Here is a 224,696-nt window from a genome sequence, read left to right as displayed (position 1 = left end):
CTCGCGACGCGGCACCTGCAGATCCCGGTGCACTTCATGAAGGTCCACGAGGGGGGCACGCTGCACAAGGCGTACGAGAACGACGGCGTCGTGTTCCCGTCGGACCCGCTGGGGGCGATCGAGGGGCAGCCGGTGTGCCGGCAGTGGACGGCGCGGGTGGTGTTCACGCTCGAGGACCGGTTCAGCCCGTACTACCAGTACACGGACACGTCGTCGGGCACCTTCTGGTGCACGTCGCGCGTGCAGGGGTCCTCCCAGGGCGCGTTCTCCGTGAGCGTCGGGACGCCCTTCGCGCACGTCCGCTGGTTCCGGGGACGCGAGACGACGGAGCGCTCGGCGTCGCGCTGCCCGGACGCGTCGTGCTGCCGGGAGGCGCCCCGCGCGCTCGCGAGCCGCTGGGAGGACCAGGCGTTCCCGAGCGCGCGGCCGCACGCGTCGCTGCTGGCCGCGCTGCCGGTGGGCGTGTTCCCCGGCGTGGACCAGACCGAGGTCTACGAGTTCCTCGAGCGGCACGCGCCTCGGACGTCCTAGGCCCGCCCGAGGCGCTGCTCGACGTCCGCCAGCGCGGCCCGCACCGCGGCCGGCACGCGCTCGCCCACCTCGTCGAACCAGGCGGCGGTGCGCGCCACCTCCTCGCGCCACGCATCCGTCGGCACGTCCAGCAGCGCCGCGAGCTCGTCGTCGCCGACGTCCGTGCCGGTGACGTCGAGCGCCCCCGGTGCGGGCACCAGGCCGACGGGGGTCTCGACCGCGGCCGACGACCCGTCGAGCCGCCCCAGCGCCCACGCCAGCACGCGGACGTTGTCCCCGAAACCCGGCCACAGGTAGCGCCCGTCGGCGTCGGTGCGGAACCAGTTGACGCAGAACACCGCGGGCGCGCCGGCCCCCAGCCGCTCGCCGACGCGCAGCCAGTGCGCCCAGTGGTCGGCCACGTGGTACCCGCAGAACGGCAGCATGGCGAACGGGTCGCGCCGCAGCTCACCGACCGTGCCCTCGGCGGCCGCGGTCTGCTCGGAGGACACCGTGGCGCCCAGCAGCACGCCGTGCGCCCAGTCGCGCGCCTGCACCACCAGGGGCACGGTCGACGGGCGTCGGCCACCGAACAGGATCGCGTCGACGGGCACGCCCTGCGGGTCGTCCCAGTCCGGGGCGATCGTCGGGCAGCGGTCCGCGCGCACCGTGAACCGGGAGTTCGGGTGGGCGGCGGGGCGGCCCGCGTCGGGCGTCCAGTCCTGGCCCCGCCAGTCGACCAGGTGGGCCGGCGGCTCGGGCGTCAGCCCCTCCCACCACACGTCGCCGTCGTCGGTCAGCGCGACGTTCGTGAAGATCGTGTCGCTCGCGACCATCGCGACCGCGGCCGGGTTGGTGCGCGGGCCCGTGCCCGGGGCGACGCCGAAGAACCCGGCCTCGGGGTTGATGGCCCGCAGCCGCCCGTCGGGCCCTGGCCGCATCCACGCGATGTCGTCGCCGATCGTCTGCGCGGTCCAGCCCGGCAGCGTCGGGCTGAGCATCGCCAGGTTCGTCTTGCCGCACGCCGACGGGAAGGCCGCGGCGACGTGGAACGCCCGCCCCTGCGGCGACGTGAGCCGCAGCAGCAGCATGTGCTCGGCGAGCCAGCCCGCGTCGCGTCCCATCACCGACGCGATCCGCAGGGCGAAGCACTTCTTGCCCAGCAGCGCGTTGCCGCCGTACCCGGACCCGTACGACCAGATCTCGCGGGACTCGGGGAAGTGCACGACGTACTTGGTCGGGTTGCACGGCCAGGGCACGTCGTCGTCGCCCGGTGCGAGGGGGGCGCCGACGCTGTGGACGGCGGGGACGAACGCGCCGTCGTCGCCGAGGTGCTCGAGCACGGCCGTCCCCACGCGCGTCATCAGGTGCATGCTCACGACGACGTACGGGGAGTCGGTCAGCTCGACGCCGTACTCGGCGAGCGGTGAGCCGACCGCACCCATCGCGAACGGCACGACGTACATCGTCCGGCCGCGCATCGAGCCGGCGAAGACGCCGCGCAGCTCGGCCCGCATCGCGGCGGGGTCGCACCAGTTGTTCGTCGGGCCGGCGTCCGCCTCGCGCTGCGAGCAGATGAAGGTACGGCTCTCGACGCGCGCCACGTCGTCCGGCGCCGAGCGCGCCAGGAAGCTGCGGGGGCGCCGCTGCGGGTCCAGCCGCACGAACGTGCCCTGGGCGACGAGCAGCTCGCACAGCCGCGCGTACTCCTCGGGCGAACCGTCGCACCAGACGACCTCGTCGGGCTGCGTCAGCTCCGCCGTCGCCGCGACCCAGGCGCGCAGGTCCGCGTGGGTCGTCGGAGCGCCGGTCGCCGTGGCCGGGGTGTCGAGCGTCGTCATCGTCCGTCCCTCCCGTGCGGCACGGCGTCACCGCCGTGGCGCGTGGTCCGTGCACCTGCGGCACCGCACCGGAGCCGCATCTCCACCGTGGACCTGCACGAGCGCCGCGGCGAGTCGCGCGCGGGGAGAAGTTCGGAGGATCTTCCTGGCGACGGAAGAGGTCGCGGCGGGTCGCGCCCAGGCCGCGCGGAGCCGGTCCTGACGGCGGTCGTGCGGACCTGCTCGAGACGGAAGTGCTCCCGCACGCACGCCTCAGCCGCGCACACGAACGAAGGAGAGCACCACGAGGACTCCAGGGGTGACCCAGGACGTCGTGCCGGCCCTCGACGCCGTCGCGCGGCTGGTCCACGCCGACTGACCTGTCGCCGGGCTCGGGTCGAGGTCTGAGGTCAGCGGGTGACGATGGTCTGGATCTCGGCGACGGGGACCTCCGCCGTGGTGGTCGTGGCCGGGACGTCGAGGGGCTGGGGGTCGGTGCCCAGCGAGGAGGTCCAGGTCGCGGCCCACCGGGCGGTGGCGGTCAGGGTCGTGGTCGGCAGGGTCTGCCCGGCCTTGACCGGGCGCCCGGCGGTGGAGCGGGTGAACTGGATCGCGCACGACGAGCTGGTCATGCCCGGGGTGTACGGCGTGCCGTTGTCCGCACAGGTCGTCGGGTCGGCGCCCTCGGCGGCCAGGTCCAGCCCGCCCAGGGTCGCGTCGATCTGCGCCCAGGTGCCGGTGGTGGGGATCTCGGCGCGGACCTGCACCGCGGTGGTGCTGCCCTCCACCCACACGAAGGTGGGCAGGTTGACCACCGTGGCACCCGAACCGGTGACGCTGGGGTTCCAGCGGATCTGCCCGGTGGGCAGGACCACCGCGTCGCGGGCGGCCTGCACCAGCACACGAGGGTCGACGTCGGGTTCGGGTTGCGGGGCGGGGGTGCCGGTCTCGACGAACCGCGGCGGGTGGGCACGCAGGTACTCGACGACCAGGGTGGGTGGGGCGTCGGTGCGGCACCGGGTGGTGTACCAGCTGCCGTCCTTGTCGGCGTACTGCTCGAAGTCCGGGTACACGCTGCGGATGTAGGCGTACCCGCCGGACCCGCCGTTGGCCTCGAAGAACGTGCCGCCCTCACCCCAGTTCGCGGCGTACTCCGCACCGCTCGGCCCGGCGGTCATCCAGCACATCGCGGGGACCCGCATGTGCACCGTGCGCTGGAACGGGACCGTCCCACCGACCTGCGACGTCGACGTCACCGTCGCCTCCAGGCCGTCAGGCCCGGCGACCGCACCCACCGACTGCGTGGGGGCGCTGTCGGGGCGCTGTTCGGTGTCGAAGCCGGGGACCGGTGCCGCGGCCGTCAGCGCGCCCAGCCCTGCGAGTGCCACGGCGGTCAGGGCGAGACCTCAGCACGTGCCGTCACCGACCAGGCGGTTGACGTACCAGATCCCGCCGTCGACGCGGATCAGCTCGAGCTTGTTCCGTTGCGCGACGTCCTTACCGACGTCCTCGGCCGTGAACGTGCCCGTGTCATTGGTGAACGTCGCCTCACCCAGGTCGTCGCACTTGACGCCCGTCGCGGTGTCGCCGGCGACGACGATGTCGCTGATCCGGGTGCGGAACGTACCGGCGATCGTCGCGTTGCTCGAGGAGTTGTTGGCGGGGATCCTCGCCATGGTGTCCTGGATCTCGGACGAGGTGAAGGTGGCGAAGATGTCGCTGACCTCGTTGGTGCGCAACGTCTGCCAGTACGCCTTCTGGTACGTCGCGATCCAGTTGTAGACGTCAGCCTCGTCCCCGGTCAGGTCCGGCACGTCCTCGAAGACGATCCCCAGCTCGGGGTCGTCATGGACCTGGATGCCGTCGGTCGGTGTCGGGGACGGTGTCGGCTCGGGCGTCGGCGAGGAGGTCGCCGTGGGCGACGCGGTCAGACCGGCGGGTTCCGCCGCCTCGGTGGTGCACCCGGCCAGCAGCAGGGCGCCGACGGTCAGGACGGGCAGAAGGGTGCGCGCGGTCACGGGTGCTCCTCGGCGGGGGACGACTGCGGGCACGGTATCGGACGAAAAGGGACACGACGCGAGCGCGGACCCTGGTGGGCGACCCGGCTCCTGCCCCACCGTGCCGTGCTCATCGCGTCACACGGCGACCCCCGGTCACCCCTGCAGGCGACGACGGAGCTCGTCGTAGGTCGCCCGCAGGCGTGCGTCGTACCCACCGTCCTCGTCGAGGTCCTCGTCGTCCTCGAGGTAGGGGTCACGGTCCTCGGCGGCGGCCAGCTGCGCCAGCGCCGCCCGCTCCTCCGCCTCGGGGTCGAAGTGGAGCGCCTCGATGAGGATGTCCGTGAGGTCCAGGGTCTGCGTGCCGTCCTGCGCGACCCGCACCGGGCAGACGGCACCGCGGACGTGATGGTCGAACTCGTCGAGCAGCGGGGTCTGGCCGGCCCGGACCGTCAGCGTGACGGTCGGCGGCGGTTCCGTGAGCACCGCGAGCTCGGCGGCCGAGAGCGCGCGGATCTCCTCGAGCTCGGCGACGTCGACCGCGCTGCGCGGGAACAGCTGACCGACGGTGAGGTCGGGGCGTGTGATCGCCAGGGTCGTGAGGCGGGACGCGGCCCGGGCCAGGCGGTCCGCGTGCTGGGCGAGCGCGCCGATCGTGAACTCGTCGGGCACGGTGCCGACGTGCAGCGTCCACGCGGAGATGGCCTCGTCGATCGTCGCGATGATGTCCCGGGCCCTGTACTCGTCCACGTCGTCCTCCGTCGGGTCGTCCACGTCCGGTCAGCAGCGGCACCCGACGGGCAGCTCAGGACCGTGGTCATCCGTACGGCGCAGCCGCGTGCACGGCGACGGCCGAGCCTTCCGCGCCCGCACCTCGCCCGTTCGGGGCGCGGCGAGGGCGATCGTGTCGCCCGGGCGGCGTCGGTCGTCGATCCGCGACCAGAACGTGGGCGTGATGCCGAGCGACCCGAGCCACTGCCGCTCACCGGTGGCGACGACCTCCTCGCCGGCCGCCGCCAGGAGGCCGAGGATGTCGTCGTCGTCGGCCGCGTGCAGGGCGGCGCGCACGGCGGGGACCGGCCAGGACGAGGATCAGCGATCCGCGGCGGCCGGGTCGAGCGCCTGGAACATGGCGTGGTCCTGCCAGCGGCCCGCGATCCTCAGGTACTGCGGTGCGGTGCCGTAGCGGACGAAGCCGTTGCGGGCGAGCACCCGCTGCGACGCCACGTTGTGCAGGAGCGTCTCGGCCTGCACGCGGTGCAGGCCGAGGTCACGGAACGCGACGTCGAGGAGCTCCCGGTCGACGCGCAGCAGGTCCACGAGCGCCGGTGCGTCGTCGAGGTCGATCGGACGGGTGACGGCGGTCGGGGGCACGGCGCCATCATGGCGGACGTGCCCTGCGGCGCGCCGCGGAGCACCCGGCCGCCCCGTTCCCTCCCGGCGCCGACGCGGGTACCGTCGACAGGACCCGCTGCGCCGACCCGGGGGGAGCGCTCGTGACCGACCTGGACCTCGACCTCGAGGAGGACCTCGAGCGTCCCGTCGTGACGCGCCGCCCCGCCGGGCCGCCGCCCCCGCTGTTCCAGCCCCTGTCCACCACCGTGCGCTACCCGCCGGGGCCGGTGCCGGACGTCGAGGACGACGTGCCGCAGCCCGCCGTGACGCCGCGTCGCTGGGGCGCGCTCGTCCGGCAGCTGTTCGCACCGCGGACGTCCGTCGCCGCAGGCCCGGTGACGGACGCGGGCCCGGTGGCGCGCTCGCGGCCGGCCGTCCTGCGCGGGCACGTCCTGCCGGGGCATCCATGGCCGCGCTCGCGGGTGGTCGCCGGGCTGCTCGGCGTCCTGCTCGGCGCGACGGGCCTGCACGCGGTCTACCTGGGCCACCGGCGCCGCGGTCTGCTCATGCTGGCGACCGCGGTCGTCGGCGGGGTCCTCACGCTCGGTCTGGCCACCCTCGTGATGGGCCTGTGGGGGTTCACCGAGGGGCTGCTGGTGCTGTGCGCGCGGCGCGGCCGGTTCGCGCACGACGCCTGGGGTCGGCCGCTGAGCGGCTGAGGCAGCGAGGCGGCACCGGACCGGACCCGTCGGTCCCGTGCTCGACCCTGCCGCCGCCGCGTCAGCCCGGCGTCGCGGCGAGCGTCTCGAGGTGCCGACGGAGCACGGCGCGGCACCGCTCGCCCGTGACACCGCCCGGCCGGACGGCCGCGTGCACCGCGAGACCGTCGATCACCGCGTGCAGCCGGTCCGCCTCCAGGTCCACGTCCACCCGTCCGGCGGCGATCGCCTCGACCCAGTGCCGGCACCCGGCGCGGACCAGGTCGTGGTTCTCCTCGGCGCACGCGCGCAGCGACGGGTCGACCAGCGCGCGGGCGGTGAACGCCGTCCAGACCTCGTTCTCGGCGCGGCGCTCGTCGTCGAGGGGGAGCAGCTCGAGCAGGTGCCGCTCGGCCGCGTCGAGCGGGTCACCCGTCGCGTCCTGCGCTGCCAGGCGGGCGGTGACCCGCTCGACGACCTGCGCCATGGCGAACACGAGCAGCTCGCCCTGCGTGGCGAACATGTGGCGCAGCGACCCGGCCGACAGCCCGGCCTCGGCAGCGACGTTGCGCACCGAAGCGTTCTCCAGCCCGTCGCGGCGGATCACCCGCCAGGTCGCGTCCGCGATGTCGCGGCGTCGGGCGTCGGCGTCCAGGAGTCGGGGCACCTCGTCGTTATAGCACAGCCGTGCTAATGTCTGGCGGAACTAGCACGGTCGTACTAGATCGGGGGCCCGTGATGGCCACGACGACCACCCCACGCACCGCGCTCGGCCCGTGGGCCACCGTCCGGTGGCTCACCCGGCACCGCAGCGTGCAGGTCACCGCAGCGCTCTGGCTGGCGGGCAACGTCGTCGTGCTGCTGCTGGCCGGACGGACCCTCCCGTTCGACTGGCCCGGGCTGCCCGGCTCGGCCGTCGACCAGCTCGTCGGCGCCGACGTCGCCCTCCTGGGCGTGCTGGCGCTCATGGCGCTGACGTGCCTGCTGACCCGCCGGCGCGCGCGGCCCGACGTCGCCGCCCGCGCGCCGGACCTCGCGACAGCGCGTCGCGAGACCGTCCTGCTCCTGGCCTGGGCGGCGCTCGGCCTGCTCGGCGGGTTCGTGCTGGGCCGGCTCCTGGGGTGGCACCCGATCGGCCTGCACCTCGCCGGGTCCGTCGTCGGGACGCACGACCACGTCGCCCCGGCCGAGGCCGTCACCTGGGCCGGCTACAACCTCGTCGTCTACGCGCTCGTGCCGCTCGCCGTCTTCCGCCGCCGGTACTCGGCCGCGCAGCTGAACCTGGTCTCCACCGACCGCCGCGGCGACGTGCGCCTCATCCTCGTCGTCCTCGTCGCGGAGTCCGCGATCCAGATGGCGACCCTCGCCACGGTGGTCGGCCGGCTGTCGACGCACCAGTACGTCGTCGGCGTCCCGGTGACGTTCCTGCTCTACCTCGCCGGGACCGGCCTGCCGATCATGGTGCTGGTCCACGCGCTGCTCGTGCCGCGGCTGCTCCGGCTCACCGGATCGGCGCCCGCCACGGTGGTCCTCGGCGGCGTCCTCTACACGGCGCTGCACGCCTGGGACGCGTGGACGGTCCTCACGACGCCCACCGACGCGGTGCTGTCGGTCGTCTTCCTGTTCTTCGTCTACCTCGCCCCCGGGATGATGAAGACCCTGCTCACCGTCCGGACGGGGAACGCGTGGGTGCACCTGTGGGCGTACCACGCGCTCGCGCCGCACACCCTGGTGGACGCCCCGCACGTGGTCGAGATCTTCAGGATCCGTTGACCGGGTGCCCGCCCGCGTCCCTGATCGGCGGGATCTCGGACTCGTCCCTGATCCGGGCGTGGGTGAGGTCGAAGCCCCGCAGGAACGCCAGTGCGCGCTCGCTCACGCACAGGTACACCCTGCGCACGAGCGTGAAGTCGTCGGTGGGCGTGCCGACGGGCACCAGACGGTGCCACGTCGGCATGTCCAGCCCGTCGGGATGCAGCTGGTCGAACACGTCGGAGGTGCTGACGCGCACCGGTGCGAGCTCCCACCCGGTCAGTGCGGACGTCGACAGCGCCTGCGCGAGCCTGTCGCTCACGAGCCAGTACCCCGACGTCTGGACGATGTCGTCACCTCCCCAGTCGTCGAACTCGTAGGCGAGCTCACCGAGCAGCTGGGGGTCGCGGGTGATGTCGTAGTCGACTCCGGGACCGAGGTCGCCCTCGACAGCGGGGTGAAGCCAGTACATCGTCAGCGCTCCCTCGGTCGGAACAGGTGGCCGAGCATGTCATCGATCCGGGTCGCCTCGTCGAGGAGCTCCTGGCGCGTGGGCATCACGCCCGCCTCGCTCACCCCTCACACAACGGACGAAACGGACGTCGGCACCGTAGTGGTACCCGACCCGCCCCCGCGCACGCCGTCCACAGCCACCCGTCCCGTGGCACAGGCACGAGGTCCGACGCCCACGGTCCCGGCTGGATGTGGGGGTGGGTCGTCCCCGGGATCGTCATCACGGTGCTCGTCGATGCGTGGCTGGTGCTGCACCTGAGGGGGCAGGTCCGGCCGCGGCGCCGAGACCGATCGACGACGGCCCGGCGCCCACGGATATCAGGGACGGGATCCACCCGCGGGCCGGGCATCATGGGCCCATGAGTGCCACCCTCCAGGCCAAGGGCGTGGCCGCGGCGTTCGGTGACCGCGAGCTGTTCTCCGGCCTCGACCTGGTCGTCGCGCCCGGTGACGTCGTCGGGCTCGTCGGCCCCAACGGCGCCGGCAAGACGACCCTCCTGCGGATCCTCGCCGGTCAGCGCGCCCCCGAGGCGGGCTCGATCGCGCTCTCGCCGCCGACCGCACAGGTCGGGTACCTCGTGCAGGAGGTCGAGCGGCACCCCGACGAGTCCGTGCGCACGTTCCTCGAGCGGCGCACGGGCGTCGCCGAGGCGCAGCGGGCGATGGACGCGGCCTCCGACGCGCTCGCCGCCGACGCCCCCGACGCGGCCGACGAGTTCACGCAGGCACTGGAGCGCTGGATGGCGCTCGGCGGCGCCGACCTCGACGCCCGGCTGGGCGTGGTCGCCGACGACCTCGGGCTCGCGGTCGACCTGGACCTGCCGATGACGGCGCTGTCCGGCGGGCAGGCCGCGCGCGTCGGCCTGGCGGCGCTGCTGCTGTCCCGCTTCGACCTGTACCTGCTCGACGAGCCGACCAACGACCTGGACGCCGACGGGCTGGACCGGCTCGAGGAGTTCGTCGAGCGGGCGCAGGCGCCGATCGTCGTGGTCAGCCACGACCGGGAGTTCCTGGCCCGCACCGTCACGACGGTGGTCGAGATCGACCGCAGCCTGCAGCGGGTGGCCACCTACGGCGGCTCGTACGACGCGTACCTGGAGGAGCGCTCGACGGCCCGGCGCCAGGCGCGCGAGGCGTACGAGGACTACGCGAGCCGCCGCGACGCGCTCGCGGGCCGCGCGCGGATGCAGCGCGCGTGGATGGAGAAGGGCGTGCGCAACGCGCGGCGCAAGGCCTCCGACAACGACAAGCACGTCAAGCACCACCGCGGGGAGACGTCCGAGAAGCAGGCGGCCAAGGCGCGCCAGACCGACCGGATGATCGAGCGGCTGGAGACGGTCGAGGAGCCGCGCAAGGAGTGGCAGCTGCGCATGAGCATCGCCACCGCGCCGCGCTCCGGGGCGGTCGTCGCGACCGCCCGGGCGGCGGTGGTCCGGCGCGGCGACTTCGTCCTCGGGCCCGTCGACCTGCAGCTCGACTGGCAGGACCGCGTCGCGGTCACCGGCCCGAACGGCTCCGGCAAGTCGACGCTGCTGGCGCTGCTGCTGGGGCGCATCGCCCCCGACGAGGGCAGCGCGGCGCTCGGCCCCGGCGTGCTCGTCGGCGAGGTCGACCAGGCGCGCGCCGCGTTCGAGGGCGACGAGCCGGTGGGGGACGCGTTCGCCCGGCAGGTGCCCGACTGGACCACCGCCGACGTCCGCACCCTGCTGGCCAAGTTCGGCCTCGCCGGGCACCAGGTCGGGCGCCCGGCGGCGTCACTCTCCCCCGGGGAGCGCACCCGCGCGGCGCTGGCGGCGCTGCAGGCTCGCGGCGTCAACCTGCTGGTCCTCGACGAGCCGACGAACCACCTGGACCTGCCGGCCATCGAACAGCTCGAGCAGGCGATGGAGTCGTTCGACGGGACGATCCTGCTGGTCACGCACGACCGCCGGATGCTCGACACCGTGCGCCTCACCCGGCGCTGGCACGTCGAGGACGGGCAGGTCGCCGAGGTGCAGCCGGACTGACACCACGGGCCCGGCGGGACGCGTCAGCGCAGGTCGACCCACCGCTCGCCGACGCGCTCCGGCTCCACGCGACCCGAGGTGAGGGCCGCGACCGTCGTCACGAGCGCCCGGGGGTCGGTGACCCCGACCAGCAGGCGCACGTCCTGCGCGTACGTCGTGTCCAGCACCTCGACGCCCCGGGCGCGCAGCTCGCCCTCGACGCGCCCCGCCTCGGTGTGGTCGAGGCTCAGGCTCCACTCCTCGAGCAGCCGACGCTCGAGCGTGCCGACCTCGGCCAGCCCGGCCGACACCGCGTCGGAGTACGCGCGCACCAGCCCGCCCGCGCCCAGCAGGATCCCGCCGAACCACCGCGTGACGACGACGGCGACGTCGCTGACGCCGTGCCCACGGAGCACCTCGAGCATCGGGGCCCCTGCGGTCCCTGCCGGCTCGCCGTCGTCCGAGGACCGCTGCAGCATCGCGTCCGGGCCGATGACGAACGCCGAGCAGTGGTGGCGCGCGTCCCAGTGGGCCTTGCGCATCTGGTCGACCAGCGCGCGGGCGTCGCTCTCCTGCTCGACCCGGCGCAGCGTGCACAGGAACCGGGAGCGCTTGATCTCGAGGGTCGCCTCGCCGTCGCGGGCGATCGTCAGGTAGGAGGGCATGGCACCACCCACGATGCCACGCCGACGAGCACCCGCCGCGGGACGGAGCACGGGTCGTCCGCACGACCGAGGCGGGTGCTGACCGCCGCTGGCTAGCGTGGCGGCATGGACGACAGGACTCCCGTGACCACCGACCGGAACCGGGCCCGCGACGCCCTCGTGGCAGGGCTGACCACGGCGGCCTACTACGCGGTGCCGGACGTCGTGAGCTCCCGCGCGGCGCGCTTCTGGCTGAAGACCGCGCTGCTGGGCCTGGGCATGACCACGATGGAGGGCATGCCCACCACGCGGGCGGACTGGGAGGCGAAGCGCACGTCCTGGCGAGAGGCTCTCGCCGGCGTCTCGTCGCGGGACGGTGCGGGCGACGCCCACCCGCGCTCGGACGCCGATCCCGACGCCGCGGTGAGCGACCCGTCCGACGCCGGGACGACCGCCACCGACGTGCTGCCCGGCGACGGGGACGACGTGACGGGCCGGCCGAGCGCCTCCCAGCGCGCCGCTGCGCTGGGCGTCGTGGCGGTGCTCGTGGCGGCCGGGACGGTCGGCCCCGTCGCGTTCGAGCGCTGGGTGTACCGGCGCGGTGAGGCGCGTGCGGCGGCCGGTGTGCGGTTCCCCCACACGCGCACCGGGGTCGTCATGGGTGTGCTGGCAGCGGCGGGCGCGTTCATCCCCGAGCCGTCCGAGCGGCGCTGAGGCCGCTCGCCACGCCCGCGGCCGCACCGGACGGGACCCAGGGCCCAGGTACCCACCGCGACGACGTCGAAGACTCTCCGCACGAGGCCACGCCACGTGGCCCGCGTCGAGAGGGAAGTGCGTCATGAGCAGCGTTCTGGTCGTCGGAGGCTCCGGTCTCCTCGGCTTCCACACGGTCCTCGAGCTGGTCGCCCGCGGGCACCGCGTCACGAGCCTGTCGCTGCCGCCGGTGGCGACCGACATCACGTTCCCGGACGGCGTGCAGGCGCTGTGGGGCGACGTCGCGGCGATGACGGACGACGAGCTGACCTCGCTGCTCACCGACGTCGACGCCGTGGTGTACGCCGCCGGTGCGGACGAGCGCACGATCCCGCCCGCCCCCGCCGCGCACTTCTTCCACGAGGCCAACGTCCGCCCCACGCAGCGCCTGGCGCGCGTCGCCCGCGGCGCCGGTGTCACGCGGTTCGTGCTGTTCGGCTCCTACACCGCCGAGTTCGCCGAGCGGTTCGACGACCTGGGGTACCGCACCCACAACGGCTACCCCCGCACCCGTCTGGCGCAGGAGGAGGTCGCGTACCTCGAGGGCGACGGGGCCATGGACGTGATGGTCCTGCGTCTGCCGTACATCTTCGGGCTCGTGGGGCAGCGCCGGCCCCTGTGGCAGTTCGTCCTCGACCGGGTGCAGGCCGCCGGTCCGGTGGCGGTCCTCGGCGGCTCGACGTCGGCGGTCACCGTCCGGCAGGTCGCGCAGGCGGCCGTCGGTGCGATGGAGTCCGGCACGCACGGTGCGCGCTACGCGATCAACGGGTACGACCTGACGTACGCCGAGCTGTACCGCCTGGCGTGCGAGGCGGTCGGCCGCGACCCGCAGGACGTCGTCGTGGTGCCGCTGGACGCGATGCTGCCGTTCGGCGCCCAGGCCGACGCGGCCGCCGCGGCCGCGGGCACCGAGCACGGGATCCACGTGGTCGACTCGATGCGCTTCCAGGACCGCGCCGCGGTGAGCGACATCGAGCCGACGGCCTCCGCGCTCGGCATCGAGCCGGACGACGTCGTCGAGGCGGTCCGCGAGACCTTCCGCTGGTGCGTCGAGCACCCGGTGGCGACCCCGGTCGGCTGACCGGGCCAGACACGGCGAGGCCGGCCCGCACCCCTCTGCGGCCGGCCTCGTCGTCCTGCCGGTGGGTGCGCCGCCCCGGGCACGCGCCGCCCTGCGCCGGACGAGCGGTCCGGTTGCTCCCGTCGTGCACCTTCCCTCCGGGGGTGTCCGGTGCCTAGCCTGGCCGACGGGTCGCGACGACGCGACGGCCACCTCAGTCACCGGGGAGCGCGCATGCCCGAGAGCCCGCAGGTCCACGCCACCTCCCGCCCCACCCCGCCCCCGGGCGGACCCGACCTGCGTCGGCGCACGTTCCTGGCCGTCACGGGCGCGGCCGTCGCCGTCGTCGCCGGGGCGGGTGCGGCCGGCGCGCACGACGGACGCGGATGGGGACCGCGGCCCCCGGCGCACCCGGGACGCCCCCGGCACCACGGTGGCCCGGCGGGCGCCGAGCGCGCGGCGGTCGCGTTCGTCCGCGCGGCCACGGACGCGTACCCGGCGGTCAACACCGGGCCCCGGCTCGCGCAGAGCTACACCGACGAGCTGGGCCTGTTCTCCACGGCGTTCGTCTACGACAACGCGTTGGCGGTCTGCGCGCTGCTCGCCGACGGGCGTCGCGGCAGCGTCGAGACCGCGCGGGTGATCGGCGACGGGCTGCTGTTCGCGCAGGAGCACGACCCCGACCACGCGGACGGCCGCCTGCGCCAGGGCTACAACGTCGGCCCGTACACCTTCTACGACGGCTCGCCGCAGCCCGACGGGTTCGTGCGCGCCGACGGTGCCGCGAACGTCGGCTGGCAGTTCGGGTTCCTCGGCACGGCGGTGGGCGACATGGCGTGGCCCGGTATCGCGCTGCTGCACCTGTACCGGGCGACCCGTGACCCCCGCTACCGCGACGGGGCGGTGCGGATCGGGGAGTGGATCACCTCGACCACCTGGTCGACCGCACCCCTGGGCGGGTTCTCCTTCGGCGTCGACGGGGCGAACCAGCCCGTGCCCAACGGGTCCACCGAGCACAACGTCGACTGCGTCGCCTTCTTCACCATGCTGCGCAAGGCCACCGGCGACCGGCGCTGGGGCGGCGCCGTCGAGCACGCGCGCCGGTTCGTCGAGCGCATGTGGGAGCCCGCGTCCGGCTGGTTCTGGACGGGGACGAACGACGGCGTCGAGATCAACCGCGACCCCGTCCCCCTGGACCCCGCCACGTGGAGCCGGCTGGCGATCGGGGACCGGCGGTACGACCCGGCGCTGGACTGGGCGGCCGCCGCGCTCGCGGTCACGGACGACGCCGCGGCCGTGACCTCCCAGCTGCCCGACGGCGAGCAGGTCTCCGGCGTCACGTTCAGCACCGCGTCGCTCACCTCGACCGCGCAGTACAACGGCGTGACCGTGCACCCGCAGGGCGTGTGGGTCGAGGGCACCGCGCAGCTCGCGACGTCGCTGCTGGACCGGGACCGGCGCGGCGACCGGCAGCGCGCCGAGGCCCTGCTCGCCCAGGTGCGGCACGCCCAGGACGTGCTCGGCGGCGGGCAGCACCTGGGCGGCGTCGAGGTCGACGGCGGGGTCGTCGCCGCGTCCAGCCTGCTCGACAGCGGGTTCGGGTTCGGCTACTTCCAGGTGCAGCACGTCGGCGCGACGTCCTGGTTCCTGCTGGCCTCGACGCGGTCCAACCCGATGCGCTGGGACGGGCTGCGCTGACAGGGCGGGCCGAGGCGGACGTCAGCCGGTCGGGCGCACGTCACCGTCCACGTACTGCCACCCCTCGTCCCCGCGGACGAACCGGCTGACCTCCCGCATCGACCCGCGCCCGGCCGGGCTGCGCCAGAACGCCTCGAACTCCACCGTCCCGGCCGTGTCGAACGCGCCACCGCCGGACGTGGCGATGACGTCCAGGCGGTACCAGCGCACGTCGTCGTCCAGCACGAGGTCCGCCGGCCGGGTCGAGGGGTGCCAGGAACGCCGCAGGTAGGCCGCGTCGCCGACCGCGAACGCGCTGAACCGGGACCGCATGAGCTGCTCGGCCGTGCCCGCGGCACGCTCACCGGCGTGCAGCGGGGCGCAGCACTCGGCGAGGGGCAGGCCGCTGCCGCAGGGGCACCGGGTCACCGGGGGCGCCCGGTCGTGGGACGCACCCGGTCGGGGCAGGTGGTCATGGGACCAGTATCCCGGGCTGCGGCCCGCACGGTGGACGAGGGTGGGAACCCTGGGCGCCGCCCGTCGTTGACCCGGGCGCACCCACCGATCGAGGAGCGCACCCCATGAGCACCGAGTCCGCCCGCATCGCCGCCGCCGTCGTGGCGGGCGTGGGCACCGCCGGCTACTACGCGACACCCGACCTGCTGCGGTCGCGGCGGGCGCGCGGCTGGACCAAGGCGGCGTGCGTCCTGGCGGTCACCGCCGCGGGCGTGCCGGAGGCGTACCGCGGGTGGCAGGCGACCCGCGCCGGCGCACCGGGCTCCGAGGCGCTCGGGGCACGGCCCGACGCCGGCCCGGCCGCGGGTGGTGCGGGCGCGGACGGCACCGACCCCGCGCGCGGGACGCCGGCCGAGGTCTGGCGGAGCGTGCCGCCGGGCTGGCGTGCGGCCCTCACCGGGGGCGCACTCGCGGGCGCTGCCGCGTCGGTGGCGCTGACCGTCGGCGTCGAGCGCGCCCTGTTCCGCCGCGGTGAGGCCCGCCGCGTGTCGGGGGTGCGGCTGCCGCACACCCGCACCGGGCTGGTCCTCGGCGCCCTGGCGGCCGCGCTCGCGCTGTACCCCGACCCGGCGGACACGCCGCGATGAGTCACCCCGCGTCACCGCGCGCCCTCGTGCTGGCGGGTCGTGGCCGGTACGGCGACCCGTGGCACGACCACGCGGCGACGTCCCACCGCGTCGCCCTGGAGCTCACCGCCGCCGGTCTCGACGTCGACGTGCGCAGCACCTTCCCCGACGCGCTCACCGACCTGACGCCCGCCGACCTGCTGGTCGTCAACGCGGGCCGCGGCACCGCGGACGACGACGACGCCACCTGGCTGCCGCTGCACGAGCGCGTCCGGGACCACGCCGCCGCCGGCGGCCCCGTCCTCGCGCTGCACCAGGCGGCCAACACGTTCGGGGACAGCCCGTGGTGGGAGCGCGTGGTGGGGGGCCGGTGGGTCGAGGGGACCTCGTGGCACCCGCCGCAGGCGGTGGCCACGTTCGACGTGCGTCCCGGGCACCCGCTGACCGACGGACTCGGCCCGCTCGTCGTCGACGACGAGCGGTACACCGACCTCGTCGTCGCGCCCGACGCGCACGTGCTGGTCACGCACGACGAGGGCGGCGCGACGCACCCCGTGGTGTGGGTCGCCCCGGGCGGGCGGGCGGTGTACGACGCGCTCGGTCACGGCGTGGAGTCGTACGCCGCCGGCGCGCGCGCCGCGCTGCTGCGGCGCGAGGCGCGCTGGCTCGTCGGGCTGCCCGTGGCGTAGTCGCGCGTCAGCGCAGCACGGACACCGCGTCCCCCGTCCACACCAGCAGCAGACCCTCCACCGCGGCCACCGCGGCCGCATCGGGGACCTCGGTGCGCCAGGCCGGTGCGCCGTCGGCGGGGTCGACGGCGACGACCACGGCGCGGGAGCCCAGCCGGTCGATCCCGGTGACGACGAGCCGCACCCCGTCCGTGGCGACGCCGGTGATCCGGAGGTCCTCGCCGAGCAGCTCGGTCGCCGACGCGTCCCAGAGCACCACACCGGTGCGCGCGTCCAGGGTGTTCACCTCGTTGCCGTCGTGCACGTGCACCCGGCCGGTGAGCACGACCCCCGCCCGCGTGCCCACCGCCACGGGGGCGTGCCACCGGGACTCGCCGCTCGTGGCGTCCCACGCGCGCAGCCCGCCGCCGGTGGTCAGGGTCAGCGCGGGCACGCTCGCGTCGTCGAAGGCCACGGGGACGGGGTTGCCGTCGAGGTCCACGTCCAGGTCGCGGCCGACCAGGCGGGTGCGGCCCTCCACCTCCACGACGAGCGCGCGACCGTCGGGGGTCACGCCCTGCACGGTCGACAGCATCCCGGCCGAGCCCAGCGTCGAGCCGTCGTCGGCGTCCAGGAGCTGGGAACCGGCCCCCAGGACCGCGACGGCGTCGTCCCCCACGGGCACCACCCGCACCTCGGCACCCCACCGCAGCCACCCCCCGCCGCTGCCGGTGTCGGCGTGCACGCGCCACCGCTCCTCGCCCGTGGTGGCGTCGAGCGACCACACGGCGATCCCGTCGGGCTGCGGTGCCGCGAGGACGACGCTGCCGCCGACGACGGCCAGCGCCGCCGCCACGGTGTCGCCCGACCCCGCCGGGTAGCGGTCCGTGACCCTGCCCGTGGCCGTGTCGACCACGGCGAGCCCGGCCGTCGTGGCGGGCCCGCTCGTGGCCGTCGAGGACCCGGCGGCGTCACCGTCGCGGGTGCGCACCGCCGTCGCGTCGTGCATGAGGCACACGACGCGGTCCGGCAGCGCGGGACCGTCGGTGCAGTCGAGCCCGTAGCGCGCCGCAGCCGCCGGCAGCGGCGGGTCGGCGGCGTCGAGCAGCGGGGTGGTCCACCCCGGCGACCCCGTCACGACGTCACGCTGCGTCAGCTGCATCGACCCGTCGGTGGCCACCCGCTCCTCCAGGAGCTGCCCCCCGGTCACCGTCACGTCGTACGTGTCGGCGTCCAGCTGCCAGGCGGGCCGAGGCGCGGCGGCGAGGGGCAGCAGCACGCCCGGCACCCGGGCCAGGGCGGCGTCCCGGGTGCGCTCGCGGGCGTCGGCGACGACCTGCGCGACCGCCAGCACGAGCACGACGAGGAGCAGGAGCGCGATCCACCACCGGCGGCCACGGGGCTCGAGGACGGGTCGCGGCTCGGGGGCGTCCGGCTCGTCGTCGAGCTCGACCACCACCGGGCGGGTCACCTCGTCCACGCTACCGACCCGGCGACCCGGCGGCTCTCCCGGCGAGCTCCGGCGGTTCCCGGCGCGGGACAGCGGGCGGTGACGGCGGGCGGTGACGGTCCGCGGCGCGGGCCGGGCGTGCCCGCGCCGGACGTGCGTCACCCCCCGGCCAGGGGGGAGGGGCCGGGGGGTGACGGGGGGCGGACGCCGCAGCGTCCACGGGTGGGGCCGGCGCGGCGTCCGACGGCGGGTCGGACGGTCCGGCCGGGTGGCCGCCGGGCGCCGGTGGTGGCCGGCGCCCGGCGGTCAGCCGTGCGTGATCAGCCGTCCGTGCGCTGCCGGCGGCGCGCCAGCACGAGCGCGGTACCACCGGCGATGGCCGCCACGGCGGCGAGCAGGCCGACCGAGACCTGCGCACCGGTCGCGGCGAGCGTGCCACGGTCGTCCGTCGCGGACAGGACCTCGGCCCGCTCGGTCGCGGTGGGCGCCGGTGCGGGTGCGCTCGGCGTCGGGGTGGGCGTCTCGACCGGGGCGGGCAGCACCTCGGCACGCTCCGTCGGCGTCGGCGTCGGCGTCGGCGTCGGGCTGGGCTCGGGCGCCACGACGACGTCCTCGTCCGGCGTCGGCTCCGGGCTGGGCGTGGGCGTCACGGGCTCGGGCGCCGGTGCCGGCGGCTGCGTCGGCTCGGGCGTGGGCTCCGGGGTCGGTGCCGGGAGCACCTCGCCGGCGTCGCACAGCGTGCCGAGGTCGACGAGCTTCTTCACGTCGTAGTGGCCGTAGTAGGCGAGGAACCCGGGCGCGAAGCCGCCGTTCGGGGGCACGATCACGGTCGGCACGACCGTGGCCAGGTCGACGCGCGTCCCGGCGATGCCGTTGCCCACCAGGTCCACCTGCAGGCCGTACGCCCCGGGCTCGGCGCAGACCGCCGCGGCGTCCTCGGTGCCGAGCTCGAGCGGGATGATCTCCGCCTTCTTCGGCAGCTTGGTGGACGCGCCGTGGCGCAGGGAGCCGTCCGCCGACGGCCACGCCCACACGGGGTGCAGCGCGACGCGCTGCTGCGGTCCGCTGTTGTGGAAGCCGGCGGGCTTGCGGGTGTCCAGCTTCTTGTACAGGAAGTAGCCGGTCGCCTTCTCGCACGTGTACGAGTCCCACGGGATGGGCTCCCCGACGCGCTTGCCGCCGCACAGGTCGGCGGGCGCGGGGGCCGGGGTGCCGGGCTTGCCGGTGCCGGGCTTGCTCGAACCGGGCTTGCTCGAACCGGGCTTGCCCTTGTCGGGGCCGGACGAGTAGCCGGGCTTGGTGGAGCCGTGGTGGCCGCCGCCGGCGGTGGCGGCGGTGGCGGGCAGCACGAGCAGCGCTGCGGCGGACAGGAGGACGATGGGGAGACGGCGGTTCACGGGGGCACTCCTCGGCCGCGGACGCGTGGACGGGTGCCGGACGGCAGCGGCCGCGCCATCGGGCGTAACGGACAATAGAGGCAAACGCCGGGTCCGTGGTGAACTTTTGTCCAACTCGTGCGCGAATCATCCGTTCGGTCGCATACGGCACGGTCTGACCAGGGGGTCTGTCCGAGCCGTCGGACGGGATGCGCTCTCCCCGCGGCGCCGCCGACCCCGCCTCCCGGCGTCCGCGCCGTCCCTGCGGTCGGTCGGGCGGTGCCGGGCGGGACGCCGCCGGGCGGGGGTCGTCAGGAGGTGGCGGCGAGCGACGCGACCGCGCGCGCCAGCAGGTCGACCGACGCGTCGGCACGCTCGTCGTCGTGGTCGGCGACCCAGGCCTGGACGATGCCGTCGGAGGCGGACAGCAGCAGGGCCGCGACGTGCGCGACGGGCGCCGCCCACGTGACGCCGCCGTGCCCCGACCACGCGGTGAGCTGCCGCTCGATCTCCGCCAGGTACTGCTGCCGCTCCCAGGTCACCACGCTGGGTCCGCCGTCGTCGCGGGCGGCGCGGATCAGCTCGAACACCATGGCCTGGTGCTCGGGGTCGGCCCGGACGATGTCGAGCTGGGTCCGGACGGCGCGACGCAGCGCAGTCTCCAGGTCGTCCGTGGCCACCGCGGCGCCCCAGGCCGCCGCGGCGCCGGTGAGCTCGCGGTCGACGAGGGCGCGCACGAGGGCCGCCTTGGATCCGAACGCGTAGTGGAAGATCCCGTGCGGCAGGCCGGCCCGGGTCGTCACGGCGCGGGTGGTGAGGCCGGCCAGGCCCTGCTCGCGCAGCAGGGCCACCGCGGCGTCGAGCAGCTGCGCCCGGCGCTCGTCGACGGGACGGTGGGACCCGCTCCCGGTCGTGCTCACCGCACCATCCTAGGCAGACTTGGCCAGTCGACTTGGACACCTGGCCAACTCGGCCTAGCGTGAGACCCCGCACCCGCGCCCTGCACCCGCCCCGCACCCGCGGCGCCGTCCGCTGGAGGACCCGTGATCATCGTCGCCCCCGCCGCACCGAGCGACGTCGTCGCTGCGGCGGCGGTCCTGGCCGAGGCGTTCGCGGACGACCCCGTGACGGCCCCGCTGGTGGGCGACCGCGACCCGGCCGGCCGGCGCGCCCGCCTGGAGCACCTCTTCGTCGGCCTGCTGCGACCGGCCGTCGCCGACGGCACGGCCGACGTCGCCCGGCACGCGGGCGACCCGGACGTGGTGGGCGTCGCCATCTGGGACGCGCCGGGCGCGACCACGAGCGTCGTGCAGCTCGCCGCGCAGCTGCCGTCCTTCGCCCGCGCCTGCGGGATCCGTGGCCTGCTGCGGGCCGCGGTCACCAAGCACACGATCGACCGGCACCGCCCGCGGGCGCCGCACTGGTACCTGCAGGAGATCGGCGTCGCCCACCGGGCGCGCGCCACGGGCGTCGGCACGGCGCTGCTGCGCAGCCGGCTGGCCGTGGTCGACGCGCAGGACGCCCCCGCCCACCTCGAGTCGTCGACCGAGCAGAACCGGCGTCTGTACCGGCGCCACGGGTTCGTCGACGTCGGCCCGGTGCGCGGCCTCGCGTCCGCGCCGATGGTGATGTCGCGTCCGCCCGCGTCCCGGCGCACGGCGGTCGTGGCTGCCTCCCGGCCCGCCACCGTCTGACGCCCCGCCCCGCTGCGCCGTCGGGAAAAACCCCTTGGCGTCGCGTGGGGGGCGACGTAGCGTCGTCGGTACACGGAAGGGAGGTGGTCCGAGACATGAAGTCTTTCCGGACGCGTGAGGTGGCTGCCCGCTAGCCGCCCGAGTCATCGGACGGACTGCTCGATCCGCTCATGCTCCGCCGGCACAGCCGGCAGGGCGGCAGGCGAGTACCGGCAGTCACCGCAGCCCGTGGGAGCCGCGACCTCGTCCCTCGCGGCAGGGCCCCGTCAGGGGTCCGGCCCACGGGCTGTTCCCTGCCCGCGACCCGGTCCGCACCACCCGCCTGCAGGGGCCCGCCGCCGCGCCCGCGGCGGATGAGAGGGTGGAGGCGTGGCACTCAAGTCCCCCGCAGAGATCGAGCAGATGCGCCCCGCCGGGCGGTTCGTGGCCGACGTCCTGACGTCGTTGCGCGAGTTCACCCGCGTCGGCATGACGACGAACGACCTCGACGCGCACGCCCGCGAGCTGATCGCGAAGGCCGGTGCGCACTCCGTCTACCTGGGCTACCACCCGAGCTTCGGGGCGATGCCGTACCCGGGCGTCCTGTGCACGTCGGTCAACGCCGACGCGCTGCACGGCCTGCCGTCGGAGCGGGTGCTGCAGGACGGCGACGTGCTGAGCATCGACTTCGCCTGCCAGGTCGAGGGCTGGGTGGCCGACTCGGCGCTGACGTTCCAGCTGGGCACGCAGACCCCCGAGGCGCAGCGGCTCATCGCGGCGACCGAGCAGGCGCTGGCCGCCGGCATCGCCGCCGCGCAGCCGAACGCGCGCATGGGTGACGTCTCGGCGGCGATCGGACGCATCGCGCGCCAGGGTGGGTACGGGCTCAACACCGACTTCGGCGGCCACGGCGTGGGCCGGACCATGCACGAGGACCCGCACGTGCCGAACGACGGGCGCCCCGGCAGCGGCAGCCGGCTCAAGCCGGGCCTCGTCATCGCGATCGAGCCCTGGTTCATGGCGGGCGGGAGCGACTACGTGGTCGACGACGACGGGTGGACCATCCGCAGCGCCGACGGGTCCCTCGCCGCGCACGCGGAGCACACGGTCGCGATCACCAAGCGCGGCCCGGTGGTCCTGACGGCCCGCGACTGACCCCGTCCGGGAGAGACGCGGGCGTCCGGCGAGCCGGAACGCCTGCGCGAACGGGTCGCCGCCCGCCAGGATGTGCGGGTGGACGCACACCAGGACACGTCGGGCATCCCGGCCGCACGGCCCGTCGACCCGCAGGCCTACCGCGGGTCCGACCCGCCTGACGCCGGCGACGCACCCTGGTACCGCGACCCGGACCTGTGGGCGCGTGCCGTCATGAGCGGTGTGCTGGTCCTGGCGTGGGTGCTGACCGACCTCGGCCCGGCCGCGCTCGCCGCGGCGATGACGGTCGCGGGCGTCAGCACCGTGCGCGCGCGGACCCGCCGCGACGGCACGCGCTGGTGGACCGTCCTCGAGGTGGTCCTGCTCGTGGCCCTCACCGTCGCCACCCTGCTGGCCACCCGGGCCGTCCGGCCCCTGCCCGGTGCCGAGCTGGCTGCCCAGCTGGTCGTCGGAGCGGCCGTGGGCGTGGCGGTCGCCGCCGGGGTCGCCGCCCTCAGCCGTCGCCGCGCAGCGCCGACGGCCCCGCCGACGGCCCCGCCGACGGCGGTGTGACGCCCACCGGCTCGACGAGCACGAGCGGGTCCGCGTCCAGGTCGAGCACGCGCGACCGCGCCGGCGGCGTCAGGGCGGTCTCGAACCGCACGGTCGCCTCCCGGCCGCGCACGTGCACCACCCAGCCGCGCCCGAGGGTCGCGTGCTCCACGTCCAGGCCGGGCCGGGCGTTCGACTCCTCCAGCAGACGGCCCACCGCGGAGCCGCCGAGCGGGCGGCCGACGACGGCCTTCTCCGCGCCCACCAGGCGCGCGTCGTCCGCGACGAGCCCGGCCACGACGTCGTCCACGTCGGGCGCGGTGGACCCGTCGGGCGCGGTGGACCCGTCGGGGAGCGTCGGTCCGGCGTCGTGCTCCTGCACACCGTCGTCGTCCCGTACGGCGTCGTCCCCGCGCGGTCCGGCGTCACCCTCGCCTCGCGGTCCGGTGGGCTCCTCGTCCGGCGTGTCGTTGCCGGTCACGTCGGCACCGTCCGTGGGCCGGTCGGCGTCGGCCACGGCCAGCCGCCCGCCCACGTGGTCGTGCTCCCCGACCACGGCCCGCCGCGGGGCGTCGAACAGGTGCGCGTCCAGGTCGAGGGCCAGCTGGGCGTGCGACGACAGCGCGTGGAACGCGACCCCGAGCAGCCGCACCGGCTCCACCACGCCCGCCGCGAGCACCGCGCGCCGGGCGGCGTCGCGCAGCTCGGACTCCGAGGCGGTCGGGTGCGGGAACGTCACGGAGCGCGTGACGGTCGAGAAGTCGGCGTAGCGGACCTTGGCGACGACGGTCCGGGCCGCGCCGCCGTGCCGCTCCAGGCGCTGCAGCGCCTCGTCGACGACGTCGTCGACGGCCGAGAGCACCAGGTCCTTGCCGCGCAGGTCGACGGCGAAGGTGCGCTCGGCGCCGGCGGACTTGCGCTCGGAGGTGGTGACCACGGGCCGGTCGTCCAGCCCGCGGGACATCAGGTACAGCCCGGTGCCGTGCGCCTCGCCGAGCGTCATCGTCAGCGTGTCGAGCGGCTGGCGGCGCAGGTCGGCGACGGTCCGCACGCCCAGGCGCTCCAGCGCGCCCTGCGTCGCCGGGCCGACCCCCGGGACGGTCCGCACGTCCAGCGGCAGCAGCACGTGGTCCTCGTCCTCGGGGCGCACCACGACGACGCCGCCGGGCTTGCGCAGGTCGGACGCGATCTTGGCGACCAGCTTGGAGCGGCCGACGCCTACGGACACGGTGAGCCCGGTGAGCTCGGTGACGCGCGCCTGGACGCGTGCGGCGACGTCCTCCGGATCCCCGACGTCGCCGGGCGCGAGGGCGAGGTCGGCGAACGCCTCGTCGATCGACAGGGGCTCGACCGCGGGCGTCAGGTCCCGCAGCACCCCCATGATGACCTGCGAGTACGCCGCGTACGCCGCGAACCGGGGCGTCAGCACCGCGGCCCCGGGGCTGAGGCGCCGGGCCCGGGACATGGGCATCGCGGAGCGGGCGCCGTGCCGGCGCGCCTCGTACGACGCGGTCGAGACGACCCCCCGCCCGCCGATCCCGCCCACCAGCACCGGCTTGCCGCGCAGCGACGGCTTGTCGCGCTGCTCGACGGCCGCGAAGAACGCGTCGGCGTCGAGGTGCAGCACCGTCGCGGCGTCGCGCATGCGCACGGCGGCGACGAGGCGCTGCGCACGGTCGGCTGCGGGATCCACCCCACCATCTTCCGACGCCGCACCGGCCGTGCCGCCCGGTGCGGCCGGTGCCGTGCCTCACCGGGGCGGGTGCGGCGGGGTCCGCGGCATGTGAGGTCGGTGAGGATCCGCGCCGCGTTGTAACGATCCAGCGGGCCGTCGCGCGGATGCTGCGAGGATGGCCGGGTGACCAGCCCGTACCGCGTGATGACCGTGTGCACCGGCAACATCTGCCGCTCCCCGATGGCGGAGATCGTGCTCCGCGAGCGGTTCGCGGCCGCCGGCCTGGCCGACGCGGTGCAGGTCGACTCCACCGGCATCAGCGACGAGGAGCACGGCAACCCGGTCGACTGGCGGGCGCGCGCCGTGCTGCGCCGGCACGGCTACCCGACCGGGGACGGCCACCGGGCGCGGCAGACCCGCCCGACCGACCTCGCCGCGCGGGACCTCGTCCTGCCCATGACCGCGGCGCACGCCCGCGCCCTGCGCCGCCTGGCCGACGGCGACCCGGCCCTGACCGGGCGGGTCCGCATGTTCCGCACCTTCGACCCGGCCGCGCCCGCGGAGCCCGGTCAGCCGGAGCACGTCCTCGACGTCGACGACCCCTGGTACGGCCCCGAGGAGGGGTTCGAGACGACGCTCGCGGAGATCGAGGCGGCCGCCGACGGGATCGTCGACTTCGTCCGCGAGGCTCTCGCGGAGCGACGGGACGGCGCCCCCGGCGACGCGGCGGATCACCCCCGCGCCTGACGTGACGTCCGGCCGCGGTGTGGCACGGTGCTCGCTGTGCCTCCCGTGACCCCGCCTCCCGCGATCCGCCACGTCCTGTTCCCCGGCCGCCACCACCTGGTCACCGCGTTCCAGGTCGCGTACCTGGGCGACCTGCTCGCCGGCAAGGTCGTCGACACCGCGGGCGAGCCCGTGACCTGCACGTCCGACGCGCGCGTGGTGTGGGCGCTGACCTCCGCCACGCACAGCGGCACCCGGCGCAACCCCGTCCCGGCGCACCGCCGCGAGGCGATGGTCGAGGCGGTGACCACGCGCGCAGGGCTGCCCTCGCTCGTCGTCCCCGTGGCCGACGTGCCCCCGAGCCCGCGGTTCGCGCACACGGTCCTCGCGACGTGCGAGCTGGTGCTGGGCGAGGCGCTGACGCCCGCCGAGACGGTCGTGGCGTGCTCCACGCCGGAGGTCGCGGAGCTGTACGCGGCCGAGGGGTTCCGCATCGCGGCCGTCGAGGCCGGCGACCCGCGCGACCCGGTGCGCCCGTGGGACGTGCTCGAGCGGATGGTCGCGGGCGACGACGCGTGGCGCGCGCTCGCGCACCCCGAGGCGGTCGCGTTCTACGAGCGGTACCGCCTGGACGAGCACGTCCGGCTGGTGCACACCGACCCGACCGTGCAGGACGACGGTGACCTCACCGAGACCCGCGACTACACCACCTACACGGCCGCGTTCGACGACGCGTCGGACCGCAAGTGGGCCCAGGTCGCCCCGCACGTGCGCCCGGGCCGGGTCGTCGACCTGGGCTGCGCGGCGGGCGGGCTGCTGGAGCGGGCGGCGAAGGACCCGCGCCTGGCGGAGTCCGACCTGTACGGCGTCGACGTGTCCCGGCACCTGGTCGCCGAGGCCGAGCACCGCCGCGCGCAGGGCGTGTTCGCCAACCCCAACGTGTTCTTCGCCCAGCGCAACCTGCTGCTGGGGCCGGTGTTCCCCGACCGGTCGGTGGACACCACGACGACGATCGCGCTGACCCACGAGATCTCCAGCTACGGCCGCGGCCGCGACGACCTGGAGCTGCTGGCCGCGCGCCTCTTCGCGCACACCCGGCCCGGCGGCGTGTGGATCAACTCCGACGTGCTCGGCCCGGCGGACCCCGAGCGCGTCGTCGACCTGGTGCTCGACGGTGACGCCGACGTCCCCGCGCGGGACCTGTCCGGGCTGCCGCGGCCCGAGGCCGCCGCGCACGTCGCGGCGCTGTCGCCCGCGGCGCGGCTGGTGCAGTTCGCACAGGACTTCCCGGCACTGTCCGGCGCGACCGTCGAGGTCGAGTGGGTCGAGGTCGGGCAGGTCCGCAGCGTCGCGCGCACGACCCTGCGCACCGCGATGGAGTACCTGTACACGCGTGACTACACCGACTCGTGGCTCTCGGAGTGCCACGAGCGGTTCTGCGACATGACCGGCGACGACTGGCGCACGTTGCTCGAGGGCGTCGGGTTCGAGCTCGAGCCCGGCAGCGGGCCGTGGCGCAACGACTGGTTCGTCGAGAACCGGCTACAGGTGGGTGCGGCGCTGCGCGACCCCGCGACGGGCGCGCCGGTGGACTGGCCCGACACGCACGTGCTGACGGTGGCGCGCCGGCCGCTGGTGCCGGTGGCCGCGGCCGGGTAGCGGGGCTGCCGGCCCGGTCGGGCGCCGGGCGGCCGGCGTGGACGTGTCGGCTGCACAACCTGCGCAGGTCACGCGTGCGGCGGCGCCGGTGCCCACCAGTAGGGTCCGGGCCGTGGCAGGGGACCGCAGTGGCGTCGTCCGGCGCGGCGTCGCCGCGTCGGGACGTGCGCTCGGACGGCGGCTGCACGACCTCGCCCTCACCGAGACCTTCCGGTCCTCCCTCGGGGGTGCCGTCGGCATCGCCCTCGGGGTGGCCGGCCGCGCGGTCGAGGCCGGCGCGTCCTGGACCCTGGTCGACGGTCTGCTCGTCGGCATGGCGGCCTACCAGGTGCTCTACGTCGTCCTGACGCTCGTGCTGTACCTGCCGGCGGGTCCGGAGGTCGTCGCGCGCGCTGCCGCGACGATGCCGCGACGCGGGCCGCTGCACCGGTGGCTGCTGCTCACCGAGCCGGGTGCCGGGGCCGCGCTCGCGGTCGGGCTCGGCGCCATGGTGACGGCGGTCGTCGTGCTGCCGCAGAGCGGCGGGCTGCCCAGCGGCCTGCCCCAGCCGGTGCTCGTGGCGGTCGGGATCGTCCTGGTGGTCAGCGCGTGGGCGACGATGGTCGTCACGTACGCGATCGACTACCTGCGCCGCGACCTGCTCGACGGCGGCCTGCGCTTCGCCGGGGACGAGCCGCGCGTCTTCGCGGACTACCTGTACGTCGCGGTGGCCGTGGCCACGACGTTCGGCACGACGGACGTCACGGTCACCCGCAGCGCGCTGCGCCGGACCGTCACCGGGCACGCGCTGGCGGCGTTCGTCTTCAACGCCGTCGTCGTGGCGATCAGCGTCGCCTCGATCGTCTCGCTGGCGACCTGACCTCCCGCGCGGCCGTGCGCGGCGGGGCGGGACGGCCCCGACGCGCCGCGGGACCGTGGACACTGACCCCATGAAGGTCGCCGCCCGCGCCCACGTCCCCCCGTTCGCCGTCATGGAGATCCTGGCCGCCGCCAACGCGCGCCGCGCCGCCGGGGAGCACGTGCTCAACCTCTGCGCCGGTGAGCCGTCGACGGGTGCCTCGGACGTCGTGCGGCAGCGGGCGATCGAGCTGCTGACGTCCGGGGACCTGGGGTACACCGAGTCCCTCGGCGCACCGGGCCTGCGGGCGGCCATCGCCGCGCACTACCGCGACACGTACGGCGTCGACGTGGACCCGGCACGCGTCGCGGTCACCACCGGGTCGTCCGGCGGGTTCCTGCTCGCGTTCCTCGGGGCGTTCGACGTCGGCGACCGTGTCGCGCTCGCCCGTCCCGGCTACCCGGCCTACGCCAACATCCTCACGGCCCTGGGCTGCGAGGTCGTCGACCTGCCGTGCGGCCCCGAGCAGCGCTACCAGCCGACCGTGGCGCAGCTCGAGGCGCTGGACCGGCCCGTCGAGGGGCTGGTCGTCGCGTCGCCCGCCAACCCGACGGGCACCATGATCGAGCCGGCCGAGCTCACCGCGCTCGCGGACTGGTGCGGTGAGCACGGCGTGCGCCTGGTCAGCGACGAGATCTACCACGGCATCACGTACCCCGACGCGTCCGGCGCCACCCCCGCCACGGCCACCGCCGCGCAGTTCCTCGGCACGGGGGCCGTCGTCGTCAACTCGTTCTCCAAGTACTGGGCCATGACCGGCTGGCGGCTGGGCTGGCTGGTCCTGCCCGACGACCTGGTCGCACCCGTCGACGCGCTCGCGGGCAACGTCGCCCTGTGCCCGCCGGCGCTCGCGCAGCACGCGGGCGTCGCGGCCTTCAGCCCCGACGGCATGGCCGCCGCGCGCGCCAACGTCGAGCGGTACGCGGCCTCGCGGCGGCTGCTGCTCGACCGCCTGCCGGACCTGGGCTGGGACCCCGTCGCCCCCGCGGACGGCGCGTTCTACCTGTACGGCGACGTGTCGCGCACGGGCCTGGACGCGGTGACGTACTGCGCGCGCCTGCTCGACGAGGCGGGCGTCGCGATCACCCCGGGCAGCGACTTCGACCCCGTCGGTGGCCGGAGCTGGGTGCGGCTGTCGTTCGCGTCGTCGCCGCAGGTGGTGGCGGAGGCGGCCGACCGGGTCGTGGCCTGGCAGCGCGGGCTCTGACGCCGCGGAGCCGACACCGCTGAGCCGACACCGCGGAGCCGACGCCGCGGAGCCGACGCCCCGGAGCCGACACCGCTGAGCCGACACCCCGGAGCCGACGCACGGGCTCGCCGCCGCTGATCACACCGGGCGGTGGTCGGTCGAGTGCGCACCGGCCGCCGGAGCAGCCCGCGCAACCTCCCGACCGCTTGTCGGACAACTGACCGGTTGTCGTTGTCGGCCCTGGCGCGTTCTTCCTAGTGTCGGCCAGGTCGCGCGACGAGGCGCGGCTGACCCTCGACGAAGAGGTGGCAACTTGTCGGACATGCTGCGCACGGCGTCGGACGCCGACGTGCGGCTCGTGGAGCAGATCGTGGAGCTCGGCCTGCGGGTGGGCGACGTCCTGCCGGCCGAGTCGGAGATCGCCACGGCCATGCACGCCGGGCGGCCGCAGGTGCGTGAGGCGCTGCGGGTGCTCGAGGCGTTCGGTGCGGTCCGGTCGCGGCAGGGTGCGCGTCGCGTGTGGCTCGGGTTCGAGCCCGACCGCTTCGGGCTGCACCTCGCCGCGGTCCTCGGGGTCAGCGACCGGTCCGTCGAGGAGCTCTTCGAGATCCGCCACGCCTTCGAGGTCAGCCACCTCGCCCAGGTCGCCGCGCGCATGACGCTGGCCCAGCAGGACGAGCTGCGCACGATCGTGGCGGCGATGACCACGGCGGCGCGTCGCGGGCACCGCGTCCACGAGGAGGACGAGGCGTTCCACCGCGCGCTGTTCTCGTCCGTGCAGAACCGCGTGTTCGAGGGCGTCTCGGCGGCGTTCTGGCGGCTGCACGGGCGGCTCGACGCCGCCGCCGCCCCGGAGGACCTGCCGTCGGTCGCCGCCATGCACGCCCGCATCCTCGAGGCCGTCGTGGCCCGGGACGTCCGCCTCGCGCAGCACGAGCTCGACGCCCACTTCTGGGGGGTGCGCCGTCGCCTGCACGAGCGCGCGGCGCCTCCGGGCCGGCCCGGACCGGGCTAGCCCTCGCAGTACCCCCGACCCCTCGCCGGGCGCCCGGAGCGCCGCGGCGAGCCGCAGCACACCCGCAGCACGACCACACCAGCCCCTGCACGGCTCAAGGAGGAGCAATGAACGCACGGAGGACCGCCCGCGCCGTCGCGCTGTCGACGGCGGCGGTGACGCTCATGGCGGCCTGCGGCGGTGCCGCCGCGGACACCGGCGACGCCCCGACCACCGTCGAGTACTGGCTCTGGCAGGACGACGCCACCGACAGCACGTGGGGCGACCTGGCCGCGGACTTCAACGCCTCGCACGACGACGTGCAGGTCAACATCACCACGATCCCCCTGGAGCAGTACCAGGACCGGCTGCTGACGGCCGCGTCGTCGGGGACCGGCGCGTGCGCCGCCCGCAGCAAGGACTGGTGGCTGGGGCAGTTCGCGCCGCAGGGGATGATCGCCGACATCACGGAGCACGTCGACGCCTGGGACGGCAAGGACGACGTCATCGAGTCGCTGTGGGACACCGGGCGCCTGCCGGGTGACGACGCGGTCTACATGCTGCCGCACCAGTACGTGACGCTGTGGCTCTACTACAACAAGGACCGGTTCGCGCAGGCCGGAGTCGAGCCGCCGACCACCCAGCAGGAGTTCCTCGATGCGGCGGCCGCGCTGACCGACCCGGCGGCGGGCCAGTACGGGTTCGACGTGCGCGGCGGCGCCGGCGGGCAGGACCAGTGGCTCGCGTGGATGTTCGCCGGTGGCGCGGACGTCGTCGACGCCGACGGGGAGGTGGCCCTCACCAGCCCCGAGGCCGTCGCCGCGAACGAGCGGTACCTGTCGGTCGTCACCGAGCTGGACGCGGCGCCCCCGGGGTCGATCACGGCGGCGTTCGCGCCCGTGCAGACCAACTTCGCGGCCGGCACGACGGCGATGATGATCCACCACCCCGGCTCGCTCAACGCGATGCGCGAGACCCTCGGCGACGCGCTGGGCGTGCTGCCGATCCCGTCCGTGGACGGCACCGAGCCCGCCACCCTCACGTCCATGAGCGGCAACGTCGTCCTCGAGTCGTGCCAGGACAAGGACGCCGCCTTCGAGTGGATCTCCTGGCTGGCCACCGAGGAGCCGATGCGGGCGATCTCGACGTCGATCCAGGGGCAGCTGCCCGTGCTGGAGTCCGTGGCGGGTGCCGAGCCGTTCGCCACCGACCCGGACCTGCAGCTCGCCGTCGAGGCCGCACGCACCGCCAAGAGCTGGCCCGCCCTGCCGGGTGTCGCCCAGCTCGCCGCGAAGGAGTTCCAGACGCAGGTGCAGCTGGCGCTGCAGGGCGACCAGACGGGTGAGGAGATGCTCACCCGCCTGTCCCAGCTCCTCGAGCAGGACTGAGCACCATGACGATGACACCCACCCGCGCGGCCGGTGCCGGTGCCCCCGGCACCCGCCGCGCGGCGGTGGCCCCCGCCGCCCCCCGGCCCCGGCCCCGGCGCCGGGGCCTGGAGGCCTACGTGTACCTCGCACCGGCGATCGTGCTCGTCGGGTCGTTCGCCGGGTACCCGCTGGTGCGCTCGGTGTGGTTCGCCTTCAACGAGGTCAACCCGTTCTCGGGTGTCCAGGGCTTCGTCGGTGTCCAGCACTTCGTGGACATCGTCACCCACCCGGACTTCGCACAGATCGGCCGCAACACTCTCGTCTGGACGTTCGGCGCGGTCGCGCTGCAGCTCCTGCTCGGCCTCGTCGGCGCGCACCTGCTCAACGCCCGGTTCGCGCTGCGCGGGGTGTACCGCGGGCTCGCGATGATCCCTTGGGCGACGCCCAGCGTCCTCGTCGCGCTCATGTGGATCTGGATCCTCGACCCGAACCACGGCGTCCTCAACGGGGCGCTGCGCGCGCTGGGGGTGACCGACCGGCCCATCGCGTTCCTCAGCGAGTCGTCGACGGCGCTCCCCACCCTCGTCGCGGTGGACGTGTGGCAGGGCGTCCCGCTGTTCGCGGTGATGATCCTGGCCGCGCTGCAGGGCGTCGCACCCGAGCTGCGGGAGGCCGCGGCCATGGACGGCTGCGGTCCGGTGGGCGTCTTCCGGCACGTCGTGCTGCCGGCCATCCTCCCGACGATCCTCATCACGACGCTGCTGCGGCTGATCTGGACCGCCAACTACGTGGACCTCGTCCTCATCATGACCGGCGGCGGGCCCGGCCTGTCGTCGACGACGCTCTCGCTGCAGTCGTACGTCACCGCCTACAAGGCCATGGACTTCGGTGGTGGCGCCGCGTACGCGGTGCTGCAGGCGGCGGTGCTGTCGGTCCTCGTCGTGCTCTACATCCGGCTCACCGCGAAGGGGGCCCGCCGATGAGCGCCCGGACGCCCAACCTGTCCCGTCCCACCGCCCTGACCCTGCCGCACGTGGCCCGCCGCACCGGCCTGTACGTGCTGCTGGGCGTGTGGCTCGCGGCGATCCTCGGGCCCTACGTCGTCATGCTGCTGACGTCGCTGACGCCCTCGTCGCAGCTGGCCGCCGCGGGCGCGTCCCTCTGGCCGGGGGAGGTCAGCACCGACGCGTACCGCGAGCTGCTGGGCTCCACGCCGTTCCTCACGTACCTCCGCAACAGCCTGCTGGTCGCGGCCGTCGCGGTGCCGCTGGCGCTGGTGTGCGCGAGCGGTGCGGCCATCGCGCTGTCGCGCTTCGAGTTCGTCGGGCGGCAGTTCTTCATGACCGCCGTGCTGGTCGCCCAGCTGCTGCCCGCGGTGCTGCTGGTCATCTCGCTGCAGGGTCAGCTGCGTGTGCTGAACCTGCTCGACAACGTCCTGGGCCTGGCGCTGGTGCACGCCGCGTTCGCCACCCCGTTCGCCACGTGGCTGCTCAAGGGGTTCCTCGACTCGATCCCCCGCGAGCTCGAGGAGTCGGGCCGCATCGACGGCGCCAGCTCCTGGCAGGTCGTCCGCATGATCCTGCTCCCGCTGCTCGCGCCCGGCATGGTCGCGGCCGGCACGTACATCTTCATCCTGTCGTGGAACGAGTTCCTGTACGCGCTGACCTTCATGCAGTCGACGTCGACGCGCACGCTGCCCATCGGCCTGCACCTGTTCATCGGCGAGTACCAGATCCGGTGGGACCTGCTGACGGCCGGCGGCGTCCTGGCCGTCCTGCCCGTCATCGCCGGCTTCCTCATCGTCCAGAAGCGGCTGGTCGCCGGGCTCGCCGCCGGCGCCGTCAAGGGGTGATCGCCACCGTCGCGCACCCACCAGCACCGCCCGCACGCACCACCCGGAAGGACCCGTCGTGAAGATCGAGCACATCGAGTACCAGCTGTCCCGCCTGCCGCTGCCCAAGGGCACGTGGGGCGACCAGATCCACGTCGTCACGCACATCGAGATCATCACCGCCCACCTGACCACGGACACGGGTGTGGTCGGCGTGGGGCTCTCGCACACGTCGGGCGTCGGCGGGCGGGCGATGATGGCGATGCTGGAGGAGCTGACGCCGACGCTCATCGGCAAGGAGGTCGCGGCGGTCCCGCTGTGGCACCGCTCGTGGCAGTACCTGCGGGACAACGGCCCGGGCGGCACGACGACGCTCGCGCTCGCCGCGGTCGACATCGCGGTGTGGGACGCACTGGCCAAGGAGCGCGGCGTGCCGCTGGCGGACCTGCTGGGCCGCGTGCGCGACCGGGTGCCGCTGTACGGCAGCGGCATCAACCTCAACCTGTCGGCGGAGGAGGTCGTCGAGCAGGTCAAGGGCTGGAAGGCCGACGGGTTCTTCGCCGCGAAGGTGAAGGTCGGCAAGCCGGACCTCGAGGAGGACGTCGAGCGGCTGACGAAGATCCGCGAGGCGGTCGGGATGTTCCCGCTCATGGTCGACGCGAACCAGGGCTGGACGCTGGGGCAGGCCGTGCAGGCGATGTCCCGGTTCGAGCACCTCGACCTCTACTGGGTGGAGGAGCCGCTGCGGGTCGACGACGTCGAGTCGCACGCGCGGCTGCGGGCGCGCTCGCGGACGCCGATCGGCCTCGGCGAGAACGTGTACACGCTGCAGCAGTTCAACCAGTACCTCGCCAACGACGCGTGCGACTTCGTCCAGGCGGACCTGGGACGCGTGGGCGGGCTGACGCCGTACCTCGACATCGCCGCGCTGGCGCGGGCCTACAGCGCGCCCATGGCCCCGCACTTCGTCCTCGAGCTGTCCGGCCACGTGCTGTGCTCGGTGCCCAACGCGCTGTGCGGGGAGATGACCGACGGCGGGACGCTGTCCGAGCTCGGGGCGATCGTGCCGCAGCCGCTGCAGCGTGGCCACTACGTGCCGCGCGAGGTGCCCGGGCACGGCCTGGAGCTCAACACGGAGTACCTCGCCGCGCACCGTGTGGAGGTGTGAGCCGTGGCTGACGCGCTGTTCGGGCTCGAGGGCAAGGTCGTCGTGGTCACCGGGGCGCTGGGGCAGCTGGGCGCCGCGCTGACGCGGGAGCTGCTGGACCGCGGCGCGCGCGTCGCGGCGCTGTCCCGCACGGCACCCGAGGCCGCCGCCGAGGCCCTCGGCGACCTGGCCGACCACCCGCACCTGAGGTACGCGTCGGTCGACATCACCGACGCCGGCAGCATCGAGCGCGGGCTCGACGACGTCCTGGCGCCCTGGGGCGTGCCCGACGGCCTGGTGAACAACGCCGGGATCGACACCCAGCCGAGCGCGCCGCCGGAGGTCTCCGGCCCGTTCGAGCAGTTCCCGGTCGAGGTGTTCCGTGAGGTCGTCGACACGAACCTCACCGGCACCTTCCTCATGACGCAGGCCGTCGGCCGGCGCATGCGCGCCGCCGGCAGGCCCGGGTCGATCGTCAACGTCGGGTCGATCTACGGCATGGTCTCGCCGGTCCAGGACATCTACGCCTACAAGGAGCAGGAGACGGGCGTCCCGTTCGTCAAGCCCGTCGCCTACGCGGCGTCCAAGTCCGGGGTCTACAACCTCACGCGGTACTGCGCGACGTACTGGGGCCGCCAGGGCATCCGGGTCAACACCCTGACGCCCTCCGGCATCGGCCGCGACACGCAGGACGCGACGTTCCGCGCCAACTACACCGCGCGCATCCCCATCGGCCGGATGGCGTCCACGGACGACTTCCTCGCGCCCGTGGTCTACCTGCTGGGCGACGGCTCGCGGTACATGACGGGCGCGAACCTCGTCGTCGACGGCGGGTGGACGGCGTGGTGAGCGACCTCGAGCGGATCTTCTCCGCGCTGGTCACCCCCACGCGCGCCGACGACTCGCTCGACCTGGGCGTGCTGCGCGAGATCGTGGAGGAGCAGCTCGCGCGCGGGGTGGAGGGCTTCTACTGCTGCGGGTCGTCGGGGGAGGCGCTGCTGCTGTCGCTCGCCGAGCGGCGGGACGTCGTCGACACCGTCGTCGACCAGGTCGCCGGGCGCGTGCCCGTCGTCGCGCACGTCGGCACCGTCAGCACGGCGCAGACGGTCGAGCTGGCCCGGGCGGCGCGGGACGCGGGCGTCGCGGCGGTCTCGATGATCCCGCCGTACTACTACGCGTTCACGCCGGAGGAGATCGAGCGGTACTACCTCGACGTGCTGGACGCCGTGGACGTGCCGGTGCTGCTGTACAACATCCCGCAGTTCACGCGCGTGGCGTTCTCCAAGGCGAACGCCTCCCGCCTGCTCGCCCACCCGCGGGTGGTGGGGATGAAGCACACGGCGCACGACCTGTTCGCCCTGGAGCGCATGGTGGCGGCGTTCCCGGGGACGGTGTTCGTCAACGGGTTCGACGAGCAGTACCTGCCGGCCCTCACGGCCGGTGCGCGCGCGACGATCGGCACGACCGTCAACATCCAGCCCGAGCTGTTCGCCCGGGTGCGGGACCGGTTCGCCGCCGGTGACCTCGACGGTGCCCGGCGTACCCAGGCGCAGATCAACGAGGTCGTCGAGACGCTCGTCGCGCACGGCGTCTTCCAGTCCGCCAAGTACCTGGCGTGCGCCCGCGGGCCCGTCACCGGCAACTGCCGCCGGCCGTTCCGTCCGCTGGGCGACGACGACCGTGCGGCGCTCGACGCCCTCGCCGGGCGCATCCGCCGCTTCGTGGACGAGGACCGGCCGTGACCGGCCCGGCGCGTCCGACCCCGACCGCCCCCACCCGTGCAGGAGGAGACCGTTGACCACGTACACCCACCCCGTCCTGGCCCCCGAGCCGCAGGCCCCCGCGCGCACCGCCTACCTCGTGGCCTCCGGCGACCTGCGCGAGTCCGCGAACGTCGCCGGCTGGCCCACGCAGGTCGAGCTCGAGCGGGTCGTCACCGACGCGTTCGCCCGCAACGGCTGGGACCTGGTGCGCGCGCACCCGGTCGACCCCGTGACCGGGCACGGGTTCATCTCCAGCCAGCGCATGGGCCTCGACGTCTTCCGTGACGTCCCGCCCGACGCCCCGCTGGTCGTCGCCGAGGCGGTGTGGCAGTACAGCCACCACGTGCTCGCTGGCCTGCGCACGCACCGCGGCCCGGTCCTCACGGTCGCGAACTTCGCGGGCGACTGGCCGGGCCTGGTCGGGCTGCTCGGGCTGAACGCCGGCATGACCAAGATGGGCCGGGACTACTCGACGGTGTGGACGGTCGACGGCTCGGACGCGTGGTTCCAGGACGCGATCGCGTCGTGGCTGACCACGTGGCGCATCGAGCACGACGCCTCCCACGTGCGCGCCCTCGACCTGGGTGCCTCGCCCGAGCGGGAGCTCGGTGAGGCCCTCGCGGCCCAGCTGCTGCGCGAGAAGGCGATCATCGGCGTCTTCGACGAGGGCTGCATGGGCATGTACAACGCGATCATCGACGACGAGCTGCTCAACCCGACGGGCATCTACAAGGAGCGGCTGTCGCAGTCCGCGCTGTGGGCGCAGATGCAGCGGGTGCCGGACGAGGTCGCGGACGGGGTCCACCGGTGGCTGCTCGACGCGGGCATGACGTTCCGCCTCGGCACCGACGACGCCACGGAGCTGACCCGTGAGCAGCTGCAGTGGCAGTACAAGATGTACGTCGCGGCGCTGTGGATGGCCGACGACTTCGGGCTCGACGCGGTCGGGATCCAGTACCAGCAGGGGCTCAAGGACGTGTGCCCCGCGTCCGACCTGGCGGAGGGTCTGCTCAACAACGCCGAGCGTCCGCCCGTGCGCTCGCGCGACGGGTCCCGCGTGCTGTGGGACGGCGTCCCGCTCCCGCACTTCAACGAGGCCGACGAGGGCGTCGCCGTGGACGCGGTCGTGACGAACCGCGTGTGGTCCGCCATGGGCCTGGACCCGGCCACCACGCTGCACGACGTGCGGTGGGGCGACGAGCACGACGGGCGCTTCGTCTGGGTGTGGGAGATCTCCGGCTCGGTGCCGGCCTCGCACCTCGAGGGCGGGTACGCGGGCGCCGAGGGCTGGCGGCAGGACCCGGTCTTCTTCCCCGCGGGCGGGTCCACGCTCAACGGCGTGTGCCGGCCGGGGGAGGTCGTGTGGTCGCGCGTGTACATCGCCGACGGCGCGCTGCACGTCGACATGGGCCGGGCGAGCGCCGTCACGCTGCCCGAGGCGGAGACCCGGCGCCGCAAGGAGGCGACGAACCCGGAGTGGCCGATCATGCACGCCGTCCTGCACGGCGTGAGCCGGGACCAGTTCATGGCCCGGCACAAGGCCAACCACCTCAACGTCGCGTACGCACCGGACGCCGCGACCGCGGACGCCGCGTTCGCCGCCAAGGCAGCCATGTTCGCCGCGATGGGCCTGCAGGTCCACGTGTGCGGCGACGTGGCCGTCTGACCGGTCGACCCCCGCCCTCGGCGGGGCCACGGACCGTCGCAGCCTGACGCGTCATCCCCCGACGCCGCGTCAGGCTGCGACGCCGGGCCGTCCCGCCCGGTCCTTCAGAGCTGCCCGGTCCTTCAGAGCTGCCCGGTCCTTCAGGGCTGCCCGGTCCTTCAGGGCTGCCCGGCACCTCAGGCCGGCCCCGTCGCTGCCCGCAGCCGCGCCGGGCGACGCAACGCGCACGACACCTGCCCCCCGTAGCCTCACCTGCATGGACGTGGCGGTGCTCGGGGCGACGGGGGACGTGGGGCGGCAGATCTGCACGCAGCTCGTCGAGCGGCAGGTGCTGCCGACGACGTCACGGCTGCAGCTGGTCGGCCGGCCCGGGGGTGCGTCGGGACGGGCCGTGCACGGCCTGCGCGCGGACCTCGTCGACGCGTACGACGAGCACGCACCGGTCCTCGACGTCGCGCTCGACCCGACCGAGGTGGTCGCCGACGTCGTCGTCGTCGCTGCGGGACGGACGGCGCCGGTGGGCGGTGGCGGCGCCCCGCCGAGCCGGGCGGAGCTCGCCGCGGCGAACGCCGAGGTCTTCCGCGCCTACGCCGACGCGCTGGCCGACCACGGGTCGGGCAGCGAGGTCGTCGTGGTGGTGTCCAACCCGGTCGAGCTGGGCGTCGCGATCCTCGCCGAGCGGCTGGGCCGGCACCGGGTGGTCGGCATGGGCGCGTGGCTCGACACGCTGCGGTTCCGCCGGGAGATCGCCGTGCAGCTGGGGGTGCGGCGGCACCGGGTCGGCGGGTTCGTCGGCGGGCAGCACGGTGACGACGCGGTCCCGCTGTGGTCCACCGTGCGGATCAGCGGCCTCGACGTCGCCGAGCGGCAGCGGGCCGTCGCCCGGCTGCGCCAGGGGCGCACCCTCGCGACGTTCCCCGCCGAGGTCGCCCGCGCCAAGGCCGACCTGCTCGCCGTCGCCGCGACCGACGTGGCGGCGGCGTTCGCGCTCATCGACTCCTGGCCGCCGGACCTGCGCGCACTGGCGCGACCGTGGATGACGCACCAGTCCGGTGCGAAGACGGCCACGGGGACGGCGTCGGCGACCATCGACCTGCTGGAGACGATCCTCGACGGGCGCGACATCGTCGTGGCCGGGCAGGTGGCGCTCGCGGGGGAGGTGAGCGTCGGCGGGTCACCCGTGCACGGGGTGCTCGGCGTGCCCGTGGTGCTCGGCCCGGAGGGGTGGTCCCGCGTGCTGCTCGACCCGCTGCCGCCCGACGAGGACGCCCGCCTGGCCGAGGCCGGTGCCGCCGTCGCCGCGGGGTGCGCGCCGTGGACGGGCGCCCTTCCCGGTGCCACCCCTGCCACGGCCGAGGAGTGGCAGCGATGACCGACACCGCCGCCCCCGCCGGCCTCGCGGGCGACGACGACACCCGGTGGGTGGGCTGGGTCCGCACCGAGCACCGCACGGGCGCGATCTCCGCGCTCGCGGGCGTCTTCTCCACCCGTGGCGTCAACGTCGACTCCCTGGCCACCGGCGACGTCCACGACGACGCGGGCCTGGTGGTCGTGACCTTCCGCGCCGGCGAGCGTCGCGCGCGTCTGCTGGCCCGCACCGTCGAGCGGCTCCCGCAGGTCCGCGGTGTGCGGGTCCGTCGCGTCGCCGACCCGGGCGTGCGCGCGGCGGCCGTCGTGCACCTGCCGGCCGGCACGGCCTTCCGGCCGCCCGCGGGGGCGGGGGTGCGGTGGTCGGGCGGCAGCGGCGCGGGGGAGCCGCTGCTGGTCGAGGGCCCGCTCGTCGACGTCGAGACGACCGTGGCCGCCGCGCGTGCCGCCGGGGCGACGGGTGACGCGACCGTGATCCAGCCGCCGCACGGCTGACCCGCCGCCGGCGGTGGTGGTGCGCAGGCCGCGGCGTCAGGCCGTGGCGGCGCCGGTCCGGTCAGGCCGACGGCGGCGTCTGCACCACGCTGATCAGCGCGGGGTCGATGACGTTGCCCACGCACTGCACGACCCGCTCGACGTCCGCGACGCGGGCGTCGGACGCCATGACGATCCCGCCGCCGGCGGCCGGTGCGTCCGCGCTGACGTAGGCGTCGACCACCGCCGCGTCGTCGGCGCACGCCGCGACGGTGCGCAGGTCACCGGCCACGAGCACCGTCCACGGACCCTGCGCGGGGATCTCCACGGACGCGCCGCCGCCGCCCCCGCCGAACGCGGCGAGCGCCCCGAGCAGGCTGCTGCCGACCAGGGCGGCCACCACGACCACGGCGGTCGTGCGGGTGCGCTTGGCGCGGTCGCGCACGGTTCCTCCAGCAGGTCGGGACGCCAGCAGGGTAGCCCGGCGACCTGGGGGACCCGAAGCCGGCGACTGCCCGCAGGTCGTCGCACCACGGCTGCGGAGGTGCGCCGCGCGCCGCGCTCCTAGAGTCGTCGGCGTGACCAGCGGGGACGTGCGGATCGGCATCTCGGGGTGGCGGTACGCCCCCTGGCGGGGGGTGTTCTACCCGCCCGGGCTGCAGCAGCGGCGCGAGCTGGAGCACGCGTCACGGCAGCTGGGGTCGATCGAGATCAACGGGTCGTTCTACTCGTTGCAGCGCCCCGACAGCTACCGCGCGTGGCGTGCCGAGACGCCCGACGGGTGCGTGTTCTCGATCAAGGGCCCGCGGTTCGTCACGCACATGAAGAAGCTCGCGGGCGTCGAGGTGCCGCTGGCCAACTTCTGGGCGTCGGGGGTGCTGGCGCTCGAGGACCGCACCGGTCCCGTGCTGTGGCAGCTGCCGCCCAACCTCGGCTTCGACGCCGACCGGCTCGCCCGGTTCTTCGACCTGCTGCCGCGGTCCACCGCCGCGGCCGCGCGCCTGGCCGAGCAGCACGACGACAAGGTCCCCGACGGGCGCGCGCTGACGACCGTCGAGCAGGACCGCCCGCTGCGGCACGTCCTGGAGGTCCGGCACGACACGTTCGTCACCCCCGCGTTCCCCGAGCTGCTGCGCGCGCACGACGTCGGCCTCGTGGTGGCCGACACCGCCGGGCGCTGGCCGCACCTGGAGGACCTGACCAGCGACGTCGTCTACGTGCGGCTGCACGGGGAGAGCGAGCTGTACGTCTCGGGCTACGACGACGCGTCGCTGGACCGCTGGGCCGCGAAGATCCGCGCCTGGTCCACGGGCGCGACCCCGCCCGACGGGCCGCGGGTGTCACCGCCGGCCGCGGACCGTCCCCGGGACGTGTACGTCTACTTCGACAACGACGTGAAGGTCCGCGCCCCGTTCGACGCCATGGCCCTGGCCCGGCGCCTCGGGGTGGGGCCGGCGGCACAGGGGGGCACCGGCGCCGACGCTGGACTCGCGTAGGTTCGTCCTCGTCCCGACCTGAAGGAGCGCACACCATGCAGTGCCCCGTGGACCAGGCCCAGCTCGTCATGACCGAGCGCCAGGGCGTCGAGATCGACTACTGCCCCGTGTGCCGCGGCATCTGGCTGGACCGGGGTGAGCTCGACAAGATCATCGACCGTGCCGGGCCCGCGGTGCCGGGCGTCGACCCCCGGGCCGTCCCGGGCGCTGCCGCGCCGGACCCCCGCCTCGGTGACACGCGCGACTACGGCTCGTACGACCGTCCGCCCGAGCGCGGGTACGACCGCGACGACCGCGGCGGCTACGCGCGCGGGTACGACGACCGCGGTGGCTACGGCCACGACCGGGGCAAGCGCAAGAAGCGCGAGTCCTGGCTCGAGGACCTCTTCGACTTCTGACGGCCCCGGGCGTCCGGACCGCCCTCCCACCCGGGGTGGGAGAGCGGTCCGGTCACGTCGTCAGGCGGGTCGCTTCTGCGGGGACGTCTCCGCCGTCTTGCCCGGGTCGCGCTCCACGACGTCGCCGAGGACCTCGTCGATGCGGGCCATCAGCTCGGCCGGGATCGTCACGCCGGCGGCCTTGACGTTCTCGGTGACCTGCTCGGGACGCGACGCGCCGATGAGCGCGGCGGCGACGTTGTCGTTCTGCAGCACCCACGCGACGGCGAGCTGCGCCATCGACAGGCCCAGCTCGTCGGCGACCGGCTGCAGGCCCTGCACGCGGGTGAGGACGTCGTCGTTCATGAACCGCTTGATCATGTTCGCGCCGCCCTTCTCGTCCGTGGCGCGCGACCCGGCGGGCGGCTGCTGACCCGGCTTGTACTTGCCGGTGAGGACGCCCTGGGCGACGGGCGACCAGACGATCTGGGAGATCCCCAGCTCGCGCGACGTCGGGACGACCTCGTCCTCGATGACGCGCCACAGCATCGAGTACTGCGGCTGGCTGGAGATGAGCTGCACGCCCAGGTCCTTCGCCAGCGCGTGGCCGGCGCGGATCTGGTCGGCGGTCCACTCCGAGACGCCGATGTACAGCGCCTTGCCCTGGCGCACGATGTCGGCGAACGCCTGCATCGTCTCCTCGAGCGGGGTCTCCGTGTCGTACCGGTGGGCCTGGTAGAGGTCGACGTAGTCGGTCTGCAGGCGGCGCAGCGAGCCGTTGATCGACTCCATGACGTGCTTGCGCGACAGCCCGACGTCGTTCTTGCCGCCCGGGCCGGTCGGCCAGTAGACCTTCGTGAAGATCTCGAGCGACTCGCGCCGCTCGCCCTTGAGCGCCTCGCCGAGGACGCTCTCGGCCTTCGTGTTCGCGTAGACGTCGGCGGTGTCGAACGTCGAGATGCCCGCGTCGAGAGCGGCGCGGACGCACTGCGTCGCGGTCTCGTTCTCCACCTGCGAGCCGTGGGTGAGCCAGTTGCCGTACGTGATCTCGGAGATCTTGAGCCCCGAGCTGCCGAGGTAGCGGAATTCCATGGCCCTATCCCAGCACCTCCGCAGCGTGCGCGCCCGCGCCGCGCCCGATGCGGCGGTGGGGCGACGGCGGGTGGACGCTGGAGAGGTGCCGGAAGCCGACCGTCCCGCGCCCGGCCGCGAGCCCACCCCCCGCGGCGGGTCCGTCGCACCGTGGCGCGAGCGTGCGCCGGGCGTCGCCGTGGCGCTGGGGCTCGGTGCGGCGGGGGCCGCCCTGGGGGCGTCGGTGCCGCTGCTGGGCGGCGCCGTGCTCGCCCTGGCGATGGGGGTGGCGCTGCGCGAGGTGCTGTCCCGCGGCCCGGTCGCGTGGGCGCGCGCCCTGGAACCCGGCGCCCGCACCTGCTCCACCCTCGCGCTGCAGGCGGCGGTCGTGCTGCTCGGGTTCGGGCTGTCCCTCGGCCAGGTCGCGGAGACGGGCGGTGACGCGCTGCCGGTGATGCTGGTGACGCTGACGGTGGTCCTGCTGGTGGCCGCGCTGCTCGGGCGCCGCCTCGGTCTGGACTCCGACACCCGCACCCTCATCGGCGTCGGCACGGGCATCTGCGGGGCGTCGGCGATCGCGGCGACCAGCGCGGTGATCCGGGCGTCGCAGACCACCATCGCGACGGCCATGGCGACGATCTTCACGTTCAACGTGCTCGGGGCGATCACGTTCCCGCTGCTGGGCGAGGCGATGGGCCTGTCGCAGGAGGGGTTCGGGACGTGGGTGGGCACGGCCGTCAACGACACGTCGTCGGTCGTCGCGGCGGCCACGGCCTACGGGGCGCTCGCGCTCGAGACGGCCGTCGTCGTCAAGCTCACCCGCACGCTGGCGATCGTGCCGGTGACGTTCGCGCTGGCCGTGCGGCAGGGCCGCCGGGACCGCGCGTCGGCGGACGCGACGGGCGGCGGGACCCCCTGGACGCGCCTCGTCCCGCCGTTCCTCGTCCTGTTCCTGGTGGCGTCCGCGGTGACCACGCTGGGCTGGTTCCCGGCCGCGTGGGAAGAGGGCGCCGACACCGGCGCCCACGCCCTGACAGCGGTGGCGCTCGCGGGCGTCGGGCTGCTGACCCCCGTCGACGCGCTGCGTCGGGCCGGCTGGCGCCCGCTCGCGCTGGGTGGTGCGTTGTCGCTGGCCGTGGCGCTGACCAGCCTGGGCATGCAGGCGGTCACCGGCCTGCTGTGACGCGGCGCGCGGCGGGATCCCGCGCCCGCCGATCTCACCCGCCGCCGAACGGGGGATCCGGCCGCAAACGGACATGACCGGCACCTACGCTTCGGGCGACCCGTCACCGACCCGACCAGGACGCCACGTGATCTTCTTCGGCTGGGGCCGTCGCTCCAAGACTGCTGAGCTCGAGCCCGGGCGTGCCCTCGTGCGCGTCTGGGGCCACTTCCACCTGTTCTGGCTGTTCCGCTTCTCGTGGCCCGCGGGCTACCTGCTCGCGACCGCCACGGAGGCCGGGTGGGCGCAGCAGCCGATCTCCCCGCAGGAGGGCCGTGCGCTGGACCCCGAGGGCCGCACGGACGTGCACCTGTGGTGGCGCTTCGGTCTCCTGCTGCCGGCCGTGGGCATCGCGTTCGCGATCTTCATGGCGACGGTCTTCCCGGAGGCCTGAGCAGGTCCTCCGCGGGGCCGGACCCCGGGACGTCCCGGCGGGTCACCGCGCGGGGGCCGTGTCGCCCGTCGTCGGCGCGGGCTCACGCGCGACCCCGGCCGCCGCCAGCGCCGCGTCGACGCGGGCCTGCACCTGCCGCGCGGTCCGTCCCCGCCGCCACCGGACCAGCAGCACGCCCCCGACGACGAGCACGAGCAGCGCGAGCTTCGTCCACGGCACCGTCCACACCGTGACCTGCGCGGACCCGGTGCGCAGCGCCGCGTCGACGACGTCGTCGCCCACCACCCACGGGCGGGTGTCGACGTGCCCGGTGACGCGCACCACCGGCCACACCGGGACAGCGGCCTCGACGAGCACCTGCTGCGCGGGCAGCACCTCGCGCACCTCGGTGCGGTCCTCCGCCGCGGCCACGCCGAACGGGCCGGCCAGCGTGGTCACGGCGCGGGCGGCGAGGCGCACGTCACCGGTGTTCTCGACCCGGTAGCGCACGTGGACCGTGCCGGGGGCGAAGGGGTTCCACGACGGCTCCCAGCGCGTCGTGACGTCGGTGGGGGTCAGCGCTGCCTCGATGTCCCCCGTGACGCGCAGGTGCAGCCGCACGCCGTTGCGCGCCGCGAGCCGCAGCGAGTCGCCGGCGACGAGCTCGGCCACGACGCCGGCCGGGTGGTCACCGGGTCGGGCGTCGGCGGGCACGGAGATCGTCAGGGGCACGGTCACCGCCGCGCCGGCGTCGAGCGCGACGAGGAGCGTGCCGTCGTCCTGGGGCTGCGCGCCCTCGACGGCGCCGAGCGTGACCCACGACCCGCCGTCGCGGGGCGGTGTCCCGGTCGGCGGCAGGTCGAAGTAGCCGGCGTCGGACAGCACGCCGTCCCCGGCGTAGACGGCGAACGTCGCGGGTGTCTCGCCGAGGTTCGTGACCGTGACGTGCTCGGCGACCGACGCGCCGGGGTCCAGGACGTGCCGCAGCGAGATGCGGTCGTCGGGGCCGTCGGCGGTCGCCGGCTGGACCGTCCACGTCACGGTGTTGTCGGGCTGCGCGGTCGTCGGGGCGATCTGGGTGGTCGCGGCCGCGGCCGGCCACGCCGGCGCGAGCAGCGCGGCGACCAGCACGGCGAGCAGCACGGCGGCGCCGGCGGGCCGGGAGGGGCGGGGGAGGTCGGCCGGGTGCGTGCGGTGCATGGGTGTCTCCTCGGGCCGACGCGCGGCGGGGAGGTCCCCCGCCGCGCGTCGGTCGGTCGGTCCGTCGGTCAGTCGACGGGGAACAGCGACAGGCTGAGCGTGCCCGTGTACTCGCCGGGCGCCGTGTCGACCGGGACGTCGAGCACGAGGTCCGCGCCCAGCGTCGTCGTGCCGAGACGGCCCTCCGGCGTGGCCGACGCCAGACGCCCCGGGACGACGAGTCCCTCGCCGCCGCCGAGCGCGGTGGCGCGGGCGTCACCGGCGACGATCCCCGCACGCGGGGTCTCGACACGTGGCGTCCAGCCCAGGTGCTTCGCGTCCAGCAGACGCGAGCCGGAGTCGAACGAGTACGCCTGGCCGGTGACCGCCCACCCCGTGACCCCCGCCTGCGAGACGGAGCGGGAGTCGGCGACCGTCACCGCGGGCAGCTGGCCCCGGAACCGCAGCGCGGTGCCGGTGTTCTGCGGCCCGTCGAGCGTGACGCTGTCGGCCGCGACCGACAGGGCCAGGACGCCGTCCTGGTTCTCCGGCACGACGGCCTTCAGCTCGACGCCCTCGGTGGTGGCCGGGTCGCGGAACAGGCGCGGCAGCAGGTCGATCAGGTTCTTCGACCACACGTCGAACCCGTGCGGGCCCTGCGTGACACCGGCGAACTCGTGCTCGATGCCGTTGGTCTCCAGCAGGTTCAGGAGGTCCATCGTCGCCTGGTACGTGAAGTCGGTCTTGTCACCGGTGTAGATCCGCGCCAGCCGGGTCTCGGCGTTGACGGCGGCGGGGTCGAACTGCGGGGTGTTGAAGAACAGGCCGCCGGAGAACGCACCCATCCACCCGAACTGGCCCGGGCGGGTCAGCCACGTGTTGAGCGTGTTCATGGCGCCCATCGAGAGGCCGGCGATGGCCTGGCCGGCCGCGTCGTCCGCGATGTTGTACTCGGCCCGCGCGGCGGGTGCGAGGTTCTCCATGAGCTCGGCCGGGAAGTCCGGCGAGTTGCCGTTCCCCATGACGACCACCATCGGGACGATCGCGCCGTCCTTGATGTAGTGGTCGAGGATCTGCGGCGCGCGGCCCACCTCGACCCAGTCGCCGTAGTTCTGCCCGCCGCCGTGGTTGAGGTACAGCACGGGGTAGGGCTCGGCGCGGTTCGGGTCGTAGCCCTTCGGGGTCCAGACGTACGCCTGGCGCTCCTCACCGGCGACCGCGCTCTGGTACGTCAGGAGGTTCAGGTCGCCGCGGTCCTCCTCGGGCAGGTCGCCCAGCAGCCGGTCCGTCTCGCCCGGCACGAACAGCGGGCTGACGCCGGTGAGGGTGTTGACCGTGTCCTCGGGGTCCTTCACGTCCACCCCGTCGACGACGTACCGGTAGTAGTAGAACCCGTCGAGCGGGCCCATCTGCAGCCGCCAGCGGTCCCCGACCTTCGTCATCGGCACGCGGAACCACGCACCGTTCGGGGCCCAGTTGGCCCAGACGGTGACGTCCTTCGCGTCCGTGAACTGCGTGCCCGTCTCGAACGTGACGATGCCGTCCTCGTCCACGTGGGGCGTGGTGACCGACCCGGTGGCGGGCGCCGTGTAGCGCTCGTCGAGCGGGCCGTGCCCCTCGCGCGGGCCGTGGCCGGCGTCGGTGAAGACGCGCGACGCGAAGTCCCGCAGACCCTCGCGCCACGTGTCCCAGGTGCCGCCGGTGTCGGGGTCGACACCGTCGAACTCGTGCTCGACCCCCGCGCGCTCCAGCGCCCGCAGCAGGTCGTGCGTCGGGTTGTAGGCGGGGTCGAGCACGTTGCCGACGTAGACGCGCAGCCGGTCGGTGCCCTCGTTGATCTCCCGTGCCGTCGTGGCGCTGATCGAGCCGGTCAGACGCCCCGAGAAGGACGCGACCTCGCGGAACACACCCGGGTCGGTGCGCAGCACGGTCAGGGCCTGCTGCGCGCCGGCGCCGATGCCGGCCAGCGCCTGGTCCTCCTGCGACACGTGGTACGCGTCGCGGGTGGCCGCGGCGACCCCGTCGAGCAGGTCGGTGCCCGGGTCCGAGCCGCCGAGCTGCGACATCACGACGACCATCGGCGTCAGGTCGCCCTCGGCGGCGAGGTTGTCGAGCACCTGCCGCGCGCGCCCCAGCTCGGTCCACTCGTCCGCGGACTGGCCCGAGTCGGCCAGCAGGTGGAGCACCGGGTACGCCTCCTCGCGCTCGGCGTCGTACCCGGGCGGCGTCCAGACCAGCGACGTGCGCTCGTCACCGGAGACGGGGCTGTCCCACGTCAGCTCCGTGACCTCGCCGCCGTTCGGGACGTCGGCCATCCACTGCACCGACGGGCCGGGCACGAAGAACGTGTTCCAGGTCGGCTTGGACTCGATCGCCACGGGGGTGTCCGGGTTGCGGAACGACGTCTTGGTGCGGTCCGGGAACGTCGCCGTGTACTGGTAGTAGTACAGGCCGGGGTCGAGGATCCCGACCTGCGTCGGGTAGTCCGTCCCGCTGGGGTCCATCGCCAGGTCGGACCAGGTGCCCGCGGGGCCGATGTTGCCCTGCAGCTCGACGGTCTGCGGCGTGCCCCCGACGAGCTCCTGCACCACGGCCTGCGGTGCGGTGAACCGGTAGTACCCCTCGGGGGTCACCGACACCCACGGGTCCGGTGCGACCCCGTCGGCTGCTGCGGCTGGTGCCACCGCCGCACCTCCCATCACGAGTGCGGCGCCCGCGACCACGGCTGCGGTCCGTCGGTGCCCTGCTGGGCCTGTTCGAGTCATCCTCATCGATTCCTCTCCTCTGTCACCGACCGGTAGGTGGGCGCAGCGGACCCGCTCTCCGCGTCGAGAGCCGATGAGATGCTTCCCCCTCCGGAAGGACGTGGACGCACTCGACGTCCACGACACCCCGCGGTCTGCAGCGTTGCAGAGGCGGGTTGTCCGAATGCTGTCGTGTCCGGAGGTTTAACGTCAATACCCGGGTACGACCGGTTCGCGGATCGCCCGGTCCGGTGCCGTCCCCGGGGGTCGGCAGGGCGCCCGTGCCGTAGGCTGGCCGCGGATCCAGCACAACTGAACACGCTGCTCGAACCGCGGCGGGAGAGCTCCCGTCGGCCGTCCGCGAGGACGGCAGCGCGGGACGCCGAAGGAGCAACCCTCCCCGGGAATCTCTCAGGCACCCGTACCGCCGCGGCCAGGCAACTCTGGAAAGCGGCGCCGGCCAGGTCCGGTGCCCACCGACGGTGCAAGCCGGCGCGCCCCGGAGCCGCGTCCCGTCGGGGCGTGCTCATGGCGGACCGGCAAAACTCTCAGGTCACCCCGTACGGGGTGGATGACAGAGCGGGGAGCCCCTGCCCGTCCCGGGCCGTGCGTCGGCACGACCGGACGACCCCGTGGAGCACCCGTGACCGACCTCGCCGTGCCGCCCGTCCCGTCCGCCGCTCCGTCCGCCGACGTCCCGCCGCGCCGCTCGCCGGCCGCCGCCGGCTTCGCCGACCGGCACATCGGCCCCCGCGGGGACGAGACGTCCCGCATGCTCGCCGCCCTGGGGTACGGCGACCTCGACGCGCTCGTCGACGCCGCCGTGCCCGCCGCGATCCGCACCGACCGGCCGCTCGACCTGCCGCCCGCGCGGTCCGAGGAGCAGGTGCTCGCCGACCTGCGGGCGATCGCCGGCCGCAACCGCGTGCTGCGCCCGATGATCGGGCAGGGCTACTACGGCACGGTCACCCCCGCGGTGATCCGGCGCAACGTGCTGGAGTCGCCCGCCTGGTACACGGCCTACACGCCGTACCAGCCGGAGATCTCGCAGGGCCGGCTCGAGGCGCTGCTCAACTTCCAGACCGTCGTGTCGGACCTGACGGGGCTCGACGTCGCGAACGCCTCCCTCCTCGACGAGGCCACCGCCGTGGCCGAGGCCGTCGCGCTCATGTGGCGCGCGTCGCGGGCGACGACGGGCACGGTCGTGCTCGACGCGGACCTGTTCGGGCAGTCCCTCGCGGTGGCGCGGGGGCGGGCCGAGGCCGTGGGTCTGCCGGTCGTCGTCGCGGACCTCACCGACGGCCTGCCCGAGGTGGACGGGCCGCTGGTGGGCGTCGTCGTGCAGCAGGTCGGGGCGTCGGGTGCGCTGCGCGACCTGCGCCCGGTGGTCGCGGCGGCCAAGGAGCGCGGGGCGCTGGTGACCGTGGCCGCGGACCTGCTGGCCCTGACGCTGGTGACGTCGCCGGGTGAGCTGGGGGCGGACGTCGCCGTCGGCTCGGCGCAGCGGTTCGGCGTCCCGCTGTTCGGCGGCGGGCCGCACGCGGCGTTCATGGCCGTGCGCTCCGGGCTCGAGCGCACGCTGCCCGGGCGCCTGGTCGGGGTGTCCGTCGACGCCGACGGCGCTCCCGCCTACCGCCTCGCGCTGCAGACCCGTGAGCAGCACATCCGCCGCGAGAAGGCCACGAGCAACATCTGCACCGCGCAGGCGCTGCTGGCGATCGTCGCGTCGATGTACGCGGTCTACCACGGGCCGGACGGGCTGCGGGCGATCGCGCGTCGCGTGCACGGGCGTGCGCGGGCGGTGCAGCAGGGGCTGCGCGGGCTCGGCGTGACGGTCGTCCACGACGACGTCTTCGACACCGTGCGCGCGCACGTCCCGGGCCGCGCGGCCGACGTGGCACGCGCCGCCGTCGACGCGGGCATCAACCTGTGGGTCGCGGACGCCGACCACGTGCAGGTCGCGTGCGACGAGACGACGACGGCCGACGACGTGGTGGCGGCGCTGGGCGCGTTCGTCGCCGCCGGCGTCACCACGGCCCCGGTCGCGGCCGACGGGACCCGCTCCTTCGGCGCCTTCGGGGGAGGCCCTGCCGAGCCGCGGGCCGAGCTGCTGCGGCGCTCCGACGTCCTCACGCACCCCGTGTTTCACGTGAATCGTTCCGAGACCGCGATGCTGCGCTACCTGCGCCGCCTGTCGGACAAGGACCTGGCGCTCGACCGCACGATGATCCCGCTGGGCTCCTGCACCATGAAGCTCAACGCGACGGCCGAGATGGAGCCCATCTCGTGGCCCGAGTTCGCGGACATCCACCCGTACGCGCCCGCCGACCAGACCCAGGGGTACGCGGCACTGGTCACCGAGCTGCAGGAGTGGCTCGCGGAGATCACCGGCTACGCCGCCGTCAGCGTGCAGCCGAACGCCGGCTCGCAGGGCGAGCTCGCCGGGCTCCTCGCGATCCACGCGTACCACGAGGCCACCCGGGCCGAGGGCGCCGAGCACCGCGACATCTGCCTCATCCCCGCGTCCGCGCACGGCACGAACGCGGCCTCCGCGGCGCTCGCCGGGCTCAAGGTCGTCGTCGTCGCGACGGCCGAGGACGGCGAGGTCGACCTGGCCGACCTGCGCGCCAAGCTCGAGCAGCACGGCCCCCGCGTCGCGGCGATCATGATCACGTACCCCTCCACGCACGGCGTCTACGAGGAGCACGTGCGGGAGGTGTGCGACCTGGTGCACGCCGCCGGCGGGCAGGTCTACATCGACGGCGCCAACCTCAACGCGCTGGTCGGGCTGGCCCGCCCGGCCGAGCTGGGCGGCGACGTCTCGCACCTCAACCTGCACAAGACCTTCTGCATCCCGCACGGCGGCGGTGGTCCCGGCGTGGGGCCGGTGGCGGTGGCCGCGCACCTCGCGCCGTACCTGCCGGGGGACCCGACGCCGGGCGCGGGGGCGCGGGGGGAGGGTGCCGCGGGCTCCACCGTGGCCCCCGTCTCCGCGGCCCCGTGGGGCTCGGCCGGCATCCTGCCGATCTCGTGGGCGTACGTCGCGCTCATGGGCCCCGACGGCCTGCGCCGGGCCACCGAGACCGCCGTGCTCGCGGCGAACTACCTGGCCACGCGCCTGCGCGAGCACTACCCGGTGCTGTACGCCGGCCCCGGCGGGCTGGTCGCGCACGAGTGCATCCTCGACCTGCGCCCGCTCACCAAGGCCACGGGCGTGACGGCCGAGGACGTCGCCAAGCGCCTCATGGACTACGGCTTCCACGCCCCGACGCTGTCGTTCCCCGTGCCCGGCACGCTCATGGTCGAGCCCACGGAGAGCGAGGACCTGGCCGAGCTGGACCGGTTCGTCGAGGCGATGGTCGCCATCCGCGGCGAGATCGAGGGGGTCGCGGAGGGACGGTGGCCGCTCGCCGACTCGCCGCTGCGCCAGGCGCCGCACACCGCGGCGGCGGTCTCCGCGGACGTCTGGGAGCACCCCTACGGCCGCGAGCAGGCCGCCTTCCCCGTCGCGTCGCTGCGCACCGACAAGTACTGGCCGCCCGTGCGCCGCATCGACGGCGCCCGCGGCGACCGTCACCTCGTCTGCTCGTGCCCGCCCGTCGAGGCGTACGCGGACGACGTCCGATGAGCGCGACCGGCACGTCCCCGCAGCCCTCCACCGCGACCGGAGCCCCGATGACCGAGCAGCACTCGCCCCTGCACGACGAGCACGTGGCCCTCGGCGCCGCCCTCACCGCGTTCGCGGGCTGGCAGATGCCGCTGCGGTACACCTCCGACCTGGCCGAGCACACCGCGGTGCGCACGGCCGCCGGGTTGTTCGACCTGTCCCACATGGGCGAGATCGAGGTGACGGGCCAGGACGCCGGCGCGTACCTCGACCGCGCGCTCGTGGGGAACCTCAGCGGTCTGCGGGTGCTCGGCGCGCGCTACACGATGGTCGTCCAGGAGGACGGCGGCGTGATCGACGACCTCGTCGTCTACCGCACGGGGGAGACGACGTACCTCGTCGTCGCCAACGCCTCCAACCACGCGGTGGTGCTCGCCGAGCTGCGCGACCGGGCCGCCGCGACGGGCCTGGACGTGCAGGTCGAGGACCGCTCGGCCGCGACCGGCCTGGTCGCCGTCCAGGGGCCGCACGCGCTGGCGGTCGTCGAGGCGCTGCCCGGCCTGGCGCCGGACCCGGACGGCCCGGCGGACGTCACCCCGGCGACCCTGCGCTACTACGCCTGCCTCCCGATGCGGTTCGAGGGCCGGCCGGTCCTCGTGGCGCGCACCGGGTACACGGGCGAGGACGGGTTCGAGTTCTTCGTCGACGCCGACGGCACCCCCGCGCTGTGGCGGGCGCTGCTGGCCGCAGGGGCCGACCACGGGCTCGTCCCGGCGGGCCTGTCGGCGCGCGACTCGCTGCGGCTCGAGGCCGGCATGCCCCTGTACGGCAACGAGCTCGACCGCACCACCACCCCGCACGACGCGGGCCTCGGCCGCGTGGTCCGCCTCGACAAGGTGGACGCCGACGGGGAGCCCGTGCCGTTCGTCGGCCGCGACGCCCTCGCCGCGCGGGCCCACAGCGCACCGGCCCGTGTGCTGGTCGGCCTGCAGGGCCTGGGCCGGCGCGCGGCCCGCCACGGGTACGCCGTCCACGCGTCCACGCAGCCGGACGCCCCCGTGGTCGGGACCGTCACCTCGGGCGCGCCGTCACCGACGCTCGGCCACCCGGTCGCGATGGCGTACGTGACGCCCGAGGTGAGCGCCGAGGGCACCGAGCTCGCGGTCGACGTGCGCGGTCGGCGCGAACCGGTGCGCGTCGTGGCCCTGCCCTTCTACCGTCGTCCTCGGTGACCGCGGCGCCACCCGTCGCCCACCACGCCGTCCCGCAACCCCGACCCGACAGGAGCCCTCCATGGCCGCCGAGCTGCCCGCCACGCTGCAGTACACCGCCGAGCACGAGTGGGTCGACGACTCGTCGCCCGTGACCGTGGGCATCACGTCCGTCGCCGCCGAGGCGCTGGGGGACATCGTCTTCGTCGAGCTGCCCGCCGTGGGCGACACCGTCGAGGCGGGGTCGGTCATCGGGGAGATCGAGTCGACCAAGTCCGTGTCCGAGCTGTTCTCCCCGGTGTCGGGCACGGTGGCCGAGGTCAACCAGGCGGTCGTCGACGACCCGTCGCTGGTCAACGCCGACCCGTACGGCGCCGGGTGGCTGCTGCGCGTCGACATGACGTCCGCGGGTCCGCTGCTGTCCGCCGCGGAGTACGGTGCGCTCAACCCCTGACGGGGGTGGACCAGGGGTGGCGTAGGTGGTGGTACCCAGGACTGCGCCGTCCGGGGGACGTCGCAGCCGTTCCGCCATGCGTCCGGGTGCTTGCCCCGAACGGGTGATGTGACGCACAGTGCTGGACGACGGCCTTCACTCGTGACGTATCAGGGGGTTCCGAGAGTCGTCATGTCAGGTGCAGCTATCGGCACCGCGGGGGGGATCTCACGGTGATTCGAGGAGAACGGCCGATTCCGCGTCATACCCACGACGCATGTCGCTCTCATCCGGTATGCAGCCGACGCGGGTCCGGAGAGTCCGGTCCTGCCGCCCACCGGAGGACATCATGACCATGCTGGACACGAGCGCGACCTTGCACACGACGGCGGCCCACGCGCTGACCCGCCGCGAGCGGGTCGTGCTGGCGGAGCTCGCCGAGGACGTCACGCTCGAGGAGATCGCGACGCGGCTCTTCGTCACCCGCAACACCGTCAAGTCCCAGGTGCGCAGCGTCTACCGCAAGATCGGCGCGTCCACGCGTGCCGAGGCCGTCGCATGGGCCGAGGCCCACGGCATCCGCTGACCTCCACGCCGGGGTCGGAGGGTCTGCCCGCGCAGCGCTCCCACCCGTCTCCCGTCCCGCCCGGCCGGACCTCCCCGGCCGTACGCGACCTCCCGCACCCGCCACGCCACACCGTCGTGACGCGGCTGCGACGGATGGCGCCGCGACGACCGTCCCTGGCGGGCCTGGTCGTCCGGACAGCACCGCGCCCCGGGGCGTGCGCCCCATCACGGGGCTGTGACCAGCGCGGGCATACCCACATGACACGCCTGTGACCCGAGGGCCCGTGTCGCCGTGACGCGCGGCCGCCCCGCGGGCCCGTGCCGTGACGGCGTCGCCACGCCATCCCGCCGCGGTGGATCTTGTGCCGGGCCCTCGTGACCCCGCTGTGACGCGCGGCTGGCAGACTCGTTCCATGACTCCTGTGCTCGTCGTGGCGGCAGCCGTCGTCGACGACCTCGACGACCCGCGTCTGCTGCTCGCGGCGCGTCGCGCCACCCCCGCCAGCCTCGCCGGCCGGTGGGAGTTCCCCGGCGGCAAGGTCGAGCCGGGGGAGACACCCGAGGAGGCCCTGCACCGCGAGCTCCGCGAGGAGCTCGGTGTGCGCGTGGGCCTCGGCGTCGAGCTGCTGGGCCCCGACGACGGGATGTGGCGACTGTCCGACCAGTACGTCATGCGCCTGTGGTTCGCCGAGGTGGTCGAGGGCGAGCCCGAGCCCATCGTCGAGCACGACCAGCTGCGCTGGCTGCCCGCCGGGCAGTGGCTCGACGTGCCGTGGCTGGACGCGGACGTGCCGATCGTCGAGGGCCTGCTGCAGTTCGTCGCGGGGTTCGCCGCGGACGAGCGGTCCGTGGACCGCTCCGCCTGAGCCGCCGCCCCGCCCTCGGGTGAGAGGGCGTCCGGGCGCCGCGCGTGGTGCGGCGACCGATGATCCCGTCGCCGCGTGCGAGCGTGTTCGCTCTGAGCGAAAACCGCCGCCGGAGCGGTTGGCACTCTCGACCCTCGAGTGCTAATTCTTGACGTGTAGCCAGCCGGCGGCCGAGCCCGCCGGGGAGCACCGGGGCACCGGGAGGTCCGGGCCCCACGTCGAGGAGGTGATGGGGCGTGGCTACTCGTTTCGACCCGTTCCAGGAGATGGACCGTGTGCTCGCGCAGGTGCTGGCGTCCGACCGTGCGTCGGCCACCATGCCGATGGACCTGTACCGCGACGGCGACCACTACGTCCTGCACGTCGACCTGCCGGGTGCCGACCCGGGCACCATCGACGTGAGCGTGGACGACCGCACCCTGACCATCCGCGCCCAGCGCAGCGCCCGCACGGAGCACGACGTGCAGTGGCTCGCGAAGGAGCGCCCCGTCGGGCAGTACGCGCGGCAGCTCACCGTGGGCCGCGGCCTCGCGCTCGACCGGATCAGCGCCACCTACACGGACGGCGTGCTGACCCTCACCGTCCCGGTGGCCGAGGAGGCCAGGCCGCGCCGCATCGAGGTGCAGCACGGGGCCGCCTCGACGCCGATCGAGGCGGGTGCCACCGCCGACTGACCGGCGAGCCCGGGTACCAGGGCTGGGTCGCTCCGGAGGAGCGATCCAGCCCTTTCCCGTGAGAGGGCGATCCAGCCCTCGGCCCCGCGGTGTCCCGTCGCCGGGGGCGGCGTCAGCGCGGAGCGTCGAGCGTCGTCGTGAGGCGGTCCAGGGCGTCGGTGAGGATCGCCGTGGACGTCGCGAGGTTCAGCCGCACGTGGCCGTTGCCGCCGGGCCCGAACGTCGGCCCCGCGTTCACGGCCAGGCGGCCGCGCTCCAGCAGGAGGTGTGCCGGGTCGGCCCCGGTCGCCGCGACGGCCGGCGTCTCCCGCAGGTCCAGCCAGGCGAAGTACGTCGCGGCGGGGCGGTGCCACCGCGCCTGCGGCAGGCGGTCGGCGAGCGTCCGGGCGACGAGGTCACCGTTGGCCCGGATCGCGGCCAGCACGTCCGCGAGCCAGGCGTCCCCCCGGCGGTAGGCCGCCTGGTGGGCGATCGACGCGACGTGGCTGACACCGTGGCCGACGATCTCCGGCAGGTCCCGCAGGTCGTCCGCCGCGGGGCCGGGGACCGCCAGCGCGGCCTTGAGCCCTGCGAGGTTGAACGCCTTCGACGCCGAGTGCAGTGCGATCGCGTCCGGGATCACGGTGGTCGTGGGGACGAACGGCTCGTCGCCCACGACCAGCGGGGCGTGGATCTCGTCGGCCACCACCCGCACACCGTGGCGGGCCGCCAGCTGACCGACGGCCCGCAGCTCGTCGGCGGAGTGCAGGGTGCCCGTCGGGTTGTGCGGGTGGCACAGCAGGTACGCGCGCGCGTCGCGGAAGGCCTGGTCGAGGGCGTCGAGGTCCAGGCGGCCGGCGGGGCTGAGCGGCGCGCCCACCACGCGCCGGCCGGCGTGCTCGACGAACGCGCGGAACGGCGGGTACACGGGCGGGTTCACCACGACGCCGTCGCCCGGCTCCGTGACCACGGCCAGCACCTCGGCCGCACCGATCATCACGTCCGGCACCATGCGCGTGCGCTCCACGGGGACGTCCCACCCGTGCTGCCGCGCGGCGAACTCCGCGAACGCCTCGGCGTACGCCACGCCGCGCGGGCTGCTCGGGCCCGGTTCGTAACCGGTGTCACCCGTCGTCAGCGCGGCGACGGTGGCGTCCACGACCGCGTCGGGCGGCAGGACGTCCATCTCGGCGACGAACGCCGGCAGGACGTCGTCGGGGTAGGTGTGCCACTTCAGCGAGGTGCGGCGGCGCATGTCGGCGACGGTGACGTCGAACGGTGAACCCATGCACCGCAGGGTAGGGCCGGACCGGACCGCCTTGCCGCGGGAAGGGGGTCGGGCAGGGGTGCCCGCCCGACGAGTCCCGGTGCCCGCGCCGGTCGGTCGGCAGGACGGCGGACGACGGGACGTGCGCGATGCGGTTGACGGTGCACGAGCTCATGACGCTCGACGGGGTGGTGCAGGGGCCCGGCGCACCCGACGAGGACCCCAGCGACGACGGCGCCCGCCCGGTGCGGGGCGGGCGCCGACCGTGCCGTCAGAGCGTCGCGCGGACCGTGCGGGTGGCCGCGACCAGGTGCTCGAGGGAGGGGGTGACCTCCTCGTAGCGGCGGGTCTTGAGGCCGCAGTCCGGGTTGACCCAGAGCTGGTCGACGGCGATGGTGCGGACCGCCTCGGTGAGCAGCTCGGTGACCTCCGCCTCCGACGGGACGCGCGGGGAGTGGATGTCGTAGACGCCCGGGCCCACGGCGCGCGGGTAGCCCGCCGCGGCGATGTCGCCGAGGATCTCCATCTTCGAGCGCGCGGCCTCGATGCTGGTCACGTCGGCGTCCAGGCCGTCGATCGCCTCCATGATCTCGCCGAACTCCGAGTAGCACAGGTGCGTGTGGATCTGCGTGTCCGGGCGCACGCCGGCCGTCGAGAGCCGGAACGAGCGGACCGACCAGTCGAGGTACGCGGCGTGGTCCTTCTCGCGCAGCGGCAGCAGCTCGCGCAGCGCGGGCTCGTCGACCTGGACGACCGCGATGCCGGCGGCCTCGAGGTCCGCGATCTCGTCGCGCAGCGCGAGGGCCACCTGGTTGGCGGTGTCGCCCAGCGGCTGGTCGTCACGGACGAAGGACCACGCCAGGATCGTCACCGGGCCGGTGAGCATGCCCTTCATCGGCTTCGCCGTGAGCGACTGCGCGTACTGCGCCCACGCGACGGTGATGGGCGCGGGTCGCGACACGTCGCCCCACAGGATCGACGGTCGCGTGCACCGCGACCCGTACGACTGGACCCAGCCGTTCTGCGTGACGGCGAACCCGTCGAGGTTCTCGGCGAAGTACTGGACCATGTCGTTGCGCTCGGGCTCGCCGTGCACCAGCACGTCCAGGCCGATGCGCTCCTGCAGCTCGACGACGCGGCGGATCTCCGCCTTCATCTCGTTCTCGTACTGCTCCGCCGTCAGCTCGCCCTTGCCGAAGGCGGCACGCGCCTTGCGGATCTCGGGGGTCTGCGGGAACGAGCCGATGGTCGTCGTCGGCAGCGCCGGCAGGTCGAGGCGGGCGGCCTGGGCGGCCTTGCGCTGGTCGAACGGGCCGCGGCGGAACTGCTCGTCGGTCAGGGCGGCGGCACGCTCGCGGACCTCCGGACGCACGACGCCCGGGGCCGTCGCGCGGGACTGCACCGCGTCGGACGCGGCGCGCAGCTGCTCGGCGACCGCCGCGCGGCCCGCGGTCAGCCCCTGGGCGAGCGTGGCGACCTCGCGGACCTTCTCGTCCGCGAAGGCGAGCCAGGACACCAGCGTGCGGTCGAGCGCGGGCTCGTCCTCGAGCGTGTGGGGGACGTGGAACAGCGACGTCGACGTGCCGACGGTGACCGCGGCCGCGCCGAGCGTCCCGAGCTGCTCGAGGACGGTGAGCTTGGCGTCGAGGTCCGCGCGCCAGATGTTGTGGCCGTCGACCACGCCGCCGACGAGCGTCTTGCCGGCCAGGCCGGCGACGGCGACGGTCGGGGCGTCGCCGCGGACGAGGTCGAGCGCGAGGCCCTCGACGTCCGTGGCCGCGACGACGGGCAGGGCGGCACCGAGGTCGCCGTACGGGGCGGCGAGCAGGATCGCGGGCCGCTGCGGGCGGGCGAGCTCGGTCGCCAGCGCCCGGTAGGCGCGCGTCGTGGCGTCGGCGAGGACCTCGGCGGAGACGCCGACGGAGTCGGAGACGAGCGCGGGCTCGTCGATCTGCACCCAGGTGGCACCGGCGGCCGCGAGCTCGGTGAGCAGGCGGGCGTAGACGGGCAGGATGTCGTCCAGGCGGTCGATCGGCGAGAAGTCGGCCGGCGCGTCCTCCGTGGGCTTCGCCAGCGCGAGGTACGTGACGGGTCCGACGACGACGGGCCGCGTCAGCACGCCCTCGGCCAGCGCCTCGGTGAACTCGGCGACCGGACGGTCGGACGCGTAGCGGAACTGCGTGTCCGGGCCGATCTCGGGCACGAGGTAGTGGTAGTTCGTGTCGAACCACTTCGTCATCTCGAGCGGCAGGTCGTCGCCGCGGCCGCGGGCCACGGTCGAGTAGCCGGCCAGGTCGAGGCGGCCGTCGGCGTCCTGCAGGTCCGCGAACCGGGCGGGCACGGCCCCGACGAGCGCGGTCGCGTCCAGCACCTGGTCGTAGAAGGAGAACGCGCTGGGGATCGCGGGCGCGTCGGTGGCGAGCCCGAGCTCGGCGAGGCGCGTCCGGGTGCGGCGGCGCAGGTCCGCGGCGACGGCCTCGACCTCGTCGGCCGAGGTGCGCCCGGCCCAGAACGCCTCGAGGGCCTTCTTCAGCTCGCGGCGCGGGCCGATGCGGGGGTAGCCGAGGACGGAGCCGGCGGGGAAGGCCGGGGTCGCCGGCGCGGCGGGCGTGGTGTCGGTCATGACAGGGTTCCTCGCGGTGTCGTCGTGGTCGTGCCGGCGGGGGTGCCGCCGGGCACGGTGAGGTCGTGGGGGGCGACGGCGCTGCGGCGGCCGCCGACGAGGTCGGCGCCGTCGAGCAGGTCGAGCGCCGCCTCGTGCTTGTTGAAGGTGTAGACGTGGACGCCGGGCGCTCCGCCGTCCAGGACGCGGTTGACGAGGTCGACGCCGGCCTGCGTGCCGCGGCGGTGCCGCTCGACGGGGTCGTCCGTGGAGCCGAGGACGTCCAGCAGGCGTCCCGGGACCGGCACGCCGGTGAGCTCCTGGACCCGCAGCAGCCGCTCGGGGTCCGTGGTCGGGATGATGCCGGGCACGATGGGGATCGTGACGCCGGCGGTGCGTGCCTCCGCGACCAGCCCGAGGTAGGCCTCGGCGTCGAAGAAGACCTGCGAGATCGCGAAGTCCGCGCCCGCCTCCTGCTTGGCCAGCAGCGCCTGCACGTCCTGGGCGCGGGTGCCGCCGGTCGCGTGGTTGCCGCGCGGGAACGCCGCGACGGCCACGGACAGCGGGCGGACGCGGGCGCGCACGGCCTGTGCCGCGCTGCGGCCGCACCGGCGGCGCTCGATGTCGCGCAGCAGCTCGACCAGCTCGGCGGCGGTGTGCACGCCCTGCGGGTGCGGCCGCCAGTCCGGCTCACCGGCGGGCGGGTCGCCGCGCAGCGCGAGGAAGGCCCGCACGCCCTCGTCGAGGAACTCCTCGACGATCGTCGTGACCTCCTCGCGGGACGTCCCGACGCAGGTCAGGTGGGCGATCGGGTTGAGCGACGTCTCACGCAGCAGCCGGCGGACGAGAGCCCGCGTGGTCTGCCGGGTGTGACCGGACGCCCCGTAGGTGACCGACACGAAGTCGGGCTCGACGGTCTCCAGCTCCCGCACGGTCGCCCAGAGCCTGGGCGCCGCGTCCGGGTTGCGCGGCGGGAAGAGCTCGAAGGAGACCGTGGGGCGGTCCAGGGCGCCCGCCTGCTCGCTCCGGCGCCGTGCGACACGGGAGTGCTCCGGCACCGTCGGTGCGGGCGCGGCGCTCGGCGGCGGGGCGCTGGTCGGGACGGCGGTGGTCGGGATCTCGGCCACGACGCTCATCGCGCCGGACGCGCAGCTGTCGGGCGGGACGTCCCGCACGAAGGGTCGGTGGCACGGTCGCGCACGCTCATCGTCACTCCATCGTTCCTGGCGGAAGCACCCACACCCTCGCGTGGAGGGGGGTTGCTGCGGCGTCGTCGAGCCAGGTCTCTCAGCCGCTCTGGATGGTCGCCGAGGATCGTACCCCTGTGCCCGGATGGCGGACAGTGGTACTCGGAATGTGAGACGTCCCGGTCCGGCCCGCAGGCGTCGCGGGCGGCCGTCGACCGCGGCGGGCCCGGCGCTCACCGGCCCCCGCGCAGGTCAGCGGCGGCGACGCTGCAGGACCGAGCCCTCCCGGCTCGTGCGCTGGTGCGGCAGCCCGGGGGACGCCTGGGGGACCAGCACGGGGACCGCCAGCAGACCGTGCTCGACGGCCTCGAGCACCACGGCGTCCGCGTCGTCCTCGCTCAGCCACGCGTCGTGCGCGGCCCGTACGGCGGCGTGCCGCCCGTCGAGCTCCCGATCCTCCGCCATGCGGGCACCCTAGCCGCGAGGTGGGCCCGTGCCGAGCCCGTGGGCGCGCTGTCACCCTGGGGGAGTATCGGCCGCCTCCGCCGATGCCCTCCGCCGCACCACGACGCAGTCCTCGAGGTGGTCGTCCACCACCCCGCACGCCTGCATCGCCGCGTACGCGGTCGTCGGGCCGACGAACCGGAACCCGTAGCGCTTGAGCTCCTTGGCCAGGGCGGCGGAGCCCGGTGTGCTGGCCGGCACGTCCGCGAACGTGCGTGGCCGCGGTCGTGGCCCGGGCGCGTACGACCACAGCAGCTCGTCGAGGGTGCGCCCCGACTCGTGCAGCGCGAGCACGGCGCGTGCGTTGGCGACGGTCGCCTCGATCTTGGCGCGGTTGCGCACGATCCCGGCGTCGGTGAGCAGCCGCTGGACGTCGTCCTCGCCGAACCGGGCCACCGCCTCGGGGTCGAAGCCGGCGAACGCCTCCCGGAAGGCCGGCCGCTTGCGCAGGATCGTGATCCAGGCGAGCCCGGACTGGAACGCCTCGAGCGCGAGGCGCTCGTACAGCGCGTGCTCGTCGTGCACGGGCACGCCCCACTCGTCGTCGTGGTACGCGGTGTACAGCGGGTCGCTGCCGCCGAAGCAGCGGAACGGCGCGGGCGTCGGGGTCATGGTGCGAGTCTGGCGCGGTACCCCGGGTCCGGGTGCGGCCAGGACCCGAGCTGTGGGCGGGACGCGCATCCGGGCACCTGTGGTCGGCGCGGCGGGTCGGGCCGCGCGCGGCTCAGAACAACGGCCACGGCACCGGCGACGACCCACCCGCCGGCCTCGGGAACCGTCCGCTCGCGAGCAGCCGGTCGCACCGCGCCGCGAGGGCGGCGACCTCGGGCGCGTCGAGCAGCGTGGCCAGCCGTTCCCCCAGCACGGCACCCACCCCGGCACGCACGCGCTGCACGCCGGCACGCTCGTCCGCGTCGAGCTCCCGGCCCACCCAGCCCCACAGGACCGTCCGCAGCTTCGGCTCGGTGTGGAACGTCACGCCGTGGTCCACCCCGTACCGGTGCCCGCCCGCCACGGGGAGCACGTGCCCGCCCTTGCGGTCGGCGTTGTTCACCAGCACGTCGAGCACGGCCATGCGGCGCAGCGCGGCGGAGTCCTCGTGGACCAGCGCCACCGGCCGTCCGTGCTCGTCGGTGCCCTCGAGCACCGTGCACCACCCCTGTGCCGGGATCCGCGACGTCGCGACCACGTCGACCGGGTCCTGGTACGGGTCCGGCTCCTGCCACAGCTGCACCATGCCCGGCCCCAGCGGGCCGTCGCGCAGCCACGTGCGCGGGACGACGTCCCCGCCGAGCACCTCCGAGACGAGGTACGTGGCGACCTCGCGCCGCGCCAGCGTGCCGTCCGGGAAGTCCCACAGCGGGCGCTCGCCGGCCACGGGCTTGTACACGACCTCCACGTCACCGACCGTGCCGACGAACGTCGCGTTCGACGCGGCGGTCAGACGACCGACGACCCGCAGCTCGCCCGTGTCGAGCTCGTCGGCGTCCAGCCCGGTCACGCCCCCGCGAACGGTCCGCAGACGTGACCGTCGGGGTCGATCGGCTCCCCGCACCGGCTGCACGTCGGGCGTCCCGCGTCCACCACGGCACGCGTCCGCCGGACGAACGCCCGGGCCGTCCCCACCGGCATCCGGACGACCAGCACCTCGCGGGGCTCGTCCTCGTCCGGTCCGGGCGCCGCCTCGTCCTCGTCGTCCGTGGTCTCGTCGAGCGCGGTCTCGTCGAGCGGGAACGCCTCGACGACCACCTGCAACGTCCGCGGGTCCCACCCCAGTCGCATCGGGCCGGTGCGGAACAGCGGCTCGACCGGCTGGTCGACCGGCTCGTCGTCCACCAGCTCGGGTGGGATGTCCCGGGGCACGGTCAGGGGGTGGGAGGGGTCGGTCGCGAGGTCGTCGAGCAGCTGCTCGACCATGTCCGCGAGGACGGCGGACTGCTGCTTCTCGAGGACGACGCTCGTGGTCCGCTCCCCGAGGCGCGTCTGCAGGTAGAACGTCCGCTCGCCCGGGCGCCCGACGGTGCCCACGACGACGCGGTCCGGCCAGTCGAACTCGTGGACGACGACGGTCATGCGGCGAGTCTACGAACGGTCGGGCGCTCCCACCGGTCGAGCCGTGGCCTCGCTGCCGTGCCCGGCCCCACCCCCGACCGGCGCGTCGTCCACCGGGCGTGCCGTCGCGAGCCATCCCAGGTCGCCGCCGTCGGTGTTGACGGCGATCACCTGCGGTCGCGACGGCCCGTAGCGGACGAGCGACACCGACGCGGGGCCCACGTCGAGCCGCTGGAACAGGTCGAGGTGCATGCCGAGCGCGTCGGCCAGGACGGCCTTGATGACGTCGCCGTGGCTCACGGCCGCCCAGAGGGCTCCGGGGCCGTGCCGGTCCTCGACCGCGGCGTCGTGCCGCCGCACGGCGGCGACGGCCCGGGCCTGGACGGCTGCCAGCGACTCACCGCCGGGGAACGTCACGGCCGTGGGGTGCGACTGCACCGTCGTCCACAGCGGCTCGCCCGCGAGGTCCGCCAGCGACCGGCCCTGCCAGGTGCCGTAGTCGCACTCGGTCAGCGCGTCGTCGACCGTCGGGTCCGGTGCCCCGCTCATCCCGGCGAGCAGCAGGTCCGTGGTCTCGAGGCACCGTTCCAGCGGGCTCGTCACCACGCGGACCAGCGGCACCGCGGCGAGGCGGGCAGCGGCGCGCACCGCCTGCCCGCGTCCGACCTCGTCGAGACGCACCCCGGGGGTGCGCCCGGCCAGCACGCCCCGGACGTTGGCGTCCGTGCGGCCGTGACGGACGAGCAGGACGGTGGCCATGCCCGCAGCCTAGGCAGCCGCCGTCACCCCAGCGCGGCCAGGGCCTTGCGGATGCGCGTGGGGCTCACCGGCACCGGGGTGCCGAGCTGCTGGGCGAACAGGCTCACGCGCAGCTCCTCCAGCAGCCAGCGGACGTCGTCGAGCGTCGCGTCGCGCGCCGGGTCGGGGGCGGCGGTGCGGGCGCGCTCGCGGGCCGCGGTGTACAGCTCCTCGACGTCGTGCACCTGCCAGGCGAGGTCGGCGTCGCGCGTCGGGTTCTCCGCAGCCTTGGACAGGCGGTGGCGGGCCGCGCGCAGGTAGCGGACCAGCTGCGGCAGGCGCTCGGCGCCGACCTCGGAGACGAAGCCGTCGTGGACCAGGCGCGCCGACTGCTCCCGGACGTCCTGCGCGGTCGCCAGCAGCGCGAGGCTGTTGGCGCCCCGGACCTCCGCGTCGAGCTCCCGCCACGCGGTGAGCACGGTGACGAGGTCCCCGACCACGCGGTGCACGTCGTCCTCGAGCCCGTCGCGGACCGCGGCGCGCAGCGCGGCGTACGCCTCGGCGTCGCGCACGTCCCGTGCCGTCCGCCCGCCCAGGTGGCGGGCCACGAGCCGGTCGATCGACGCGAGCTGCACGTCGGCCACCAGCGCGTCGGTGCTCGGGTACGGCGAGGCGGCCAGCGCGAGCGCCTGCGTGCCGCTCCAGCGGCTGGTCACGCGCGGCGTGGCCAGGCCGACGTCGAGCAGCAGCAGCCGGCGCAGCCCGCGGCGCGCGGCGACCTGCGCCGCTGCGCCGTCGGCGAGGACGCGCAGCGCGACGGACGTCCGCCTGCCCGTGCCCTCCTCGACGAGCGTCGGGTAGGCGCGCACGACACCGCCGGCGGTGGTGGTCGCCTCGATGACGTCCGGCAGCGGACCGGGCAGGTCCGGCCAGGTCGTCAGGCCGGTGCGCTCGAGGTCGGGGTTGGCCGTGCTGCCGCCGGCGGGCCCCGGGACGGGGCCGGATCGACCTCTCGCGCCAGGGGCGGTGGGGGCGGGGGACGGTCCGGGCGTGCTGGATCGACCGCTCGCGCCCGGGGGGCGGCCGGCGGTGCCGGGCTGGGGGGTGCCGGCTGCGGGCAGGCCCGCCTGGGCGGCGGCCTCCTCCATCGCGGCCCGCACGGCCGTGCGGACGGCGGACGCCACGGCGTCCTGCGCCCGGTCCGCGTTGCGGCGCTGCAGCGCGAGCAGGTCCTTGCCCTCGTCGATCACGCCGCCGCGGTCACCGACCACGCGGAACGTCATGCGCAGGTGCGCGGGCAGGCGCTCCTCGTCGACGGCGTCGGGCGGCACCTCGACGTCCCGCAGCGCGCGCACGGCGCGGGCGAACATCTCGCGGAACGACGGGGCCGCGTCGCCGGCGCGCACGGTGTCGACCCACGAGGCGGAGTGCTCGTCGAGCCAGGCGTCGACGGCCCGTGCCACGTCCGGTGCCGGGACCAGCTGCACGCGCACCGGCTTGGGCAGCGCGCGGATCGTCGCCGTCAGCAGCTCGGCGCGCATGCCCGGGACCATCCAGTCGAACCCCTCGGGGCGCACGCGCGGCAGCTGGGAGATCGGGACGTGCACGGTCACGCCGTCGGCCTCGGTGCCGGGCTCGAACTGGTACGTCAGCGGGAACGACAGCTCACCCTGCGGCCAGCGCGACGGGAACGCGCGCTCGTCGATCTCGGCGGCGTCCTCACCGACCAGCAGGTCCCGCGTGAACGACAGCAGGTCCGGGTCCGCACGCCGCGCGTCCTTCCACCAGCGGTCGAAGTGCCGGGCGGACACGACGTCGGCGGGGACGCGTGCGTCGTAGAAGGCGAACAGCGCGTCGTCGTCGACGACCAGGTCGCGGCGTCGCGCGCGGGCCTCGAGCGCCTCGGCCTCGTCGAGCAGGCGGCGGTTCTCGTGGAAGAACGTGTGGTGGGTCGTCCACTCGCCCTGCACGAGCGCGTGCCGGATGAACAGCTCGCGCGCCTGCTCGGGGTCGGTCCTTGCCAGCAGCACGCGGCGCTGCGCGACGACGGGGACGCCGTAGAGCAGCACCTTCTCGTTCACCATGGCCGCGCCCTGTCGGGTGGACCACGCCGGCTCGGAGTACGTGCGCTTCACGAGGTGCGCGGCGGCCTCCTCGACCCAGTCCGGGTCGACCTTCGCGACGTCGCGCGCCCACAGCCGCGAGGTCTCGACGAGCTCGGCGGCCATCACCCACGACGGAGGGCGGCGCGACAGGCCCGACCCGGGGAAGATCGCGAACCGGGCGCCGCGCGCGCCCAGGTACTCGTTGCGGGCGCGCGCGTCGGGGCGCCGCGGCTTGCCGTCGCGGCCCTTGGGGGCGTTGCCGGCGGCGACGTCGGTGATGAGCTGCATGCCGATCTGCGACAGCAGGCCCGGCAGCATCGCGCGGTGGATGGTGTCGCCGTCCCACGTCCAGCGCGTCTGGACGGTGTCGCGGGCGTCGTCGGTGGCGGCGTCCTGCGTCGGTGCGCCCGTCGGGGTGTGCCGGCCGCCGTCGCGGCGCCCGTCGCGCCCGTGCCCGGCGGCGGCCGGGACGTCGTCGGACGTCGGGGTGGGGGCGCCCTTGGCGTGCACGCCCAGGCCCTTGGCCATCTCCCGCAGCTGCGTGACGACGTCCTGCCACTCGCGCACGCGCAGGTAGTGCAGGTGCTCGGCCTTGCACAGGCGGCGGAAGGCCGAGCCGGACAGCTCGCGCTGCCGGTCGCGCAGGTACGTCCACAGGTTGAGGTACGTCAGCAGGTCCGACGACGGGTCGGCGAACCGCCGGTGCAGCGCGTCGGCCGTCTCGCGGGACTCGGCGGGACGCTCGCGCGGGTCCTGGATCGACAGGGCCGCGGCGATGACGAGCACCTCGCGTGCGACGCCACGGCGCCCGGCCTCGACGACCATGCGCGCCAGGCGCGGGTCGATGGGGAGCTGGGCGAGCTGGCGGCCCGTCTCGGTGAGGCGCGTGCGGCCGTGGACCTCCTCCAGGGCGTGCAGCTCGGTCAGCAGCCCGACGCCGTCGCGCACGGAGCGGACGTCCGGCGGGTCGACGAACGGGAAGTCGACGACCTCGTCCGGGGACGTCACGACGCCCACCGCGATCATCTGCAGGATCACCGACGCGAGCGACGTGCGCAGGATCTCCGGCTCGGTGTACTCCGGGCGGGACTCGAAGTCCTCCTGCGAGTACAGGCGGATCGCGATGCCGGGCGCCACACGGCCCGACCGCCCGGACCGCTGGTTCGCGGACGCCTGGGAGACCGGCTCGATCGGCAGCCGCTGCACCTTCGTCGCCTTGGAGTACCGCGAGATGCGGGCCGTGCCGGGGTCGACGACGTACCGCACGCCCGGCACCGTCAGCGACGTCTCGGCGACGTTGGTCGCCAGGATCACGCGCCGGCGCGTGTGCGGCTCGAACACCCGTCGCTGCTCCGCGGCGGACAGCCGCGCGTACAGCGGCACGATGTCGACGCCGTTCGGGTGCTTCGGGTCGACGCGCGGGCCGAGGGAGCCGCGCAGCGCGTCCTCGGCGTCGCGGATCTCCCGCTCGCCGGACAGGAACACCAGGATGTCGCCCGGTCCCTCGGCCATCAGCTCGTCGACGGCCTCGGTGATGCCCGTGACCATGTCACGGTCCGGGCCGTCGTCGGGGGACAGCGGCTGGTACCGGATCTCGACGGGGTAGGTGCGGCCGCTGACCTCGACGACCGGCGCGGGGACCCCGTCGGGGTGCTCCGCGGTCGGCGGGCCGGCGAAGTGCCGCGCGAACCGGTCCGAGTCGATCGTCGCCGACGTGATGACGAGCTTGAGGTCCGGCCGCTGCGGCAGCAGCCGCGTGAGGTACCCGAGGATGAAGTCGATGTTGAGGCTGCGCTCGTGCGCCTCGTCGATGATGAGCGTGTCGTACATCCGCAGCATCGGGTCGCGCTGGATCTGCGCGAGCAGGATGCCGTCGGTCATCACCTTGACGAGCGTCGAGTCCGACGACTCGTCGGTGAACCGCACCTGGTAGCCGACGACGCCCCCGAGGGGCACGTTCAGCTCGTCCGCGATGCGCTCGGCGACCGTGCGCGCCGCGATCCGGCGGGGCTGCGTGTGGCCGATCTGGCCGGCGCGGCCCCGGCCCAGCTCCAGGGCGATCTTCGGGATCTGGGTCGTCTTGCCGGAGCCCGTCTCGCCCGCGACGACGATCACCTGGTGGTCGCGCAGCGCGGCGGCGATCTCCTCGCGGCGGGCGGAGACCGGGAGCTGCTCGGGGTAGACGATCGGCGGGAGGGTGACGGCTGCGCGGGCCTCGGCGGTGCGGGCGAGGTGGGCGTCGTCGCGGCGGGGGTCCTGACCACGGCCACGTCCACGGTCACGGCCGCCGCGTCGGCGTCCTCCACCGCGGGCGCCCTGGGGGGCGGCGGTGTCCGGGGCGGGGTCGGGCGTGCTCACGACCGTCCATCTTCGCAGGAGCGACGGCGGGCCCTCACGTCGTTTCCCGTGGGCGGCGGTTGTGGCACACCGTCGCGCCACCCGGAATGGGCGTCTACGTGGCCGACAGTCGGCGCTCCATCACGGGCTCGAGCCCTGCGAGCAGCTCGTCGAGGATGGCGAGCGCGTCGTCGACGGTGTCCGCGCTGACCACTTCCGCTCGGTACTCGGCGCCCGATCGCGCGAATCGCAGGTCGGCGGCGTCGTCGAGCGACTGACGTACGCCGACCTGCGTCGAGTGGTTGCGGAGGATCGCCGCTGCGGCGGCGAAGGTGTCGGCATGGTGACCGCGATCTCCGGACGGTCGCACGCCGAAGGCCAGCACGAGGGCGAGCGCCACCTTGCGGCACCCGTCGTACGCGAGCTGGAACGCGCCCTCCTGGTCGCCCAGGTCGCGACCGGCGGCGGCGGTCCGACCGTGTCGGCGAGCCTGCTCGACCATGGTGCGGCAGACCACCGGGTCGACCGGTACCTGCTCGAGCTCCCCGGCGGTGACCATCCGGGAGAGCTCGGTCCTGCGGGCGGGCGTCATGTGGGCGTGTCTCCTTCAGCGCGGCGGACCACGACGAGGTGCGGACCTGCCTGCACGGACTGGACGAACCCGCTGCGTGCCTCGTGCCAGTCCGCGGGCGCGAGGACGGTGATCTGGACGGGCATGTCCGCCTGCTCCTCGAGGCGGGCGTTGGCGCGTCGCAGCTCACGTGGCGGCGGATCGCCCACGACGAGCACGTCCAGGTCGCGAGGCGGCGGGCCAGGGTGTCCGAGGGTGCGTGCCGCCCACGACCCGATGATCATGCCGATCTCGACACCGGGGAGTGCGTCCAGCGCCTCGGCGACCATCTGCGCCGGCCCGTGCGTGCGGCTGAGGATCTGCCGGAGGGGCTCCACGAAGGGAGAGCTCGGATCGGCTCGGACGAGTCGTGACCGGCCGACCCGCCGTTCGGTGAGCACACCCGCCTGGACGAGTCGGTTCACCTCGCGGAGGGCGTTGGGTGCCGCGACACCGGCGGCGCGGGCCAGGTCCGCGATGTTGGCCTCGCGGTCCTCGTCGAGGAGGAGGGTGGCGAGGATGGTCCCTTGAGCGGGCGTGCGGAAGATCGGCAGCAGCACCTGGCCGCGGTCGACCTCTCCCGTATCGTTCATTCTGCGTACCATATCGTACGCCAAACGTATGTGTCGAGACCGTCAGGCGTCGGTCCGCACCCAGCGGGGCCCCTCCGGCACTCGCGGAGCCCGACATGCCCTTGGCCTTCTCGTCAGCTTCGAGGTGCGTACTGCGAGCGAGCCGTGCGCGGGTGGTCGGTGAGCACCAGCGCGGGAAGGCACGCTCCTGCGGACCCGCCGATTGCAGGCCGAGAGGTCACATCGCCACCCCGCGCCGACCGCACCCACGGACCGAGCGGCGACGTCAGTGGTCACGACCCCAGTCGTCGAGCACCGCGTCGATGTTCGTCCCAGTGCTTGGCCAGCCACTCGAGCTGCACGTCCCTGAGCCGCAGTGTCAGGGGGTCGCCGTGGAGGCGCGCGTACTGCGGGTACCTCTCGAGCTCGGGCGAGACGTCGACGCAGCGCGTGGACGGCTCGACCGCGAGAGCCCCGTCGTCGAAGAGTCGGTGGATGTCTCGCCGGAGCATGAGCCCACCGTGCTCGACGTGGCTGCCGAGCCGGGCGTAGCTGTACAGGTGGCCGGCCTCGAGCGCGCGGCTCGGTGCGCTGCCCGTGAACGCGCAGACGTTCCCCTGGGCGGCCAGGAGGTGATCCCGGAACTGTCGCTGACCGCGGCGGACGCGGACGAGAGAGCGGCCGAAACCTTGCGGGATCTCGACTCGCACACCGTGGTCCGACGCCCAGCTGAGTTCGACGCGAGCGGCCACCCGGTCGACCGCCGGCCCGGCGGACGTCGCGAGGAGGGCCGCGCGAAACGTCTGCCAGTTGAGCGGGCGGATGGAGTTGATGTCGCCGGCGTGGACGGCGTGCGAGCGGATCTCGCGTTCGTCGAGCGCGCCCTCCAGCCACGTCCACGCGGCGTCGTACCGCGCGCGGTACTGCTGGACGTCGACGAAGTCGGCACGAGGAGTGGGGAACTCGTGACGGCACTTCATGCAGCGGTACCGAGGGGTCACCGTCGTGCGCACGGAGATCCGGGTCGTCTCGCACCTGGGGCAGCGGTGGAGCTCCTTCATGCCCGGCCAGGCGTCGATCTGCTCGATGACCGAGACACCGAGCAGTCGTGTCTTGTCCCACAGAGCGACGGGATCCCCCACGCGAAGGCTCTTGTGGTTCGGGACCTTGCTGTCCCAGGAGTAGTAGGCGTCGATCTGGTCGTCATATCCCGCGTTGCCGCCGTGGCCTCGATCGTTCCCGGCTGCCATCAGCAACCAGGCGCGCTCGGGAACCACGTCGTCCATGGCTCACAGCTTGACACGGCACCGTCCGCTGCTCGTGCGCCGCCCGGGTGACATCCACGCGCTGCCTCCGGCGCGGAATCATCTGCCGTGGTGGGCTTCCCACACGTCCTGCGGGACGTCGAGAAGCAGGACCAGCGACTGCTCCAGCGCGTCGAGCCGACCCGCGTGGAAGGAGGCGTCCGCCAGGTCGCCGGCCTTGTCGACGTCGCCGAGCGCGAGCGTGTACTCGTCGATCAGCTCGTGGACCTTCGCGCCGAACGCATCGACGGAGAGCAGGGCGCCGAGCGACGGCATGTGCTCGATGAAAGGGAAGGGGATCGTCCTCGCCACGGCACCCTCGGTCCGGTCGTCGTCTGCCGCTGATCGACCCGCACGCTAGAGCACGGCTCCGACACGGCGGTCCGGACGGTGAACGTCGCGGCGAGGCCTTCGGGACACCCGATCCACGTCAACCGCCCCCGCGCACCCCCGGCAGCAGCTCCTCCGGCAGCTCGTCCACCGGCACGACCACCAGGTCCTCGACCTTCCAGTCGAGCCCGGTGACCGCGTCCCACGCCTTCTGCAGCTGCGCCTGCGTGGGCATGCCGTCGCGCCCCACGACGAACGCCTCGACGTGGAAGACGTGCCCCTGGTCGCGCACGCGGGACGCGGCGTCGCTCACCCAGTCCAGGGCGCGCAGCGTCTCGTCGATCGCACCGCCCAGGGGGTGCGGCCGGCTGCCGTCGACGGTGGTGGCCCGCGAGTCCATGAGGGCCGCGACGGCGCTGCGCAGGTTCTTCACGCCGTCGTGCAGGATGCTCGCGGAGATGAACAGCGCGGCCGCCGAGTCCGCCCACCACAGCCCGACCCCGATGCCGAGCACGCCGACGATCCCGCCGACCCCGGTCATCCAGTCGGCCTTGTTCATGTCGGCGTCGGCGTGCAGGACCCGGTCGTGCCGCGTGGGCGGAGGACCTGCTGTCCTTCATCCCGCCGATCGCGTTCCTCGTGGCCCTGCGGGTGACCGGCCGGGTCCCCAGCGAGCAGCACCCCTACGGCTACCACCGGTCCGTGGGCATCGGGCACCTGGTCGCCGCCACGGCGCTGCTGACGATGGGCGCGTTCCTGGTGTTCGACTCGGTGTCGGGGCTGCTCTCCGGTGAGCACCCGCCCGTCGGGACGGTCGTCGTGCTGGGCCACCCGATGTGGGCCGGGTGGCTCATGGTCGCCGTCCTGGCGTACACCTGCGTACCGGCGGTGCTGCTGGGCCGGGCCAAGATGCCGCTGGCGGAGCAGCTGCCTTCATGGCCTGCGAGCTGCCCATCACGAGGTACACGGACGTCACCGCGGTGACGAGGAACGCGATCGTCAGCCACGCGAGGCGCTTGGCCCGCCGCGCGGCCTCGCGGGCGTCCGGCGGCAGCTCGGTGTTGCCGAAGCGGAACGACTGCTCCACGGCCCCCTGGGTCACGGTGCGCTCACCTCCTGGTCGAGCAGGAACCGCTCGAGCTCGACGAGGAACGCGTTCTCGCCCATCGGCGTGAGCATGACGTGCCCCTCGGGCTTGCCGTCCGCGTCGGTGACGGTGGTGTACGCGACGGTCACGGCGGCCTTCGACGTCCACGGCGACGACGCGCTGAAGCCGCCGACGACGAGGTCGAGCTCACCGCGCTCGAGGTCGTCGACGAGCTCCTCCTCGCCGCCCGTGGACCACACGACGTCCGCGTCGAGCGTCTGCGCGAACCCCTCGACGAGGTCGATCTCGAGGCCCGCGGGGACACCGTCGGGGCCCACCACCGTCCACGGCTCGTGCGGGGACACCCCGACACGCAGCTCCCCGCCGCGGACGGCGGTGAGCGTGCCGTCGGGGTCCGTGGGGACGGTGACGCCGCACCCGGCGAGGGCCACGGCGGCAACCGCGGCGGCCGTCCACCGGGCCGGCCGGGTGGGGCGCGTGCCGGTCGTCATGGCCACATTGGACGCCACGTCACGCGGCCCTGCACGTCAGGACGAGCCCTGCCGCACCGACTCCACGTCGACCAGCCCCTGCACCACCGGCCCGATCATCACCAGGTACATGAGCGCGAAGAACAGGGCCCCGAGCAGCGTGAAGCCGATCGCGTTGCCGACGGCGCCGGGCCCGCGCAGGTGGCCCAGCACCTTGCGGACGAGGTGCGGGGGGTGCTTCACGTCCCAGGAGTTGAGGCGCACGTGGCGGCCCAGGTAGATCCCGAACGCGACGAGCACAAGGAGCACGCCCTCGATGACGCGCGCCGGTGTGCCGGCCAGGGGCGTCGCGGTGTCGTCCCCACCCAGCACCAGCAGCACGAGCACCATGAGGAACACGTTCAGCACGGTCGTCAGCACGCCGGACATCGCCAGCACGAGCACGAGCAGCACGTCGTACCACTCGGGGACGCGCTCGCCCTCGCGGCGGTGGTTGAGGTTGAGCTCGGTGATGAGGTAGCCGGAGTTGGGCAGCAGCAGCAGCCACACCAGGCCGAGCACCACGGCGACCGCCCACACCGCCGGCCGCGGCACGCCCACCACGACCAGCGGCAGCACCACGACGACCGCGAGCCCGAGCACCACCAGCGGCGCGACCGACAGCACGAGGTTGAGCAGCATCGGCCGGTACAGCCGCGTCCGGTAGACGGGCGCCCGCGCGACGACCAGCGCGGCGGCGAACACGTTCATGAGCAGGACGCCGATGATGAGGCTGGTCAGCACGCGTACTCCCTCGTCCGGAAGCGCCCATCATGGCGGCACCGACCCCCGCGCTCCAGGGACGGACGCGCGGGGACCCTCAGGGGCACGTGTCGGTGCTCGGCGCCCCCGCGAACCGGTCGCGCGTCCACGCGACGAGGTCCGGGACCAGCGGGGAGTCCGCCTCGACGAGGGCCACGTGGTCCAGCCCGTCGTAGGCGCGGTGGTCGACGGCGTACCCGGCGGCGCACCGCGCGGCCACGTACTCGTCCTGCGACGACGCGACGACGACCGAGTCGGCCGTGCCCTGCGCGACCAGCAGCGGTGCGGCGATCGGCCCGGACGGCACGTTCTGCGTCAGCCGGTCGCCGAACGCCCCCGTGAACGGGTCGGCGTGCGCCCACACGGGCTGGTCGAGCAGCAGCGCCGTCAGCGCGGACACGACGACGCCGCGGTCGGCGAGGCACCGGTGCGCCATCTCCCGCACGACCGTGCGCGCCCCCGGCCGCACGACGTCGGCGAACCGCACGTCCGGGTACGTCGCGGCGTAGCCCTCGGCCAGGTAGGCGGCGAACAGCGCACCCACCGACACGTCCGGCAGGTGCGCGAGCAGGGCGGACGGGTTCGAGGCGGGGGCCAGGGCCGCGACCCCCAGGACGTCCACGTCCGGGGCGTAGTCCGGCGCCACGATCCCCGTCCACAGCGCCGCGCCGCCGCCCTGGGAGTGGCCCCACACGACGTTCCGGTCGCTGAGGGCCACGTCGTCGAGCTGCTGCGCCGCGCGGACCGCGTCGAGCACGTCGTGCGCCGCGGGCTCCCCGACGAGGTAGGCGTGGGGCCCGGCCGTGCCGAGGCCCGCGTAGTCGGTCGCGACGAGCGCCCAACCCTGCGCGAGCACGTCGTCCTGGACGAACAGCGCGCCGGCGGCGAGGCCGTCGGGCAGCAGGGACGGTGCGCAGCCGGGCGTGACGCCCGTCGTGCCGTGCGCCCACGCGACGACGTCGGCGGGCTCGCGGGCGTCACCGGTCGCCGTGTCCGGCGCGACGACCAGGCCCGACGCGACCGTCGGCGTGCCGTCGCCGCGCGTCGTCGTGTAGAGGATGCGCCACGCGGAGGCGCCGTGAGGGATCTCGGCGCTGGTGAACGGCTCGCTGCGCAGGAGCCGCCCGGGGGCGTCCGGGGCGTCGGCGGGTGCGGCGTAGAAGTCGTCGGGGCGGGCCGTGCCACCGTCGAGGGCGACGCCGGCCGCGGCGAGGGCGAGCGTCGCGACGAGCGCGGCGACGTTCACGACGAGCCGCCCGCGTCCCGGCCGGGCGCGGTGGTCGCGCCGCGACGGGCCGCGCTGCCACGTGCCGCGCAGCGCGGCCGCCACCCCGCGGATGCCGGTCACCAGCACGCGGACACCGACGAGCACGGCCACGACCAGCACGGTCACGTCGGGCCACGCGAGCGCCAGCACGCCCAGCACCACCGAGGTCGCGCCCGACAGCGCGGCGTTCGCCCGGCCGGTGCCGCGGGCCTGCCGGGCGGCCAGCGCGTCGAGCACGCCGTCGACGACGAGCGCCACGCCCACCACGCGGGCCAGCACCGCGATCGTCGGACCCGGCCAGGCGACCACGACGGCCGCGGCCAGCAGGTACACGACGCCGGCGAGCCACCACCGGCGTGCCGCCGCGTCCGCGTCCGCGGCCGGGTGGTCCGCCACCAGGTGGACGACCCCCAGCGCGGCGAGCCCCGCGACGACCGCGACGACGAGCACCGCGAGGGACACGAACGGCCGCAGCGCCAGGACGGCGCCCACGGGCACCGCCAGCGCCGAGACGACGAGCAGCGCCCACCGCGCGCCCGGGTGCGCACGTCGCGCGGGCTGGACCATGACGTGAACGTAGCGACTCGCGGACGCTCGGGCCGCAGCGGGTCGTGACGCGTCGCGCGGGGTGGTCGCCGGGGAACGTCGTGCGCGGGCGGATGAGAAGATGCTCACCTTTTCGGGTGATCCGGTCCTCGTCCGGTCGTGGAGGGCGGCATGCTGCCCCCTGGGCGATTCGTCCGGATCGCCGTCGCCGTCGACGGGAGTGCCGTGCTCGCACAGCCGTGGCCGCCCCCGGCCCCGGGCCCGCGGCAGCCGCGCGACGCGCACGGGTCCGTGTGGGCCAACGACGTGGGACGTGCGCTCGTGCGGCGCGCGGGACCGCCGTTCCCCACCGTGGACGCGGTGGCACCCGCGGGGTGGCCCACCACCGACCCCGAACCCGGACGCCGCCCTGGTCAGGGGCTGCGCGGTGAGCGCGACCCGTGGGCGTCCGACGGTCCGGCGCCCGACGCGCCGACGCGCGCCCGTCCGCTGCCCGCCCGGTGGCAACCGCAGGAGGAGTGGATCCCCGACCCCGCGCCCGCCCCCGAGCAGCGCTGGACGCCGGAGCAGGACTGGCTCGGTCTCTTCGCCGCGCAGGCCGACCCGCGGCCCGCCGACGAGCACGCCCTCCCGCCGCCGGCCGGGGCTCGCCGGTGGCGCGTCGCGGTGGCGGTGGTGCTGCCGCTGGCGCTGGTCGCGGCGCTCGTCGCCGCCCTGGCCTGACGCCGCCCGGACCGGTCGCGCCCGCGTCGCTACCGTGGGCACGTGAGCGACGCGACCCCCGGCCCCACCGCGGCCCCCGACACCGAGCTGCGGACCGACGGCGAGCGGCGCACGGTGCAGGCGCTGGACGCCGCCGGCATCCCCTACGTCCGCACGCGGCACGGGCGCGTGGGCTCCCTCGTGGAGGCCGCCGCAGCCCGCGGCATCGAGCCCGCCGACCTGGTCAAGACGATCGTCGTGCGGCGCGGCGAGGACGACTACCTGCTGGTGCTGCTGCCCGGCGACCGCCAGATCTCCTGGCCGCGGCTGCGTGCCCTGCTCGGCGTCTCGCGGCTGTCCATGCCGGACGCCGCCGTGGCCAAGGACGTCACGGGCTTCGAGCGCGGCACCATCACCCCGTTCGGCACCACCCGCACGTGGCCCGTGGTCGTGGACCGGCGTGCGGCGGGGCGGCGCGTGTCGATCGGCGGCGGCGGCCACGGCGTCGGGATCGAGCTCGCGACCGACGACCTGGTGCGCGCGCTGGGTGCCACGGTCGCGGACGTCAGCGACGGCGGCTGACGTCGGCGGCTGACGTCTCCCCGCCCAGGTCAAGGTTCGGTCAAGTCCGGACCGGGGTGGGTCGGGCCCAGGGAACACCGGCCGGTCCGGTCGCGTTGGGGGACAGCGAGGCGTGCTCCCGCTGCGCCGTGTGGGCGGCGGTGGGTACCGTTCTCCCGCCCGTCGCACCCCGGTCCGACGACGTACCGACCCGAGGCACGAGGAGCACGAACGCCCATGACCGAGCTGACCAGCGCGGCACTCGAGAGCACCCCCGACCCGACGGACCACGAGATCCGCGTCGAGCACCGTGGCGGACGTGCCGTCGTGTGCCTGGTCGGGGAGATCGACGCGTCGCTGCGCGAGTCGGCCTCCGCCTCGATGGGCATCGCGCTGATGAGCGGGCTGCCGCTGCTGGTCGACGCCAGCGAGGCGACGTTCGTCGACTCGTCGGGGGTGGCGTTCGTCCTGCAGCTGCACCTGGCCGCGTCCGAGGCCGGGGTCGACCTGACCCTGCACGACCCGCACCGCGTGCTGCGCGAGCTGCTCGACATGGTCGGTCTCGGAGAGGCGATCCCGGACGACGTGTGAGGTGCGGCCGCACGACGTGTGAGGTGCGGCCGCACGACGTGTGAGGTGCGGCCGCGGGTCGACCGCGGCGATGTCGGACCGCTCGGTTACGTTCCGGGCATGCGGTTGCTGCACACGTCGGACTGGCACCTGGGGCGATCCCTGCACGGGGTCGACCTGCTCGACCACCAGGCCGCGTACCTGGACCACCTGGTCGACGTGGTGCGTGCGGAGCGGGTCGACGCGGTCGTGGTCGCGGGTGACGTGTACGACCGGGCCATCCCGCCCGTGGAGGCGGTGACCCTGCTGTCGGACACCCTCGCGCGGCTCGCGGAGCACACCACCGTCGTCGTGACGTCGGGCAACCACGACTCCGCGACCCGGCTCGGCTTCGGGTCCCGGCTGATGCGCGAGCGGGTGCGGCTGCGCACCCGCGTCGCGTCGCTGGCCGAGCCGGTCGAGGTGGGCGACGTGCTCGTCTACGGGCTGCCGTACCTCGACCCGGACGTGTGCCGGGCCGAGCTCGCACCGGTCGACGCGGCGGGCACCCGCACGCTGCTCCCGCGCTCGCACGAGGCGGTGACGTCCGCCGCGATGGCGCGCGTGCGGGCCGACGCGGCGTCCCGGCGCAGCGCGGGGCGGCCCCGCGTCGTGGTGGCCGCGCACGCGTTCGTCGTGGGCGGCCGGGCCAGCGAGTCGGAACGGGACATCCGCGTCGGCGGCGTCGACCACGTGCCCGCCGACGTGTTCGCCGGCGCCGACTACGTCGCGCTGGGCCACCTGCACGGCCCCCAGGTCGTCAACGGCCCGGACGGCGCCGTGCTGCGGTACTCCGGCTCGCCCCTCGCGTACTCGTTCTCCGAGCAGCACCACACGAAGTCCTCCGTGCTGGTGGACCTGTCCGGTGCGGTGCCCGTCACGACGCTCGTGCCCGCGCCGGTGCCCCGCCGCCTGAGCGACGTGACAGGCCCGCTCGACGACCTGCTCGGCGCCGCCGGTGAACCGCACGTCGGGGACTGGGTGCGGGTGACGGTGACCGACGACGCGCGCCCCGCCGACCTGTTCCGCCGTGTCCGCGAGCGGTTCCCGCACGCGCTCGTGGTGCAGCACCGGCCGGCGCGGCCCGACGAGGAGCGTGCGCGGCCCGTGCTGGTGACGGCCGCCGCCGACCCGGTCGAGGTCGCCGCGGACTTCGTCGCGCACGTCACCGGCGCCCGGCCCACGGCCGCGGAGCGTGCGGTGCTGCGCGCCGCCCACGAGCACGTCGCCGCCGCGGAGCGGAGCGCCTGATGCGGCTGCGCTCGCTGACCGTCCAGGCCATCGGCCCGTTCGCCGACCGGCACACCGTGGACCTCGACGCCCTCGGCGCGTCCGGGCTGTTCCTGCTCGAGGGCCCCACGGGCGCGGGCAAGTCGACGCTCATCGACGCGATCGTCTTCGCGCTGTACGGCAAGGTCGCCGGCGCCGACGCCTCGGACGAGCGGCTGCGCTCCGCGTACGCGGCCGACGACGTCGAGAGCGTCGTCGACCTGGTCTTCGAGGTGCCCGCGGGCATCTACCGGGTGCGCCGCACCCCCGCCCACCAGCGCGCCAAGCGCCGTGGCACGGGCACCACGACAGCGCAGGCGAGCGTCAAGGCGTGGCGGCTGCCGGCCGACGCCGACGTGTCCGGCGGGCCCGACGCCCTCGACGGCGTCGGCGTGCTGCTCGGTACGCGCCTGGACGAGGTCGGGGCGGAGCTGCAGCGCGTGGTGGGGCTGGACCGCACGCAGTTCGTCCAGACCGTGGTGCTGCCGCAGGGGGAGTTCGCGCGGTTCCTGCGCGCGACCGGCGAGGAGCGCCGGGTGCTGCTGCAGAAGATCTTCGGCACGCAGGTGTACGAGCAGATGCAGCAGCGGCTCGCGGCCCTGCGCGCCGAGGCCGCCCGCAGCGTCGAGACCGCGCGCGGGCGCCTCGGGGAGTCGGTCGCGCACCTGCTCGGCGCGTGCGCCGGGGGACCGCAGGAGCAGGACGCGGCCCGCGCCGCGCTCGACGAGGCGGTGCTCGCCACCCCCGTCGCACCCGCGGTCGGCCAGGTGCTCGCCACGCTCACGGCAGGGCTGGACGCCGTCGCCGACGCGCTGACCCGCGAGGCGGACACCGCGCGCGGGGCGTGCGAGACGGCGCAGACGGCGCACGAGCAGGCCCGCGCGACCGCCGCGCTGGTGGCCCGGCGCGACGCGCTGCGCGTCGAGCACACCCTGCTCGACGCCGCCGCCGCCCGGCACGCCGACGACGTGCACCGCCTGGGGCTCGCGCGGTCCGCCGCGGCGGTGCGCCCGCTGCTCACGGGCTGGGACGAGGCCCGCACCACGCACGCGACGGCCACCAAGGCGCTGGTGGCGGCCGCGGACGTCGCGCCCGCCGACCTGCTGCCCGCCGACCTGCTGCCCGCCGGCCTGCTGCCGACCGACCTGCCGGACGGCGACCCGGCGGACCACGACCCGGTGACGCTCGGACCGGGCGCCCCCGGCCTGCGTGGTGCGCTCGGCGAGGACGCCCTCGGCGCGTGGCGGCCCCACCTGCGGGCCGAGCACGACGCCGCGGCCGCCGCGGCCGCGGCGCTGCGTCGCACCGTCGACGTCGAGGCGGGCCTGACCGAGCGGCGCCGCGCGGTCCGTGACCTCGCGGCCGTGCTCGACGACCTGCGGGCCGAGGTCGACGCGGCCACGGCGTGGCTCGCGGACCGTCCGGCGGTGCGCGCCGAGCTCGAGCAGGAGCGTGACGCGGCACGCGCGCAGGCCGGGCGGGCGGACGCGGCCGAGGCGGCGCGCACCGCCGCCCGTGCCCTCGTCGCCGACGTGCAGGCGCTCGCCGACGCCCGGGCGGACCTGGCCACGGCCGAGGCCGCGCTCGCCGCCGCCGCCGAGGCCGCCCGTGCCGCGGTCGGTGCCGAGGCCGCCCTGCGGGCCGCCCGGGTCGCCGGGCTCGCCGGTGAGCTGGCAGCGGGCCTGGTGGCCGGGGACGCGTGCCCCGTCTGCGGCGCCTGCGAGCACCCCGCCCCGGCGACCGTCGGCGCCGACCACGTCACGGCCGAGCAGGTGCAGGCGGCCGAGCAGGCCCGAGCCGACGCCGAGTCCCGGCTCGCGGCGGCCGGCGCACGGCGCGCAGGGCTCACCGAGCGGGTCGACGGCCTCGCCGCGCGCACCGGTGAGCACGACACCGCATCTGCCGGGGCGGCGCTGCGGACCGCGGACGCCGAGGTCGCCGAGGTCGCCGCCGCGGCCTCGCGGGTCGCCGAGCTCGACGCCCGGCTCACCGCCCACGACACGGCCACCCGACGCCGCGAGGCCCTGCGGGACGAGGTGCTCGCCCAGGTGCGGACCGCCGAGGTCACGCTCGAGACGGAGCGTGACGCGCTCGCCCGCGCCGAGGCCGAGGTCGTCGAGGCGCGAGCGGGCCATCCGACCGTCGCCGCCCGCCACGCGGCGCTCGAGGCGCGCGCGCGGCAGGCGGTCGACCTGCTGGACGCGTTGGACGTCGAGCGCGCGGCCGCCGCCGACGCGGGCCGCCGCCGCCGGGAGCTGGACGCCGCCCTGACCGAGCACGGCTTCGCCACGGACGCCGCCGCCCGCGACGCGTGGTGCCGCCCGTCCGAGCTCGCGGAGCTCGAGCGGCGCGTCGTCACGCACACCGCCGACCTGGCGCGCGTGACCGCGGCGCTCGCGGAGCCCGACGTCGCCGCGCTGCCCGACGACGTGACCGTCGACGTGGCCGGTGCCCGCGCCGCCGAGGCCGCCGCCCGCCGGGTGGCGACGGACGCCGACGGTCGGGCGCGCGTGGCGGCGTCCCGCGCCGAGGCGGCCGGTGACGCCGCCGACCGCGTCCGCCGCGCCGCGGAGGCCCTGGACGCCGCCGTGGCGGCCGCCGCGCCGGTCACCCGGATGGCGAACCTCGCGTCCGGCACCGGCTCCGACAACGCGCACGCGCTGTCGCTGGCCACCTACGTGCTGGGCCGGCGGTTCGAGGACGTGGTCGCCGCGGCCAACGAGCGGCTCGCCGTCATGTCCGACGGGCGGTACGAGCTGGTGCGCTCCGACGAGAAGGAGGACGTGCGGGCGCGGGCCGTGGGTCTGGCGATGCGCGTCGTCGACCACCGCACGGAACGTGCGCGCGACCCGCGCACCCTGTCGGGGGGCGAGACGTTCTACGTGTCCCTGTGCCTCGCGCTCGGCATGGCCGACGTCGTCACGGCCGAGGCCGGGGGCGTCGAGCTCGGCACCCTGTTCGTCGACGAGGGCTTCGGTGCCCTCGACCCGCACGTGCTCGACCAGGTGCTCGCCGAGCTCGGGCGGCTGCGGCAGGGAGGTCGCGTCGTCGGGATCGTGTCCCACGTCGAGGCGCTCAAGCAGGCCGTGGCCGACCGGATCGAGGTGCGCCCGACCCCGGGCGGGCCCAGCACCCTCACCGTCCTGGCGGGCTGACGCGCCGCGACGGTCCCGTCACCACGTCCAGCCGCGGGCGGCCAGCTCGACCTCCTCGCGGAACCGCTCCTGCGGGTCCCCGAGCGCGGCAGGCCGCACCTCCACGCCCGCCAGCCGGCACGCCTCGGCCAGCAGCTGGTCGTACGCGAGCTGCGAGGCGATGATCCGCTCCGCCCGGGCGAAGGCGCGCTCGTCGACCTCGAGGCCGCGCACGTGGTCCGCCACGGCGCCCAGCCGCTCCTGGACCCGCAGCGTGAGGAACGGGTCGTACGGCTCGGGGCGTCGCCGGCGCAGCCGTGCGGCCAGCGCCTCCAGCCGCTCGGCCAGCGCGACGCGCCAGCGCGGGGGGTCGTCCGGCGAGGGGATCAGGGACCAGACCAGGCACAGCAGCACCGTCGGAGCCACCGAGATGAGGATGAGGAGAGCCCAGGTCATCGCGCCTCCGTCGGACGTGCCACCAGCCTAGGCACCACCTGTGACGTGCGCCACACGGGTGCGGGCCACCCGCGACGCGCCCCCGGCTCCGCACGCGCGACGTCGCCCGCGCCCCTACGGTGTGCCGGGGATCGGCGTCGACGGACGGGGAGCGCATGGGAGCCAGGGCCGCGGTCGCGGGGTTCGTCGCGATCGGACTCGTCGTCGGCGGCGCCTACCTGGCCGACGGCCTGGCGCGCGACGAGGCGGAGGGCCAGGTCGCGGACGTGATCACGCGCGAGCTGCAGGTGGAGGGGACGCCGGAGGTCCGGATCGGCGGCTTCCCCTTCCTCACCCAGCTGCTGGCGGGCTCGCTCGACGACGTGACCGCCGCGGCCGGTGCCGTGACGCTCAACGGCCTGCGCGTCACCGACGTGACCGTCGACGCGGCGGACGTCTCCCTGGCGGCCCCGTACCGCGTGGGCGACCTGCGGATCGACGCGACCGTCCCCACCGCGTCGATCGAGCAGGTCGTGCGGGACACGGCGGACCTCGACGTCACGGTCGACGGGGGCACGCTGCGCGCGTCCGGCGAGGTCCTCGGCCTGACCCTGACGGCGGGGCTCGTGCCGCGCGTCGAGGACGGCCGGCTGCTGGTCGACGTGCAGGACGTGACGCTCGGGGCGGGCACGCTGCGGCTCGACCAGCTGCCCGGCAACCTCGCGGAACGGCTCGTCGGGATCGAGGTGCCGCTCGACGGGCTGCCCCCGGGCATCGTGCTGCAGGACGCGCAGGTCGTGCCCGACGGGGTGCGGGTGACCGCCACCGGCGTCGACGTGGTGCTGGAGGAGGCGCGGTGAGCGGCCTGGCCGACCTGTGGACGCAGGTCACGACGCCCCAGCCGGCGCCCGACCGGCTCACCGTCGCCGTGGTGGCGCTCGTCGTGCTCGTCGCGCTCGCCGTGCCGGGCGTGTGGCACCTGCTGCGTCACGGCCTGACGATCGTGCACGAGGCGGCCCACGCCGGGGTCGCGGTACTGGTCGGGCGGCGCCTGTCGGGCATCCGGGTGCACTCCGACACGTCCGGCCTCACCGTCTCCCGGGGGCGCCCCCGCGGCCCCGGGATGGTGGCCACGGTCGCCGCGGGCTACCCGGGGCCCGCCGTGCTGGGCCTGGCGGCCGCGTGGCTGCTGTCCCGGGGGTACGCGCTGGCGGTGCTGTGGCTGCTGCTGGTCGTGGTGGTGCTCGTGCTGCTGCAGATCCGCAACTGGTACGGGCTGTGGGCGGTGCTCGTCAGCGGGGCCGTCCTCGTCGTCGTGACCGTCTGGGCGCCGGCGCAGGTGCAGACCGTGGTCGCCGCCGGGCTCACGTGGTTTCTCCTGCTCGGTGCACCGCGCGCGGTGCTCGAGATGCAGTCGCAGCGGCGGCGGGTGCGGCGGCGCGGTGGTCGCGACCAGTCCGACGCAGGGCTGCTCGCGGGTCTCACGCACCTGCCCGCGGCTTTCTGGGTCGGGGTGCTCGTGGTGTTCTGTGTCGCACTTCTCGTGATCGGCGGTGCGTGGCTCCTCGCAGCCTGGCCAACGCTCTGACCTGCGCGTCCGTTGTGCGGCGGTGTGCCCGCATCTGACCGGGATGCGTCTGCCGAATGCGCGGGCAAAGGGCAGGACAACCGCTCGGATCTGGGATAGTGAAGCGGTGAGCACAACAGCAGACGTCGCTTCCCGGCCGGGACGTAACGAGTCGTTGTCGCTGCGACGGGCGCTCGCACTGCTCGAGGTGTGCGCCCAGGAGACGGACCCGGCCGGCCTGACCGCAGCCGAGATCGGCCGACGCCTCGGCGTCCACAAGTCCACCGTGCTGCGGCTCGCGGCACCGCTGCTGGAGTCCGAGCTGCTGCGCCGCGACCCCACCAGCGGACGGTTCCGTCTGGGTCCCGGCGCGTTGCGCCTGGGGCACGCGTACCTCTCGAGCCTCGACGTGGAGACCGTCGCCGCCGGCGCGCTCGACGACCTGGCCCGTGCGAGCGGCTGCCTGGCGGTCCTGACGGTGCCGGACGGCGTCCACGTCCGCCTCGTCGCGCACCGCTCCGGCCCCGGCAGCGCCGGACGGTTCCCCGGTCGCATCCCGTCCACCGTGCCGATGCACTGCTCCGCGACCGGCAAGGCGATCCTGTCCGTCGCCGGTGCCGCGACCGTCGAGCGTGTGGTGACGGCCGGCCTGCCGTCCGCCACGGGCCGCACCATCACCGACCCGGGTGAGCTGCGGGCCGAGCTGGTGCGCACCCGCCGTCGCGGCTTCGCCGTCGACGACCGCGAGCTCGACGCGGACCTGCGTGCCGTCGCGGCGCCCGTCCTCGACCACACGGGGGGTGTCGTCGGGGCGCTGGCGCTGGTCGCGCCCGCCGCGCGGATGCCCGCCGCCGCCGTCCAGGAGCACGCGCGCGCCGTCGTGCTGGCCGCGCGCGCCGTGACCCGGCGGCTGGGCGGTGCCGTCATCGGACCGCGCGAGGCGTCCCCCGCACCCGCGGAGGACCACCAAGTCCGCCGCGGCGCCTGACGTCACGCCGGGCGTGCGTCACTCCACGACGACGCACCGGTCGATCGCCCGGGTCAGCGCGGTGTGCTCCGCCTGCGTCACCCACAGGCCGTACGCGGCCTTCACCACGGTCTGCCGCAGCGCGTACGCGCACCGGTAGCCGCTGCTGGGCGGCAACCACGTCGCCGCGTCCCCCGCGCCCTTGCGCTGGTTGGCGGACCCGTCGACGGCGAGCAGGTTGGCGGGGTCGTTGGCGAACGCGGCGCGCTTGTCGTCCGACCAGCCCTGGGCGCCCTTCTGCCAGGCGTCGGCCAGCGCGACCACGTGGTCGATCTGCACCTCGGACGACCGCTCACCGCGCTCGAACGCGATGGTCGTGCCGGTGTAGGGGTCCAGCAGGGTGCCGCGCAGGACGACGCAGTCCTGCGTCCCCGGCTTCAGCTCCACGTCGACGAGGTCGCGCCGCAGGATGTCGTTGCGGGTGTCGCAGCCGTTGCGGTCGACGTCCTCCCAGCGCTGCCCGAACGCCTCGCGGCTGTACCCGGTGCGGGGCGCACGCCCCTTGACGGGGAGCTGCTCGAGCGCGGTCCGCCCGGCGGCCAGGTCCGCGGCGGTGACGGGGTGCTGCGCGGCCGCGCGGGCGTCGAGGACGACCGGCGCGCCCAGGCCGCCGGCCAGCCCGACGAGCAGGACGAGCAGCCACGGCCAGGTACGACGGGCGGACGGGCGGCCGGACGGGCGGCCGGACGAGCGGGCGGGGACGGTGGTCCGGGGACGACGGGGCACGGGGGGAGCATGCCGCACGGCGGTGACAGCGCGCCCCGCGCGACCCCGGACCGCCGGCCGCGCGCCGGCGCGGTCGGCTGTGGTCGGCCGGGTGCGTCAGCCCGCGGGCCCCCGACCCCCGGGCGTCCCGGCCGGGTCCGGCACGTGGGCGGGCAGCGCCTCGTGCCCCGGGCGGCCGTGGGTGCGCCCGCGCTCCTTGAGCTGCGCCTCGTACACGTGCCGACGTCCCGCGGTCAGCTCGTCGCGCACGTGGCGCTCGGCGTCGGCGAAGGCGCGGTGGTACCCCTCGTCGAACTCCTCGACCACCTGGAAGGTCCACCGGCCGGGCAGCACGTTGCGGCCCACGACGTCCGCGCGGACCCGGTCGGCCAGCTCGCCGTGCCCGGCCGCCTCCAGGTCGTCGAGCGCCTGCTGCAGCTCGGCGTCCGCGCGGCCGATCAGGCGGTGGAAGGCGTACAGCATGCCGCGGGCGTGCTCGACGACCTCGAAGGCGGCCGTCACCGCACCGACGGCCGCCACGGTGGCGTCGTCGGTGCCGGGTGGCGGCAGGTGGTGGTCGTCCGGGCCGTCGTCCGCGACGGGTCGCGTCGTGTCGTCCATGCGCCCACCCTGCCGAGGAGCCCGGCGGGCCGCATGCCGGGGCGTGCGTCCGGGCACACCCGGACGCACCGGACCCGTGCCCGGGACGAACGTCCGGTGGCCGCCGTGCCGGTGGGGCGTCATGCTCTCGGGTGACGTCCAGGCACCCGAAGGAGGGACGATGACGACACCGAGCCCCGCACCGGGCGGCGCCCGCGAGTACCGCGGCGTCCTGCGGCGCAGGTCCGTGGAGGCCTCGATGGCGCAGCTCGACGACCCGGACCGTCGGCTGCACCGCACCCTGACCGCGTGGGACCTCGCCGTCCTCGGCGTCTCGGTGGCCGTGGGTGCCGGCATCTTCTCGGTGGGTGCGACCGCGGCGGCGAACTACGCCGGCCCGTCGGTCATCCTGTCGTTCGTCATCGCCTCGGTCGTCTGCGGTCTGGCGATCATGTGCTACGCCGAGTTCGCCTCGACGATGCCGGTCGCCGGGTCCGCGTACACGTACTCGTACACGACGATGGGCGAGCTCGTCGCCTGGATCATCGGCTGGGACCTGATCCTCGAGATGCTCCTGGCGTCCGCCGTCATCGCCAAGTTCTGGGGCGTGTACCTGTCCGACGCGTTCGGCCTGTTCGGCATCGACGTCCCGCCCACGATCGAGGTCCTGGGTGCGGACGTCGCCTGGGGGCCGATGCTCATCGTCGCCCTCTTCACGGTCCTGCTCGCCATCGGCACCCGGCTGAGCACCCGCGTGAACAGCGTGTTCACCATCATCAAGGTCGGCATCACGCTCTTCGTGATCGTCGCCGGGTTCTTCTACGTCAAGGCGGAGAACTGGACGCCGTTCGTCCCGCCCACGCAGCCGGCCGAGGCGGGCACCAGCGCCCTGCACCAGCCGCTCACCGGGTTCCTGCTCGGCTTCGAGCCCAGCATGTACGGCGTCATGGGCATCCTCTCGGGTGCCGCGCTCGTCTTCTTCGCGTTCATCGGGTTCGACGTCGTCGCCACCACCGCGGAGGAGACGAAGAACCCGCAGCGCGCGGTCCCGCGGGGCATCCTCGGCGGCCTGGCGCTGGTCACCGTGCTCTACATCCTCGTGACCGTCGTCGTCACCGGCATGGTCAGCTACACGGAGCTGGCCGAGTCCGGCTCGCCGTCCCTGACCACGGCGTTCGTCCTCGTCGGGGCGGACTGGGCGGGCCGCGTCATCTCGGTCGGCATCCTCGTGGGCCTCACCAGCGTGCTCATGGTCCTGCTGCTCGGGCTGACCCGGATCGTGTTCGCGATGAGCCGCGACGGGCTGCTGCCGCGCGGCATGTCGCGCACCTCCGCGCGCTTCGGCACCCCGACGTGGCTGCAGGTCGGGGCCGGTGTGGTCGTGGCGCTGATCGCCGGGCTGTCGGAGGTCGAGCTGCTGGAGGAGATGATCAACATCGGGACGCTGTCGGCGTTCGTGCTCGTCAGCTTCGGCATCCCGCTGCTGCGCCGGTCGCGGCCGGACCTGGAGCGCGGGTTCAAGGTGCCGTTCTCTCCGGTGCTGCCGATCGTCTCGGGCGTCGCGTGCATCTGGCTGATGCTGAACCTCACGACGCTGACGTGGCTCCGGTTCCTCGTGTGGGTGCTCGTGGGGCTGGTCATCTACTTCGGGTTCTCGTACCGGCACTCGCTGCTGGGCAGGGGGACGCCGGCGCCGGTGACGGAGGACGAGTCGCTGCTGTAGCGGCCGGACGGCGGTGACGTGGCGCCCGGGCGAGGTTCACCCGGACGTCCGTCCACCGAGGTCTCCGGACCCACCCGGGTGACGTGCGCCCTGGGGCATACTGGCGCGCACAACCCACCGAAGGGACCCCTCTCCGTGACCGTCTTCCTCGTCATCGGGGGCATCGGCCTCGTCGTGCTGCTCGCGTCGCTGGTCTTCGGCGACATCTTCGAGTCGTTCGACATCGGCGAGGGCGGGTTCTCCGGCATCGCCGCCGGCGTGGGAGCCGTCGTGTTCGGTGCCAGCGGGGTCATCGCGCTGGCGTCGGACCTGGCGCTCCTCTGGGCGTACGTGATCGGCGTGGGCTTCGCCCTCGTCGCGTTCGCGGCCGCCCAGGGCCTGGTCAAGCGGCTCTCGGACACCGAGGACGCGCCCCCGCCGCCGCTGGACGGCGCGTTCGGCACGACGACGTCGACCACCGGCCCGTCGGGCGGCGAGGTCCGGCTCGAGGGCGTCCGTGACCTGGAGGCGCGGCTGGCCTGGGCGGACGAGGAGATCGCGGCGGGCACCCGCGTCGTCGTGGTCGCCGTCTCCGGGTCCCGCGTGCACGTGCGTCCCGTGTGACGCCACCCACCTGAGCCGCACCGCGGCCCGACCCACCTGAGCCGCACCGCGGCCCCGGGCACCATCCGCGCAGCACCCACAGGAAGGAGCCCGGCCCGGCCGGGACACCATGTTCGAGCTCGTGCAGGGAAGCGCCACAGTCGTCGCGGTCGGCGCGCTGATCATCGCGTTCGTGGCGGTCATCGCGCTCATCACCAAGCGGATCCGCCGGGTGCCGCCCAACGAGGCGCTCATCATCGTCGGGCGCGGCGCAGGGCGCGGGGCGTCGGGCGACGCCGGGCAGCGGGTGGTCGTCGGCGGCCGCGTGTTCGTCTGGCCGGTCCTGCAGCAGGGCTTCCCGATCTCGCTCGAGCAGCGTCAGATCGGCATCACCGTCGAGGGCGTCGACAAGAACCGCATCAAGCTCGCCATCAAGGCGTCCATCAACTTCAAGGTCCGCGGGGACGAGGAGGGCGTGCGGCGCGCCGCCCAGCGCTTCCTGTCCCAGCAGGCGACGCTCACCGACGTCATCAAGGAGTCCCTCGAGGGCTCGCTGCGCTCGATCATCGGCGACATGACGATCGAGCAGATCATCAGCGACCGGAAGTCGCTGCAGGACGCGGTCGTCAACTCGACCAAGACCGACCTGGCGGAGCAGGGCCTGCAGGTCGACCTGCTCAACATCTCCGACATCTCGACACCGGGCTCGGACTACCTGGCCAACCTCGGGCGTGCCGAGGCCGCCCGCGCCCGCCAGGTCGCCGAGGTCAAGGAGGCGGAGGCGCAGCAGGTCTCCGAGTTCGCCAAGATCCAGGCGATGGAGTCCATCGCCGAGCGCCAGCGCGACCTCGCGCTGAAGCAGGCCGGCATCAAGGCCGAGACGGACCGTGCCAACGCGGAGGCGAACGCCGCGGGCCAGCTGGCGCGTGCCGAGCAGGACAAGCTCGTGGCCCTGCAGGAGCGCGAGGCCCTCGCGGAGAAGGCGAAGGTCACCGAGGAGCAGCTCGACATCGACGTCCGCAAGCCGGCCGAGGCGTCCGCGTACGCCGCGGTCCAGCAGGCCAACGCCGAGCGCGACGCCGCCAACGCCGCCGCCGAGGCCGACGCGTACCGCCGGATGAAGGTCGCCGAGGCCAACAAGATCGCGACGGTCCAGGACGCCGAGGCCGCGGCCGAGGCCACCATCCGCGCCGGTAACGCCGAGCGCGACCGGCAGCTCGCCGAGGCCAAGGCCCTCGAGGCGCTGGGTCTGGCCCGTGCGGCCGCCGCCCGCGCGGAGGGTCTGGCGCAGGCCGAGGCCACGCACGCGCAGGCCGAGGCGCTGCGCGAGCAGGGCGAGGCGGTCCTGGCCCAGCAGGTCATCGCGCTGCTGCCCGAGATCGTCCGTGCCGCCGCCGAGCCGATCGGCTCGATCGACCAGCTCACCGTCGTGTCCACCGACGGCGCGTCGGCCATGACGCGGACGGTCGGGCAGGTGCTGGGCGAGGGCCAGGAGGTCATCAAGTCCCTCACGGGCCTGGACCTCAACACGCTCGTCGCCGGCATCGCCGGCCGCGCCGTGGGCACCAACGGCGCACCCGTGGGCAGCAACCACAGCTGACCCGGCCCGGGCTGGATCGCCCTCCTCGCGAGGAGGGGGCGATCCAGCCAACGACCCGCGGGACATCCCCGGGTGACGGGGCCGCGCGCGGAATCCCCGGCGGGCAGGCCGGTGTTGTGCCGGGTATGCCTCTCACCGGTGAGTACGCCCCCAGCACGTCGGACCGCGCCCGCGAGCAGGTGGAGCTGTACGAGAGCTCCGGCGGGACGCGCGGGACGACGCTCGACGGGCAGCCCGTCATCGTCCTGTGGACCCTCGGCGCGACGAGCGGGAAGATCCGCAAGACGCCGCTGATGCGCGTCGAGCACGACGGCGAGTACGCCGTCGTGGCGTCGCGGGGCGGTGCGCCGACGCACCCCGTCTGGTACCACAACATCGTCGCCCACCCGCAGGTCGAGCTGCAGGACGGGCCCGTGCGCAGGGACTACGTCGCCCGCGAGGTGACGGGTGCGGAGCGGGACGCCTGGTGGGCGCGGGCCGTCGAGGTGTGGCCGGACTACGAGGCGTACACCCGGCGCACGGACCGGCAGATCCCCGTGCTCGTGCTGACGCCCGTGGACCGGCCCGACCAGGGCTGACCCCGGCCGGAGCGCCCCCTCACGGGGTGGGCGTGCGGAGCCGGCGGCGGGTGAGGCGGGTGGTGACCACGCCGCGCTGCGGGCCGAACAGGTGCACGAGCGCGAAGACGACCCCCTGCGTGAGCACGATCGTCGCGCCCGACGCCGTGTCGGCGTAGTAGCTGACGTAGAGGCCCACGACGCCGCAGGCCGCGGACAGCGACGGCGCGACCAGCAGCATGCGGGAGAACCGGTCCGTCAGGAGGTACGCCGTGGCGCCGGGCACGATGAGCATGGCGACGACGAGCACCACCCCGACGGCCTGCAGGGCGACGACCGCGGTGAGCGCCAGCAGCCCCAGCAGCAGCGCGCCCAGGCGCCGCGGGCTGATGCCGATGGCGTGCGCGTGCATCGGGTCGAACGCGTACAGCGTGAGGTCCCTGCGCTTGACCAGCAGCACGGTGAGGACCACGGCCCCGAGCGCGCCGATCTGCACCAGGTCGGTGCCGGACACCCCGAGCAGGTTGCCGAACACGATGTGGTTGAGGTCCGTCTGGCTGGGCGTCACCGACACCAGCACCAGGCCGAGCGCGAACAGCGACGTGAACACGATCCCGATCGCGGCGTCCTCCTTGACGCGGCTGGTGTCCCGGACGAACCCGATGAGCACGACCGCCAGCACACCGAACACGACGGCCCCGAGCGCGAACGGCGCCCCCACCACGTACGCGAGGACCACGCCGGGCAGCACGGCGTGCGACACCGCGTCACCCATGAGGGACCACCCGATGAGCACCAGCCAGCACGACAGCACGGCGCACACGACCGACGCGACGACGATCGTGACCAGGGCGCGCACCATGAAGTCGTAGGTGAGGGGCTCGAGCAGCAGGTCCAGCGGGCTCATCAGGGCACCTCACGGATGTCGGAGCCGAACGCGAGGGCCAGGTTCTCGGGCCGCAGGACGTCCTGCGGCGTGCCGTGCACCAGGACGCGGCCGTGCAGCAGCGCGGCCTCGTCGGCCAGGGCGGGCAGCGCGTGCAGGTCGTGCGTGGAGACGAGCACGGCGGCCCCGGCGGCGGCCAGCTCGCGCAGCAGCCGGGTGATCGTGGCCTCGGAGCGCTTGTCGACCCCCGCGAAGGGCTCGTCCAGCAGCAGCACGGTCGCGCCCTGCGCGAGCCCGCGCGCGACGAACGCCCGCTTGCGCTGCCCGCCGGACAGGCGCCCGATCTGCCGGTCGGCGAGGTCGGTCAGCTCGACCCGGGCCAGGGCCTCGTCGACGGCCTCGTGGTCCGTGTGCCGGGGGCGGCGCGTCACGCCGAGGCGCCCGTAGCGGCCGGTCATGACGACGTCCCGCACCGACAGGGGGAACGTCCAGTCCACGTCCTCGCTCTGCGGCACGTAGCCCACGGCGCCGCGTCGGCGGGCTGCCGCGGGGTCCGTGCCGTCCACCAGCACCGTGCCGGCGTCCGGTCGGACGACGCCCATGACGCACTTGAAGAGCGTGGACTTGCCGGAGCCGTTGACGCCGACGAGCCCGCACACGCGGCCGTGGTCGAGGGTCAGGCTCGCACCGTCGAGGGCCCGCACGGTGCCGTACCGGACGTGCAGGTCGCGGACCTCGAGGGCGTGCGTCACGAGGCGCGCCCGGTGAGGCCGTCGACGATGACGCGCACGTCGTGGCGCAGCAGGTCGAGGTACGTCGGGACGGGGCCGTCGGGCTCGGACAGCGAGTCGACGTAGAGGGTGCCGCCCAGGACCGCGCCGGTGGCCTCGGCGACACGGCGCATGGGGGCGTCGGAGACGGTCGACTCGCAGAAGACGGCCGGCACCTCGTCCGCGCGGACCGCGTCGACGACGGCGGCGACCTGCCGCGGGGTGGCCTGCTGCTCGGCGTTGACGGGCCAGATGTAGTGCTCGGTGAGCCCGGCGTCCCGCGCCAGGTAGGAGAAGGCGCCCTCGCAGGTCACCAGCGCGCGGTGCTGCTCGGGCAGGGCGCCCAGCGCGGTGACCAGCTCGTCGTGGACCCGCTGCAGCTCGGCGGTGTAGGCGTCGGCGTTGGCGCGGTAGTCGTCGGCGTGCGCGGGGTCGAGGTCGACGAAGGCGTCGGCGATGTTCCGCACGTACACCTGGGCCTGCAGCGGGCTCATCCACGCGTGCGGGTTGGGCCGGCCGGCGTAGGCGTCGCCCGTGACGTCGATGACGTCCACCCCGTCGGAGACCACCACGTGCGGGGCGTCGAGGCCGTCGACGAACTGCTCGAACCACCGCTCCAGCCCCAGGCCGTTGTCGAGGACGAGGTCCGCGCGCCGGGCACGGGCGATGTCGCCCGGCGTGGGGTCGTAGCCGTGGACCTCGGCGCCCACGCGGGTGATCGACTCGACCTGCAGGTGCTCGCCGGCGACGTTCGCGGCGATGTCGGCCAGCACGGTGAAGGTGGTGAGGACGACGGGTCGTCCGTCGTCCGCGGGGCGTGCCGTGCAGGCCGCGAGCAGCGCGATGACCGTGAGCACGGCCGCCGCACGCCACGACCGGCGGTACCGGGGGGAGGGGCGTCGCATGCTGCCGAACCTAGTTTCGGATCACCGAACTTTCAAGATCCCCCCGACGTAACGTGATGCGCTGACCAAGGATGGACGTCATGACGCTGCCCACCCTGCCCACCCACCCGGTCGCCGACCCCGCCGCCGTGGTCCAGGGGGACACCTACCGGATCACCGTCCTGACCGACGGTCTGCTGCGCCTGGAGCACTCCCCGGACGGGGTCTTCGAGGACCGCCCCTCCACGTTCGCGCTGCACCGCCGCCAGCCCGTCCCCGAGTTCCGCGTCGTCGACCGGGGCACCCACCTCGAGGTCGTCACGCGACGCCTGCGCCTGACGTACGACAGGGGCCCGTTCACCACCAGCGGCCTGTCGGTCGCCGTGCTCGGTGCCGTCACCACGTGGCACTCGGTGTGGCGCTACGGCCAGGACGACGACGGTCGCAACCTCGGCGGCACGGCCCGCACGCTCGACGAGGCCGACGGCGCCGTCCCCCTGGAGCCCGGCGTCGCCGGCCGCTACGGGTACGCGGTGATCGACGACTCGCGGTCCCTGCTGCTCACCGAGGACGGCTGGGTCGCGCCCCGCGACGACGGCCGCACCGACCTGTACGTCTTCGCGTACGGGCACGACCACGCCGAGGCGGTGCGCGCGCTGTACGCGGTGTCCGGCCCGCAGCCGGTGCTGCCGCGCTGGGCGCTCGGCAACTGGTGGAGCAGGTACCACCGCTACACCGCCGACGAGTACGTGGCGCTGCTCGACCGGTTCCGCGCCGCGGGCGTCCCGTTCTCGGTCGCGGTGCTCGACATGGACTGGCACGTCACCGACGTCGACCCGGCGATCGGCAGCGGCTGGACCGGCTACACGTGGGACCGCGAGCTGTTCGGCGACCCGGCGGCCTTCCTCGCCGAGGTCCACGCCCGCGGTCTGCGCGTCACCCTCAACGTGCACCCGGCGGACGGCGTCGGCCCGCACGAGGAGGCGTACGGCGCGATGTGCGCCGCCCTCGGCCTGGACCCCTCGAGCGGCGACCCCGTCGCGTTCGACGTCACCGACGAGGCGTTCCTCACCGCGTACCTCGAGGTGCTGCACCGCGACCTGGAGGACGACGGCGTCGACTTCTGGTGGATCGACTGGCAGCAGGGGGCGCACTCGCGCATCGCCGGCATCGACCCGTTGTGGATGCTCAACCACTTCCACTTCCTCGACAACGCGCGCGACGGCCGACGGCCGCTGACGTTCTCGCGGTACGCCGGGCCCGGCTCGCACCGGTACCCCGTGGGGTTCTCCGGCGACGCGGTGGTGTCGTGGGCGTCGCTCGCGGCCCAGCCGCACTTCACGGCCACCGCCGCGAACATCGGGTACGGGTGGTGGAGCCACGACATCGGTGGGCACATGTTCGGCGCGAAGGACGACGAGCTCGCGACCCGCTGGGTGCAGCTCGGCACCTTCTCCCCGGTGCTGCGCCTGCACTCGTCGAACAACCCGTTCCTCACCAAGGAGCCGTGGTCGTTCGGCCCGGAGCACGCCGCGGTGCAGACGGACTTCCTGCGGCTGCGCCACCGGCTGGTGCCGTACCTGCACACCATGAACCACCGCGCCGCGCGGGAGGGCGTGCCCCTGGTGACGCCGATGTACCACCGCTGGCCGCGGCACCGCGAGGCGTACGACGTGCCCGGGCAGTTCCTCTTCGGGTCGCAGCTGCTGGTGGCGCCCGTGACGTCGCCGCGGGACCGCGAGTCCGCCACCGCGGCCGTGCGCGCCTGGCTCCCGGACGGTACGTGGGTCGACGTCCTGACCGGCCTGGTCTACGACGGCGGGCGCGAGCTCGTCCTGCACCGCGACCTGTCGTCCGTGCCCGTGCTGGCGCCCGCCGGCGCGATCGTCCCGCTCGACGCGGCGGACGTGCCGGCCGACGACCCGGTCGAGCCCACGGCGCTGGAGGTGCTGGTCGTCGTCGGTGCGGACGGAGCCTTCACGCTCGTCGAGGACGACGGCACGGGCGACGGCCTGGACGAGTCGCGCGTCGCGCGCACGCCGCTGACGTGGGACCAGGCGCGCGGTGCGCTGACGGTCGGGCCGGTGGCGGGGGCCGCCGGTGCCGTGCCCGCGACACGCACGTGGACCGCGACGTTCGTGTCCGTCGGCGACGACGTCACGCCGGTGGCGACCGTGGAGGGCGCACCGGCCGAGCCCGTCGTCGCCCGTGCCGCCGACCGCCGGCTGCGGGTCACGGTCGCCGACGTGCCCGTCGTCGCCACGCTGCGGATCGGGATCGGCGAGGCGCCCGCGCTGCGGAGCGACGACGTCGCGGGGCGGGTGCACCGGCTGCTGGACGTCGCGCAGGTGGGCTACGAGCTCAAGAGCCGCGTCCTCGACGTGCTGACGTCCGACCGCCCCCTGCACGTGCGGCTGTCGCACCTGGCCGCGCTCGACGTCCCCCCGGCGCTGCGCGGGGCGGTGGAGGAGGTCGTGCTCGCGCGCGTGCCCTGAGGGCGCGAACGGGTGACGACGGGGTCGGGGGCCCGATCGAGACGGACAAGTCCGGCATCATGAGGGCCCCACCCCCTGGAGGACCCTCTCGTGCGTGCTGCCCGCCGTCGCCCGGCTCGTGCCGGCCTCGTCGTCGCCCTCGTCGCCGTGCTGCTCGCCGCCTGCACCGGCGGCGGGGCGACCCCGGACGGCACGACCGACGGGACGCCCACCGCCGACCCCGGGCCGCAGCCCGAGGACGTGGTGGCGAGCGAGGTGGTCGTGACGTCGGAGGCCGAGGTGCGGGTCGACGTGCACCCGGTGGTGCGCGCCGGGGACCTCGCCGTGCTGACCCTCGACCTCGTCCCGCCCGACCCGCTCCCGGGGACGGGCAGGGTGCACGTGCACGGGTGGGACGTCGACGGGCTCACGTACCACCTCACCAGCGAGGCCCCGTCGAACGTGCGGCTCGTCGACCTCGTCCGTGACGTGGTCCTGCACGGCGGCACGGACGCCGCGGGCTCTCCGGTCGTGGCACCCGAGGGCTGGGCGACGCTGAGGGACCCCGCCGGGACCCGCCTGCAGATCCCGTTCGCGGCGCCGCACCCCGACGCCGACGAGGTGGCGCTGTTCCTGCCCGGGGCGCCGCTGGTCGCCGCCGTGCCCGTGATCGACGGGGAGGTGCCGGTGAGCGTGCGTCCGGTGTCGGCCGCGGCGAGCACCGGGACGCCCGGCGCCGCCACGGGGAGCGCGTCGCCGACGTCGGCCCCCGAGGTGCTCGACCTGGACGCCGTGGTCGCCGCGCCCGTGTTCCCCCTGGAGTCGACGAGCATCGAGCTCGCCGGCGCGGTGACGACCGTGGAGTCGCAGGAGCGCGTCGACGTGTCCCTCGGGTCGGACGTGCTCTTCGAGTTCGACCAGGACGTCCTGACCCCGGCGGCCGACGAGGCGCTGCGCCTGGTCGCCCAGCGGCTGACGGAACGCGCGCCGGGCGACGTCACGGTCGTGGGGCACACCGACGACCACGGGGACGAGGCGTACAACGCCGACCTGTCGCAGCGCCGTGCCCGGACGGTCGCCGACGCCCTGGGTGCCCTCGTCGACCCCGGGTCGTACCCCATGGCCGTCGAGGGGCGGGGCGAGTCCGAGCCGGTCGTGCCGAACACGTCGGACGAGGACCGTGCCCGGAACCGTCGCGTGACGGTCACCCTCACGTCCACGATGGTGACCCGCACGGAGCTGACGACCGGGGGCGAGCTGCCCCCGTTCGGCCCGGAGGGCCAGGTCGGCACGGCGGGCACGCCGCTGCCGGTCGAGGCCCTCATCGACTGGGAGCTGGAGGCGACCGCGCGACGCGTGCACGGGCACGTCGTGGTGGACCTGGTCGCCCGCAACGTCGACGACCGCTCCAGCTCCGGCGCCAAGATCGGCTCCCTGGACGGCGGGGACCGGGGCCGCGGCGAGGGCACGACGGCACCGAGCGCGTCGTCGAGCGGCACGATCCTGCACGGCGCGACGCGGGTGCTCCCGCTGGACTACCGCACGGGCGTCTCGGAGCGGCACCCGGGTGGCGAGTGGTTCGCGCTCGCGGACCTCACGGTCGGCGGCGCCATGGACCTGGGGCAGGCCCGCACGTTCTCCTTCGTCTACCCGGAGCTCGACGTCGACACCGTGACGTTCCAGGCGGGGACCGGGCGCGGTTCCTGGCACGACTTCCGCATCCTCGACATCCCCGTCGCACGCGGGGACGACGCCACCGGCTGACGCGGGGGCAGCCCAGGACGCGTGCGCCACGCTCGTAGGCTGGCGGCGTGGACGAGTACACGATGACCGGGTTCCGGGTGCGCGAGCACCGCGTCGAGGTGCCGGTCGACCGCGCGGACCCCCAGCGGTTCGGCTCGGTCGAGGTGTTCGCGCGCGAGGTCGTCGACCCGGAGCGCGACGGCGAGGACCTGCCGCTGCTGCTGTTCCTGCAGGGCGGGCCGGGCGGCATGGGGCCGCGCCCCCTGCCCGGCGGCGGGTGGTGGGCGACCGCGCTGGGCACCCACCGGGTCGTGCTGCTGGACCAGCGCGGGACGGGCCGCTCGTCGCGGATCGAGGGGGCGGACGTCGCGGCGTTCGACGACCCGTCCCGGGCGGCGGACTACCTGGCGTGCTTCCGGGCGGACGCGATCGTCGAGGACGCCGAGCACCTGCGCCGCACCGTCTACGGCGGGCGGCGGTGGACGACGCTGGGTCAGTCCTACGGCGGGTTCCTCACGCTCACGTACCTGTCGCGGTACCCCGAGGCGCTGGACGCGTGCTGGATCACGGGTGGTCTGCCGCCGGTCGGCGCGACGGCCGAGGACGTGTACGCCGCGACCTACCCGCGGCAGGTGGCCCGCAACCGCGCGCTGCATCGCGCCTTCCCGTCGGACGTCGAGCTGCTGGGCCACCTGGCCGACCGGGTCGCGGCCGGAGGCGTCCGGCTGCCGACGGGGGACGCGTTGACGGTCGAGCGGCTGCAGACCCTGGGCATGCCGCTGGGCATGAGCACCGGGGTGGACGACCTGCACTGGCTGCTGGACACCGCGCTGGACCGCCACGGCGAGCCCGCACCGGGGTTCCTCGCGCAGGTCGCCGCGCGCACGGGGTTCGAGACGAACCCGCTGTACCTGGTGCTGCAGGAGGTCATCTACCACTCCGGGACCCGCGAGCCCGGCTGGGCCGCGGCGGCCGAGCACGCCCGCCACCCCGGCTTCGCGGCGGACGCCCGTCCGCTGCTGCTCACGGGCGAGGCGGTGTACCCGTGGATGTTCGACCAGGTCGCGGCGCTGCGCCCGTTCGCCGCGGCGGCCCACGAGCTGGCCGCCCGCACCGAGTGGCCCGCGCTCTACGACGTCCACCGGCTGGCCGCGAACGAGGTCCCCGTCGCCGCCGTGCAGTACCTCGACGACCCGTACGTCGACGTCGACCTGGCCCGCGCGACCGCCGCCGGGCTGGGCAACGCCCAGGTGTGGCTCACCAACGAGTACCTGCACGACGGGCTGCGCGTCGCCGGCGACACGATCCTGCCGCGGCTGGCCGACCTGACGTCCGGGCGCTGGACGGTCACGTCCGGCTGACGCACCGCACCGGGTACGCCGACGTGCGATCGGGCGCGCGGCCCGTCAGCCCGCGTGCCGCACGTCGAGCGCGGCGTCGAGGTCCCGCAGGATCCGCTCGCACTCCTCGACGTCCCACGGCGTGCCGGCCAGCTCGAACTCGAAGAGCACCGGGCGCCCGGACCGCTGCGCGATCTCGCGCGCGGCCTTCTGGTAGTACTGCCCGAAGTTGCGGTTGCCGGACCCCATCACCCCGACGAGCAGGCGGCGGTTGTGCGCCGAGCGCAGGAACCGGCGCACCGCCTCGGGGACCGTGTCGTTCGCGTCGTTGCCGGTCTTGTACGACGGCGTCAGCAGCACCCACGGCCCGTCGACCTCGCTGGTGCGGTGCTCCCGCTCGGCGAGGTTGTGCACGGGCCGGTCCAGGCGCTCCGCGAACGTGCGGACCAGCCCGCTCGCGGACGAGTAGTAGTAGACGGGCGTGCGACGCATGACACCAGCCCACCTCCCGGGCGACGTGGGGGCCGCGGACGTTGGTCCCGGTGCGGGGCGTACCCCGGCGCCCGCCGGCCGGTCAGGTGACCAGCGGGTACACCGCGTGCACGAGCCCCACGACGGTGGCCAGCACCACGGCCGCGCCCGTCCACACCAGCAGCCGGGCGACCCGCCGCGTGCGCCGCTCCTCCGCGCCCGTCATGCCTCCGCCAACGCCTCCGGCGACTCGGGCAGCACCTGCCCGCCGTCGACGACGATCCCCTGCCCGGTGACGTACCGGGCGCCGTCGGACGCGAGGAACGCGACGACCTCGCCCACGTCCTCGGGCTCGGCGAGGAAGCCCAGCGGCACGGACCGCGCCATGCGGGCCATGTACTCCTCACCCAGCGCCCGCAGCCCCGGGGTCAGCACGTTGCCCGGCAGCACGGCGTTGACCGTGATCCCGGCCCGCGCGAGCTCGATGGCGGCGGTGCGCACGAACCCCATCTGCGCCGCCTTGGTCGCGCCGTAGTGCGCCCACCCGGGGTACCCGGTGATGTTGCCCGTGATGGAGCTGGTCACGACGACGCGCCCGCGGCCCGACGCCGTCAGCGCCGGGAGCGCCGCCTGCACGGCGTGGATCGTGCCCGTGAGGTTCACGCCGACGATCCCGTCGACGTCCGCGTCCGTCATGTCCGCGACGCGCGCCTGCGGGTAGACGCCGGCGTTGGCGGCCAGCACCGAGAGCCCGCCCAGGTCCTCGACCGCCCGTGCGACGACCTCGCGGCACGCGTCGGCGTCCCGCACGTCCAGCACGTACGCCGCCGTGCCGCGGGAGCGTGCGTCGTCGCACTCCTGCTCGGTGAGCCCCGTGACGGCGACCTGCGCACCGTGCCGGGCGAGGACCCGGGCGATGCCCTGCCCGATGCCCAGCGTCCCCCCGGTCACCAGCGCGGTGCGTCCTGCGAGCAGTGCGGCCATGACGGGTCCCCCCACGTCGTCGGACGGTGGCTCCGGTCCGACTCTCGCGCACCGCGGTGCCCGCCGCACCCCGGGCCGCGCCACCCGCCGGGCGGTACGCCCCGCCCGCGCCTAGCATCCGAGGATGGGCGCAGGGGGAGCGCGGCGCACGATCCTGGTGACCGGTGCTGCCGGTCCCGCCGGGCGTGCGCTGGGACGACGACTGGTGGAGGCCGGCGGGACACGCGACCTCCTGGCGATCGGCGCGGACATGGCACCGGTCCCGGTGCCGGGGTTCGACTCCGTCGAGACGGTCGCCCCGGCGACCGACCCCCGGTACGAGCGGGACATGCTCGCCCTCGTCGCCGGGCTGCAACCGGCCCTGGTGCTGCCGACCGTGTCGGAGGAGCTCGCGCGCATCGCGACCCTCGGGCTGGCGGTCGGCTGGGGGAGCCGGCTGGTCGTGTCGCCCGCGGGGCCGGCCGCGGTGGCGGGCGACAAGCTCCTCACCATGTGGGCGCTCGCGCGGGCCGGCGTCGGCGTGCCGGCGTTCGCCGGTGCGGAGACGTTCCGGTCGGCCGCCGAGGCGCTCGCGTGGGCCGGTGGCCCGGTGGTCGTCAAGCCGCGGGTGGCGCGCGGCGGCCGCGGTGTGCACGTCCTCGAGGACCCCGACGACCGCGTGTGGGGCCGGGTCGACGCGGCCTGGATCGTCCAGTGCTTCGCGCCGGGCACCGAGTACAGCCCGCAGGTGTACCGCTCGCCCGGCACCGGGCGGTGCCGGGTCGTGGTGCTGCGCAAGGCGGGGCTCGAGCACGGGCGGGTCGGCAACGCGACGGCCGTCGAGCGCGTGCCCGACGGTGAGGTGCCGGACGTGGCGGACCTGGCCGAACGCACCGTGCAGGCGCTCGGCCTGGTGGGTCCCGTCGACATGGACGTGCGGCGGCTCGCCGACGGCACCCCGGTGGTGCTCGAGGTCAACGCCCGGTTCGGTGCGGTCTCGGCGTCGGCGCCCGAGCTGCTGGACGCCGTCCTGGACGACTGGCCCGGCTGACCCGATGGTCGTGCTGACCGCGCTGCTGACGGCACTGCTGCTGGTGCTGGGCGTGTCCCTGCTGACCGTGGGCCTGGTGCGCCTGGCGATGGTGCCCGCGGCCCTCGTGTTCGAGGCCCGCCGGCGCCGGGACGACCCCGGTCCGGTCGGCTGCGGCCCGCTGTTCGACCGGCTGCCCGCGGTGAGCGTCGTCGTGCCCGCGTACGACGAGGGACGGGTGCTGGTCGGCTGCGTGGAGTCCGTGCTGCGCAGCGACCACGCGGACCTGGAGGTCGTGTGCGTCGACGACGGCTCGTCGGACGACACGTTCGCGCTGATGCAGGACCTGGCACGCCGGTACCCGCAGGTCCGCGCCCTGCGGCAGGAGAACGCGGGCAAGGGTGCCGCGCTCAACACGGGCATCGCCGCGGCGCGCGGTGACGTCCTCGTGCTGGTCGACGCCGACGGGCTGTTCCGCCCCGACACCCTCACGCGGCTGCTGCGGGGGTTCCGCGGCCCGCGGGTCGGCGCGGTCTGCGGCAACGACCGGCCGGTGAACCTCGACCACGTGCAGACCCGGCTGCTGGCCCTGATCAGCCACGTCGGCACCGGGCTGATGCGTCGTGCACTGGACGTGCTCGGGTGCCTGCCCGTCGTGTCGGGCAACGTCGGGGCGTACCGGCGGGACGTGCTCGCCGTCGTGGGACCCCTGCGCACCGACACCCTCGGTGAGGACCTGGAGCTGACCTGGCGGGTGCACCGCGCCGGGTACGGGGTCACGTTCGCCCCCGACGCCCTGGTCTACGCCGAGTCGCCGTCGACGGTCCGCGGGCTGTGGCGCCAGCGCGTGCGCTGGGCGCGGGGCCTGCTGCAGAGCATCTCGATCCACGCGTCGATGGTGGGCAACCTGCGGTACGGGGCCTTCGGCGCGTACCTGCTGTACACGGTCGTCGCGCAGGTGGCCGGGCCGTTCCTGCAGGTCCTGGGCGTGGCGGTGCTGACGGTGCTGGTGGCCCTCGTCGGCCCGGGGACGCTCCCGGACACGTCACTAGAATGGGTGTTCGTCGTCGGGCTGCCCCTGTCACTCGCGCTGCTGCTGCTGGCGGTGCTGCTCGACCGGTCCCCGGGCGACCTGCGTCACGCGTGGACGGTCGGGCTGTGGCCCGTGTACTCGACGCTGATGACCTTCGTCGTGCTCGACGCTGCCCGGCTCGAGCTCGGGAAAGCGGAGAACCGATGGAACAAGCTGGAGCGCAGCGGCACGGTGTCGGTGCCCGGTCTCGGCCGCGACGCTCCTGGACCGTGATGGTCGCGCTCACGTTGGTGGCCGTCGTGACGGCGGCCGTGGTCGTGGCCCGGCCGTGGCACGCCGCGGCACCGGTGCTCGCCGCCCCGCGGACGCCCGACGTCCAGCGGGCGGTCGCCGTCGACTTCGGCGTCGTCACCGACCCGGCGACCGACTGGGCGGCCCTGTCCGAGCACCTCGACCGGGCGGGGGCCACGAGCGTCGACCTCAACGCGGGCCGCGTCGAGTTCACGGCCTTCGACTGGGACGCGCACCCCGACGCGGCCGCCGAGCCCGGGACCGACCACCTGGCGCACGCCGCGCGGGCGCTGCGCACCGGCGCGGACGGGCGCGTGCGGGACATCGGGCTCATCGTCGACGCCTACGTCCCCCGGTGGATCGTGCAGGACCCGTCCGTGGCCGGCGTCGCCGCCGACGGCACGCGCGCGGTCTACACCGCGTCGGCCACCCAGCTGGCGCGGGGCGAGGTGGGTGAGCGGCTGGTCGCGTACGTGGCGGCGCTCGGCGAGCGGTACCGCCCGGGGCAGATCGCGGTCACCGAGCTCTTCCTGGACACGTTCTCCTTCGGGGACGACGACCTCGAGCTCTTCCGGGAGATGACGGGGGAGGCGGACTGGCCACGGACCGCCGACGGGACGCCGGACGAGGGCTCCGAGCTGATCGGGACCTGGCGCTCGGAGGTGCTCGCCGGCCTGCTGGGGCGGATGCGCGCCGCGCTGGACGCGCTGCCCGACGGTCGCGGCACGGACATCGCGCTGGCCGCGGACGCGCGCATCGACTGGGACGACCCCGCCCGCGGGGTACCGGTCGCCGGTCAGGACTACCGGATCCTGCTGCAGGCGGCGGACCGCCTGGTGCTGTGGGCCTACCTGTTCGGCGAACACGCCCCGGCGGACCTCGAGCGGGTGACCGCGGACCTCGCGGCGGCGGGGTACGACATGTCCCGCTTCACGATGTCGGTGGGGCTGTGGGCACCCACGTCGGTCGACCCGCCCGGGCGGCTCTCCTCCGCCGACCTGGGGCAGGCCGTCCGCGACGCGACGACCCACGGGGTCGCGGACGTCGCCGTCACACCGCTGAGCCTCATGACCGACCAGGACTGGGACGTCCTCGCCGCCGTCTGGGGGCCGGAGGCCTGACCGGCGCTCACGCCGTCGGGTCCGGCAGGTCCGGCAGCACGACCTCGACCTGCGTCCCCACACCCGGTTCGCTGGTGATCGTCAGGACGCCCCCGTGGTCGTCGACGATGCTCTGCACCAGGGACAGGCCCAGGCCCACGCCGCGCACGCGGCGGCGGCGGGTCTCGCGCGAGCGGTAGAACCGCTCGGTGATGCGGGCGAGCTCGTCCTGCTCGATCCCGGTCCCCTCGTCGACGACCCGGAGCCGCGCGGTCCGGGCACCGTCGGAGCCCGTGCCCGCCCCGACCTGCACCAGCACCCGGCCGCCGGCCAGGCTGTACTTGACCGCGTTGCTCAGCAGGTTGTCGACCACCTGCTGCAGCCGCTGCGGGTCGGACGTCAGCGGCACCACCGGGTCGGCCTCGACGTCGACGCCGACACCGGCGGCGGCGGCGATGGGCACGTTCGCGGCGACGGCCGCCCGGACGACGTCCACGACGTCGACCTCCTGCGCCGACATCGGGGCTCCCGCGACCATCTGCGCGCTGGCCAGCAGGTCGTCGACGAGCAAGCGCAGTCTGGCGGCGTTCCGCTCGACGACCGCGAGGTACCGACGCTGCTCGTCGGTGAACGACGCGTCGTCGAGCCGCAGCAGGTCGACGTAGCCGATGATCGACGCCAGGGGGGTGCGCAGCTCGTGCCCGACGAGGCCGATGAACGCGTCCTGCTGGCGCTGCTCCTCGCGGCGTGCCGTGACGTCGGTCGCGACCACCAGGTAGCCCGCGGGCAGCTCGGGGGCGGTGCCCGCCAGGGCTGGCCGGGGTGTCACCACGAGCTCGAGGTCGTGCGCGGTGCCGTCGGGCAGCGCGGTGCGCCACTCGTGCACCTGCGTCCCGCCGTGCGCGGCGGGCCCGACCAGGCGCCGCAGCGCGGCGTCGGACCCGCGTTCCCCCGGCTCCGGGACGACGGGCGGGTCCGGGGGGACGAGGTCCGTGATGACGCTGCCCACGAGCTGGTCGGTGTCCCGCCCGAGGACGCGTTCCGCACCCGTGCTGACGGACAGCACGACACCCTGGGGGTCGGTCGCGATGATGCCCTGCTCGGTGGCGGCCCGCATGATGCTGCGCAGGGTGTCGCGGGAGTCCTGCAGCTGCCGGGCCCGGTCGCTCAACGCGTCCCGCGCGCGCTGCAGCTCGATCGCCTGCAGGCGGGTGGCCTGCACGATCGAGTGCGCCCCGAGGGCGGCGGGCGCGAGGACGAGGAAGGTGACGACCGCGTGCAGGACCGGCCGGACGCGGCCGACGTCGACGACCGCCGGGACGAGCAGCACCACGGCGCACCCGGCGAGGGCGAGGGCGGGCCCCCAGCGGGCCGGCCGCAGGGCGAGCATGCCCATCGGGAAGATCAGCAGGATGTCGAACTCCGCACGCGGCAGGCCGGCGCCGACGTCGAGCAGCGCGACGGCGGCCATCTGCCCCAGCGGCAGGATCGCCCGCCAGATCGGCGGGAACCGGCCCCAGGGCACCACGACACCGGCGATCTGCACGCCGGCCACGAGGACGGCGGCCACCGCCAGCAGCGGCGGGTGGGCGGGCGTGATCGTCGCCTCGACCGCGACGAGCGCGAGGACGATGCTGGCGGTGGCGGGCACCTGCCGCAGCCCGACCGCGTCCGGGGCCATCCAGCCGGCCGCGACCCGACGCACCAGCTCACGCGTCACCGGGTCCGTCAGGTCGGCGTCGGACAACGTCGGCCAGGCCCGGTGCTCGGCCATCACCGCACCGGGCCGTGGTCCGCCCCGGCCCTCGACCAGTCGACCTCCGGGGCGGCCTCGACGCGGGACGCGTCGGCGACGGTCTCGCTGGCCCGGACGGTCTCGAGGGGCTCGACGTCGTGCGCCGGGCTGAACCGCGCCCAGTACCGCGACGCGGCCCGCACGGCGTCCGGCTGCATGTAGTCGCGGTACGACTGGGACGCGAACGCGGCGAGCATCCGCAGCTTGGTCTCCACGAACCCGTCGATGTCGACGAACCGGTTGGGCGCGAACGCGACGGTCGACGACGGGCTCTGGAAGCACCACAGGTTGGGCACCTGCCGGGCGGCGACCTGCACGGCCTCGTGCACGGCACGGTGGTCCTGGTGCCGGTCGTGCGGGCCGTGCGTGTAGATCCGGTCGGGCTGCACCTCGGCCACGACCTCCTCGATGGCCGTGATGATCCCCTCGGCCGGCACGAGGTGGGTGTCGGGGAAGTCCCGGTGGATCAGGCGAGCGCCGACGACGGCGGCGGCCGCGGCGGCCTCCGAGTGGCGCACGGATGTCGCACCGCCCACCGCGCCGCCCGACAGCGTGAGGATCACGAGGTCGTCACCTGCCGCCGCGTGCGCCGCGAGCGTCCCGCCCACGCCGATCTCGACGTCGTCGGGGTGCGCCCCGATCGCGAGGACGCGCTGGCGGGACGTCGACCGGAGCGCGCGGGTGCGCCGTGCGAGCTCCGTGGCGCGCTCGACCACGACCGCCGCCGTGACGGGCTTGACCAGGAACTCGTCGGCCGCGCGGCGCAGCGCCTCCACCGCGTTGTCGAACGTGGGGAACGCCGTCACCACCATGACGGACAGCGCGGGGTCCAGCGCCCGCACCTGCGGCAGCATCTGCAGGCCCGAGATCGAGGGCAGCTGGATGTCGGTGACCAGCACGTCGTAGGTCCGGCGCTGCAGGGCGGCGAGCGCGTCCTCGGCCGTGGTGGCGACGTCGACGACCATCCCCCCGTGCCGTTCGAGGGCGATGCGCAGGAACTCCAGGGCGTCGGCGTCGTCCTCGAGCACGAGCGCCGTGTACGGGTCGTCGTCTGCCATGGCCCCCCCAAGGACGTGCGCCGCTGCCGGTGTCCACTGTAGGGAGGTGGTGGCGTCGTCGCCCGGTGCGGGTGCGGGACCACGGCCCCGCCCCGGATGTCACCGGATGTCGTGACTTTCCGGACGGCATCGCCCTACCGTGTCGGGACGTCGCCCGCGGCTACCCCCGGGGGTGTCGTGGCCGCGGCCGCCCGGCCGCCGGCCCCGCGTGGAGAAGGGGACACCACCGTGGCAGCTCGACGCACCACCGCCCTCGCGGGCACCCTCGCCGCGCTCGTGCTCGGCACGAGCGCCCTGCTCGTCCCACCCGCGGCCGCCCACGGTCGCGGCGGTGGGCCCGGACACGGCCCGGGTCACGGGTCCGGCCACGTCGTCGACGCCCAGCGGTTCGCCCGGCAGGTGACGACCCGCGGCGTGTGGCGGCACCTGGAGGAGCTGCAGCGCATCGCCGACCGCAACGACGGCAACCGCGCCGCGCTGACGTCGGGCTACGAGGCCAGCGCCCGGTACGTCGAGCGCACGCTGCAGCGTGCCGGGTACACCACGACGCGCGACCCGTTCACGTTCGAGTTCGAGGTGGTCGACGCCGCGACCCTGACGACCGACGGCGGGGTGGCCTACGACGTCGACCAGATGCAGTACGCGCCGAGCTCGCCCGAGGGCGGCGTGACCGCACCCGGGTCGGTCCCGAACGACGTCACGGGGTGCACGGCCGACTCGTGGGCGGGCGTCGAGGTCACCGGGACGATCGCGGTGGTCAGCCGGGGTGACTGCTCCTTCGCGGAGAAGGCGGTCACGGCGGAGGCGGCGGGCGCCGTGGGCGTCGTCGTCTACAACAACGTCGAGGGGCTGCTCTACGGCACGCTCGGCGCGGAGGGTGTCGTCACGGTGCCCGTGGCGGGCGCGGACCTGGTCGACGGCCAGGCCGTCGTCGCGGACATCGCCGACGGCGGCGCGACCCTCACGCTCGACACCCGGTTCCACGTCGAGCAGCAGGAGAGCTTCAACGTCATCGCCGAGACGCGGGCGGGCCGCGACGACAACGTCGTCATGCTCGGCGCGCACCTGGACGGCGTCGAGGGGGGCCCGGGCCTGAACGACAACGGCAGCGGCTCGGCCGTCCTGCTCGAGGTCGCCGTGCAGCTGGCCAAGCAGAAGAAGCTCAACAACACCGTGCGGTTCGCGTGGTGGGGTGCCGAGGAGCTCGGCCTGCTCGGGTCGACCGCGTACGTGGAGGAGCTCGCGGGTCAGGATGGCGAGCTGGACCGGATCGCCACGTACCTGAACTTCGACATGGTCGGTTCGCCCAACTACATCATCGGCGTGTACGACGCGGACCAGTCGACGTACCCCGCCCCCGTGACGGTGCCGCCGGGATCCGCCGAGACGGAGGCCGTGCTCACCGGGTGGTTCGACGCGACGGGTCAGCCGTGGGTGGACACCGAGTTCTCCGGGCGCTCGGACTACCAGGCGTTCATCGAGAACGGCGTGCCGGCGTCGGGCCTGTTCACCGGCGCCGACGACATCAAGACCGACGAGGAGGTCGCGCTGTTCGGCGGCACCGCCGGCATCATCCACGACCCGAACTACCACAGCGCCGGCGACGACCTGTCGAACGTCAGCCGTGAGGCGATCGGGATCATGGCGCCGGCGGTCGCGTTCGCGACGGCCACGCTGGCGAACGACACCTCCGCGATCAACGGTGTCTCGGGCCCCGGCGACCAGGGCCACCACCACGGCCCGTGGAAGCCGGGCAAGGGCAAGGGGCACGGGCGCGGCCACGCGGGTGCGATGGAGCTGCGGACGTCGTGACGTGCTGACGGTGTGACGCCGGTGGCCCGGGTGCCTGCGGGTGCCCGGGCCGCTGCGCGTCCGGCGCCCCCGTCCCGTTGGCGTGGCCGCCCAGCCTCGCTCGGGACGGGCGACATCTTGCTCCTCCACACGGCGCCTGCCAAGACCCCCCGTGACCTTTTCTTGACCTTGGGCCGCGCCCAGGGCAAGAGCGCCCCGCAGAAACGCCCGCTTGTAACGAAAATGTGAAGATTCTCACCCGTGCGTGCCACCGGGTCTGGTCAAGGAGCAGGATGCGTGGTGGCCGCCCAGCCTCGCGCCCAACGCCGCCACCGCCGTCGCGCGCCACGTGCCCTACCGTCACGCGGCGCCGTCAGTGCGACCGGGGACCGCTCGACCCGATCCGCGGGAACGGCGTCAGCGAGAACGCCACCTCGACCGGGACGTCGAAGAACTGCGCGATGCGCAGCGCCAGGTGCAGCGACGGGCTGTACTCGCCACGCTCGAGGTACCCGACCGTCTGGTAGTGCACCCCCAGGGCCTCCGCCAGCTCGCGTCGGCTCACGCCGCGCTCGGCGCGCAGCACGGCGATGCGGTTGTGGACGGTCTCGCTGCCCGCGGGGCGTCGGCGGGCGTCGTCCGCCACCTCCTGCTCGACGTCGGGGGCCGCGCCGTCAGCCACGCTGCAGCGCCGCCTGGACGCGGTCGGCCAGTGCGCCAGCCGTCTGCCGGGCGTGCGTGCGGCGCAGCAGCAGCGGCGCCGCCACCAGGCCGGCCACGGCCCAGGCGAGCAGCACGAGCGCCGCGATCTCGGGGTGCCAGGCGCCGCCGATCTCGAGCGACTCGGCGCCGGCGGGCAGCGTCGTCGCGCGCAGCCCGTGCGCGAGCCAGTAGAGCGGGAACACCTGCACGACGCCCTCCGCCCACGGCGGCACGGTCTGCGGGCCGAAGACGCCGGAGACGAACGCGAGGGCGACGACCGGGGCCATGACGAACAGCATGACGCGCGTCGGGCGCCCGGCGAGCGCACCGCCCACGATGCCGAGCGGCAGGATCGCGAGGGTGCCGAGCAGCAGCCACCCGACCATGGCGGCCCAGCCCGCGGCGCCCTGGTGCATCGGGTCGCCCAGCAGGAACGGCCACGGCAGCAGGATGATCGCGAGCATGGGCAGCGCGCCGAGCAGCTGGCCCACCACGACGCCGACCGTGTAGGTCGTCGTGCCGCGCGGCGTCGTGCGCAGCCGCAGCAGCGTGCCGTCCTCGGCCTCCGCCGCCAGCGCGAACGCGGGGCCGATGGCCATGCCGAACAGCACGACGGACGCGAGGATCCCGGGCAGGGCGAGGTTCGGCAGCGTCAGGCCCCCGCTGCCGGGCACGACCGTGTCGCGCTGGGACACGAGGTAGACCAGCACGGCGAGTCCGATGAGGACGTTCCAGCCCAGGTCCTCCGGGTTGCGCAGCATGTGACGGAACTCGGTCACACCCCGTCGCAGGCCGAGCCGGACCGCCCAGGGCAGGGGTGCGGACGTGCTCATCGGGTCACCTCCAGGTCGTGGCGGGCCGCGTCGGCCTCGTGCCGGCGGACGATCTGCAGGTACGCGTCCTCGAGGCTGGCGCGCACCACCTCGAGGTCGTCGACCCCGCCGCGGGCGAGGAGCTCGCGCGTGAAGGCCACGGGGTCGTGCGTGCTGTGCACGTGCCGGGCGCCGTCGGCGCTCCAGCGCACCTCCGCCGGGCCGGCGACCTCCCGGGCGACGGACGCGGGGCTGCCGTCGGCGACGACGTGGCCACCTGCCAGCAGCAGGATCCGGTCGGCGACGACCTCGGCCTCGGCGAGGTCGTGCGTGGTCAGCAGGACGACGGTGCCGTCGCGGTCGACCACCTCGTGCACGATCTCGTGGAACTCGCGACGCGCCGTGGGGTCGAGGCCGGCGGTCGGCTCGTCGAGGATCAGCAGGTCCGGGCGCCCGACGAGCCCGACGGCCACGTCGAAGCGACGGCGCTGCCCGCCCGAGAGCGTCGCCATCCGCTGGTCCGCGGCGTCGGTGAGGCCGACGCGCGCGAGCAGGTCGTCGACGGACCGCGGCCGGGTGAACCCCGGGCGGGAGTACGGCCGGTACGAGTCGGCCAGGTGGCCGAGCAGCTCGCGCACCCGCCAGCGGCGGTGGTCCCGCCACGACTGCAGCACGACGCCGATGCGGGCGCGCCAGGCGTCGTCACCGTGCTCGGGGTCGGTGCCGAGCACGGTGACGTCGCCCGCGTCCCGGCGGCGGAAGCCCTCGACGATCTCGACCGTCGTCGTCTTGCCGGCGCCGTTGGGGCCCAGCAGCGCGACGACCTCGCCGGCCCCGACCTCGAAGCCGATGCCGTCGAGGACGGTCCGTCCGTCGTACGCCATGCGGAGGCCAGCGACCCGGATGGCGGTCTCGCCCGATACGTCCATGTAGCAGGTGTACTACATAGCGTCGCACTCGCGCTACGGCTGGGGAGCGCCGATCGACGAGATCACCCAGCGGTGACCGGACGGGTCGACGAGCCACCCCCGGGCGCTCGCGGTCAGGGAGGGCCAGGGGTGATGTGGGCCCGGGGTGATAGGACGTTCCCATGACGACTACCACCGACGGCGGCGACACCCCTGCCGCCACCCCCTTCGAGGACCTCGACGACTACATCGCGCTGCCGCGCCTGTCGGGCCTGGTGCTCTCGCCCGACGGCACCCGCCTGGTCACGGCCGTGCAGACGCTCGACACCAAGCGCACCGCGTACGTGACCGCGCTGTGGGAGGTCGACCCCACGGGCGAGCGCCCCGCGCGCCGCCTGACGCGCTCCGCCAAGAGCGAGGCGTCGGCGGCGTTCACGCCGGGCGGGGACCTGCTGTTCACCAGCGCACGCCCCGACCCCGACGCGACGGACGCCGCCGACGACCCGAGGCCCGCCCTGTGGCTGCTGCCCGCCGACGGCGCCGAGGCGCGGGTGATCGCCGACCGCGCGGCCGGCGTCGGCGGGGTCCGGGCGGCCTCGGCGGCCCCCGCGGTGCTCGTCGTGTCCGACGTGCTGCCCTCGGCCGCCGACGACGAGACCGACGAGCGGCTGCGCAAGGAGCGCAAGGACAAGAAGGTCGCCGCGATCCTCCACACCGGCTACCCGGTGCGGTACTGGGACCACGACCTGGGCCCCGGCTCGCCGCACGCCTTCGTCGCCACGCTGACCGACGACGTGGCCGCGCCCCTCGCCGGCCAGCGCGACCCCCGCCTCGCGCTCGCGGACGTCACGCCCGACGCGGACGTCGCCCTGCGCGAGGAGTCCCCGACGCTCAGCCCCGACGGGCGCACGGTCGTCACGGCGTGGCACCGCCCGGGTGCGCGCGGGGTGCTGCGCATGCAGCTCGTCGCGATCGACGTCGCGACGCGCGAGCGCCGCGTGCTCGTCGACGACGCCGGCGGCGACCTCGCGCACCCCGTCGTGTCGCCCGACGGCCGGTGGGTGGCCTACGTCCGCGAGACGGTCTCGACGCCGCACCAGGCGCCGTCCGTCCAGCTGTGGGTCGTGCCGCTGGAGGGTGGCGAGGCCCGCCACGTCGCGGCCGCGTGGGACCGCTGGCCCACCGACCTGGTGTGGCTGCCGTCCTCGGACGCGCTGCTCGTCACCGCCGACGACGACGGGCGCGGCCCGGTCTTCCACGTGGACCTCGGCACCGACGCGGTCACGCGCCTGACCAGCGACGACGCCACGTTCGCGAACGTGCAGGTGGCGCCCGACGGGCGTACGGCGTACGCGCTGCGCACGTCGTACCTCACCCCCGCGCACCCGGTGCGGATCGACCTCGCCGCCGCGCTCGCGGACGGGCCCGTCGCCACCGAGCCGCTGCGCTCGCCCGCGGCCGACGTCCCCCTCCCGGGCCGCCTGGAGGAGGTCGTCACCACCACCGCCGACGGCACCCGTGTGCGGGCGTGGCTCGCGCTGCCCGACGGCGCAGGCCCGGACGCGAAGGCGCCGCTGCTGCTGTGGATCCACGGCGGCCCGCTCGGGTCGTGGAACGCGTGGTCGTGGCGCTGGAACCCGTGGCTGCTCGTCGCGCAGGGCTACGCCGTGCTGCTGCCCGACCCCGCGCTGTCCACCGGCTACGGCCAGGACTTCATCCAGCGCGGGTGGGGGGCGTGGGGCAAGGCGCCGTACACCGACCTCATGGCCGCCACGGACGCCGCGCTCGAGCGGGCCGACGTGGACCCCGAGCGGACCGCCGCCATGGGCGGGTCGTTCGGCGGCTACATGGCCAACTGGGTCGCCGGGCACACCGACCGGTTCCGCGCGATCGTCACGCACGCGAGCCTGTGGGCCCTCGACCAGTTCGGCCCGACGACGGACGCGTCGTACTACTGGCAGCGCGAGATGACGCCCGAGATGGCGCTGGAGAACTCGCCGCACCGGTTCGTCGGCGACATCGTCACCCCGATGCTCGTCATCCACGGCGACAAGGACTACCGCGTGCCGATCGGCGAGGGCCTGCGCCTCTGGTACGAGCTGCTCGCGGCCTCCGGCCTGCCGGCGGACGAGGAGGGGCGCACCCCGCACCGGTTCCTGTACTTCCCGGACGAGAACCACTGGATCCTCACGCCGCAGCACGCGAAGGTCTGGTACGGCGCGGTCGAGGCGTTCCTCGCCGAGCACGTGCTGGGGCGCACGGGGGACGACGCGGTCGCCTATCCCGAGGTGCTCGGCTGACCCGTCCGGACGGACGACGGCCGGCCCGCCCCTCGGGGTGGGCCGGCCGTGCCGTCGGGGCTCAGAGGTCGGCGGGGTCCACCAGGAAGTCGGCCTCGTCGGCGATCTCGCCGCCGACGGCCGCCTGCAGGACCTTGGCCACACCCGCGACCAGGGGCGTGGACCGGCTGCGCGCCACGCGGTGCTCCAGCGACGGCTTCTCCTGCTCGATCTGCTCGATCTCGAACGGCTCCCAGCGCACGCGGTACGCCACGACGCCGTCCTTCGTCCAGGGCAGGTCCTCCATGAGCGGCGGCAGCTGCTCGCACGCGGCGACCTCGACCGCGAGCATCCCGTCGACACCCAGGTCCACCAGCACGCCGAACGCCTCGGCCGGCGGCGGTGCGGCGAGCATGAGCTCGTCGAACGCGTCGGCCTCCGCCATGAGCCGCCGGCGCTCGTCGGGGTCGACGACGCCGTGCTGCTCGAGCGCGGCCCGCAGCCCGGAGCCGCCCGCCTCGGGGGACCCGCCGACCGCGCCCTGCGACCCGCGCCCGGCCAGGACCGTCGGGCCGTTCCACGACCCCGGGGTCGCGACGGACAGGTAGGCCCGCGGCTGCACCCGCTGCACCAGTGCGAGCACGTCCGCGGGCTCCAGCCAGCGGTCGGTCAGCACGGTGAGGTCCGTGGCGGCGTCGGGGTCCGGTGTCAGGACGACGCCCGTCTGCGTGCGCACGGCACCGCACAGGCGGCGGGCCGCGGCGACGAGCCACCGCAGGACGCGGTCCTCCTCGCGGACCGGCAGCCCGTCGGGGAAGGCGCGCTTGAAGCCGTCGCGGTCGCCGCCCGGCCAGGGCTGCTCGCCGCGCTCCCGCGGGGCCTCCAGCACCCACACCATGACGCTGGACGCGGGCAGGCCGAGGGCGAGGGCGTCCTGCGCCTCGATCGAGTAGGGGCCCGCGAGGCGCGACAGGCGCGCCAGACGCAGCGCCCGCACGCGCGGCGCGCGGCGGCCGACGGTGCGGATGCCGAACGCGGCGGTGACCGCCGGCATGACGCCGGTGCGGGTGGGTGCCTCCGGGGTGACGTCCTCCCACCCCACGTTGCGGAACCGGCTGGCGGCGAGCACCTCGACCTCGTCGGGCTCGATGCCCGCGGGCAGGGCCAGCAGGTGCCGGTCGGCCAGTGCCGGGTCGTCGAGCGGCAGCGGCGGGAAGGTCGGCTCGGCCATCACACGTCCGTCCGGTGGAAGCCCTGCCAGGACCGCGACGCGGTGGGGCCGCGCTGCCCCTGGTACCGCGAGCCGTAGGCGGAGGAGCCGTAGGGGTGCTCGGTGGGGGAGGTCAGCCGGAAGAAGCAGAGCTGGCCGATCTTCATGCCGGGCCACAGCAGGATCGGCAGGGTGGCGACGTTCGACAGCTCGAGCGTCACGTGCCCCGTGAACCCGGGGTCGATGAACCCGGCCGTCGAGTGCGTCAGCAGGCCGAGCCGCCCCAGCGACGACTTGCCCTCGAGGCGCGCCGCGACGTCGTCGGGCAGCGTGACCTGCTCGTACGTCGAGCCGAGGACGAACTCCCCGGGGTGCAGCACGAACGGCTCACCGCGCTCGACCTCGACCAGGCGGGTCAGGTCCGGCTGCTCCGCGGCGGGGTCGATGACCGGGTACTTGTGGTTGTCGAAGAGCCGGAAGTACCGGTCGAGCCGCACGTCGATGCTCGACGGCTGGACCATGGTGGGCTCGTACGGGTCGAGGGCCACCCGGCCGGACTCGAGCTCGGCGCGGATGTCGCGGTCGGAGAGCAGCACGGACCCACCGTAGTGGAGCCGTGGCGGCGCCCTCGTGGGCCGTCCGGTGCGCGGTGCGCGGCAGGCGCGCGAGGCGCACGGAGCGGTGAAAGGTCACGGGGCATTCCGGGGGCAGGCCCTTCGGGATATGCTGTGGCCGCTCCGGTGTGGGAGCGCTCTCGCCGCTTCCGGCGCGACGCGCTCCGACCTGGGGCCCGCGCGGACACCCGCCCGATGCAGTTCCGTGAGGACGACCAGGTACGTGAGCAGGGTCGCCGACGCCTGGCACCCACCTTCCGGTGGGGCCTCGGTGGTGGGCCGTGCGACGAGGCACGAGAGGCATGCGATGCGGTTCGGCCACTTCGACGACGAGGCGCGCGAGTACGTCGTCACGACGCCCCACACCCCCTACCCGTGGATCAACTACCTCGGGTCGGAGCAGTTCTTCTCGCTGCTCTCGCACCAGGCGGGCGGGTACTCCTTCTACCGCGACGCCAAGATGCGGCGGCTCACGCGGTACCGCTACAACAACATCCCCGCCGACGCGGGCGGCCGCTACCTGTACGTCAACGACGGCGGCGACGTGTGGACCCCGTCGTGGCTGCCGGTGAAGGCGGACCTCGACCACTTCGAGGCGCGGCACGGCCTGGGCTACTCCCGGATCACCGGTGAGCGCGGTGGGCTGCGCGTCGCGACGACGTTCTTCGTCCCCCTGGGCGAGAACGCCGAGGTGCAGCGCGTCGCGGTGACCAACACGTCGGACGTCGAGAAGACGGTCACGCTGTTCTCGTTCGTCGAGTTCTGCCTGTGGAACGCCCAGGACGACCAGACGAACTACCAGCGCAACCTGTCGATCGGCGAGGTCGAGGTCGAGCAGGACGGCCCGCACGGCTCGGCGATCTACCACAAGACCGAGTACCGCGAGCGGCGCGACCACTACGCCGTGTTCGGCGTGAACACCCGCGCGGACGGCTTCGACACCGACCGTGACACGTTCGTCGGCGCGTACAACTCCCTCGGTGAGGCGGCCGTGCCGCGCGCCGGCGCGTCGGCCGACTCGGTCGCGTCCGGCTGGTACCCGATCGGCTCGCACTCGGTGCGCGTGACGCTCGCCCCCGGCGAGACGCGCGACCTCGTCTACGTCCTCGGGTACCTCGAGAACCCGCAGGACGAGAAGTGGGCCGACGACGCCCACCAGGTCGTCAACAAGGAGCGCGCCCACGCGCTGCTGAGCCGCTTCGCCACTGCGGAGCAGGCGGACGCCGCCGTCGAGGCGCTGCAGGCCTACTGGACGGACCTGCTGTCGACGTACTCGGTGCGCTCGAGCGACGAGAAGCTCGACCGGATGGTCAACATCTGGAACCAGTACCAGTGCATGGTCACGTTCAACATGTCGCGCTCGGCGTCGTACTTCGAGACCGGCATCGGCCGCGGCATGGGCTTCCGCGACTCCAACCAGGACCTGCTGGGCTTCGTCCACCTGGTCCCGGAGCGGGCGCGCGAGCGGATCGTCGACATCGCGTCCACGCAGTTCGAGGACGGGTCGGCCTACCACCAGTACCAGCCGCTGACGAAGCGCGGGAACAACGACATCGGCTCCGGCTTCAACGACGACCCGCTGTGGCTCATCGCCGGCGTCGCGGGCTACGTCAAGGAGACCGGCGACTTCTCGATCCTCGACGAGCCCGTGCCGTTCGACAACGAGCCCGGCTCCGAGGTCCCGCTGTTCGAGCACCTCACCCGGTCGTTCGAGTACACGGTGAACCACCGGGGCCCGCACGGGCTGCCGCTCATCGGCCGCGCGGACTGGAACGACTGCCTCAACCTCAACTGCTTCTCCACCGAGCCGGGCGAGTCCTTCCAGACGACGGAGAACCAGGCCGGCGGCCACGCCGAGTCCGTGTTCATCGCCGCGCAGTTCGTCCTCTACGGCGAGCAGTACGCCGAGCTCGCGGAGCGTCGGGGGCTGTCCGAGGTCGCGTCGCAGGCCCGCAAGGTCGTCGGTGAGGTCCGCGAGGCCGTGCTCGAGCACGCGTGGGACGGCCGCTGGTTCCTGCGCGCGTACGACTTCTACGGCAACCCGGTCGGCACCGACGCCAAGCCCGAGGGCAAGATCTGGATCGAGCCGCAGGGCTTCGCCGTCATGGCGGGCATCGGCGTCGGCGACGGCCCGGAGGACACCGACGCGCCGGCCATCCAGGCGCTCGACGCGGTCGACGAGATGCTCGGCACGCCGCACGGCCTGGTCCTGCAGTTCCCGGCCTACACGACGTACCAGATCGAGCTCGGCGAGGTCTCCACGTACCCGCCCGGCTACAAGGAGAACGGTGGCATCTTCTGCCACAACAACCCGTGGGTGATCATCGCCGAGACGGTCGTCGGACGCGGGGACAAGGCGTTCGACTACTACAAGCGCATCACCCCGGCGTACCGCGAGGACATCAGCGACGTCCACAAGCTCGAGCCGTACGTGTACGCGCAGATGATCGCGGGCAAGCAGGCGCCGCGCGCCGGCGAGGCCAAGAACTCCTGGCTCACCGGGACCGCCGCGTGGAACTTCGTCGCCGTGTCGCAGTACCTGCTGGGCGTGCGGCCGGACTGGGACGGCCTCGTCGTCGACCCGCAGATCGGCCCCGACGTCCCGTCGTTCACCGTCACGCGCGTCGCCCGCGGCGCGACGTACGAGATCACGGTGACCAACTCGGGTGCGCGCGGCTCGCGCGGCTCGCTCGTCGTCGACGGGACCCCCGTCGAGGGCAACCTCGTGCCCTACGCGCCGGCGGGCAGCACCGTCCGGGTCGAGGTCACGCTCTGACCGGCGCGCCCGCGCGTCCGGTGCCGACAGCAGGGGGCTGCCACCGATGACGATCACCGCACAGATCACCGAGCCCGCGCCGGTCACACCGGCGGTGGCGGCGCCGCCCGGCGCCGTCACGCTCCGCAACGCCCGGTGGGAGGTCGACGTGCTGCCCGGCACGGGGGCCGCCCTCGGTGCGGGGCGCATCCGGACGTCCGACGGGGTGTGGCGCGACCTGCTGCGCCCCACCCGTCGGACGTCGTCCGGCGACCCCGAGAAGTGCGCGAGCTTCCCGATGGTGCCGTGGTCCAACCGCATCCGCGACGGCGTGCTGCCGTTCGCGGGGCGGCGGTGGCAGCTGCAGCGCAACGCGGCCGACGGCACCGCGATCCACGGTGCCGTGCGGTACGCGCACTGGGAGGTCGTCGAGCGGACGGCCACCGCCGTCACGCTCGCGGTCGACACGTGCGGCCAGATCGGTATCAACTTCCCGTGGCAGTTCGGCGCCACGGTGCGGTACGCGGTGGAGGGCGACGACCTCGTCGTCACCACGTCGGTGCGCAACACCGACGTGGAACCGTTCCCCGCCGGGTTCGGGCACCACCCGTACCTGAGCCGTGCGCTGCTGCCCGTCGGTGCGCCGATCCGGGAGTACCCGCCCACGGCGGGGCCGCTGCTGCGGGTCGCGGCCGAGGCGGGCTACCGGCTGTCCGGTGCGCTGCCCGACGGCCCCGCCGGGCCGGTGCCCCCGCGCGCCGACTTCCGTGTCGCCCGCCCCGTGGGGTCCGGCTTCGTCGACGACGTGCTCACCAGCCTCGACCCGACGGCGCCCGTGCACGTCGAGTACCCCGACGAGGGGGTGGCCGTCGACCTGACGGTCGACCCGGTGTACCGGCACCTCGTGCTGTACGCCCCGCGCCGGCGCTGTTACTTCGCCGTCGAGCCGGCGACCAACGTCAACGACGGGTTCACGCTGCACGACGCCGGGGTCCCCGGCACGGGCGTGTTCGTCCTCGAGCCGGGCGAGGAGCGGTCCGGGGCCTTCCGGCTCCGCGTGCGCGCCTGACGCGGGTATTCGGTGGCGCCGGCGTGCCGGTGCGCAGGAGGGTGGCGCCATGACCACGACCGACCCCGCGACGACGTGGCGTGTGCAGCCCGCGCCGCCGCTGCCCGCCACCCCGGACGACGCGGGCGCCTGGGCGTACGCCGGGATGTGCGAGATCGAGCGCCTGGACGAGCTCGACACGTGGGGCTGGAGCGACCTGTGGGCGCCGCTGCACGTGCGGCTGCCGCTGCTGCGCCCGACGCCCTACTCACGGACCCACGTGTGGGTCGCGGTCCGCGGCGACGGGGGCGACGCGGGTGACGTCGTCGGCTACGCGACGCTGTCCGAGCCGCTCACCGCGAACCAGCACACCGCGCACGTCGCCGTGGGCGTCGCGGCGTCGCACCGCCGGCACGGCGTCGGGGACGCGCTGCTGCGCGCGGCGACCGAGCAGGCCGCGGCGGACGGCCGGGGCACGCTGCACGCGTACACGTCGCACAGCCCGGAGCCGGAGCCCGGTGCGGGCGCGCTGGAGTCGCCCGTCGGCAGCGGCCGCGTCCCCGCCGAGGACGCCGGCGTGCGGTTCGCACAGGCCCACGGCTTCCGCCTGGAGCAGGTCGAGCGCTACTCCGTCCTGGAGCTCGGCGACGAGCACGGCGCGGGCACGCCCGAGCTGACGGAGCACCTGGCGGCGGCGCGCGCCCGGGCGGGCGAGGAGTACCGCACGCACACCTGGCTCGACGAGGTCCCGGAGGACCGCCTGGACGACGTGGCCCGGCTGTACACGCGCATGAGCACGGACGCGCCGATGGGCGCCCTGGACGTGCAGGAGGACCCGTGGGACGCCGACCGCGTCCGGGCGATGCGGCAGCGCGTCGCCGACGCGGGCCTGCACCACCTCGTGACGGCCGCCGAGCACGCCCCGACCGGGCGCCTCGTCGCCTTCTCGGTCCTGGAGGTCCCGCTCCCCGACGTGCCGTTCGCGTTCCAGCAGGACACGCTCGTGCTCCGCGAGCACCGCGGGCGCTCGCTCGGGATGCTCGTCAAGGCCGTGAACCTCGAGCGGCTCGGTGCCTGGCGTCCCGGCGTGCGGCGCGTCCACACGTGGAACGCGCAGGAGAACGACCACATGCTCGCGATCAACGTGGCGCTCGGCTTCCGGCAGGCCGGCGTCGCCGCCGCGTGGCAGCGCACGGGCGAGGGTGCCACCACCCGGCACGCCTGACGCGCCCGCCCACTGACGGTCGGGCCGGACGCGTGCCCGTCAGTGGGCGTGGGCGTGCGAGTGGCCGCTGCCGGACCGGTCGGGTGGCGCGCCGACGGCGGCGACCGCCGCGACGACCGTCGTGAGCGGGATCGCCAGCACCAGGCCCGTCGCCCCGGCGAGCGTCCGGACGATCTCCTCGGCGAACGCGCCGGACGTCAGCGTGACCAGCACCGGCTGCTGGTAGAGCTCGAGCAGCAGGAGCAGCGGCAGCGACGCCCCGGCGTACGCGAACGCGATCGTGTAGACCGTCGAGGCGATGTGGTCGCGGCCGATCCGCATGCCCCGTGCCGTGAGCGTGCGCCACGACGCGGACGGGTCCGCGGCCCGCAGCTCCCAGACGGCCGACGCCTGCGTGATCGTCACGTCGTTGAGCACGCCGATCCCCGCGAGCACCACGCCGCACAGGAACACCCCGCGCAGCACGTCCGTACCGTCCGCGCCCAGCGCCCGCGCGAGCGCGAACGTGTCCTCCGAGGTCACCGGCTGCAGCCGCGCGGCGTGGGCCCCCAGCACGCCCAGTCCCGTGACCATCGCCACGCCCAGCAGCGTGCCGACCAGCGCCGTCGTGGTCCGCACCGAGACCCCGTGCGCCAGGTAGAGCACGCCCACCACGATCACGGTCGAGCCCGAGAGCGCCACGACCAGCCCGTCCTGCCCCGCCACCAGCGCCGGCAGCACGTAGCCGCCGAGCACCGCGAACGCCAGGCCCAGGCCGATCAGCGCCCGCAGCCCGCGCAACCCCGCCACCAGCGTCGTGACCAGGGCGAAGGCCAGCGCGAACGTGCCCAGCGGGAGGGTCCGGTCGACGTCGTGCCAGGCCCACACCTCCGGGTCGCCGTCCGCCGGCGGGTAGTGCTCGAGGAGCACGTGCGTCCCGGGCGGGACGTCGCCCGCCTCGGTGCCCCCGGTGGCGAGCACCTGGACCTCGCGGCCGTCCGACGTGCGTGCCGTGACCTGCAGGCAGTCGACGGTCTGCGGCACGGTCCCGTCGGGCAGGACGTCCTCGATCGTCCCGTCGCACGAGCGGACGGCGGAGTCGACCACCTGGGCGCCGACGTACGTCGTGCCGGCGTCGACGAGGCCCGTGGAGGGCGCGCCGCTCCCCGGCCACGTCAGCGCGACGCCGAGCGCCGCCGCCAGCGAGGCGACGACGACGACGGCCGCGAGCACCGCGCGCGTCGACCGTCCGTCGCGCGTCCGGCGGGTCCGTGGGGTCGTCGCCGGTACGACCGCGTCGTCCGCGGTGGCGGACGGGTCGTGGACGGGGGCGGGGGCGGGGTCGCTCGGACTCACGCGGCGATCCTGCCCTGTGCCGGCGTCGGGGGCGGTCAGGCGAGGCGACGGCGTGCTGGATCGACGCGTCGCGGGCGGGGTGGGGTCAGGCGAGGGGGAGCGTGAGGCGGTGGCCCCAGGGGTACGTCGTGTCGCGGCGGAAGCCGAGGTGCTCGTAGAAGGCGATCGCGCGGGTGTTGCGGGCGTCGACGCCCAGGTGGACACCCGGGACGCCGCGGTCCCGCAGCCGGCCGGCCAGGCCCTCGATGAGCTGCCGGCCCCAGCCCTGGCCCTGCAGCCGGGGGAGCAGGTCGATGTGCAGGTGGGCGGGGGCGTCGGGCGGGGCGGGCGTCGGGTCCGGGTGGTGGATGCGCTCGACGAGGACGTGGTCCTCGGTGCCGTCGCCCGGGTCGTCCCGCAGCGCGAGCCGCGCGCGCAGCGTCGGCCACCACGTGCGCTCGCACCAGGCGTCGAACGCCGCCGTGTCCGCCGTGGCGACCACGTAGCCCGCGACCCCCTGCGCGTCGACCACGACGAGGCTCAGGTCCGGGTCGGCCACCGGGTACGGGCCGCAGTAGACGTGCCCGAGCAGGTCGGGGTCGCGGTACAGCGACGTCGCGTCCTGCCCGGCGGCACCGGTCTGCAGGCACACGCGGTACATGCCCGGCAGGTCGCTGGGGTGGAAGGGGCGCATCGACGCGGTCACGGGGCGACCCTGCCACCGATCACCGTCACCCGGCCAGGGTGCCGCGCGCGAGCGGCGACGGGCGGGTTGAAGAACCATGGCCGGTACCGGGTAGGATCGACGCCGCAGCGCCCGTGAGGGCGGCTGGCGGGTGTAGTTCAATGGTAGAACATCAGCTTCCCAAGCTGATAGCGCGGGTTCGATTCCCGTCACCCGCTCCACGAGAGGCCAGGCCGGGCACACGCCCCGGACCTGGCCTTCGTCGTTCCCGGGAAGGATGCGCGCGTCGCCCGCCCGCCGGGGCGGCAGCGGGTGAGAGGCCGATGTGAAAGCGCTGGTCATAAGCGTTTAGGCGCCCTGACGGGGCAGGCTGCCGCGCTAGTTTCCCGGCGTCGACGCATGCGGAGCGTCGCGTCCCCCCGTCGTCTCACCGGTGAGTCGCGCGCGCCCGCGCGCCCTCCCGACGGTGGGGGTCGTCCTGGCGCCCCGGCACGGCCGGCGGTCGCCTCCGCCGAACCCAGGGAGACACTGCGTGACCACCGACGGACGCCGCCTGCCGAGAGCGCTCCCATCGACCGTCGCCGCGGTCCCCACACCCCGCTCGGGGACCCGCGCGGTGGGCCCCGGCGGGCCCGTCGCCCTCGAGCCGCCGTCGGAGGAGCCCGAGCCGCGCAGCCGTGCCGTCGTCGCGGTCGGGGCCGTGCTCCTGGTCGTCACGATCGCCGCCGCGGTGGTGGCCTTCCGGATCGTCGTCCCGGCCACGCCGGCCGCCGCACCCGCCCCCGTGGTCGTCGACACCATCGACGGGCGCGAGCGTCCCGGCACCATCGTCGGCTTCGGGCAGGAGTACACGTACGGCGACGGCCTGGGGGTGGTGGTGGGGTTCCCGCAGCCGTACGACCCCAGCGACAACGCGACCGGGCTCGAGGGCGGGGTGCCCGTCAAGGTGCAGGTCGTGGTCACCAACTCGACGGACACGTCCTTCCGGCCCAACACCGTGCAGGTCAGCGCCACCTCGGCCGGGCAGCCGCTCGTGGGGATCTGGGACCCGGACCTCGGGGTCGGGCTCACCGGGCCCGACGTGAACGTGCCCCCCGGCGGGATGATCGGCTTCGACCTCGCGTTCGCCGTCCCCGAGGGCGGCGACCTGCACCTCGAGATCGTGCCGGCGCTGTACGGGTACGGGGCGATGGTCGTGCAGGAGCTCTAGGGACGCGGTGCGGGGGCGGCCACCCCCGTCCGGGGGAACGTCCTCCCGATCCCGCCCCGTGGGAGCGCGACCATGTTACGTTGACCGCGCCCTTCGGGAGCCGCACGGTGCACACCGCCGCGCCCCCGCACCGCCGCACCGGGTCGTGGTCACGCCGTACGTTCGCGGCGGCCGGTGCGTGCTGCTCGCGCGCCGGGGCCGCGCCGGTCCTGGACCCCAGGAGCACCGCGTGACCCTGACCGCCCCGCCCGCACGTCCCTCGGCCGCACGTCCCACCCCGGCAGCACGCACCGCGACGGCGGCCCGCCCGCACCGGGTCCGGCGGGTCGCGGCCGCCCTCGGGGCCGCCGTCCTGCTGGCCGCATCGGGCTGCGCCGCCGGCGCCAGCGCCGACGCCGGCCCGACCACCGTCGCCCCCCACCCGGGCGCCGAGGTCACCTTCGGCACGCCGCACGAGTACGCCGACGGCCTGGTCGTCGAGGTCACCGCCCCGGCCCGGTTCACGCCCACCGCCCGGGCGGAGTGGGACCGTTCGGTGCAGGGTCTGCCCGTCCGGGTGCGCGTCACGATCACCAACGGGACCGGCGCCGACTTCCGGCCCAACACGCTGAGCGCCGTGGGCGTCTCCGCCGGGCAGGACGCCCTCGCGATCGTCGACCCGGGCTCGCAGATCGAGGAGACCGGTCCGGACAGCCCGGTGGCCGCCGGTGAGTCCGTCGCCTTCTCGCTCGCGTTCCTGGTGCAGGACCCCGCGGACGTCGGGCTGACCGTCGAGCCCGCGCTCGGCGGCTACGGGCCGCTGGTCCTCACCGTCGGCTGACCGTCGCACCGGGTCGGGGCGACCGACGTGGCGGGTGCGACCCACCGGTCCGGTGGGCACGGGGCGGTGCGCCCCGTGCGTCACCGGCGGGCGCACCGGCCGCGTCAGGGGCGCCACGCCCGCCCGTGCGTCAGACTGCCCGGGTGACCGACCTGCTCTCGTCGCCGCGCCTGCTGGGCGACGGGACGACGATCGCGCACCGGCCGGACTGGGCGTGGCTGCCTCCCGGTGCCGCGCCGACCGACGCCGACCTCACGCGCGCCGGCCGGCAGGCCGAGCAGCTGCTCGCCGGGCACGGGGTCACCTACGGCGCCGACCGGGCGGACAGCGACCACCACTGGCGGCTCGACCCGCTGCCCGTCGTGGTGGACGAGCCGGAGTGGGCGCGGCTCGACGCGGCGCTCGTGCAGCGGGCCGAGCTGCTCGACGCGGTGCTGCACGACCTCTACGGGGCACGCCGCCTCCTCGACGACCGCGTGCTGCCCCCCACGGCCGTGCTGTCGCACCCCGGGTTCCTGCGACCGGTCGACGGGCTGCGCCTGCCGGGCGGCCGCGAGCTGGTCCTCACCGCCACCGACCTGGTCCGCGACGCGTCCGGCGAGTGGTGCGTCCTCGCGGACCGCACGCAGGCGCCGTCGGGTGCCGGGTACGCGATGGAGGACCGTCGCGTCGTCGCGCAGGTGCTCGCGCCGGTGTACCGCCAGGCGTCGATCGCCCGGCTCGGGCCGTTCTTCCACGCGCTGCGCAAGGCGCTGGTCGAGGTCGCCCCGCCCACCGCCGGCGACGCGCCGCGCGCCGTGCTGCTCTCGCCCGGGCCCGGCAGCGAGACCGCGTTCGACCAGGCGTACCTCGCGTCCATGCTCGGGCTGCCGCTCGTCGAGGGCAGCGACCTGGTGGTGCGCGCGGGCCGGCTGTTCCTGCAGGGCATCGACGGGCTCGAGCCCGTGGACGTCGTGCTGCGCCGGGTCGACGCGGAGTGGTGCGACTCGCTCGAGCTGCGTGCCGGGTCGCGACTGGGCGTCCCGGGGTTCGTGCACGCGCTGCGCCGCGGCACCGTCAGCGTCGTCAACCCGCTCGGGGCGTCGGTGCTGGAGAACCCGGCGCTGCTGGGCTACCTGCCGCGGCTCGCGCGCGCCGTGCTGGACCAGGACCTGACGCTGGCGTCCGCGCCCACCTGGTGGTGCGGCGAGGAGCGGGCGCTGCGCCACGTGCTCGGCCGCCTCGACCGGCTGGTCGTCAAGCCGACCGTGCACGGGCCGCGCACGACGACGGTGCTGGGCTGGACCCTGTCCGTCGCCGAGCGCGAGGAGCTGGCCGCGCGCATCGCCGCCGAGCCGTGGCGCTGGGTGGGGCAGGAGCCCGTGGGCCCGGTCCTGGCGGACGACGACGGCCCGCGGGCCGCGGTCATGCGCACCTTCGCGGTCGCGCACGCCGGCACGTACACCGTCATGGCCGGCGGTCTCGCGCGGGTCGCCGACGACGCGGTCGTCACCTCGTCCGCCGGGGCGTCCGCCAAGGACGTGTGGGTGCTGGCCTCGCAGCCGGCCGAGCCGGACGCCGCCGTGCGGGAGGACGTCGCCGGGGCCGGTGGCCGTGCCGTGGGCTACGGCATCTCGCCGCGCGCCGCCGAGAACCTCTACTGGATGGGCCGGTACGCCGAGCGCGCGGAGGACGGCGTGCGCGTGCTGCGCGCGGTCGCCGACCGCTGGGACGACTACCACCGCTCCCCGGGCAGCGCGGGCGGCCGGGCGCTCGAGGTGCTGCTGACCGCGCTCACACCGGCCGCGCTGGCCGACGGCGCACAGGCCGCCCAGCCCGCCGACGCCGACGCCGCCCACGTCGTGCCACGCCCCCCGGCGCTGCGGGACCTGCTGCTCGACCAGGGCACCCCCGGCTCCGTCGCCCGGGCCGTGCGCCGCCTCGCCTCCAGCGCCGCCACGGTGCGCGACCAGCTCTCGACCGACACCTTCGGCCCCCTGGCCCGCATCGAGCGCACGTTGCGCGACGAGCGGACGCGGGTGCGGGCACGTCAGCAGTCGGGCGGCGGCCTCGACGTCGGCCCCGTCCCGCCCGGCTCGGTCACCGCCGGGCTGCGCCCCACGCTCGACCGGGTGCTGGAGAGCCTGCTCGCGATCTCCGGGATCGCGGCCGAGGGCCTCACGCGGGACGTCGGGTGGCACCTGCTCGACGCCGGCCGTCGGCTGGAGCGCGCCCAGCGGCTCGTCGCGATGCTGCAGGCCACACTCGTGGTGCGCCGCCCCGGTGACGTCGAGGACCTGCTGCTGGAGTCGGTGCTGCTGGCAGCGGAGTCCGCCATCACGTACCGGCGCCGGCACCAGCGCGGCGCCGACGTCGCGAGCGTGCTCGACCTGCTGGTGCACGACCGCACCAACCCGCGCTCGCTGGCGTTCGCGCTCGACCGGCTGCTCGCGGACCTCGAGGCCGTGCCCGCCCCCCGGTCCGCCGCGCAGCGCGACCACCTGCTGCACGGCGTCGCGGACCTCGTGGCCGAGCTCGACACCGTCGCCGTCGGCAACGAGGTCTCCGAGGACGGGCGGCGCGTGCGGCTGGCCGACGCGCTCGGCTCGATGCTGTGGCGGCTGCGCGAGGCGTCCGACGAGATCGAGCGCGTGCACTTCGTCCGGCCGGCGCCCAGCCGTGCCCTGGACGACCTGTGGGGGTCGACCTACGGCGACCCGGGCGAGGGGGGTGAGCGGTGAGCGTCCGCACGTACGACCTGGTGCACCGCACGACGTACGAGTACGCGCAGCCCGTCACGGACTCCTACGGCCGTACGACGCTGACGCCGCGGGACCTGCCGGACCAGCGCGTGCTGGCGACCTCCCTGACGGTGGACCCCGCGCCGGCCGACACCGGGGAGCACGTCGACTGGTTCGGCAACACCACCACGTACTTCGGCGTGACGCGCCCGCACACGCGGCTGGTCGTCACGGCCCGCTCGACGCTCGAGGTCAGCCGCACCGTCCCGCCGCGCGCGGCCCTGCCCGACGTCGGGTGGCGCGCCGTCGCGCGCGCCGTCACCGCGGGGGACCTGGGGCTGCTGCGGACCGACGCCGCGGGGCTGGTGACGCTCCGCGAGGCGGTCCTGCCGTCGGCGCACGTCACGTTCGTCGAGGAGGTGCGGGACTGGGCCGCCCCGTCGTTCGCGGACGAGCGCCCGCTGGCCGACGTCGTGACGGACCTGCTGCACCGCGTCCGTGCCGAGCTGACCTACCGGTCCGGGTCCACGACGGTGAGCACGACGCAGGCGCAGCTGCTCGCGCAGGGGGCCGGCGTGTGCCAGGACTTCGCGCACCTGATGATCGCGGCGCTGCGGGTCCACGGCGTGCCCGCACGGTACGCGTCCGGGTACATCGAGACCCGGCCGCGCCCCGGGCGGCCCAAGCTGCGCGGTGCCGACGCGTCGCACGCGTGGGTGTCCGTGTGGCTGCCGGGGCACGGCTGGCTCGACGCCGACCCGACCAACGACCAGCTCGTCGACGACCGGTACGTCGTGCTCGGCTGGGGCCGCGACTACCACGACGTGCCGCCGCTGCGCGGTGTGATCTTCACCGAGGGTGGCGGGGCGACGCCCCGCGTCGAGGTGGACCTGGTGCCGGCGGGTTCCGAGCCGTTCGTCTGACCGCCGTTGCCGGCCGCCCGCCGGCGCGTCGCCGTACCTGCAGGTCAGCGTGCCCGGGCGCGCGCGTCGAGCTCCTCGTGCGGGACCACGAACCCGCCGGCGTCGACGACCGTGCCGCCGGCGGCACGCCACAGCGTCGCCACGACGCGGGCGATGCTCGGCGTGACGCGCTGCCGTGCGATGACGTGCAGCGGCGAGGGGTGCGCCTGGTCCAGCTCGTGCGGGTCGGGCGGCTGCCACGTCAGGCGGTACGCCCACGGGCCGTGCTCGCGCCAGTCGAGCGTCGACAGCACGACGGGGACGTCCGGCGAGCGTGAGCAACCGAGCTGCAGCGCGCCGTCGTACTCGTAGGTCGCGGTCAGGGCGAAGCCCTCGGCGGCACCGCCCGAGGGCGGGACCGGTGGCGTGAGCCGGCTGCCCGCCAGCGCGGGCCGCACCAGCGGCAGGACGTCCGCGCCGCTCAGGGGCACGGCGGACCACAGCGTCAGGTCCACGGCGGACGCCGGGTCGGGCACCACGGTGCGGTCGCGCGCCGCGGGCAGGATGCCGCCGGCGGTGCGCCGCGCCACCGCCGTGGCCCAGCCCGTCACCAGCTCCGGCGCGAGCGTCGCCCCGGTCACGGGTGCCGCCGGCAGCGCGTAGAGGTCGCTGTCCTGCGGCGGCAGGGTGAGCGCCCGCGCCTCGGCCGCGTCGACGGGGTACGGGCCGACGACCTCGACCGCGCCGTCCAGGCTCAGGGCGCCGGCGGTGCGCACGGGCGCGACCGCGATGCCGCGGAACCGCGCCCCGGTCATCGGCCGTGCTGCGGCGGCCTGTGCCGCGGAGAGTGGCTCGCGCGCCCAGAGCGCCGCGGGGAACCAGGCGCGGGCCAGCGGCAGGAGGTCCGTGTCCCGGGGGACCGCGAGGACGTGGCTGCCGTCGAGGGCCGCGAGAACCGCGGACGGTCCGGTCATGTCGGGACAGTAGCGGGCGAATGATGCAGGCGTGTTTCGGCGGCCGCCCGTCGTGGGGTCCGGGGCGACGGGTCAGGCGCGCACGTCGTGCAGGTGGTGCACCACGTCGTGCAGGAAGTACTGGCCGAGCGTGCGGACGGTGAACTCCGACCCGTTGCTGCGCCGGCCGGTGCGCTCCCAGGCGTCGCCCCCGACCGCGTCGAACCGGTCGGCCGTCACCTCGGCGGCGGCGGTGAGCTCCTCCGCCACGACCACCGGGTCCTGCAGGTCGTAGCGGTCCGCGAGGGCGGCCGCGTCCTGGTCCCAGTCGTCGAACAGCGGGTCGTCGTGGCCGAGCATCAGCTGCAGGCGCCGGCCGAACAGTCGCAGGACGTCGCGCACGTGGGCGCCGTACTCCAGCGGCGACCACACGTCCGGTGCCGGTCGCACGTGCGCGTCGTCGCGGTGCAGCACGGAGACCCACCGCGGGACGAGGTCGCGGACCGTGCCGCCGATGCCCGCCGGGTCGACGTCGGAGGCCGCGAACCTGCACTCCGGGCACCGCTCGCGCAGCACCCAGGTCCAGTCCTTGGCGTCCGGCGTGATCGCGGGCGGCAGGGTCGTGGCGGGCTCGGGATGGTGGTCGGTGTCCACGACCGCAACGCTAGCGGCATGCCCACGAGGGTGGGAACGCCCGGTTCGTCACGTGGATGCCCGACGTCCCGACCGGTGATGGTCGGGCGACGCGCCCCCTCCCGCGCGCCGCCCGACCGGGCACCTGGGGCGACGGGCTCCCACGAGAGGCGTCGCCGTCGATGCCACCGGTGCGACGTTATCGGCGCGACCGTTGCACGACCGTTGCACGACGAGATCCGTCACGGCGCCCGCCGGGACGACCCGTTCGGGTGCGGACGCGCTCGTCAGCGGGGGTGGGCCGGGGATCGGTGCCCGGCCGCTCACAACCGCTTCGACGGTGCTGTGAGAGGTGCTGGTCGGAGGGGTGGCGACGAAATCCGTCGTGCGCGGCAGCGGGGCCGCGGGGCACGGCGGCGGCGTCAGCGCAGGGTGCGGTTGAGCTGCGCGAGGCGGGTGTGGGCGCGCAGGTGGGCCGCCGACCCGATGGGTGCCACGCGCGCGAGCGTCTGCCACGCCTCCCAGTCGTCCGCGCCGGGGTCGCTCGCCGTCCAGCGGGCGACGAGACCCGGGTCGCCCGACGCGAGCGTGGCGGCGCGCACCTCGTCCTGGACCGTCGCCCGCACGCGCTCGACGCCCGGGGCGGTCGACCGCGGCAGGACCGAGCCGGCGTAGGCGCTCAGGGCGCCGGCGACGTCGCCGACGGCCAGCGCGTCCCGCACGGCGTCGACGTCGGTGCGCAGCGGCGCGGTGAGCCGGTAGGGCCGGGACTCCGACAGCAGCGGCCCGACCAGGCGGCGCAGACGCGAGATCTCGGCGCGCACCGTGACCTCGGACAGCTCGGACTCCGACAGCAGCACCGCCAGCTCGTCCCCGCGCAGCCCGGCGGGGTGCTCGGCGAGCAGCAGGAGGATCTCCGCGTGGCGGCAGGTCAGGCGACGGCGACCCGCGGGCGTGTGCAGCGTGCCGCCCTGGGTGCCGAGCACCCCCAGGCGTGCGCCCGGCGGTGCGCCCGCACCGGCGGTGAGGGTGGCCTCCACGGCCGCGACGGTCGCGCGCACGAGCGCCAGAGCCATCCACGACGCGGCGTCGTCGCGACCCGTGACGTCCAGGACCCCCAGCATCCGCCCCTCGGGGTCGTGCACCGGCACCGCGGCGCAGCTCCACGGGTGCACGACGCGGGCCCAGTGCTCGGTGCCCAGCACCTGCAGCGGCCTCCGGGTGGCCAGCGCTGTGCCGAGCGCGTTGGTGCCCACGGCGTCCTCCCGCCACGCGGCACCCTCGACGAACCCGACGCCGTCGAGCTCGCGGCGCACCGCACGGTCCCCGTCGACCCACAGCAGCCGGCCCGACTCGTCGCTCAGTGCCGCGACCCAGCCCGGGCCGGGCTCCACCAGCAGCCGGCGCACCGTGGGCACGGCACCCGACAGGGGGTGGCTGCTGCGCAGCTCGGCCAGGTCGGACCCGGCGACGTCGACCGGGGGTGTCGGCATCTCGGGGTCCACGCCCACGCGACGGCTGCGGCGCCAGGAGTCGGCGACGATGGGCCGGACCTGGCGCCCGGGGTCGTCGCCCGAGACCACGAAGCGCTCGTGGGCCGCCCGCACCACCGAGACGCGGCGCGTCCCGTGCTCGTCGAGGTGCCAGTCCCCGGGTCGCTCCGCGGGGATGGGGCCCGGCACCGCTGCGGCGCGCGCGCGACCCGCAGGAGGTCCCTCCTGCGGGTGGTGGGCGTGTCGGCTCATCGCGTCCGGGCTCTCGTCGGGCGGGGTCGTCCAGGTGATGCTGAGGCATTGTAGGCGAAAGCGACGAACCGCCGTGAGCAATGTCACACTTTCGCCCGTGTCACCCCTCGTCCGTGACGATCTTCCTGACAGGATGTGTCACGATGTCAGCATGCCGAAGATCATCGGGGCCTCGCTGCACGAGCACCGCGAGCAGACGCGCCGCCGCCTGTTCGAGGCGCTGTCGACGCTCATGAACGAGCGGGGCTTCGACGCGATCACCCTGGCCGACATCGCCGCCGCAGCAGGCGTGGGACGGACCGCCGTCTACAACCACTTCCCCGACAAGGAGGCGCTGCTCCTCGGCTTCATCACCCACGAGACCGAGCAGTACGCGGCCGGCCTGCAGGCGTCCCTCGACGACATCGTCGACCCCGTGGACCAGCTGCGCGCCTACGTCCGCGCCCAGGCCTCGCTGACGCGGGTCTACCACGTCGCGCCCGGGCCGGAGCTGCGATCCGTGCTGTCCCGGGGCGCCCAGCAGCGCGTCCGCGAGCACGTCCTCGTGGTCGAGCAGATCCTGCGCCGCATCCTCGCCGCGGGCATCGCCTCCGGCGCGTTCCCGGAGCAGGACCTCGCCACGACCGTCCCGCTCGTCAACGCGTGCCTGACCGGCCGCGGCCTGCCCGACGGCGGGCCGGAGCGTGAGCACGCGATCGCGCAGACCGAGGCGTTCGTGCTGCGTGCCGTCGGCGCGCGCGCCGCGGTGCCGGTCTGAGCGGGCAGCGGGGCCGGCGCGCCGGGGGGCGTGACGGTGCCGGACGCGACGGTGCCGGACGCGACGGTGCCGGACGTGACGGTGCGGCACGCGGTGGTGCCGGACGTGACGGTGCGGCACGCGGTGGTGCCGGACGTGACGGTGCCGGACGCGACGGCGCCGGACGCGGTGGTGCGGGGCGCGGTGGTGCCGGGCGCGCGGACCGGTCGGGCGCGGCGGTCCGTGGCGCGACCGGCGCACGCCCGACCGGTCGCGGTGACCGCCGGACGCACGGTGACCGCCGACCCGTCCGCGGTGCGGTCCCGGCGCGGGAGCCGCTGACGGCCGTCGAGCTCACCTACCTGCCCGGGCTGCGGGACGTGCTCGCCGCCGAGGTCGCCGAGGTGCTCCCCGGCGCCCGCGGGCTGCGCGACGTGCCGGACCGGGACGACGCCGTCGCGCTGGCGCTGCCCGGGCCGCTCGCGGCCGTGACGCAGCTGCGCACCGCGGTGGCCGCGTGGGTCGTCCTGCACCTCGACGTGCCGCGGCCCCGGTCGTTCACCAGCCCCGAGCACCTGGCCCGGATCGTCGACGCCGTGTACGCGTCGCTGCGCGTCGCCGGCTCGTCGACCTTCCGGTTCGAGGCGGCCGGCGCGGACTCCGCGGTCTTCGCGCGGCTCGCGGGCCTGCTGCACGAGGCGACCGGGCTGCGGCACGAGCCGGCGACGGGCGACCTGGTGGTGCGCGTGCGTCGCGGGCCGCGGCGGGGCGACGCCGACCCGGGGTGGGACGTGCTGGTGCGCGTCGGGCCCCGTCCGCTGTCCGCGCGCACGTGGCGCGTCGCCGACTTCCCCGGGGCGGCCAACGCGACGATCGCGGCGGCGGTCGCGCGCCTGGCCGGTGTGCACGGCGGGGACCGCGTCCTCAACCTCATGGCGGGCTCGGGCACGCTGCTGGTCGAGCGGCTGCTCGTCGGTCCGGCGGCGGCGGCCGTGGCGGTCGACCTCGACCCGGCGGCGCTCGACGCGGCCCGCGCGAACCTCGAGGCGGCGCGGCTGCTGACGCGCCCGCCCCGGCCGGCCCTGCTGCGGGCCGACGCCACGGACGCGGCGGCCCTGCTCGACGTCGTCGTCCAGCCGCTGGGCGGTGCGGCGGACGTGGTCCTGGCCGACCCGCCGTGGGGCACGCTCCACGGCTCCCACGCCGACGCCCCGCGGCTGCACGCGGGCCTGCTGCGGGCCGCTCATGCCGTCACCGCACCCGGCGCGCGCCTGGTGGTGCTGACGCACGAGGTCAAGGTGATGGAGCGGGTGGTACGCGACGCCGCGGAGCTGTGGACGCCGCGCTCCGTGACGCGCGTCTACGCCAAGGGGCACCACCCCCGCATCCACGTCCTCGACCGTCGGTGACCGCCCCGCGGCGAGCGCCGGTGACGGGACCGCCGGGGTGTCGCCGCTGCGGGTGCCTGGGACGCACGTCCCGCTGAAACGCTTAGCACTCTCGCGCGGCGCGGAGTGAGGCCGCACGGTGGTCGAGCCCTCGTGGCGCCCTGTCGTCCTCGGATCGCATCGTTGCGACCCGCCCGGGCGAGCGCGGACGGGGCACCGTCGTCACCGACCCCCAGGAGACATGCATGTCCATCCGTACCCGGAGCAGCAGCCGGTTCGGCCGGCTCGCCCGGCTCGCCCTCGCCGTCCCCCTGGCGCTCGCGGCCACCGGCCTCGTCGCCACGTCCGCGTCCGCCCACGGGTCGGTCACCGACCCGGCGTCCCGCAACTTCAGCTGCTACGACCGGTGGGGCGACGACCACCTCAACCCGGCCATGGCGCAGCAGGACCCCATGTGCTGGCAGGCGTTCCAGGCCAACCCCAACACCATGTGGAACTGGAACGGCCTCTACCGTGAGAACGTCGGGGGCCGGCACGAGGCCGTGATCCCCAACGGCCAGCTCTGCTCCGGCGGCAAGACGCAGAACGGTCTGTACGCGTCGCTCGACACCCCGGGCCCGTGGACGATGACGAACGTCCCCACGTCGTTCACGCTGACGCTCACCGACGGTGCCAAGCACGGCGCGGACTACATGCGCATCTACGTCTCGAAGGCGGGCTTCGACCCGACGACGGAGGCGCTCGGCTGGGACGACCTCGACCTCGTGAAGGAGACCGGGCGCTACGGCACGACGGGCCTCTACCAGACCGACGTGAACCTGGCGGGCCGCTCCGGCCGCGCCGTCCTGTTCACCATCTGGCAGGCCAGCCACCTCGACCAGCCGTACTACCTGTGCTCGGACATCAACATCGGCGGCGGCGGCAACCCCGGCCCGACGCCCACGCCGACCCCCACGCCGACCCCGTCGGTCACGCCCACGCCGACCCCGTCGGTCACGCCCACCCCGACCCCGACGCCGTCCGTCACCCCCACGCCCACCACGGCTCCCGGCGGGGCGTGCACGGCCACGGTCAAGGCGGCCAACGCCTGGTCGGGCGGCTGGCAGGGTGAGGTCGTCGTGACCGCTGGTTCCGCCGCGATCCGCGGGTGGAAGGTCACGGTCGGCGGCGCCACGATCACGCAGGCGTGGAGCAGCACGCACAGCGGCGGCGTCCTGACGAACGCCGACTGGAACGGCTCCCTGAGCGCCGGCGCCAGCACCACGGCCGGCTTCATCGCCACGGGCGCACCCGGCTCGCTGACGGCCACCTGCGCGACGGCCTGACGCATCCCGAAACCCGCCGGCACACGCCGGCGGCAGCACGACCCCGCGGGGGCACGACCCGCGGGCGGCACGGCCTGACGGCCGGGCACAGCCACCCCTCCGGCTGTGCCCGGCCGTCGCACGTCCGGGGCGGGGCCGGGCACGCCGGATCCCCTGGGTGACCACCGGCCACGTGGGGACGGTTGCCGGCGGTGGCAGTGCTCCCCGGTGACCAGTGGTCGGCGGGACGGGGTCGGCGACCAGCTGGTGGCACGGGCGTTGCGCAGGGGACCGGGTCGGGGAGGATGTGGGCGTGACGTCGACCGCTGCCCCCCGTCTGCCCCGTGTGCGCGCGTCCGAGCTGGTCGGACGCGGCTGGCTCAACACCGGTGGCAAGGACGTGACCCTCGCCGACCTGCGCGGGAAGGTCGTCGTCCTCGACTTCTGGACGTTCTGCTGCATCAACTGCCTGCACGTCCTCGACGAGCTGCGGGAGATCGAGGAGCGGCACCGCGACGTCCTCGTCATCATCGGCGTGCACTCGCCCAAGTTCGTGCACGAGGCCGACCCGGTCGCGCTCGCGGCGGCGGTCGAGCGGTACGAGGTGCACCACCCGGTGCTCGACGACCCGGACCTCGTGACGTGGCAGGCGTTCACCGCGCGCGCGTGGCCGACGCTCGTCGTCATCGACCCCGAGGGGTACGTCGTCGCGCAGATGGCCGGCGAGGGGCACGCCCACGCGGTGGAGACGCTGGTGCGCGACCTCGTCACCGAGCACGAGGCGAAGGGCACGCTGCACCGCGGTGACGGCCCGTACGTCGCGCCGACGCCGCAGCCGACGACGCTGCGGTTCCCCGCCAAGGCGGTCGAGCTGCCCGGGGGCACGTTCCTCGTGGCCGACGCCGGCCACCACGCGCTCACCGAGGTCGCCGCGGACGGCGAGACGCTCGTGCGGCGCATCGGGTCCGGCGAGCGCGGGCTCGTCGACGGGGGCCCGGACGAGGCCCGGTTCAGCGAGCCCAACGGCCTGTGCCTCGTCCCCCACGGGCTGCGCGAGCGCGTCGGGTACGACGTGCTGGTCGCCGACACCGTCAACCACGCGCTGCGCGGCGTGCGGCTCGCCGACGGGTACGTGACGACCGTCGCGGGCACGGGTGAGCAGTACATGGTCGGGGCCGTCGACAACGTCACGCCGTTCGACGGCGACACCGCGAACCCCGCCGAGGCCGGCGTGGGCGACCAGTGGCCGCCGCGGCAGGTGAAGCTGTCCTCGCCGTGGGACGTGACGTGGTCGCAGCGGCTCTCGGCGTTCGTCGTCGCGATGGCCGGCAACCACACGCTGTGGGCGTTCGACCCGGAGCAGGGATCGGTCACGCACCTCGCCGGGACGATGAACGAGGGCCTCGTCGACGGGGCCCCGGAGCTGTCGTGGTTCGCGCAGCCGTCGGGCCTGTCGGTGGACGCCGACGGTCGCATCTGGCTCGCCGACGCCGAGACGTCCGCGCTGCGGTGGGTCGACCCCGAGGACGCGTCGGTGCACTCGGTCGCCGGGACCGGGCTGTTCGACTTCGGCCACCGCGACGGCGCTGCCGACCAGGCGCTGTTCCAGCACCCGCTGGGCGTCGCGGCCCTGCCGGACGGCTCCGTGCTCGTCGCCGACACCTACAACGGCGCGCTGCGCCGCTGGCAGCCGGGCGACGGCGACGCGCCGGGCACGGTGACCACGCTCGCGACCGACCTGGCCGAGCCCAGCGGCCTGGTGCTGCCGGCCGGTGACACCGACCACGTGCTCGTCGTCGAGTCCGCGGCGCACCGCCTCACGCGCATCGCGCTCCCCGCCGGCGCGGGCGAGCAGGTCGACGCCGGCGCGCACCGCACCCAGCGGCCCGTCACGGAGATCGGCACCGACGTCGCGCTCGAGGTCGTGTTCCACCCCGCCGCGGGCCAGAAGCTCGACGACCGGTGGGGCCCGTCGACGTCCCTGCAGGTGTCGGCCACACCGGCGGGGCTGCTGCTCAACGGGGCGGGCGACGACGTCGCTCTCACCCGCACGCTGCGGCTCGACCCGACGGTCGGCGAGGGCGTCCTGCACGTCACCGCGCGCGCGGCGAGCTGCGACGCCGACCCCGCGATCGAGCACCCCGCCTGCCACCTGGCCGCCCAGGACTGGGGCGTGCCCGTGCGCGTGGTCACGGGTGCCCCGGAGTCGCTGACTCTGCCGCTGCACGGCTGACCGGCTGACCCTGCCGCTGCGCGGCGGGACGGCTGCGCGGCGGGACGGCTGCGCGGCGGGACGGCTGCGCGGCGGGACGGCTGCGTGGCGCCCGCGGTCGGCCGCGCCCTCGGGTGCGCCGACCGCTCGGGCCTCAGCCCGCGCCGACGCCCTCGGGCGGACCGGCGCCGTCGACGGCGATCGCGACGAGCGCGTGCAGCGCCGTCTGCACCTGCCGGCCGGTCGACGCCGCGGCCGCGACGGCCACCTCGACGACCCACTCGTCGCGCTCGACCGTCAGCAGGCGGGTCTCGGACGCGTCGGCGGGGCTGCCGCCGCGGGCGACCGTCGTGAACGTCTGCGACCCGGGCATGCGCTCGCGGACGGCCCACGAGTCGCCGCCCAGCGTCTCGGTGGCGGCGGCCGCGAACGCGCAGAGGCGCGGGACCACCGCGGGGGCTGCGGCGCCGATCGCCACGGCACCACCGGCGGTGAGGCGCTCGACGGCCTGCACCGGGTCGGAGATGGGCGGGGTGGTGCGGGCGCGGGCCCGTGCCCGGCGGCGCTTGGCCTGGTACTGCGCCTGGTCGGCGCGGCGGAAGAGGTGCCGGGCCTCGACCGAGCCCATGACGGCCGTCGACGCGACCCCGTAGGAGATCGCGGCGCCGTGCGGCAGCGGGAACTTCGCCACGGTGGTGGCCATGGTCGTCGCGACCACCTCGCGTGGCTGGTCGACCGTGACCAGGCAGAACTCGTCCCCGCCGATCCGCGCGGCGGTGGCGCCCGGGATCGCGTCCGCGGCGCGCCGCAGCACGTCCGCCACGGCCCGCAGCAGGTCGTCGCCCGCGTCGTGCCCCAGCTCGTCGTTGACGCGCTTGAGGCCGTCGACGTCGCACATGACCACGCACGTCTCGCGCCCGGAGGCCAGGGCGGCCTCGGCCGCCTGGTCGGCGGTCCGCCGGTTGGCCAGGCCGGTCAGCGGGTCGTCCGCGACGATGTGGCGCATCTGCTGCTCGAGGTCCACGCGGGCGATCGCCCCGGCGGCGAGCGCCGCCAGCACCTCGGCGGTCGCCACGTCGTCGACGTGGAAGAGCGAGGAGTCGACGTCGCGGACGACGGTGATCTGGCCCCACACGGCATCGTTGACGACCACGGGCGCGGTCAGGGCGGACGCGGCACCGACCTCCCGCAGCATCTCGACCTCGACGCGGTCGCCGGCCGACGTGTCGCCGGGGCGCACCGAGCGGCCGTGCGCGTCGAACGCGTGGGCCACCCAGCTCTCGCGGTTGCGCAGCAGGGCGCGCAGGGCCGGACGGTCGTCGGCCCGGTAGGTGGTGCTGAGGAACTGGTGCCAGCGCGGGTCGTTGCTCGGCGGGTCGAGGTGGACGACGCGGCTGGTCTCCTGGGTGATCCGGGCGACGGCGCAGGCGTCGGCGCCCAGCACGTCGACCGCGGCCTGGGCGGCCGCCTCGACGACCTCCTCGACGCGCCGGCAGGCGTCGAACCGGTGCGCGGCCACGGCGAGGCCACGCACGCCACCGAGGTCGGAGGCCGACAGGCCACCTCGGTGCGCACCCTTCGCCGTCGTGGCCCTGCGCGTCACGGAGCCCATCATCGGGCCTGCACCCCCCATCCGCCGAGCACGGTCCGTGAGAGGTCCGTGAGATCACTCGTCCGCGCCGTCGTTCCCCGTCGGGGTGGCGGTGCCGTGCCCGACGTCCTCGAGGGGTCCGTGCAGCCGTGGGACGAGTGTCCCACGTGCTGGAAACGTTTCGGAGGGTTGCCGCCCTCGCTGCCGGTACGCACCCTGAACGCCACACCGCACCGATCGGTGCCCGCCCCCCGCGGCGACCTGCCGCCGCTCGCGTGAGAGGGATCTCCATGCCCCGCACCCTGTCCAGACGCCGCGCGCTCGGGGGTGCCGCCGCCACCGTGCTCGTGGCCGCGGCGCTCGTCGCCGTGCCGACCGCCGCGCAGGCGCACGGCGGCCTGACCAACCCGCCGACCCGCACCTACGTCTGCTACACCGACGGCCTGGCCGGCGGTCAGGCAGCCGGCGAGGCGGGCAACATGAAGCCGACCAACCCGGCCTGCGTCAACGCCTTCGCCGACAGCAACTACTCGTTCTACAACTGGTTCGGCAACCTGCTCGGGACCATCGCGGGCCGCCACGAGACCATCGCCGACGGCAAGCTCTGCGGCCCGGACTCGCGGTTCGCCGCGTACAACACCCCGTCGTCGGCGTGGCCCACGACGCGCGTGACACCGGGGCAGACGATGACCTTCCAGTACGCGGCGGTCGCACGGCACCCCGGGTACTTCACCACCTGGATCACCAAGGACGGCTGGAACCAGAACGAGCCGATCGGGTGGGACGACCTCGAGCCCGCGCCGTTCGACCGGGTGCAGGACCCGCCGCTGCGCGAGGGCGGTCCCGCCGGTCCCGAGTACTGGTGGAACGTGAAGCTGCCGTCGGACAAGAGCGGCAAGCACGTGTTGTTCAACATCTGGGAGCGCACCGACAGCCCGGAGTCGTTCTACAACTGCGTGGACGTCGACTTCGGCGGGGGCGGCAACCCCGGCCCCACGCCCACGCCCACGCCCACGGTCACGCGCACCCCGACGCCGACCCCGTCGGTGACGCCGAGCCCCACCCGCACGCCGACGCCGACGCCGACGCCGACCGTGACCCCCACCCCCACCCCGTCCGTGACGCCCACGCCCACGGTCCCCGCGGACTCGGTGTGCGAGCTCGAGGTGGACGTCACCAACGCCTGGCAGGGCGGCTTCCAGGGCAACGTGACGGTCTTCAACGCCACGATGGAGCAGGTCGACGGCTGGGAGGTGAGCTGGAGGTTCACCAACGGCGAGTCCGTCCAGCAGGCGTGGAGCTCCACGACCACGCAGTCCGGCTCCACGGTGACGGCGCGCAACGTGGCCTGGAACTCGACGATCGGGCACCACAACGCGGTGTCGTTCGGGTTCATCGGCTCCGGGACGCCCCAGGCCGTGACCGGCGCGACGCTGAACGGGAATCCGTGCATCGTCCGCTGACGACCGTCCGCTGACACCGTCCGCCGACGGTCGTCGGCCGGGCTGCGACACCGATGCGCCCGCACCCTCCGGGGTGCGGGCGCGTCGTCGCGCTGCGCACCCGCGGCACCCGCGGCACCCGCGGCACCCGCGGCACCCGCGGCACCCGCGGCACCCGCGGCACCCGCGGCACCCGACGACGCCCGGCGGCGCGCGTCAGCCGCGTGCTGCGATCGGCCCCGTCGGGCGGACGTGCACGCTCACGCCGTGCACGCTCGCCGGCACGCCCAGCCGTCGGGCGGACGCGTCGTCCCCCAGGACGCGGACCAGGACGCCGTAGCCGTCCGCCTCGGGCGCGATGCCGACGCCGGCCACCCCGTCCCGGCCGGCCAGGGCGGCCTTGATCTCGTCCTTGGCCCGGCGGGCCTCGTCGAGGTCGGCCACTGCACACCTCCCGCGCCGGTCGGGCGCGCGGCCCGCGGCCCCCATCAGGCGAGCAGGGTCGCGTCGAGCGCCTCGAGGACGGCATCGATCGGGTTGACGTACGTCAACCCACGACCATTGTCCCCCCCGGTCTCCGACCCGGCAAAGAGCAGTCCCAGGGCGACGCCGTCCTGGCGGTAGACGAGCGAGCCGGAGTCGCCCCCGCGGGAGAACGGCAGGCGCCCTGCGCCCTCGATCTCGATCTGGTCGTCGAAGCGCAGGTTGCCGAGCTCCTCGCCGTAGCCGACGACCACGTCGTCGAGCTCGATCGCCGTGACCACACCGGTCGTGACGGCCGTGGTCCGCCCGACCTTGCCGACGGTCTCGCCGCCGAGCGCCCGGGCCGTGCGGGTGATGCGGCCCACCGGGTAGGTCGGGTCGACGTCCTGCTCGTCGAGCAGGGCGACGGCCGCGTCGACGACGGCGGTGCGTCCGGGCGCGAGCGGGACGACGCGGGCGAGCGTGCCCACACGGTCGCGCGGTGCGCGGCCGCCGTCCGCCGGGCCGGGCTGCAGCACCGTGTCACCCGGGCGGGCCGCGGGCGAGCCGGCGAGCACGTGGTAGTTCGACAGCGCGTGCACCACGCCGCCGACCAGGACGAACGCGCCCAGCGTGCCGGCCGTGACGTCGACGTGCGCGATGGACACCCCCGGGCGCAGCGGGCGCACGCGGCCGGTCTCGCCGAGCGCCTGCGCCGTGACCACGGGGGGCCGGGGGCCCGGCACGGGGGGTGCGTCCCCGCCGGTGGCCGCACCCAGGTCGGTGCCGATCCGGGTGCCGCCGAGGTCGGTGACCGGGCCGGTGCCCGGCTCGGTGCCGACGCCGTTGCCGGGTCCGCCCGCGCCGCCGGTGCCGGGGTCGTCGCCCAGCGGACGGATGCGGCCGGTGCGTCGCACGTCGACGGCGGTTCCCACCTCGCCGATCTCGTCGGCGACGCGGCGTGCGAGGTCGCGGACCCCGGGCACGTCCCGCCGGTAGCGCAGGGCGACGCCGTACCGACCGTCGCCGCGCGGCGCGAGCCCGACGGACAGACGCGGCGCGGGCACCCCGCTGGTCGACGCCTGGACGTCCTTCTCGATGAGCTCGCGTGCCACCGCCAGCGCGTGCGCCTTGGCCTGCCGTGCCTCGTCCCGGTCCATGCGGTCCCCTCCGTCGTCGCCCCCTGCGGACGCCCGCGGTGCGGCTGCGGGCGGGCGCCCATTGTGTCCGGGTCGTCCGACATGCGCCCCTCGTGCCCGCTCCACGGACGCACCGGACGCCCACCGACCGGCACGCACGACGACGCCCCACCCGGTCGGACCGGGCGGGGCGTCGGCGAGCCGTGCGGCGTCAGGCGGTCGGCGGGAGCGGGGGCTCCTCGCGGTGCTCGACGACCTGCCGGTGGGTCGTGTTGGTGCGCTGGGAGTTGAGCGCCACGGCCAGGATCAGCGCGAGGGCGCCCGCACCCATGCAGATGTACCCGATGACCGTGAGGTCGACGCCCTCGATCCGGTCGGAGACCCCGAACGAGAGGATCGCCCCGATCACCAGGAGTGCGATACCGCCACCGATGCCCATGTCGCTCCTTCGTCGTGCCCGGTGCGGACCTCGGTGGCCCGCCTGGCAGGCGAGTCTGGTGCCGTCGGGCGGGTCCCGCACGTCGAGAGCCCGCCGCACCCGGACGGGCGTCCGGCACGACCGCGCCGAGATGCCGGTGCAGCGCGGTCCCGGTAGACACGTCCCATGGGTGTTCTCGTGCGGTCCGTCGCTCTCGGTCTCGCGTCGGGCGGTCGCTCCGCGGTCGCCGTCGCCGTCCCCGTGCACGCTGCCACGCGCGGTCACCACGGCCTGGCGGCACGCGCGCTGCGCGGCCTGACCGCCGCCGCCGTGCTCGGCGAGATGGTCACCGACAAGCTCCCGGCCACGCCCAGCCGCCTCGTGCCCGTGCAGATCGGCGGGCGCATCGTCGCCGGTGCGACGGGGGCCGCGGCGCTGGCGGTCGTCGACCGCCGGGGGCCGGGGGCCGTGCTGGTCGCGGCGCTCGCGGGTGGCGCCGGTGCGTTCGCCGGGTCGGTGGGCGGGGCGTCGTGGCGGCAGTGGGCGGCCGAGCAGGGACCGGACGCGCTGCGCCCGGACGTGCGCGCGGCGCTCGTGGAGGACGCGCTGGTGCTCCTCACGGCCCGCACGCTCGCGCACGGTCGCTGAGCCGGGCACCGGTCCCCGGGCGCCGGCTCCCGGAGACCGCGTCCCCGGCCCTCTACGGTGACGTCATGCCCTGGCAGACCGTCACCTCGCGCATCGTCCACCGGAACCCCTGGATCACCGTGCGGGAGGACGACGTCGTCGCGCCCGACGGCCGGCCCGCGCGGTACGGCGTGGTCGAGGTGCGGCCGGCGGTGTTCGTCGTCGCGCTGACCGACGACGACGAGGTCGTGCTGGTGACCACCGACCGGTACACCGTCGGGCCCGGGTCGGTGGAGGTGCCCGCGGGCGGCACGGACGGCCAGGAGCCGCTGGTCGCGGCGCAGCGCGAGCTGGCGGAGGAGGCCGGTCTCACCGCGCGGGAGTGGACGCCCGTCGGGGAGGTCGACGCCCTGAACGGCGTCGCCCGGGCCGTCGAGCACGTGTTCGTCGCCCGCGGTCTGGCGCCCGTGGCCGAACCGGCCGCGACCGCGCGCGAGCAGGCGACCGAGGGCATCACCGCCGTGCGGACCGTGCCGTTCGGCGAGGTGCTCGGCATGATCCGCCGCGGTGAGGTGCGGGACGCCGAGACGGTGACGGCCGTCGCGCTCGCGGCGCTGCACCTGGGTCGGCTCGCCTGAGACGGCCCGGGGCCCACGGTGCGGTCGCACCGCGGGCCCCGGCCGCCCGGGACGTCCTCAGACGAGCGGCGTCACCACGGCGGTGCTGCGCAGCGCGCGGTCCGCACCGGGGTACCGGCGCGGCCCCGTGAGCTCCACCCGCGCGGTCAGCACGTCACCCTCGCTGGAGCCGCCCACCTGCACGCCGACCGTGCCCGGGTCGACCACGCGCCGCAGGTCCACGCCCGTGTACGACGTCAGGTCGGCGGGCACGGCGAACGTGACGCGCGCCGCGGTGCCCGGCTCGAGCGGCACGCGCGCGTACCCGGCCAGCTGCTTGACGGGCCGCGCGACGTCGGCGACGGGGTCGGACAGGTAGAGCTGCACGACCTCGGTGCCGGCACGCTCGCCGGTGTTGGTGACGGTCACGGCGACGTCGAACGCGCCGTCCGTCGGCACACCGCACGCGGTGACGCGCAGGTCGTCGTACGCGAACGTCGTGTACGACAGCCCGTGGCCGAACGGGAACGCCGGACCGGGGTCGAGGTTGCTGATCTTGTCGAGCCGTCGGGTCAGCGGTGCGCCCAGGTAGGTCTGCGGGCCGCCGCCCGGGTCGCGCGGCACCTGCACGGGCAGCCGGCCCGACGGTGTGACGCGGCCGCTGAGCACCCCGGCGATCGCGCCGGCGCCCTCCTCGCCCGGCATGAACGCCTGCACCACCGCCGCGGCGCGGTCGAGGAAGGCCCCCAGCGCGTAGGGGCGCCCCGAGACGACCACGAGGACGACGGGCGTCCCGGTGGCCAGGACGGCCTCGACCAGGTCGTGCTGGACGCCCGGCAGCCGCAGGTCGCTCGCGTCGCAGCCCTCGCCGGACGTGCCGCGGCCGAACATGCCGGCGCGGTCACCGACCGTCAGCAGGACCACGTCGGCGTCGCGCGCGGCCGCGACGGCGGCGTCGAACCCGGAGCGGTCGTCGTCCACCACGGCGCACCCGGGCTCGTGCACCACGTCGGCGCCGTCGAGCTCGGCGCGCAGGGCGTCCAGCAGCGACGGGACCTCGACGCCCATGCCGAGCTCGGGGTGCCGGGGCAGCACGTGGATCGGGTACGAGTAGCACCCGAGCAGCACGCCGGGGTCGGCGGCGGACGGGCCGACCACCGCGACGCGGCGCGTGGTGCGCGCGTCGAGCGGCAGCACGCCCGCCGGGTTGGCCAGCAGCACGACCGACTCCTCGGCCAGGCGCCGGGCGAGGTCCCGGTTGCCGGGGGCGTCGAGGTCGATCGGCTCGTCGTCGGGGGCACCGCCGGGGGGCGTGCCGTCCGCGGCCGGGGCGTCGAGCAGGCCCAGCTCGGCCTTCTGCCGCAGCACGCGCCGCACGGCGCGGTCGACGACGGCCTCGTCGAGCCCGCCGTCGGCCACCAGCGGGCCCAGCAGGCCGAAGCACATGGTGTTGGGCAGCTCGACGTCCATGCCGGCGCGCAGCGAGCGGGCGCCCGCGTCCACGGCGTCGGCGGCCGTGCCGTGGGCGGTGGCGAGGAACGCGACCGCCCAGTAGTCGGACACCACGGTGCCCTCGAAGCCCCACGTGTCCCGCAGCAGGTCGGTGAGCAGCGCCGACGACGCCGCGACCGGCTCGCCGTCGAGGTCGGCGTAGGAGTTCATGACCGAGCGGGCGCCGCCCTCGCGCACCGCCATCTCGAACGGCGGCAGCAGCACGTCGGCGAGCTCGCGCGGGCCGACGGACACCGGCGCGTGGTTGCGCCCGCCGCGCGAGGCGGAGTACCCGACGAAGTGCTTGAGCGTCGCGACGACGCCCTGCTCCTCCATGCCCTGCACGTACGCGGTCGCGATGGTCGCCACGGCGTACGGGTCCTCGCCGATGGTCTCCTCGACGCGGCCCCAGCGGTAGTCGCGGACCACGTCGAGCACCGGGGCGAGGCCCTGGTGGACGCCGAGGCGGCGCAGGTCCCGCCCGATGGCCGCGCCGACCTCGTGGACGAGGTCGGGGTCGAACGCGGCACCCCACGCCAGCGGCGCCGGGTACACCGTCGCGCCGTACGACGTGACACCCGTGAGGCACTCCTCGTGGGCGATGGCCGGCAGCCCCAGCCGGTGGTTCGCGACGAGCTCGCGCTGCGTGCGGGCGAGCTTGGCCCGGCCCTCGTCGGCCGGGACCGGGTCCGTGCCCAGCACGCGGGTCAGGTGGCCCAGCCCGTGCCGCGACGCGGTCGCGAAGTCGGGCCGGCGCGCACCGAACGTGTCCTGCATCGGCGCGACGACCTCACCCGCGCCGCGCCGGTCGAACCAGTGGCTGCCCAGCTGGGCGAGCTTCTCCTCCAGGGTCATGGACGCCAGGAGCAGCTCGACGCGCTCGTGCGTCGGACGGGTCGTGTCGTGCCACGGGTGCGTGGTGGTGCCGGTGGTGCTCGTGCTCAACGTGGTCCTTCCCGAGGCGCCGGCGGCTGTGCCGGCGGGGCGGTGGAGTCGCGGACGACGAGGGACGTCGCCAGCTCGATGTGGTGCGAGTCGGGCATGCTGCCGGCGTCCATGGCCAGGACCGTGCGCAGCGCGACGCGCCCGATGTCCCGCAGCGGCTGGTGCACGGTGGTCAGCGGCGGGTTGGTCCAGGCGGCGACGTACGTGTCGTCGTAGCCGACGACGGACAGGTCGCGCGGCACCACCAGACCGAGGCGTCGCGCGGCCTCGAGGACACCCAGGGCCTGGGCGTCGCTGCTGGCCAGGAGGGCGGTGGGCGGGTCGGCGCGGCGCAGCAGGTCGTCGGCGGCGCGCAGCGCCGCGTCGTGGTCGAACGCGACGTGCCGCACCAGCGCGGGGTCCAGGGTGACGCCCGCCGCCTGGCAGGCGGAGCGGAAGCCGTCGACGCGCGCGACGGCGCTGATGGACGCCTCGGGGCCCGCGACGACGCCGATGCGGGTGTGCCCCAGGCCCAGCAGGTGCTCACCGGCGGTGCGCCCGCCGGTCCAGTTGGTCGAGCCGACCGAGACCAGCTCGGGGGTCGTCAGGTGCAGCGGGTCGATGACGACCACGGGCAGCCGTGCCCGGGCGATGCTGTCGTACGTGGTGTCGGTGACCTGCGCCGTCACGACGATCGCGCCGGTGCGGCGTGCCGAGATCAGCCGCCGCGTCCAGCTGGACGGCGGCTCGGGCCGGTCGCCGCCGCCGCGCCGCACGCGCGAGACGGTGACGTCGACGTCCACCTCCTCGGCGGCGAGGGTGACGCCGCGCAGCACCTCCATCGCGTACGGGCTGTCGAGCTTGTCGACCATGAACTCGACCGTGCGCCGGGTCTCGGCGTGGCGGGCCCCGGGGGTGCGGTAGCCGAGCTCGGCGACCGCGGCCTCGACGCGCTCACGGGTGGCCGGTGCCACGTCGGTGTGCCGGTTGACGACCTTGGAGACGGTCGCGATCGACACGCCGGCGCGCTCGGCGACGGCGGTGAGCGTCGGGCGTCGTGCGGCTGCGGGCATGTGCCCCCCTTCACGGTTCAGGCCGAACGTAACCGTCCCCGACCGAAAACTTCAAGATGGCCGTTGATCCGTTTCAGCGGCGGCGGCGGGTGAGATCGGCGCGTTGACACGGGCGACAGGCGAAAACTACGGTGAAAGCGTCGCCCCCGAGGGCGAAAAGTTTTCGACGAGGAGAACTGGAGTCTCAACGATGAGTTCCACCATTGCGCGGCGGGTCCGCGCGACCGCCGCCGTCGTCGGCGTCGCCCTCGCCCTGGCGGCCTGCGGATCCGGTACGACGCCCCAGCTCGGCGACGGCGGCACCGCCGCCCCCGGCGGCAGCGGCGACGCCGCGATCGTCTGGGGTCTCGAGGGCGGTCAGTCGGAGTCGTACGTCGCTGCGGTCGACCGCTGGAACGAGGAGCACCCCGACCAGCCCATCGAGCTGCAGATGTTCGGCAACCAGGGCTACAAGGACAAGCTCCGCATCGCCCTCGGTGCCGGCCAGGGCCCCGACCTGATGTTCAGCTGGGGCGGCGCGGCGCTGAAGACGTACGTCGACGCCGGGTACGTCGAGCCCATCGACGACCCCGCGATCACCGACCGCTACCTGCCGTCGGTGCTCGACACCGTGACGTTCGACGGCAAGGTCTACGGGGCCGCGATCAACAACATCCAGCCCGTCGTCATCCTCTACAACGACGCGGTCTTCCGGCAGGTCGGCGCCGAGCCGCCCACGACCTGGGACGAGCTGCTCGACCTCGTGCCCGTGTTCGAGGAGGAGGGCATCGCCCCGATCGCCCTCGCCGGCCAGTCCAAGTGGCCGCAGCTGCCCTACCTGGGGTACCTCGTCGACCGCATCGGCGGGCCCGAGGTGTTCGACGCGATCGTGGCGAACGAGCCCGACGCGTGGTCCCACCCGGCGGTCACGCAGGCGCTCACCGAGATCCAGACCCTCGTGGAGGCCGGCGGCTTCGTCGACGACCACGCGTCGATCGCCTACGAGACCGGCGCGGCCGACGCGCTGCTCTACACCGGGCGCGCCGCGATGATGGTCGTCCTGTCGCAGGCGTACTCCAACATCAAGACCGCCGCACCGGACTTCGTGGAGTCCGGCGACCTCAAGGCCGTCCCCTTCCCGGCCTACGACGGCGGTGCCGGGGACCCGGCCAACCTGGTGGGCAACCCGTCGAACTTCTGGTCCGTCAACGCCTCGGCGACCGACGAGCACAAGGAGACGGTGCTGGCGTTCCTGGCCGAGCAGGTGATGAACGAGGAGTACATCGGCGAGATCCTCGACCGGTCCGCGGTCCCGGGCGTCACCACCGCGCGCGACCAGATCACCGAGCGCGACGACACGTTCGCCGAGATGGTCGTCGAGCTCACCGAGGCCGCACCGCACTTCCAGCTCTCCTGGGACCAGGCGATCAACCCGTCGCAGGCCGAGCAGCTCACGACCCACCTCGACCGCGTCTTCCTGCTGCAGACCACGCCGGAGGAGTTCGTGTCGGCGATGAACGCGACGCTGGACGCGCAGTGACGACCACCCTCCCTGCCGTCCCCGCGGGTGCCGCCGGCACCCGCGGGGACGGGCCCGGCGCGCGGCGACGCAGCGAGCGGCAGCCGGTCTCGGCGTGGCTGCTCGCGCCCGCACTGATCCTGTTCGGCGGGTTCGCGCTCGTCCCCCTCGGCGGCGCCGTGGCGCTGTCGTTCACCTCGTGGAACGGGCTGGGCACACCCGCCTGGCTCGGCCTCGACAACTGGGGCGCGGTCCTCACCGACCACGTCACCTGGCTCACCCTGTGGATCACGCTGCAGGTGATGGTCGGTACCTGGCTCGTCCAGACGCCGCTGAGCCTGCTGCTGGGCGTCTACCTGGCGCCGCGCGGCCGGTGGCGGGCGTGGATGGCCGCGGTGTACTTCATCGCCCTGCTGATGTCGTCGTCCGCCGTCGCGCTGGTGTTCAAGAACCTGCTGGACCCGAACTTCGGTCTCGCGGGGCCGGCCGGCCCGGGGTTCCTGCGGCACAGCTGGCTCGGTGACCCGAACACCGTGCTCATCGCCGTGATCCTCATCATCGCGTGGCACTTCGTGCCGCTGCACACGCTGCTGTACCAGGCGGGCGCGCGGCAGATCCCCGGCTCGCTGTACGAGGCGGCGCAGCTCGACGGCGCGGGCACCGTGCGCCGGTTCTTCTCGATCACGATGCCGCAGCTGCGGTACACGATCGTCACGTCGTCGACGCTCATGCTCGTGGGCTCGCTGACGTACTTCGACCTCGTCTTCGTGCTCACCGCCGGCGGCCCGGGCTACGCGACGCGGCTGCTGCCGCTGCACATGTACCTCACCGGCTTCACCGCCACCGAGATGGGCCGGGCCAGCGCGATCGCCACCATCCTCGCCGTCGTCGGCCTGGCGCTGTCCCTCGGCCTGACACGCCTGTCCGGCTTCACCCGGATGCAGAGCCAGCAGGAGGGCCTGTGATGGTCACCACCGAGGCCGTGCGCCCCGCCACCCCCACCGCGGAGGCCCCGCCGCGGCGCCGCCGCGACCGGATCCGCCCCAACCTGCCCGCCGGCGTCGGCTCGCTGCTGTGGCTCTCCGTCGTCATCGTGCCCGTGTACTGGGTGGTGGTGACGAGCCTGCGCACGCAGCAGCACTTCTTCACCGACCACCCGCTGGGCCTGCCCACCGAGCCGACGCTCGACAGCTACCGCCAGGTCATCGACAGCGGGTTCGACCGCTACCTGCTCAACTCGGTGGTCGTCACGGTGGGCGCCGTCGCCCTGACCATCGCCGTCGCGCTGCTCGCGGCGTACACGATCACGCGCAACACGTCGCGGTTCGTGGCCCGGTCGTTCTCGCTCTTCCTGCTGGGCCTGGCGATCCCGCTGCAGGCCGCGATCGTCCCGATCTTCTACATGATCACCAAGATGGGGCTGTACGACACGCTCCTGGCGCTCGTGCTCCCCACCGCGGCGTTCGCGGTGCCGATCACGGTGATCATCCTGGTGAACTTCCTGCGGGACATCCCCAAGGAGCTGTTCGAGTCGATGCGCGTCGACGGCGCGGGGGAGTGGCAGGTGCTCACCCGCCTCGTGCTGCCGCTGAGCCGCCCCGCCATCGCGACGGTCGCCATCTACGACGGCCTCAACGCGTGGAACGGGTTCCTCTTCCCCCTCGTGCTCACCCAGAGCCCCGAGCAGCGCGTGCTGCCGCTCGCGCTGTGGGCGTTCCAGGGCGAGCTCACCATCAACGTCCCCGCCGTCATGGCCGCCGTCGTACTGTCGGCGCTGCCGATCTTCCTGCTGTACGTCATCGGACGTCGTCAGCTCGTCGCCGGCCTCACCGCCGGCTTCGGCAAGTGACGACGCCCACCGTCCCGACAACCGAAGAAGGTCCGTCCACGATGTCCGACACCCGCCTCACCAGCGACCGGTGGCCGATCGCCGCCGCGATGCTCCCGTTCCCCGCCTCGCAGGACGCCCCGGCCGACACCTGGGTCGACCACCTCGCCCAGGTGGCGTACGAGGGGTTCACGGAGGTCGACCTCACCGACTCCTGGATCCAGCCGGGCGACCTGTCGCCGGCGCGCATCGAGGAGCTGCGTGAGGCGCTGACGACCGTCGGGCTGGACCCGATCGCGCTGTCCGCGATCCGCCGCTCGGTGATCGACCCCGAGACGGGTGACGAGAACCTCGCGTACTCGCACCGCACCATCGACGCGGCGGCCGCGCTGGGCACGAAGATCGTCAGCGTCGGGCTGCACCGCCCGCTGCTGCCCGCGCAGCGCGAGGTGCTGTGGTTCTGGACCGAGGAGGGGCCGGCCGACTCGACCGACCCCGAGACGTGGGCGCTCGCGGTCTCGCGGCTGCGCGAGCTCGGCGAGCACGCCGCGCAGGTCGGCGTCGAGCTGTCCCTCGAGATGTACGAGGACACCCTGCTCGGCACCGCCGAGTCGGCGGTCCGCCTCGTGAAGGACATCGACCACCCGAGCGTCGGCCTCAACCCCGACCTCGGCAACCTCATCCGCCTGCACCGGCCGATCGAGGACTTCCAGGCCGCCGTCGCCGCGTGCCTGCCGGTGTCGAACTACTGGCACGTGAAGAGCTACTTCCGCGACGAGGACCGGAACACCGGGTCGTACGTCGCGCTGCCCGCCCCCATGGAGATGGGCATGGTCAGCTACCGCACCGCCATCCGCACCGCCGTCGAGGCCGGGTTCACCGGTCCGTTCTGCGTCGAGCACTACGGCGGCGACGGGCTGTCCGTCTCCGCGCGCAACGCGCGGTACATCCGCCGCATGCTCGCCGTCGCCACGGGCGAGGCCCGCGAGCAGGTCCTGCGCACCGCGGCGGCCGCCCGATGAGCGCCCGGGTCGCGGTCCTCGGGCTCGGGGCCATGGGGCTGCCCATGGCCACCGCGCTCGCGCGGACGTTCGACGTGGTCGCGTTCGACATCGCCCCCGAGCGCGTGGCGCTCGCCGTGGAGGCGGGGGCCACCGGCGCGACGACGGTCGCGGAGGCCTGCTCCGGCACCGACGTCGTCGTCGTCGGGGTGCGTGACGGCGCCCAGCTCGACGCGCTCGTGCTCGGCGAGGGCGGCGTCGCCGACTCGCTGGCCGCCGGTGCCGTCGTCGTCGTGACGTCGACGGTGGGGGAGTCGGCGGTCGTGTCCGTCGCGGCCGCGCTCGCCGCCCGCGGCGTGCTCACGGTCGACGCGCCCGTGTCCGGCGGGCCCGTGCGCGCCGGCAACGGCGACCTGCTCATCATGGTCGGCGCGGACGACGCGGCCCTCACGGCGGCCCGGCCGGTGCTCGACGCGATGTCCTCGTCGCTCACGGTCGTCGGCGGCATCGGTGCCGGTCAGCAGCTCAAGACCGTCAACCAGCTGCTGTGCGGCATCCACACCGCCGCCGCCTCGGAGGCGCTGGCCCTCGCGCACCGCATGGGCCTCGACCTCGACGCGTGCATCGAGGTGCTCGGCCAGGGTGCGGCGGCGTCGTTCATGCTCGCCGACCGTGGCCCGCGCATCGCCGCCCAGCTGCGGGGCGAGACCCCGCCGCTGCGCTCGCGCCTCGACGTCATCGGCAAGGACATGGGGATCGTCGGGGACCTGACGCGGCAGCTGAAGGTCGCCACCCCCGTCGCCGCGGCCGCCGAGCAGCTCTACCGCACGGTGTCCGCCGCCGGCCACGACGCCGACGACGACTCGGTCGTCGCGACGATGCTGGCCAAGGAGCAGACGTGGTGAGGCCCCTGGCCGACGACCCGGCGCGGTTCGTCGACGACGCGCTCGACGGGTTCGTCGACCTGTACGCCGACCAGGTGCGGCGCGTGCCCGGCGGCGTCGTGCGCGCGACGCCCGCCCCGGCCTCCGAGGTCGCGGTCGTGGTCGGCGGCGGGTCGGGGCACTACCCGGCGTTCTGCGGGCTGGTCGGCCCCGGCTACGCGCACGGCGCGGTCGTCGGCAACGTGTTCACGTCGCCCTCGACGGCCGACGCGGTGTCGGTCGGCGCGGCGGCCGCGGGGGACGCGGGCGTGCTGCTGCTCACCGGCAACTACGCCGGCGACGTCATGAACTTCACGCTCGCCCGCGACGAGCTGCGCGCGCGCGGCATCCCCGCGGAGTTCCTCGTCGTGACCGACGACGTCGCGTCCGCACCGGTCGACGAGGCGCACCGCCGCCGCGGCATCGCGGGCGACCACGTCGTGTTCAAGGTCGCCGGGGCCGCCGCCGCGGAGGGGCTGTCGTTCGACGAGGTCGTCGCCGCGGCGCGCCACGCCAACGACCGCACCCGCACGCTGGGCGTCGCGTTCGACGGCTGCACGCTGCCCGGTGCCGACCAGCCGCTGTTCACCGTGCCGGAGGGCACGGTCGGGCTGGGCGTCGGCATCCACGGCGAGCCCGGGATCGGCGAGATGGCCGCGTGCACCGCGAGCGAGCTCGCCGCCCTCCTGGTCGAGCGGCTCCTGACCGAGAAGCCGGCCGACGCGGGTCCGCGCGTGGGCGTCGTGCTCAACGGCCTGGGCCGCACCAAGTACGAGGAGCTGTTCGTCCTCTGGCGTGCCGTGCGCCCGCTGCTCGACGCCGCGGGGCTGCACGCCGTGCAGCCGGACGTCGGCGAGCTCGTCACGAGCCTCGACATGTCGGGCTGCTCGCTGACGCTCGTGTGGCTCGACGACGACCTCGAGCGCTGGTGGTGCGCACCGGCGCACACGCCGGCCTACCGGCGGGGGCACGTGGGGTCCACCGGCACCACGGCCAGGGTCGCCGCGCCGTCGGCTGCGGAGCGGACGGTCGAGGCCTCGGCGACGACCACGCCGTCGCAGGACGCGGCCCGGGTCCTGGACCCGACGGACGCGGCCGAGGCGCAGGTCGTCGTCGCGGCGCTGGCACGCGTCCAGGAGCTCCTCACGGAGCTCGAGCCCGAGCTGGGCCGGCTGGACGCCGTCGCCGGCGACGGTGACCACGGCCGCGGCATGCTGCGCGGTGCGAGTGCCGCGGCGGAGGCTGCCGCGGCCGCCGCCGACGCGGGCCACGGAGCGGTCGCGTGCCTGCGGGACGCGGGCCGCGCCTGGGCCGACCGCGCCGGTGGCACGTCCGGCGTCCTGTGGGGTGCGGGCATCGGTGCCGTCGCGCACGCGCTCGCCGCCCGACCGGTGGCGGACCCGTCCGCACGGGCGGCCGCGGCCGCACGCGCAGGTGTCGCCGCCGTCGTCACGCTGGGTGGTGCGCAGCAGGGCGACAAGACCATGGTCGACGCCGCGGAGCCGTTCGCCGCCGCGTTCGAGCAGGCCGCGGGCGCGGGCGGCACGCTCGCCGCGGCGTGGGACGCGGCGATCGAGGCCGCACGCACCGCGGCGCAGGCCACCGCGGACCTGCGTCCGCGTCTCGGCCGTGCCCGTCCGCTCGCCGAGCGCAGCGTGGGCACGCCCGACCCCGGCGCCGTGTCGTTCGCCGCGATCGTGGCGGCCGTCCGGTCGACCGTCGTACCCGAGGGAGAGGAGACGCCGTGAGCGTCGCGAGGATCGTGGTCGGCGCCGACGAGGCCGGCCTGACGTACAAGGACGCGCTCGCCGACCTGCTGCGCGCCGACCCGCGCGTGGAGGTGGTCGAGGACGTCGGCGTGCACGCCGACGACGACACCGCGTACCCGCACGTGGCGGTGGCGGCGGCCCGCAAGGTCGCCGAGGGCGCGGCCGACCGCGCGCTGCTGGTCTGCGGCACGGGTCTGGGCATGGCGATCGCCGCCAACAAGGTGCCCGGCGTGCGCGCGGTGACGGCGCACGACACCTTCTCGGTGCAGCGCTCCGTGCTCTCCAACGACGCGCAGGTGCTCTGCCTGGGGCAGCGCGTCATCGGCCTGGAGCTGGCGAAGGTGCTGGTCCGCGAGTGGCTGGACCACGAGTTCGACACGACGTCGGCGTCCGCCGCGAAGGTCGACGTGATCCGCGGGTACGAGGCCGAGGGCACGACGGCGCAGGACGCCGCCGCCGAGGGCGGCACCGGGGGCTGCTGACCACGCGGGCCGGGCGCAGGAGCGGGAGGGGACTCCTGCGCCCGGGGACCCGGTGGCCGTGAGGTCGGCGACGCGCCGCGGGTGTTGCACCGCCCGCGGTCGGGCGTGCGAGCATGGGCCCGGGCCCGGCTCCCCGCACGGGCCCCCGGACGAGGGGCGCCGTACCCGGAGAGCGACAAGACGGCAGCCGCGGAGGTCTGCCGTGTCCGCCACGTCCGTCGCCTGGGTCGTGCTCGTCGTGTCCGGGCTGTTCGAGGCCGTCTGGGCCACCGCCCTGGGGCGGTCCGAGGGGTTCACCCGGCTCGGCCCCACCGTCGTCTTCGGCCTCGCGCTGCTCGTGTCCATGGGCGGCCTGGCCTACGCGATGCGTGAGCTGCCGACCGGCACGTCGTACGCCGTGTGGGTCGGGATCGGCGCGTCCGTGACCGTCGCGTTCGCGATGGTGACGGGTGCCGAGCCCGCGAGCCTGGTGAAGATCCTGCTGATCCTGGGGATCGTCGGGTGCGTGGTCGGGCTGAAGCTCGTCCACTGAGGGCCGCGCCGGGCGAGCGCGGGGCTTACGGCGCGCGGACCTCGAGCACGTCGTCCAGGCCCGCGAAGTCCCGGGCGTTGCGCGTGACGAGCGCGGCGCCGTGAGCATGCGCCGTCGCCGCGATGAGCAGGTCGAACGCCCGCGCACGCGGCTGCCGGCCGGCAGCGACGGCCTTCGCCGCCAGCAGCGCGTAGCTCGACGCGACCGCGTCGTCGATCGGGAGTGCCGCCAGCGCTCTCTCCGCGCTCGACAGCACGCGCATCCGTGCCGCGCGCGTCTCAGGGGTGCGGGCGACGAGGACGCCGAACCGCAGCTCGGCCAGCGTGGCCGTGCTGATCGCCGCTTCGGCGTCGGGGTCGGTCGGCACGAGTCCGTCGATGAGGACGTTCGTGTCGAGGACCAGCCTCACCGGTCGCTGCCGCGCTCGAACGGGTCCACGACCTCACCGTCGACGAGTGCCGTGTCCTGGGTCTCGGTGTGCGGGCCGGCGAGCTCGACGACGCGCGGGCCCGCCTGGACGCCGACGCCCTGGCCGTTCTCGTGACGCACGCGGTGTCGTTCGGGGGCGCTCGGACCGACGCCCTCGCCCTGGCGGACATCACGGTCGACGACGACGGTGTGCGGATGGCGCGCGTCGCCGGGCGCACGGGCGAACGTGGGTGGTGGTGGTTCCGCGTGCCGGACTCCGGACCGATCGTGCGCGACCTCGAGCGGTACACCTGACGGGTCAGACCACCGCCGCCGGCGCGAACTGCGTCCGGTACAGGTCCGCGTACAGCCCGCCGCGCGCCAGCAGCTCGGCGTGCGTGCCGGTCTCGACGACCTGCCCGGCGTCGACGACGACGATGAGGTCGGCCTGCCGCACGGTGGACAGCCGGTGCGCGATGACCAGGGACGTCCGTCCGACCAGCGCCTCGTCGAGGGCGGCCTGCACCGCGGCCTCGGACTCGGAGTCCAGGTGCGCGGTGGCCTCGTCGAGCACGACGACGTCGGGGGCCTTGAGCAGCAGGCGCGCGATCGCGAGGCGCTGACGCTCGCCGCCCGACAGGCGGTAGCCGCGGTCCCCGACGACGGTGTGGATGCCCTCGGGCAGGGAGGCGACGAGGTCCCACACGTGGGCGCCGCGCAGGGCGCGCTCGATGTCGTCGTCGGTGGCGTCGGGGCGGGCGAAGCGCAGGTTGCCCGCGATCGTGTCGTGGAACAGGTGCGCCTCCTGGCTGACGACGCCGACGGTGTCGCGCAGGGACGCGGCGGTGACGTCGCGCAGGTCCGCACCCGCGATGCGCACGGCGCCGCGCGTCGGGTCGTACATGCGGGTGACGAGCTGCGAGATCGTCGTCTTGCCGGCGCCGGACGGGCCGACGAGCGCGACCATCGCCCCGGCGGGGACCTGGAACGTGATGTCGCGCAGCGTGTCGGCCACGGGGTCGCGGCTCAGCGTGGCGACGGACTCGAGCGAGGCCAGCGAGACCTCGCCGGCGGACGGGTAGCGGAAGCCGACGTGGTCGAGCTCGAGGGTCGCGCCGTGGCGGGCCACCGCGGCGCGCAGGTCGGTGGCGTCGGGCTTCTCGCTGACGGTGGGCTCCAGGTCGAGCACCTCCAGGACGCGCTCGAACGACACGAGGGCCGTCATGACGTCGACCTGCACGTTCGACATGGCCGTCAGCGGGCCGTACAGCCGGCCGAGGTACGCGGCGAGCGCGACGACGACACCCACGGTGAGCTCGTCGCGGATCGCCAGGACGCCGCCGACGCCGTAGACGACGGCCGTGGCGATGGCCGCGACGGTGGTCAGGCCGATGCGGAACCACGTCGAGTACAGGGCGCGCTTGACGCCGATGTCCCGCACGCGGGCGGTCTGCTCGGCGTAGGCGGCGGACTCCCGGGCGGGGTCGCCGAAGACCTTGACGAGGTGCGCGCCGGCGACGTTGAACCGCTCGGTCATGGTCTGGGACGCGTCGGCGTTGAGCTCGTAGGACTCGCGCGTGATCCCGGCGATCTTGCGGCCGAACCACCGGGCGGGCAGCACGAACACGGGCACCAGGACGAGCGAGAGCAGCGTGAGCTGCCACGACATCGACAGCATCGCGGCGAGCACGAAGACGATGGTCAGCGAGTTGCTGACGACGTTGGACAGCGTCGCGGTGAAGGCCTGCTGCGCGCCGAGCACGTCGCCGTTGAGGCGCTGGACGAGCGCACCGGTCTTGGCGCGGCTGAAGAACGCGAGCGGCATGCGCTGCACGTGGTCGAACACGGCGGTGCGCAGGTCGTGGATGAGGCCCTCGCCGATGCGCGCGGACACCCAGCGCTCGCCGACGCCGAGCGCGGCGGAGACGACGGCCAGGCCGGCGACGACGGCGGCGATGGTGACGACCGTGCGGGTGTCGCCGGTGGCGATGCCGTCGTCGATGAGCCGCTGGAACAGCCAGGGGGTCGCGGCGCCGGCGGCGGCGCCGAGCGCGATGAGGACGAGGAAGACCGCGAGCTGGGCGCGGTAGGGGCGGGCGAAGGTGAGGATGCGGCGCAGGGTGCCGGGGGCGAGGCGCTGGCGCGCGACGTCACGGTCCTGGCTGAAGCCACGCATCCCGCGGCCGCCGGGAACGGGTCCGGGGTGGGTCAAGAGGACCTCCAGGGGTCGGAGGGCGCGGGGCGAGCCGCGCAACATGCTGAGGTTACCTCACCATGAGCAATGGTCACCTCTCAGGTATTCCCTCGTCCTCCGGCTCCCCGCATCCTGGAGGGTGCGAGATCGGCACCGCCGGAGCGGCGGTACCCCGACGACTTCTGCGGCCGGCGACGGTCGACCCCGGCAGACGTCACCCGCCCAGGAGGTCTCCCGTGCCCGACGACGCCAGCTCCCCGCCGACCGCGATGCGCACGTTCGGCCACCTGCTCGCCAACACCGCGGTGGCCAACCTCACGACGAACTACCTGTGGTGGGCGCTCACGTTCTGGGCGTACCTCGAGACCCGCTCCGTGCTGGCCACCGGCCTCATCGGCGGGGCGTACATGCTCGCCGTCTCGTTCAGCGCCGTCTTCTTCGGCAGCTTCGTCGACCACCACCGCAAGCTCGTCGTCATGCGGGCCTCGACGGTGTTCTCGCTGCTCGCGTTCTCGCTGGCGGGCGGGGTGTTCCTGGTGGTGCCGGAGCGGACCCTGCTCGACCTCGGCGCGCCGTGGTTCTGGGTCTTCGCGGGCATCATCCTCATCGGCGCGGTCGTCGAGCACATGCGCAACCTCGCGCTGTCGACGAGCGTGACGATCCTCGTGCCCGACGAGGACCGCGCGCGGGCGAACGGCCTGGTCGGCACGGTGCAGGGGGTCTCGTTCATCGCGACGAGCGTCGTCAGCGGCCTGTCGGTCGCGCTGCTGGGCATGGGCGGCACGCTCGTCGTCGTCCTCGGGCTGCTCGTCCTGACGATCGCGCACCTGCTGGTCGTGCGCTTCCCCGGTGACCGGGTCGCCGCCGCGACGGAGGGGACGGGTCGCGCAGCGATCGACCTGCGCGGGTCGATCGCCGTCGTCCGCGCCGCGCAGGGCCTGTTCGCGCTCATCGTGTTCGCGACGTTCAACAACCTCATCGGCGGCATCTACATGGCGCTCATGGACCCCTACGGGCTGGAGCTGTTCTCGGTCGAGATGTGGGGGCTCATGCTCGCGCTCGGCTCGACCGGCTTCCTCGTCGGTGGCGCGGTGGTGGCGGCCCGGGGCCTGGGGCGCAACCCGATGCGGACGATGCTGCTCGTCGTCGTCGTCATGGGTGTGCTCGGGGCCATGTTCACGATCCGGGAGTCGGCGGTGCTCTACGTCGCCGGGCTCTTCCTCTACATGTGCCTCATCCCCGTCGTCGAGGCCACCGAGCAGACGGTGCTGCAACGGGTCGTGCCGTTCGAGCGGCAGGGCCGGGTGTTCGGCCTGGCGATGGCGCTGGAGAGCGCCGCCGCACCGGTGGCGGCGTTCCTCGTGGCGCCGCTCGCCGAGCTGTGGATCCTGCCGTACGCCCGCTCCGACGCGGGCCGGGAGGCGCTGCGCCCGCTGCTCGGCGAGGGCGACGCCCGCGGCATCGCGCTCGTGTTCCTCGTCGGCGGCCTGACGATGGCGCTCGTCGCCGCTCTCGGGCTCCGCTCACGGGCGTACCGGACGATCTCGCGGACGTACCGGGAGGCGGCGCCGCAGGACGCGGGGACCGGGGAGGGGGCCGGTGGTCCAGAAGGCCGCCCTGCCGAAGGACAGCTGAGCGTGCCTCACCATGAGTGATGGTCACCTCTCGGGTGTTCCCCGGTAACGTCGGGGCCGTGACGGACGACGCGCAGGAACCGGACGGCGACCAGGCGCGCCCGGGGGACTGCGCGGCACCCGGGGGCACCGCGGGGCGGCCCCGACCCGACCGGAACCGTCCCTCCGAACCGTCCGAGGAGCTCCTGGAGCTCCTGCACGACGTGCTGCGCACCGTCCGCCGGGACGCCGCCGAGCGGCTCGGGGACGACATCACCCCCGGTCAGCTGCGCCTGCTGCGCACGCTCGACCGGTGCGACCGCCCGCGCCGCCTCGGCGAGCTGGCGGTCGCCCTCGACGTCGCGCCCCGCTCCGTGACCTCGAAGGTCGACCAGGCCGAGCAGGACGGCTGGGTCCGGCGCGTCCCCGACCCCGACGACCGCCGCGCGACGCTCGTCGAGCTCACCGACGCCGGCCACGACCTGCTCGACCGCATGTCCGCACGCCGCCACGAGGGCGCCCGCGCGCGGCTCGAGGTGCTCGACGACGACGAGCAGCGCACGCTGCTGGACCTGCTGCGGCGGGTCGCCCGCGACTGACCCCGACACCGCCGGCAACCGAGGAGCGCCCCCATGGCCTGGAGCACCAGCGAGCTCGCCGACCTGGCGGGGACGACCGTCAACACGGTCCGGCACTACCACCGGCTCGGGCTGCTCGCCGAGCCGGACCGCCGGTACAACGGGTACAAGAAGTACGGCGTGCCGCACCTGGTGCGCCTGCTGCGGATCCGTCGCCTCGCCGAGCTGGGCGTGCCGCTGGCCGAGGTCGACCGCGTGGCCGACAGCGCGGGCACGGCGGACCGGCTGCGGGAGGTGGACGCCGAGCTCGCCGTGAGGATCGAGCAGCTGCAGCAGGCGCGGGCCGAGATCGCCGCGATCCTCAGCAACCACGCGCCGCCCGACGTGCCTGCGGGGTTCGCGCCCGTCGCGGAGCACCTCACGGAGGTCGACCGGTCGATCCTCCACATCTACTCCAAGCTCTACGACGCCGACGCGATGGCCGACCTGCGGGACATGGTCGCCGAGGACGCCGAGGCCGGCGACGACGGCAAGGAGCTCGACGCGCTGCCGCCCGACGCTGATGAGCCGACGCGCCAGCGCGTCGCCGAGCAGATCGCGCAGGGCATCGCGCGCAACCTCGTCGACTACCCGTGGCTCAGCGATCCTGCGGGGCGCCTGGCGACGAGCGGGCGCGTCGCGCAGGAGACGTTCGTCGAGGCCGTGACGGCGCTGTACAACCCGGCGCAGCGTGACGTGCTGACACGCGCCGCGCTGCTCGGGTACCAGATCGCGCAGGAGGTCCTGGCGGCGCGCGGCGACGCTGACGGGGAGGGGTCGCCAGACACCGGGAGGTGAGGACGACTCGCTGCCGTGCCGCCTTGCCTGCGCGTCCCCGCGCCCCTCGAGGGTGGCCCCGGCAGCGACGCCCCATCTGGACGGAAGGCGCCCGGCAGATGCTCGTTGCTCGACCGTTCGACCCGGCGGCCCTCAAGCTGCACCGCTTCAGCTGCGGCGAGCCCGAGCTCGACGAGTGGCTGGCCAAGTACGCCGGGCAGAGCGAACGCAAGGACAACGTCCGGACGACGCTGCTCCTCGACGAGCAGCAGAGGCGTATCGCCGGGTACTACTCGATGCGTACCTTCGAGCTGGCTGCGGTCGACGCGACCTCCGGGACGGGACGCAGCCGGCGCTACCCGGTCCCGGCGATGCTGATCGCGCGGCTGGCTGTGGACAGCGACTACCAAGGCCGCGGCACGGGCCGCCTGCTCCTCTTCGACGCACTGAGGAGCTCGCCGCAGCGGCAGACGACATCGGGTTCGAGATGGTGGTCGTTCACGCCTTGCACGAGGACGCCGCGTGCTTCTACCTCAAGCACGGTTTCCAGCGGTTCCTCGACCACGAGCTCAGCCTCTTCATCACGACGAAAGATCTTCGCGCGACCTTCAGCACGTCCCGATCGGATTGATCTGTGTACATACCACGTGCGTACAGTAGAGGCTCGCGATGGCACATCGACCACCTGCCACGCCACCTCAAGGAGGAGAGATGCCCACCGCAACCGCGCGGTCCGAACGCCTCAACATGCGCGTGTCACCTGAAGCCCTGGCGACGATCCGTGAGGCCGCCGCAGCACAGCAGCAGGATGTGTCCGCCTTCGTCCTCGGCGCCGCGATGGAGCACGCACGCGATGTCCTCCTCCGTGACCGTGTCATCCAGCTGACGTCGCGCGAGCTCGACCAGGTCGACGCCGCGCTCGACGCCGAGCCCCGCGTGATCCCCGAGCTCGCAGCGCTCATCGACGCAGTCCGACACGACAAGCCGTCGCACGGCGTCATGAAGCTCGCATCGCACTGACTGACGAGCCCAGTCGCACCTACGCCGAGGGGCGGTCCCGAAGACCGGGGCCGCCCTTCTGTCATGTCGAGACCAATCGACGGCTGAGCTTCATCCCTGCCCATGTCGTCGTGCGCGGACCGGTGAACCCGGCGACGACCGCGCCCGTCCACCCACCCCTTGACCCTGTTCCGAGAACACGGTGTCTCCTCGGGCTCGTGATCGAGAACCGCTCGATCCGCGACTCGCAAGGAGACGACATCATGACCCCGTTGCAGGAGCTCATCGTCAGGTTCCAGGAGCTCGTGGCCCAGGTGCCTGAGTTCTTCCAGCCCTTCATCGTCATGCTCGCCGCCGCCGTCCCGTTCGTCGAGGGGGAGCTCGGCGCGATGGTGGGGCTCGTCGGCGGGCTGAACCCCGTCGTCGCGGGCGTCGCCGCCGCCACCGGCAACTTCCTGTCCGTGGCCCTCGTGGTGGCCTTCAGCGCACGCGCCCGCACGGCCGTCGTCGAACGGGCCCGCGTGAAGGCGACCGTCGGCGGCCCGGCCACCCCGGACGTCCACGTGGTCGACGGGTTCGCCGCGCCGGCGTCCACCCAGCCGCTGTCGAAGGGGCGCCAACGCGTCTACACGTGGCTCAACCGCTTCGGGGTCCCCGGGGCGAGCATCCTCGGCCCGCTCGCGATCCCGACGCAGTTCACCGCCGCGATCCTCGTCGCCAGCGGGAGCACTCGCCGTTGGGTCCTGCTCTGGCAGGCCGTGGCCATCGTGCTGTGGACGACCGTGACCACGGTGGGGCTCTGGCTCGCGCTCACCCACGTCGTGGGGGTCTGACGACATGAGACCCCGGATCGAGACCTCGCAGCGATGTCGCCGTCGCGGCCCTCGAAGCCGCGGCGGCACCCGCACACCCGAACCGGAGGACGACGAGGGGGACCCATGTCACGCACGACCGCAACGGCCCAGCCCGGCGACGGGCACGCACTGCCGCCCTACCGCCCCTGGCAGCTGCTCACCCGCTCCCTGTTCCACCTGCACCTGACGGACCCGGCCGGTGCACGGCGCACCTGGTCCGTCGACGTCCGGCACGGCGGTGACGACGACGGCGAGGTGCGGGCCGAGCTCTACGTCGACGGCCTGCACCACGCCACCGCGGTGCTCCCCGCCGCCTTCCCGGTGCCCGACGGCACGATCCAGGTCGCGGTCAGCGGCTACGGGCTGCGGCGCATCCACCACGTGGCGCACGACGGGACGGTGCGCCAGCTCATGCCCGACCCGGCCTCGGCCGAGGGGTGGCGTGCCCGTCTGGACCGGAACCACCCGGCGCTGAGCCGCGCGCTCGCGCTCGTGTCCGTGAGCGTGCTGCTCGTCGCGCTCGTGCTGGGCGCCCCGCAGATCGTCGAGCAGCTCACCGCGATCCCGCCCGTGGCGCAGGTCGTCGGCGGCCCGTGGACCGGCCCGTTCCACCTGTCGGAGACGGTCAACATCGCGCTCGTGGTCGCCACGGTCGCCGCGAGCACCGAGCGCGCGCTGCGGCTGCGCTACAGCCGCGTCCTCGACGGCGGGTTCTTCGGCGGTGACGAGTAGCGGCCCGGTGGCGGGGCGCCTGACCTCTGGGTGCGGGTGTCGGACCCCGGTGCCACCATCGATGGCCATGAGCGACGACACCTTCGGCACCATCCCGCCCGGTGAGCACGTCTCCAGCGGTGCGCCGCGCCTGCGCGCGACGTCGATCACCATCAGCACGCCCCGGCCGCACGACGCCGCGCGGTTCTACGCGCGGCTGCTCGGCGGGCGGATCAGCGTGCTCGACGAGGCGGCGCCGGACGACCCGGACGGCATCACGTGGGCCCAGGTCAAGCCTCTGCCGGGCGAGGTGGGCATGACCATCAACCTCGAGCACGAGCGCGAGTGGAGCCCACCGGTGTGGCCCGCGCGCCCCGGGGAGCAGCGCTCGACCCAGCACCTCGACGTCCAGGTCGACGACCTGCCCGCGGCCGTGGCGTGGGCGCTGGAGTGCGGTGCGCGGGAGGCGTCGCCCCAGCCGCAGGACGACGTGCGGGTCATGCTCGACCCGGACGGGCACCCGTTCTGCCTGTTCCTGTGAGCGGCACGACGCGTCGTCCGCCGACGCGCCGGACCGTGCTGGGACTCGGCCTCGTCGCTCTCGCGGCCGCGTGCGCCCCGGCCCGTCCCGAGGCGGGCGTGACGCCGTCGCCCACGCGCGCGCCCACCGCGTCGCCGGTCCCCACGACGCCGCCCCCGCTCGACCTCACGGTCGCGCTCGCGGACGTCGAGGCGCGCCACGGCGTGCGGCTCGGCCTGCACGCGCTGGACACCGCGCAGGGCCGCACCGTCAGCCACCGTGCGGACGAGCGGTTCGCGTTCTGCTCGACGGTCAAGCCGCTCGCGGCGGCCGCCGTGCTCGCGTCCCGGGGCGTCGGCGGGCTGGACGAGGCCGTGCCGGTCACCGCGGACGACCTGGTGACGTACTCGCCCGTCGCCGAGACCCGGGTGGGCGTCGGCATGACGTGGCGCGAGCTGGGCGACGCGGCCGTCCGGTACAGCGACAACACCGCGGGCAACCTGCTGCTGCGCGGCGCGGGCGGCCCGGAGGGTCTGACGGCGTGGCTGCGGGGCGTCGGCGACGACGTCACGCGCAGCGACCGCTGGGAGCCGGACCTCAACGCGTTCACCCCCGGCGACGAGCGCGACACGAGCACGCCGCGGGCGCTCGCGGGCACGTACGGGGCACTCGTCGTCGGGGAGGTCCTCGCGCCCCCGGAGCGCGACGTGCTCACCGACTGGCTCGTCCGCAACACCACGGGCGACGCCCTCGTGCGGGCCGCGGCGCGGCCGGGGTGGACGGTCGGGGACAAGACGGGGTCGGGCGCGTACGGCACCCGCAACGACGTCGCGGTCGTGTGGCCGGGCACGCCGGACGGTGCGGCGGTCGTGCTGGCGATCTGCACGGACCAGGCGGTCCCCGACGCCGACACCGTCGATGCGCCGCTGGCCGAGGCCGCGCGCGTCGTGCTCGACGGGCTGGTCACGGCGCGCAGCACCTGACGGGGGGTGGCGGCGCTCAGCGCCCGAGGCGGTCGGCGAGGAACCGGCCGGCGCGGTCGAGGGCGAGGTCCGCCTCCTCCAGCCGTCCGGCGAAGTGCTGGAAGACGTGCGGCGCGCCGGCGACGACCTCCAGCACGACGTCGACGTGCGCCGAGGCGGCGCGTGCCGCGAGCCGGGTCGCGTCGTCGAGGAGCACCTCGTGGGAGCCCACCTGCACGAGCAGCGGCGGCAGTCCGTGCAGGTCGGCGTGCAGAGGGCTCGCGGTGGGATCGGACGGGTCGGCGCCCCCGAGGTAGAGGGCGGCGATCTGCGCGATCCCCGCCGCATCGAAGATCGGGTCCAGCGCCTCATGGGTGCGCAGGCTCTCGCCGGTCAGAGTGAGGTCGACCCACGGCGACATCGCGACGACGGCGGCCGGTAGCGGCAGACCGGCGTCCCGCGCGCGCAGCAGGACGGCCAGGGCCAGGCCGGCGCCGGCGGAGTCGCCGGCCAGGGCGATGCGCTCCGGCGGGTCCTGGTCGAGCAGCGCCCGGTAGGCGGCCACTCCGTCGTCGACCGCCGCCGGGAACACCGCCTCGGGCGCCAGCCGGTAGTCGAGCGAGACGGCGCTCGTCCCCGCGCGCCGGGCGAGGGCGGTGGCCAGCGCGAGCCCGGAGCGCGCCGAGCCGATCGAGTAGCCGCCTCCGTGCAGGTAGAGCAGCGCGCCTGCCGTCGTCGTCGGAGGTTCCGCCCTCAGGCCGGGGACGCCGCCGACCGTCACGGGAGTGACCGTGACGTCAGGTGCGGCGGGTCGCGCGCAGTAGGCCTCGAACCCCGCCCGCTGCTCCGCGAGGGACGCGGCCGCCGCGTCCCCACCGCGCAGCTCGCGCTCGATCTCGAGGAGCTGGTTCTCGGACATGCCGCCCCCGGACGTCGTTCCGATCTGTCCGTCCGACCGTACGTGCGGGCACCGACACGAGCTGCCGGCGGGCCCGGAACAGCAGCGCCGGCACCCGGCACTTCCGTCGAGCCCGGGCCTGCGGCACGCTGATCGATATGCGCGACGACGAGTCGGCGGGAACCGTGACGCGAGCCCAGGCCCTCGCGTGGCGGTTGGGACGCCACGGGCTGGTCCCGCCCGGGGGGTCCACGGCCGAGGACGTCGTCGGTGGGCTCGTCGCTCTCCCCGCGCAGTCCGACGTCGACCTCGCGGTGCGGGCGCGGCAGGCGGCGCCCGCGGCGGGGGAGGTCGCCGCGGCGCTCGCGGACGGCCGCCTGATCAGGACGTTCACCTTCCGCGGCAGCGTGCACGTCATGACGCCGGACGACGCGGCGGTGCACCTGGCGGTCCGCGGCTCCGGGCGGCAGTGGGAGCTGCTGAGCTGGCGTGAGCACTACGGCCTGGAGCCGGAGGACTGGCCGGCCTTCCGTGCGACCGTCCGCGAGGTCCTCGACGACGGGCCCCTCACGCACGACGAGCTGGTCGCCGCGCTCACCGCGCGGCCCGCGTACCGGCACCTCGGACCGGCGGTCGAGGGCGGGGCGTGGACCCTGCTCAAGGCGCTCGCCTGGCAGGGGGACCTCTGCCTGGGGCCGACCCGGGACCGCCGCACGACGCTGCAGGCGCTCGCGCACGTCCCGCGCTGGCCGGGCGTCCCGGACGTCGACGACGCCGGGCGCCGCGCGGTGGAGGCGTACGTCCGCGCGTACGGCCCGACGACGCCCGACGCCCTGCAGTACTGGCTCGGCAACGGGCTGAGTGCGGGGCGGCGGCTGGCACGGTGGACCGCCGAGATGGCCGACCGGCTCGCGACCGTGCAGGTCGAGGACCGCGACGCGTACGTGCTGCGCGAGGACCTCGACGACCTCCTCGCCACCGCGCCCACCGATGCGGTGCGCATGCTGCCCGGGCACGACCAGTGGGTGCTCGGGCCCGGCACGGCGGACCGCGACGTCGTCCCACCCGCGTGGCGGACCGCCGCGACCCGTGGGGCGCCGCTGGTGGTCGCCGGCGGCGTGGTCGCCGGGACGTGGTCCGAGCGCGACGGCGACCTGACCGTGGGGTGGGCGGGCGAGGGGCCGGCGGCCCGGGAGGCCCTCGCCGAGGGCGTCGAGCGCCTGGCGGTGGGCCTCGGTCGTCCGTTGCGGGTCACCGTCGACGCGGGGTGGCGCGACTCCTCACCTGGCGCAGCCCGTCAGCCCGGGAGCGGTGCCGTGCCGATGACCGCAGCCGCCGCGACCACGGCACCGGCGAGCTCGACGACGCGGCCGAGGACCGCGTCCGCGTCGTAGCCCAGCGAGGTCAGGGTGCCGGCGGCCACCGCGGTGGTGACCCCGTACGTCGCGTACAGCCCGACCGGTACGACCATCAGCCACTCGCGCCACGACCCGGCCGACCCCAGGACGGGCAGCGCGACGTTCCCTCCTGACCGCCACACGTCGCGCAGCACCGGGGTGCGTCGCCACCAGCGCGGCGGGCGCGGCTCCCACGGCCACAGCAGCGGCACCCCGCCCGTGGTGAGCAGGTCCCCGACGACGTGCACGCTCGCCCCGAGCCCGACGGCCACCGGCAGCCACGTCCACTCCGTCGGCGCGGCGACGGTGACGAACCCGGCCAGGGCGAGGGCCAGCGCCCACGCGTGCAGCCGCCGCGTCCCCGCGAGCCGCAGCGCCTGGGCGGCGAACGCGACCAGCAGCAGCGACAGCACCCCGGCGCCGAGCGCCAGCTCGCCCAGCGCCGCGGTGTCGACGGTCAGGTGCCCGGCCGCCCACGCGACACCGGTGAGCACCGCGATGCCCAGCAGCGAGTGCGTGCCGTTGCGGTGCCCGCCCGCGACGGCGCCGACGACGTCGCACACCCACTGCGACACCGGTGGCAGCGAGTTCGCGATCGTCGCGTCGTGGTGGTCGGCGTCCGGGGCGAGCGCGGCACCCGCGCACACGAGCGCGCCGGCCACGACGCCCAGCGGCGACACCGGGTACCAGCCGAGGGTGTACGGCGCGGTGGAGGCGACCGCCACCCACGCGGCCGCCCCGCAGGCGGCGTGGTGCGCCCCCATCATCGTGCGGCCGGTCCCGTCGCGTCCGTGCGGCGGGGCAGGACGGTCGCGGGGCGCACGGGGGCCTCCGGTGCAGGTCGAGGGGGTGGGTGACGCCCCACCTCAGCCGTTCGGGTGACCGGCGTCAAACGCCCGGTGTGTCCCACCGGGGCGTGTCCCACACCGGCACGCTGCCACGCCCCGGTCGACGGGTGGGCGGCCACCGGGCACGCCTCGGGTCGTGCCCGGTGGGCCGCCGGCTACGTCGGTGACGTCGGGAGCGCGGACCCGTGCACCGCCGTGGTGGTCATGCGTCGACCGCGTCGAGCAGGTGCTCACCGAGGTGGGCGGTGAGCGCGCGGACGGCGTCGGGGACGAGCGTGTAGTACGCCCAGACCCCGCGCTTCTCCCGGGTGACGAAGCCGGCGTCGGTGAGCACCTTGAGGTGGTGGGACACCGTCGGCTGCGACAGCCCGACCGGCCCGGTGAGGTCGCAGACGCACGCCTCGCCGCCGTCGTGGGCGGCGATGAGCGACAGCAGCCGCAGACGTGCCGGGTCGGCCAGCGCCTTGAGCGTGCGCGCGGTGCGCTCGGCGTCCTCGGCGCTCATCGTCGAGCCGGTGGCGGGGCTGCAGCAGCCCGTCGCCGCGGTCGAGGTCACCGGGATCAGGTCGAGGGCCATGCACCCCATCATGCGGGACGTATTGACAGAAGTCGATATTGACAGGCGCCGATGGCTGGTCCACGCTCGGGGATCGACAGGCGTCGATATGAAGGAGGAGACATGGCACAGGACATCCGGGAGCAGGTCCGGGCACGCTACGCGCTGGCAGCGGTGCAGGGCGGCGGGGACGCGGGCTGCTGCGGCGGGGACCCCGTCGGGGGGTGCGGGCCGACGGTGATCGACGAGCGGTTCGGCGCCGGGCTGTACGGGGCGCAGGACGCCGCGGCGGTGCCGCCCGAGGCGCTGGCGGCGTCGCTGGGCTGCGGCAACCCGCTGATGGTCGCCGAGCTGCGCGACGGTGAGCGGGTGCTCGACCTGGGCTCCGGCGGCGGGATCGACGTGCTGCTGTCCGCGCGGCGTGTCGGAGCGACCGGGTTCGCCTACGGGGTCGACATGACCGACGAGATGCTGGACCTGGCCCGCGCCAATGCGGCCAGGGCCGGTGCGACGAACGTGGAGTTCCGCAAGGGCACGATCGAGGACCTCCCGCTGGACGACGCGACGGTCGACGTCGTCATCTCCAACTGCGTGGTGAACCTGTCCCCGGACAAGCCGGCGGTCCTGGCCGAGGCGTTCCGCGTCCTGGTGCCCGGGGGCCGGTTCGGGATCTCCGACGTCGTCGCCGAGGACCACCTGACGCCCGAGCAGCGCGCCGAGCGCGGGTCGTACGTGGGGTGCATCGCCGGGGCGCTGTCGCGCACCGAGTACCTCGGGGGCCTGGCGGCGGCGGGGTTCGTCGACGCAACGGTCGAGTTCACCCACACCGTCGCCGACGGCATGCACGGCGCGGTCGTGCGCGCCCGCAAGCCCGGACCCCAGGACGCGTGATCGACGGGCGGTTCGCCGGCGCGAGCCGCTCAGGCGGTGACGGGCTCGACGCCGAGCTCGGCCAGCAGCGTCAGGACGCGGCCGCGGATCTCGTCACGGATCGGGCGGACCGCCTCGATGCCCTGGCCGGCCGGGTCGGCCAGGGCCCAGTCCTCGTACCGCCTGCCGGGGAAGATCGGGCAGGTGTCGCCGCAGCCCATGGTGATGACGACGTCGGACGCCTTGACCGCGTCGGCCGTGAGGACCTGGGGGCGTTCGGCCCGGATGTCGATGCCCTCCTCGAGCATCGCCTCCACGGCGACCGGGTTGATCTGCTCGGCGGGAGCGGACCCGGCGGAGCGGACCTCGACGGCGCCGCCGGACAGGTGCCGCAGGTAGCCCGCGGCCATCTGGGAGCGGCCGGCGTTGTGCACGCAGACGAACAGGGCGGACGGCGTGGTGTCGCTCATCGGGTCTCCACAGGGGTCACGTGCTGGGCAGGATCAGGTCGGGCAGCAGGTCGGTGAGGAGCGCGCGGACGCGCCGGTCGATCTCGTCGCGGATCGCGCGGACGCCGGCCTCGGACGCGAGGGCCGGGTCGCCGACGACCCAGTCCTCGTACCGCTTGCCGGGCAGGACCGGGCAGGTGTCGCCGCAGCCCATGGTGATGACGACGTCCGCCGCCCGGACGGCGTCGTCGGTGAGCGGCTTGGGGTACGCGTCGTCGTCCGCGCCGAGCTCGGCCAGCAGCCGGCGGACCGCGGCGTGCACGTCCGCGGCGGGTGTGGACCCGGCGGAGCGGACGGTGACGGCGTCGCCGGCGTGGTGGCGCAGCAGGGCGGCGGCGAGCTGAGACCGGCCGGCGTTGGCGACGCACACGAAGAGCACCTGCGGGCGGGTGCCCGCGACGTCCAGCGCCCGCACGGTGTCGGTCAGCCGCTGGTGGGCGAACCGCTCGGTGTTGACGACCAGGTGCGAGCGGACCGTGGAGGACCGGGCCAGACCGGTGTACGACTCGCGGACCACGCTGAGCACCGCGTCGGGGTCACGGTCGGGGAAGGTCGCGGCGAGCCGGTCGGCGATCCGCACGAGGGCGTCCTCGGCGTCGGTGAGCCCGGCCAGCGGCACCACGGTCGAGGCCTCCATCGCTGCCGGGGCGAAGGAGTCGAGCAGCGTGGTGACCGCACCGCGCAGCGCCGGCCGCACTCGGTAGTACACCCAGGTCCCGCGGCGCTCGGACGTCAGCAGGCCGACGTCCTTGAGCAGCCGGAGGTGGTGGGAGACCGTCGGCTGGGAGACGTCGGCGACCGTGGCCAGGTCGCACACGCACGCCTCACCGGTCGGCGTGGCCGCGATCAGCGACAGCATCCGCAGGCGCAGCGGGTCACCCAGGGCCTTGAGGGTGGCGGCGACGTGCGCCGCGGCGTCGGCTCCCATCGCGTGGTCGGCGGGCGAGGTCTGCGGCGTGCAGCCACCGCCTGCGGTGACGGCGGTCGTGGTCATGAGCGTGCCTCCTGCGGCTCGGCGGTGGAGGGGGAGGTCGAGGAGGGCGGGAACCAGCGGTCCCGCGCCCAGAGGCTGACGTAGACCAGCGCGACCAGGACGGGGACCTCGATCAGCGGACCGACCACACCGGCCAGCGCCTGGCCCGAGGTCGCACCGAACGTCCCGATCGCCACCGCGATCGCGAGCTCGAAGTTGTTGCCCGCGGCGGTGAACGCCAGCGTCGTCGACCGCGCGTAACCCAGCCCGAGGCCGCGTCCGGCGGCCAGGCCCACGGCCCACATGACCCCGAAGTAGACCAGCAGCGGCAGCGCGATCCGGGCGACGTCGAGCGGTCGCGACGTGACGGCCTCACCCTGCAGGGCGAACAGCAGCACGATCGTGAACAGCAGCCCGTACAGCGCCCAGGGACCCACCCGCGGGACGAACCGCTCCTCGTACCAGTCGCGTCCGTGCGCCCGCTCGCCGATCCACCGGGAGGCGAAGCCGGCGAGCAGCGGGATGCCGAGGAACACGGCGACGTTGACCGCGATCTGCCCCACGGAGACGTCCAGCCCCGCGGAGTCCAGGCCCAGCCGGCCCGGCAGCACCGTGAGGTAGAACCAGCCCAGCAGTGAGAACGCCACCACCTGGAACACCGAGTTGACCGCGACCAGCACCGCGGCGGCCTCACGGTCGCCGCAGGCGAGGTCGTTCCAGATCACGACCATCGCGATGCACCGTGCCAGGCCCACGACGATGAGCCCGGTGCGGTACTCGGGCAGGTCGGGCAGCAGCAGCCAGGCGAGCGCGAACATCAGGGCCGGCCCGACGAGCCAGTTCAGCGCGAGCGAGCTCACCAGCAGGCGCCTGTCGCCCGTCACCGCCGCGACCCGGTCGTAACGGACCTTCGCGAGCACCGGGTACATCATCACCAGCAGCCCGAGCGCGATCGGCAGGGAGATGCCGCCGACCTCGAGGCGTACGAGCCCGTCACCGAGAGCAGGGACGAACCTGCCCAGCACCAGGCCGGCGACCATGGCCGTCCCGATCCAGGCCGGCAGCCAGCGGTCGAGCACCGAGAGTCGCAGCCTCGCGTCGCGAGGGGCTTGGATCGACATGGCTCTATATTGACAGCGATCGAACCAACTCCGCGCGAACGCGGGATGACGAGTCGTCGTCCCGGCGCGGGGGCTGCCTGGGGACGGCGGTGTCCGCACGACGAGCAGTCACATACCTCGCGAGTCGACCGCGTCGACCAGGGACCGCGCGTCCCTGACGGCCTGCTCTGCGGTGGCACGGGTGCAGAACGTGCCGTACTGCAGGACGGTCTTGTCGCTGAGCAGCCGTCCGAGCTTGTTGGCGAGGCGCGGCCCGTCGGGCTCGACGGTCCTGAGCAGGGTCGTCGCTGCCCGATGGTCGTGGTCGGCCGCGTGCTGCCCGAGTGCCTGCCCGCACAGGGCGTCGCTCGCCGCGATCGCGGCGAGGACCGCGTTCGATGCCGCGGCCTGCGCCTCGGACGAGCGGTCCGGGCGGAGCCGGCACATCTCCAGGCGCTCCGCGGCGATCTGCAGGTGCTCACGGGCCAGTGCGGCTCGCTCGCGGGCCTGCGACAGGTTCATGGTCACGACGCGGGCCATGGGGCTCCGTTCAGCCGAGCGACGACGTCCGGCCCGACGAGGGTGCGAGCGTCAGTCCGCCAGGAGGCGACCATCGGGTCGTCGTTCGTCACGAGGTCGTCCAGGCGCGATCGAGAGGTCGCGTAGACGTTCGTCTCGTTACCCGTCGCGTCCTGGACCTGGGTGATCAGCTGGACGATGAGGGAGGAGATGCGGTCGTCCGTGTCCTCGCCGCTCCTGGTGACCAGCAGCAGGTCGATGTCGGAGTCGGGTCGGTTGTCGCCCCGCGCGGTGGAGCCGAACAGTGCGACCGTCGTGTCGTGCGCCTCGTCGGCTCCCAGCTCGTCTCGCACGACGGACGCGATCAGGTCCGTGAGCGCCTGGAGCACCCCGTCGACACTGCGCATGAGCTGGTCGATGGCCGGCCACAGGAGGTGACGGCGGTTCGCGACGTACAGCACCGCAGGCGGCGCCGGCCGGCTCGTGACGAGGCCCTGCATCTCGAGGCGTCCGATGGCGTTGCGGACGCCGGGGTTCGACGCCGACGGGATCAGCGTCGCGACCCGTGACCCGCTCAGGGGCATGCTCGTGCGCGCCAGTACCTGGAGCACCCGGCCCTCGAGGCTCGGGATGACAGCGGTGATCGGGTTGTTCAGGTCCACTCGCCACCTCCGTGTCTGCTATCAAAGTATCAGATCTGCTAGTCGGCTATCATATCCGTCCTCTCAGCCTCGTCGTCGGCGTGAACCCCCGCCAGTGACGTGAACACCACCACGTGCGATGGACGCGGGTTCCCGCACATGGGTCCGCACTCTGCGGGTGGTGCTGTGGCTTTCCGGGGGTGGGGGCAAGGGCTACCGTCGAGGTGGATCCCGACGGAAGGGTCGCCGACGATGGCGCTGCTGACCTGCCACTTCTTCTCCGAGGCGCTGGGTGTGAGCACGGCCGCGACCGTGCTGCTGCCCGAGTCGGCGCGCGGCCAGATCGGCATGGGTGGCGCCGACGTCGAGGGCCCGCCGCCCGTGCTGTACCTGCTGCACGGGCTCTCGGACGACGAGACGATCTGGACGCGCCGCACGTCGATCGAGCGGTACGTCGCCGAGCGCGGGATCGCGGTCGTCATGCCGCGTGGTGGCCGGTCGATGTACGCGGACGAGGTGCACGGCGGCGGGTACTGGACGTTCCTGACGCAGGAGCTGCCGCGTGCGGTGCAGCAGTTCTTCCGCGTGTCGGACCGGCGCGAGGACACGTTCGTCGCCGGGCTGTCGATGGGCGGGTACGGCGCGTTCAAGTGGGCGCTGCGCGAGCCGTGGCGGTTCGCGGCCGCGGCGAGCCTGTCGGGCGCGCTGGTCGTCGGCGGGGAGCGGGCGGGGTTCGTGCGCGACGAGCTCGTGCCGCACGTGTGGGGCGGCGCCGACCCCGCGGGCACCGACGACGACCTGCTCGCGCTGCTCGACCGCGCCGACCCGGCGGACCTGCCCGCGCTGTACGCGACGTGCGGGGCGCAGGACGAGCTGCTCGACACGCAGCACACGTTCGTCGAGCACGCCGCCGCGCGGGGCGTCGACGTGGACGCGCACGTGCACCCCGGCGACCACGACTGGGCGTACTGGGACGAGCACATCGTGCGCGTCCTGGACTGGCTGCCGGTGCGGCGCTGACCCCCGGGCGGCAGACCCCTCCCCGGGCGGGGTGGGCCGAGCGCGGCTAGCGTCGGGCGCACCCACCTGGAGGTGCCATGAGCAGCCCGATCCCCGACCCCGGAGCCGTCCCGGACGAGCCGAACTTCTCCGACCTGCCGTCCGACGACCCGCCCGCGCCGGGCGAGCCGGTGCCCGCGAACCCGGATGTCGAGCCCGAGGGCGACCCGACGGGCGACTGAGCGCCGACCGCCGGGTCGCGGTCGGAGGTCGGGGCCGCTGCCCGCGGCGACCGCCCCGTCCGCGGGCGCTCAGCGCCCGGCCGCCCCCAGCACCTCGGCGAGCTGTGCCGGTCGGCTCACCATCGGCCAGTGCCAGGTCGGGAGCTCGACGTACGTCCAGTCGCCGTCGACCATGTGCGCGAACAGCGGCACGTGGCGCGCCATCTCCTGCACCTGCTCGACGCCGAAGCTGCACAGCACCCCCGTGCGGGGCAGTCGTTCCCAGGCGCCCGTCAGCGCGACCGGCTCGGTGGCGGTCCGCCACGGCTGCGGCTGCGAGCCGGCGACCAGTGCGGCGACGGCGGCGTCGTCGACCTCGGGCACGTCGGCGGCGAGCGCGGCCCACGGCGGGGGCGGGAGCCTCCAGCCCTCGCCGTCGGTCATGACCGTGCGCTCGTTGGCCGCGCGGGCGTCGGGGCCGTCGAAGTCGGCCTGGGCCGTGCCGTCCGGCAGCGGGCCCGTGTCGACGTACACCAGGCGCGCCACGCGATCGGGCACCCGGTCGGCAGCGCTGGTCGTCACCAGCGCGCCGTAGCTGTGCCCGACAAGCACGACGTCGTGCAGGTCCTGCTCCTCGAGCTGGCGCACGACGTCGTCGACGTGGGTCGTCAGGTCCGTCCCGGGCGTGGCGAGGTGGGCGCGCTCGCCCATGCCGGTGAGGTCGACGGCGTGCACGACGTGACCCTGCTCGCGCAGCGCATCGGCGACGGGCTGCCAGACCTGGGCGCCGAGCCAGAAGCCGGGGACGAGGACGTAGGTGGTGGGGCTCATGACCCCGACGCTAGAGTCAATTGTGGACAGGATCCGCCCGGTATGCCGAACGAGTCCGACGCACCTCGGTGCGAGGCGCGGAGGAGGGTCGTGACCCGCCCGACCGCGCGCGTCCTCGCGATGCTCGAGCTCCTCCAGACCGGCCGGCGCCGCACGGTCGCCGACCTCGCCGCCGCGCTCGAGGTCGACGAGCGCACGGTCCGGCGGTACGCCGAGCACCTCGCCGACCTCGGCATCCCCGTCGAGTCGCAGCGGGGCCGGTACGGCGGGTACCGGCTCGCGCCGGGCCACAAGCTGCCGCCGCTCATGCTCACGGACGACGAGGCCGTCGCCGTCGTCCTGGGCCTCACGCTCGCGGAGCGGTCGGGCGTCGCCACCACCGGCCGCGTGGCGACGGCCAGCGCGCTGGCCAAGGTGACGCGCGTGCTGCCGCGGGCACTGAGCGCCCGGCTCGAGAGCCTGCTGTCGACCGCGCAGTTCACGGCGCCGGTCCGCACGGCCGTCCCGGCCGGCACGGACACGCTCCTGGGTCTCGCCGCCGCCGCGCAGGCGCGCCGCACCGTCGCCATCGCGTACACCTCCTGGGACGGGCGGGAGTCGCGGCGCGAGCTCGACGTCTACGGGGTGGTCCTGCACTCCGGCCGCTGGTACGTCACCGGGCTCGACCACGGGCGTGGGGACGTGCGGACGTTCCGCCTGGACCGGATCGCGTCGGTCGAGCAGGCCGGCGGCTCCTACGACGTGCCCGACGACTTCGACGCCGGTGCGCAGGTGGTGGCCGGCATCGGTGCGGTGCGGTGGTCGCACGAGGTCGCCGTCGTGCTGCGGACCACCGTGGCGGAGGCGCGCGAGCAGCTGCCGCCCAGCGTGGGGCGCGTGAGCGAGCACGCCGACGGCGTGCTGCTCGAGGCGCGCGTGGAGCGTCTCGACGGCATGGCCCGCCTGCTGGCCGGGCTCGGCTGGGACTTCGACGTGGTCACCCCGGACGCGCTGCGCGACGAGGTCGCGGCCCTGGCGGACCGCCTCCGGGCCGCCGCCGCACGCGGCGCCGCACGCACCTGAGCGAGGGTCGCGCCCCGGCGGCGAGGCGCTGACCTGGACGGACGTCCACAGCGTGAGCGTGTGCGGACGCCGGCCCACCCATCCGACGCACCGCGGACGCGCCCTTGACGGATCCTCCCGTTCGCGTAGGTTAGGCGAGCCTCACTTAGGTACACCTCACCACGCGTCCGTCCGCGGCACGCGTCCGTCCAGGGGGAGCACCACGCGTGCACGAGCTGCTGTCCGCCGCGAGCGCCGACGCCTACGTCGACGCCCTGCGTGGCACCGTCGACCGGGTCGCGACCCGGTTCCGCACCACCACCCAGCCGTTCTCCGGTGCGAGCCGCGAGCACCTGCAGGCGCTCGTCGACGCGGCCGACCTCGACGGCCCCGGCTGCGGTACGCCCGCGGCGCTGCGCGAGGTCGACGACCTGTTCGCGCAGCACGCCGTCTGGTTCCACGACCCCGCGTACACGGCCCACCTCAACTGCCCGGTCGCGCTGCCGGCGGTCGCTGCGGAGGCCGTGCTCGCGGCCGTCAACCCGAGCGTGGACACGTACGACCAGTCGACCGTCGGCACGCTGATGGAGCGCCGGCTCGTCGCATGGACCGCGGGCCGCCTCGGGTTCGTCGCCGGGGGCGGGGTGTTCACGTCGGGCGGGACGCAGTCGAACCTGCACGCGCTGCTCGTCGCCCGGGAGCACGCGCTGGTGTCGCGGCCCGGTGCCGCGCTCGCGGACCTCGTCGTGCTGGCCACCGCGTCCAGCCACTTCTCGGTGCAGCGGTCCGCGCGCCTGCTGGGCCTGGCACCCGACGCGGTCCGCCTCGTGCCCGTCGACGAGCGCGGCCGTCTGCGCCCCGACGCCCTGGCCATCGCGCTGCGGCGCATCGAGCGGGAGGGGCGCCACGCGATGGCCGTCGTCGCCACCGCGGGCACCACCGACCGCGGCTGCGTCGACCCGCTCGCCGCGATCGCGGACGTGTGCGACGCGCAGGACGTGTGGCTGCACGTCGACGCCGCGTACGGGTGCGGCCTGCTGGTCAGCCGTACGCGCCGGCACCTGCTCGACGGCGTCGAGCGCGCCCGCTCGGTGACCGTCGACTTCCACAAGGCGTTCTTCCAGCCGGTGTCGTCCTCCGCGCTGGTGGTGCGGCACGCGGCGGACCTGCGCCTGGTCGCCCACCACAACGACTACCTCAACCCCGCCGGCGAGGACGAGCCGAACCAGGTCGACGTGTCCCTGCAGACCACGCGCCGGTTCGACGCCCTCAAGCTGTGGGCCACCCTGCGGGCGCTCGGCCCGGACCGGCTGGGGGAGATGGTCGACGCGACGATCGACCTCACGGCCGCCGTGCACGACGTCGTCGACGCCGACCCCGACCTGCGGCTGCTGTCGCCCACCGACCTGTCGACCGTGCTGTTCCGGTACCAGCCCGCCGGCCTGGACGACGCCCGCGCCGACGCCCTGGTCGGGCGGGTGCGCCGGGTGCTCTTCGACTCCGGGCGTGCCCTGGTCGCCCGCACCACGCTCGACGGGCGCCCGTGCCTGAAGCTCACGCTGCTCAACCCCGCGACCACGGTCGACGACGTCCGCGGCGTGCTGGACCTCGTGCGGCAGACGGCCGCCGGCCTGCTCGAGGGCGAGGACCTGCTGCGTCAGGACGAGGCGGTGGCCCGGTGACGGCGACCCCCGCCCTGCCGACCGTCCGCCCCGACGCCCGCGTCCACGACGTCGTCGGCGTCGGCGTCGGTCCGTTCAACCTGGGTCTGGCCGCGCTCGCGGACCCCCTCGACCTCGACACCGTCTTCCTCGACCGCGCCCCGGAGTTCCGCTGGCACCCCGGGATGATGCTCGAGGGCGCGACGATCCAGGTGCCGTTCCTCGCGGACCTCGTGACGATGGCCGACCCGACCAGCCGGTACTCGTTCCTCGCGTGGCTCAAGGCCACCGGGCGGCTGTACCCGTTCTACATCCGCGAGAGCTTCTACCCGCTGCGTGCGGAGTACGACGCGTACTGCCGCTGGGTCGCGCAGCAGCTCCCGTCGCTGCGCTGGGACCGCGACGTCACGGCCGTCGAGGTGGACCCGCACGATCCCGACCTCTACGTCGTGCACGCCCGCACCGCCGACGGCGTCGAGTCGTACCGCACGCGCCACGTCGTGCTCGGCGTCGGGACGCAGCCCGTGGTGCCCGCCGCGCTGCGCGGGCTCGACGGGCCGGTGGTCCACTCGTCGCAGTACCTGCCGCACCGCGACCGGCTGCGCGCGGCCGGGTCGGTGACGGTGGTCGGGTCCGGGCAGTCGGCCGCCGAGATCTACCGCGACCTGCTCGACGCGACCGGGCCGGGCGGCCCGCGCCTGGACTGGGTGACGCGCTCGCCGCGGTTCTTCCCCATGGAGTACACGAAGCTCACGCTCGAGATGACGTCGCCGGAGTACACCGACCACTTCCACGCCCTGCCCACGGCCCTGCGCGACCGGCTCGCGCGCGAGCAGCGGAGCCTGTCCAAGGGCATCAGTGCTTCCCTCGTCGACGACATCTACGACACCCTCTACCGCATGAGCGCCGCCGGGCCCGTGCCGACGACCCTGCTGACCGACACCGAGGTGCGCCGGGCGGTGTGGGACGGCGAGCGGTACACGCTGCGGCTGCACCACGCGCAGCTCGGCGTCGAGCACGAGCGCACCACCGAGGCGCTGGTGCTGGCCACGGGCTACGCCGCACAGGTCCCCGACGTGATCGCGCCGATCGCCGACCGCCTCGACCGCGACGAGCACGGGCGGCTGGCCGTCGCGCGGGACTACTCGGTCGACGGCGGCCGCCGCCGCGTCTTCGTGCAGAACGGCGAGGAGCACACGCACGGCGTCACCGCACCGGACCTGGGTTTCGGTGCGTGGCGGTCGTCGACGATCCTCGCCGCCGTGTGCGGGCGCGAGGTGTACCCGCGCGAGACGCGGATCGCGTTCCAGGACTTCGGGGTGCCCCGGGACGGCAGCCCCGTGCCGGCCGGGACCGTCGGTGCGTCCGCCGGGACGGGCGCATGAGCACGCCACGCTCGCTGCCGACCGAGCCGCTGTCCGCCTCGACGGTCCGCGACGAGGCCTGGAAGCGCATCGGCCCGGTCCGCCTCGACCGCGTCGTCCCCGAGCGTGACGCCCTCACGCTGCACCACTGGCTCACGCACCCCGCGTCGGCGTACTGGCGGATGACGGACCTGGGCCTCGACGACGTGCTCGCCTACGAGCAGCGGCTCGCGGCATCGACCGACGAGCACGCGTGGCTCGGCCGCGTCGCGGGCCGTCCCACGTTCATGGTCGAGACGTACGACCCGTCGCGGGTGCTGCTCAAGGGCCTGTACCGGGCCCGCCCGGGCGACGTGGGGATGCACCTGCTGGTGGCGCCCCCGCAGGGCGCACCGCTGCACGGCCTCACGGACGCGGTCATGGCCGCGACCCTGCGCTTCTGCTTCGGCACGTTGCGCGCCCAGCGGGTCGTCGTCGAGCCGGACGTGCGCAACACCGCCATCGCCGCGAAGAACGCCGCCGCGGGGTTCCGCGTGGTGCGGGAGATCGACCTGCCCGGCAAGCGCGCGGCCCTGTCGGTGTGCACGCGCGAGGACTTCGCCGCGAGCCGCCTGGGCAGCCGGCCGCGCACCACCGACCCGGGCCCGGGACCCGGGCTGCGCACGCCTCCGGCGCCCGGCCCCGCCACCGTCCCGGGCGCTCGTGCCCCCCGTGAGGACCTGCGATGACCACTCCCACCGACGCATCTGCGGCGCCCACCGCGCACCACGCCGCACACCACGCCGCGCCCACCGCGCACCGGACCGTGCACGCCCCGTACCGCGTCGCGCCCGGCCCGCACCCCGCCGACCACCTGACCCCCGAGCACCTGGCCGCCGCGCAGCGGCACCTCGTCGCCAAGGCGCTGGCGGAGTTCGCGCACGAGCGCCTGCTCGCACCCGCGCGCGACCGCGCGGCCGGCCCGGACGCCTACGTCGTCGCGCTCGACACCCCGGCGGGGCAGGTCGCGTACCGGTTCCGGGCGCGGCGCCTCGCGCTGGAGCACTGGGTGGTCGACCAGCCCACCCTCACCCGGCACGTCGACGGCACCCCGGCCGACCTCGACGTCCTCGACCTCGTGCTCGAGCTGCAGCCGTTGCTGCGCATCCCCGACGACCTGCTGGCGCTCTACCTGGAGGAGCTCTCGGCGACCCTCGCGTCCGCCGCGTACAAGCGGGCGCACCCCGGGCCCCCGGTGGCGGACCTGCTGCACGCCGACCTCCCCGTCGTGGAGGCCGCGATGACGGAGGGGCACCCGGGGTTCGTCGCGAACAACGGGCGGATCGGCTACGGCGTGAGCGAGCACGACGCCTACGCCCCGGAAGCGGGCCGCGACGTGCGGCTGGTGTGGCTCGCCGTGCGGCGCGACCGCAGCCACCTGGCCCTGGGCGCCGGGCTCGACGAGGACGCGCTGTACGTGCGCGAGCTCGGTCCCGAGGTCCTCGCCGGGTTCGCCGACCGGCTGCGCGCCGTGGACCTCGACCCGGCCGACTACCGCTACCTGCCGGTGCACCCGTGGCAGTGGGAGCACAAGGTCGCGGTGACGTTCGCCCCCGACGTCGCGCGCCGCGCCCTGGTGCTGCTGGGCGAGTCCGTCGACGCGTACCGCGCGCAGCAGTCGATCCGCACGTTCCTCAACGTCACGACCCCGCACCGCGACTACGTGAAGACGGCCGTCGCGATCCAGAACATGGGGTTCCTGCGCGGCCTGAGCCCGGCGTACATGCGCGCGACGCCCGCGATCAACGACTGGGTCGCCGACCTCGTGCACACCGACCCGGAGCTGGCCGCGTGCGGCGTGCGCGTGCTGCGCGAGCACGCGTCGGTCGGGTACACCGGCGACGTCTACCACCGCACACCGCAGCCCAACGCGCACCGCAAGATGCTCGCCGCGCTGTGGCGCGAGTCGCCCGTGCCGCTGCTGCGGCCCGGGCAGCGTGCGGCGACGATGGCCGCGCTGCTGCACCGCGACGCGGCCGGCGACGCCTACGCAACCGCCGCCGTCCGCGCGTCCGGCCTCGACCCCGCCGACTGGCTGCGCGCCTACCTGCGCGTCTACCTGCGCCCGCTCGTGCACTGCCTGCGCGCGCACGACCTGGCGTTCATGCCGCACGGCGAGAACGTGCTGATCGTGTGGCAGGACCACGTGCCCGTCGGCGCGCTGCTCAAGGACATCGGTGAGGAGGTCGCCGTCCTGTCGAGGCGCCCGCTGCCGCCCGACGTCGATCGCATCCGCGCCGTCGTCGACGACGAAGAGAAGGCGCTCGCGATCTTCACCGACGTGCTCGACGGCGTCCTGCGGCACCTCGCCGCGATCCTCGTCACCGACGGCGTGATCGCGCAGGACACGTTCTGGGGCGTCGTCGCCGAGACGATCGACGCGCACCACGCCGACCACCCGGACCTGCCGTCGGGGGTCGACCTGCGCGCGCCGCGGTTCGCGCACTCGTGCCTCAACCGCCTGCAGCTGCGCAACACGCTGCAGATGGTCGACCTGGCGGACCAGTCGTCGTCCCTCGTCTACGCCGGGACGCTGGCCAACCCGGTCGCGCGCGACGGCGGTGCGTGATGGCGTTCGAGGTCTTCCGGGACGACTGGGGCGTGCCGCACGTGCGCGCGTCCGACGAGCACTCCCTCGCGTACGGGCAGGGCTGGGTGACCGCGCGGGACCGCACGTGGCAGGTGCAGGCCGACCGCTGGCGTGCCGAGGGTCGGCTCGCCGAGCACCTCGGGGAAGGCGGCATCGCGTGGGACGTCGTCGCGCACCGCCTGCGGCTGCCGGACCTGGCGCAGCGCGCGTACGCCGCGCTCGGCGGCGACGACCGCGCGTGGGTCGACGCGTACACGGCCGGGGTCGACGCCGGGCTCGCCTCGGCGCCGCGGCCGGTCGAGGTCGACGAGCTCGACCGGGTGCTGGGCGGCACCACGCCCGACGACCCGTGGCCGGCGTGGGCGCCGCTGGGGGTGTTCCTCGTGAACCACGCGCTGTTCTCGACGTTCCCGCGCGTGCTGTGGCACGACCACCTGGTGCGCACCGCCCGGTACTCCGGTCACCCCGGGCTCGCCGACGTCGACCCCCTGGACCTCGTGCGGCTGTTCGACCCCGCCGCCGACGGGCCGACCAGCGGCTCCAACGCGTGGGCCCTGCACGGCTCGCGCACCGGGACGGGCGTGCCGCTGCTCGCGGGCGACCCGCACCGCGTCCTGGAGCTGCCCGGCCCCTACCAGCAGATCCGCCTCGCATGCCCCGAGTACGACGTCCTCGGGCTCGCGTTCCCCGGCGTCCCCGGGCTGCCGCACTTCGGTCACACCGGCAGCGCCGCGTGGGGCATCACCAACGCCGCCGCGCACGCCGCCGAGCTGTACCGCGAGCTGCTGCTGCGCGACGACGACGGCTGGCAGGCCTTCGGCCCGCACGGCACGGAGCCCGTCACCTCCCACACCGTGCACGTGCGCGTACGCGGCGGGGAGCCGTTGACCGTCGACGTCCTGGAGACCGATCGCGGGCCCGTCGTCGTGCGCGGCATGCCGCCGGGACGCCCCCTCGACCAGGACGGCGTCGTCACCGGGGCCCTGCCGCGCGCCGGGCTGGAGGAGGCGCGGTCCGTGCGGCTGCAGGCACAGGTCGACGCGGACCTCGGGTTCGCGTGCCTGCGCCCGCTGCTGCGCGCCCGCACCGCGCACGACGTCGCCGCCGCGCTCACCGGCTGGGTCGACCCCGTCAACCGCGTCCTGGCCGCCGACTCGACCGGGACGGTGCTGACGTTCGACGCGGGCCGCGTGGCCGACCGCGCGCCGGACGACCGCCTGCTGTCGCTGCGCGCGTGGGACCCCACGCACGCACCGCGCCGGTGGCGCGCCCTGGCCGCGCCGCGCGAGGTCACGGACGTCGCCGTCGACGCGAACGAGCGACCGGCCACCGCGGACCGTGACCACGGCAGCGTCTACGCACCGGACCGCGCGGCGCGCATCACCGACCTGCTCGCCGGACGGGCGGTGTGGCGCGTCGGCGACCTGGGCGACGTCCACGGCGACACGCACTGGGCGGGGGCCGGTCGGCTGCTGCGGCACGTCGCGGGTCTCGACGGCCTGAGCCCGGCGGCCGAGGCGGTCCGTGACGCGCTGCTGGCGTGGGACCTGCACATGGACGCGGAGTCCCCGCAGGCCGCGCTGCTCGCGGACCTGCGCGCCGTGCTGGTCGCCCGCCTCGTCGAGGAGCCCGCGGTCAGCGCGCTCGGGGCCTCGCACTTCGCCGGCCCGGCGTTCGACGCGTGGTTCAGCCTGCGCGGGCGGGTCGGGGCGGCGCTGCCCGCGCTGCTCGGACGCGTCGACCTGGGCATCGACGGGCCCGCGCACGTGCGGGCCGCGCTGGAGGAGGTCGCCGCGCTCGCGGACGGCGGCACCTGGGGAGCGCGGCACATTGTGCTCCCGGCCCACCTGCTGGCGGACGTCCCGGGGGCGGCCGTGCCCGTCGTCCCGGCGCTGCCGCTCGGCGGCGACCAGGACACCGTGCGCTGCACCGGGACGGTCCCCGGCGTGACCGACGGCGCGTTCCGCGGGTCGGTGGCCCGGTGGGTGTGGGACCTGCAGGACCGGTCGCGCAGCCGCTGGGGCGTGCCGTTCGGCAGCAGCGGCGACCCGCGCAGCCCGCACTTCGCGGACCAGCACGCGACGTGGGCGGTGGCGGGGACCGTCGAGGTCGTGACCGACTGGGCGCGGCTGACCCCCGAGCCGCCGGCGGGGGAAGGGGAGTGAGCGTCGGGACGGGCGCCGTGGGCCTGACGTCGGTGTGGGCCGGGCTCCCCGGCGGGTCCGTGCTCGACGAGCGGCCCGTCGACGGCCTCGGCGTGCTGACCACCGCGGTGCTCGACCTCGACGTCGACATCCCGACGCTGCACGCGTGGTGCACGGCCCGCGGCACGGCGTTCTGGGGGCTGGGCGGGCTGACGGTCGCCGAGCTGCGGGAGACCTACGCGGTGGTCGACGCGATGGCGCACCACCACGCGCTGCTCGTGCGGATCGACGGCATGCCCGTCGCGCTCGTGCAGGCGTACGAGCCCGCGCACGACCCGGTGGGCGAGGTCTACGACGTGCAGCCCGGCGACCTCGGTGCGCACGTGCTCGTCGGTGCCCGGCCCCCACGCCCGGTCGCGGGCTACGCGCCGCGGCTGCTGCGCGCGATGTGCCAGGTGCTGGCGGACGGCACGGGCGCGACACGGATCGTCGGCGAGCCCGACGCCCGCAACGCGGCCCTGCTGCGCGTGGTGGAACGGATCGGCTTCACCCTCGGCCCCGAGGTCGACCTGCCGACCAAGCGCGCCCGCCTGACGTCCTACGAGGTCACGCCGCAACTGTCGGCGAGCTAGCCGACGACCGCCTGCGAGAGCTCGACCACCTCGTCCGCGAGGCGCGGCCCGAACCAGATCGCGTCGTTGTGGCCGGCTCCGGGCACCGCCACCTCGCCCTGCAGGTTGCCCACACGCGCCGCGAGCTCCGCCGAGAGCCGCGACGGCACGACGTCGTCGGCGGTGCCGTACAGCACGCGCACCGGGACGTCGCTGCCCGCCAGGTGCTCGGCGCTCGGGAAGCGGTCGCGCAGGATCAGCCAGGCCGAGCGCCGGTCTGCCTCGGTCGACCCCTGACGTCGACCCACGCGGCTCACGACGGCCTCCCTCGATCGGCGGCGACGGGTTCGACGCCAGCGCGCTGGACGGGTGCTTCCTGGGGCAAGGAGAGGAGGCAGCACCTGATCGGGGTTGGCGGGCTCCGTCCCTCTTGACCCGTTTGTCCGTCAGTCGTAACTTACCGTTCGTGACGACTTACGGAACGGTCCTCGACGCCCTCGGCGACCCGACGCGTCGCAGCGTCCTGGAACTGGTCGCAGAGCGGCCGCAGCCGGTCGGCGAGCTCGCCGCACGCCTGCCCGTGAGCCGGCCGGCCGTCTCGCAGCACCTGCGCGTGCTGAAGGACGCCGGCCTCGTCACCGACACCGCCGTCGGGACCCAGCGCGTCTACCGGCTGGACACCCGCGGCGTCGCGGCCCTGCGCGCGTACCTGGACAGGTTCTGGGACGACTCGCTCGCCGCGTACGCCCGTGCAGTCGAGCAGGACCCCGCCGCACCCGAGGAGAGCCCATGAGCACCGAGCAGCAGGTCGGCACCACCAGCCCGGTCCCCGCGGGCGACACCGCGCCGATCGTCCGGACCCTCACCGTCGCCGCGTCCCCCGAGCGCGCGTTCGACGTCTTCACCGCCGGGATGGCGCGCTGGTGGAAGGGCGACTACCACCTGGGCGACCAGCCGTTCGTCGACGTCGTCGTCGAGCCCCGCGAGGGCGGTCGCTGGTACGAGCGCGACGCCGACGGGGCCGAGTGCACGTGGGGCCGCGTGCTCGCCTGGGAGCCGCCGGGTCGGTTGGTGCTGGCGTGGCAGATCAGCGCCGACTGGGCGTACGACCCCGGGCTGCTCACCGAGGTCGAGGTGCGGTTCACGGGCATGACGGGCGCGGACGGCGCCGTCACGACACGTGTCGACTTCGAGCACCGCGGTCTCGAGGCGTACGCGAAGCGGGCCGTGGAGATGCGCGCGTCCCTCGGTTCGCCCGGCGGGTGGGGCGGCCTGCTGGAGGACTTTGCGACTGCAACGGCCGGCTGATCGGGTCCGTCATCGGCTCGATGCCCAGTCCCGCCATCACTCTCCGCACGACGCGAGCGCGGACGCTCGGCAAACTCGGGTGCGACCGCGACTCCGGCGGCGAGGACAGGCTCCGTGCGCAGGTGCTTCATGGTGTGGGTCAGCAGCACGTCGACGTCACCGTGGATCGCTGCCGCTGCGTGCGCGCGGTCGTCAGGGTCGGGTGAGAGGTCGTCGGTGATCTTGTCCCGGTAGCGGGCAGGGTCGATGCGGTGCCTCCCGAAGTGCTGGCGCACGGCAGCGCTGACCGACGCCGCAGACTCTGTCGTGCGTCGGCCCTCACGGACGATGACGTCCTCCCACTCGGCGAGGACCTCATCGGTCCACACCCAGGTGAACAGGAGATCCTCGGCCAGGGTGAGCAGGACGTCCATGATCGTGAACGGGAACAGCTCGCTCGTGTCGATGAAGACCCGTGGGAGGCGGGCCACCTACCTATGCCCCGAGAGCTGCGCGGATCGAGTCGGCGCCGGTCCGGCGCTCTTCGCGCTCGGTGGCGACATCCACGACGTCCTGCACGCGGATGCGGCGGTGTCGGCTGCCGGGAAGGCGGCGGAAGGGGAGGACGCCGTCCTCGCACAAGCGGTCGACGAACTGCCGTGTCACACCGAGTATCTGTGCCGCCTTCGCGGGACTGACCTCGTCCTCGGCGCGCAGCACCACGACGCGTGCACCGTGCGCGACATCATCGAGCAACGCGCGCATGGCCGCCTCGACCGGAGTGTCGCCCACCAGTCGGTCCGCCAGTTCTCTGGCGCCAGACCGGATGACCGGGTCCGCAGGGTCGAGAGTCGTGGAGTGCGCGTGTGCCGCCATGCGTCGATAGTAGGCGCATCTGCAATAACAGCAACCACGTGGTGCGTGCTGTGGGTGGGGTGCCCACGACCGCCAGACACCGCGCCGCACACGGTCACGTCGACGTCCGAGCTCCTCAGGCCTCGCCGTCCCACCACGCGAGGACGCGGGCGGCGTGGAACGTCAGCCACCGCGACGGCTCGCCGGGCGGCACGTCGACCTCGAACCAGGCGCGCCCCGGCAGCCGGTGCTCCTGCAGCCACGTGCCGTCGGGCTGCCGGGCGGCGCGCACGGTCTCGACCGCCTCCGCGAGGCGCGCGTCGGGCGCGGTGCCGTCGTGCAGGGACGCCGCGCGGAAGTGGTCGAGAGCGTTCAGCGTGCTGAACCGCCAGCGGAACGGGTAGGAGAACACCGTCACCCACGGGCCGAGTGGCTCGCCGTCGGTCACTCGGCGCAGAAGCCGGCGCTCGAGCAGGTACTCCTCACCAGCGTGCCGAGCGGCACGCAGTGCGTCGGAGCCGGTCGCGGCCTCGTACGAGAGCAGGCCCTTCACGGTGTTGAGGGTCGAGTGCACCGACGAGCGCGTGGAGCCCTCCACCCACTCGCAGTTCCAGCCACCGTCGGGCAGCCGGTGCTCGGGGAGCCACGCCGCGAGGCCGCTGACGTCCGCGCCGAGCCACGCGCCGTTCGCGAGCGTGAAGGCGTTGATGCAGCAGTCGACCTCGCCGCCCCAGTACGGCAGGTCGTCGTACTCCCAGCGGCTGTTCTCCTTCAGCTTGTCAGCCGTGCCGGCGAGCACGCGCGCGTCGAGCCCCCAGTCGCGCAGCGTGTTGAGCGTCTCCGTCGTCGCCGTCCACGGCTGACCGGCGCCGGGCAGCGCCTCGGGGCCGTCGAAGTCGAACCCCCGCGGGAAGTACGCGCCGCCCGCCCACTGGCCGTCGTCGTCCTGCAGCGCGAGCAGCCGCGCACCGAACCCCTCGGTGGCGACACGCGCCCGGGTCGCCCGCCAGACCTCCTCGGGCGCACCGACGAGGTCACGCTCGACCTGCCACCGCAGCGCAGGATCGGAGTCGAGGAGCCAGTCGAGCAGGGCGCGGTCGAGGGCCATGGTTCACGGTAGCGACGGCGACCGACTCGCGCGGCGCACGCCTCAGCGGGCCGCGAGCGCGCGACGACGACCAGCGCGAACCGCAGCGGGTCGCTGCCGGTGCGGCGGGCCAGCGTGATGACCACCGGTGTCACCAGCACTGCGGTGGTGTCGAGGGACAGCACCGCCGTCGACGCGGTGGCCAGCGCGACGACCAGCAGCCACAGGGCCCACCGTCGGCCGCGCGCGAGCCGTGCGGTCACCCCGGCAGCCGCGTCGAAGAGCCCGGCCGCCGCGCACAGCTCGGCCACCAGGGTCAGCGCGAGCAGCAGGAGGAGCACCGGCCCGGTGTGCCCCGCCAGGGCGACCGCGTCCGCCGCGGGCAGCAGGCCCGTGCCGACCAGCGCCGTGGCGACCACCACCGCGACGAGCCACCAGGGGACCCGCCGGGCCGCTGCACGCACCCTTCGGACGCTACGCCTTCGTGATGTACGGGGCGCACCCCGGCGACGAGTCGTCGGCAGCCTCGTTCGGCGCACTACGGTGCCGAGGGGCCACATTCGATACGCGTACACGCGCGACGGGATGCCCTACGATCGACTCCCAACCTAGGGGAGGACGAGGATGACCGATCCTGAGTCGCTTACAAGCATCGTCAATGAGCGTCGGCGAAACGTCGACGTGCAGACGACAAACTTCTCCGTTCGTGAGCTGGTCAGGATGGTCGCGGAGGGTGAGTTGAACGTCTCACCAGAGTATCAGCGACTATTTCGGTGGGACGTCCAGAGTGAATCCAGGCTCATTGAGTCGCTGATGCTCGGGTTGCCAGTGCCATCGATCTTTGTCGCAACAAACGACGACTTCACCCTCGAGGTTGTTGACGGACTCCAGCGGCTCTCCACACTTGTGCACTTCGTCTCGCCGTCGCCGGAGAGATTGACTGCCCTAAGCAAGGATGGCCCGTTGGTGCTCGACGAACTGGAGACAATTCCGCAACTTAACGGAAAGTCGTTCCGCGACCTTCCAAAAGAACTTCAGCTCCATTTCTCACGAACGACCCTCCAGGTTACGGCGCTAACGGATAAGTCGGACTATGACGTCCGCTTTGAGTTGTTCGACCGATTGAATGCTGGATCGCTAAGACTCACCAACCAGGAAGTCAGGAACGCAGTGTACAGGGGGCCCTTTGTTGCCTTCTTGCACGACATGGCCAAGCTCCCAGAATTTAAATCACTGATTCAGATAGATGAGGCGCGGCTTCGCGACGGGACGCTGGAGGAGACGGTACTTAAGTTCTTTGCGTACAGGCACGCTCGATCCGACTATCGCGGCCCAATCAAGCCCTTCCTTAATGCATGCATGAGTCGATGGAGGACAGACTTTCCTGAGCAGAAGTTCCGTGAGGAGTTCGAGAGCGCTGTTCGACTCCTTCAGAACGTTCTGAGTGGGTCTGCATACCTGCGTGTCGGCTATCACGCCACGCCTATGGTGCCGTTTGAGGCCGCACTTCTCGCGAGCGCTCGAGTCAATGACGACGGAGTAGAAGCCGCGCCGAAGGACGGTTGGAAGGAAGATTCTCGCTTGCGCGCAGTCTCGGGTGGCGGGCATAACACCCCCGGGAAGCTGGATGAGCGGGTGGAGTTGTCCTATGGGCTCCTTCGGGGTGACGACCCAGTTCGAGACCAGTGACTATCGCTGATTATGAAGCCGCTTTCGAGAAGCGGCTCGACCAGTGTTGGTTCTCGGTATATGTGGCTGATGTCTTGCAGCTAAACCGCGCCCTCTCCTGGAAGAACGTCAGCCGAGATGTTCGCGCGGGCGCGGCGGTAATGGCAATGGCCGAGTTTGAGGCGCTGATTTCGAACTGCGTAGAACTCGTCCACGAGAGTGTCGAGTCATCTGGATGCCAGGTGGGAGATCTTCGGCACGGGCTCCGAATGCTGCACTACCGTCACCGTTTTGCGGCCACCACTGGCAGTTCTATGGACAGCGTCTGGGATGCTCGCATCGAGTTGTCCAGGAGCCACGAGAGTAGCGATAGGCCAGCGCTTCCGCGAAGGGATGGTCGAGGCTACTTGGAACCGGTCGGCAGTAAAACCCCCCGGGCAAATACACTAAATCGGATCTGGCAAGTGTATGGACTGGTAGGCGAACCGATCCCAGACCTACGATGGCGCAGTTCTCTCGGGGAGATGGCGGAGATTCGAAACGACGTCGCCCACGCCCGGCTGCCGATTTCGGAAGCATTCAACGGAAGAACGAGAAGTGCCGACGCCGTGGCGTCGCATATCGCAAATCTTCGCGACCTTGGGATATATTTCGCGGAGACGCTAATTTCCTACACGTCCGCACAGAGTTACCTCAGCTGACCTTAGGCCTCGCGTGGGTCTAGCGGAGCGGCCAACCGGTCCCGTAGCAGCACCGCGATGTCGGCGACCTCCGGGACGCCGACCCGGGGCCGAGCGTCGGTGGGGTGGCGAGGGCCGGCGGGCTCCTGCGTGCCGGTCGTGGCCGCGTCGTCCGGTGCCTCGCGGTCCCCTTGTGCCACCGCCCGCGCGTGCGCCGCGACCCCGTCGTTCAGCATCACCGTGCAGAAGGGGCACGCGGTGGCGATGGCGGACGCACCCGTGGCGACGGCCTCGGCCGCGCGGACGGTGCCGATGCGCTCGCCGATCGTCTCCTCCATCCACATGCGCGCGCCGCCGGCGCCGCAGCAGAAGGACGTCTCGCGGTTGCGCGGCATCTCGGCGACCGTGACGCCGGCGGCGGCGAGCAGCTCGCGCGGGGGCTCGTAGACCTGGTTGTGGCGGCCCAGGTAGCAGGGGTCGTGGTACGTGACGGTGGTGCCCGTGCCGTCGTCGCCGGTGCCCGGGGCGAACCGCAGGCGCCCCTCGCCGACCAGCATGTCGAGGAGCTGGGTGTGGTGCACGACCTCGAACCGCCCGCCCATCGCGGGGTACTCGCGGGAGATGGTGTTGAAGCAGTGCGCGCACGTCACGACGATGCGCTGCGCACCGACCTCGTTCAGCGTCTCGACGTTCTGCGCGGCGAGCGTCTGGTAGAGCGCCTCGTTGCCCGCGCGCCGGGCCGGGTCGCCCGTGCAGGTCTCGCCGTCGCCCAGCACCGCGAACGTGACGTCGGCGGCGTGCAGCAGCTCGGCGACCGCCCGCGTGGTCTTCTTGGCGCGGTCCTCGAAGGCCCCGGCGCAGCCCACCCAGAACAGCCAGTCGACGTCGGCCGCGGACTCCACGTCCACCCCGACCACCGGCACGTCGAAGTCCAGGCCCTTGGCCCAGTCGAGGCGCTGCCGCGCGGGCAGGCCCCACGGGTTGCCGCGGCGCTCCATCTTGGTGAACGTGCCGCCCAGCTCGGCGGGGAACGCGGACTCCATGAGGGTCTGGTAGCGGCGGATGTCGACGATCGTGTCGACGTGCTCGATGTCGACCGGGCACTGCTGCACGCACGCCCCGCAGGTCGTGCACGACCACAGCACGTCGGGGTCGATGACGCCGGACGCGACGAGGTCGACACCCAGGTGCGGGTCGGCCTTCGCCTCGTCGGACGCGCCGGCGGCCCGCGCCGCCCGCACGTAGGGCGCGGTCGCGGCGGCCTGGTCGCGCAGCGCGAGCATGACGAGCTTCGGGCTCAGCGGCTTGCCCGTGGCCCACGCGGGGCACTGGTCCTGGCAGCGGCCGCACTCGGTGCACGTCGCGGCGTCGAGCAGGCCCTTCCACGGCAGGTCCTCGACCGCGCCGACGCCCAGCCGGAGGTCCTCGGGCAGGTCCTCGACCGCCGTGAGGTCCAGGGGCTCACCGGCGGCGTCGCGCAGCGGCACCAGGGGGCCGAGGGCGGGGGTCCCGTCCGGCTCGCGCCGGGCGTACACGTTGACGACCGCGAGGAACCGGTGCCACGCCACGCCCATGGTCGGCAGCAGCCCGACGACGACGAACCACGCCATCGACACCAGGATCTTCACGATCGCGACGACGAGGACGGCCGTCTCGAGCGTCCCGGGCGCCACGGGCACCCACGAGGCACCGAACCACGCGGTCAGCGGGAAGTGCGCGGGGGTCGCCCACGCCTCACCGTCCTGCACGCCGAGCGCGTACTCCAGCCCGCGCAGCAGCAGGACGGCCAGCACCACCAGCAGGATCGTCGCCTCGACGACGTACGCCCACGTCTGGTTCGACCCGAAGAACCGGGACCGGCGCTGCTCACCCTCCGGCTCCGCCGCGCGCGGTCGGATGCGCTGCCGCAGCACGATCAGGTACCCGATGCCCAGCAGCCCCAGCCACGCGAACGCCTCGACCGCCCACTCCAGCGGCGCCCAGTGGCCGATGAGCGGCAGCCCGTAGCGGGGGTCCACGAGCTGGCCGTACCCGGTCAGCAGCGTCACCACCAGCACCGGGAACGACACCATGACGACCCAGTGCGCGACGCGGACGACCGGCCGTTGCTGGAACCGGCCGTGCCCCAGCACCTCGCGGACCAGCGTCGCCAGGCGCTGCCCGGCGGGGCCCCACCGCCCCGGCAGGGGACGACCGGTGCGCACCGTCCGCACGATCGCGACGGCACCCCGGGTGAACACCGCCACCCCGACCACCGTCGCCACCGCCGCCACGACGACCGCGACCACCTGCGCTCCGCTCACCGGCCCAACCTAGCCGTCGTCACGGCTGCGGCACCGGGCCGTTCCGCCGCCGCCGCACGTCCCTGTCGGGGCTCCGGTCCGCCCCCGCCGGCCCGCGACCCGTGACGGGCCGGCCGGTGGGCGGTCCGACCTGCCCGGTTCGCGGCGTGACATGGGCCACGTCGGGTGCGCGGGCGCGTCGCTCGACACGGGGGCACGGCGGACCGTTGGTAAGATCAACGGGTCCCCCGCACCCACCACGACGCGTCTGACCAGCGCCGACCTGCGCCCGCAGATCGAGCCGGCCGCCCCGCGCCGTGCGTGGTCGCACCTCTCCAGCCAGGGACGTGACCGTCCCGCGCAGGTGAGGGCGGACCGCGTTCCCCGGTCGTCGCCGCCGACGGCCGGTCACATCGACAAGACCCCGACCGACCCACCGCCCCCGACACGGACGGAGCCGGACGTGCTGCTGCTGCTGACGGTCCACCTCGCAGCGGCCCTCGTCGCGCCCGCACTGTTCCGCCTCTGGGGGCGCAAGGCGTTCTGGGCGCTGGCGCTGGCACCCGCGTCCGCCGCGGTCTGGGCCTTGACGTGGACCAGCGAGGTGCAGGCAGGTCGCGGCCCGTCGCAGGTCGTCGAGTGGATCCCCGCGCTGGGGCTCGAGCTGAGCTTCCGGCTCGACACCCTGTCGTGGCTGATGACCCTGGTCGTCGGCGGCGTCGGCGCGCTCGTCCTCGTGTACTGCGCCGCGTACTTCTCGCCCACGGCCTCCGGTCTGGGCCGGTTCGGCGGGGTCTTCACCGCCTTCGCCGGGTCGATGCTCGGCCTGGTCACGGCCGACGACATGCTGCTGATGTTCGTGTTCTGGGAGCTGACGACGGTCACGTCGTACCTGCTCATCGGGCACTACGCGGACCGCAAGGCGTCCCGGCGCGCCGCCATGCAGGCCATCATCGTCACCACCGCGGGCGGCCTGGCCATGCTCGTCGGTGTCGTGATCCTCGGGCACGCCGCCGGCACGTACTCGCTGTCCGGCCTGATGGCGGACCCGCCGGCCGCCTCCACCGCGGTCGTCGCCGCCGTCGCCTGCCTGCTGGCCGGTGCGGCCACGAAGTCCGCGCTCATCCCGTTCCACTTCTGGCTGCCGGCGGCCATGGCCGCGCCGACGCCCGTCAGCGCGTACCTGCACGCCGCCGCGATGGTGAAGGCCGGCGTCTACCTGGTGGCACGGTTCGCGCCCGCGTACGCGGAGCTGCCGGTGTGGCGCTGGACGATCGTGGTCCTGGGGGGCGGCACCCTGCTGCTCGGCGGGTACCGCGCCCTGCGGCAGCACGACCTCAAGCTGATCCTCGCCTTCGGCACGGTCAGCCAGCTCGGCCTCATCATCCTGCTCGTCGGCCTCGGCACGCAGGCCACGGCCCTGGCCGGCCTGGCGATGCTCGGCGCGCACGCCATGTTCAAGGCGGCGCTGTTCCTCGTGGTCGGCACGGTCGACGTCGCGTGCGGCACCCGTGACCTGCGGCGCCTGTCGGGCGTGGGGCGCGCCCTGCCCTGGACGGCGGTGGCCGGCGGCCTGGCCACCGCCTCGATGATCGGCCTGCCGCCGTTCGCCGGGTACGTCGCCAAGGAGGCGGGCCTCGAGGGCGTCGCGCACCTCGAGGACGGCATGGTGGGCTGGATCGTCCTGGCGGCCGTCGTCGTCGGGTCGGCGCTGACCGTGGCCTACGGCCTGCGGCTGTGGTGGGGCGCGTTCGCGACCAAGGACGCCCTGGTCCCGCAGTCCAAGACCCAGGACTCCGAGGGCGTCGCCACGACCACGTCGCTGGCCGCCGGCGGTGACGAGTCGGTGGCTCCGGCCCCCGTCACGCGCCCGTCGTTCCTGCTGACGGCGCCCGCGCTGGTCCTGTCGTTCCTCGGGCTGGCCGTCGCGCTGCTGCCGCACCTCGGGGAGCAGCTGCTCGAGCCCTACGCGGCCACGTACCCGCTGGGGGAGCCGGGCCACCTCCTGCTGTGGGGCGGGTTCGGCCTGGTGCTCTGGCTGACGGTCGGCGTCCTCGGGCTCGGCGGGCTGCTGTTCCTCGCGCGCGACAAGGTGGAGCGCTGGCAGGCGCGCGTCCCGCACCTGCTCGAGGCGGACCTCACCTACCGCCGCTTCATGCGCAAGCTCGACGACTTCGCCGCCGACGTCACCGCCGTCACCCAGCGCGGGTCGCTGCCGCTGTACCTCGGCGTCATCCTCACCACGTGGGTCGTCGCCGTCGGTGGCGCGCTGCTCACCGGCACGTCGTGGCCGCAGGACGTGCGCCCCTGGGACTACGCGGCCCAGACGGTGTTCGCGGCGGCGTCGATCGTCGCGGCGATCCTGGTCGCCCGCGCCCGCCGCCGCCTCAAGGCCGTGATCCTGGCCGGCATCAGCGGCTACGCCATCGCCGGCATGTTCCTGCTCTACGGCGCCCCGGACCTCGCGGTCACGCAGGTGCTGGTCGAGACGATCACGCTCGTCGTCTTCGTGCTGGTGCTGCGCCGCCTGCCCCCGTACTTCTCGGACCGCCCGCTGGCCACGTCCCGCTGGGTCCGGCTCGCGCTGGCCCTCGCGGTCGGGCTCGTCGTCGCCGGGGTCGCCCTGGTCGCCCCGTCGGCGCGCGTGCACGCGCCGGTCTCCGCCGACTTCGCCACCGAGGCCTACGAGTTCGGCGGCGGCAAGAACATCGTCAACGTCACCCTCGTCGACATCCGCGCGTGGGACACGATGGGCGAGATCTCGGTGCTGCTCGTCGCGGCCACCGGTGTCGCCTCCCTGGTGTTCCTGTCCGCCCGCGGCGGGCGCATCTTCCGGGAGCGCGAGGCCCCGGCCGACCGCTCGGTGTGGGGCGGCTCGCCGGACCCGATGGCGTCGCTGCGCCGCCCGCAGGCCGAGGCCGACGCCGACACGCCGCCCCCCTCGCGCGGCAGCGCCCCCGTGGGCGGGTCGCGTGCACGGGAGTGGCTGCGCGCCGGACGCACCGTCGCGCCCCAGCGCCGCTCGGTGATCTTCGAGGTCGTCGTGCGCCTGCTGTTCCACACGATGATCGTGTACTCGGCGTTCCTGCTGTTCAGCGGCCACAACCAGCCCGGCGGCGGGTTCGCGGCAGGTCTGGTCACGGGCATCGCGCTGGCGGTGCGGTACCTCGCGGGCGGGCGCTACGAGCTCGGTGAGGCCGCACCCGTGCAGCCCGGTGTGCTGCTCGGCACGGGTCTGTTCCTGTCGGCCGGCGCCGGCCTGGCCGCGCTGTTCGTCGGCGGCAACGTGCTGGAGTCCTGGATCCTCGAGTTCCAGCTGCCGATCTGGGGCGAGGTCAAGCTCGTCACCAGCCTGTTCTTCGACGTGGGGGTGTACCTGGTGGTCGTCGGCCTGGTGCTCGACATCCTGCGCAGCCTGGGTGCCGAGATCGACCGGCGGGCCGAGTCCGGGGAGGACGACGTGCCGGACCACGCGGTCCGCGGTGACGACCAGCTCGTCCTGCTGCGCGGGCTCAACGCGTCCGGGTACGACCCGGTCGAGCGGCGCTCGGACGACTTCTCCGGTGGACCGGGGACCGGGGGTGCCGCATGACCGACGTCGTCATGAGCCCCAACATCGTCTTCGTCGTGACGATCGCCGTGCTGTTCACGGTCGGCGTGTACCTGGTGCTCGAGCGCAGCCTCACGCGCATCCTGCTGGGCATCATCCTGCTGGGCAACGGCACGAACCTGCTGATCCTCGTCGCCGGCGGGGCTGCCGGGGCGCCCCCGATCATCGGGGTCGCGTCCGACCGCCCCATGAGCGACCCGCTGCCGCAGGCGCTGATCCTCACGGCCATCGTCATCACGCTCGGGCTGACGGCGTTCCTGCTGGCCATGGCCTACCGGTCGTGGCAGCTGCACCGCCACGACGAGGTGCAGGACGACGTCGAGGACCGCCGCATCGCCCGCCTCGCGGCGCGTGACGAACGTGCCTTCGAGGACGACGACACCGAGTCCGAGGGCGAGACGCTCGACGAGGAGGCCGCCGCCGCCCGCGACGAGATGGACGAGGGAGAGGCCTTCGACGAGGCGCCCGCCGAACGGCCGCCGCCGGCCACCAGCCACACGCACGGGGAGGAGGGACGATGACCGACTGGAGCTGGCTCGTCCCCCTGCCCGTGGTCCTGCCGCTGTCGGCGGCGGGCCTGGCGCTCGCGCTCTACCGCCGCCCCCGGCTGCAGCGCATCGTCTCGCTCGTGACCCTGGCGCTCGTCGCCGTGGTGTCCGGTGCGCTGCTCGTGCTGGCCGACTCCGGGCCGGTCGTCGTGGAGGTCGGGGACTGGGCGGCGCCCGTGGGCATCAGCCTCGTCGCCGACCGCCTGTCGGCCCTCATGCTCACGGTCTCGTCCGTCGTGATCCTCTGCGTCCTGGTGTACTCGCTGGCGCAGGGCCGGGAGGACGGGGAGCGGTTCGCCCCCATCTCGATCTTCCACCCCACGTACCTGGTGCTGTCGGCCGGCGTCGCCAACGCCTTCCTGTCGGGCGACCTGTTCAACATCTACGTCGGCTTCGAGATCCTGCTCGCCGCGTCGTACGTGCTCATCACGCTGTCGGGCACCACCGAGCGCATCCGCGCGGGCACCATCTACGTGGTCGTCGCCATCCTGTCGTCGGTCCTCTTCCTCGTCGCGATCGCGGCGGTGTACGCGGCGACGGGCACCGTGAACCTCGCGCAGCTCGCGCTGCGCCTGCCGGAGATCGACCCCGGCGTGCGCACCATGCTGCAGGCGATGCTGCTGCTCGCGTTCGGCATCAAGGCCGCCGTCTTCCCGTTGTCGTCCTGGCTGCCGGACTCCTACCCGACCGCGCCCGCGCCGGTCACGGCGGTGTTCGCGGGCCTGCTGACCAAGGTCGGCGTGTACGCGATCATCCGCACGCAGACCCTGCTCTTCCCCGGCGGGCAGCTCGACGACATCCTCATGGTCGTCGCCCTGGCCACGATGCTCGTGGGAATCCTGGGCGCGGTCGCGCAGGACGACGTCAAACGTCTGCTGTCGTTCACCCTCGTCAGCCACATCGGCTACATGGTGTTCGGCGTCGCCCTGGGCAGCGTGCTCGGCTGGACCGCGGCCATCTACTACGTCGTGCACCACATCACCGTGCAGACGGCCCTGTTCCTCGTGGTCGGCCTGGTCGAGCGCTTCGGCGGGACCACGTCGCTCGACCGCCTGGGCGGGCTCGCCAAGATGACGCCCGTGCTGGCCGTGCTGTTCTTCGTGCCCGCGATGAACCTCGGCGGCATCCCGCCGTTCTCCGGGTTCCTCGGCAAGGTCGGGCTGCTCGAGGCCGGCGTCGAGCTCGGCACCCCGCTGGGGTACGCCCTGGTCACCGGGTCCGTCGTCACCTCGCTGCTCACCCTGTACGCGCTCATCAAGGCCTGGAACAAGGCGTTCTGGCAGAGCCCGCCGGAGGAGCTGCCGGCCAACCACGTGCCCGCGCACATGGTGGTCCCCACGGCCGCCCTGGTCGTCGTCAGCCTGGCGCTCACCGTCTTCGCCGGCCCGCTGTACGCGTACACCGAGCGCGCCGCCCAGACCCTCGCGGACCGCTTCCCGTACATCGAGGCGGTGCTGCCCGACGGGGAGCGCGGCGAGGGCGAGTCGCAGCGCGCGGCCGAGGACTCCGAGGTCGACGAGGACCTGGTGCCCGCGACCCAGGACGCCGAGAACGGCGGGGGTGACCGATGAGCCTGCACCCGCGCCGCACCGGCTGGCGCTTCCAGTGGGCCACCGTGCTGTGGCTCACCGTCGTCTGGGTCCTGCTGTGGGGCCAGGTCACCTGGGGCAACGTCGTCAACGGCATCCTGCTCGGGCTGCTGGTCACGGCCGGCCTGCGCATGACGCCCGTCGACTTCCGCGGTCGCGTCCACCCCGTGGGGCTGCTCGTGCTGCTGGGCCGGTTCGCGCTCGACCTGGTGCGGGCGTCGTTCGAGGTCAGCCTCGTCGCGCTGCGGCCCCGGCACACCCCGCGCGGTGCCGTGATCTGCGTGCAGCTGCGCAGCCACTCGGACCTGTACCTCACGCTGACCGCCGAGCTCGTCTCGCTGGTGCCCGGCTCGATCATCGTCGAGGCGCACCGGCTCACCGGGCGGCTGTACGTGCACGTCCTCGACGTCGAGACCAGCGGCGGCGTCGAGAAGGCGCGGCAGAGCGTCCTCGACCAGGAGGCGCGGCTGCTGCGCGCGCTCGCGTCCGACGAGGAGCTCGCGGAGGCGGGGCTGCAGCGCTCGCGCCGCGCGGGGGAGGTGACGTCCCGGTGAACGTGTTCGACGTCGTCGTCGTCGTCTGCGGGGTCCTGCTGACGCTCGGCGCGCTGCTCGCGATCGTGCGGGCCGAGAAGGGCCCGTCGATGCTCGACCGCACGGTCGCGCTCGACATCGTCGTCACGACGATGATCGCGGCGATCGCCCTCTACGCGGCGTACTACCGGCGCGCCGACGTCGTGCCGCTGCTCGTGGTGCTGTCCCTCGTGGGCTTCGTCGGGTCGGTCACCGTCGCACGGTTCGCCGCCGTCGAGCCCGAGGGCGAGGGGCGCGTGCGCACCCGCGAGGAGGTCGCCGCCGAGGAGGCCGAGAAGCGCCGCCTCGAGCAGGAGGAGGAGGAGGCGCGCCGCCGCCGGCGCCGTGCCGCCGAGGACGCCGCCACCGCCGACGCGGCCGCGGCGCCCGAGCCGGCGGTCGACGAGACCGTGGCCCCGAGCGCCCGCGAGACCGTCGAGAAGACACCCGACGACGAGCACCACGGCGGCCCGGCCGACGAGGAGACGCGATGAGCCAGGACACGTGGGGCACGGTGGCGGACGTCGCCTCGATCGTCTGCCTGCTGGGCGGCGCGTTCTTCGCGTTCGCCGCCGGGGTCGGCGCCCTGCGCTTCCCCGACCTGCTGTCCCGCATGCACGCGGGTACCAAGCCGCAGGTGCTCGGGCTGATCCTCGTGCTCATCGGTCTCGCGCTGCGCCTGCGCGAGGGCGGGGCGGTGTGGGCGCTGCTGCTCGTCGCGATCTTCCAGATGCTCACCGCACCCGTCGCCGCGCACATGGTCGGCCGCGCGGGCTTCCGCACCGGCAAGGTCCGCAACGACCTGCTGGTGGTGGACGAGCTCTCCCGCGACCTCGGGGAGACGCGCCCGGGCCGGACGTCCGAGGACGCCTGAGGCGGTCCCCGGACGTCGCGGCAGCGGGTCAGCCCCGGGCGGCGCGTCCTGCGAGCTTCGCGGCGCCGCGCGTCGCCAGCACGCGCGACAGCGAGATGGCGGCACCGCTGATCGCCGCAGCGGTCGCGACCTCGCTGAACTTGATGTCGGGCTCCGTGGAGTCCGGCGCCGGGGGCTTGTGACCCTTGGCCTTGGTCCAGACCGCGTCGATGAGCTTCTGGACCGCCCACGCGGCGACGAGGGTGACCCCCGCGCCCACGATCTTCGCGGTCATCGACTGCTTCTGCCCGTCGTCCGACATGTTCTCCTCCGTCGTCGTCGCCTGCACGGACGCTACCCGGGATCGGGCCCTCGCACAGGTCGGGGCTAGGATCGTCCGCGAACGACAGGGGAGCGTCGGGCGCCGGTGACGGCGGCAGGACGCTGAGAGTGCGGACCACCGCAGACCCTCGAACCTGATCCGGGTGATACCGGCGTAGGGAGTCGGGCTTGTCTCTCCTCCCGTGGTGTCGTCCGTGCGGCGAGCGCCGTGGGACGGCGGCACGGGACCCCTCCGACGACGACGGAGGACCACACGCATGACCACCCCCCGGGTGCACCGCACCCACCACGGCACGACCCCGCACGGCGGCACCGTGCACGGCAGCACCCCCCACGGCAGCACCCCCCACGGCACACGGACCACCCCGGCCCGACGCGCGGCGGCGGGCCTCGTCGCCACCGCCGGGCTGCTCGCGCTGACCGCCTGCTCCGCCGTCGGCGGCGGCGCGGCGGACGACCCGACGGACGGCGGCGGCACCGTCACGCTGGTGACGCACGAGTCCTTCGCGCTGTCCGACGGCCTGCTCGAGCAGTTCGAGGAGGAGTCGGGGCTGCGCGTCGAGGTGGTGCAGCAGGCCGACGCGGGTGCCCTGGTGAACCAGCTCGTGCTGACCAAGGACGCCCCGCTCGGCGACCTGGTGTTCGGCATCGACAACGCGTTCGCGTCCCGCGCGCTCGACGAGGGCGTCGTGGTGCCGGCCGAGCCCACGGCCCCGGCGGCCGAGGACGCCGCCGCCTACGCCGTGCCGGGTGACGACACCGGCGCGCTGACCGCGGTGGACCTCGGGGACGTCTGCCTGAACGTCGACACCGCGTGGTTCGCGCAGCGCGGCGTCCCGGAGCCCACGACGCTCGAGTCGCTGCTGGACCCGGCGTACCGCGACCTCGTCGTGGTGCCGGACCCCGTCACGTCGTCCCCGGGCCTGGCGTTCCTGCTCGCCACCGTCGGGGCGTTCGGCGAGGACGGCTGGGTGGACTACTGGGCGGGCCTGCGGGACAACGGCCTGCAGGTGGCCGACGGGTGGTCCGAGGCGTACTACACCGACTTCACCGCGGGCGGCGGCGAGGGCCCGCGGCCCGTCGTGCTGTCCTACGCGTCGTCGCCGCCGTTCACGGTGCCCGACGGTGGCGACGCCCCGACCACCCGTGCGCTGCTCGACACCTGCTTCCGCCAGGTCGAGTACGCGGGCGTGCTGGCGGGTGCCGCCAACCCCGAGGGTGCGGCCGCACTGCTCGACTTCCTGCTCTCGGACGACGTCCAGGCGGACATCCCGGGGTCGATGTACATGTACCCCGTGAGCTCGGCGGTCGAGCTGCCGCAGGAGTGGGCCGCGTGGGCCCCGCTCGCCGACGACCCGTTCGAGGTCGCGCCCGCCGACGTCACCGCCCACCGCGAGCAGTGGCTCGCCACGTGGTCCGACACGGTGATCGGCTGACCGTGCCCGTCACCGCCGCGGCGCCGACCGTCGACCCGACCGACCCGCACCCGGGCCCCCGCCCCGGTGCCGGGCCGACGGGCGACGGCGCGCCGCGGCGGCGCGGGCCGCGCACCGGGTGGGGTGTCCGCGCGGCGTGGGGCGCGGCGGCCGTCCTGCCGCTGGTGTTCCTCGCGGTGTTCTTCGTCTGGCCCGTCGCGGAGATCGTCGGGCGGGGGTTCGTCGCCGACGGACGCCTCGACCTGACCGGGTTCGGTGACGTGCTCACCCGCCCGCGGACGTGGCGCGTGGTCGGGCAGACGCTCGCACAGGCCGGGCTCGGGACCCTGGGCGCCGTGCTGCTGGGCGTGCCCGGGGCGTACCTGCTGTACCGCTGCCGGTTCCCCGGGCGCGGGGCGCTGCGCGCGTTCGTCACGATCCCGTTCGTGCTGCCCACGGTCGTGGTCGGCGTCGCGTTCCGCTCGCTGCTGGTGGACGGCGGCCTGCTGGGCGGGCTGGGCCTGGACGGCTCGTTCGTGGCCATCGTCCTGGCGCTCGTGTTCTTCAACTACGCGGTGGTGGTGCGCACCGTCGGTGGCCTGTGGGAGCGGCTCGACCCGCGGGCGGAGCAGGCGGCCCGGGCGCTCGGCGCCTCACCGTGGCGCGTGCTGCGGACGGTGACGCTGCCCGCGCTGGGCCCGGCGATCGCCTCCGCGGCCTCCCTGGTGTTCCTGTTCTGCGCGACCGCCTTCGGCACGGTCCTGGTGCTGGGCGGACGCCGGTACGGCACGGTCGAGACCGAGATCTGGATCCAGACCACGCAGTTCCTCGACCTGCGTGCCGCCGCCGTGCTGTCCGTCGTGCAGCTCGTCGTGGTCGTGGCCGCGCTCGCGCTGGCGGGGCGTGCCCGCGCGCGCACCGAGGCGGCCCCCGCTCTGGGCGGTGGTGCCGCGGACGCCCGTCCGGTCCGCCTGCGGGACCCCCTCGACGCCGTGGCCGTCGTGGTCACCACCCTCACCGTCGCCGGGCTGCTCGCGCTGCCGCTGGTGCACCTCGTCGTGCGCTCGCTGCGCACCCCCCGCGGCTGGGGCCTGGACAACTACGCCGCGCTGACCGTGCCGCAGGACACGCTGGCCGTCAGCGCCCTGCAGGCCGCGGGGACGTCGGTGCGCACCGCCGTCGACGCCACCGTGCTCGCCCTGGTGGTCGGGGGGCTCGTGGCCCTGGTCGTGTCCCGCCGCCCGCGCCGCACCGCGGCACGCCGGGCCGTGGCCGGGCTGGACGCGCTGTTCATGCTGCCGCTCGGGGTGTCGGCCGTGACCGTCGGCTTCGGGTTCCTCGTGTCGATGGACTCACCGCTGGGGCTGCCCGTGGACCTGCGGACCAGCCCCGTGCTGGTCGCGGTCGCGCAGGCTGTCGTCGCGGTGCCGCTGGTGGTGCGCACCGTGCTGCCCGTGCTGCGGGCCGTCGACCCGCGGCAGCGCGAGGTCGCCGCGACGCTGGGCGCCGCACCCGGGCGGGTGCTGCGGACGGTGGACCTGGCCGTCGCGCTGCGGGCCGTCGGGCTGGCGCTCGGGTTCGCGTTCGCGGCGTCGCTGGGGGAGTTCGGCGCCACGTCGTTCCTGGCGCGCCCGCAGGACCCGACGCTGCCCGTCGTGATCTTCCGGCTGCTGGGGCGCCCCGGCGCCGAGAACTACGGCGCCGCACTGGCGGCGTCGGTGCTGCTCGCCGCCCTGACGGCGGGCATCGTGGCGGTGTGCGAGCGGCTGCGCCGCCCCGGGGCCGGAGGTGCGTGGTGAGCGACGGGCTGCAGGTCGCGGAGGTCGTCGTGCGGTACCCCGGGGCGGCGGCCCCGGCCGTCGCCGGGGTCGACCTGAGCGTGCCCACGGGGGAGGTCGTCGCGCTGCTCGGCCCCTCGGGCTGCGGCAAGTCCTCTCTGCTGCGCGCGGTGGCGGGTCTCGAGCCGCTGTGCGGTGGGGACGTGGCCTGGGACGGCGTCTCCGTGGTGGACGTGCCCGTGCACCGGCGCGGGTTCGGCCTGCTCTTCCAGGACGGCCAGCTCTTCGCGCACCGCGACGTCGCCGGCAACGTCGCCTACGGGCTGCCGACCGCGGCCCGGCGGGACCGCGCCGCCCGTGAGGCCCGCGTGGCGGAGCTGCTCGACCTCGTCGGGCTGCCCGGCACGCAGCGTCGCGCCGTGGGCACGCTGTCCGGCGGGGAGCGGCAGCGGGTCGCGCTCGCGCGCGCACTGGCCCCGCGGCCGCGGCTGCTGCTGCTCGACGAGCCGCTGTCCGCGCTGGACCGTGCGCTGCGCGAACGCCTCGCGCTGGACCTGCGCGCGGTGCTCACCGCCACCGCCACCACGGCGCTGTTCGTCACGCACGACCAGGACGAGGCGTTCGCGGTCGCGGACCGGGTGGCCGTCATGGCCGCGGGCCGGCTGCTGCAGGTCGCCGAGCCCGCCGAGCTGTGGGGGCGGCCCGCGTCCCGGGAGGTCGCGCGGTTCCTCGGCTACGAGGCCTTCGTCCTCGTCCCCGACCCCGGTGCGGCGGCGCCGCCCGCCGTGCGGGCCCTGGTCGCCGCCGTCGCCGCGGCCGCGACGGCGCGGGTGCCCGCCGGGGGTGTGCTGGCGCTCGCGGCCGGGGCGTTCGTCGTCGTGCCCGACGCCGGGCCCGGCACCGCGGCCGCCGGCGTCACCGGCACCGTGCACGCGCTGCGCTCGCGCCGCGGGCGCACCGAGGTCGTGGTCGACGTCGACGGTGTCGGGCGCGTCAGCGCGCTCGCCCCGGCCGGCTGGACCTGCGCCCCGGGGACGCGGGTCGCGCTGCACGCCGACGCCGCTGCGGTGGCCGGGCTCCCGGGCTAACGTCGGAGCCACCGGGCACCGCAGCCCGGCGCACCGAGAGCAGCGAGGTGGCCCATGGATCTCCAGCCGCGTGAGGTCGTGTCGGTCGACGTCCACGCCCCCGCCGACACCGTCTGGGAGCACCTGCGCGACCCGCGCCTGGTCCGGCGGTGGTTCGGCTGGGACCACGACGGCCTGGACGCGGAGATCGCCCAGATCTTCCGCGACGAGGCGCGCGAGCACCACCACGGCGGCTCGACGCGCTCCCTGCTGTGGCCCCACCACGACCGGATGACGGTCACCGCGCTGGACGACGCGCGCTCCCGGGTGAGCGTCACGCGGCGCAGCCACGACGGCCTGTCGATGTTCGACGGCGTGTTCGACGAGATGGACGAGGGCTGGACCCAGTTCGTCCACCAGCTGGCGTTCGCGCTCGACGTGCACCCCGGCGAGGACCGCGTCACCCTGCTGGCGCACGGCCTGGACGCCGGCGACCGGCACGACCCACTGCTGTTCCGCGCCGGGCTGCACGGGGTGCGCGGCCTGCCGGTGCGGGCGCACGTGGAGGCCGTCCGGCCCGACGGGTCGCGCGTGGGCGGCACGCTCGTCTACAAGACCGAGCACCAGGTGGGCATCCACCTGCACGGCATCGCCGAGTCGCTGCTCGTGCTGCTCGTCCGGCCGCCCGTCGAGCGCCCGCCGCACGGCACCGTCGACGTCACGATGTCCACCTACGGCCTCGACGACGAGGTCATGGCCGAGGCGCGGCGGCGCTGGGACGGCTGGTGGTCGGTCGCACCGCAGCCGGCCGCGGGCACCTGAGCGTCACAGCGTCGTCTGCCAGACCCCGGAGCCGCCGGCCGGGCGGAAGCCCAGCGCCACGTTGATGGCGAGCATCCAGCGGTTCTCCTCGGCGTTCCACGTGCTGATGCGCCTGACCGACGGCCGGCGGCGGGCCAGCTCCTGGAGCTGCACGGCCTTGACGAGCATGCCCAGGCGGTGCCCGCGGTGGCCGCGCTGCACCAGGGTGTCCTCCTGCCAGACGAACTCCTCGGTGTGCGGCGGCGCCAGCAGCTGGGAGTAGGCGACGAGGCGCCCGGTCGGTACGTGCTCGACGGCCGTGGTCAGCAGCTGCTCGCCCCGCTCCAGGGTCTCGGCGTCCTCGCTGCGCACCCGTGCCGCGTCCCAGGCCTCCTCGCCGACGTCCAGGCCGGCGGTGGGCTCGTCGGTGCTCATGCTGGTGCGCAGCGCGGCGAGCTGCTCGGCCCACACGTCGGGTGTCGCGTCCTGCCAGGTGACGGTCCGGTAGTCGGGTCCGGCGACCGCGGCGGCGGCGGCCCGGTGCGCCTCGACGACGTCCGGGTCGAGCGGCAGCTCCAGGCGCGAGTGGCGGGCCACCTGCTCGAGCCGCCAGCCGCGCGCCAGCGCGAACCGCACCGCGGGGTCGTCCCGCGACAGCAGGCCCGAGCCGGTCGGGGCACCCAGGGCACCCGCGCCGGGCGGCGGCTCCACGTCCTGCTCGGTCTCCGCCATGAGGTGCGTGCGACCCGCCGCGCGGGCGGCGTCGACCGCTGCCGCGTGCAGGGCGTCGCCCAGGCCGCGCCCCCGGTGCGCCGGGCGGACGGAGACCCCCAGCCACCCGGTGTGCGGGTTGTCCACCTGCGGCAGGTCCAGGCCGGCCGTGCCCAGCACGCGGGCCGGGTCCGGGGCGTCGGTGGTGTCGTCGACCGCGAGGACCCGCAGCCGCCGCGTGTACTCGCCGTGGCGCAGCAGCGACAGGGCGCGCGGTGCGGTGAGCGCGAAGTCGTCCGTGCCCCACGTCGCGCGGATCGTCTCGTTGCGCACCTCGACCATGCCGTGCAGGAGCCACGCGTCCGGGGCGTCGAGGGACTCGGGAACGGGCAGCTCGCGCAGGGACCAGGTCACCATGCGTCCAGCATCCGCACGCCGCCGTCTCCTGTCGACGTCTTCGCGCCGGTGGGGAGCCCGCGCGGGCGTAGCCTGCGACCGTGCCGTGGTGGGAGGTCGTGGGCTGGGCGGGGTCGGTGCTCGTCGTCCTGTCGCTGATGCAGGCCCGCGTGTGGCGGTTCCGGGTGATGAACCTGGTCGGCGCGGTGCTGGCCACCGCGTACAACGCGGTCTTCGGCATCTGGGCGTTCGCCGCGATGAACGGGGCGATCGCGCTGATCGACGTGTACTGGCTGTGGCGCCTGCGCCGCGAGCGCGACGACGAGGCCGTGTACGCGGTGGTCGAGGTGGCGCCGGACGACGCGTACCTGCGGCACGTGCTCGCGGTGCACGCCGCGGACGTCGCGCGGCACCGCACCGTGCCGCTCGTGGGCGACGGCGGTGCGGGCCCGGCCGGTGACGGACCGGGCGCCGACCTCGCGTTCCTCGTCGTGCGCGGCGACGAGACGGTGGGCGTCGTCCTGGTGCGCGACGCCGGTGACGGCACGGGCGTCGTCGTGCTCGACTGGGTGACGCCGCGGTTCCGCGACTTCGCGCCGGGGGAGTTCGTGTACCGGCACTCGGACGTCTTCGCCGCGCACGGTCTGCGGCGGCTGGTGGTGCCGACCACCCCGCCCGGCTCGGTGCGCTACCTGGAGCGCGTCGGCTTCCGGCAGATGGACGGGCGCGTCTGGGAGCGCCCGGTCGACGTGCGCTGACGCCGTCGCGCGCCGGGTCCTCAGGGCCGGTGCACGTCGGTGACGAGCAGGTCCACGGCGACCAGCGCGCCGGGCAGGTCGGGGTCGCCGAGCACGTCGCGCAGGTGGTGCAGCACCGTGCGGCGGACGTCGGCCGCCAACGGGGCGAGCGGCTGCAGGTAGGCGGCCGAGACCTCGACCAGCGCCTCCTCGAGGACGTCGTCGTGACCGGTGCGGAACACGACGCGCCGCACCCGCAGCCGGGGGTCGGGGTCCAGCAGGGCGCGCACCGACGTGCGCAGCGCGCCCGCGGTCACGGTGTACGCGCCGTGGGGGTGCCGGCCCCGCACGGGCTGGGTGGGCCGCACGGCGGCGAGGGCCGAGGCGAGCAGCCGCGGCGCGACGGCCACCCAGCCGGCGTCGGTGTGCGTGCGCAGCTGCGCCACGGCCAGGTCGAGCAGGTCGGCGCCCGGAGGCGGTGCGTCGTCGTTCAGCGCCATGCGGCGAACCTCCGGCTCAGCGTGTGGCGGGCGCGCTCGAGGGCACCGCGCACCGCCGCGTGGCTGGTGCGCAGCGCGTGCGCGGCGTCGGCGTAGGACAGGCCCTCGACCTCGACCAGCAGCCAGACCGCACGCTGCGGTCCCGGCAGGTCCAGCAGTGCGCGGTCCAGCGCGGCCCGCAGGTCGGTGACCAGCAGCCGCTCGACCGGGTCGTCCCCGGGGGCGGCGCGGCCGGCCGCGGGGCCCTCGCCGGGGTCGTCGACCGGGGACGGGACGTGGGCGCGGCGGCGGGCGGCGCGGCGCACGCAGTTGGTCTGGATGCCGAACAGCCAGGTGCGCACGCCGGCGTCGCCGCGGTACCCCTCGGCGCCGAGCCACGCGGCGGTCAGCGCGTCCTGCACCGCGTCCTCGGCGTCCTGGGCGGAGGGCAGCAGCCGCCGCGCGTACCGGTAGAGCGACGGGCCGTGGCGCTCGACGAGCACCGCGAACGCGGCGTGGTCGCCCAGTGCGGCGCGCTCGAGCAGCACGGCGTCGGGGCTCGCCGACGGCGTGGGCGCCGGGGCGTCGGCCGGCGGGACGGCGGTCGGTGCGGCGTCGACCGGTGCGACGTCGACCGGTGCGGCGTCGGCGGGGCCGGGGAGCCGCCGGCCGGGGGTGCCGGTCCGGCCGCGGGCGCAGCCGCGACACCGAGCGTAACGTGATGTACGTCACATCCGCTCGGCCGTGACGTCCCTGCACGAGGAGGCACTCACCCAGTGTCGGCGTCACCCTGCCGGCCGGCATCCGCGGCGTCCTGCAGCGCCGGGCACCCGTACCGCAGCACGAGGAGCACCCATGAGCGAGCAGACCACCACCCCGGCCGTCAGCACCGAGAACCGCGCCTCGCGCGTCGGCAACACCGGCACGGCCGGCCAGCCCCGGCCCGGCGGCGGCAGCACGCCGCTGCAGACCGAGCTGGGCACCACGACCATCGCCGACGGCGTCGTCGCGAAGATCGCCGGCATCGCCGCAGCCGACGTCGGGGGCGTGTACGCGCTGGGCGGCGGTGCGGCCCGCGCGTTCAGCGCGATCCGCGAGCGCATCCCGGGCGGCACCACCAACCACGCCCAGGGCATCAGCGTCGAGGTCGGCGAGCGCGAGGCCGCCATCGACGTCGACCTCGTGGCCGAGTACGGCGTCTCCGTCGTGGACCTCGCCGAAGGGGTCCGCCGCAACATCATCACGTCCGTCGAGCGCATGACCGGTCTGCACGTCATCGAGGTGAACATCAGCGTCAACGACGTCCACCTGCCGCAGGACGACCCGCAGCCCGAGCCGGCGCCCGAGCCGCGCGTGGCATGAGCACCGACCAGCCGGACGACGAGGAGCCCGTCGTCGTCGCGGTCCGGGAGGAGACGGTCGTGGTCGTCGCACCGCAGGGCGCCGACGTGCTCGACCCCGAGCCCGTGGGGGTCGAGGGCGCGGACGTCGGGCCGGCGGGCGTGGCCGCGGAGGCCGTGCCGCCTCCCGTGCCCGCGCTGCCCCTGCCGCCGACCCCGGCGGGGCCCACGCCCGCGGCGTCCCCGGGCCCGACGCCCTCACCGTCCCCCCGCCCCTCACCGACCGCGCCCGTCCCGCCCCCACCGCCGCCCGACCCCGCGGAGCGTGCCGCCGCGGCGGCGCTCGCGGTGCCGGGGGTCGCGGGGCTGTACGGCGGGGCCTTCGGCGAGATCGCCACGCACCTGCCGGGACGCCGGGTGGCGGGTGTGCGCACGCGCAGCACCCCCGACGGCTCCCGGATCGACGTGCACGTCGTCGCCCGGCTCGGCGGCGACCTGCGGGAGCTCGCGTCGGTCGTGCACCAGCGGGTGCACGACACCGTCGGCGGGCAGGTCCACGTCGTGGTCGCCGACCTCGTCCCCTGAACCTGGCGGTCCGTGGCGGTCGGACCCCGCGGGCCGCCAGTCCGATCGCCGCACGTCCCGATCGCCGCACGTCCCGAACCGAGGAGCACCCATGTCCCTGTCCCTGGCCGGTCTGCTGACCGGACTGCTGCTGGCCCTCGCGGCGATCATCGGCGGCTTCAACGGCTTCCTGCTCGCCGTGGTGCTCGGCGCCGTCGGCTGGGTGGTCGGCGCCGTCGTGGAAGGGCGGCTGGACGTGTCCGCCCTCACCGGGGGCCGTCGTGGCTGACGCGGCACCCGCGGACGCCGCGGCCCGCCCGGACGTCGCCGACGACCCGGGCCGCCGCGGCGCGCTGAGCGTGAGCGACCGGGTCGTGCAGAAGGTCGCGCTGACGGCGGCCGCCCGGGTGCCGGGCGTCGCGAGCACGTCGAGCGGCCTGCTGGGGCGTGACCTGCCCGCCGCGACCGCCCGCACACGCGGCACCCGTGCCCAGGTCGACGTGGACGTCGCCCTCGCCTGGCCCGCGTCGGCCGCCACGACAGCGCGGCGGGTGCGGGAGGCCGTCGGTGACGCGGTCGCGCGGTTCGCCGGGGTGCGGACCGACCGCGTCGACGTCCGGGTGGTGGCCGTCACCGACCCGGCACGCGTGGTCACGGAGCGTGTGCGATGAGCGCACCGGCCGAGTCGCGGCGCGCCCGCCGGCGCGCACCGGAGCCCGTCGCCACGTCGTGGCCGCCCGTGACCGAGGTGCCCGCCGCCGCCGCCCCGGACCCGGTGCCGTTCGCGACGCCGCGTCCCGCGGGTGCCGTGGCGTGGGTCGGCGTCGTGCTCGCGCTGCTCGTCCTGGCGCTGGCGGTGGTGCTCGTGCACGACGGGCTCGTCGCGCTGCGCGTGCTCGACGGCAGCACGTGGGTGCTCGCCGCCGCGGACGCCGTCGGTGACGTGCGCCCGACCTGGCAGGTCGCGCTCGTCGGCGCCGTCGCGGCCCTCGTCGGGCTGCGGCTCGTGGTCATCGCGCTGCGCCGCCGCCGCCGACCGGGGCTGCCGCTCGCCGCGGGCGGCGGGCAGTACCTGCTGGGGCAGGACGTGGCGCGGCTCGCGTCCGGTGCCGCGGCCCAGGTCGACGGGGTCCTCGACGTGACGAGCACGTGGGGCCGGCGGGCCGTGACCGTCAAGGCGACGACCGACGGCGGTGCCGGGCTCGAGGGCGCCATCCGCGCCGCCGTGTCCGAGCGGCTCTCCGCGCTGGCCCGGGTGCCGCGCGTGGTGGTCCGCACGCGGCGCAGCGGCACCGACCTGGGAGGTGTGCGGTGACCCGCGGGGTGGCGGCCGTGAACCGGGTGGTCGCCCTGCTCGTCGGGCTGGTGCTGCTCGCGGCGGGCGTCGCGGCCGTGCTGTGGTGGTCCGGCCTGCTCGGTGACTGGTGGTCGCGCACGCCCACCGCGCTCGACCCCACGCAGGCCGACCAGGTGGTGGACCGGTCGTGGTTCGGCGGCGTCGCGACGGTCGGCGGCGTGCTGCTCGGGCTGCTCGCGCTGTGGTGGCTGCTGGCGCACCTGCGGACACCGCGCGTCCGGACGGTCTCGCTCGACGGGTCCGACGGCTCGGGTCGGCTCACGCTCGACGCGTCGGCGCTGGCCGGGCACGTGGCGCAGGAGGCGCGTCGCCTGCCGTGGGTCGTCGGCGCCCGCGCCCACCTCGACCGGGAACGCGGCCACGACGTGCTGGTCAGCACGCTGCAGGTCGACCCGGAGGCCGACCTGCCGACGCTCGGGCAGGACGTCGCCGCGCTGGTGGCACGCGCACGGGACGTCGGGAGCCTGCGCGGGATGACCGCGCGCACCCACCTGGCGGTGCGGCGGCGCGCACGTGGGGGGCCGCGCGTGCGGTGACGCCGTCACGCCCGACCCCGCACGCCCGACCGCGCACGCCCGACCCCGCACGCCCGACCGCACGGTGCCCGGGACCGGGGCTCCCGCCGGCCCGGTCAGCCGCGGTGCCCCGGGTCGCGGGCCTGCGCGTCGGCGAGGTCGCGGGCCTGCGCGAGCCGCGTCTCCAGGTGGTGGCGCTCGGCGGCGTCCGGCACCAGGGTGAGCGCCCGCGTGAGCGCGTCGACCGCCTGCGGGCCCCGGCCGGCGCGCAGCAGCAGCTCCCCGCGCACCGCGGGCAGCCGGTGGTGGTGCGCGAGGGCGTCGTCCAGGCCGTCGAGCACCTCGAGCCCTGCCTCCGGGCCGGCGGCCTCCGCGACGGCCACGGCCCGCGCGAGGCGCACCACCGGGGAGCCCGTGCGGGCCTCGAGCACGGCGTAGAGCCGGGCCACCACGTCCCACCGCGTCGCCGCGGCCGTGGGGGCGGTGGCGTGCTCGGCCGCCGCGAGCGCCTGCAGCCGGTGGTCCTCCGCCAGTCCGTCCAGCGGGGGCAGGGCCGCGAGCAGGTCCACCGCCTCGGCGATGTCGTCGTGGTGCCAGCGGCTGCGGTCCTGGTCGGGCAGCAGCACCAGGCGGCCGTCGTCGTCCAGCCGCGCGTCGCGGCGCGAGTGCTGCAGCAGCATGAGGGCGAGCAGGGCGTGCACCCGCGGTGACCCGCCCAGCAGCCGGTCCAGCTCGCGCGTCAGGCGCACGGCCTCGTCGGCCAGGTCCACGCGCAGACCACCGGGCACGTCCGCGGGCTGGTACCCGGCGGTGAACAGCAGGTAGAGCACGGTGCTGACCGCGTCGAGCCGCTCCGCGAGCTGCCCGGGCGGCGGCACGACGAACGGCACGCCCGTGGCGGCCAGCCGCTTCTTGGCCCGGGTCAGGCGCGCGGACATGGCGGTGTGCTGCACCAGCTGCAGCCGCGCGATGTCGGCCGTCCCCAGCCCGACGACGAACCGCAGCGTCATGGCCACCCGGTCCGCCGGGGCGAGCGCCGGGTGGCAGCACGCCAGCACCAGGCGCAGCTGCTCGTCGGCGACGTGCGCGCCGGGGTCGTGCGTCGCGGCGGCCAGCGCGCGCATCTCGTCGTCGACCACCATGAGCGGCTCCTTGCGCCGGTGGACCGCCTGCGACCGCAGCCGGTCCAGCACCCGCCGGCGGGCGGCCGTCAGCAGCCACGCACCGGAGTTGGTCGGTACGCCGTCGCGCGGCCAGGTGCGGGCGGCGGCCTCGAACGCGTCGCCCGCGCCCTCCTCGGCCAGGTCCGGGCTGCCGAACTGGGCGACGAGCAGCGCGACGACGTGCGACCAGTGCGTGCGCCACGCGTCACCCAGGGCGTGCGCGACGTCGTCCGCGGCCGCACCGCCCGCCGCCGACCCGCCGGCCGGTGGTCCGGCGGGCGGGTGCGGCGGCGGGACCGGACCGGGCGTCACGGCTCGACGCACTCCCGGATCTCGTGCGTCGCCTCCGGCAGCAGCCGCACCAGGCCCTCGAGCGTGGCCACGTCCGGCGCATCGACCAGGTAGAAGCCGCCGAGCGGCTCGGTGGTCCGGGCGACCGGCCCGTCGGTGACCTCCGTGGCGTCGCCGACGTGGCGCACGGTGCGGGCGTGCGTGACGCCGGCGAGCGCCTCGCAGGCGAGGATCGTCACGCCGACGCCCGGCGCCTCCCGCGCGAACGCCTCGTGGCCGCGGACGTACCGGGCGCGACCCGCGGCGTCCGCGCTGCGGTACGTCTCCTCGTCCTCGTGGACGAGGACCACGAGCTTCACGACGCCACCGACGCCACCGGCTCCGCGTCGACGGGCGCCGCCGCCTGCTCGTCCTGCCCGCCCACGGGGCGCAGCTCGATGGTCCCGGGGTCGTTCTGCAGCAGGCCCGCGGCCAGGTGCAGCAGACCGTCCGGGTCGGCCGTGCGGATCAGGTAGAACCCGCCGAGCTGCTCGGTGAGCTCCGCGAACGGGCCGTCGCTCAGCTCCGGACCGTCCGCACCGACGCGGAGCAGCCGTGCGGCGGACGGGCTCGCCAGCTCCTCGCCCCCGAGGATCTCGTGGCCGTGCGCGGCGCAGTCGGCGGCGAACCGCTCGTGCGCCGCGTACGACGCCCCGAGGTCGAGGCAGGCGTCGGGGTCGCCCCACAGCAGCAGGGTCCAGGTGCGCGGTGTGCTCGTCATCGTGCGGCCTCCGTCATCGGGGGCACCCACTGTGCCCGCTCGCCTCCATGACGCGCGAGCAGGTGCGGTTTCGACAGCGCCGTCATCCCGTGACCGGCGCCGCGTCGTGCGCCATGCCGCGCACCTCGACCGTCCCGCGGCCCTCGGCCTCGACGAGCGGCGCGGCGAGCCGCAGCAGCGCGTCCGGGTCGTGCGTCCGCACCAGGTAGTACCCGCCCAGCTGCTCGGTGGTCTCGGTGTACGGGCCGTCGCAGAGGACCGGCTGCCCGGCGGGGGTCGTGCGGACCAGCCGGGCCGCGGTGTGCGGCCCGAGCTCCTCACCGCCGACGACCCGGTGCCCCTGCTGCTCGCACGCGGTCACGAACGCGTCGTGGGCGGCGAGCACGACGTCGAGGTCGAACGCCCCGGCGGGGTCGCCGCGCAGCAGCACGAGGTGGAGGGGAGCATCGCCCGGGGTGGTGCCGTCGTGCGCCGCCCCGTCGTGCGCCGCCCCGTCGTCGTGCAGCACCTCCGGGCGCAGCTCCAGGGTGCCGCCGTCGTGGGTGACCAGCGGTGCGGCGAGCCGCAGCAGGCCCTCGGGGTCCGCCGTGCGGATCCGGTAGAGGCCGCCGAGCTGCTCGGTGGTCTCCGTGTACGGGCCGTCGGTCGGCCCGCCGCCGACGGCCAGGGTCCGTGCGGTCGACGCGTCGGCGAGCTCCTTGGCGAGCAGGACCTCGTGGCCCCGCGCGGCGCAGTCGGCCTCGAACCGCTCGTGCGCCGCGTACGCGGCCGGGGGGTCGACCAGCGCGTCGGGGTCGCCCCACAGCAGCATCAGGTAGGTCGTCGTCATCGTGTCCTCCAGCACGTCCCGGGGCACCCACTGTGCCCGGCACGCCCACGACGGGCGAGGACCACCGGATTCGACACCCCGCGCGCTACTCCACCCGTGCGACCCCCCGGGCCTCCAGCCCCGACTTGTCGGACAGGGCGACCTCCTTCATGAAGAACGCGATGACGAAGCCCAGCACGGCGAGCGGCACCAGGTACCAGAACGCGGGCGCGAGGGCCTGGGAGTACGCGTCGACGACGACGTCGCGCAGCGCCGCCGGCAGCTCGCGCACCGCGTCCGGGGTCAGGGACTGCGCACCGAACCCCTGCGGCACGTCCCCGGGCGGCGCGTCGCGCAGCGCGTCACCCAGCTGCGTCGCCAGGCGGGCGGTGAAGACCGTGGAGAAGACGCTGGTGCCGACGGCCGCACCGATCTCCCGCAGGAAGTTGTTGGTCGACGTCGCCACGCCCACCAGGTCGGGGGTCACCGAGTTCTGCACCGCGATGACGATCGTCTGCATGACGAACCCCAGGCCGAGCCCGAGGACGAAGATCATGGCGCCGAACGTGACCATCGAGATGTCGGGCGTCAGCTGCGTGAGCCACGCCAGCCCGATCGTCGCGATGCCCATGCCGATGATCGGGTACGGCTTGTACCGCCCGTACCGCGTGATGAGCAGGCCCGAGCCGAGCGCCGTGATCATCAGGCCCACGGTCATCGGCAGCATCATCAGCCCCGCGTCCGTCGCGGTGGAGCCGCGCGCCATCTGCAGGAACGTCGGCAGGAACGACAGCGCCGCGAACATCGTCATGCCGAACAGCAGGGCGATGGTCACCGAGACGGTGAACGTGCGGCTGCGGAACAGGTGCAGGGGGATCAGGGGGTCGGCCGCGCGGGACTCCGCCACCAGGAAGGCGACCAGCGCGACGACGGTCACCACCACCAGGGCCCACAGCGCCGGGTTGCTCCAGTCGTATCGGCGGTCGGACGAGATCGTGCTCCAGCTGGTCAGGAAGACGATGCCCGAGGTCGTCAGGGTCAGCAGCACCGCACCGAGCACGTCGAGGCGGCTCGTCGCGCGGTGCGTGGGCAGCCGCAGCCGGAACCACGCGATGCCCAGCGCGACCAGGGCGACCGGCACGTTCAGCCAGAAGCACCAGCGCCACCCCGGGCCGTCGGTGAACCAGCCGCCCAGCAGCGGCCCGATCACCGTGGCCACGCCGAACACCGCGCCGATCGGCCCCATGAACTTGCCGCGCTCACGGGCGGAGACGATGTCGGCGATGATCGCCTGGCTGAGGATGACCAGACCGCCGGCGCCCAGGCCCTGCAGGGACCGCCACACCACCAGCTCCGCGAAGGAGCCGGACAGGGCCGAGCCCGTCGACCCGATGAGGAACAGCACCAGCGCGACGAGGAACGGGGTGCGCCGTCCCCACAGGTCGCCGACCTTGCCGTACACGGGCATCACCACGGCGATCGCCAGCAGGTACGCGGTGACGATCCAGCCCTCACGGTCGGCCGCGCCCAGGTCGCCGACGATCGTCGGCAGCGCCGTGCTCACCACGGACTGGTCCAGGGCGGACAGGAACATGGCCGCGAGCAGGGCGCTGAAGATGACGTAGACCGTCCCGCGGGACAGCACGAACTCCGGTTCGCCCGTCTCCGCCGGGGGGTGCGTGGTGCCGCTCATGGGCGTGTCCTCGCTGCGCGTCGGGACGCGGCGTCCACCGACCGTCCGGCGTGGCGCCGCGGGTGAGCACTGCCGGGGCGCACGGCCGGCGGTCGCACCCCCGTCTCGAGTGTGCTGCGGGTGCGCGGGGGTCGCACGGCGTGCGCCCGGCTCCGGGTGCGGGGCGCCGGCGACGTGCTTACGGTGGCCGACGCCCGGCCACCCCGGGCACACCGTCGACCCGGAGGAGACACACCATGTCCGACGCGGACCTCACCGGCCGCCGCGTGCTGGCCGTCGTCACCAACTACGGCGTGGAGCAGGACGAGCTCGTCGTGCCCGTGGAGCACCTGCGTGCCGACGGCGCGACGGTCGACGTCGCCGCCGTCGACGACGCCCCGATCGAGACGCTCGTCGGCGACAAGGACCCCGGACGCAAGGTCCAGCCCACCCTCACGCTCGGTGCCGTCGACCCCGACGACTACGACCTCCTGCTGGTCCCGGGCGGGACCCTCAACGCCGACAGCCTGCGCCTGCAGGACGAGGCCGTGAGCCTGGTCAGGGCCTTCGCGTCCTCGGGGCGGCCCGTCGCCGCCATCTGCCACGGGCCGTGGCTGCTGGTCGAGGCCGGCCTCGTCGGCGGCAAGCGCCTGACGTCGTACCCCTCGCTCACCACGGACGTGCGCAACGCCGGGGGCACCTGGGTCGACGCGGAGGTCGTCAGCGACGACGCGGCAGGCTTCACGCTCGTCACGTCACGCACCCCCGACGACCTCGACGCGTTCCTGCGTGAGGTCGACTCCGCCCTGGTCGCGCGCGGCGCCGCGCTCGCGTCCTGACGGCCCGCCCTCACCCCGCACGACGACGGCCGGTGCGCCCGTGCCCGTGACCAGCGCGGGGCTGCTGCTGCACCACGGCCGCGGCGCGTCCGCGCACGTGCTGATCGCCCACATGGGCGGCCCCTTCTGGGCGCGCAAGGACGAGCGGGCGTGGTCGGTGCCCAAGGGTGTGGTCGAGCCGGGCGAGGACGTCGCGGCGGCGGCCCGCCGGGAGTTCCGCGAGGAGCTGGGCGTGCCGCCGCCCGACCTGCCGGCCGTGGACCTGGGAGCGTTCCGCTACAGCTCGGGCAAGGTCGTGCACGTGCTGGCGGTCGAGGTGCCGGCGGCGCTCGTCGGCTCGCCCGACGACCCCGCGTGCCCCGACCTGACGACCCGCCCGGGCATCAGCACCGCGCAGGTCGAGTGGCCCCCGCGGTCCGGGCGGCGCCTCGACGTCCCCGAGGTCGACCGGGCGGCGTGGTTCCCGGTCGAGCAGGCCCGGCCCCGGCTGGTGGCAGGGCAGCAGCCGGTTGTCGACGCGCTGCTGGCGGCCACGGGCCCGTGAGCGGTCCGGTGCGCGCTCAGACGGTGGGCGGCGGTGCCGTGGGACCGTCGGGCGGCGCCGCGGGGGTCCGGAGCAGCGCCAGGTACGTCCCCGGCTCCACGGGGGCGAACCCGAACCGCTGGTACAGGCCGTGCGCGTCGGCGGTGGCGAGGACGACCCGGGGCAGGTCCATGGCCTCCAGGTGCGCGACGGTGCCGGCGACGAGCGCCGTGCCGATCCCCTGGCCGCGCTCCGCCTCGTCGACGAACACGTCGCACAGCCACGCGAAGGCTGCCCCGTCGGTGACGACACGGGCGAACGCGACCTGCCGCCCCGACGCCCGCTCGAGGACGCCGAAGCACAGCGACCCGTCGATCGCGGCGTCCTGCACCGCACGGGTGCGCCCGCGCGCCCAGTAGGAGCGCTCGGACAACCAGCGGTGCACGGTCGCGCGGTCGACGTCGGCCCGGTCGGACGTGAACCGGTAGCGGGTGGTGTCGAGGCCGGGGGCGTCCTGCGGGGCGGGCGTCGTCTCGTCGGTCGTCACCGGCGGGACGCTACCGGCGGCGGGCGGCCGGCGGGAGGGGGAGCCGCGGCCGGGGCGGGCGGTCAGACGCCGTCCGGTCGCCGCTTCTGCGGCCCCGGCGTGCGGCCCTGGGCCAGGTCCTCGACGAACGTCGCGATGCGCCGGGCGCGCGTCTCGGGGCGCTTGGCCTCGCCCACGCGGTACAGGATCGAGTAGCGGTTGCCCGACGTCAGCACGTCGAACCAGGCGCGCGCCGCCGGGACGGCGTCGAGCGCGGCGGCCAGGTCGTCCGGCACCTCGATCGTCGCGGGCCCGCGGTAGGCCGCGTCCCAGCGCCCGTCGGCACGCGCGGCGGCCACCTGCGCGCGGCCCGCGTCGTGCATGCGACCCTCGGCCTCGAGGTGCGCCACGCGTTCCACGTTGACCGCGGACCACGCGCTGCGCGGGCGTCGCGGCGTCATCCGCTGGAACGAGCTGTGCTCGTCGCGCCGGCGTGCCTGCCCGTCGATCCAGCCGAAGCACAGCGCCTCCTCGACCGCCTGCACGTACGTCAGCGTCGTGACGTCGCCGCCCTTCTTGTGCAGGACGAGCCAGACCCCGGTGGGGTCGGTGTGGTGCTCCGCGAGCCAGGCACGCCAGGCGCTCGCGTCGGGGAGCAGCAGCTCCGGCAGGTCGTCGGCCACGGCACCATGCTGCCGCGCACCACCGACACTCACTCGCCGGTGACGCCGTCGATCGACTCGCGCAGCAGGTCGGCGTGCCCGTTGTGGCGGGCGTACTCCTCGATCATGTGGACGAGGATCCAGCGCAGCGACACGCCCTCGCCGGTGTCGCGTCGCAGCCGGCGGCCCGTCTGGTCCAGCCCGCCGGCCGCCAGGGCCGTCTCGACCGTGCGCTGCGACCGCGCCACGGCCGCGTCCCACAGCGCCCGCAGCTCCTCCGGGGAGTCCTGCGCGGCGCTCGTGAGCTCCCAGTCGTGGTCGACGTCCCAGGGCGCCGACGCCCACGGCTCGACCTGCTCGTCCAGCCACACGTGCGAGAACCAGTTGTCCTCGACCATCGCCAGGTGCTTCAGCAGCCCGCCGAGGGTCAGTGTCGAGGGCGGCAGGGTCCGGCGCAGCGCGTCGGCGTCCAGGCCGTCGACCTTGAGCAGCAGCGTGCGGCGGTGGTAGTCGAGGAAGCCCAGCAGGGTCTGTGCCTCGTCGCCCCCGAACGGCGGGTCCGTGCGCTCGGGGGTCAGGCGGGCGGGGGCGACGTCGCTGCGGTCCATGGTCGGGAGTCTGGCAGGGCCTCCGTCGCGGGTCGTGGGAATACTCCGGTGCCGGCCCCGCGCCGGGTCGCGGGGCCGTCCGGCCTTCCGACGTGCCGCTCCCGCTGCCACACTGCCCGGCATGACGCCCCGCGACGACGCGTTCCTCACGGCCGCCGACGCGGCACTCACCCTCATCGACCGGCCCGACGTCGCGGCGCGCTGGTCGCAGCCCAGCGCGTTGCCGCGCCTGAGCGTCGGGGCGCTGGCGGTGCACCTGGGCAACCAGGTGGTGCGCGCCGCGCAGGTCCTCGCGCTCGACCCCGGTGACCTGCCGGTGCTGGCCGACGCCGACGAGCACTACGCGCGTTCCGCGTGGCCGACGGCCGCGCCGCAGGACCCGGTCAACGACCGCAGCGCCGACGAGGAGGCCGCCGCGGCGGGTCCGCAGGCGCTGCACGACCGGGTCGCCGCGCAGCGCGACGTCGTCCGCACGGCGCTGACCGACGGCACGGCGCCCGACGTCGTGCCCGTCCCCTGGGCCGGGTGGGCCCTGCGGCGCGAGGACTTCCTGCTGACGCGCGTGCTCGAGGTCGTCGTGCACGCCGACGACCTGGCGGTCAGCGTCGACGTCGGCACCCCCACCTTCCCCGCGGAGGTCTTCGACCCCGTCCGCGACCTGCTGGTGCGCCTCGCGGTCGCCCGGCACGGCCAGGCGCGCGTGGTCGCCGCCCTCACCCGCCGCGAGCGCGCCCTGCCGATCACCGCGTTCTGACCGCGCGGGGGACGAGCAGGCGGGAACCGGGACGAAACGTTGTCGGGCGGGGGGCCGGGGGCCTAGGTTCGCGTGCGGCGGAGGCCGTCCGAAGGCAGGGGTGCACGTGACGACGACGACCGACGAGGTCCGACCGACGCTGCGCGGGCTCGGGCGCCGCTGGCGCCAGCGGCGCGCGGCGGCCGAGCACCTGCGGCGTCTGCTGCCGTACGCCGGGCGCGGCCTGGTGGCCGTCACGCTCGCGGTGCACGTGGTGGCCGGCGCCGCGCCCGTGGCGTTCATGGCGGGGACGGGGTACGCGCTGCAGCGCGTCGTGGCGGGGGAGCCGGCGACGCCCTGGCTGGTGACCGCGCTGGTGGCGTTCGTCGTGCAGCAGCTGCTCGCGCCCGTGCAGCTCGTCCTGTCCCGCAAGGTGCAGCGCCGGGTCGACGCGGCCTGCATCGCGCGGCTGACGTCGTTCGCCTTCCACGGCGCGACGCTCGCGGGGCTGGAGCGACCCGACGTCGCCGACCGGCTGGCGCAGGCCGAGGAGGCGTTCGAGCAGTGGACGCTCACGCCCGGGGCGGCGCTCGAGGGCGCGCTCGCGCTCACGGCCCGGTATGTGCAGCTGGTCGGTGCGGTCGTGCTGTTGGCGGTGGTGGTCGGGCCGTGGCCGGCGCTCGCGGCGCTCGTGGTGGCGCTGGTGGCGCGCCTCGGGCAGACGGAGGGGTTCTTCCGGTGGGGCGGCCTGATCCGGTCGTTCGGCCCGCTGCGGCGGCGCGTCACGTACGTCCGGGAGCTGGCCACCGGGACGCGGGCGGCCAAGGAGATCCGCGTCCTGGGCCTCGCCGGCTGGCTGGAGGACCGGTACGTCGCGGAGAACCGCGCGGTGCTGGAGCCGACGTGGCGACTGCGCCGCGAGGTCTACGGCGCGCCCTTCGCCGTGTACGCGCTGGTCGCCGCGGTGGGCTCGGTGGTGGCGCTGCTGCTGGTGGCGCGCACGGGCGCCGACGTCGCCGCGGTGAGCATCGCCGTGCAGGCCGTCGCCCTGTGCGGCCGGTTCGGCGTGATCTTCCCCGAGTCGGACGTCAAGCTCGTCTACGGCCGCGGCGCGTGGGAGGCGATGCTCGAGCTCGAGGACGCGGCCCGGCGCACCGGCGTCCCCACCGGCGGCGGGCAGGTGGTCCGCCCGACCCGGGAGATCGCGCTGCGCGGCGTGCGCTTCGGCTACCGCCCCGACCTGCCGGTCCTCGACGGCCTCGACCTCGAGCTCCCCGTCGGCACGTCCACGGCCCTCGTGGGCGTCAACGGCGCGGGCAAGACCACGCTCGTCAAGGTGCTGACCGGCATGTACACGCCCGACGCGGGTGCGGTGCTGGTCGACGGCGCGGACCTGCGCGGCGTGGACCCCGCGGCGTGGCAGCGCACGTTCGCGGCGACCTTCCAGGACTTCCTGCGGTACGAGCTGACGCTGCGCGAGAACGTCGCCATGGGCGCGATCGACCACCTGGACGACGACGCCGGGGTCGCCGCCGAGCTGCGGCGCGTGGGGCTGGGGGCCTGGCTGGACGGGTTGCCGCAGGGCCTCGACACCCCGCTGACGCGTGCCGTGCCCGGCGGCCGTGACCTGTCCGGCGGGCAGTGGCAGCGCGTCGCCCTGGCGCGGTCGCTGTTCGCGGTGCGCCACGGTGCGGGGGTGCTGGTGCTCGACGAGCCCACCGCGCAACTCGACGCCCGCGGCGAGGCGGAGTTCTACGACACGTTCCTCGACCTGACGCGCGGCGTGACCAGCCTGGTCATCTCCCACCGGTTCTCCACCGTGCGCCGTGCCGACCGGATCGTCGTGCTCGACGGCGGCCGGGTCACCGAGGCGGGCACGCACGACGAGCTCGTCGCCCGCGGCGGCGACTACGCCCGGATGTTCGAGGTGCAGGCCCGGCGGTTCGCCGCGGCCGGCGCCGCACCGCCCGCGTCCGGCGGCGTGCACGCCGGCACCGAGGGGGAGGCCCCGTGACCGACGTCCTGTTCTGCCTCGGCCGGCTGCTGGCGATCGCGTGGCGGCTCGACCGGCGCCGGCTGCTCGTCGGTGGTGGTCTGCTGCTCGCCGGGTCGGTGGCCACACCCCTGGTCGCGGTCGCCGCCGGCCGCGTCGTGGACGCGGTGCTCGACGGTGCCGGGACCGCCGCCACCGTCTGGGCCGTCGTCGCCGGCCTCGCGCTGACCGGCGAGCTCATGCTCGGGCACTTCGCGCACCTGTCGTACTTCGCGCTCGCGGAGCTGACCGAGGAGCGGTTCAACCGCGACCTCGTCCGCCTCGTCAACGGCACCGACCACCTCGACCGCACGGACGACCCGGCCTTCGCCGACCGGGTCGACCTGCTGCGCCAGGACGTCATGCAGATGCGCGCGACCGTGCAGTCCGGGCTCCAGCTGGGTGCGACGGCTGTGCAGGTGCTGCTCACGGCCGTCGTGCTGAGCACCGTGTCCCCGTGGCTGCTGCTGCTGGCGGTCGTCGCGGTCGTGCCCGTGCTGCTGGGCCGCCGCGCCGAGACCGACCTCGAGCAGGTGCGCGAGCAGCAGTCGCCGACGACCCGGGGCATCCGGCACCTGCGCCGGCTGGCCACGAGCCCCGCGTCGCAGAAGGAGATCCGCCTCAGCGGCGGTGCCGACTTCCTGCTCGCCCGGCAGCGGGCACTGCTGGAGCGGTACGACGACGCCATGACCCGCGCCGACGTGCGCTACGCGCTGCTGCGCACCGGGGGCCAGCTCGTCTTCGGGCTGGGCTACGTCGCCGCCGTCCTCGGGGTCTTCCTGCTCGCGTCGCAGGGCCGGGCGACCGCCGGCCAGGTGGTGCTGACGGTCACCCTGGCCACGCAGCTCAGCGTGCAGATGTCGACCGGCATCGCGCTGCTCGGCTCGGTGCACCGCGCCGCCGTCGGGCTGCGCCGCTTCCTCGCCTTCGAGGCGGAGGTCGCGGGCGACGTCGCCCCGGCGACCGGCGTGCCCGCCCCGGCGCGCACGGGCGACGGCATCCGGCTCGACGGCGTGACGTTCCGCTACCCCGACGCCGACCTCGACGCGCTCGCGGACGCGGACCTGCACCTGCCGGCCGGGACGTCGGTGGCCCTCGTCGGGGAGAACGGCGCGGGCAAGAGCACGCTGCTCAAGCTGCTGACGGGTCTGTACCGGCCCACGGCGGGGCGGGTGGTGGTCGAGGGTGTCGACCTGGCCGACGTCGCGCCGGCGGCCTGGCGTGCGCGCACCGCCGCGCTGTTCCAGGACCTCGCGCGCGTCGAGCTGTCGCTGCAGCACAGCGTGGGCATCGGGCACCTGGTCGACGTGGACTCCCCGGCCGCCGTGTCTGCGGCGGTGGACCGCGCCGGTGTCGCGCAGGTCGCGGCCGAGGTCGGTCACGACGGCGTGCTCGGGACGGCCTACGCCGACGGCCGGGACCTGTCCGGCGGGCAGTGGCAGGGCGTCGGGTTCGCCCGCACGCTCATGCGGACGGACCCGCTGCTGCTGGTGCTGGACGAGCCGGCGTCGGCGCTCGACGCCCTGGCCGAGCAGCGGCTGGTCGACGCGTACCGCACGGTGGCGGCCGACGTCGCGGCGCGGGTCGGCGGCGTCACGCTGTTCGTCACGCACCGGATGTCCACCGTGCGCCTGGCGGACCGCATCGTGGTCCTGGAGCACGGTCGCGTGGTCGAGCAGGGCACGCACGACGAGCTCGTGGCCGCGGCCGGGCGCTACGCCACGCTGTGGGCGCTGCAGTCCCGCGCGTACGCGACCGACGACTGACCGCGGGCCGCGACCGGGCCGCGTCGGGGCCCGGGTGGTCGCGTCACGCCCGCGGCGGCGGTGCGCTGCCGGAGGGCGGGGCGAGCTGTCCCCACGGCACGCGCGCGAGCTCCGCGACGGGCTGCGCCGCGGCGTACCGGTAGCCCTGCGCGGCGCGGCAGCCGAGCTCCTGCAGCAGGAGGGCCTGCTCGGCGGTCTCGACGCCCTCCGCGACCACGAACATCTCGAGCTCCTCGCACAGCCGCAGCAGCTCCCGGACCAGCACCCGGCGCCGCGGTGACGTCGCCAGGGTCGTGAGGAACGCACGGTCGAGCTTGATGAGGTCCGCCGGCAGCTCGTCCAGGCGGCTGAGGGACGAGAAGCCGGTGCCGAAGTCGTCGATGGCGACGCGCACCCCCTGCTCGCGCAGCGTCGTCAGGGTACGCAGCGCCGCGGGCCCGGACCCCTCGACGACGCTCTCCGTCACCTCGAGCACGAGGTGCGTGGCCGGCCAGCCCGCATCGTCCAGGGCCCGCAGGACGCGCTGCGCGTACCCCTGCCCGACGAGCTCGCGCCCGGACACGTTGACGCCCAGCAGCACCCGCCGGCCCCACGCCGCCTCCAGCAGCTGCCCGTCCGCGCACGCCAGGGCCAGTACCGTCGCGCCCAGGTCGTCGATGAGGCCGCCGTCCTCCGCGGCCGTGACGAAGTCCGCGGGTGGCACCCGGCCCAGGCGCGGGTGGTCCCACCGGGCCAGCGCCTCGACCCCGATCACGGCGCCGGACGCCAGGTCGACCACCGGCTGCAGCTCGACGCGCAGCTCGCGTGCCGCCAGCGCGTCGGCGAGGTCGTCGACCAGCCGGGGGGGCTGCCGCTCGGAGAGGACGGTGCGGCCGCGACCGGCGGCCTTCGCCGCGTACAGCGCCGCGTCGGTGCGGCGCAGCACCTCCGCGGCCGTCTCGCCCTCGACGTGCTCGGCGACGCCGCAGGACGCGGCGGTCGGTGCGGCGGCGCACAACCGGTCGGCCAGCGCGACCGCCTCCTCGCCCGACCGTCCGGGCAGCAGCACCGCGAACTCGTCGCCGCCGCGGCGGCCCAGCACCATGCCCGGGACGTCGAGCCCGCGCCACGCGTCGGCGGTGCCGCGTAGCAGCTCGTCACCGACCGCGTGCCCGTGCTCGTCGTTGACGCGCTTGAAGTGGTCGAGGTCCAGCAGCACCAGCGACAGCGGCATGCCCCGGCGCTCGTGCCGGTCGATCGCCTGCTCGAGGGCCGCGTCCCACGCCCGGCGGTCCGGCAGCCCCGTCAGCGCGTCGATGCCCGCGGTCGACGCGTGCTGCGCCAGCACCCCCACGACGCCCGCCACGCCGCACCACAGGGCGACGTACGACGCGCAGACCAGGACGGGCAGGTCGTGCACCACCAGCAGCGGCACCACCTGCCACGCCGACGCGAACCCCACGACGACCCACGCGTCGCGGCGGCGCAGGAACAGGGTCGACTCGACGCCCAGCAGCATGGCGAGGGACGCGGACGCCAGCGCGAGCGTCGGCGTGGGTGCCAGCGCGGTGCCGACCCCGAGCGCTGCCGCACCGACGAGCAGGAGGGCCCCCAGCGTGCGGCGGGGGAGGTGCGGATGGACCACGAGCAGGACCGTGCCCGTGAGCGCCGCCGCGACCGCGACGGCCAGCAGCATGCCGCCACGCGGGTCCCCGGTGCGGACCACGTCGACGGCCAGGAGCACGGCCGCACCCCCGCCGACGAGGAACAGCCCGGCGGTGGTGCGCACGACGACGTCGGGCGTGCCGGTGCGCGTCGTCGGGGCCATCCGCCCACACTCCGGCCCGCCGGGCGTCCGTGTCCAGGTTTGGCACGGTTTGCCCGTCCTGCGAGGTGCAGGATCACCCGCTCGCCGCACGCGACGGGCTGCGCGTCACCAGCGGCGGAAGCCGCCCTCGGTGGACAGCACCTGGCCGACGACCCAGCGACCCGCGTCGGACACCAGCCACGCGATCAGGCGTGCCGGGTCGTCCGGCTCGCCGAACCGGCCGCCGGGGAAGTGCGCCAGGACGGCCTCGAGGACCTCCGGCGGCCGGTCGGCGGTGTCGACGTCGAGGTAGCCGGTGTTCACCGGCCCGGGGTTCACCGTGTTGAGGACGATGCCGCGGCCGATCAGGTCGTCGGCGACCGACGCCGTCAACCCGGCCAGCGCCGCCTTGGACGCGGCGTACGCGATCTCGGACGGCATGGGCCCCAGCAGCTGCCCCGACGTCATCCACACCACCCGGCCGCCCGGGCGTCCGTCGTGCCGGTCCGCGAACGCCTTGGTCGCCAGGATCGTCGCGCGGGTGTTGACCGCCCAGTGCGCGTCGAGCGTCTCGGCGGTCTGCTCCGCCAGCGGGCCGTCACCGCCGCTGCGCGCGTGGTTGCAGACCAGCACGTCGAGGTGCCCCAGCGCGTCCGCGGCGCGGTCGACCAGCTCCTGGCCCGCCGTGGGCGCGGCCAGGTCCAGGCTCGTGGCCGCCAGCCGTGCGCCCGGCACGAGCTGCTCGCGCAGCCCGGCGAGCACCGCGTCGACGTCGTCCGCACCCCAGGGCTGCTCCG

The 224,696-nt window shown here is 74.9% G+C and carries 216 protein-coding genes, 1 tRNA gene, 3 pseudogenes and 4 riboswitches (2 of these 224 running past the window's edge); of the genes and pseudogenes, 126 read left to right on the top strand and 94 right to left on the bottom strand.

What is annotated here, in order from left to right; genetic code table 11:
* A protein-coding gene (locus tag BMZ16_RS17310; RefSeq protein ID WP_089802776.1) for an XRE family transcriptional regulator crosses the window boundary here: on the top strand, nt 1–531 show its 3' portion. The gene continues 888 nt to the left of window position 1, outside the view; the window shows 531 of its 1,419 coding nt (coding positions 889–1,419); its start codon lies off the left edge, out of view; its stop codon occupies nt 529–531.
* Here the strand turns inward: BMZ16_RS17310 and BMZ16_RS17305 are convergent.
* The 6 genes and pseudogenes from BMZ16_RS17305 to BMZ16_RS17280 form a co-directional block, all read right to left on the bottom strand.
* Nucleotides 528–2,351 (bottom strand): phosphoenolpyruvate carboxykinase (GTP), encoded by a 1,824-nt coding sequence (locus BMZ16_RS17305; protein ID WP_089802775.1) that lies wholly within the window; start codon nt 2,349–2,351, stop codon nt 528–530. The two genes, BMZ16_RS17310 and BMZ16_RS17305, sit on opposite strands and share 4 nt — an antisense overlap.
* 389 nt (nt 2,352–2,740) lie before the next feature.
* Nucleotides 2,741–3,718, bottom strand: a complete 978-nt coding sequence (locus tag BMZ16_RS17300) for a hypothetical protein (protein WP_089802774.1) — start codon at nt 3,716–3,718, stop codon at nt 2,741–2,743.
* An 18-nt stretch (nt 3,719–3,736) separates the two neighbouring features.
* The gene (locus tag BMZ16_RS17295) at nt 3,737–4,348 is read right to left on the bottom strand and encodes a hypothetical protein (protein ID WP_089802772.1); all 612 of its coding nucleotides are present in this window, start codon (nt 4,346–4,348) and stop codon (nt 3,737–3,739) included.
* Between the two features lie 135 nt (nt 4,349–4,483).
* On the bottom strand, nt 4,484–5,077 hold the full coding sequence (locus BMZ16_RS17290) for a hypothetical protein (RefSeq protein WP_143082882.1): 594 nt from the start codon (nt 5,075–5,077) through the stop codon (nt 4,484–4,486).
* A 30-nt stretch (nt 5,078–5,107) separates the two neighbouring features.
* A complete protein-coding gene (locus BMZ16_RS17285) occupies nt 5,108–5,395 on the bottom strand; it encodes a hypothetical protein (protein WP_089802768.1) in 288 nt (95 codons plus the stop codon).
* Nucleotides 5,396–5,419: 24 nt separating this feature from the next.
* A pseudogene (locus BMZ16_RS17280) lies at nt 5,420–5,608 on the bottom strand (GNAT family N-acetyltransferase); the annotation flags it as partial.
* Nucleotides 5,609–5,823: 215 nt separating this feature from the next.
* Here BMZ16_RS17280 and BMZ16_RS17275 point away from each other — a divergent pair.
* Nucleotides 5,824–6,381, top strand: coding sequence for a TM2 domain-containing protein (locus BMZ16_RS17275; RefSeq protein WP_089802766.1), 558 nt, complete (start codon nt 5,824–5,826; stop codon nt 6,379–6,381).
* Nucleotides 6,382–6,442: 61 nt separating this feature from the next.
* Here the strand turns inward: BMZ16_RS17275 and BMZ16_RS17270 are convergent, their stop codons facing one another.
* On the bottom strand, nt 6,443–7,027 hold the full coding sequence (locus BMZ16_RS17270) for a TetR/AcrR family transcriptional regulator (RefSeq protein ID WP_089802764.1): 585 nt from the start codon (nt 7,025–7,027) through the stop codon (nt 6,443–6,445).
* Between the two features lie 71 nt (nt 7,028–7,098).
* Between BMZ16_RS17270 and BMZ16_RS17265 the strand changes: the two genes are divergently transcribed.
* Entirely contained in the window at nt 7,099–8,133 is a 1,035-nt protein-coding gene (locus BMZ16_RS17265; RefSeq protein WP_089802762.1) for a hypothetical protein, read from the top strand.
* On the opposite strand, the gene BMZ16_RS17260 is transcribed toward BMZ16_RS17265, so the two are convergent.
* Nucleotides 8,120–8,584 carry a hypothetical protein gene (locus BMZ16_RS17260; RefSeq protein WP_089802760.1) on the bottom strand — a complete coding sequence of 155 codons (465 nt, stop codon included), beginning with the start codon at nt 8,582–8,584 and terminating at the stop codon, nt 8,120–8,122. The two genes, BMZ16_RS17265 and BMZ16_RS17260, sit on opposite strands and share 14 nt — an antisense overlap.
* A gap of 400 nt (nt 8,585–8,984) precedes the next feature.
* Here BMZ16_RS17260 and BMZ16_RS17255 point away from each other — a divergent pair, with 400 nt between their 5' ends.
* Nucleotides 8,985–10,631, top strand: coding sequence for an ABC-F family ATP-binding cassette domain-containing protein (locus BMZ16_RS17255; protein ID WP_089802757.1), 1,647 nt, complete (start codon nt 8,985–8,987; stop codon nt 10,629–10,631).
* Between the two features lie 23 nt (nt 10,632–10,654).
* On the opposite strand, the gene BMZ16_RS17250 is transcribed toward BMZ16_RS17255, so the two are convergent.
* Complete coding sequence (locus BMZ16_RS17250; protein WP_089802979.1) at nt 10,655–11,275, bottom strand: YigZ family protein; 621 nt, start codon at nt 11,273–11,275, stop codon at nt 10,655–10,657.
* A gap of 105 nt (nt 11,276–11,380) precedes the next feature.
* On the opposite strand from BMZ16_RS17250, the gene BMZ16_RS17245 reads away from it, so the two are divergent.
* The 3 genes from BMZ16_RS17245 to BMZ16_RS17235 all read left to right on the top strand — a co-directional run bounded on the left by BMZ16_RS17245 (nt 11,381) and on the right by BMZ16_RS17235 (nt 14,765).
* A complete protein-coding gene (locus BMZ16_RS17245; protein WP_143082881.1) occupies nt 11,381–11,968 on the top strand; it encodes a hypothetical protein in 588 nt (195 codons plus the stop codon).
* 124 nt (nt 11,969–12,092) lie between these two features.
* Nucleotides 12,093–13,088: an NAD-dependent epimerase/dehydratase family protein gene (locus BMZ16_RS17240; RefSeq protein ID WP_089802753.1), complete on the top strand. Its 996-nt coding sequence runs from the start codon at nt 12,093–12,095 to the stop codon at nt 13,086–13,088.
* A gap of 213 nt (nt 13,089–13,301) precedes the next feature.
* Nucleotides 13,302–14,765, top strand: coding sequence for a glycoside hydrolase family protein (locus tag BMZ16_RS17235; protein ID WP_089802751.1), 1,464 nt, complete (start codon nt 13,302–13,304; stop codon nt 14,763–14,765).
* A gap of 21 nt (nt 14,766–14,786) precedes the next feature.
* On the opposite strand, the gene BMZ16_RS17230 is transcribed toward BMZ16_RS17235, so the two are convergent.
* A complete protein-coding gene (locus BMZ16_RS17230) occupies nt 14,787–15,173 on the bottom strand; it encodes a YchJ family protein (protein ID WP_089802749.1) in 387 nt (128 codons plus the stop codon).
* Nucleotides 15,174–15,325: 152 nt separating this feature from the next.
* Between BMZ16_RS17230 and BMZ16_RS17225 the strand changes: the two genes are divergently transcribed.
* A complete protein-coding gene (locus BMZ16_RS17225) occupies nt 15,326–15,847 on the top strand; it encodes a hypothetical protein (RefSeq protein ID WP_089802747.1) in 522 nt (173 codons plus the stop codon).
* Nucleotides 15,844–16,515 (top strand): ThuA domain-containing protein, encoded by a 672-nt coding sequence (locus BMZ16_RS17220; protein ID WP_089802745.1) that lies wholly within the window; start codon nt 15,844–15,846, stop codon nt 16,513–16,515. The genes BMZ16_RS17225 and BMZ16_RS17220 overlap by 4 nt, the downstream gene beginning before the upstream one ends.
* Before the next feature lie 7 nt (nt 16,516–16,522).
* Here the strand turns inward: BMZ16_RS17220 and BMZ16_RS17215 are convergent, their stop codons facing one another.
* The 3 genes from BMZ16_RS17215 to BMZ16_RS17205 form a co-directional block, all read right to left on the bottom strand.
* The gene (locus BMZ16_RS17215; protein WP_143082880.1) at nt 16,523–17,965 is read right to left on the bottom strand and encodes an outer membrane protein assembly factor BamB family protein; all 1,443 of its coding nucleotides are present in this window, start codon (nt 17,963–17,965) and stop codon (nt 16,523–16,525) included.
* 299 nt (nt 17,966–18,264) lie between these two features.
* Nucleotides 18,265–19,341, bottom strand: coding sequence for an LPXTG cell wall anchor domain-containing protein (locus BMZ16_RS19445; RefSeq protein WP_177199761.1), 1,077 nt, complete (start codon nt 19,339–19,341; stop codon nt 18,265–18,267).
* Between the two features lie 290 nt (nt 19,342–19,631).
* Nucleotides 19,632–20,240, bottom strand: coding sequence for a TetR/AcrR family transcriptional regulator (locus BMZ16_RS17205; RefSeq protein ID WP_089802741.1), 609 nt, complete (start codon nt 20,238–20,240; stop codon nt 19,632–19,634).
* A gap of 123 nt (nt 20,241–20,363) precedes the next feature.
* Between BMZ16_RS17205 and BMZ16_RS17200 the strand changes: the two genes are divergently transcribed.
* The 3 genes from BMZ16_RS17200 (at nt 20,364) to BMZ16_RS17190 (ending at nt 22,700) form a co-directional block, all read left to right on the top strand.
* A complete protein-coding gene (locus BMZ16_RS17200) occupies nt 20,364–21,014 on the top strand; it encodes a GNAT family N-acetyltransferase (RefSeq protein ID WP_089802739.1) in 651 nt (216 codons plus the stop codon).
* A gap of 369 nt (nt 21,015–21,383) precedes the next feature.
* Nucleotides 21,384–22,148, top strand: a complete 765-nt coding sequence (map, locus tag BMZ16_RS17195) for a type I methionyl aminopeptidase (RefSeq protein WP_089802738.1) — start codon at nt 21,384–21,386, stop codon at nt 22,146–22,148.
* A 78-nt stretch (nt 22,149–22,226) separates the two neighbouring features.
* Nucleotides 22,227–22,700, top strand: a complete 474-nt coding sequence (locus BMZ16_RS17190) for a hypothetical protein (protein WP_089802736.1) — start codon at nt 22,227–22,229, stop codon at nt 22,698–22,700.
* Here the strand turns inward: BMZ16_RS17190 and BMZ16_RS17185 are convergent.
* Nucleotides 22,642–24,372, bottom strand: a complete 1,731-nt coding sequence (locus tag BMZ16_RS17185) for a DNA polymerase IV (RefSeq protein ID WP_089802734.1) — start codon at nt 24,370–24,372, stop codon at nt 22,642–22,644. The two genes, BMZ16_RS17190 and BMZ16_RS17185, sit on opposite strands and share 59 nt — an antisense overlap.
* A gap of 186 nt (nt 24,373–24,558) precedes the next feature.
* Here BMZ16_RS17185 and BMZ16_RS17180 point away from each other — a divergent pair, with 186 nt between their 5' ends.
* From BMZ16_RS17180 to BMZ16_RS17115, 14 genes are all read left to right on the top strand, one after another.
* Entirely contained in the window at nt 24,559–25,101 is a 543-nt protein-coding gene (locus BMZ16_RS17180; protein WP_089802977.1) for a low molecular weight protein-tyrosine-phosphatase, read from the top strand.
* Between the two features lie 45 nt (nt 25,102–25,146).
* A complete protein-coding gene (locus tag BMZ16_RS17175; protein WP_218143386.1) occupies nt 25,147–26,739 on the top strand; it encodes a methyltransferase domain-containing protein in 1,593 nt (530 codons plus the stop codon).
* Between the two features lie 112 nt (nt 26,740–26,851).
* The gene (locus BMZ16_RS17170; RefSeq protein WP_089802732.1) at nt 26,852–27,598 is read left to right on the top strand and encodes a DUF1345 domain-containing protein; all 747 of its coding nucleotides are present in this window, start codon (nt 26,852–26,854) and stop codon (nt 27,596–27,598) included.
* Between the two features lie 70 nt (nt 27,599–27,668).
* Nucleotides 27,669–28,844, top strand: a complete 1,176-nt coding sequence (locus BMZ16_RS17165; protein WP_089802730.1) for an aminotransferase class I/II-fold pyridoxal phosphate-dependent enzyme — start codon at nt 27,669–27,671, stop codon at nt 28,842–28,844.
* A gap of 304 nt (nt 28,845–29,148) precedes the next feature.
* Nucleotides 29,149–29,841, top strand: coding sequence for a FadR/GntR family transcriptional regulator (locus BMZ16_RS17160; protein WP_089802727.1), 693 nt, complete (start codon nt 29,149–29,151; stop codon nt 29,839–29,841).
* A 107-nt stretch (nt 29,842–29,948) separates the two neighbouring features.
* Nucleotides 29,949–31,208, top strand: coding sequence for an ABC transporter substrate-binding protein (locus BMZ16_RS17155; RefSeq protein WP_089802725.1), 1,260 nt, complete (start codon nt 29,949–29,951; stop codon nt 31,206–31,208).
* A gap of 5 nt (nt 31,209–31,213) precedes the next feature.
* Nucleotides 31,214–32,173, top strand: coding sequence for a carbohydrate ABC transporter permease (locus tag BMZ16_RS17150; protein WP_089802723.1), 960 nt, complete (start codon nt 31,214–31,216; stop codon nt 32,171–32,173).
* Complete coding sequence (locus tag BMZ16_RS17145) at nt 32,170–33,042, top strand: carbohydrate ABC transporter permease (RefSeq protein ID WP_089802721.1); 873 nt, start codon at nt 32,170–32,172, stop codon at nt 33,040–33,042. The genes BMZ16_RS17150 and BMZ16_RS17145 overlap by 4 nt, the downstream gene beginning before the upstream one ends.
* Nucleotides 33,043–33,100: 58 nt before the next feature.
* Entirely contained in the window at nt 33,101–34,189 is a 1,089-nt protein-coding gene (locus BMZ16_RS17140) for a mandelate racemase/muconate lactonizing enzyme family protein (RefSeq protein WP_089802719.1), read from the top strand.
* A gap of 3 nt (nt 34,190–34,192) precedes the next feature.
* The gene (locus BMZ16_RS17135) at nt 34,193–35,017 is read left to right on the top strand and encodes an SDR family oxidoreductase (RefSeq protein WP_089802717.1); all 825 of its coding nucleotides are present in this window, start codon (nt 34,193–34,195) and stop codon (nt 35,015–35,017) included.
* Nucleotides 35,014–35,910, top strand: coding sequence for a dihydrodipicolinate synthase family protein (locus tag BMZ16_RS17130; protein WP_218143385.1), 897 nt, complete (start codon nt 35,014–35,016; stop codon nt 35,908–35,910). Before BMZ16_RS17135 ends, BMZ16_RS17130 begins: the two co-directional genes overlap by 4 nt.
* A gap of 52 nt (nt 35,911–35,962) precedes the next feature.
* The gene (locus BMZ16_RS17125; protein ID WP_089802715.1) at nt 35,963–37,597 is read left to right on the top strand and encodes a fucose isomerase; all 1,635 of its coding nucleotides are present in this window, start codon (nt 35,963–35,965) and stop codon (nt 37,595–37,597) included.
* A gap of 256 nt (nt 37,598–37,853) precedes the next feature.
* Nucleotides 37,854–38,969 (top strand): lactate/malate family dehydrogenase, encoded by a 1,116-nt coding sequence (locus BMZ16_RS17120; protein WP_089802713.1) that lies wholly within the window; start codon nt 37,854–37,856, stop codon nt 38,967–38,969.
* A complete protein-coding gene (locus tag BMZ16_RS17115) occupies nt 38,966–39,460 on the top strand; it encodes an ACT domain-containing protein (RefSeq protein WP_089802711.1) in 495 nt (164 codons plus the stop codon). The genes BMZ16_RS17120 and BMZ16_RS17115 overlap by 4 nt, the downstream gene beginning before the upstream one ends.
* A 61-nt stretch (nt 39,461–39,521) precedes the next feature.
* Here the strand turns inward: BMZ16_RS17115 and BMZ16_RS17110 are convergent, their stop codons facing one another.
* Nucleotides 39,522–39,884 (bottom strand): hypothetical protein, encoded by a 363-nt coding sequence (locus BMZ16_RS17110; protein ID WP_089802709.1) that lies wholly within the window; start codon nt 39,882–39,884, stop codon nt 39,522–39,524.
* 133 nt (nt 39,885–40,017) lie between these two features.
* Between BMZ16_RS17110 and BMZ16_RS17105 the strand changes: the two genes are divergently transcribed.
* Together BMZ16_RS17105 and BMZ16_RS17100 are read left to right on the top strand one after the other, a co-directional pair.
* Nucleotides 40,018–40,935: a DUF72 domain-containing protein gene (locus BMZ16_RS17105; protein ID WP_218143384.1), complete on the top strand. Its 918-nt coding sequence runs from the start codon at nt 40,018–40,020 to the stop codon at nt 40,933–40,935.
* A 35-nt stretch (nt 40,936–40,970) separates the two neighbouring features.
* Entirely contained in the window at nt 40,971–41,333 is a 363-nt protein-coding gene (locus BMZ16_RS17100) for a TFIIB-type zinc ribbon-containing protein (protein WP_089802707.1), read from the top strand.
* Between the two features lie 60 nt (nt 41,334–41,393).
* Here the strand turns inward: BMZ16_RS17100 and BMZ16_RS17095 are convergent, their stop codons facing one another.
* A complete protein-coding gene (locus BMZ16_RS17095) occupies nt 41,394–42,404 on the bottom strand; it encodes an aldo/keto reductase family protein (RefSeq protein WP_089802704.1) in 1,011 nt (336 codons plus the stop codon).
* Between the two features lie 85 nt (nt 42,405–42,489).
* Here BMZ16_RS17095 and BMZ16_RS17090 point away from each other — a divergent pair, with 85 nt between their 5' ends.
* Entirely contained in the window at nt 42,490–43,566 is a 1,077-nt protein-coding gene (locus tag BMZ16_RS17090; RefSeq protein ID WP_255366769.1) for a YeiH family protein, read from the top strand.
* Nucleotides 43,567–43,693: 127 nt separating this feature from the next.
* A complete protein-coding gene (locus BMZ16_RS17085; RefSeq protein ID WP_089802700.1) occupies nt 43,694–43,999 on the top strand; it encodes a hypothetical protein in 306 nt (101 codons plus the stop codon).
* A 42-nt stretch (nt 44,000–44,041) separates the two neighbouring features.
* Here the strand turns inward: BMZ16_RS17085 and BMZ16_RS17080 are convergent, their stop codons facing one another.
* A complete protein-coding gene (locus BMZ16_RS17080; RefSeq protein ID WP_089802698.1) occupies nt 44,042–45,178 on the bottom strand; it encodes a COG1470 family protein in 1,137 nt (378 codons plus the stop codon).
* 68 nt (nt 45,179–45,246) lie between these two features.
* Complete coding sequence (locus BMZ16_RS17075) at nt 45,247–47,841, bottom strand: alpha/beta hydrolase (protein ID WP_177199760.1); 2,595 nt, start codon at nt 47,839–47,841, stop codon at nt 45,247–45,249.
* A gap of 386 nt (nt 47,842–48,227) precedes the next feature.
* A riboswitch (glycine riboswitch) is annotated at nt 48,228–48,338 on the top strand.
* Nucleotides 48,339–48,472: 134 nt separating this feature from the next.
* Here BMZ16_RS17075 and gcvP point away from each other — a divergent pair.
* From gcvP to BMZ16_RS17045, 6 genes are all read left to right on the top strand, one after another.
* Nucleotides 48,473–51,529, top strand: a complete 3,057-nt coding sequence (gcvP, locus tag BMZ16_RS17070) for an aminomethyl-transferring glycine dehydrogenase (RefSeq protein WP_089802694.1) — start codon at nt 48,473–48,475, stop codon at nt 51,527–51,529.
* A gap of 47 nt (nt 51,530–51,576) precedes the next feature.
* Nucleotides 51,577–52,740, top strand: coding sequence for a glycine cleavage system aminomethyltransferase GcvT (gcvT, locus tag BMZ16_RS17065; protein WP_089802969.1), 1,164 nt, complete (start codon nt 51,577–51,579; stop codon nt 52,738–52,740).
* Nucleotides 52,741–52,801: 61 nt separating this feature from the next.
* Nucleotides 52,802–53,173 carry a glycine cleavage system protein GcvH gene (gene gcvH, locus BMZ16_RS17060; RefSeq protein WP_089802692.1) on the top strand — a complete coding sequence of 124 codons (372 nt, stop codon included), beginning with the start codon at nt 52,802–52,804 and terminating at the stop codon, nt 53,171–53,173.
* 328 nt (nt 53,174–53,501) lie between these two features.
* The gene (locus BMZ16_RS17055; RefSeq protein ID WP_255366768.1) at nt 53,502–53,738 is read left to right on the top strand and encodes a helix-turn-helix domain-containing protein; all 237 of its coding nucleotides are present in this window, start codon (nt 53,502–53,504) and stop codon (nt 53,736–53,738) included.
* A gap of 394 nt (nt 53,739–54,132) precedes the next feature.
* On the top strand, nt 54,133–54,585 hold the full coding sequence (locus BMZ16_RS17050) for a (deoxy)nucleoside triphosphate pyrophosphohydrolase (protein WP_089802690.1): 453 nt from the start codon (nt 54,133–54,135) through the stop codon (nt 54,583–54,585).
* Nucleotides 54,586–54,821: 236 nt separating this feature from the next.
* The gene (locus BMZ16_RS17045) at nt 54,822–55,259 is read left to right on the top strand and encodes an Hsp20/alpha crystallin family protein (protein ID WP_089802687.1); all 438 of its coding nucleotides are present in this window, start codon (nt 54,822–54,824) and stop codon (nt 55,257–55,259) included.
* Nucleotides 55,260–55,371: 112 nt separating this feature from the next.
* Here BMZ16_RS17045 and BMZ16_RS17040 read toward each other — a convergent pair whose 3' ends face one another.
* The 14 genes from BMZ16_RS17040 to BMZ16_RS16975 all read right to left on the bottom strand — a co-directional run bounded on the left by BMZ16_RS17040 (nt 55,372) and on the right by BMZ16_RS16975 (nt 71,405).
* On the bottom strand, nt 55,372–56,526 hold the full coding sequence (locus BMZ16_RS17040; RefSeq protein ID WP_089802686.1) for a MalY/PatB family protein: 1,155 nt from the start codon (nt 56,524–56,526) through the stop codon (nt 55,372–55,374).
* Nucleotides 56,527–56,776: 250 nt separating this feature from the next.
* Nucleotides 56,777–59,128 carry a 5-methyltetrahydropteroyltriglutamate--homocysteine S-methyltransferase gene (gene metE, locus BMZ16_RS17035; protein WP_089802684.1) on the bottom strand — a complete coding sequence of 784 codons (2,352 nt, stop codon included), beginning with the start codon at nt 59,126–59,128 and terminating at the stop codon, nt 56,777–56,779.
* Nucleotides 59,125–60,243, bottom strand: coding sequence for a methylenetetrahydrofolate reductase (locus BMZ16_RS17030; RefSeq protein WP_089802682.1), 1,119 nt, complete (start codon nt 60,241–60,243; stop codon nt 59,125–59,127). Before BMZ16_RS17030 ends, metE begins: the two co-directional genes overlap by 4 nt.
* A 64-nt stretch (nt 60,244–60,307) precedes the next feature.
* A riboswitch (SAM riboswitch) is annotated at nt 60,308–60,414 on the bottom strand.
* A 132-nt stretch (nt 60,415–60,546) separates the two neighbouring features.
* A complete protein-coding gene (locus tag BMZ16_RS17025) occupies nt 60,547–60,759 on the bottom strand; it encodes a hypothetical protein (protein WP_089802680.1) in 213 nt (70 codons plus the stop codon).
* 51 nt (nt 60,760–60,810) lie between these two features.
* Nucleotides 60,811–61,410, bottom strand: coding sequence for a DNA-3-methyladenine glycosylase I (locus tag BMZ16_RS17020; RefSeq protein ID WP_089802678.1), 600 nt, complete (start codon nt 61,408–61,410; stop codon nt 60,811–60,813).
* Nucleotides 61,411–61,522: 112 nt separating this feature from the next.
* Nucleotides 61,523–62,290, bottom strand: coding sequence for an SCO1664 family protein (locus BMZ16_RS17015; RefSeq protein ID WP_089802965.1), 768 nt, complete (start codon nt 62,288–62,290; stop codon nt 61,523–61,525).
* Between the two features lie 5 nt (nt 62,291–62,295).
* Nucleotides 62,296–62,871, bottom strand: a complete 576-nt coding sequence (locus BMZ16_RS17010; protein WP_089802676.1) for a DUF3090 domain-containing protein — start codon at nt 62,869–62,871, stop codon at nt 62,296–62,298.
* Nucleotides 62,872–62,880: 9 nt separating this feature from the next.
* On the bottom strand, nt 62,881–63,609 hold the full coding sequence (locus BMZ16_RS17005) for an MSMEG_4193 family putative phosphomutase (protein ID WP_089802674.1): 729 nt from the start codon (nt 63,607–63,609) through the stop codon (nt 62,881–62,883).
* Between the two features lie 23 nt (nt 63,610–63,632).
* Nucleotides 63,633–68,051: an ATP-dependent RNA helicase HrpA gene (hrpA, locus tag BMZ16_RS17000; RefSeq protein WP_089802672.1), complete on the bottom strand. Its 4,419-nt coding sequence runs from the start codon at nt 68,049–68,051 to the stop codon at nt 63,633–63,635.
* A 94-nt stretch (nt 68,052–68,145) separates the two neighbouring features.
* Nucleotides 68,146–68,622 (bottom strand): hypothetical protein, encoded by a 477-nt coding sequence (locus tag BMZ16_RS16995; RefSeq protein WP_143082878.1) that lies wholly within the window; start codon nt 68,620–68,622, stop codon nt 68,146–68,148.
* Complete coding sequence (locus tag BMZ16_RS16990) at nt 68,619–69,233, bottom strand: winged helix-turn-helix domain-containing protein (RefSeq protein WP_143082877.1); 615 nt, start codon at nt 69,231–69,233, stop codon at nt 68,619–68,621. The genes BMZ16_RS16995 and BMZ16_RS16990 overlap by 4 nt, the downstream gene beginning before the upstream one ends.
* Nucleotides 69,234–69,505: 272 nt before the next feature.
* The gene (locus BMZ16_RS16985; protein ID WP_089802666.1) at nt 69,506–70,498 is read right to left on the bottom strand and encodes an HNH endonuclease signature motif containing protein; all 993 of its coding nucleotides are present in this window, start codon (nt 70,496–70,498) and stop codon (nt 69,506–69,508) included.
* A 78-nt stretch (nt 70,499–70,576) separates the two neighbouring features.
* Nucleotides 70,577–70,828, bottom strand: coding sequence for a hypothetical protein (locus BMZ16_RS16980; protein ID WP_089802664.1), 252 nt, complete (start codon nt 70,826–70,828; stop codon nt 70,577–70,579).
* Nucleotides 70,829–70,946: 118 nt separating this feature from the next.
* A complete protein-coding gene (locus tag BMZ16_RS16975; RefSeq protein ID WP_177199759.1) occupies nt 70,947–71,405 on the bottom strand; it encodes a cation diffusion facilitator family transporter in 459 nt (152 codons plus the stop codon).
* A gap of 80 nt (nt 71,406–71,485) precedes the next feature.
* On the opposite strand from BMZ16_RS16975, the gene BMZ16_RS16970 reads away from it, so the two are divergent.
* Nucleotides 71,486–71,830 (top strand): cation efflux transmembrane domain-containing protein, encoded by a 345-nt coding sequence (locus BMZ16_RS16970; protein WP_369822652.1) that lies wholly within the window; start codon nt 71,486–71,488, stop codon nt 71,828–71,830.
* A 114-nt stretch (nt 71,831–71,944) separates the two neighbouring features.
* Here the strand turns inward: BMZ16_RS16970 and BMZ16_RS16960 are convergent, their stop codons facing one another.
* The 3 genes from BMZ16_RS16960 to BMZ16_RS16950 all read right to left on the bottom strand — a co-directional run bounded on the left by BMZ16_RS16960 (nt 71,945) and on the right by BMZ16_RS16950 (nt 75,059).
* Complete coding sequence (locus tag BMZ16_RS16960) at nt 71,945–72,445, bottom strand: transporter substrate-binding domain-containing protein (protein WP_089802661.1); 501 nt, start codon at nt 72,443–72,445, stop codon at nt 71,945–71,947.
* A gap of 36 nt (nt 72,446–72,481) precedes the next feature.
* Nucleotides 72,482–73,207, bottom strand: coding sequence for a DUF1361 domain-containing protein (locus tag BMZ16_RS16955; RefSeq protein ID WP_089802659.1), 726 nt, complete (start codon nt 73,205–73,207; stop codon nt 72,482–72,484).
* 76 nt (nt 73,208–73,283) lie between these two features.
* Nucleotides 73,284–75,059: a lipase family protein gene (locus BMZ16_RS16950; protein ID WP_089802657.1), complete on the bottom strand. Its 1,776-nt coding sequence runs from the start codon at nt 75,057–75,059 to the stop codon at nt 73,284–73,286.
* A 150-nt stretch (nt 75,060–75,209) separates the two neighbouring features.
* Here BMZ16_RS16950 and BMZ16_RS16945 point away from each other — a divergent pair, with 150 nt between their 5' ends.
* The 5 genes from BMZ16_RS16945 (at nt 75,210) to BMZ16_RS16925 (ending at nt 81,334) form a co-directional block, all read left to right on the top strand.
* A complete protein-coding gene (locus BMZ16_RS16945) occupies nt 75,210–75,761 on the top strand; it encodes a hypothetical protein (protein WP_143082876.1) in 552 nt (183 codons plus the stop codon).
* 42 nt (nt 75,762–75,803) lie between these two features.
* Nucleotides 75,804–76,322 (top strand): aminoacyl-tRNA deacylase, encoded by a 519-nt coding sequence (locus BMZ16_RS16940; protein ID WP_089802653.1) that lies wholly within the window; start codon nt 75,804–75,806, stop codon nt 76,320–76,322.
* Between the two features lie 216 nt (nt 76,323–76,538).
* Nucleotides 76,539–76,892, top strand: a complete 354-nt coding sequence (locus BMZ16_RS16935; protein ID WP_089802651.1) for an STAS domain-containing protein — start codon at nt 76,539–76,541, stop codon at nt 76,890–76,892.
* Between the two features lie 99 nt (nt 76,893–76,991).
* Nucleotides 76,992–78,161 carry an exonuclease SbcCD subunit D gene (locus BMZ16_RS16930; RefSeq protein WP_089802649.1) on the top strand — a complete coding sequence of 390 codons (1,170 nt, stop codon included), beginning with the start codon at nt 76,992–76,994 and terminating at the stop codon, nt 78,159–78,161.
* Nucleotides 78,161–81,334 carry an AAA family ATPase gene (locus tag BMZ16_RS16925; protein ID WP_089802647.1) on the top strand — a complete coding sequence of 1,058 codons (3,174 nt, stop codon included), beginning with the start codon at nt 78,161–78,163 and terminating at the stop codon, nt 81,332–81,334. The genes BMZ16_RS16930 and BMZ16_RS16925 overlap by 1 nt, the downstream gene beginning before the upstream one ends.
* 18 nt (nt 81,335–81,352) lie before the next feature.
* Here BMZ16_RS16925 and BMZ16_RS16920 read toward each other — a convergent pair whose 3' ends face one another.
* On the bottom strand, nt 81,353–81,769 hold the full coding sequence (locus tag BMZ16_RS16920; protein ID WP_089802645.1) for a hypothetical protein: 417 nt from the start codon (nt 81,767–81,769) through the stop codon (nt 81,353–81,355).
* Between the two features lie 155 nt (nt 81,770–81,924).
* On the opposite strand from BMZ16_RS16920, the gene BMZ16_RS16915 reads away from it, so the two are divergent.
* From BMZ16_RS16915 to BMZ16_RS16905, 3 genes are all read left to right on the top strand, one after another.
* A complete protein-coding gene (locus BMZ16_RS16915; protein ID WP_089802643.1) occupies nt 81,925–82,608 on the top strand; it encodes an LmeA family phospholipid-binding protein in 684 nt (227 codons plus the stop codon).
* A complete protein-coding gene (locus tag BMZ16_RS16910) occupies nt 82,605–83,336 on the top strand; it encodes a M50 family metallopeptidase (RefSeq protein WP_089802641.1) in 732 nt (243 codons plus the stop codon). Before BMZ16_RS16915 ends, BMZ16_RS16910 begins: the two co-directional genes overlap by 4 nt.
* A gap of 106 nt (nt 83,337–83,442) precedes the next feature.
* Nucleotides 83,443–84,303, top strand: a complete 861-nt coding sequence (locus BMZ16_RS16905) for an IclR family transcriptional regulator (protein WP_177199758.1) — start codon at nt 83,443–83,445, stop codon at nt 84,301–84,303.
* A gap of 18 nt (nt 84,304–84,321) precedes the next feature.
* Here BMZ16_RS16905 and BMZ16_RS16900 read toward each other — a convergent pair whose 3' ends face one another.
* Together BMZ16_RS16900 and BMZ16_RS16895 are read right to left on the bottom strand one after the other, a co-directional pair.
* On the bottom strand, nt 84,322–85,068 hold the full coding sequence (locus BMZ16_RS16900; protein WP_177199757.1) for an HNH endonuclease family protein: 747 nt from the start codon (nt 85,066–85,068) through the stop codon (nt 84,322–84,324).
* Between the two features lie 96 nt (nt 85,069–85,164).
* A complete protein-coding gene (locus BMZ16_RS16895; RefSeq protein WP_089802634.1) occupies nt 85,165–85,668 on the bottom strand; it encodes a hypothetical protein in 504 nt (167 codons plus the stop codon).
* 160 nt (nt 85,669–85,828) lie between these two features.
* Here BMZ16_RS16895 and BMZ16_RS16890 point away from each other — a divergent pair, with 160 nt between their 5' ends.
* From BMZ16_RS16890 to BMZ16_RS16875, 4 genes are all read left to right on the top strand, one after another.
* Nucleotides 85,829–87,370 carry an amino acid permease gene (locus tag BMZ16_RS16890; RefSeq protein WP_089802632.1) on the top strand — a complete coding sequence of 514 codons (1,542 nt, stop codon included), beginning with the start codon at nt 85,829–85,831 and terminating at the stop codon, nt 87,368–87,370.
* A gap of 135 nt (nt 87,371–87,505) precedes the next feature.
* Nucleotides 87,506–87,973, top strand: a complete 468-nt coding sequence (locus tag BMZ16_RS16885) for an NfeD family protein (RefSeq protein WP_089802630.1) — start codon at nt 87,506–87,508, stop codon at nt 87,971–87,973.
* Nucleotides 87,974–88,082: 109 nt separating this feature from the next.
* Nucleotides 88,083–89,552 carry an SPFH domain-containing protein gene (locus BMZ16_RS16880; protein WP_089802628.1) on the top strand — a complete coding sequence of 490 codons (1,470 nt, stop codon included), beginning with the start codon at nt 88,083–88,085 and terminating at the stop codon, nt 89,550–89,552.
* 125 nt (nt 89,553–89,677) lie between these two features.
* Complete coding sequence (locus BMZ16_RS16875; protein ID WP_089802626.1) at nt 89,678–90,130, top strand: nitroreductase family deazaflavin-dependent oxidoreductase; 453 nt, start codon at nt 89,678–89,680, stop codon at nt 90,128–90,130.
* Between the two features lie 19 nt (nt 90,131–90,149).
* On the opposite strand, the gene BMZ16_RS16870 is transcribed toward BMZ16_RS16875, so the two are convergent.
* From BMZ16_RS16870 to BMZ16_RS16860, 3 genes are read right to left on the bottom strand one after another with little or no spacing between them, the layout of a single operon-like run.
* Nucleotides 90,150–91,016 carry a metal ABC transporter permease gene (locus BMZ16_RS16870; RefSeq protein ID WP_089802624.1) on the bottom strand — a complete coding sequence of 289 codons (867 nt, stop codon included), beginning with the start codon at nt 91,014–91,016 and terminating at the stop codon, nt 90,150–90,152.
* Nucleotides 91,016–91,747: a metal ABC transporter ATP-binding protein gene (locus BMZ16_RS16865; protein WP_089802622.1), complete on the bottom strand. Its 732-nt coding sequence runs from the start codon at nt 91,745–91,747 to the stop codon at nt 91,016–91,018. The genes BMZ16_RS16870 and BMZ16_RS16865 overlap by 1 nt, the downstream gene beginning before the upstream one ends.
* A complete protein-coding gene (locus BMZ16_RS16860) occupies nt 91,744–92,670 on the bottom strand; it encodes a metal ABC transporter substrate-binding protein (RefSeq protein ID WP_089802620.1) in 927 nt (308 codons plus the stop codon). The genes BMZ16_RS16865 and BMZ16_RS16860 overlap by 4 nt, the downstream gene beginning before the upstream one ends.
* Before the next feature lie 80 nt (nt 92,671–92,750).
* Between BMZ16_RS16860 and BMZ16_RS16855 the strand changes: the two genes are divergently transcribed.
* The 3 genes from BMZ16_RS16855 (at nt 92,751) to BMZ16_RS16845 (ending at nt 98,227) form a co-directional block, all read left to right on the top strand.
* Nucleotides 92,751–95,144: a glycoside hydrolase family 31 protein gene (locus BMZ16_RS16855; RefSeq protein WP_089802962.1), complete on the top strand. Its 2,394-nt coding sequence runs from the start codon at nt 92,751–92,753 to the stop codon at nt 95,142–95,144.
* A 90-nt stretch (nt 95,145–95,234) separates the two neighbouring features.
* Nucleotides 95,235–96,887 (top strand): OmpA family protein, encoded by a 1,653-nt coding sequence (locus BMZ16_RS16850; protein ID WP_089802618.1) that lies wholly within the window; start codon nt 95,235–95,237, stop codon nt 96,885–96,887.
* Nucleotides 96,888–96,949: 62 nt separating this feature from the next.
* Nucleotides 96,950–98,227, top strand: coding sequence for an alpha/beta fold hydrolase (locus BMZ16_RS16845; protein WP_089802960.1), 1,278 nt, complete (start codon nt 96,950–96,952; stop codon nt 98,225–98,227).
* Between the two features lie 45 nt (nt 98,228–98,272).
* On the opposite strand, the gene nrdI is transcribed toward BMZ16_RS16845, so the two are convergent.
* From nrdI to fabG, 3 genes are all read right to left on the bottom strand, one after another.
* The gene (nrdI, locus tag BMZ16_RS16840) at nt 98,273–98,698 is read right to left on the bottom strand and encodes a class Ib ribonucleoside-diphosphate reductase assembly flavoprotein NrdI (RefSeq protein ID WP_089802616.1); all 426 of its coding nucleotides are present in this window, start codon (nt 98,696–98,698) and stop codon (nt 98,273–98,275) included.
* A gap of 82 nt (nt 98,699–98,780) precedes the next feature.
* Entirely contained in the window at nt 98,781–98,903 is a 123-nt protein-coding gene (locus BMZ16_RS19905) for a hypothetical protein (protein WP_255366767.1), read from the bottom strand.
* Nucleotides 98,900–99,661, bottom strand: a complete 762-nt coding sequence (gene fabG / locus BMZ16_RS16835) for a 3-oxoacyl-ACP reductase FabG (protein WP_089802614.1) — start codon at nt 99,659–99,661, stop codon at nt 98,900–98,902. Before fabG ends, BMZ16_RS19905 begins: the two co-directional genes overlap by 4 nt.
* Nucleotides 99,662–99,785: 124 nt before the next feature.
* Here fabG and BMZ16_RS16830 point away from each other — a divergent pair, with 124 nt between their 5' ends.
* Genes BMZ16_RS16830 through BMZ16_RS16820 form a run of 3 tightly spaced genes read left to right on the top strand, consistent with a single transcriptional unit; the run spans nt 99,786 to nt 103,115 of the window.
* Complete coding sequence (locus tag BMZ16_RS16830; protein WP_089802612.1) at nt 99,786–100,691, top strand: ATP-grasp domain-containing protein; 906 nt, start codon at nt 99,786–99,788, stop codon at nt 100,689–100,691.
* A 4-nt stretch (nt 100,692–100,695) separates the two neighbouring features.
* Nucleotides 100,696–101,976, top strand: a complete 1,281-nt coding sequence (locus BMZ16_RS16825; protein ID WP_177199756.1) for a glycosyltransferase family 2 protein — start codon at nt 100,696–100,698, stop codon at nt 101,974–101,976.
* The gene (locus BMZ16_RS16820; protein WP_255366786.1) at nt 101,976–103,115 is read left to right on the top strand and encodes a hypothetical protein; all 1,140 of its coding nucleotides are present in this window, start codon (nt 101,976–101,978) and stop codon (nt 103,113–103,115) included. Before BMZ16_RS16825 ends, BMZ16_RS16820 begins: the two co-directional genes overlap by 1 nt.
* A 7-nt stretch (nt 103,116–103,122) precedes the next feature.
* On the opposite strand, the gene BMZ16_RS16815 is transcribed toward BMZ16_RS16820, so the two are convergent.
* A complete protein-coding gene (locus BMZ16_RS16815; protein WP_089802610.1) occupies nt 103,123–104,868 on the bottom strand; it encodes a sensor histidine kinase in 1,746 nt (581 codons plus the stop codon).
* On the bottom strand, nt 104,868–105,947 hold the full coding sequence (locus tag BMZ16_RS16810; RefSeq protein ID WP_089802609.1) for a PIG-L family deacetylase: 1,080 nt from the start codon (nt 105,945–105,947) through the stop codon (nt 104,868–104,870). The genes BMZ16_RS16815 and BMZ16_RS16810 overlap by 1 nt, the downstream gene beginning before the upstream one ends.
* Before the next feature lie 228 nt (nt 105,948–106,175).
* Here BMZ16_RS16810 and BMZ16_RS16805 point away from each other — a divergent pair, with 228 nt between their 5' ends.
* Nucleotides 106,176–107,759 (top strand): M20/M25/M40 family metallo-hydrolase, encoded by a 1,584-nt coding sequence (locus BMZ16_RS16805; protein ID WP_089802607.1) that lies wholly within the window; start codon nt 106,176–106,178, stop codon nt 107,757–107,759.
* A 352-nt stretch (nt 107,760–108,111) separates the two neighbouring features.
* Here BMZ16_RS16805 and BMZ16_RS16800 read toward each other — a convergent pair whose 3' ends face one another.
* Genes BMZ16_RS16800 through BMZ16_RS16790 form a run of 3 tightly spaced genes read right to left on the bottom strand, consistent with a single transcriptional unit; the run spans nt 108,112 to nt 110,181 of the window.
* Nucleotides 108,112–108,420: a helix-turn-helix transcriptional regulator gene (locus tag BMZ16_RS16800; protein WP_255366766.1), complete on the bottom strand. Its 309-nt coding sequence runs from the start codon at nt 108,418–108,420 to the stop codon at nt 108,112–108,114.
* On the bottom strand, nt 108,413–109,273 hold the full coding sequence (locus BMZ16_RS16795; RefSeq protein WP_089802605.1) for an ABC transporter permease: 861 nt from the start codon (nt 109,271–109,273) through the stop codon (nt 108,413–108,415). Before BMZ16_RS16795 ends, BMZ16_RS16800 begins: the two co-directional genes overlap by 8 nt.
* Nucleotides 109,270–110,181 (bottom strand): ABC transporter ATP-binding protein, encoded by a 912-nt coding sequence (locus tag BMZ16_RS16790; RefSeq protein ID WP_089802603.1) that lies wholly within the window; start codon nt 110,179–110,181, stop codon nt 109,270–109,272. The genes BMZ16_RS16795 and BMZ16_RS16790 overlap by 4 nt, the downstream gene beginning before the upstream one ends.
* A 161-nt stretch (nt 110,182–110,342) precedes the next feature.
* Between BMZ16_RS16790 and BMZ16_RS16785 the strand changes: the two genes are divergently transcribed.
* A complete protein-coding gene (locus tag BMZ16_RS16785) occupies nt 110,343–112,460 on the top strand; it encodes an alpha/beta hydrolase family protein (protein WP_089802601.1) in 2,118 nt (705 codons plus the stop codon).
* Nucleotides 112,461–112,521: 61 nt separating this feature from the next.
* On the opposite strand, the gene BMZ16_RS16780 is transcribed toward BMZ16_RS16785, so the two are convergent.
* Both BMZ16_RS16780 and dcd read right to left on the bottom strand, forming a co-directional pair.
* Nucleotides 112,522–113,670 carry a hypothetical protein gene (locus BMZ16_RS16780; RefSeq protein WP_089802599.1) on the bottom strand — a complete coding sequence of 383 codons (1,149 nt, stop codon included), beginning with the start codon at nt 113,668–113,670 and terminating at the stop codon, nt 112,522–112,524.
* Complete coding sequence (gene dcd / locus BMZ16_RS16775; RefSeq protein WP_089802597.1) at nt 113,670–114,245, bottom strand: dCTP deaminase; 576 nt, start codon at nt 114,243–114,245, stop codon at nt 113,670–113,672. Before dcd ends, BMZ16_RS16780 begins: the two co-directional genes overlap by 1 nt.
* Before the next feature lie 325 nt (nt 114,246–114,570).
* On the opposite strand from dcd, the gene BMZ16_RS16770 reads away from it, so the two are divergent.
* The 3 genes from BMZ16_RS16770 to BMZ16_RS16760 are packed head-to-tail and all read left to right on the top strand — an operon-like array spanning nt 114,571 to nt 119,291.
* The gene (locus tag BMZ16_RS16770; protein WP_089802595.1) at nt 114,571–117,039 is read left to right on the top strand and encodes a glycoside hydrolase family 94 protein; all 2,469 of its coding nucleotides are present in this window, start codon (nt 114,571–114,573) and stop codon (nt 117,037–117,039) included.
* 46 nt (nt 117,040–117,085) lie between these two features.
* Nucleotides 117,086–118,087 (top strand): aldose epimerase family protein, encoded by a 1,002-nt coding sequence (locus tag BMZ16_RS16765; RefSeq protein ID WP_089802593.1) that lies wholly within the window; start codon nt 117,086–117,088, stop codon nt 118,085–118,087.
* Nucleotides 118,088–118,136: 49 nt separating this feature from the next.
* On the top strand, nt 118,137–119,291 hold the full coding sequence (locus tag BMZ16_RS16760) for a GNAT family N-acetyltransferase (RefSeq protein WP_089802591.1): 1,155 nt from the start codon (nt 118,137–118,139) through the stop codon (nt 119,289–119,291).
* A 39-nt stretch (nt 119,292–119,330) separates the two neighbouring features.
* Here the strand turns inward: BMZ16_RS16760 and BMZ16_RS16755 are convergent, their stop codons facing one another.
* Both BMZ16_RS16755 and BMZ16_RS16750 read right to left on the bottom strand, forming a co-directional pair.
* A complete protein-coding gene (locus BMZ16_RS16755) occupies nt 119,331–120,626 on the bottom strand; it encodes a YibE/F family protein (RefSeq protein ID WP_089802589.1) in 1,296 nt (431 codons plus the stop codon).
* An 85-nt stretch (nt 120,627–120,711) separates the two neighbouring features.
* Nucleotides 120,712–121,311, bottom strand: a complete 600-nt coding sequence (locus BMZ16_RS16750; RefSeq protein WP_089802587.1) for a GNAT family N-acetyltransferase — start codon at nt 121,309–121,311, stop codon at nt 120,712–120,714.
* Nucleotides 121,312–121,437: 126 nt separating this feature from the next.
* Between BMZ16_RS16750 and BMZ16_RS16745 the strand changes: the two genes are divergently transcribed.
* From BMZ16_RS16745 to BMZ16_RS16725, 5 genes are all read left to right on the top strand, one after another.
* A tRNA-Gly gene (locus tag BMZ16_RS16745) sits at nt 121,438–121,511 on the top strand.
* Between the two features lie 311 nt (nt 121,512–121,822).
* Nucleotides 121,823–122,500 (top strand): hypothetical protein, encoded by a 678-nt coding sequence (locus BMZ16_RS16740; protein ID WP_143082874.1) that lies wholly within the window; start codon nt 121,823–121,825, stop codon nt 122,498–122,500.
* 229 nt (nt 122,501–122,729) lie between these two features.
* Nucleotides 122,730–123,320, top strand: coding sequence for a hypothetical protein (locus BMZ16_RS16735; protein ID WP_089802582.1), 591 nt, complete (start codon nt 122,730–122,732; stop codon nt 123,318–123,320).
* 143 nt (nt 123,321–123,463) lie between these two features.
* On the top strand, nt 123,464–126,040 hold the full coding sequence (locus BMZ16_RS16730) for a circularly permuted type 2 ATP-grasp protein (RefSeq protein WP_089802580.1): 2,577 nt from the start codon (nt 123,464–123,466) through the stop codon (nt 126,038–126,040).
* A complete protein-coding gene (locus BMZ16_RS16725; RefSeq protein WP_089802578.1) occupies nt 126,037–126,963 on the top strand; it encodes a transglutaminase family protein in 927 nt (308 codons plus the stop codon). Before BMZ16_RS16730 ends, BMZ16_RS16725 begins: the two co-directional genes overlap by 4 nt.
* A 44-nt stretch (nt 126,964–127,007) precedes the next feature.
* Here the strand turns inward: BMZ16_RS16725 and BMZ16_RS19440 are convergent, their stop codons facing one another.
* From BMZ16_RS19440 to BMZ16_RS16710, 3 genes are all read right to left on the bottom strand, one after another.
* Nucleotides 127,008–127,916, bottom strand: coding sequence for a hypothetical protein (locus BMZ16_RS19440; RefSeq protein ID WP_089802576.1), 909 nt, complete (start codon nt 127,914–127,916; stop codon nt 127,008–127,010).
* 72 nt (nt 127,917–127,988) lie between these two features.
* Nucleotides 127,989–128,549, bottom strand: coding sequence for a DinB family protein (locus tag BMZ16_RS16715; protein ID WP_089802574.1), 561 nt, complete (start codon nt 128,547–128,549; stop codon nt 127,989–127,991).
* Between the two features lie 401 nt (nt 128,550–128,950).
* On the bottom strand, nt 128,951–130,273 hold the full coding sequence (locus BMZ16_RS16710; RefSeq protein WP_089802572.1) for a GAF domain-containing protein: 1,323 nt from the start codon (nt 130,271–130,273) through the stop codon (nt 128,951–128,953).
* Between the two features lie 151 nt (nt 130,274–130,424).
* On the opposite strand from BMZ16_RS16710, the gene BMZ16_RS16705 reads away from it, so the two are divergent.
* The 5 genes from BMZ16_RS16705 to BMZ16_RS16690 all read left to right on the top strand — a co-directional run bounded on the left by BMZ16_RS16705 (nt 130,425) and on the right by BMZ16_RS16690 (nt 135,934).
* Nucleotides 130,425–131,030 carry a TetR/AcrR family transcriptional regulator gene (locus BMZ16_RS16705; protein WP_089802570.1) on the top strand — a complete coding sequence of 202 codons (606 nt, stop codon included), beginning with the start codon at nt 130,425–130,427 and terminating at the stop codon, nt 131,028–131,030.
* A gap of 75 nt (nt 131,031–131,105) precedes the next feature.
* Nucleotides 131,106–131,351, top strand: coding sequence for a hypothetical protein (locus tag BMZ16_RS19435; RefSeq protein ID WP_177199755.1), 246 nt, complete (start codon nt 131,106–131,108; stop codon nt 131,349–131,351).
* A gap of 38 nt (nt 131,352–131,389) precedes the next feature.
* Complete coding sequence (locus BMZ16_RS16700) at nt 131,390–132,418, top strand: class I SAM-dependent methyltransferase (protein WP_255366765.1); 1,029 nt, start codon at nt 131,390–131,392, stop codon at nt 132,416–132,418.
* 224 nt (nt 132,419–132,642) lie between these two features.
* On the top strand, nt 132,643–133,722 hold the full coding sequence (locus BMZ16_RS16695) for a lytic polysaccharide monooxygenase (protein WP_089802566.1): 1,080 nt from the start codon (nt 132,643–132,645) through the stop codon (nt 133,720–133,722).
* A gap of 292 nt (nt 133,723–134,014) precedes the next feature.
* The gene (locus tag BMZ16_RS16690) at nt 134,015–135,934 is read left to right on the top strand and encodes an NHL domain-containing thioredoxin family protein (protein ID WP_089802564.1); all 1,920 of its coding nucleotides are present in this window, start codon (nt 134,015–134,017) and stop codon (nt 135,932–135,934) included.
* Between the two features lie 133 nt (nt 135,935–136,067).
* Here BMZ16_RS16690 and BMZ16_RS16685 read toward each other — a convergent pair whose 3' ends face one another.
* Nucleotides 136,068–137,525, bottom strand: coding sequence for a GGDEF domain-containing protein (locus BMZ16_RS16685; protein WP_255366785.1), 1,458 nt, complete (start codon nt 137,523–137,525; stop codon nt 136,068–136,070).
* A 269-nt stretch (nt 137,526–137,794) separates the two neighbouring features.
* Between BMZ16_RS16685 and BMZ16_RS16680 the strand changes: the two genes are divergently transcribed.
* Nucleotides 137,795–138,967, top strand: coding sequence for a lytic polysaccharide monooxygenase (locus tag BMZ16_RS16680; RefSeq protein ID WP_089802560.1), 1,173 nt, complete (start codon nt 137,795–137,797; stop codon nt 138,965–138,967).
* Nucleotides 138,968–139,162: 195 nt separating this feature from the next.
* On the opposite strand, the gene BMZ16_RS16675 is transcribed toward BMZ16_RS16680, so the two are convergent.
* The 3 genes from BMZ16_RS16675 to BMZ16_RS16665 form a co-directional block, all read right to left on the bottom strand.
* Nucleotides 139,163–139,390, bottom strand: a complete 228-nt coding sequence (locus BMZ16_RS16675) for a hypothetical protein (RefSeq protein WP_255366764.1) — start codon at nt 139,388–139,390, stop codon at nt 139,163–139,165.
* 44 nt (nt 139,391–139,434) lie between these two features.
* Nucleotides 139,435–140,568, bottom strand: coding sequence for a hypothetical protein (locus tag BMZ16_RS16670; protein WP_089802556.1), 1,134 nt, complete (start codon nt 140,566–140,568; stop codon nt 139,435–139,437).
* A gap of 190 nt (nt 140,569–140,758) precedes the next feature.
* Entirely contained in the window at nt 140,759–140,986 is a 228-nt protein-coding gene (locus BMZ16_RS16665) for a DUF6458 family protein (protein ID WP_089802555.1), read from the bottom strand.
* Between the two features lie 165 nt (nt 140,987–141,151).
* On the opposite strand from BMZ16_RS16665, the gene BMZ16_RS16660 reads away from it, so the two are divergent.
* On the top strand, nt 141,152–141,613 hold the full coding sequence (locus BMZ16_RS16660) for a hypothetical protein (protein WP_143082873.1): 462 nt from the start codon (nt 141,152–141,154) through the stop codon (nt 141,611–141,613).
* 65 nt (nt 141,614–141,678) lie between these two features.
* Nucleotides 141,679–142,230, top strand: coding sequence for an NUDIX domain-containing protein (locus BMZ16_RS16655; RefSeq protein ID WP_089802550.1), 552 nt, complete (start codon nt 141,679–141,681; stop codon nt 142,228–142,230).
* 57 nt (nt 142,231–142,287) lie between these two features.
* On the opposite strand, the gene BMZ16_RS16650 is transcribed toward BMZ16_RS16655, so the two are convergent.
* Together BMZ16_RS16650 and BMZ16_RS16645 are read right to left on the bottom strand one after the other, a co-directional pair.
* The gene (locus BMZ16_RS16650; RefSeq protein ID WP_255366763.1) at nt 142,288–144,645 is read right to left on the bottom strand and encodes a beta-xylosidase/alpha-l-arabinosidase; all 2,358 of its coding nucleotides are present in this window, start codon (nt 144,643–144,645) and stop codon (nt 142,288–142,290) included.
* On the bottom strand, nt 144,642–145,697 hold the full coding sequence (locus BMZ16_RS16645; RefSeq protein ID WP_089802548.1) for a LacI family DNA-binding transcriptional regulator: 1,056 nt from the start codon (nt 145,695–145,697) through the stop codon (nt 144,642–144,644). The genes BMZ16_RS16650 and BMZ16_RS16645 overlap by 4 nt, the downstream gene beginning before the upstream one ends.
* A 190-nt stretch (nt 145,698–145,887) precedes the next feature.
* Between BMZ16_RS16645 and BMZ16_RS16640 the strand changes: the two genes are divergently transcribed.
* From BMZ16_RS16640 to BMZ16_RS16605, 8 genes are all read left to right on the top strand, one after another.
* Nucleotides 145,888–147,216 carry an ABC transporter substrate-binding protein gene (locus BMZ16_RS16640; RefSeq protein WP_089802547.1) on the top strand — a complete coding sequence of 443 codons (1,329 nt, stop codon included), beginning with the start codon at nt 145,888–145,890 and terminating at the stop codon, nt 147,214–147,216.
* The gene (locus BMZ16_RS16635; RefSeq protein ID WP_089802545.1) at nt 147,213–148,160 is read left to right on the top strand and encodes a carbohydrate ABC transporter permease; all 948 of its coding nucleotides are present in this window, start codon (nt 147,213–147,215) and stop codon (nt 148,158–148,160) included. Before BMZ16_RS16640 ends, BMZ16_RS16635 begins: the two co-directional genes overlap by 4 nt.
* Nucleotides 148,160–149,044 (top strand): carbohydrate ABC transporter permease, encoded by an 885-nt coding sequence (locus BMZ16_RS16630; protein ID WP_089802543.1) that lies wholly within the window; start codon nt 148,160–148,162, stop codon nt 149,042–149,044. Before BMZ16_RS16635 ends, BMZ16_RS16630 begins: the two co-directional genes overlap by 1 nt.
* Nucleotides 149,045–149,085: 41 nt before the next feature.
* On the top strand, nt 149,086–150,045 hold the full coding sequence (locus BMZ16_RS16625) for a sugar phosphate isomerase/epimerase family protein (protein WP_089802541.1): 960 nt from the start codon (nt 149,086–149,088) through the stop codon (nt 150,043–150,045).
* The gene (locus BMZ16_RS16620; RefSeq protein WP_089802539.1) at nt 150,042–150,929 is read left to right on the top strand and encodes an NAD(P)-dependent oxidoreductase; all 888 of its coding nucleotides are present in this window, start codon (nt 150,042–150,044) and stop codon (nt 150,927–150,929) included. The genes BMZ16_RS16625 and BMZ16_RS16620 overlap by 4 nt, the downstream gene beginning before the upstream one ends.
* A complete protein-coding gene (locus BMZ16_RS16615) occupies nt 150,923–152,695 on the top strand; it encodes a dihydroxyacetone kinase family protein (RefSeq protein WP_369822651.1) in 1,773 nt (590 codons plus the stop codon). Before BMZ16_RS16620 ends, BMZ16_RS16615 begins: the two co-directional genes overlap by 7 nt.
* Nucleotides 152,692–153,198 (top strand): ribose-5-phosphate isomerase, encoded by a 507-nt coding sequence (locus BMZ16_RS16610; protein WP_089802537.1) that lies wholly within the window; start codon nt 152,692–152,694, stop codon nt 153,196–153,198. The genes BMZ16_RS16615 and BMZ16_RS16610 overlap by 4 nt, the downstream gene beginning before the upstream one ends.
* Nucleotides 153,199–153,325: 127 nt before the next feature.
* A riboswitch (guanidine-III (ykkC-III) riboswitch) is annotated at nt 153,326–153,389 on the top strand.
* A gap of 11 nt (nt 153,390–153,400) precedes the next feature.
* Entirely contained in the window at nt 153,401–153,730 is a 330-nt protein-coding gene (locus tag BMZ16_RS16605; RefSeq protein WP_218143383.1) for a DMT family transporter, read from the top strand.
* A gap of 25 nt (nt 153,731–153,755) precedes the next feature.
* Here the strand turns inward: BMZ16_RS16605 and BMZ16_RS16600 are convergent, their stop codons facing one another.
* Together BMZ16_RS16600 and BMZ16_RS19430 are read right to left on the bottom strand one after the other, a co-directional pair.
* On the bottom strand, nt 153,756–154,139 hold the full coding sequence (locus tag BMZ16_RS16600; protein ID WP_089802535.1) for a PIN domain-containing protein: 384 nt from the start codon (nt 154,137–154,139) through the stop codon (nt 153,756–153,758).
* The gene (locus tag BMZ16_RS19430; protein ID WP_177199754.1) at nt 154,136–154,279 is read right to left on the bottom strand and encodes a hypothetical protein; all 144 of its coding nucleotides are present in this window, start codon (nt 154,277–154,279) and stop codon (nt 154,136–154,138) included. Before BMZ16_RS19430 ends, BMZ16_RS16600 begins: the two co-directional genes overlap by 4 nt.
* On the opposite strand from BMZ16_RS19430, the gene BMZ16_RS16595 reads away from it, so the two are divergent.
* The gene (locus BMZ16_RS16595; RefSeq protein WP_089802534.1) at nt 154,271–154,453 is read left to right on the top strand and encodes a hypothetical protein; all 183 of its coding nucleotides are present in this window, start codon (nt 154,271–154,273) and stop codon (nt 154,451–154,453) included. The genes BMZ16_RS19430 and BMZ16_RS16595 overlap by 9 nt on opposite strands.
* Nucleotides 154,454–154,457: 4 nt before the next feature.
* Here BMZ16_RS16595 and BMZ16_RS16590 read toward each other — a convergent pair whose 3' ends face one another.
* Nucleotides 154,458–156,314, bottom strand: coding sequence for an ABC transporter ATP-binding protein (locus BMZ16_RS16590; protein ID WP_089802532.1), 1,857 nt, complete (start codon nt 156,312–156,314; stop codon nt 154,458–154,460).
* A gap of 287 nt (nt 156,315–156,601) precedes the next feature.
* Between BMZ16_RS16590 and BMZ16_RS16585 the strand changes: the two genes are divergently transcribed.
* From BMZ16_RS16585 to bla, 8 genes are all read left to right on the top strand, one after another.
* The gene (locus tag BMZ16_RS16585; RefSeq protein ID WP_089802946.1) at nt 156,602–157,987 is read left to right on the top strand and encodes an MFS transporter; all 1,386 of its coding nucleotides are present in this window, start codon (nt 156,602–156,604) and stop codon (nt 157,985–157,987) included.
* Nucleotides 157,988–158,025: 38 nt separating this feature from the next.
* On the top strand, nt 158,026–158,544 hold the full coding sequence (locus BMZ16_RS16580) for a MarR family winged helix-turn-helix transcriptional regulator (protein ID WP_255366762.1): 519 nt from the start codon (nt 158,026–158,028) through the stop codon (nt 158,542–158,544).
* Nucleotides 158,545–158,577: 33 nt separating this feature from the next.
* Nucleotides 158,578–159,360 carry a MerR family transcriptional regulator gene (locus BMZ16_RS16575; RefSeq protein WP_089802527.1) on the top strand — a complete coding sequence of 261 codons (783 nt, stop codon included), beginning with the start codon at nt 158,578–158,580 and terminating at the stop codon, nt 159,358–159,360.
* 690 nt (nt 159,361–160,050) lie between these two features.
* Nucleotides 160,051–160,359 (top strand): type II toxin-antitoxin system TacA family antitoxin, encoded by a 309-nt coding sequence (locus tag BMZ16_RS16570; protein WP_177199753.1) that lies wholly within the window; start codon nt 160,051–160,053, stop codon nt 160,357–160,359.
* 242 nt (nt 160,360–160,601) lie between these two features.
* Nucleotides 160,602–161,171 (top strand): small multidrug efflux protein, encoded by a 570-nt coding sequence (locus tag BMZ16_RS16565; protein ID WP_177199752.1) that lies wholly within the window; start codon nt 160,602–160,604, stop codon nt 161,169–161,171.
* A 105-nt stretch (nt 161,172–161,276) separates the two neighbouring features.
* Complete coding sequence (locus tag BMZ16_RS16560) at nt 161,277–161,924, top strand: hypothetical protein (RefSeq protein ID WP_089802523.1); 648 nt, start codon at nt 161,277–161,279, stop codon at nt 161,922–161,924.
* A 67-nt stretch (nt 161,925–161,991) separates the two neighbouring features.
* The gene (locus BMZ16_RS16555) at nt 161,992–162,444 is read left to right on the top strand and encodes a VOC family protein (RefSeq protein ID WP_089802521.1); all 453 of its coding nucleotides are present in this window, start codon (nt 161,992–161,994) and stop codon (nt 162,442–162,444) included.
* Nucleotides 162,441–163,406: a class A beta-lactamase gene (bla, locus tag BMZ16_RS16550; RefSeq protein WP_218143382.1), complete on the top strand. Its 966-nt coding sequence runs from the start codon at nt 162,441–162,443 to the stop codon at nt 163,404–163,406. Before BMZ16_RS16555 ends, bla begins: the two co-directional genes overlap by 4 nt.
* 16 nt (nt 163,407–163,422) lie before the next feature.
* On the opposite strand, the gene BMZ16_RS16545 is transcribed toward bla, so the two are convergent.
* Nucleotides 163,423–164,304, bottom strand: coding sequence for an alpha/beta hydrolase (locus tag BMZ16_RS16545; RefSeq protein ID WP_089802519.1), 882 nt, complete (start codon nt 164,302–164,304; stop codon nt 163,423–163,425).
* Between the two features lie 137 nt (nt 164,305–164,441).
* Between BMZ16_RS16545 and BMZ16_RS16540 the strand changes: the two genes are divergently transcribed.
* Nucleotides 164,442–165,677, top strand: a complete 1,236-nt coding sequence (locus BMZ16_RS16540) for a DNA glycosylase AlkZ-like family protein (protein WP_089802517.1) — start codon at nt 164,442–164,444, stop codon at nt 165,675–165,677.
* Here BMZ16_RS16540 and BMZ16_RS16535 read toward each other — a convergent pair.
* Together BMZ16_RS16535 and BMZ16_RS16530 are read right to left on the bottom strand one after the other, a co-directional pair.
* Nucleotides 165,581–166,447, bottom strand: a complete 867-nt coding sequence (locus BMZ16_RS16535) for a metal-dependent hydrolase (protein ID WP_089802515.1) — start codon at nt 166,445–166,447, stop codon at nt 165,581–165,583. The genes BMZ16_RS16540 and BMZ16_RS16535 overlap by 97 nt on opposite strands.
* Nucleotides 166,448–166,730: 283 nt before the next feature.
* Nucleotides 166,731–167,105 (bottom strand): ArsR/SmtB family transcription factor, encoded by a 375-nt coding sequence (locus BMZ16_RS16530; protein ID WP_089802940.1) that lies wholly within the window; start codon nt 167,103–167,105, stop codon nt 166,731–166,733.
* 102 nt (nt 167,106–167,207) lie between these two features.
* On the opposite strand from BMZ16_RS16530, the gene arsM reads away from it, so the two are divergent.
* Entirely contained in the window at nt 167,208–167,975 is a 768-nt protein-coding gene (gene arsM / locus BMZ16_RS16525; protein WP_089802513.1) for an arsenite methyltransferase, read from the top strand.
* A gap of 29 nt (nt 167,976–168,004) precedes the next feature.
* Here arsM and BMZ16_RS16520 read toward each other — a convergent pair whose 3' ends face one another.
* The 5 genes from BMZ16_RS16520 to BMZ16_RS16500 all read right to left on the bottom strand — a co-directional run bounded on the left by BMZ16_RS16520 (nt 168,005) and on the right by BMZ16_RS16500 (nt 171,717).
* The gene (locus BMZ16_RS16520) at nt 168,005–168,424 is read right to left on the bottom strand and encodes an arsenate reductase ArsC (protein WP_089802511.1); all 420 of its coding nucleotides are present in this window, start codon (nt 168,422–168,424) and stop codon (nt 168,005–168,007) included.
* 16 nt (nt 168,425–168,440) lie between these two features.
* Entirely contained in the window at nt 168,441–169,457 is a 1,017-nt protein-coding gene (locus BMZ16_RS16515; RefSeq protein WP_089802509.1) for a metalloregulator ArsR/SmtB family transcription factor, read from the bottom strand.
* On the bottom strand, nt 169,454–170,557 hold the full coding sequence (gene arsB / locus BMZ16_RS16510; RefSeq protein ID WP_089802507.1) for an ACR3 family arsenite efflux transporter: 1,104 nt from the start codon (nt 170,555–170,557) through the stop codon (nt 169,454–169,456). Before arsB ends, BMZ16_RS16515 begins: the two co-directional genes overlap by 4 nt.
* 108 nt (nt 170,558–170,665) lie before the next feature.
* Nucleotides 170,666–171,076: a hypothetical protein gene (locus BMZ16_RS16505; RefSeq protein WP_089802505.1), complete on the bottom strand. Its 411-nt coding sequence runs from the start codon at nt 171,074–171,076 to the stop codon at nt 170,666–170,668.
* On the bottom strand, nt 171,061–171,717 hold the full coding sequence (locus tag BMZ16_RS16500) for a nucleotidyltransferase domain-containing protein (RefSeq protein ID WP_089802503.1): 657 nt from the start codon (nt 171,715–171,717) through the stop codon (nt 171,061–171,063). Before BMZ16_RS16500 ends, BMZ16_RS16505 begins: the two co-directional genes overlap by 16 nt.
* A 231-nt stretch (nt 171,718–171,948) precedes the next feature.
* On the opposite strand from BMZ16_RS16500, the gene BMZ16_RS16495 reads away from it, so the two are divergent.
* Both BMZ16_RS16495 and BMZ16_RS19425 read left to right on the top strand, forming a co-directional pair.
* Nucleotides 171,949–172,716, top strand: a complete 768-nt coding sequence (locus BMZ16_RS16495; RefSeq protein ID WP_089802501.1) for an alpha/beta hydrolase — start codon at nt 171,949–171,951, stop codon at nt 172,714–172,716.
* A 77-nt stretch (nt 172,717–172,793) separates the two neighbouring features.
* On the top strand, nt 172,794–172,937 hold the full coding sequence (locus tag BMZ16_RS19425; RefSeq protein WP_177199751.1) for a hypothetical protein: 144 nt from the start codon (nt 172,794–172,796) through the stop codon (nt 172,935–172,937).
* Nucleotides 172,938–173,006: 69 nt separating this feature from the next.
* Here the strand turns inward: BMZ16_RS19425 and BMZ16_RS16490 are convergent, their stop codons facing one another.
* Nucleotides 173,007–173,747, bottom strand: coding sequence for an alpha/beta fold hydrolase (locus tag BMZ16_RS16490; RefSeq protein ID WP_089802499.1), 741 nt, complete (start codon nt 173,745–173,747; stop codon nt 173,007–173,009).
* 90 nt (nt 173,748–173,837) lie between these two features.
* Here BMZ16_RS16490 and BMZ16_RS16485 point away from each other — a divergent pair, with 90 nt between their 5' ends.
* The 7 genes from BMZ16_RS16485 to BMZ16_RS16455 all read left to right on the top strand — a co-directional run bounded on the left by BMZ16_RS16485 (nt 173,838) and on the right by BMZ16_RS16455 (nt 183,218).
* Nucleotides 173,838–174,809 carry a helix-turn-helix transcriptional regulator gene (locus tag BMZ16_RS16485; RefSeq protein ID WP_089802497.1) on the top strand — a complete coding sequence of 324 codons (972 nt, stop codon included), beginning with the start codon at nt 173,838–173,840 and terminating at the stop codon, nt 174,807–174,809.
* A 206-nt stretch (nt 174,810–175,015) separates the two neighbouring features.
* On the top strand, nt 175,016–176,470 hold the full coding sequence (locus BMZ16_RS16480) for a pyridoxal phosphate-dependent decarboxylase family protein (RefSeq protein WP_089802496.1): 1,455 nt from the start codon (nt 175,016–175,018) through the stop codon (nt 176,468–176,470).
* On the top strand, nt 176,467–177,834 hold the full coding sequence (locus BMZ16_RS16475) for a lysine N(6)-hydroxylase/L-ornithine N(5)-oxygenase family protein (protein ID WP_255366761.1): 1,368 nt from the start codon (nt 176,467–176,469) through the stop codon (nt 177,832–177,834). The genes BMZ16_RS16480 and BMZ16_RS16475 overlap by 4 nt, the downstream gene beginning before the upstream one ends.
* Nucleotides 177,831–178,541, top strand: a complete 711-nt coding sequence (locus tag BMZ16_RS16470) for a GNAT family N-acetyltransferase (RefSeq protein ID WP_089802494.1) — start codon at nt 177,831–177,833, stop codon at nt 178,539–178,541. Before BMZ16_RS16475 ends, BMZ16_RS16470 begins: the two co-directional genes overlap by 4 nt.
* The gene (locus tag BMZ16_RS16465) at nt 178,538–180,421 is read left to right on the top strand and encodes an IucA/IucC family protein (protein WP_089802492.1); all 1,884 of its coding nucleotides are present in this window, start codon (nt 178,538–178,540) and stop codon (nt 180,419–180,421) included. The genes BMZ16_RS16470 and BMZ16_RS16465 overlap by 4 nt, the downstream gene beginning before the upstream one ends.
* Complete coding sequence (locus BMZ16_RS16460; protein ID WP_089802490.1) at nt 180,421–182,607, top strand: penicillin acylase family protein; 2,187 nt, start codon at nt 180,421–180,423, stop codon at nt 182,605–182,607. The genes BMZ16_RS16465 and BMZ16_RS16460 overlap by 1 nt, the downstream gene beginning before the upstream one ends.
* Nucleotides 182,604–183,218, top strand: a complete 615-nt coding sequence (locus tag BMZ16_RS16455; RefSeq protein ID WP_177199750.1) for a GNAT family N-acetyltransferase — start codon at nt 182,604–182,606, stop codon at nt 183,216–183,218. The genes BMZ16_RS16460 and BMZ16_RS16455 overlap by 4 nt, the downstream gene beginning before the upstream one ends.
* Here the strand turns inward: BMZ16_RS16455 and BMZ16_RS16450 are convergent.
* On the bottom strand, nt 183,215–183,514 hold the full coding sequence (locus BMZ16_RS16450) for an alpha/beta hydrolase family protein (RefSeq protein ID WP_143082871.1): 300 nt from the start codon (nt 183,512–183,514) through the stop codon (nt 183,215–183,217). The genes BMZ16_RS16455 and BMZ16_RS16450 overlap by 4 nt on opposite strands.
* A gap of 149 nt (nt 183,515–183,663) precedes the next feature.
* Between BMZ16_RS16450 and BMZ16_RS16445 the strand changes: the two genes are divergently transcribed.
* Entirely contained in the window at nt 183,664–183,990 is a 327-nt protein-coding gene (locus BMZ16_RS16445) for an ArsR/SmtB family transcription factor (RefSeq protein WP_089802484.1), read from the top strand.
* A complete protein-coding gene (locus BMZ16_RS16440) occupies nt 183,987–184,505 on the top strand; it encodes an SRPBCC family protein (protein ID WP_089802482.1) in 519 nt (172 codons plus the stop codon). Before BMZ16_RS16445 ends, BMZ16_RS16440 begins: the two co-directional genes overlap by 4 nt.
* A gap of 146 nt (nt 184,506–184,651) precedes the next feature.
* Here BMZ16_RS16440 and BMZ16_RS20090 read toward each other — a convergent pair.
* The 4 genes and pseudogenes from BMZ16_RS20090 to BMZ16_RS19415 all read right to left on the bottom strand — a co-directional run.
* Nucleotides 184,652–184,975: pseudogene (locus BMZ16_RS20090) on the bottom strand (PIN domain-containing protein); the annotation flags it as partial.
* Between the two features lie 4 nt (nt 184,976–184,979).
* On the bottom strand, nt 184,980–185,360 hold the full coding sequence (locus BMZ16_RS16425; protein ID WP_089802479.1) for a helix-turn-helix domain-containing protein: 381 nt from the start codon (nt 185,358–185,360) through the stop codon (nt 184,980–184,982).
* A 115-nt stretch (nt 185,361–185,475) separates the two neighbouring features.
* Nucleotides 185,476–186,447, bottom strand: a complete 972-nt coding sequence (locus tag BMZ16_RS19420) for a squalene cyclase (RefSeq protein ID WP_177199749.1) — start codon at nt 186,445–186,447, stop codon at nt 185,476–185,478.
* A 71-nt stretch (nt 186,448–186,518) separates the two neighbouring features.
* Nucleotides 186,519–186,986: pseudogene (locus BMZ16_RS19415) on the bottom strand (SLC13 family permease); the annotation flags it as partial.
* A gap of 64 nt (nt 186,987–187,050) precedes the next feature.
* Here BMZ16_RS19415 and BMZ16_RS16415 point away from each other — a divergent pair.
* On the top strand, nt 187,051–188,115 hold the full coding sequence (locus tag BMZ16_RS16415) for a DUF262 domain-containing protein (protein ID WP_089802477.1): 1,065 nt from the start codon (nt 187,051–187,053) through the stop codon (nt 188,113–188,115).
* 682 nt (nt 188,116–188,797) lie between these two features.
* Here the strand turns inward: BMZ16_RS16415 and BMZ16_RS16410 are convergent.
* On the bottom strand, nt 188,798–191,077 hold the full coding sequence (locus tag BMZ16_RS16410) for a (Fe-S)-binding protein (protein WP_089802475.1): 2,280 nt from the start codon (nt 191,075–191,077) through the stop codon (nt 188,798–188,800).
* A 442-nt stretch (nt 191,078–191,519) separates the two neighbouring features.
* Here BMZ16_RS16410 and BMZ16_RS16405 point away from each other — a divergent pair, with 442 nt between their 5' ends.
* From BMZ16_RS16405 to mnhG, 6 genes are read left to right on the top strand one after another with little or no spacing between them, the layout of a single operon-like run.
* Nucleotides 191,520–194,648 carry a Na+/H+ antiporter subunit A gene (locus BMZ16_RS16405; protein ID WP_089802934.1) on the top strand — a complete coding sequence of 1,043 codons (3,129 nt, stop codon included), beginning with the start codon at nt 191,520–191,522 and terminating at the stop codon, nt 194,646–194,648.
* On the top strand, nt 194,645–195,187 hold the full coding sequence (locus BMZ16_RS16400) for a Na(+)/H(+) antiporter subunit C (protein ID WP_177199748.1): 543 nt from the start codon (nt 194,645–194,647) through the stop codon (nt 195,185–195,187). The genes BMZ16_RS16405 and BMZ16_RS16400 overlap by 4 nt, the downstream gene beginning before the upstream one ends.
* Nucleotides 195,184–196,785, top strand: coding sequence for a Na+/H+ antiporter subunit D (locus BMZ16_RS16395; protein WP_089802473.1), 1,602 nt, complete (start codon nt 195,184–195,186; stop codon nt 196,783–196,785). Before BMZ16_RS16400 ends, BMZ16_RS16395 begins: the two co-directional genes overlap by 4 nt.
* The gene (locus BMZ16_RS16390; RefSeq protein ID WP_089802471.1) at nt 196,782–197,357 is read left to right on the top strand and encodes a Na+/H+ antiporter subunit E; all 576 of its coding nucleotides are present in this window, start codon (nt 196,782–196,784) and stop codon (nt 197,355–197,357) included. Before BMZ16_RS16395 ends, BMZ16_RS16390 begins: the two co-directional genes overlap by 4 nt.
* Nucleotides 197,354–197,869: an MrpF/PhaF family protein gene (locus BMZ16_RS16385; RefSeq protein WP_089802469.1), complete on the top strand. Its 516-nt coding sequence runs from the start codon at nt 197,354–197,356 to the stop codon at nt 197,867–197,869. The genes BMZ16_RS16390 and BMZ16_RS16385 overlap by 4 nt, the downstream gene beginning before the upstream one ends.
* Nucleotides 197,866–198,249, top strand: a complete 384-nt coding sequence (mnhG, locus tag BMZ16_RS16380) for a monovalent cation/H(+) antiporter subunit G (RefSeq protein WP_089802467.1) — start codon at nt 197,866–197,868, stop codon at nt 198,247–198,249. Before BMZ16_RS16385 ends, mnhG begins: the two co-directional genes overlap by 4 nt.
* Before the next feature lie 28 nt (nt 198,250–198,277).
* On the opposite strand, the gene BMZ16_RS16375 is transcribed toward mnhG, so the two are convergent.
* Nucleotides 198,278–198,577, bottom strand: coding sequence for a DUF4235 domain-containing protein (locus BMZ16_RS16375; protein ID WP_255366760.1), 300 nt, complete (start codon nt 198,575–198,577; stop codon nt 198,278–198,280).
* 49 nt (nt 198,578–198,626) lie between these two features.
* Nucleotides 198,627–198,748, top strand: a riboswitch (TPP riboswitch).
* A 79-nt stretch (nt 198,749–198,827) separates the two neighbouring features.
* On the opposite strand from BMZ16_RS16375, the gene BMZ16_RS16370 reads away from it, so the two are divergent.
* The 4 genes from BMZ16_RS16370 to BMZ16_RS16355 are packed head-to-tail and all read left to right on the top strand — an operon-like array spanning nt 198,828 to nt 203,652.
* Entirely contained in the window at nt 198,828–200,006 is a 1,179-nt protein-coding gene (locus BMZ16_RS16370; RefSeq protein ID WP_089802466.1) for a thiamine ABC transporter substrate-binding protein, read from the top strand.
* 2 nt (nt 200,007–200,008) lie between these two features.
* Entirely contained in the window at nt 200,009–201,784 is a 1,776-nt protein-coding gene (locus tag BMZ16_RS16365) for an ABC transporter permease (RefSeq protein ID WP_089802464.1), read from the top strand.
* A complete protein-coding gene (locus tag BMZ16_RS16360) occupies nt 201,781–202,851 on the top strand; it encodes an ABC transporter ATP-binding protein (RefSeq protein WP_089802462.1) in 1,071 nt (356 codons plus the stop codon). Before BMZ16_RS16365 ends, BMZ16_RS16360 begins: the two co-directional genes overlap by 4 nt.
* A 54-nt stretch (nt 202,852–202,905) precedes the next feature.
* Entirely contained in the window at nt 202,906–203,652 is a 747-nt protein-coding gene (locus BMZ16_RS16355) for an SRPBCC family protein (protein ID WP_089802460.1), read from the top strand.
* Between the two features lie 3 nt (nt 203,653–203,655).
* Here the strand turns inward: BMZ16_RS16355 and BMZ16_RS16350 are convergent, their stop codons facing one another.
* Complete coding sequence (locus BMZ16_RS16350; protein ID WP_089802458.1) at nt 203,656–204,759, bottom strand: GNAT family N-acetyltransferase; 1,104 nt, start codon at nt 204,757–204,759, stop codon at nt 203,656–203,658.
* A gap of 80 nt (nt 204,760–204,839) precedes the next feature.
* Here BMZ16_RS16350 and BMZ16_RS16345 point away from each other — a divergent pair, with 80 nt between their 5' ends.
* A complete protein-coding gene (locus tag BMZ16_RS16345; protein ID WP_089802456.1) occupies nt 204,840–205,496 on the top strand; it encodes a hypothetical protein in 657 nt (218 codons plus the stop codon).
* 20 nt (nt 205,497–205,516) lie between these two features.
* Here the strand turns inward: BMZ16_RS16345 and BMZ16_RS16340 are convergent, their stop codons facing one another.
* Both BMZ16_RS16340 and BMZ16_RS16335 read right to left on the bottom strand, forming a co-directional pair.
* Nucleotides 205,517–205,975 carry a hypothetical protein gene (locus BMZ16_RS16340; protein WP_089802454.1) on the bottom strand — a complete coding sequence of 153 codons (459 nt, stop codon included), beginning with the start codon at nt 205,973–205,975 and terminating at the stop codon, nt 205,517–205,519.
* On the bottom strand, nt 205,966–206,502 hold the full coding sequence (locus BMZ16_RS16335; RefSeq protein ID WP_089802452.1) for an RNA polymerase sigma factor: 537 nt from the start codon (nt 206,500–206,502) through the stop codon (nt 205,966–205,968). The genes BMZ16_RS16340 and BMZ16_RS16335 overlap by 10 nt, the downstream gene beginning before the upstream one ends.
* Before the next feature lie 307 nt (nt 206,503–206,809).
* Between BMZ16_RS16335 and BMZ16_RS16330 the strand changes: the two genes are divergently transcribed.
* The 6 genes from BMZ16_RS16330 to amaP all read left to right on the top strand — a co-directional run bounded on the left by BMZ16_RS16330 (nt 206,810) and on the right by amaP (nt 209,751).
* The gene (locus BMZ16_RS16330; RefSeq protein WP_089802450.1) at nt 206,810–207,316 is read left to right on the top strand and encodes an Asp23/Gls24 family envelope stress response protein; all 507 of its coding nucleotides are present in this window, start codon (nt 206,810–206,812) and stop codon (nt 207,314–207,316) included.
* On the top strand, nt 207,313–207,879 hold the full coding sequence (locus BMZ16_RS19575) for a hypothetical protein (RefSeq protein WP_218143381.1): 567 nt from the start codon (nt 207,313–207,315) through the stop codon (nt 207,877–207,879). Before BMZ16_RS16330 ends, BMZ16_RS19575 begins: the two co-directional genes overlap by 4 nt.
* A gap of 91 nt (nt 207,880–207,970) precedes the next feature.
* Entirely contained in the window at nt 207,971–208,147 is a 177-nt protein-coding gene (locus BMZ16_RS19410; protein ID WP_089802448.1) for a hypothetical protein, read from the top strand.
* Nucleotides 208,140–208,529 (top strand): Asp23/Gls24 family envelope stress response protein, encoded by a 390-nt coding sequence (locus BMZ16_RS16315; RefSeq protein WP_089802446.1) that lies wholly within the window; start codon nt 208,140–208,142, stop codon nt 208,527–208,529. The genes BMZ16_RS19410 and BMZ16_RS16315 overlap by 8 nt, the downstream gene beginning before the upstream one ends.
* Nucleotides 208,526–209,173, top strand: a complete 648-nt coding sequence (locus tag BMZ16_RS16310) for a DUF6286 domain-containing protein (RefSeq protein WP_089802444.1) — start codon at nt 208,526–208,528, stop codon at nt 209,171–209,173. The genes BMZ16_RS16315 and BMZ16_RS16310 overlap by 4 nt, the downstream gene beginning before the upstream one ends.
* The gene (gene amaP, locus BMZ16_RS16305) at nt 209,170–209,751 is read left to right on the top strand and encodes an alkaline shock response membrane anchor protein AmaP (protein ID WP_089802443.1); all 582 of its coding nucleotides are present in this window, start codon (nt 209,170–209,172) and stop codon (nt 209,749–209,751) included. The genes BMZ16_RS16310 and amaP overlap by 4 nt, the downstream gene beginning before the upstream one ends.
* Before the next feature lie 95 nt (nt 209,752–209,846).
* Here the strand turns inward: amaP and BMZ16_RS16300 are convergent, their stop codons facing one another.
* The 5 genes from BMZ16_RS16300 to BMZ16_RS16280 all read right to left on the bottom strand — a co-directional run bounded on the left by BMZ16_RS16300 (nt 209,847) and on the right by BMZ16_RS16280 (nt 214,445).
* Complete coding sequence (locus tag BMZ16_RS16300) at nt 209,847–211,205, bottom strand: RNA polymerase sigma factor (RefSeq protein WP_143082870.1); 1,359 nt, start codon at nt 211,203–211,205, stop codon at nt 209,847–209,849.
* Complete coding sequence (locus BMZ16_RS16295; protein WP_089802441.1) at nt 211,202–211,543, bottom strand: YciI family protein; 342 nt, start codon at nt 211,541–211,543, stop codon at nt 211,202–211,204. The genes BMZ16_RS16300 and BMZ16_RS16295 overlap by 4 nt, the downstream gene beginning before the upstream one ends.
* Complete coding sequence (locus BMZ16_RS16290) at nt 211,540–211,944, bottom strand: YciI family protein (RefSeq protein WP_089802439.1); 405 nt, start codon at nt 211,942–211,944, stop codon at nt 211,540–211,542. Before BMZ16_RS16290 ends, BMZ16_RS16295 begins: the two co-directional genes overlap by 4 nt.
* Before the next feature lie 82 nt (nt 211,945–212,026).
* Nucleotides 212,027–212,773, bottom strand: coding sequence for a YciI family protein (locus tag BMZ16_RS16285; protein WP_143082869.1), 747 nt, complete (start codon nt 212,771–212,773; stop codon nt 212,027–212,029).
* A gap of 85 nt (nt 212,774–212,858) precedes the next feature.
* On the bottom strand, nt 212,859–214,445 hold the full coding sequence (locus tag BMZ16_RS16280; protein WP_089802434.1) for an MDR family MFS transporter: 1,587 nt from the start codon (nt 214,443–214,445) through the stop codon (nt 212,859–212,861).
* Nucleotides 214,446–214,681: 236 nt separating this feature from the next.
* Here BMZ16_RS16280 and BMZ16_RS16275 point away from each other — a divergent pair, with 236 nt between their 5' ends.
* Together BMZ16_RS16275 and BMZ16_RS16270 are read left to right on the top strand one after the other, a co-directional pair.
* Entirely contained in the window at nt 214,682–215,263 is a 582-nt protein-coding gene (locus BMZ16_RS16275; protein WP_089802432.1) for a type 1 glutamine amidotransferase domain-containing protein, read from the top strand.
* A 40-nt stretch (nt 215,264–215,303) separates the two neighbouring features.
* Complete coding sequence (locus BMZ16_RS16270) at nt 215,304–215,807, top strand: NUDIX hydrolase (protein WP_089802430.1); 504 nt, start codon at nt 215,304–215,306, stop codon at nt 215,805–215,807.
* 16 nt (nt 215,808–215,823) lie between these two features.
* On the opposite strand, the gene BMZ16_RS16265 is transcribed toward BMZ16_RS16270, so the two are convergent.
* The 3 genes from BMZ16_RS16265 to BMZ16_RS16255 all read right to left on the bottom strand — a co-directional run bounded on the left by BMZ16_RS16265 (nt 215,824) and on the right by BMZ16_RS16255 (nt 217,582).
* Complete coding sequence (locus BMZ16_RS16265) at nt 215,824–216,333, bottom strand: GNAT family N-acetyltransferase (RefSeq protein ID WP_177199747.1); 510 nt, start codon at nt 216,331–216,333, stop codon at nt 215,824–215,826.
* Nucleotides 216,334–216,395: 62 nt separating this feature from the next.
* Nucleotides 216,396–216,995 carry a YdeI/OmpD-associated family protein gene (locus BMZ16_RS16260; RefSeq protein WP_089802428.1) on the bottom strand — a complete coding sequence of 200 codons (600 nt, stop codon included), beginning with the start codon at nt 216,993–216,995 and terminating at the stop codon, nt 216,396–216,398.
* Between the two features lie 29 nt (nt 216,996–217,024).
* Entirely contained in the window at nt 217,025–217,582 is a 558-nt protein-coding gene (locus BMZ16_RS16255; RefSeq protein ID WP_089802426.1) for a DinB family protein, read from the bottom strand.
* A gap of 121 nt (nt 217,583–217,703) precedes the next feature.
* Here BMZ16_RS16255 and BMZ16_RS16250 point away from each other — a divergent pair, with 121 nt between their 5' ends.
* From BMZ16_RS16250 to BMZ16_RS16240, 3 genes are all read left to right on the top strand, one after another.
* Nucleotides 217,704–218,336, top strand: coding sequence for a maleylpyruvate isomerase N-terminal domain-containing protein (locus tag BMZ16_RS16250; protein ID WP_089802424.1), 633 nt, complete (start codon nt 217,704–217,706; stop codon nt 218,334–218,336).
* 106 nt (nt 218,337–218,442) lie between these two features.
* A complete protein-coding gene (locus BMZ16_RS16245) occupies nt 218,443–220,329 on the top strand; it encodes an ABC transporter ATP-binding protein (protein WP_143082868.1) in 1,887 nt (628 codons plus the stop codon).
* On the top strand, nt 220,326–222,113 hold the full coding sequence (locus BMZ16_RS16240) for an ATP-binding cassette domain-containing protein (protein WP_089802420.1): 1,788 nt from the start codon (nt 220,326–220,328) through the stop codon (nt 222,111–222,113). The genes BMZ16_RS16245 and BMZ16_RS16240 overlap by 4 nt, the downstream gene beginning before the upstream one ends.
* A gap of 43 nt (nt 222,114–222,156) precedes the next feature.
* On the opposite strand, the gene BMZ16_RS16235 is transcribed toward BMZ16_RS16240, so the two are convergent.
* Together BMZ16_RS16235 and BMZ16_RS16230 are read right to left on the bottom strand one after the other, a co-directional pair.
* On the bottom strand, nt 222,157–223,920 hold the full coding sequence (locus tag BMZ16_RS16235; RefSeq protein ID WP_089802418.1) for a putative bifunctional diguanylate cyclase/phosphodiesterase: 1,764 nt from the start codon (nt 223,918–223,920) through the stop codon (nt 222,157–222,159).
* Between the two features lie 105 nt (nt 223,921–224,025).
* On the bottom strand, nt 224,026–224,696 hold the 3' portion of the coding sequence (locus BMZ16_RS16230; RefSeq protein WP_089802416.1) for an SDR family oxidoreductase. 136 nt of this gene lie beyond the right edge of the window; 671 of the gene's 807 nt are visible here — the last part of the coding sequence; its start codon lies off the right edge, out of view; the stop codon is at nt 224,026–224,028.

Origin of the sequence: Cellulomonas sp. KH9, from assembly GCF_900114185.1 — a bacterium.
In the GTDB taxonomy this organism is placed as follows: domain Bacteria; phylum Actinomycetota; class Actinomycetes; order Actinomycetales; family Cellulomonadaceae; genus Cellulomonas.
This window is presented reverse-complemented; position numbering and strand designations above follow the sequence as displayed.

Coding starts and splice junctions, on each gene's coding strand:
- BMZ16_RS17305 (WP_089802775.1), bottom strand. CDS start 2,351: ATGACGACGCTCGACACCCCGGCCACGGCGACCGGCGCTCCGACGACC.
- BMZ16_RS17265 (WP_089802762.1), top strand. CDS start 7,099: ATGGCCACGACGACCACCCCACGCACCGCGCTCGGCCCGTGGGCCACC.
- BMZ16_RS17260 (WP_089802760.1), bottom strand. CDS start 8,584: ATGTACTGGCTTCACCCCGCTGTCGAGGGCGACCTCGGTCCCGGAGTC.
- BMZ16_RS17255 (WP_089802757.1), top strand. CDS start 8,985: ATGAGTGCCACCCTCCAGGCCAAGGGCGTGGCCGCGGCGTTCGGTGAC.
- BMZ16_RS17250 (WP_089802979.1), bottom strand. CDS start 11,275: ATGCCCTCCTACCTGACGATCGCCCGCGACGGCGAGGCGACCCTCGAG.
- BMZ16_RS17245 (WP_143082881.1), top strand. CDS start 11,381: ATGGACGACAGGACTCCCGTGACCACCGACCGGAACCGGGCCCGCGAC.
- BMZ16_RS17240 (WP_089802753.1), top strand. CDS start 12,093: ATGAGCAGCGTTCTGGTCGTCGGAGGCTCCGGTCTCCTCGGCTTCCAC.
- BMZ16_RS17235 (WP_089802751.1), top strand. CDS start 13,302: ATGCCCGAGAGCCCGCAGGTCCACGCCACCTCCCGCCCCACCCCGCCC.
- BMZ16_RS17225 (WP_089802747.1), top strand. CDS start 15,326: ATGAGCACCGAGTCCGCCCGCATCGCCGCCGCCGTCGTGGCGGGCGTG.
- BMZ16_RS17220 (WP_089802745.1), top strand. CDS start 15,844: ATGAGTCACCCCGCGTCACCGCGCGCCCTCGTGCTGGCGGGTCGTGGC.
- BMZ16_RS17180 (WP_089802977.1), top strand. CDS start 24,559: ATGACCGTGTGCACCGGCAACATCTGCCGCTCCCCGATGGCGGAGATC.
- BMZ16_RS17165 (WP_089802730.1), top strand. CDS start 27,669: ATGAAGGTCGCCGCCCGCGCCCACGTCCCCCCGTTCGCCGTCATGGAG.
- BMZ16_RS17160 (WP_089802727.1), top strand. CDS start 29,149: ATGCTGCGCACGGCGTCGGACGCCGACGTGCGGCTCGTGGAGCAGATC.
- BMZ16_RS17155 (WP_089802725.1), top strand. CDS start 29,949: ATGAACGCACGGAGGACCGCCCGCGCCGTCGCGCTGTCGACGGCGGCG.
- BMZ16_RS17150 (WP_089802723.1), top strand. CDS start 31,214: ATGACGATGACACCCACCCGCGCGGCCGGTGCCGGTGCCCCCGGCACC.
- BMZ16_RS17145 (WP_089802721.1), top strand. CDS start 32,170: ATGAGCGCCCGGACGCCCAACCTGTCCCGTCCCACCGCCCTGACCCTG.
- BMZ16_RS17120 (WP_089802713.1), top strand. CDS start 37,854: ATGGACGTGGCGGTGCTCGGGGCGACGGGGGACGTGGGGCGGCAGATC.
- BMZ16_RS17115 (WP_089802711.1), top strand. CDS start 38,966: ATGACCGACACCGCCGCCCCCGCCGGCCTCGCGGGCGACGACGACACC.
- BMZ16_RS17100 (WP_089802707.1), top strand. CDS start 40,971: ATGCAGTGCCCCGTGGACCAGGCCCAGCTCGTCATGACCGAGCGCCAG.
- BMZ16_RS17095 (WP_089802704.1), bottom strand. CDS start 42,404: ATGGAATTCCGCTACCTCGGCAGCTCGGGGCTCAAGATCTCCGAGATC.
- BMZ16_RS17080 (WP_089802698.1), bottom strand. CDS start 45,178: ATGCACCGCACGCACCCGGCCGACCTCCCCCGCCCCTCCCGGCCCGCC.
- gcvP (WP_089802694.1), top strand. CDS start 48,473: ATGACAGAGCGGGGAGCCCCTGCCCGTCCCGGGCCGTGCGTCGGCACG.
- gcvT (WP_089802969.1), top strand. CDS start 51,577: ATGACCGAGCAGCACTCGCCCCTGCACGACGAGCACGTGGCCCTCGGC.
- gcvH (WP_089802692.1), top strand. CDS start 52,802: ATGGCCGCCGAGCTGCCCGCCACGCTGCAGTACACCGCCGAGCACGAG.
- BMZ16_RS17055 (WP_255366768.1), top strand. CDS start 53,502: ATGACCATGCTGGACACGAGCGCGACCTTGCACACGACGGCGGCCCAC.
- BMZ16_RS17050 (WP_089802690.1), top strand. CDS start 54,133: ATGACTCCTGTGCTCGTCGTGGCGGCAGCCGTCGTCGACGACCTCGAC.
- BMZ16_RS17040 (WP_089802686.1), bottom strand. CDS start 56,526: ATGGGTTCACCGTTCGACGTCACCGTCGCCGACATGCGCCGCCGCACC.
- metE (WP_089802684.1), bottom strand. CDS start 59,128: ATGACCGACACCACGCCCGCCGCGCCGGCGACCCCGGCCTTCCCCGCC.
- BMZ16_RS17030 (WP_089802682.1), bottom strand. CDS start 60,243: ATGAGCGTCGTGGCCGAGATCCCGACCACCGCCGTCCCGACCAGCGCC.
- BMZ16_RS17025 (WP_089802680.1), bottom strand. CDS start 60,759: ATGGCGGAGGATCGGGAGCTCGACGGGCGGCACGCCGCCGTACGGGCC.
- BMZ16_RS17020 (WP_089802678.1), bottom strand. CDS start 61,410: ATGACCCCGACGCCCGCGCCGTTCCGCTGCTTCGGCGGCAGCGACCCG.
- BMZ16_RS17010 (WP_089802676.1), bottom strand. CDS start 62,871: ATGACCGTCGTCGTCCACGAGTTCGACTGGCCGGACCGCGTCGTCGTG.
- BMZ16_RS17005 (WP_089802674.1), bottom strand. CDS start 63,609: ATGGCCACCGTCCTGCTCGTCCGTCACGGCCGCACGGACGCCAACGTC.
- BMZ16_RS16995 (WP_143082878.1), bottom strand. CDS start 68,622: ATGACGCCCGCCCGCAGGACCGAGCTCTCCCGGATGGTCACCGCCGGG.
- BMZ16_RS16990 (WP_143082877.1), bottom strand. CDS start 69,233: ATGAACGATACGGGAGAGGTCGACCGCGGCCAGGTGCTGCTGCCGATC.
- BMZ16_RS16985 (WP_089802666.1), bottom strand. CDS start 70,498: ATGGACGACGTGGTTCCCGAGCGCGCCTGGTTGCTGATGGCAGCCGGG.
- BMZ16_RS16975 (WP_177199759.1), bottom strand. CDS start 71,405: ATGAACAAGGCCGACTGGATGACCGGGGTCGGCGGGATCGTCGGCGTG.
- BMZ16_RS16960 (WP_089802661.1), bottom strand. CDS start 72,445: ATGACGACCGGCACGCGCCCCACCCGGCCGGCCCGGTGGACGGCCGCC.
- BMZ16_RS16950 (WP_089802657.1), bottom strand. CDS start 75,059: ATGGTCCAGCCCGCGCGACGTGCGCACCCGGGCGCGCGGTGGGCGCTG.
- BMZ16_RS16945 (WP_143082876.1), top strand. CDS start 75,210: ATGCTGCCCCCTGGGCGATTCGTCCGGATCGCCGTCGCCGTCGACGGG.
- BMZ16_RS16935 (WP_089802651.1), top strand. CDS start 76,539: ATGACCGAGCTGACCAGCGCGGCACTCGAGAGCACCCCCGACCCGACG.
- BMZ16_RS16930 (WP_089802649.1), top strand. CDS start 76,992: ATGCGGTTGCTGCACACGTCGGACTGGCACCTGGGGCGATCCCTGCAC.
- BMZ16_RS16925 (WP_089802647.1), top strand. CDS start 78,161: ATGCGGCTGCGCTCGCTGACCGTCCAGGCCATCGGCCCGTTCGCCGAC.
- BMZ16_RS16920 (WP_089802645.1), bottom strand. CDS start 81,769: ATGACCTGGGCTCTCCTCATCCTCATCTCGGTGGCTCCGACGGTGCTG.
- BMZ16_RS16915 (WP_089802643.1), top strand. CDS start 81,925: ATGGGAGCCAGGGCCGCGGTCGCGGGGTTCGTCGCGATCGGACTCGTC.
- BMZ16_RS16895 (WP_089802634.1), bottom strand. CDS start 85,668: ATGGACGACACGACGCGACCCGTCGCGGACGACGGCCCGGACGACCAC.
- BMZ16_RS16890 (WP_089802632.1), top strand. CDS start 85,829: ATGACGACACCGAGCCCCGCACCGGGCGGCGCCCGCGAGTACCGCGGC.
- BMZ16_RS16880 (WP_089802628.1), top strand. CDS start 88,083: ATGTTCGAGCTCGTGCAGGGAAGCGCCACAGTCGTCGCGGTCGGCGCG.
- BMZ16_RS16875 (WP_089802626.1), top strand. CDS start 89,678: ATGCCTCTCACCGGTGAGTACGCCCCCAGCACGTCGGACCGCGCCCGC.
- BMZ16_RS16870 (WP_089802624.1), bottom strand. CDS start 91,016: ATGAGCCCGCTGGACCTGCTGCTCGAGCCCCTCACCTACGACTTCATG.
- BMZ16_RS16860 (WP_089802620.1), bottom strand. CDS start 92,670: ATGCGACGCCCCTCCCCCCGGTACCGCCGGTCGTGGCGTGCGGCGGCC.
- BMZ16_RS16855 (WP_089802962.1), top strand. CDS start 92,751: ATGACGCTGCCCACCCTGCCCACCCACCCGGTCGCCGACCCCGCCGCC.
- BMZ16_RS16845 (WP_089802960.1), top strand. CDS start 96,950: ATGACCGGGTTCCGGGTGCGCGAGCACCGCGTCGAGGTGCCGGTCGAC.
- nrdI (WP_089802616.1), bottom strand. CDS start 98,698: ATGCGTCGCACGCCCGTCTACTACTACTCGTCCGCGAGCGGGCTGGTC.
- BMZ16_RS19905 (WP_255366767.1), bottom strand. CDS start 98,903: ATGACGGGCGCGGAGGAGCGGCGCACGCGGCGGGTCGCCCGGCTGCTG.
- fabG (WP_089802614.1), bottom strand. CDS start 99,661: ATGGCCGCACTGCTCGCAGGACGCACCGCGCTGGTGACCGGGGGGACG.
- BMZ16_RS16830 (WP_089802612.1), top strand. CDS start 99,786: ATGGGCGCAGGGGGAGCGCGGCGCACGATCCTGGTGACCGGTGCTGCC.
- BMZ16_RS16825 (WP_177199756.1), top strand. CDS start 100,696: ATGGTCGTGCTGACCGCGCTGCTGACGGCACTGCTGCTGGTGCTGGGC.
- BMZ16_RS16820 (WP_255366786.1), top strand. CDS start 101,976: ATGGTCGCGCTCACGTTGGTGGCCGTCGTGACGGCGGCCGTGGTCGTG.
- BMZ16_RS16815 (WP_089802610.1), bottom strand. CDS start 104,868: ATGGCCGAGCACCGGGCCTGGCCGACGTTGTCCGACGCCGACCTGACG.
- BMZ16_RS16810 (WP_089802609.1), bottom strand. CDS start 105,947: ATGGCAGACGACGACCCGTACACGGCGCTCGTGCTCGAGGACGACGCC.
- BMZ16_RS16795 (WP_089802605.1), bottom strand. CDS start 109,273: ATGAGCACGTCCGCACCCCTGCCCTGGGCGGTCCGGCTCGGCCTGCGA.
- BMZ16_RS16790 (WP_089802603.1), bottom strand. CDS start 110,181: ATGGACGTATCGGGCGAGACCGCCATCCGGGTCGCTGGCCTCCGCATG.
- BMZ16_RS16785 (WP_089802601.1), top strand. CDS start 110,343: ATGACGACTACCACCGACGGCGGCGACACCCCTGCCGCCACCCCCTTC.
- BMZ16_RS16780 (WP_089802599.1), bottom strand. CDS start 113,670: ATGGCCGAGCCGACCTTCCCGCCGCTGCCGCTCGACGACCCGGCACTG.
- BMZ16_RS16770 (WP_089802595.1), top strand. CDS start 114,571: ATGCGGTTCGGCCACTTCGACGACGAGGCGCGCGAGTACGTCGTCACG.
- BMZ16_RS16765 (WP_089802593.1), top strand. CDS start 117,086: ATGACGATCACCGCACAGATCACCGAGCCCGCGCCGGTCACACCGGCG.
- BMZ16_RS16760 (WP_089802591.1), top strand. CDS start 118,137: ATGACCACGACCGACCCCGCGACGACGTGGCGTGTGCAGCCCGCGCCG.
- BMZ16_RS19440 (WP_089802576.1), bottom strand. CDS start 127,916: ATGACCGGACCGTCCGCGGTTCTCGCGGCCCTCGACGGCAGCCACGTC.
- BMZ16_RS16710 (WP_089802572.1), bottom strand. CDS start 130,273: ATGAGCCGACACGCCCACCACCCGCAGGAGGGACCTCCTGCGGGTCGC.
- BMZ16_RS16705 (WP_089802570.1), top strand. CDS start 130,425: ATGCCGAAGATCATCGGGGCCTCGCTGCACGAGCACCGCGAGCAGACG.
- BMZ16_RS16695 (WP_089802566.1), top strand. CDS start 132,643: ATGTCCATCCGTACCCGGAGCAGCAGCCGGTTCGGCCGGCTCGCCCGG.
- BMZ16_RS16685 (WP_255366785.1), bottom strand. CDS start 137,525: ATGGGCTCCGTGACGCGCAGGGCCACGACGGCGAAGGGTGCGCACCGA.
- BMZ16_RS16680 (WP_089802560.1), top strand. CDS start 137,795: ATGCCCCGCACCCTGTCCAGACGCCGCGCGCTCGGGGGTGCCGCCGCC.
- BMZ16_RS16670 (WP_089802556.1), bottom strand. CDS start 140,568: ATGGACCGGGACGAGGCACGGCAGGCCAAGGCGCACGCGCTGGCGGTG.
- BMZ16_RS16665 (WP_089802555.1), bottom strand. CDS start 140,986: ATGGGCATCGGTGGCGGTATCGCACTCCTGGTGATCGGGGCGATCCTC.
- BMZ16_RS16660 (WP_143082873.1), top strand. CDS start 141,152: ATGGGTGTTCTCGTGCGGTCCGTCGCTCTCGGTCTCGCGTCGGGCGGT.
- BMZ16_RS16655 (WP_089802550.1), top strand. CDS start 141,679: ATGCCCTGGCAGACCGTCACCTCGCGCATCGTCCACCGGAACCCCTGG.
- BMZ16_RS16645 (WP_089802548.1), bottom strand. CDS start 145,697: ATGCCCGCAGCCGCACGACGCCCGACGCTCACCGCCGTCGCCGAGCGC.
- BMZ16_RS16640 (WP_089802547.1), top strand. CDS start 145,888: ATGAGTTCCACCATTGCGCGGCGGGTCCGCGCGACCGCCGCCGTCGTC.
- BMZ16_RS16630 (WP_089802543.1), top strand. CDS start 148,160: ATGGTCACCACCGAGGCCGTGCGCCCCGCCACCCCCACCGCGGAGGCC.
- BMZ16_RS16625 (WP_089802541.1), top strand. CDS start 149,086: ATGTCCGACACCCGCCTCACCAGCGACCGGTGGCCGATCGCCGCCGCG.
- BMZ16_RS16620 (WP_089802539.1), top strand. CDS start 150,042: ATGAGCGCCCGGGTCGCGGTCCTCGGGCTCGGGGCCATGGGGCTGCCC.
- BMZ16_RS16590 (WP_089802532.1), bottom strand. CDS start 156,314: ATGCGTGGCTTCAGCCAGGACCGTGACGTCGCGCGCCAGCGCCTCGCC.
- BMZ16_RS16585 (WP_089802946.1), top strand. CDS start 156,602: ATGCGCACGTTCGGCCACCTGCTCGCCAACACCGCGGTGGCCAACCTC.
- BMZ16_RS16575 (WP_089802527.1), top strand. CDS start 158,578: ATGGCCTGGAGCACCAGCGAGCTCGCCGACCTGGCGGGGACGACCGTC.
- BMZ16_RS16570 (WP_177199753.1), top strand. CDS start 160,051: ATGCCCACCGCAACCGCGCGGTCCGAACGCCTCAACATGCGCGTGTCA.
- BMZ16_RS16565 (WP_177199752.1), top strand. CDS start 160,602: ATGACCCCGTTGCAGGAGCTCATCGTCAGGTTCCAGGAGCTCGTGGCC.
- BMZ16_RS16560 (WP_089802523.1), top strand. CDS start 161,277: ATGTCACGCACGACCGCAACGGCCCAGCCCGGCGACGGGCACGCACTG.
- BMZ16_RS16555 (WP_089802521.1), top strand. CDS start 161,992: ATGAGCGACGACACCTTCGGCACCATCCCGCCCGGTGAGCACGTCTCC.
- BMZ16_RS16545 (WP_089802519.1), bottom strand. CDS start 164,304: ATGTCCGAGAACCAGCTCCTCGAGATCGAGCGCGAGCTGCGCGGTGGG.
- BMZ16_RS16540 (WP_089802517.1), top strand. CDS start 164,442: ATGCGCGACGACGAGTCGGCGGGAACCGTGACGCGAGCCCAGGCCCTC.
- BMZ16_RS16535 (WP_089802515.1), bottom strand. CDS start 166,447: ATGATGGGGGCGCACCACGCCGCCTGCGGGGCGGCCGCGTGGGTGGCG.
- BMZ16_RS16530 (WP_089802940.1), bottom strand. CDS start 167,105: ATGGCCCTCGACCTGATCCCGGTGACCTCGACCGCGGCGACGGGCTGC.
- arsM (WP_089802513.1), top strand. CDS start 167,208: ATGGCACAGGACATCCGGGAGCAGGTCCGGGCACGCTACGCGCTGGCA.
- BMZ16_RS16520 (WP_089802511.1), bottom strand. CDS start 168,424: ATGAGCGACACCACGCCGTCCGCCCTGTTCGTCTGCGTGCACAACGCC.
- BMZ16_RS16515 (WP_089802509.1), bottom strand. CDS start 169,457: ATGACCACGACCGCCGTCACCGCAGGCGGTGGCTGCACGCCGCAGACC.
- arsB (WP_089802507.1), bottom strand. CDS start 170,557: ATGTCGATCCAAGCCCCTCGCGACGCGAGGCTGCGACTCTCGGTGCTC.
- BMZ16_RS16505 (WP_089802505.1), bottom strand. CDS start 171,076: ATGGCCCGCGTCGTGACCATGAACCTGTCGCAGGCCCGCGAGCGAGCC.
- BMZ16_RS16495 (WP_089802501.1), top strand. CDS start 171,949: ATGGCGCTGCTGACCTGCCACTTCTTCTCCGAGGCGCTGGGTGTGAGC.
- BMZ16_RS19425 (WP_177199751.1), top strand. CDS start 172,794: ATGAGCAGCCCGATCCCCGACCCCGGAGCCGTCCCGGACGAGCCGAAC.
- BMZ16_RS16490 (WP_089802499.1), bottom strand. CDS start 173,747: ATGAGCCCCACCACCTACGTCCTCGTCCCCGGCTTCTGGCTCGGCGCC.
- BMZ16_RS16470 (WP_089802494.1), top strand. CDS start 177,831: ATGAGCACGCCACGCTCGCTGCCGACCGAGCCGCTGTCCGCCTCGACG.
- BMZ16_RS16465 (WP_089802492.1), top strand. CDS start 178,538: ATGACCACTCCCACCGACGCATCTGCGGCGCCCACCGCGCACCACGCC.
- BMZ16_RS16460 (WP_089802490.1), top strand. CDS start 180,421: ATGGCGTTCGAGGTCTTCCGGGACGACTGGGGCGTGCCGCACGTGCGC.
- BMZ16_RS16440 (WP_089802482.1), top strand. CDS start 183,987: ATGAGCACCGAGCAGCAGGTCGGCACCACCAGCCCGGTCCCCGCGGGC.
- BMZ16_RS16425 (WP_089802479.1), bottom strand. CDS start 185,360: ATGGCGGCACACGCGCACTCCACGACTCTCGACCCTGCGGACCCGGTC.
- BMZ16_RS19420 (WP_177199749.1), bottom strand. CDS start 186,447: ATGGCCCTCGACCGCGCCCTGCTCGACTGGCTCCTCGACTCCGATCCT.
- BMZ16_RS16415 (WP_089802477.1), top strand. CDS start 187,051: ATGACCGATCCTGAGTCGCTTACAAGCATCGTCAATGAGCGTCGGCGA.
- BMZ16_RS16400 (WP_177199748.1), top strand. CDS start 194,645: ATGACCGACGTCGTCATGAGCCCCAACATCGTCTTCGTCGTGACGATC.
- BMZ16_RS16395 (WP_089802473.1), top strand. CDS start 195,184: ATGACCGACTGGAGCTGGCTCGTCCCCCTGCCCGTGGTCCTGCCGCTG.
- BMZ16_RS16390 (WP_089802471.1), top strand. CDS start 196,782: ATGAGCCTGCACCCGCGCCGCACCGGCTGGCGCTTCCAGTGGGCCACC.
- mnhG (WP_089802467.1), top strand. CDS start 197,866: ATGAGCCAGGACACGTGGGGCACGGTGGCGGACGTCGCCTCGATCGTC.
- BMZ16_RS16370 (WP_089802466.1), top strand. CDS start 198,828: ATGACCACCCCCCGGGTGCACCGCACCCACCACGGCACGACCCCGCAC.
- BMZ16_RS16355 (WP_089802460.1), top strand. CDS start 202,906: ATGGATCTCCAGCCGCGTGAGGTCGTGTCGGTCGACGTCCACGCCCCC.
- BMZ16_RS16350 (WP_089802458.1), bottom strand. CDS start 204,759: ATGGTGACCTGGTCCCTGCGCGAGCTGCCCGTTCCCGAGTCCCTCGAC.
- BMZ16_RS16340 (WP_089802454.1), bottom strand. CDS start 205,975: ATGGCGCTGAACGACGACGCACCGCCTCCGGGCGCCGACCTGCTCGAC.
- BMZ16_RS16330 (WP_089802450.1), top strand. CDS start 206,810: ATGAGCGAGCAGACCACCACCCCGGCCGTCAGCACCGAGAACCGCGCC.
- BMZ16_RS19575 (WP_218143381.1), top strand. CDS start 207,313: ATGAGCACCGACCAGCCGGACGACGAGGAGCCCGTCGTCGTCGCGGTC.
- BMZ16_RS19410 (WP_089802448.1), top strand. CDS start 207,971: ATGTCCCTGTCCCTGGCCGGTCTGCTGACCGGACTGCTGCTGGCCCTC.
- BMZ16_RS16310 (WP_089802444.1), top strand. CDS start 208,526: ATGAGCGCACCGGCCGAGTCGCGGCGCGCCCGCCGGCGCGCACCGGAG.
- BMZ16_RS16290 (WP_089802439.1), bottom strand. CDS start 211,944: ATGACGAGCACACCGCGCACCTGGACCCTGCTGCTGTGGGGCGACCCC.
- BMZ16_RS16285 (WP_143082869.1), bottom strand. CDS start 212,773: ATGACGACGACCTACCTGATGCTGCTGTGGGGCGACCCCGACGCGCTG.
- BMZ16_RS16280 (WP_089802434.1), bottom strand. CDS start 214,445: ATGAGCGGCACCACGCACCCCCCGGCGGAGACGGGCGAACCGGAGTTC.
- BMZ16_RS16275 (WP_089802432.1), top strand. CDS start 214,682: ATGTCCGACGCGGACCTCACCGGCCGCCGCGTGCTGGCCGTCGTCACC.
- BMZ16_RS16255 (WP_089802426.1), bottom strand. CDS start 217,582: ATGGACCGCAGCGACGTCGCCCCCGCCCGCCTGACCCCCGAGCGCACG.
- BMZ16_RS16250 (WP_089802424.1), top strand. CDS start 217,704: ATGACGCCCCGCGACGACGCGTTCCTCACGGCCGCCGACGCGGCACTC.
- BMZ16_RS16235 (WP_089802418.1), bottom strand. CDS start 223,920: ATGGCCCCGACGACGCGCACCGGCACGCCCGACGTCGTCGTGCGCACC.